172 protein-coding genes, 6 tRNA genes, 1 rRNA gene and 6 pseudogenes (1 of these 185 running past the window's edge) are annotated in these 200,833 nt (G+C 60.1%); 105 read left to right on the plus strand and 80 right to left on the minus strand.

Going from position 1 to position 200,833, the window contains the following annotated elements:
* On the plus strand, positions 1-1,318 hold the 3' portion of the coding sequence (locus tag ACM561_RS02410) for a patatin-like phospholipase family protein (protein WP_425907766.1). 1,196 nt of this gene lie to the left of the window's left edge; only the last 1,318 of its 2,514 coding nucleotides appear in the window; its start codon lies beyond the left edge, outside the window; its stop codon occupies positions 1,316-1,318.
* A gap of 277 nt (positions 1,319-1,595) precedes the next feature.
* On the plus strand, positions 1,596-2,219 hold the full coding sequence (locus ACM561_RS02415; protein ID WP_425907767.1) for a tyrosine-type recombinase/integrase: 624 nt from the start codon (positions 1,596-1,598) through the stop codon (positions 2,217-2,219).
* A 257-nt stretch (positions 2,220-2,476) separates the two neighbouring features.
* Here ACM561_RS02415 and ACM561_RS02420 read toward each other — a convergent pair whose 3' ends face one another.
* Entirely contained in the window at positions 2,477-4,186 is a 1,710-nt protein-coding gene (locus ACM561_RS02420; RefSeq protein ID WP_425907768.1) for an arylsulfatase, read from the minus strand.
* Positions 4,183-4,655, minus strand: a pseudogene (locus ACM561_RS02425) (SUMF1/EgtB/PvdO family nonheme iron enzyme); the annotation flags it as partial. The pseudogene ACM561_RS02425 and the gene ACM561_RS02420, both read right to left, overlap by 4 nt.
* A 98-nt stretch (positions 4,656-4,753) precedes the next feature.
* On the opposite strand from ACM561_RS02425, the gene ACM561_RS02430 reads away from it, so the two are divergent.
* Entirely contained in the window at positions 4,754-5,788 is a 1,035-nt protein-coding gene (locus tag ACM561_RS02430) for an HAD family hydrolase (protein ID WP_425907770.1), read from the plus strand.
* Positions 5,789-6,437: 649 nt separating this feature from the next.
* Here the strand turns inward: ACM561_RS02430 and ACM561_RS02435 are convergent.
* The 3 genes from ACM561_RS02435 to ACM561_RS02445 form a co-directional block, all read right to left on the minus strand.
* Positions 6,438-7,412, minus strand: coding sequence for a magnesium and cobalt transport protein CorA (locus ACM561_RS02435; RefSeq protein WP_425907772.1), 975 nt, complete (start codon positions 7,410-7,412; stop codon positions 6,438-6,440).
* 430 nt (positions 7,413-7,842) lie between these two features.
* Positions 7,843-8,037: a hypothetical protein gene (locus ACM561_RS02440; protein WP_425907774.1), complete on the minus strand. Its 195-nt coding sequence runs from the start codon at positions 8,035-8,037 to the stop codon at positions 7,843-7,845.
* 176 nt (positions 8,038-8,213) lie between these two features.
* Positions 8,214-8,405: a hypothetical protein gene (locus ACM561_RS02445; RefSeq protein WP_425907776.1), complete on the minus strand. Its 192-nt coding sequence runs from the start codon at positions 8,403-8,405 to the stop codon at positions 8,214-8,216.
* 292 nt (positions 8,406-8,697) lie between these two features.
* On the opposite strand from ACM561_RS02445, the gene ACM561_RS02450 reads away from it, so the two are divergent.
* From ACM561_RS02450 to ACM561_RS02480, 7 genes are all read left to right on the plus strand, one after another.
* Positions 8,698-8,994, plus strand: coding sequence for a transposase (locus tag ACM561_RS02450; RefSeq protein WP_425907777.1), 297 nt, complete (start codon positions 8,698-8,700; stop codon positions 8,992-8,994).
* Between the two features lie 317 nt (positions 8,995-9,311).
* Positions 9,312-9,602, plus strand: a complete 291-nt coding sequence (gene hxsA2 / locus ACM561_RS02455) for a His-Xaa-Ser repeat protein HxsA2 (RefSeq protein ID WP_425907778.1) — start codon at positions 9,312-9,314, stop codon at positions 9,600-9,602.
* Positions 9,603-9,669: 67 nt separating this feature from the next.
* On the plus strand, positions 9,670-9,936 hold the full coding sequence (locus ACM561_RS02460) for a hypothetical protein (protein WP_425907780.1): 267 nt from the start codon (positions 9,670-9,672) through the stop codon (positions 9,934-9,936).
* 17 nt (positions 9,937-9,953) lie between these two features.
* Positions 9,954-11,399, plus strand: coding sequence for a His-Xaa-Ser system radical SAM maturase HxsB (hxsB, locus tag ACM561_RS02465; protein WP_425907782.1), 1,446 nt, complete (start codon positions 9,954-9,956; stop codon positions 11,397-11,399).
* On the plus strand, positions 11,396-12,601 hold the full coding sequence (hxsC, locus tag ACM561_RS02470) for a His-Xaa-Ser system radical SAM maturase HxsC (protein WP_425907783.1): 1,206 nt from the start codon (positions 11,396-11,398) through the stop codon (positions 12,599-12,601). Before hxsB ends, hxsC begins: the two co-directional genes overlap by 4 nt.
* 814 nt (positions 12,602-13,415) lie before the next feature.
* The gene (locus tag ACM561_RS02475) at positions 13,416-13,556 is read left to right on the plus strand and encodes a hypothetical protein (RefSeq protein ID WP_425907785.1); all 141 of its coding nucleotides are present in this window, start codon (positions 13,416-13,418) and stop codon (positions 13,554-13,556) included.
* Positions 13,557-13,565: 9 nt separating this feature from the next.
* Complete coding sequence (locus ACM561_RS02480; protein ID WP_425907787.1) at positions 13,566-13,931, plus strand: KTSC domain-containing protein; 366 nt, start codon at positions 13,566-13,568, stop codon at positions 13,929-13,931.
* Positions 13,932-14,113: 182 nt separating this feature from the next.
* On the opposite strand, the gene ACM561_RS02485 is transcribed toward ACM561_RS02480, so the two are convergent.
* Positions 14,114-14,353, minus strand: coding sequence for a hypothetical protein (locus ACM561_RS02485; RefSeq protein WP_425907788.1), 240 nt, complete (start codon positions 14,351-14,353; stop codon positions 14,114-14,116).
* A gap of 836 nt (positions 14,354-15,189) precedes the next feature.
* Here ACM561_RS02485 and ACM561_RS02490 point away from each other — a divergent pair.
* Together ACM561_RS02490 and ACM561_RS02495 are read left to right on the plus strand one after the other, a co-directional pair.
* On the plus strand, positions 15,190-16,815 hold the full coding sequence (locus ACM561_RS02490) for a dsDNA nuclease domain-containing protein (protein WP_425907789.1): 1,626 nt from the start codon (positions 15,190-15,192) through the stop codon (positions 16,813-16,815).
* Between the two features lie 3 nt (positions 16,816-16,818).
* Complete coding sequence (locus ACM561_RS02495; RefSeq protein ID WP_425907790.1) at positions 16,819-18,645, plus strand: DEAD/DEAH box helicase; 1,827 nt, start codon at positions 16,819-16,821, stop codon at positions 18,643-18,645.
* A gap of 198 nt (positions 18,646-18,843) precedes the next feature.
* Here ACM561_RS02495 and ACM561_RS02500 read toward each other — a convergent pair.
* Positions 18,844-18,933 (minus strand) — tRNA-Ser (locus ACM561_RS02500).
* Between the two features lie 366 nt (positions 18,934-19,299).
* The gene (locus ACM561_RS02505; protein WP_425907792.1) at positions 19,300-20,427 is read right to left on the minus strand and encodes an ROK family protein; all 1,128 of its coding nucleotides are present in this window, start codon (positions 20,425-20,427) and stop codon (positions 19,300-19,302) included.
* A 306-nt stretch (positions 20,428-20,733) separates the two neighbouring features.
* On the opposite strand from ACM561_RS02505, the gene ACM561_RS02510 reads away from it, so the two are divergent.
* From ACM561_RS02510 to ACM561_RS02580, 15 genes are all read left to right on the plus strand, one after another.
* A complete protein-coding gene (locus ACM561_RS02510; protein ID WP_425907793.1) occupies positions 20,734-23,598 on the plus strand; it encodes a hypothetical protein in 2,865 nt (954 codons plus the stop codon).
* Between the two features lie 80 nt (positions 23,599-23,678).
* Positions 23,679-24,539: a hypothetical protein gene (locus ACM561_RS02515; protein ID WP_425907794.1), complete on the plus strand. Its 861-nt coding sequence runs from the start codon at positions 23,679-23,681 to the stop codon at positions 24,537-24,539.
* Between the two features lie 283 nt (positions 24,540-24,822).
* Entirely contained in the window at positions 24,823-25,353 is a 531-nt protein-coding gene (rplU, locus tag ACM561_RS02520; RefSeq protein WP_425907796.1) for a 50S ribosomal protein L21, read from the plus strand.
* An 85-nt stretch (positions 25,354-25,438) separates the two neighbouring features.
* Positions 25,439-25,711, plus strand: a complete 273-nt coding sequence (gene rpmA, locus ACM561_RS02525; RefSeq protein WP_079445558.1) for a 50S ribosomal protein L27 — start codon at positions 25,439-25,441, stop codon at positions 25,709-25,711.
* A 137-nt stretch (positions 25,712-25,848) separates the two neighbouring features.
* Complete coding sequence (locus tag ACM561_RS02530; RefSeq protein ID WP_425907798.1) at positions 25,849-26,451, plus strand: GNAT family N-acetyltransferase; 603 nt, start codon at positions 25,849-25,851, stop codon at positions 26,449-26,451.
* Between the two features lie 189 nt (positions 26,452-26,640).
* Positions 26,641-27,717 carry a GTPase ObgE gene (gene obgE, locus ACM561_RS02535; RefSeq protein WP_425907800.1) on the plus strand — a complete coding sequence of 359 codons (1,077 nt, stop codon included), beginning with the start codon at positions 26,641-26,643 and terminating at the stop codon, positions 27,715-27,717.
* Positions 27,718-27,823: 106 nt separating this feature from the next.
* The gene (gene proB / locus ACM561_RS02540) at positions 27,824-28,969 is read left to right on the plus strand and encodes a glutamate 5-kinase (RefSeq protein ID WP_425907801.1); all 1,146 of its coding nucleotides are present in this window, start codon (positions 27,824-27,826) and stop codon (positions 28,967-28,969) included.
* 117 nt (positions 28,970-29,086) lie between these two features.
* Positions 29,087-30,379, plus strand: coding sequence for a glutamate-5-semialdehyde dehydrogenase (locus ACM561_RS02545; RefSeq protein ID WP_425907803.1), 1,293 nt, complete (start codon positions 29,087-29,089; stop codon positions 30,377-30,379).
* Positions 30,380-30,470: 91 nt separating this feature from the next.
* A complete protein-coding gene (locus ACM561_RS02550; RefSeq protein ID WP_425907805.1) occupies positions 30,471-31,085 on the plus strand; it encodes a nicotinate-nucleotide adenylyltransferase in 615 nt (204 codons plus the stop codon).
* 196 nt (positions 31,086-31,281) lie between these two features.
* On the plus strand, positions 31,282-31,641 hold the full coding sequence (gene rsfS / locus ACM561_RS02555; RefSeq protein ID WP_425909616.1) for a ribosome silencing factor: 360 nt from the start codon (positions 31,282-31,284) through the stop codon (positions 31,639-31,641).
* A gap of 45 nt (positions 31,642-31,686) precedes the next feature.
* Positions 31,687-32,169, plus strand: coding sequence for a 23S rRNA (pseudouridine(1915)-N(3))-methyltransferase RlmH (gene rlmH, locus ACM561_RS02560; RefSeq protein WP_425907807.1), 483 nt, complete (start codon positions 31,687-31,689; stop codon positions 32,167-32,169).
* Between the two features lie 139 nt (positions 32,170-32,308).
* A complete protein-coding gene (locus ACM561_RS02565; RefSeq protein ID WP_425907809.1) occupies positions 32,309-33,616 on the plus strand; it encodes a murein hydrolase activator EnvC family protein in 1,308 nt (435 codons plus the stop codon).
* A complete protein-coding gene (locus ACM561_RS02570) occupies positions 33,613-34,968 on the plus strand; it encodes a S41 family peptidase (protein ID WP_425907811.1) in 1,356 nt (451 codons plus the stop codon). The genes ACM561_RS02565 and ACM561_RS02570 overlap by 4 nt, the downstream gene beginning before the upstream one ends.
* A 155-nt stretch (positions 34,969-35,123) precedes the next feature.
* Positions 35,124-36,329, plus strand: a complete 1,206-nt coding sequence (locus ACM561_RS02575) for a divergent polysaccharide deacetylase family protein (protein ID WP_425907812.1) — start codon at positions 35,124-35,126, stop codon at positions 36,327-36,329.
* Between the two features lie 151 nt (positions 36,330-36,480).
* Positions 36,481-36,981, plus strand: a complete 501-nt coding sequence (locus ACM561_RS02580) for an RNA pyrophosphohydrolase (protein WP_425907814.1) — start codon at positions 36,481-36,483, stop codon at positions 36,979-36,981.
* A 45-nt stretch (positions 36,982-37,026) separates the two neighbouring features.
* On the opposite strand, the gene ACM561_RS02585 is transcribed toward ACM561_RS02580, so the two are convergent.
* The 6 genes from ACM561_RS02585 to ACM561_RS02610 form a co-directional block, all read right to left on the minus strand.
* Entirely contained in the window at positions 37,027-37,434 is a 408-nt protein-coding gene (locus tag ACM561_RS02585; protein ID WP_425907815.1) for a F0F1 ATP synthase subunit epsilon, read from the minus strand.
* Positions 37,435-37,580: 146 nt separating this feature from the next.
* A complete protein-coding gene (atpD, locus tag ACM561_RS02590) occupies positions 37,581-39,011 on the minus strand; it encodes a F0F1 ATP synthase subunit beta (protein ID WP_425907817.1) in 1,431 nt (476 codons plus the stop codon).
* Between the two features lie 82 nt (positions 39,012-39,093).
* On the minus strand, positions 39,094-39,498 hold the full coding sequence (locus ACM561_RS02595) for an organic hydroperoxide resistance protein (protein ID WP_079445570.1): 405 nt from the start codon (positions 39,496-39,498) through the stop codon (positions 39,094-39,096).
* Between the two features lie 13 nt (positions 39,499-39,511).
* Complete coding sequence (locus ACM561_RS02600; RefSeq protein WP_425907818.1) at positions 39,512-40,390, minus strand: F0F1 ATP synthase subunit gamma; 879 nt, start codon at positions 40,388-40,390, stop codon at positions 39,512-39,514.
* A gap of 145 nt (positions 40,391-40,535) precedes the next feature.
* A complete protein-coding gene (gene atpA / locus ACM561_RS02605) occupies positions 40,536-42,068 on the minus strand; it encodes a F0F1 ATP synthase subunit alpha (RefSeq protein ID WP_079445572.1) in 1,533 nt (510 codons plus the stop codon).
* Positions 42,068-42,628, minus strand: a complete 561-nt coding sequence (locus ACM561_RS02610; RefSeq protein WP_425907820.1) for a F0F1 ATP synthase subunit delta — start codon at positions 42,626-42,628, stop codon at positions 42,068-42,070. Before ACM561_RS02610 ends, atpA begins: the two co-directional genes overlap by 1 nt.
* A gap of 640 nt (positions 42,629-43,268) precedes the next feature.
* Between ACM561_RS02610 and ACM561_RS02615 the strand changes: the two genes are divergently transcribed.
* A complete protein-coding gene (locus ACM561_RS02615) occupies positions 43,269-43,784 on the plus strand; it encodes a septal ring lytic transglycosylase RlpA family protein (RefSeq protein WP_425907821.1) in 516 nt (171 codons plus the stop codon).
* A gap of 204 nt (positions 43,785-43,988) precedes the next feature.
* Here the strand turns inward: ACM561_RS02615 and ACM561_RS02620 are convergent, their stop codons facing one another.
* Positions 43,989-46,199 (minus strand): primosomal protein N', encoded by a 2,211-nt coding sequence (locus ACM561_RS02620; RefSeq protein ID WP_425907823.1) that lies wholly within the window; start codon positions 46,197-46,199, stop codon positions 43,989-43,991.
* A gap of 264 nt (positions 46,200-46,463) precedes the next feature.
* Between ACM561_RS02620 and ACM561_RS02625 the strand changes: the two genes are divergently transcribed.
* On the plus strand, positions 46,464-47,429 hold the full coding sequence (locus tag ACM561_RS02625) for a tyrosine recombinase XerC (protein ID WP_425907824.1): 966 nt from the start codon (positions 46,464-46,466) through the stop codon (positions 47,427-47,429).
* Positions 47,430-47,461: 32 nt separating this feature from the next.
* On the opposite strand, the gene lpdA is transcribed toward ACM561_RS02625, so the two are convergent.
* The 10 genes from lpdA to ACM561_RS02675 form a co-directional block, all read right to left on the minus strand.
* The gene (gene lpdA, locus ACM561_RS02630; protein ID WP_425907826.1) at positions 47,462-48,865 is read right to left on the minus strand and encodes a dihydrolipoyl dehydrogenase; all 1,404 of its coding nucleotides are present in this window, start codon (positions 48,863-48,865) and stop codon (positions 47,462-47,464) included.
* Between the two features lie 10 nt (positions 48,866-48,875).
* Entirely contained in the window at positions 48,876-49,376 is a 501-nt protein-coding gene (locus ACM561_RS02635; RefSeq protein WP_425907827.1) for a hypothetical protein, read from the minus strand.
* Positions 49,377-49,395: 19 nt separating this feature from the next.
* Entirely contained in the window at positions 49,396-50,682 is a 1,287-nt protein-coding gene (gene odhB, locus ACM561_RS02640; RefSeq protein ID WP_425907829.1) for a 2-oxoglutarate dehydrogenase complex dihydrolipoyllysine-residue succinyltransferase, read from the minus strand.
* 110 nt (positions 50,683-50,792) lie between these two features.
* Positions 50,793-53,750 carry a 2-oxoglutarate dehydrogenase E1 component gene (locus ACM561_RS02645; RefSeq protein WP_425907830.1) on the minus strand — a complete coding sequence of 986 codons (2,958 nt, stop codon included), beginning with the start codon at positions 53,748-53,750 and terminating at the stop codon, positions 50,793-50,795.
* A 149-nt stretch (positions 53,751-53,899) separates the two neighbouring features.
* Complete coding sequence (gene sucD, locus ACM561_RS02650) at positions 53,900-54,784, minus strand: succinate--CoA ligase subunit alpha (protein WP_425907832.1); 885 nt, start codon at positions 54,782-54,784, stop codon at positions 53,900-53,902.
* Positions 54,785-55,984 (minus strand): ADP-forming succinate--CoA ligase subunit beta, encoded by a 1,200-nt coding sequence (sucC, locus tag ACM561_RS02655; protein ID WP_425907833.1) that lies wholly within the window; start codon positions 55,982-55,984, stop codon positions 54,785-54,787.
* 203 nt (positions 55,985-56,187) lie between these two features.
* The gene (mdh, locus tag ACM561_RS02660; protein ID WP_425907835.1) at positions 56,188-57,156 is read right to left on the minus strand and encodes a malate dehydrogenase; all 969 of its coding nucleotides are present in this window, start codon (positions 57,154-57,156) and stop codon (positions 56,188-56,190) included.
* Between the two features lie 103 nt (positions 57,157-57,259).
* On the minus strand, positions 57,260-58,444 hold the full coding sequence (zapE, locus tag ACM561_RS02665; protein ID WP_425907837.1) for a cell division protein ZapE: 1,185 nt from the start codon (positions 58,442-58,444) through the stop codon (positions 57,260-57,262).
* Positions 58,445-58,509: 65 nt separating this feature from the next.
* Complete coding sequence (gene thpR / locus ACM561_RS02670; protein WP_425907839.1) at positions 58,510-59,046, minus strand: RNA 2',3'-cyclic phosphodiesterase; 537 nt, start codon at positions 59,044-59,046, stop codon at positions 58,510-58,512.
* Between the two features lie 141 nt (positions 59,047-59,187).
* A complete protein-coding gene (locus ACM561_RS02675) occupies positions 59,188-59,826 on the minus strand; it encodes an arylesterase (RefSeq protein ID WP_425907841.1) in 639 nt (212 codons plus the stop codon).
* A 202-nt stretch (positions 59,827-60,028) separates the two neighbouring features.
* On the opposite strand from ACM561_RS02675, the gene ACM561_RS02680 reads away from it, so the two are divergent.
* The 6 genes and pseudogenes from ACM561_RS02680 (at position 60,029) to ACM561_RS02705 (ending at position 67,956) form a co-directional block, all read left to right on the plus strand.
* Positions 60,029-60,757 (plus strand): ABC transporter ATP-binding protein, encoded by a 729-nt coding sequence (locus tag ACM561_RS02680; protein WP_425907842.1) that lies wholly within the window; start codon positions 60,029-60,031, stop codon positions 60,755-60,757.
* A gap of 127 nt (positions 60,758-60,884) precedes the next feature.
* Complete coding sequence (locus ACM561_RS02685) at positions 60,885-63,440, plus strand: ABC transporter permease (protein ID WP_425907844.1); 2,556 nt, start codon at positions 60,885-60,887, stop codon at positions 63,438-63,440.
* A gap of 284 nt (positions 63,441-63,724) precedes the next feature.
* Positions 63,725-64,516 (plus strand): Bax inhibitor-1/YccA family protein, encoded by a 792-nt coding sequence (locus ACM561_RS02690; protein ID WP_425907846.1) that lies wholly within the window; start codon positions 63,725-63,727, stop codon positions 64,514-64,516.
* Positions 64,517-64,633: 117 nt separating this feature from the next.
* Positions 64,634-65,678: pseudogene (locus tag ACM561_RS02695) on the plus strand (ligase-associated DNA damage response exonuclease).
* Positions 65,675-67,471 carry an ATP-dependent DNA ligase gene (locus tag ACM561_RS02700; protein ID WP_425907848.1) on the plus strand — a complete coding sequence of 599 codons (1,797 nt, stop codon included), beginning with the start codon at positions 65,675-65,677 and terminating at the stop codon, positions 67,469-67,471. The pseudogene ACM561_RS02695 and the gene ACM561_RS02700 overlap by 4 nt, the downstream one beginning before the upstream one ends.
* Positions 67,472-67,650: 179 nt before the next feature.
* A complete protein-coding gene (locus ACM561_RS02705; protein ID WP_425907849.1) occupies positions 67,651-67,956 on the plus strand; it encodes a DUF6460 domain-containing protein in 306 nt (101 codons plus the stop codon).
* 112 nt (positions 67,957-68,068) lie between these two features.
* Here the strand turns inward: ACM561_RS02705 and ACM561_RS02710 are convergent, their stop codons facing one another.
* The gene (locus ACM561_RS02710; protein WP_425907850.1) at positions 68,069-69,163 is read right to left on the minus strand and encodes a quinone-dependent dihydroorotate dehydrogenase; all 1,095 of its coding nucleotides are present in this window, start codon (positions 69,161-69,163) and stop codon (positions 68,069-68,071) included.
* A complete protein-coding gene (locus ACM561_RS02715; protein WP_425909617.1) occupies positions 69,160-69,504 on the minus strand; it encodes a DUF952 domain-containing protein in 345 nt (114 codons plus the stop codon). The genes ACM561_RS02710 and ACM561_RS02715 overlap by 4 nt, the downstream gene beginning before the upstream one ends.
* Positions 69,505-69,731: 227 nt before the next feature.
* Here ACM561_RS02715 and ACM561_RS02720 point away from each other — a divergent pair, with 227 nt between their 5' ends.
* Positions 69,732-70,358 (plus strand): S24 family peptidase, encoded by a 627-nt coding sequence (locus ACM561_RS02720; protein WP_425909619.1) that lies wholly within the window; start codon positions 69,732-69,734, stop codon positions 70,356-70,358.
* A gap of 63 nt (positions 70,359-70,421) precedes the next feature.
* Here ACM561_RS02720 and acs read toward each other — a convergent pair whose 3' ends face one another.
* From acs to tsaD, 4 genes are all read right to left on the minus strand, one after another.
* Complete coding sequence (gene acs / locus ACM561_RS02725) at positions 70,422-72,380, minus strand: acetate--CoA ligase (RefSeq protein WP_425907851.1); 1,959 nt, start codon at positions 72,378-72,380, stop codon at positions 70,422-70,424.
* A 167-nt stretch (positions 72,381-72,547) separates the two neighbouring features.
* The gene (locus tag ACM561_RS02730) at positions 72,548-72,961 is read right to left on the minus strand and encodes an EVE domain-containing protein (RefSeq protein WP_425907852.1); all 414 of its coding nucleotides are present in this window, start codon (positions 72,959-72,961) and stop codon (positions 72,548-72,550) included.
* A 2-nt stretch (positions 72,962-72,963) separates the two neighbouring features.
* A complete protein-coding gene (locus ACM561_RS02735) occupies positions 72,964-73,944 on the minus strand; it encodes an NAD(P)H-dependent glycerol-3-phosphate dehydrogenase (RefSeq protein ID WP_425907854.1) in 981 nt (326 codons plus the stop codon).
* A gap of 13 nt (positions 73,945-73,957) precedes the next feature.
* A complete protein-coding gene (gene tsaD, locus ACM561_RS02740) occupies positions 73,958-75,031 on the minus strand; it encodes a tRNA (adenosine(37)-N6)-threonylcarbamoyltransferase complex transferase subunit TsaD (protein ID WP_425907856.1) in 1,074 nt (357 codons plus the stop codon).
* 93 nt (positions 75,032-75,124) lie between these two features.
* Between tsaD and hemC the strand changes: the two genes are divergently transcribed.
* The 5 genes from hemC (at position 75,125) to ACM561_RS02765 (ending at position 80,154) form a co-directional block, all read left to right on the plus strand.
* Positions 75,125-76,075, plus strand: coding sequence for a hydroxymethylbilane synthase (gene hemC / locus ACM561_RS02745; RefSeq protein WP_425907858.1), 951 nt, complete (start codon positions 75,125-75,127; stop codon positions 76,073-76,075).
* Between the two features lie 3 nt (positions 76,076-76,078).
* Positions 76,079-76,825, plus strand: a complete 747-nt coding sequence (locus ACM561_RS02750) for a uroporphyrinogen-III synthase (protein ID WP_425907860.1) — start codon at positions 76,079-76,081, stop codon at positions 76,823-76,825.
* Positions 76,826-76,914: 89 nt separating this feature from the next.
* Positions 76,915-78,285 carry a COG4223 family protein gene (locus ACM561_RS02755; protein ID WP_425907861.1) on the plus strand — a complete coding sequence of 457 codons (1,371 nt, stop codon included), beginning with the start codon at positions 76,915-76,917 and terminating at the stop codon, positions 78,283-78,285.
* 7 nt (positions 78,286-78,292) lie between these two features.
* Positions 78,293-79,945 (plus strand): heme biosynthesis protein HemY, encoded by a 1,653-nt coding sequence (locus ACM561_RS02760; protein WP_425907862.1) that lies wholly within the window; start codon positions 78,293-78,295, stop codon positions 79,943-79,945.
* 133 nt (positions 79,946-80,078) lie between these two features.
* A tRNA-Thr gene (locus tag ACM561_RS02765) sits at positions 80,079-80,154 on the plus strand.
* Between the two features lie 78 nt (positions 80,155-80,232).
* On the opposite strand, the gene ACM561_RS02770 is transcribed toward ACM561_RS02765, so the two are convergent.
* The 4 genes from ACM561_RS02770 to ACM561_RS02785 form a co-directional block, all read right to left on the minus strand.
* On the minus strand, positions 80,233-81,054 hold the full coding sequence (locus tag ACM561_RS02770) for a hypothetical protein (protein WP_425907864.1): 822 nt from the start codon (positions 81,052-81,054) through the stop codon (positions 80,233-80,235).
* Positions 81,055-81,095: 41 nt separating this feature from the next.
* Entirely contained in the window at positions 81,096-81,473 is a 378-nt protein-coding gene (locus ACM561_RS02775; RefSeq protein WP_425907866.1) for a hypothetical protein, read from the minus strand.
* Positions 81,474-81,816: 343 nt separating this feature from the next.
* Positions 81,817-83,001 carry an aminotransferase class V-fold PLP-dependent enzyme gene (locus ACM561_RS02780; RefSeq protein WP_425907868.1) on the minus strand — a complete coding sequence of 395 codons (1,185 nt, stop codon included), beginning with the start codon at positions 82,999-83,001 and terminating at the stop codon, positions 81,817-81,819.
* Positions 82,998-84,065 carry a tryptophan 2,3-dioxygenase family protein gene (locus ACM561_RS02785; protein ID WP_425907869.1) on the minus strand — a complete coding sequence of 356 codons (1,068 nt, stop codon included), beginning with the start codon at positions 84,063-84,065 and terminating at the stop codon, positions 82,998-83,000. Before ACM561_RS02785 ends, ACM561_RS02780 begins: the two co-directional genes overlap by 4 nt.
* Between ACM561_RS02785 and ACM561_RS02790 the strand changes: the two genes are divergently transcribed.
* The gene (locus tag ACM561_RS02790) at positions 84,064-84,225 is read left to right on the plus strand and encodes a hypothetical protein (RefSeq protein ID WP_425907870.1); all 162 of its coding nucleotides are present in this window, start codon (positions 84,064-84,066) and stop codon (positions 84,223-84,225) included. The two genes, ACM561_RS02785 and ACM561_RS02790, sit on opposite strands and share 2 nt — an antisense overlap.
* Before the next feature lie 1,409 nt (positions 84,226-85,634).
* Positions 85,635-87,044: a glycogen synthase GlgA gene (gene glgA / locus ACM561_RS02795; RefSeq protein ID WP_425907871.1), complete on the plus strand. Its 1,410-nt coding sequence runs from the start codon at positions 85,635-85,637 to the stop codon at positions 87,042-87,044.
* Positions 87,045-87,076: 32 nt separating this feature from the next.
* On the opposite strand, the pseudogene ACM561_RS02800 reads toward glgA, so the two are convergent.
* Positions 87,077-87,259: pseudogene (locus ACM561_RS02800) on the minus strand (IS3 family transposase); the annotation flags it as partial.
* Positions 87,260-87,741: 482 nt separating this feature from the next.
* Between ACM561_RS02800 and ACM561_RS02805 the strand changes: the two are divergent.
* Entirely contained in the window at positions 87,742-89,334 is a 1,593-nt protein-coding gene (locus tag ACM561_RS02805) for a hypothetical protein (protein WP_425907873.1), read from the plus strand.
* Positions 89,335-89,471: 137 nt separating this feature from the next.
* Positions 89,472-89,663, plus strand: a pseudogene (locus ACM561_RS02810) (IS5/IS1182 family transposase); the annotation flags it as partial.
* A 1-nt stretch (position 89,664) separates the two neighbouring features.
* Here the strand turns inward: ACM561_RS02810 and ACM561_RS02815 are convergent.
* A pseudogene (locus ACM561_RS02815) lies at positions 89,665-89,748 on the minus strand (IS5/IS1182 family transposase); the annotation flags it as partial.
* A 361-nt stretch (positions 89,749-90,109) separates the two neighbouring features.
* Here ACM561_RS02815 and ACM561_RS02820 point away from each other — a divergent pair.
* Complete coding sequence (locus ACM561_RS02820) at positions 90,110-90,343, plus strand: PilZ domain-containing protein (RefSeq protein ID WP_425907875.1); 234 nt, start codon at positions 90,110-90,112, stop codon at positions 90,341-90,343.
* 30 nt (positions 90,344-90,373) lie between these two features.
* Here ACM561_RS02820 and ACM561_RS02825 read toward each other — a convergent pair whose 3' ends face one another.
* On the minus strand, positions 90,374-90,796 hold the full coding sequence (locus ACM561_RS02825; RefSeq protein ID WP_425907876.1) for an Rrf2 family transcriptional regulator: 423 nt from the start codon (positions 90,794-90,796) through the stop codon (positions 90,374-90,376).
* Positions 90,797-90,868: 72 nt separating this feature from the next.
* Between ACM561_RS02825 and hmpA the strand changes: the two genes are divergently transcribed.
* Both hmpA and ACM561_RS02835 read left to right on the plus strand, forming a co-directional pair.
* On the plus strand, positions 90,869-92,086 hold the full coding sequence (gene hmpA / locus ACM561_RS02830; RefSeq protein ID WP_425907878.1) for an NO-inducible flavohemoprotein: 1,218 nt from the start codon (positions 90,869-90,871) through the stop codon (positions 92,084-92,086).
* Between the two features lie 209 nt (positions 92,087-92,295).
* Positions 92,296-92,451 carry a hypothetical protein gene (locus ACM561_RS02835; protein WP_425907880.1) on the plus strand — a complete coding sequence of 52 codons (156 nt, stop codon included), beginning with the start codon at positions 92,296-92,298 and terminating at the stop codon, positions 92,449-92,451.
* A gap of 142 nt (positions 92,452-92,593) precedes the next feature.
* On the opposite strand, the gene ACM561_RS02840 is transcribed toward ACM561_RS02835, so the two are convergent.
* Together ACM561_RS02840 and ACM561_RS02845 are read right to left on the minus strand one after the other, a co-directional pair.
* On the minus strand, positions 92,594-92,962 hold the full coding sequence (locus ACM561_RS02840) for a GlsB/YeaQ/YmgE family stress response membrane protein (protein ID WP_425907881.1): 369 nt from the start codon (positions 92,960-92,962) through the stop codon (positions 92,594-92,596).
* 298 nt (positions 92,963-93,260) lie between these two features.
* On the minus strand, positions 93,261-93,758 hold the full coding sequence (locus ACM561_RS02845; RefSeq protein ID WP_425907883.1) for a hypothetical protein: 498 nt from the start codon (positions 93,756-93,758) through the stop codon (positions 93,261-93,263).
* A 445-nt stretch (positions 93,759-94,203) separates the two neighbouring features.
* On the opposite strand from ACM561_RS02845, the gene ACM561_RS02850 reads away from it, so the two are divergent.
* The 3 genes from ACM561_RS02850 (at position 94,204) to ACM561_RS02860 (ending at position 97,779) form a co-directional block, all read left to right on the plus strand.
* Positions 94,204-95,811, plus strand: a complete 1,608-nt coding sequence (locus ACM561_RS02850; RefSeq protein WP_425907885.1) for an amino acid permease — start codon at positions 94,204-94,206, stop codon at positions 95,809-95,811.
* A 594-nt stretch (positions 95,812-96,405) separates the two neighbouring features.
* The gene (locus ACM561_RS02855; RefSeq protein ID WP_425907886.1) at positions 96,406-96,885 is read left to right on the plus strand and encodes a TerB family tellurite resistance protein; all 480 of its coding nucleotides are present in this window, start codon (positions 96,406-96,408) and stop codon (positions 96,883-96,885) included.
* 108 nt (positions 96,886-96,993) lie between these two features.
* Entirely contained in the window at positions 96,994-97,779 is a 786-nt protein-coding gene (locus ACM561_RS02860) for an SDR family NAD(P)-dependent oxidoreductase (RefSeq protein WP_425907888.1), read from the plus strand.
* Between the two features lie 124 nt (positions 97,780-97,903).
* On the opposite strand, the gene ACM561_RS02865 is transcribed toward ACM561_RS02860, so the two are convergent.
* A tRNA-Ala gene (locus ACM561_RS02865) sits at positions 97,904-97,979 on the minus strand.
* 476 nt (positions 97,980-98,455) lie between these two features.
* On the opposite strand from ACM561_RS02865, the gene ACM561_RS02870 reads away from it, so the two are divergent.
* The 3 genes from ACM561_RS02870 to folD are packed head-to-tail and all read left to right on the plus strand — an operon-like array spanning position 98,456 to position 99,981.
* Positions 98,456-98,746 (plus strand): YggT family protein, encoded by a 291-nt coding sequence (locus ACM561_RS02870; protein WP_425907890.1) that lies wholly within the window; start codon positions 98,456-98,458, stop codon positions 98,744-98,746.
* An 11-nt stretch (positions 98,747-98,757) separates the two neighbouring features.
* Positions 98,758-99,078, plus strand: coding sequence for a DUF167 domain-containing protein (locus tag ACM561_RS02875; protein ID WP_425907892.1), 321 nt, complete (start codon positions 98,758-98,760; stop codon positions 99,076-99,078).
* An 18-nt stretch (positions 99,079-99,096) separates the two neighbouring features.
* Positions 99,097-99,981: a bifunctional methylenetetrahydrofolate dehydrogenase/methenyltetrahydrofolate cyclohydrolase FolD gene (gene folD, locus ACM561_RS02880; protein WP_425907894.1), complete on the plus strand. Its 885-nt coding sequence runs from the start codon at positions 99,097-99,099 to the stop codon at positions 99,979-99,981.
* 108 nt (positions 99,982-100,089) lie between these two features.
* Here the strand turns inward: folD and ppa are convergent, their stop codons facing one another.
* The 5 genes from ppa to ACM561_RS02905 all read right to left on the minus strand — a co-directional run bounded on the left by ppa (position 100,090) and on the right by ACM561_RS02905 (position 106,527).
* The gene (ppa, locus tag ACM561_RS02885) at positions 100,090-100,620 is read right to left on the minus strand and encodes an inorganic diphosphatase (protein ID WP_425907895.1); all 531 of its coding nucleotides are present in this window, start codon (positions 100,618-100,620) and stop codon (positions 100,090-100,092) included.
* A gap of 233 nt (positions 100,621-100,853) precedes the next feature.
* Positions 100,854-101,363, minus strand: a complete 510-nt coding sequence (locus ACM561_RS02890; RefSeq protein WP_425907897.1) for a GNAT family N-acetyltransferase — start codon at positions 101,361-101,363, stop codon at positions 100,854-100,856.
* A gap of 359 nt (positions 101,364-101,722) precedes the next feature.
* Complete coding sequence (locus tag ACM561_RS02895) at positions 101,723-102,979, minus strand: flavin monoamine oxidase family protein (protein WP_425907899.1); 1,257 nt, start codon at positions 102,977-102,979, stop codon at positions 101,723-101,725.
* A gap of 11 nt (positions 102,980-102,990) precedes the next feature.
* The gene (gene mutS, locus ACM561_RS02900; RefSeq protein WP_425907900.1) at positions 102,991-105,717 is read right to left on the minus strand and encodes a DNA mismatch repair protein MutS; all 2,727 of its coding nucleotides are present in this window, start codon (positions 105,715-105,717) and stop codon (positions 102,991-102,993) included.
* A 96-nt stretch (positions 105,718-105,813) separates the two neighbouring features.
* Positions 105,814-106,527, minus strand: coding sequence for a class I SAM-dependent methyltransferase (locus tag ACM561_RS02905; protein ID WP_425907902.1), 714 nt, complete (start codon positions 106,525-106,527; stop codon positions 105,814-105,816).
* Positions 106,528-106,746: 219 nt separating this feature from the next.
* On the opposite strand from ACM561_RS02905, the gene ACM561_RS02910 reads away from it, so the two are divergent.
* The 3 genes from ACM561_RS02910 (at position 106,747) to ispG (ending at position 110,044) form a co-directional block, all read left to right on the plus strand.
* The gene (locus tag ACM561_RS02910) at positions 106,747-107,607 is read left to right on the plus strand and encodes an alpha/beta fold hydrolase (protein ID WP_425907904.1); all 861 of its coding nucleotides are present in this window, start codon (positions 106,747-106,749) and stop codon (positions 107,605-107,607) included.
* 330 nt (positions 107,608-107,937) lie between these two features.
* The gene (locus tag ACM561_RS02915) at positions 107,938-108,429 is read left to right on the plus strand and encodes a Fur family transcriptional regulator (RefSeq protein ID WP_425907905.1); all 492 of its coding nucleotides are present in this window, start codon (positions 107,938-107,940) and stop codon (positions 108,427-108,429) included.
* A 322-nt stretch (positions 108,430-108,751) separates the two neighbouring features.
* Entirely contained in the window at positions 108,752-110,044 is a 1,293-nt protein-coding gene (ispG, locus tag ACM561_RS02920; protein WP_425907907.1) for a flavodoxin-dependent (E)-4-hydroxy-3-methylbut-2-enyl-diphosphate synthase, read from the plus strand.
* A gap of 76 nt (positions 110,045-110,120) precedes the next feature.
* Here the strand turns inward: ispG and ACM561_RS02925 are convergent, their stop codons facing one another.
* From ACM561_RS02925 to ACM561_RS02935, 3 genes are all read right to left on the minus strand, one after another.
* Entirely contained in the window at positions 110,121-111,728 is a 1,608-nt protein-coding gene (locus ACM561_RS02925; RefSeq protein WP_425907909.1) for a Na+/H+ antiporter, read from the minus strand.
* A 193-nt stretch (positions 111,729-111,921) separates the two neighbouring features.
* A complete protein-coding gene (locus ACM561_RS02930; RefSeq protein WP_425909621.1) occupies positions 111,922-112,608 on the minus strand; it encodes a DUF1345 domain-containing protein in 687 nt (228 codons plus the stop codon).
* A 7-nt stretch (positions 112,609-112,615) separates the two neighbouring features.
* The gene (locus ACM561_RS02935) at positions 112,616-113,542 is read right to left on the minus strand and encodes a polyprenyl synthetase family protein (protein ID WP_425907910.1); all 927 of its coding nucleotides are present in this window, start codon (positions 113,540-113,542) and stop codon (positions 112,616-112,618) included.
* A gap of 258 nt (positions 113,543-113,800) precedes the next feature.
* Here ACM561_RS02935 and mtgA point away from each other — a divergent pair, with 258 nt between their 5' ends.
* The 3 genes from mtgA (at position 113,801) to ACM561_RS02950 (ending at position 115,534) form a co-directional block, all read left to right on the plus strand.
* Positions 113,801-114,481, plus strand: coding sequence for a monofunctional biosynthetic peptidoglycan transglycosylase (gene mtgA / locus ACM561_RS02940; RefSeq protein ID WP_425907911.1), 681 nt, complete (start codon positions 113,801-113,803; stop codon positions 114,479-114,481).
* 101 nt (positions 114,482-114,582) lie between these two features.
* Positions 114,583-114,768, plus strand: coding sequence for a 50S ribosomal protein L32 (gene rpmF / locus ACM561_RS02945; protein WP_009798498.1), 186 nt, complete (start codon positions 114,583-114,585; stop codon positions 114,766-114,768).
* A 124-nt stretch (positions 114,769-114,892) separates the two neighbouring features.
* Positions 114,893-115,534 (plus strand): hypothetical protein, encoded by a 642-nt coding sequence (locus ACM561_RS02950; RefSeq protein ID WP_425907913.1) that lies wholly within the window; start codon positions 114,893-114,895, stop codon positions 115,532-115,534.
* A gap of 198 nt (positions 115,535-115,732) precedes the next feature.
* Here ACM561_RS02950 and ACM561_RS02955 read toward each other — a convergent pair whose 3' ends face one another.
* A complete protein-coding gene (locus ACM561_RS02955; protein WP_425907914.1) occupies positions 115,733-116,047 on the minus strand; it encodes a hypothetical protein in 315 nt (104 codons plus the stop codon).
* 221 nt (positions 116,048-116,268) lie between these two features.
* Between ACM561_RS02955 and ACM561_RS02960 the strand changes: the two genes are divergently transcribed.
* Positions 116,269-118,047, plus strand: a complete 1,779-nt coding sequence (locus tag ACM561_RS02960) for an EAL domain-containing protein (protein WP_425907916.1) — start codon at positions 116,269-116,271, stop codon at positions 118,045-118,047.
* A 129-nt stretch (positions 118,048-118,176) separates the two neighbouring features.
* Here the strand turns inward: ACM561_RS02960 and ACM561_RS02965 are convergent, their stop codons facing one another.
* Positions 118,177-119,235, minus strand: a complete 1,059-nt coding sequence (locus ACM561_RS02965) for a polysaccharide deacetylase family protein (protein WP_425907918.1) — start codon at positions 119,233-119,235, stop codon at positions 118,177-118,179.
* Positions 119,236-119,499: 264 nt separating this feature from the next.
* Between ACM561_RS02965 and ACM561_RS02970 the strand changes: the two genes are divergently transcribed.
* The 10 genes from ACM561_RS02970 (at position 119,500) to phoB (ending at position 129,228) form a co-directional block, all read left to right on the plus strand.
* The gene (locus tag ACM561_RS02970; protein ID WP_425907920.1) at positions 119,500-120,891 is read left to right on the plus strand and encodes an OmpA family protein; all 1,392 of its coding nucleotides are present in this window, start codon (positions 119,500-119,502) and stop codon (positions 120,889-120,891) included.
* A 4-nt stretch (positions 120,892-120,895) separates the two neighbouring features.
* Entirely contained in the window at positions 120,896-121,222 is a 327-nt protein-coding gene (locus ACM561_RS02975) for a hypothetical protein (protein ID WP_425907922.1), read from the plus strand.
* A gap of 129 nt (positions 121,223-121,351) precedes the next feature.
* Positions 121,352-122,407, plus strand: a complete 1,056-nt coding sequence (locus ACM561_RS02980) for a UPF0104 family protein (RefSeq protein ID WP_425907924.1) — start codon at positions 121,352-121,354, stop codon at positions 122,405-122,407.
* Entirely contained in the window at positions 122,388-123,740 is a 1,353-nt protein-coding gene (locus tag ACM561_RS02985) for an ATP-binding protein (RefSeq protein WP_425907926.1), read from the plus strand. The genes ACM561_RS02980 and ACM561_RS02985 overlap by 20 nt, the downstream gene beginning before the upstream one ends.
* Positions 123,741-123,867: 127 nt before the next feature.
* Positions 123,868-124,893, plus strand: coding sequence for a phosphate ABC transporter substrate-binding protein PstS (gene pstS / locus ACM561_RS02990; protein ID WP_425907927.1), 1,026 nt, complete (start codon positions 123,868-123,870; stop codon positions 124,891-124,893).
* 126 nt (positions 124,894-125,019) lie between these two features.
* On the plus strand, positions 125,020-126,009 hold the full coding sequence (gene pstC / locus ACM561_RS02995; RefSeq protein WP_425909622.1) for a phosphate ABC transporter permease subunit PstC: 990 nt from the start codon (positions 125,020-125,022) through the stop codon (positions 126,007-126,009).
* An 82-nt stretch (positions 126,010-126,091) separates the two neighbouring features.
* Positions 126,092-126,937, plus strand: coding sequence for a phosphate ABC transporter permease PstA (pstA, locus tag ACM561_RS03000; RefSeq protein WP_425907929.1), 846 nt, complete (start codon positions 126,092-126,094; stop codon positions 126,935-126,937).
* Complete coding sequence (gene pstB / locus ACM561_RS03005) at positions 126,934-127,752, plus strand: phosphate ABC transporter ATP-binding protein PstB (RefSeq protein ID WP_425907931.1); 819 nt, start codon at positions 126,934-126,936, stop codon at positions 127,750-127,752. Before pstA ends, pstB begins: the two co-directional genes overlap by 4 nt.
* 33 nt (positions 127,753-127,785) lie before the next feature.
* On the plus strand, positions 127,786-128,502 hold the full coding sequence (phoU, locus tag ACM561_RS03010) for a phosphate signaling complex protein PhoU (protein ID WP_079445661.1): 717 nt from the start codon (positions 127,786-127,788) through the stop codon (positions 128,500-128,502).
* A gap of 21 nt (positions 128,503-128,523) precedes the next feature.
* Entirely contained in the window at positions 128,524-129,228 is a 705-nt protein-coding gene (phoB, locus tag ACM561_RS03015; protein WP_425907933.1) for a phosphate regulon transcriptional regulator PhoB, read from the plus strand.
* Positions 129,229-129,477: 249 nt separating this feature from the next.
* On the opposite strand, the gene ACM561_RS03020 is transcribed toward phoB, so the two are convergent.
* Complete coding sequence (locus tag ACM561_RS03020) at positions 129,478-129,984, minus strand: GcrA family cell cycle regulator (protein ID WP_079445663.1); 507 nt, start codon at positions 129,982-129,984, stop codon at positions 129,478-129,480.
* Positions 129,985-130,440: 456 nt separating this feature from the next.
* On the opposite strand from ACM561_RS03020, the gene ACM561_RS03025 reads away from it, so the two are divergent.
* Together ACM561_RS03025 and argF are read left to right on the plus strand one after the other, a co-directional pair.
* Positions 130,441-131,652 (plus strand): aspartate aminotransferase family protein, encoded by a 1,212-nt coding sequence (locus ACM561_RS03025; protein ID WP_425907936.1) that lies wholly within the window; start codon positions 130,441-130,443, stop codon positions 131,650-131,652.
* Positions 131,649-132,575 carry an ornithine carbamoyltransferase gene (gene argF / locus ACM561_RS03030; protein ID WP_425907938.1) on the plus strand — a complete coding sequence of 309 codons (927 nt, stop codon included), beginning with the start codon at positions 131,649-131,651 and terminating at the stop codon, positions 132,573-132,575. Before ACM561_RS03025 ends, argF begins: the two co-directional genes overlap by 4 nt.
* 34 nt (positions 132,576-132,609) lie before the next feature.
* Here the strand turns inward: argF and ACM561_RS03035 are convergent, their stop codons facing one another.
* The 3 genes from ACM561_RS03035 to ACM561_RS03045 form a co-directional block, all read right to left on the minus strand.
* Positions 132,610-132,885 carry a hypothetical protein gene (locus ACM561_RS03035; protein WP_425907939.1) on the minus strand — a complete coding sequence of 92 codons (276 nt, stop codon included), beginning with the start codon at positions 132,883-132,885 and terminating at the stop codon, positions 132,610-132,612.
* Positions 132,886-132,964: 79 nt separating this feature from the next.
* On the minus strand, positions 132,965-134,233 hold the full coding sequence (locus ACM561_RS03040; protein WP_425907941.1) for a hypothetical protein: 1,269 nt from the start codon (positions 134,231-134,233) through the stop codon (positions 132,965-132,967).
* Positions 134,234-134,424: 191 nt separating this feature from the next.
* Complete coding sequence (locus tag ACM561_RS03045; RefSeq protein WP_309773952.1) at positions 134,425-135,030, minus strand: DUF1134 domain-containing protein; 606 nt, start codon at positions 135,028-135,030, stop codon at positions 134,425-134,427.
* 110 nt (positions 135,031-135,140) lie between these two features.
* Between ACM561_RS03045 and ACM561_RS03050 the strand changes: the two genes are divergently transcribed.
* Positions 135,141-135,647: a YHS domain-containing (seleno)protein gene (locus ACM561_RS03050; protein ID WP_425907943.1), complete on the plus strand. Its 507-nt coding sequence runs from the start codon at positions 135,141-135,143 to the stop codon at positions 135,645-135,647.
* 12 nt (positions 135,648-135,659) lie between these two features.
* Here ACM561_RS03050 and ACM561_RS03055 read toward each other — a convergent pair whose 3' ends face one another.
* Entirely contained in the window at positions 135,660-136,448 is a 789-nt protein-coding gene (locus ACM561_RS03055; RefSeq protein ID WP_425907945.1) for a 3'(2'),5'-bisphosphate nucleotidase CysQ family protein, read from the minus strand.
* A gap of 189 nt (positions 136,449-136,637) precedes the next feature.
* Here ACM561_RS03055 and chpT point away from each other — a divergent pair, with 189 nt between their 5' ends.
* The 6 genes from chpT to ACM561_RS03085 all read left to right on the plus strand — a co-directional run bounded on the left by chpT (position 136,638) and on the right by ACM561_RS03085 (position 143,144).
* Entirely contained in the window at positions 136,638-137,285 is a 648-nt protein-coding gene (gene chpT, locus ACM561_RS03060; RefSeq protein WP_425907947.1) for a histidine phosphotransferase ChpT, read from the plus strand.
* 213 nt (positions 137,286-137,498) lie between these two features.
* On the plus strand, positions 137,499-140,174 hold the full coding sequence (locus ACM561_RS03065; protein ID WP_425907949.1) for a hybrid sensor histidine kinase/response regulator: 2,676 nt from the start codon (positions 137,499-137,501) through the stop codon (positions 140,172-140,174).
* A gap of 11 nt (positions 140,175-140,185) precedes the next feature.
* Complete coding sequence (locus ACM561_RS03070) at positions 140,186-140,656, plus strand: chemotaxis protein CheW (protein ID WP_425907951.1); 471 nt, start codon at positions 140,186-140,188, stop codon at positions 140,654-140,656.
* Positions 140,657-140,707: 51 nt separating this feature from the next.
* Entirely contained in the window at positions 140,708-141,073 is a 366-nt protein-coding gene (locus tag ACM561_RS03075) for a response regulator (RefSeq protein ID WP_425907953.1), read from the plus strand.
* A gap of 53 nt (positions 141,074-141,126) precedes the next feature.
* Positions 141,127-142,281, plus strand: coding sequence for a protein-glutamate methylesterase/protein-glutamine glutaminase (locus tag ACM561_RS03080; protein WP_425907954.1), 1,155 nt, complete (start codon positions 141,127-141,129; stop codon positions 142,279-142,281).
* Positions 142,278-143,144, plus strand: a complete 867-nt coding sequence (locus tag ACM561_RS03085) for a CheR family methyltransferase (protein ID WP_425907956.1) — start codon at positions 142,278-142,280, stop codon at positions 143,142-143,144. Before ACM561_RS03080 ends, ACM561_RS03085 begins: the two co-directional genes overlap by 4 nt.
* A gap of 93 nt (positions 143,145-143,237) precedes the next feature.
* Here the strand turns inward: ACM561_RS03085 and ACM561_RS03090 are convergent, their stop codons facing one another.
* From ACM561_RS03090 to ctrA, 4 genes are all read right to left on the minus strand, one after another.
* Entirely contained in the window at positions 143,238-144,395 is a 1,158-nt protein-coding gene (locus ACM561_RS03090) for a glutathionylspermidine synthase family protein (protein ID WP_425907958.1), read from the minus strand.
* A 26-nt stretch (positions 144,396-144,421) separates the two neighbouring features.
* A complete protein-coding gene (locus ACM561_RS03095; RefSeq protein WP_425907960.1) occupies positions 144,422-144,802 on the minus strand; it encodes a hypothetical protein in 381 nt (126 codons plus the stop codon).
* 2 nt (positions 144,803-144,804) lie between these two features.
* Positions 144,805-145,209: a DUF350 domain-containing protein gene (locus ACM561_RS03100; RefSeq protein ID WP_425907962.1), complete on the minus strand. Its 405-nt coding sequence runs from the start codon at positions 145,207-145,209 to the stop codon at positions 144,805-144,807.
* A gap of 188 nt (positions 145,210-145,397) precedes the next feature.
* Positions 145,398-146,099 (minus strand): response regulator transcription factor CtrA, encoded by a 702-nt coding sequence (gene ctrA / locus ACM561_RS03105; protein WP_079445676.1) that lies wholly within the window; start codon positions 146,097-146,099, stop codon positions 145,398-145,400.
* 368 nt (positions 146,100-146,467) lie between these two features.
* On the opposite strand from ctrA, the gene fliI reads away from it, so the two are divergent.
* Both fliI and fliJ read left to right on the plus strand, forming a co-directional pair.
* On the plus strand, positions 146,468-147,793 hold the full coding sequence (gene fliI, locus ACM561_RS03110; RefSeq protein WP_425907964.1) for a flagellar protein export ATPase FliI: 1,326 nt from the start codon (positions 146,468-146,470) through the stop codon (positions 147,791-147,793).
* Positions 147,794-147,898: 105 nt separating this feature from the next.
* A complete protein-coding gene (gene fliJ, locus ACM561_RS03115; protein ID WP_079445678.1) occupies positions 147,899-148,324 on the plus strand; it encodes a flagellar export protein FliJ in 426 nt (141 codons plus the stop codon).
* Positions 148,325-148,620: 296 nt separating this feature from the next.
* On the opposite strand, the gene ACM561_RS03120 is transcribed toward fliJ, so the two are convergent.
* Together ACM561_RS03120 and flhA are read right to left on the minus strand one after the other, a co-directional pair.
* Positions 148,621-148,821: a hypothetical protein gene (locus tag ACM561_RS03120; RefSeq protein ID WP_425907966.1), complete on the minus strand. Its 201-nt coding sequence runs from the start codon at positions 148,819-148,821 to the stop codon at positions 148,621-148,623.
* Between the two features lie 325 nt (positions 148,822-149,146).
* Positions 149,147-151,273 (minus strand): flagellar biosynthesis protein FlhA, encoded by a 2,127-nt coding sequence (gene flhA / locus ACM561_RS03125; RefSeq protein WP_425907967.1) that lies wholly within the window; start codon positions 151,271-151,273, stop codon positions 149,147-149,149.
* Positions 151,274-151,915: 642 nt separating this feature from the next.
* Between flhA and ACM561_RS03130 the strand changes: the two genes are divergently transcribed.
* A tRNA-Ile gene (locus ACM561_RS03130) sits at positions 151,916-151,991 on the plus strand.
* A 638-nt stretch (positions 151,992-152,629) separates the two neighbouring features.
* Entirely contained in the window at positions 152,630-153,025 is a 396-nt protein-coding gene (locus ACM561_RS03135; protein WP_425907968.1) for a transposase, read from the plus strand.
* Positions 153,026-153,073: 48 nt separating this feature from the next.
* On the opposite strand, the gene ACM561_RS03140 is transcribed toward ACM561_RS03135, so the two are convergent.
* Entirely contained in the window at positions 153,074-153,733 is a 660-nt protein-coding gene (locus tag ACM561_RS03140) for a ParA family protein (RefSeq protein ID WP_309773965.1), read from the minus strand.
* 436 nt (positions 153,734-154,169) lie between these two features.
* Here ACM561_RS03140 and ACM561_RS03145 point away from each other — a divergent pair, with 436 nt between their 5' ends.
* The 7 genes from ACM561_RS03145 (at position 154,170) to ACM561_RS03175 (ending at position 165,555) form a co-directional block, all read left to right on the plus strand.
* Positions 154,170-155,351 (plus strand): calcium-binding protein, encoded by a 1,182-nt coding sequence (locus ACM561_RS03145; RefSeq protein ID WP_425907970.1) that lies wholly within the window; start codon positions 154,170-154,172, stop codon positions 155,349-155,351.
* 190 nt (positions 155,352-155,541) lie between these two features.
* Positions 155,542-156,168: a class I SAM-dependent methyltransferase gene (locus ACM561_RS03150; RefSeq protein ID WP_425907972.1), complete on the plus strand. Its 627-nt coding sequence runs from the start codon at positions 155,542-155,544 to the stop codon at positions 156,166-156,168.
* A gap of 470 nt (positions 156,169-156,638) precedes the next feature.
* Positions 156,639-158,873, plus strand: a complete 2,235-nt coding sequence (locus ACM561_RS03155; RefSeq protein WP_425907974.1) for a peptidase domain-containing ABC transporter — start codon at positions 156,639-156,641, stop codon at positions 158,871-158,873.
* Positions 158,863-160,212: an HlyD family type I secretion periplasmic adaptor subunit gene (locus tag ACM561_RS03160; RefSeq protein WP_425907976.1), complete on the plus strand. Its 1,350-nt coding sequence runs from the start codon at positions 158,863-158,865 to the stop codon at positions 160,210-160,212. Before ACM561_RS03155 ends, ACM561_RS03160 begins: the two co-directional genes overlap by 11 nt.
* Entirely contained in the window at positions 160,212-162,248 is a 2,037-nt protein-coding gene (locus ACM561_RS03165) for a tetratricopeptide repeat protein (protein ID WP_425909624.1), read from the plus strand. Before ACM561_RS03160 ends, ACM561_RS03165 begins: the two co-directional genes overlap by 1 nt.
* Positions 162,249-162,412: 164 nt before the next feature.
* A complete protein-coding gene (locus ACM561_RS03170; protein ID WP_425907978.1) occupies positions 162,413-164,617 on the plus strand; it encodes a glycoside hydrolase family 99-like domain-containing protein in 2,205 nt (734 codons plus the stop codon).
* A gap of 14 nt (positions 164,618-164,631) precedes the next feature.
* Positions 164,632-165,555, plus strand: coding sequence for a glycosyltransferase family 2 protein (locus ACM561_RS03175; protein ID WP_425907980.1), 924 nt, complete (start codon positions 164,632-164,634; stop codon positions 165,553-165,555).
* A 177-nt stretch (positions 165,556-165,732) separates the two neighbouring features.
* Here the strand turns inward: ACM561_RS03175 and ACM561_RS03180 are convergent, their stop codons facing one another.
* On the minus strand, positions 165,733-166,896 hold the full coding sequence (locus ACM561_RS03180; protein WP_425907981.1) for a hypothetical protein: 1,164 nt from the start codon (positions 166,894-166,896) through the stop codon (positions 165,733-165,735).
* A 268-nt stretch (positions 166,897-167,164) separates the two neighbouring features.
* Between ACM561_RS03180 and ACM561_RS03185 the strand changes: the two genes are divergently transcribed.
* Positions 167,165-168,409: a glycosyltransferase family 92 protein gene (locus ACM561_RS03185; protein WP_425907983.1), complete on the plus strand. Its 1,245-nt coding sequence runs from the start codon at positions 167,165-167,167 to the stop codon at positions 168,407-168,409.
* Positions 168,410-168,588: 179 nt separating this feature from the next.
* On the opposite strand, the gene ACM561_RS03190 is transcribed toward ACM561_RS03185, so the two are convergent.
* The 4 genes from ACM561_RS03190 to rfbA are packed head-to-tail and all read right to left on the minus strand — an operon-like array spanning position 168,589 to position 172,533.
* Positions 168,589-169,239, minus strand: coding sequence for a hypothetical protein (locus tag ACM561_RS03190; RefSeq protein WP_425907985.1), 651 nt, complete (start codon positions 169,237-169,239; stop codon positions 168,589-168,591).
* On the minus strand, positions 169,217-170,518 hold the full coding sequence (locus tag ACM561_RS03195; RefSeq protein ID WP_425907987.1) for a UDP-glucose dehydrogenase family protein: 1,302 nt from the start codon (positions 170,516-170,518) through the stop codon (positions 169,217-169,219). The genes ACM561_RS03190 and ACM561_RS03195 overlap by 23 nt, the downstream gene beginning before the upstream one ends.
* Before the next feature lie 54 nt (positions 170,519-170,572).
* On the minus strand, positions 170,573-171,637 hold the full coding sequence (gene rfbB, locus ACM561_RS03200) for a dTDP-glucose 4,6-dehydratase (RefSeq protein ID WP_425907989.1): 1,065 nt from the start codon (positions 171,635-171,637) through the stop codon (positions 170,573-170,575).
* Between the two features lie 20 nt (positions 171,638-171,657).
* On the minus strand, positions 171,658-172,533 hold the full coding sequence (gene rfbA / locus ACM561_RS03205; RefSeq protein WP_079445702.1) for a glucose-1-phosphate thymidylyltransferase RfbA: 876 nt from the start codon (positions 172,531-172,533) through the stop codon (positions 171,658-171,660).
* Positions 172,534-172,638: 105 nt separating this feature from the next.
* On the opposite strand from rfbA, the gene rfbC reads away from it, so the two are divergent.
* Both rfbC and rfbD read left to right on the plus strand, forming a co-directional pair.
* The gene (gene rfbC / locus ACM561_RS03210; protein WP_425907991.1) at positions 172,639-173,193 is read left to right on the plus strand and encodes a dTDP-4-dehydrorhamnose 3,5-epimerase; all 555 of its coding nucleotides are present in this window, start codon (positions 172,639-172,641) and stop codon (positions 173,191-173,193) included.
* On the plus strand, positions 173,193-174,119 hold the full coding sequence (rfbD, locus tag ACM561_RS03215) for a dTDP-4-dehydrorhamnose reductase (protein ID WP_425907992.1): 927 nt from the start codon (positions 173,193-173,195) through the stop codon (positions 174,117-174,119). The genes rfbC and rfbD overlap by 1 nt, the downstream gene beginning before the upstream one ends.
* A gap of 114 nt (positions 174,120-174,233) precedes the next feature.
* Here rfbD and ACM561_RS03220 read toward each other — a convergent pair whose 3' ends face one another.
* The 4 genes from ACM561_RS03220 to ACM561_RS03235 all read right to left on the minus strand — a co-directional run bounded on the left by ACM561_RS03220 (position 174,234) and on the right by ACM561_RS03235 (position 180,494).
* Positions 174,234-176,588 carry a glycosyltransferase family 2 protein gene (locus tag ACM561_RS03220; protein ID WP_425907993.1) on the minus strand — a complete coding sequence of 785 codons (2,355 nt, stop codon included), beginning with the start codon at positions 176,586-176,588 and terminating at the stop codon, positions 174,234-174,236.
* Positions 176,589-176,590: 2 nt separating this feature from the next.
* The gene (locus tag ACM561_RS03225) at positions 176,591-179,029 is read right to left on the minus strand and encodes a glycosyltransferase family 2 protein (protein WP_425907995.1); all 2,439 of its coding nucleotides are present in this window, start codon (positions 179,027-179,029) and stop codon (positions 176,591-176,593) included.
* Positions 179,030-179,118: 89 nt separating this feature from the next.
* Complete coding sequence (locus ACM561_RS03230; RefSeq protein WP_425909625.1) at positions 179,119-179,985, minus strand: hypothetical protein; 867 nt, start codon at positions 179,983-179,985, stop codon at positions 179,119-179,121.
* A 278-nt stretch (positions 179,986-180,263) separates the two neighbouring features.
* Positions 180,264-180,494, minus strand: a complete 231-nt coding sequence (locus ACM561_RS03235) for a hypothetical protein (protein ID WP_425907997.1) — start codon at positions 180,492-180,494, stop codon at positions 180,264-180,266.
* Positions 180,495-180,775: 281 nt separating this feature from the next.
* On the opposite strand from ACM561_RS03235, the gene ACM561_RS03240 reads away from it, so the two are divergent.
* On the plus strand, positions 180,776-182,137 hold the full coding sequence (locus tag ACM561_RS03240; protein WP_425907999.1) for a glycosyltransferase family 4 protein: 1,362 nt from the start codon (positions 180,776-180,778) through the stop codon (positions 182,135-182,137).
* 118 nt (positions 182,138-182,255) lie between these two features.
* Here the strand turns inward: ACM561_RS03240 and ACM561_RS03245 are convergent, their stop codons facing one another.
* The 3 genes and pseudogenes from ACM561_RS03245 to ACM561_RS03255 form a co-directional block, all read right to left on the minus strand.
* Entirely contained in the window at positions 182,256-183,005 is a 750-nt protein-coding gene (locus ACM561_RS03245; protein WP_425908001.1) for an HAD-IA family hydrolase, read from the minus strand.
* 105 nt (positions 183,006-183,110) lie between these two features.
* Complete coding sequence (gene typA, locus ACM561_RS03250) at positions 183,111-184,937, minus strand: translational GTPase TypA (RefSeq protein ID WP_425908003.1); 1,827 nt, start codon at positions 184,935-184,937, stop codon at positions 183,111-183,113.
* A gap of 297 nt (positions 184,938-185,234) precedes the next feature.
* Positions 185,235-185,991: pseudogene (locus tag ACM561_RS03255) on the minus strand (Crp/Fnr family transcriptional regulator).
* A 167-nt stretch (positions 185,992-186,158) separates the two neighbouring features.
* Between ACM561_RS03255 and ACM561_RS03260 the strand changes: the two are divergent.
* Together ACM561_RS03260 and ACM561_RS03265 are read left to right on the plus strand one after the other, a co-directional pair.
* Complete coding sequence (locus ACM561_RS03260; RefSeq protein ID WP_425908005.1) at positions 186,159-186,566, plus strand: response regulator; 408 nt, start codon at positions 186,159-186,161, stop codon at positions 186,564-186,566.
* Between the two features lie 160 nt (positions 186,567-186,726).
* Entirely contained in the window at positions 186,727-187,935 is a 1,209-nt protein-coding gene (locus tag ACM561_RS03265) for an NnrS family protein (protein ID WP_425908007.1), read from the plus strand.
* A gap of 81 nt (positions 187,936-188,016) precedes the next feature.
* Here the strand turns inward: ACM561_RS03265 and ACM561_RS03270 are convergent, their stop codons facing one another.
* Entirely contained in the window at positions 188,017-188,271 is a 255-nt protein-coding gene (locus ACM561_RS03270) for a PepSY domain-containing protein (RefSeq protein ID WP_425908009.1), read from the minus strand.
* A gap of 256 nt (positions 188,272-188,527) precedes the next feature.
* Positions 188,528-189,526: a sensor histidine kinase gene (locus tag ACM561_RS03275; protein ID WP_425908011.1), complete on the minus strand. Its 999-nt coding sequence runs from the start codon at positions 189,524-189,526 to the stop codon at positions 188,528-188,530.
* A gap of 411 nt (positions 189,527-189,937) precedes the next feature.
* On the opposite strand from ACM561_RS03275, the gene ACM561_RS03280 reads away from it, so the two are divergent.
* From ACM561_RS03280 to ACM561_RS03295, 4 genes are all read left to right on the plus strand, one after another.
* Positions 189,938-190,606, plus strand: a complete 669-nt coding sequence (locus ACM561_RS03280; RefSeq protein WP_425908013.1) for a Crp/Fnr family transcriptional regulator — start codon at positions 189,938-189,940, stop codon at positions 190,604-190,606.
* Positions 190,603-191,484 carry a DUF6537 domain-containing protein gene (locus ACM561_RS03285; RefSeq protein ID WP_425908015.1) on the plus strand — a complete coding sequence of 294 codons (882 nt, stop codon included), beginning with the start codon at positions 190,603-190,605 and terminating at the stop codon, positions 191,482-191,484. The genes ACM561_RS03280 and ACM561_RS03285 overlap by 4 nt, the downstream gene beginning before the upstream one ends.
* Before the next feature lie 116 nt (positions 191,485-191,600).
* Complete coding sequence (locus tag ACM561_RS03290) at positions 191,601-192,005, plus strand: DUF3307 domain-containing protein (protein ID WP_425908017.1); 405 nt, start codon at positions 191,601-191,603, stop codon at positions 192,003-192,005.
* Positions 192,006-192,165: 160 nt separating this feature from the next.
* Positions 192,166-192,564, plus strand: a complete 399-nt coding sequence (locus ACM561_RS03295) for a hypothetical protein (protein WP_425908018.1) — start codon at positions 192,166-192,168, stop codon at positions 192,562-192,564.
* A gap of 20 nt (positions 192,565-192,584) precedes the next feature.
* Here the strand turns inward: ACM561_RS03295 and ACM561_RS03300 are convergent, their stop codons facing one another.
* Positions 192,585-193,328 (minus strand): hypothetical protein, encoded by a 744-nt coding sequence (locus tag ACM561_RS03300; RefSeq protein ID WP_425908020.1) that lies wholly within the window; start codon positions 193,326-193,328, stop codon positions 192,585-192,587.
* Positions 193,329-193,413: 85 nt separating this feature from the next.
* On the opposite strand from ACM561_RS03300, the gene ACM561_RS03305 reads away from it, so the two are divergent.
* Positions 193,414-193,986: a MarR family transcriptional regulator gene (locus ACM561_RS03305; RefSeq protein WP_425908021.1), complete on the plus strand. Its 573-nt coding sequence runs from the start codon at positions 193,414-193,416 to the stop codon at positions 193,984-193,986.
* Positions 193,987-194,137: 151 nt separating this feature from the next.
* On the opposite strand, the gene ACM561_RS03310 is transcribed toward ACM561_RS03305, so the two are convergent.
* Both ACM561_RS03310 and ACM561_RS03315 read right to left on the minus strand, forming a co-directional pair.
* Positions 194,138-195,424, minus strand: a complete 1,287-nt coding sequence (locus ACM561_RS03310) for a glycerate kinase type-2 family protein (RefSeq protein ID WP_425908023.1) — start codon at positions 195,422-195,424, stop codon at positions 194,138-194,140.
* A 384-nt stretch (positions 195,425-195,808) separates the two neighbouring features.
* A complete protein-coding gene (locus tag ACM561_RS03315) occupies positions 195,809-197,854 on the minus strand; it encodes a M23 family metallopeptidase (protein WP_425908025.1) in 2,046 nt (681 codons plus the stop codon).
* An 824-nt stretch (positions 197,855-198,678) separates the two neighbouring features.
* On the opposite strand from ACM561_RS03315, the gene ACM561_RS03320 reads away from it, so the two are divergent.
* From ACM561_RS03320 to ACM561_RS03330, 3 genes are all read left to right on the plus strand, one after another.
* A 16S ribosomal RNA gene (locus tag ACM561_RS03320) occupies positions 198,679-200,167 on the plus strand.
* Positions 200,168-200,369: 202 nt separating this feature from the next.
* A tRNA-Ile gene (locus ACM561_RS03325) sits at positions 200,370-200,446 on the plus strand.
* A gap of 32 nt (positions 200,447-200,478) precedes the next feature.
* Positions 200,479-200,554 (plus strand) — tRNA-Ala (locus ACM561_RS03330).
* Positions 200,555-200,833: the final 279 nt, after the last annotated feature.

Here is a 200,833-nt window from a genome sequence, read left to right on the forward strand (position 1 = left end):
TTCGTGGGACCAATCGCCTCCGATCCTCAATTGGCTTTTTCAGCGGGTAAACACATTTGTCCCTATCTACGGCGCGAGCGCTGCCTATGCGATGCTAGCCGTCCTTCAACTGGTTCTATGGCCGCTCATTAACGTCAATTCTAACTCCCTCCATCAACTCTACCGGGATAGATTGGGGGGCGCCTTTCTTTTTCGGAGGCGCAGCGTAGATGGCGTACTGGAGGAGGCAGATAGATTTCCGCTCTCTCAACTCGTGTCAGAAGCGTCGCCTTATCTTCTCGTCAATGTCGCCTTGAATGTTCCCGGATCAAGCTTTGCCAATCGCAGAGGCAGAAACGCCGATTTCTTTCTGTTCAGCAAGCGGTTTGTCGGCAGTGAACTGACCGGATATGTCGATACCAGACTGGCCGAGGCCGCCATGGATGGGCTGAACGCCGGCACCGCGATGGCCATATCGGGCGCGGCAGCCGCCCCGAACATGGGTATCGCCTCGATGCGCCCTCTTTCCGCGACAATAGCACTGCTCAACGTAAGACTCGGACGGTGGATGCTGCACCCCTATGACATCGTAAAGTACGCAAGAACAAGCGGGCTTGCGCAATGGTGGCGCGGCCGCCCCGGCCCCACGCGTCTTCTGAGTGAGGCATTCTTCAAGTCGGGAGCGGACGTTGCGGAGCTGAACAAGAACGGCGGGAAGGATGCCGGTTTTGTGTTCCTCACTGATGGCGGTCACATAGAGAACCTTGGAGTATACGAACTCTTGCGCCGGCGCTGCTCAGTGATCGTGGCCGTCGACGCGGAAGCGGATCCGGACTACAACTTTTCGTCCCTGGTGCAGCTTGAACGCTTTGCCCGCATCGATCTCGGTACCCGCATAGTGCTCAACTGGCAGCCGATCCGCGAGCAGTCACGTTCGGTGTCGAAGAGCCTTGCCGCAGGTGAAAGGTCCTCGCAGGCAGGTCCGCACGTCGCCATCGGCCTTATCGATTACCCTCCCTCGGTGCAGGGCGGGCCTAGGGAGGAAGGAGTATTCGTCTATATCAAGTCATCGATGAGCGGCGACGAGAACGACTACATCTTCGATTATAAAAGAAGAAATCCGGAGTTCCCCCAAGAGTCGACAATGGAGCAACTGTTTTCCGAAGAACAATTGGAGGCCTACAGGGCGTTAGGCGAGCACGTTACCCGGAGATTTTGCCGCGGCGAAGATGATGCGAGTCTCGTGACTGCGCATGCGCGATTGCTTGTAAGTCACGCGATGCAGATCTTTCCTAGTATGCGGCCCGCGCTGGAGGGGGAAGGGATGGGCGCTGCTTGATCACTCATTGGCATCACAGCCGGTTCCGATGTTCGACTGATAGAGATGTGTAACCGTTGATCAGTGAGAGCGCGAGGCGCGGGCGTTGGCGTCTTTCAAGCTAGGAAGGCCACAAGGGAGTACGCTATCAAACCTTGAGCCGGCTCAAGAAACGTGATGCGAGTCAGAATCGTGGTCAATTCTGGTTTCCTCCATCCGAGGTTGGCGTTCAGCTTGCTTTTTGCACGAAACCGAAACGCAGATTCCATATGCCCTGTACGATGACCCCTGACATGGTATGTTTCTGCATCCTGACAGGTCGATCAGGAGCAAAATCGTGTCACTCGGAAAACAGGCCGAGCCCCTAACGAAAGCCCAGGTTGAAGCCGTCCTGGGTTATCTCGCAAGGACCCGTTATCCGATCCGGAACAGACTAATCTTTCTCCTTTCGATCCGGGCCGGACTTAGAACCCGCGAGATCGCTCTCCTGACATGGAGCATGGTCACCGATGCCGAGGGCAAGGTCGGTCACATGATCGCGCTACAGAACGAAGTAAGCAAAGGTCGATCCGGGCGGGTGATTCCGATTCATTCTCAGCTTCGGGCAGCCCTCATCGAGTGGCACGGAATACACCAGCGGGTTTCAAATACGCGCATCATCCGTACCGAACGATCAAAACAAACATCGCCTCAGACCATCGTGAACATGTTTTCCCGATGGTACGAACAGATCGGCTATGACGGGTGCTCAAGTCACAGCGGGCGACGCACCTTCATCACCAATGCAGTGAGAAAGATCTCACTCGTGGGTGGCTCACTCAGGGATGTGCAGATGCTGGCCGGGCATACGAGCCTGCGCGTCACTCAACGCTACATCCATGCGGATCAAGACGCCCAACGAAAGATCGTTGAGTTGATATAATTTCATGCGTCGGTGGTTTGAAGAGAAGTCGGCTCCCCCATCTTCTAGAGCATAAACCATAAGCTCGAGAGGCCGACGAAGTCCGCCTCAGTGCATGTACGTACTCAGTCCGGCATCGATCAGGGCCGAAAAGGACCATGAGCGGAATAAGCAAGCTCATGCGTTCACGTCGTTGACACTGCCGAGTACCGGAGGGCTCAGACGGACGCCTAGGTCGCGGGCGCCCGCCATGACGAGCAGTCAAAGCCCTGGGATGTCTACTTGGATACTGCCGCTTGGGCCGCCGCGATTTGTGCCTTCACGGCATCGAGGTTGAAGCTCGCGCCCTTCTGCATCGGCGGGAACTCGATCGCGGTCGCGGCCAGCTTCTCGACCTGCTGTTGAACAAAGACGAAGCGCCAGAACTCGTATTTGAACCATTCGAAGTATGCTTGCGCGCCTTCTTTGGTGCCGTTGTTGGGCCACCCCGTGCGCTCGAACGGATCGAGACGAAGGTTGGTGATATAGGGCACGTCCACCTTGGTCTTGTCTCCCAGCCAGCCGCCAGGTTGATCGATGAAACGGAATTTGTAGTCATCGATGCGCAAGGCGCCGAGTGAGCTTTCGCCGAAATACCAAACTTCATGCCGATTGGACGGACCCTTGCCGGTAATCATGTCCATCTGGTTGTAGCCGTCCAGGTGACACTTGTAGGTGTGGTCCCCGATCTGCTTTCCTTTCTTCAGTTCGTTGGCGATGTTCGGATTACCAGCAGCGGCTAAAAGTGTCGGGAACCAGTCGAGCCCTGAGATCAGTCCGTTTTCGACCTTGCCGGCCGGAACCTTGCCGGGCCAGCGGATCATCGCCGGGGCTCGGAAGCCACCCTCCATTACTGTGCCCTTGCTTTGTGCGAACGGTGTTTGCCCGCCGTCCGGCCATGTGAAGACTTCGGTGCCGTTGTCGGTCGTGAAGATGACGATGGTGTTCTCGTCGACGCCCATGTCCTTCAACTTTTGCATCACGATCCCGATGTCGTCGTCGAGCTGCGCCATGCCAGCTTCGTGGATGGACCAGCCGTTCTTCGCATTGCGCAATTTTTGGTATTTTTCCGACAGATGAGTGACGATATGCATGCGTGTCGGATTAAGCCAAAGAAAAAACGGCTTGTTTTCGGCCTTGGCCTTTTCGATGAATTTGATTGCCGCATCGCGGATTTCGTCGTCCACGGTCTCCATCCGCTTGGGATAGAGCGTCCCAGCGTCCTCGATCCTCTGTTTACCGATCTTGCCCCAGCGCGGATCCACGGTGGCATCGTCCATATTGGTCGCCCATGAGTGGATCATGTTGCGCGGACCGACTGTGTTTAACAGCTCCTGCGGATAACCGGGGTGGGCCGGGTCTTCCATAGCATCGAGATGATACAGATAGCCAAAGAACTCGTCGAAGCCATGCACTGTCGGTAGAAACTCATTCTTGTCGCCAAGGTGGTTCTTGCCGAACTGGCCTGTGGCATAGCCCATACCTTTCAGCGCAGTGGCAATGGTCACGGCCTCCGCTGGCAAGCCTGTGGGAGCGCCGGCCTGGCCAACCGTGGTCATGCCGGTGCGGATCGGCAGCTCGCCGGTGATAAAGTTGGCGCGACCCGCTGTGCAACTCGCTTCGGCGTAGTAATCGGTGAACAGCATGCCTTCGGCGGCGATCTTGTCGAGATTTGGTGTCCGACCGGCCATCATCCCGCGGTGGTAAGCGCCGATATTCCAGATGCCGATGTCGTCGCCCATGATCACGACGATGTTCGGCCGCTGGCCGGCCGCAGCGGGCGCGGTAGCTGGTTGCTGCGCTTTTGCGGGACTCGTCAATCCGACGGCTGAGAGCGCCGAAGCGGCCACGAGAGAACTGCCACTCAGCAAGAAATCGCGGCGTTTCAATCCCTCACCGATTGGTCCCGTGCTCAGCTCAGGCTTTGCGGGAATCCTATCGTTGCTCATGACATGATCCTCTTCCTAATGATGCACCTGAAGCCGACGTGGCTCGCTGATGTGTCGATCGGCTCGACATGACGCGCGGTCGGACGATAGCGGCGGCAGTAGTTGGAGCCAAAGATGCGAGCCGCCTTTCAGCACCTTGCGGGGATTCCTGAGATTTCGGCTGACAAGAGTCGTAGCTCGCCCATCGATCCTCGCCACGAGGATTTTGCTGGATACAGCAGACTTTCAGAGCGTAGGGCTTGTGCTTTTGGGAACACCAATCGCCGGTCCCTTCCCAGACATTGCCGATCATATCGTGCAGGCCGTAGCCGTTGGCCGGGAATACGGTGACGCGCGAAATGCGTTCCAAGCCATCAGCCGCGAGATTCCGGTGCGGAAAATCACCCTGTAAGGTGTTCGTCATATGCCTACCGCCGGGGAATTGTTCGTCACCCTATCCGAATTCTGCCCCGGGTATTGCGCCGCACGCGTACCAACCCAGAGGTTCGAAGATTGGGTCCACGCATAATCATGCATTGATTTAGATCAAGATCGCCTTACTCTCCGGACCTGAAAGGAAAGACGATCATGAACTCGGGGCCTCCTCATATGCACCGCCGCGCTCTCCTCTCGTCGCTGACGATGATACCCTTGCTCGCGGCTTCGCTTCGTTTCACCTCAGCCGTGGCACAAGCGCAAGGCGATCCGCTACCGTCATGGAACGAGGGCGCGACCAAAGCTTCAATTCTCGATTTCGTCGCGCGCGTCACCACGCAAGGCGGACCTTTCTTCGTTCCAATCCACCAACGCATCGCGACCTTCGATAACGACGGCACCCTTTGGGTCGAGCAACCGATGTATGTCCAGTTGGCCTTTGCGCTCGATCGCGCGAAAGCGATGGTGCCAATACATCCGGACTGGAAGACCAAGCAGCCCTTCGCCGCGGTGCTGGACGGCGACTTGAAGGCCGTGGCGGCTTCCGGCGAAAAGGGTTTGGTCGAAATCATCGCCGCGACGCATGCCGGCATGACCACTGCAGAATTCGAGAAAATCGTCAGCGATTGGCTCGCGACCACGCGAGATCACCGTTTCAATCGGCCTTATATCGAACTGGTCTACCAGCCGATGCTCGAATTGCTCGCTTACCTCCGGGCCAACGGCTTCAAGACCTACATTGTGTCAGGCGGCGGTATCGAGTTCATGCGCCCGTGGACCGAGCAAATCTACGGGGTGCCGCCAGAGCAGGTCATCGGGTCGTCGATTAAGACTAAATTTGAGATGAAGGACGATGAGCCGACACTTTTCCGGCTGCCCGACATGAACTTTATCGATGACAAGGCTGGAAAGCCGATCGGCATCAACGAACACATTGGTCGCCGTCCGATCGCGGCATTCGGAAACTCCGACGGCGATCTCGAAATGCTGCAATGGACGACGCTCGGCGCCACCGGCGCACGGTTCGGTCTGATCGTCCACCATACCGACTCCGAACGCGAATACGCCTACGACCGCCAGTCGCATTTCGGGAAACTCGATATAGCGCTCGACGCCGCGGCGGTGAACAGGTGGACGGTGGTCGACATGAAGAAGGACTGGAAGCGGATCTTTGCATTCGATAGGTAAGGCCGCGGGCTGTTGAAGGCATCGGTCTGAATTTGATCTAAGCGACCAACGGGAGTCTCGGATCATGCGCTCTCTACTCGCTGATTTGAATGGGCTGCTATAGCAGCCGCCCGAAGACGGCTTCGTTTCTGGCATTTCGCCGAACTCCGGTTTTTGTGAGTTGAAGGTGTGAGGTTTTAAAAATCGCGCAGTTAGCGCGAGCGCTAGACTAGGAAAAGAGCGCGCTGGTACGTCCGCAGCGCGGCGAAGTTTGCACAGGGGAGAAAAACTCCCCCTACACTACGAACGAGAACGGGACCAGCGGACAGAGAAGCGAAGTTTCCGCGTCATATTTTTCAAAAATAAGATAAGACACGAACGCCCGACTGACGGGCTTCTTTCGAAAATATTTTTTTGTCACGTTATGCGGCGCGGCGAAGATGCAATGCCCCGTGGTGACTCGTTGGTGAGGGGAGCGAAGGACAATGGGTCACTGTGCCATGCTTGGTGGTATTAGGTGAGCGGATCACTGTCATCGGGTGACAGTGGCTTTCTAAATGTGGTGTAGGTGCGCTCTAACTGGAGAATTTCCCAAGTGGCGGGAGCCGCTCGACCCAACTGTACAAGGGCCTTTCGGGACCCGCCACAACGAGACTATCTCTTCACTGACTCAAAGCCAGCGTGCGCGCTTGAAGCGGACAAAGAGAACTGAGCATAGCAGCGCGATGATCGCGACGACGATGAAATAGCCGTAGCGGGTCTTAAGTTCCGGCATATGCTCGAAGTTCATGCCATAGATGCCCGCAATAGCGGTTGGGACCGCAAGTATGGCTGCCCAAGCCGCGAGCTGGCGGGTGATAGCGCCCTGCCTCTGCTGCTCAAGTAACGTGCTTGCCTCGAACACAAAGGTCAGAACGTCACGCAGGCCACCAATCCTGTTCTCGATGCGCCTCACATGATCGAGCACATCGCGAAAATAGGGACGAGCTTCGACGTCCAGGCAAGGTAGATCGAAGTGCACCAGCTTACTGCACAATTCGGCCATAGGCCCAAGGATGCGCTCAAAGCGGGTGAGGTCACGCCGCAGCGTAAAGAGCCGGGTGACGTCGTCGCGGGTTAGAAAGGCATCGAGTGCGCGATGCTCCATTGCCAGCACCTCCTCCTCAACCTCGTCGACGATCGGCATATAGCCGTCGACGACGAAGTCGAGAATGGCGTGGAGCACATAATCCACACCGTGGCACAACTGCGACGGGGCAGCTTCCAGCTGGCTGCGTAGCTCTGTGTGCGCACGGGCCGATCCATGGCGCACCGAGATGAGATGGTTTTCGCCAATGAAAATCGCCGTCTCACCGTAAGCTATGCGTTTTGCTTCGCCGACCAAATACGCCGTGCGGGCCACAACGAAGAGCTGGTCGCCATAAACTTCGATTTTGGGACGCTGGTGCGCCTTCAACGCATCCTCAACCGCGAGCGGATGAAGAACAAAACGCTGCTGAAGCGTGCGAAGCTCTCCTTCGGAAGGCTCGAAAAGGCCGATCCAAATGAACTCAGATTTGTCGTCTGCGAGAACGGGTGGCGCATCAATTGAAACAGGTGCAGCGCGTCGCCCGTTTCTGTACAAATAGGCAGCGACAACGCTCATAGACCCTCCGAGTAAGGTTTGGCATATACTCGCCTAGCAGAATGCCGTACTGTTGTCGTTTGCGAGCGTTTCAACTCGCTGCGATCTTGTGGATCAAGTCGGATGGGCTACGCCGGCGAGTTTCGGCCGATTTGAGATAACCCACCGGTCCACGGGAATATATACTGGCTGGACCCGTCGGTCGCTCCGCGGCCAGCGTGATGTCCTTCGCGTCCTCTCGCTGCGGATCCACCAGCGCGGGAGGCCAATGTCGGAAATGGTTGGAAGCTCTTCCAGAATGGAAGAGCTTGGCTGACCATTCTTGGCAACATCTCTTCTCTCCCCAGCCTGCGCTTCGCCATAGCTTCAAGTTCTAGGGCGTCGGCTTGCGCGCAGACGGGACATTTTGTCCTATCTGCGTGTGCTGATTTGGTGCCGCGGTGCGTGACACCTACTTCACCAGCGTGAGCTTGCCGTATCCAACCTGAACCCGCTCGGCGATCTCAACCGCCTTGGCTTGCACCAGGATCGTCAAAATTTTCTCTACGGCGCGGTGCGGATCTTCCGTTCGGTATGGTTGAATGTGTTCGACCAAAACCAAGTCAATATCCAAAATAACTTTTGCGAGAATGTCTGCGTTGGTCACCGGAGCCTCCTACCGGCAGAAAGCCTCAAAATTGGGCTGCTCAAGAATTTGATTCAATTACGCCGGATCGGGTTGGTTCCAACGCTGGCCTTCCACCGGAAGGTAGGCGCCAAGACAGGTCCGAAAGCGACCCGTTTTTCAAGACGGAGCCAATCGAGCGAGAAAGCCGGCGGCATCTAAGCTGCCTTGTCCTCGGAAGGCCAGTCGTCGTTGGCAGCCTTCACTTCCGGCTTATTGTCATTGTCGGATTCCCGTAAGTCGTCGGGCGCCGCAACCAGGACAGCAAATTCAAGACTATTGTCGGGCATTAGCCGAAACCGCATGCGAGCGCCGACCGCGCGCTCCTCACCGCCACATACTCTCAGCATGGCGTCAATATGGTGCTGTGGCAGTGCCCAACGCTGCGGCTCCGCTTCACGTTGTTTATTCATCATAGTTGCTAGCGCCCCAGGGGCATCGAACCACCGCGGTAAATCAGTGGGAACTGGCAATTAAAACGCTATGGGAAAGTGAGAAACAGAACGCCGTTCCCACCTCACGTAACTACTTATCCGTGCTTTTCTTCTTTCGTCCGCCTCTGGGCACCAATTCATTGAAGACCTCTTTCCCTTCAAGAAGTTAAGACCTATCAGAGTGTTGCGCTTGCCCGGGGCCGCATTGATGATTGATGCGCTGCCGCCCGCGACGCAGTTGCTCGGCGACAAGGGCTATGACGCCAACTGGTTCCGCCAGGCGCTCGCAGCCCGAGGTATCACGGCCTGCATCCCATCGAAGTCCAACCGCGCAAAGCCGATCGAACATGACCGCGTGCTCTATCGCCAACGGCACAAGATCGAAAACACGTTCGGCAGGCTCAAGGACTGGCGGCGCGTCCACACCCTTACGACCGATGTGCACATACCTTCATGTCCGCCATCTGCATCGCAGCAGTCGTTATCTTCTGGCTCTGATCAATGAGTCCTGAGCCTAGATCGGCCGCCACCCATCGCGCGGTGAACGCCCCTTGGCAAGGCACCAAATTCGCGTGTCGTTCCAAAATCTTGGTCTAATGTGGGCCATTTCGCCGAAATCTAGTATACAGCCTCGGGGATGCGTTCAATCATTTCGGCCTTGTCGGAGCCTTCACAAGAGTTGAAGCGATCAGGGGGCTCCCAGCCTCCTGCGGGCCCGCGGACTTCCGCGACTAAAAACGTGCGCTTCGACGCGGGGGAAGTATAGACGTCCCGCTCTCAAAGGTTGTATATACACGGACGCTAGGCAAAACGGGGCTGATGATGACTGAGAAATCAAAAATTGTCCTTTCTCTTGGTGCTGCGCTCGCATCGCTCACTGGAATGTCGGTTCAGGGCGCCGAGGCAAGGGCAATAGTGACCGATGATTCGAGCTCGGTAGCGGCGGGAATAACCGGAGATAAGCTTAAGCCAAATGCCTACTATCAGGTGGGCGAAGATCTTCTTGGGTTCGTCATGACCAAGCAGGCAGACGGCACCATCGTCGCAGGACATAGTTCCCACGCGTCGCATGCTTCACATGCGTCCCACGCCTCTCATGCCTCCAGCCGGTAAGCTTCCAGCGGCATCGCCGGTCGAGGCAGCTGTTGATTTCGATGCAAGCCTCCAAAGTCTCAGTGCTTTGGATGCGGCAGCCTATCGTTTGATCGGAACGGCGACCTGCCAGATTGACCGGGGGGACGACCGTTATGTTTGCCGCTTGGTTTCTTCTGCCAACCCGCAAAAGGGGGCCGTACTCAGTTCGGACGAGCTGAAGGAGCGGTTTCTAAATCTTGTGGCCGACGAAAACTTGCGGGCCCGTGTTGCGGAAAAAACCGAAGGGGTTCGGAACGTCATTCTTGCACTCGCCTTCGGAGCGCTCGCTGCCAATCAAAATGATGCCGGATAAGGTCCAGCCGGGGGACTATGGCACGGTTTTTATCTCCTGAGGCTTTCGGTGCGGCAACGGATCTTTCGTTGCTACCATTCAATTTTGAGCGCACCGGCACCGACCAATACCTTGTGGCCAACCTGGTCGGCGACTTCACCCGCCTGGCCGAAGATGAACTGCACAGGCTAATTGACCTTCAGGTTCGACCCGGCGACGGCCTCTACGAAAAGGCTTATGCGGCTCATCTGGTCACCGGAACAGACCAGAAGGCGCAAAGACAGCTTTTGGCGGCTCGGCTGAGAAGCCGGATGTCATTTCTGCAGCAGGTGACCCCCCTGCATATTTTTGTCGTAACGCTACGCTGCGAACATTCTTGCCCCTACTGCCAGGTATCACGCCAAAGCACCGATCGCTCGCGCTTCGATATGAGCGAAGAAACGGCAATGCGTGCCCTGGATATTGCCTTCGCCAGCCCCGCAGCACGGATCAAGATTGAGTTTCAGGGTGGCGAGCCGCTTCTCAATTTTTCGCTGATCAGGAAAATTGTTGCCGCTGCGAAGCAACGGTCCGGCAAGAAGCTCGACTTCGTCATTGCCTCAAACTTGGCCTTGTTGGACGACACCGTTCTCAATTTTTGCAAAGAGAATAGCGTCCTGCTCTCAACCTCCCTCGACGGTCCGGCCGATCTGCATAACAAGAACCGTCCTCGACCCGGTGCAAACAGCCATGAACTAGCTATCGCCGGCATTCGGCGAGCCAGGGAGTTTCTAGGTCCCGGCAGGGTTGGGGCCTTGATGACTACCACGGAAGCGAGCTTGGACCGCGTCGATGAGATCATCGACGAATATCTAAAATTGGGGCTAGATGGCATCTTCTTGCGCCCCCTTTCTCCGTTCGGATTTGCGATCAAAACGAAGCAGTTCGCAAAGTATGACGCGCAGAAGTGGCTTGCGTTCTACGAGCGCGGATTGCGACGGGTTCTGGAAATCAACCGACAGGGCACCCCGTTCCGGGAATTTTACGCGGCGCTGCTTCTCACACGGATGCTCTCGGACCGCCCCATCGGCTATGTTGATTTGCGCAGCCCGGCCGGCGCCGGTCTTGGCGCACTGGTCTACAACTATGACGGCAGTGTTTTCGCTTCGGATGAAGGCAGGATGCTGGCCGAGACCGGTGACGACGCTTTCCGGCTCGGTCACGTCGAGCACGACAACTACAATTCGCTCCTTCTGTCGGACAAATTGATCAGCACAATTTCGTCTTCGCTGACGCAGTGCGCACCCGAATGCTCGACCTGCGTGTATGAGAGCCACTGCGGAGCAGATCCGGTATATCATCATGCGACGCAGGGAGACGTCCTGGGAATCAAGCCTCTGTCGGCATTTTGCGCCCGGCAAAAGGGCATCATGGGCCTGCTACTGAACATTCTGGAGAATTCACCGGAGGATGCTGCCATCTTGCGACGGTGGGCCGCCGCATGACCCTTCCACTCTACGGCACTGCCTCGCAGAGCGTTGGGTTTTCCTCGGATAAGGCCCGCTCGGTCCTCAGGCTTCGGTCGGTCGACAGTGCCGCCGAGCGTCACGTGGCAGACTTCGCGCTCGCCAGAACGCCTGAGGACATCCGGCACGCTGTAGAAGCCAATTGGCCTTCAATCGTTGTGATCTCCGACGGCGTTGTCGATCTATCTGGCCTTTTCGCAGGACGGCTCCTCACGGTCCCCAGGAAATATGACTATCTCGCGGACGGCGATGTGGTCGGCTTCGATCATGCGTCGAGGAAATTTCGCACGCTGTATCGCCGGAATTCGGCGCACAATTCGCTTTTGGTTACGGAACGGTGCAACAACTACTGCCTGATGTGCTCGCAACCACCGAAAGATGTCGATGATCGGTGGATCCTTAGCGAAATTAGGGAAAGCCTGCCTCTCATTGACCAGGCAACCCATGCGCTGACATTCACTGGCGGAGAAACCCTGTCGGATTGGGAGGATTTCATCGCCGTTCTGACTGAGTGCCGCGACCTGCTTCCGGCGACCGCCATCCAGGTATTGACCAACGGCCGTGCTTTCGCCAACTCGCGGATTGTCGACGCTTGGAAAGAAATAGGTCACAGGGCTCTGATGGCGGCCATTCCGATCTATGCGTCGGTCGATCACGTCCACGATCACGTCGTGCAGGCCAAGGGTGCATTCGATGAAACAATCCTGGGCATATTGAAGCTCAAGGACCGAGGACAACGCGTGGAAATCCGCGTCGTCCTGCATGCACTGACCGCGCCGATCATCGAGGAGACGGGCCGCTGGCTTGCCCGCAATCTGCCGTTCGTCGACCATGTCGCATTGATGGGGCTGGAAAACACGGGCTTTGCCATTGCAAACGACGGCGTGCTCTGGATGGATCCGGTGGACTATGGCGACGGGCTCGCGAGAGCTGTCGATCATCTGAGCGCTGCTGGCGTCAACGTGTCCGTTTACAACCTTCCCAAATGTGTTCTTCCAAAGTCCGTATGGCCGCATGCGCTCCAGTCGATCTCGGACTGGAAAAACGGCTTCGTGGAGGAATGCGAGCAGTGCGACGAGAAAAACACCTGCAGCGGCTTTTTTACGACCGGACGTCCAAGGTTCAGTCGGGGCGTTTGCGCGATCACAGAGTCGAGCGCATTAGCGAAGCCACCGAACTAGGAGAACGAATATGAAGCTTGGCAATGGTCTCCTTATCACTGCTGCGGTTGTATGCAGCATCTCGATAGCTCCCGCCTTTGCAAAAACGGCGAAAGAATGCACAGAGGAGTGGCGAGCGGAGAAGGCGAGCATGCAAGCTCGGCACGTAACCCAAAAAGCTTATGTTGAACAATGCAGAGGTGGGACAGAGCCAACAGCCTCCTCGCAAACGGCGAAACCAGCTGAGGCAGCACCCCCACCGGTGCGCGGGCAAGCAACATCTGCCGGAACAAAAACCGCGAAAGAGTGCATTGCCGAATGGCGCGCTGACAAGGCGGGAATGCAAGCTCGGGGCGTCACCCAAAAAGCCTTTGTTGAGCAATGCAGATCGGCAGGGACGCCAGCGGCTTCCTCATCTCCGCCAAGGCCGAGTGCCACGACGCCCCCTGCAGGGCCGATCCTGCCGAGCAGCGCCTCATCGTCCCATAAGACCGCCAAAGAATGCACCGCCGAATGGCGCGCCGATAAGGCGGGTATGCAAGCCCGCGGCGTCCTAGAGCGGGTTTATGTTGAGCAGTGCAGGGCGGGCGCTACGCCGAGCGCCATCGCTCCCGCACCAAAGCCGACCCCCGCTACCCCCTCTCCAAAACAATTAGAACCTACCGCTACACAGAACGCCCCGGCCTCGGCAACGCAAAGGCAGGCTCCTACGACAGCCGCGCCCGTACCCGCCCCGACGCAGCAACCTTCCAATCCCGGCGGCAACGCAACGCTCGAGGCGGGGCAATTTGGTGACGAGGCTTCGGCAAAAGCCCGGTGCCCGTCCGATACGGTGGTGTGGGTCAACCTGCCGACAAAGGTCTATCATTTTGCAGGAACGAAGAGCTACGGCGCCACCAAGCGCGGCGCCTTCATGTGCGAGAAGGAAGCGATCGCCGCGGATGATCGCGCTGCTAAAAACGAAAAACACCCCTGAGTTCACGCAATGTGCCTAGAAAGCCGATCTTCGTTTTGCGCAGCTGTTTTCATCACGGCGTATCTTGCCGGCGTCTCCTGGGTGATGGCGGAGACGATCGACGTGAAGTATTATGGCAAGTTGGATCTCGCTCGTTTCGCCTGCACCGATGTCTCGCGGAGCAGCTTCATCAATCGAGCGTGCTATGACAAGTCACAGCAGTTCATGGTGGTGCAATTGAGATCGGTCTATTATCCGTATTGCGAAATGCCCGCACCGACCTTTGAGGCCTTCCTGACGGCCCCATCGATGGGGAAATATTATAACGCGAACATCAAAGGCTCCGGCTCAAACGGGCCTTTCGACTGTCGGACACATCGCGTTCCCAGATATTAGCTCTGCAGGACGACGCCGCGCCGAAGAAACTGACCGAGGCATCCCGTTCAGTGCGTTCTCTCTGTCACCGCTGGCGGTCTCAGGCTGGCTGACGGGGATGTCGATCCTTCTTAAGGCCCAGACCGGGTGATGCTTCGCAACCTAGGTCAATGGTTCATAGTTATTTGCAATGCCTTGCAAAGCTACAAACGTCTAGCCAGCAAGCAAACAGTCACGGCGCCAGCGCTGCTAGGACCAGCACGGCGCTCGTCGTAGTGCAAGATTTCAAAACTCTCCGAAAGTGCTTGTTTCAAAATCCCTGCCTTTGGCAGTTGGAGATAGTTTTTCCCACGATTGCCGACGGTCTGAACAAGAAAGAGTCCGTCTTTTGCTAAAGAGTCCGTAATTTTTGGAAAGACCGAAAGAAGTAGGAAATCCACCATTACAATCCCTCCGACGGACCCGCTAACGAATGGCCAATGGTCCTTGGATAGGTCTAAGCTTGTGGAGCTAACGCGCGATAGCAAGTGAGGATACTTCGACAACCGCCTCCGCATGACGCAGTAGGGATCGAGGTCTAGATCTAAGCAATCAACATGTATGTTGAACTGGGCAAGGTAAAACGCGTGGCGGCCCGATCCACCAGCAAGATCTAGTACCGGCCCCCCAACCGACGCAAACAAGGGGGCTGCCTTCTTGACGAACGTCGATGGCGAAAGAATTTTATCCAGTTCGCTGTTCGTCGCGTATTGCGTACCTGACTGAAGCACGAAGTTGTCCTCGTAAGACTCTCGGCTCGCGCGAAAATGGCGCGAACCCGTCGTCGCAGAACAGTCGAAAGCGCATCGCTCCTTTGCACCAGATACCAAATATAGGCGCCTCCGAAATCTTCAGCTAAGGAAAGAGCTTGGAGTTCTCTTGGTTATCCGCCACGATGCAACACTCGCGATCACACGCGCCGGCATCTGTGCATCCGCGGATTTCGATTTCACCTTTCACGATGTCGATCGGCGTTCGATTTTTGCAGATCGAATGTCAGCCATTGCTTGGACCTTCCCGATCATCATTCCAGTAAACCCGCCCGTGGCGCCAGTCATCTCTTCTCGCCTCAGCTACGGCGTCTGGGCCGCGGGGCTCGCTTTGGCGCGAAACTGCCCCTAAGCTAATGGAACGGCAGAATTTGTTGACTTGTTCTCCTATTGTTCAGGTTGGAACCTGTCTCTTTGTCAGTACCACTTGGATTCGCAACCATTTCACCGTGATCCTTTGGGCTGACCTGATGAGTGTGATCGATCTCACCGGCACCAACGACGCGCCCGCCTCCGATGCGGGCGGCGTCGCAGCGCGTCGGGGATTCAAATATCAGGATCACGTCGCCGCATTCTTCGTGCTGACCATGATTGACGATCCGCGTCTCGCCAAAGTCGAATGCGAGACCGCCGACGACATCTTCCTCTTATGGCGAACCGGTGAGACCGAATACCCGGAATACGTCCAGGTCAAAACGACCGAGGGTGATCGGAAGTGGACAAAGGACGAGGTCACCACACGCAGTCCACCCAAGAAACCAACCTCCCTGGTCGAGAAATCGCTTTTGTGCGACCGGCAAGGGCCCAACGCACGCTTTCGTATCGTATCGCGCCGCGACGTGAACAAATCGTTGGCCTGCTTGAAGCTTGAACGAGGCGCGCGCGTTCGCCGCGAGCCCGCGGCCGATTTGGGTGGGAAGCTTGCCAAGCAACTCAAGACCGTTTCGCCGCTAAGAAACGATCTTGTCTATTGGGCCGAGCAGACCGTTTGGCAAGTGACCGGAGACGTCACCGCATTGATCGCCTCGAACCACAAAAGGATCAGCGTCATCGCGGAACGTTTTGGCTGCAATCCGACCGCCTCACATGTGGACCAAATCTATCAGGACCTATTGCGGATCGTTGACGACGCCGCGACCGCATCGCGCGTCAGCGAGCCAGAGAAAAAGGTGCTTGCCCGGGAAATCAGCATCGCTTGGTGGACGCAGCACCTTGCTAATACCGAAGCTGCGCAGCAGCGGACCTCTAAGCCTTATCGCGCCAAGACCGAAGCGTTCTTTGCCGATCTGCACCACGTGTCTGAGGACTTACTGCGTCGCGCGCTTTCGAGCTACGACGTGCGCTTTGAAAACGAACGCTGGCGTTCGCGCCAATTGGCCGACCATCTCGTCGATTGGCTTCCTGAGATTGCCTTGAAGGCGAGCGACCTTGCGTCCGTGCAGCATCTCCAGCTGCGGCGAAAGACGCGGGATGCCGTTAACGCCATCAAGCGCCAGCGCGCCACCTCCGATCAGCAACTCGTCGGCGAAACCCTGCTCCACGTGGTCATCCGCCAGAGCTTCGGCAGCGAACCGATAGCCTGTAAGCTTTTCTATCAATCTGCGACGGGCCTGCGCAGCTTCGGCTCGGCCCATATCGTCCATTACGCGAGGGGCGACGAACTCTGGCTTGGCCGGGCCACCATCTCCACTGCGGAGAGTCATGAGGCGATTCTCAAAGCTACGCTGGAGGATCTCGAACACGTGCTCGATCCCGATTTCCTAAAGGAAGAGCGGGAAACCATTCTTGCCTTGCGGGAACCGTTGCATCTGTTGCCGACCAGCCTGGAAGCGGCGCTCGCGCGCAACGCGCCGATCGATGACCTGGTAGAGGCCATATGCATTCCGATTTTGATCGCCTACGACAGCACGGTTTTGGGCGCGGGCTACGCTAGCGACTATCGCACGCACCTGATCGCCGAGGTGCAAGCGTCCTACGCCGAGCTAAAGCCGCGCCTGCCATCCACCCTGCAGAACGTGAAGGTCCACATCTTCTTGGTGCCGATCGCATGCGTCGCGACCTTGACCGCGCACTTCACAACCCTGATGGGCGGCTAGACCATGGATTACGCCGAGCTCCGCAGCGCGCTTCAGAAGCCCATCCTGTCGGACCAGCGTGTTAACATCTTGCGCGGAATAACGCAGCACGTGAACAATGCCCATACCCACCATGCAGGCCGCGATCTCGTCATCCGTGCACTGGCCGTCCTTGACAGTTTCGAGGAATCACAGCGCGCGGTCCTGATGACCCTGGTGCGGAATGTCGGCCTGTTCCCGTATCTCTCTGAAACCATCGCTACGGCGGATGTCGCCGACCAGCTCGCCTTCGAGCTGCACCGGCCGGACAACGCTGACAGCGCAATTGTGTTTCATAGCCTTCAGGCACGCATCTACCATCAGCTCCTGCGCGGCACCAATGTGGTGCTCAGCGCCTCGACCAGTTCTGGCAAGAGCCTCGTCACCGACGAGATTGTGGCTTCCGAGAAATTCCGCAAAATCGTCATTGTCGTCCCAACTCTTTCTCTCATCGACGAAACCCGCCGCCGCCTGTTGCGCCGGTTCGGGGAACGCTGCTCCATCATCACGCATCCCAGCCAAAAAGCGCAGGCCGAACGGATTACGGTCTATGTGCTGACGCAAGAACGGGTCCTCAGCCGCGAGGACCTGGCGGACACCCAGTTCTTCGTCATCGACGAATTTTACAAGATCAACCTTGCAACCGAAAAAGGGTCCGACCGCGCCATCGACCTTAACCTTGCCTTTCACAAGCTCGCCAAGACCGGCGCGCAGTTCTATCTGCTCGGGCCAAATATCGAGGCAATCAAGGGCCTTGACCGCTACGAGCACCATTTCATCCCGTCGGAATTCTCGACCGTGGCGGTCGATGTCGTCAATCTCAACCTGCCCACGCATGGCGACGCGCGTGATGCGGGCCTGCTTGAGCTCTGCAAGACGCTCGACGGGCCCACGATCATTTACTGCCAGTCTCCCGGCAGTGCGAGCCAAGTCGCCAAACTGCTAATCGAACGAGGCGGGCTCGCGCGCCATGACGCTGCGTCGGACGCGGTACACTGGATCGCCGAGAAATACGATCCCGACTGGATCGTTGCGCACGCGCTCGAACACGGCATCGGCATCCATCACGGTGGCGTGCCGCGCGCCTTGCAGCAATATTTTATTCGTCTGTTCAACAGCCGACGGATTCGGTTTCTCGTATGTACCTCGACCATCATCGAAGGTGTGAACACGGTCGCCAAAAACGTCATCGTGTATGATCGCCGAAAAAGCCGCGGCGTGCTGGAGCATTTCACCTACAAGAACATCGAAGGCCGCGCCGGCCGGATGAACGAGTATTTCGTGGGGCGGGTCTTTGTGCTCGAGTCCCCGCCGGACGATAAGTCCTTCACCGTAGAGTTTCCGCTCGGCGTGCAAAACGCCGGCACGCCCATGAGCCTGCTTTTAGATTTGTCGTCCGAAGACCTCCAGCCGCTCTCGAAACAGCGGGTCGATGATCTTTTTGCTAGCAGTTCGCTAAGCCCGATCACGCTGCGCGCCAATCGCCACGTCCCATGGGAAGTACAGGAGGCGATTGCCAACGAGATCCGCGCGCGGCTGCCGGAGGTTCAACCACTGCTCGCTTGGACAGTCACGGCGACGTTGCCGACGAGAGCATCAGCCGCTCGGACCATCGTCGGTCGCATGTCATCACCCAGGCGCTCGGTGGTTTTCGTTTCCGATTGCTATCGAACCACACATCAATGTCGATGCACCGCTCGGTCCCGGCGAAACCCTGCTGCTATGCAGCGACGGACTCACCGACATGGTCGACGACAGTGGGATCGCTCATGTGCTGAATGCCGCCAACAAACCCGTCCGATCCGTCCGTGACCTCGCCAGCAAGGCTTTCAGCGCTGGGGCGCGAGACAATGTATCTGTGATCGTCGCAAGAAGCTCGATTGCTCGGACGCCGTGAGGGCAATACTGCCGACGGCTCTTTTACGTCAGAAACAGAATATGGGCTGAAGTATGGGCGGACAAGCACCCAAATTTGTAAGATACTGATTTATAATTGATTCTTACGTTAAGTGGCGGAGAGGGAGGGATTCGAACCCCCGATAGGCTTGCACCTATGCCGCATTTCGAGTGCGGTGCATTCGACCACTCTGCCACCTCTCCAGGGGCCGCCCGGGCGGACGGGGCCGCGTTTAGCGCGTTTTCAGGCGAAGTGGAAACAGGTTCGCGCGAAGAACGCGCGCATTGATACATTGCCGCGGGATCAAATGCAAAATCGAACCGGCAGCGAGGTTCGCCATGGAAGCCGCGGACAAACTGAGGCCATCGGTGCCTCGTTGTGGCTGAGTGGTGGGACCGCCGGACGCGATAATAACCGGCGGTCCCGTGCCGCGGCATTAAAATCGTGGCCGGAAGTGCGGCTTCGCGGACCACCTGCGCGACCATCCGACCGTAGCGGTCTTTGCGCAACCGGCAACGCGATCCGGATTTTAACCTCACCAATCAAGGTTACTTTGTTGTGAAAGGAGATCAGTCCTTAGCTTTCCTGTCTTTCTTATCTTTGTCCTTTCCGTCCTCGAGATTCTTTTCTTTCTTGTTCTCATTCCTGCGATTGGTGTAGCGCGCGTTGCCAAGGCCGGTACCGATGGTCAATACGCCCCAGCGTTTGACATCCTGCATGTAGGGCATTTCGCTCAGGCCCTGCACCACGCCGTCGTTGTGCATGAGCACGGTGGTGTCGTGACCGCCGATCTCCGGAATGGCTTCGATCAACAAACCCGGCAGGTTGAACCTGCTGCTCTCCCAGTTCCCCGGAAGATTCTGCGCGCCTTTCTCGATCGATCCGTCCTCCTCGATTACGCCCGGACAGGAAATACCAATGAAAGGCGCGAGCTTTAGCCCCTGTTTTTCCGCCTGCGAAATGAGGTCCTTCAGCATCTTCGCTAGTTTCTTCACCGCGCTTTCGCGGGTTGGCTCGTCGTCGGCATGGCGCCACAGCTCGGACTTCCACACCCCGGCCCTGGACAGGTCGGCAGCCTTCTTCCATTTCGTTTCAACCACTCCGCAGCGGATGTTGGTGCCGCCGATATCAACCGCCAGAATGCTGTCGAACGCCTCGAAGATCCAGGAGGGCGCCAGATGCAGGCAGCCGATCAGCCCGGCTTCGTCGGGGTCGAAGCGAATCGGAATCAGGTGGATTTTGTGGCCCTCGCTTTTCAGCAACAGGTCGGCGCGAGCGATTGCGATCTCGCCGACACGGCTTTTTCGAAAGCCGCCGCCGACCACGATGCATTCGGTGTCGGTCCAAGCCTTGGTCTTAAGGAAGCGCCCGGTCACATAAGCCAGTTCCTGCGCGAATTCCTCGATCGCGCCGTGCACCAGCGCCGCGGCCTCAATGTCATCGCCGACCAGCATCTGATCGAGCGATCCTTTGCCGATCTCGGCGGATGGGGTCTTTCCGAGCGGATCGTCGCCGTTTTTCTTCAGCGGCTTGCGCAGGTCGTCGAGAATTTTCCGGAAAGCCCCCTTACAGGCGCGGTCACCGAGAAAACCCTCCTCGTCTTTCAATTCGATGTTGAAGCTGTCGACATCCACTGACGGCAGCCGCAGAACACCGTGCTTGCCGATGCCTGCGGTGCTTGCATTGCCTTCGGCCATTGCGCCCCTGCTATTGTTGGTTTTCCCGGAACACAACGGCGTGGGAACCGGATGGTTGCAACGGTCCGGTCAAATCGTCGCAGCGCCGGCCGCTCTTGCGGGCCGATTCCACGGGTACATCGAATCGAATCCCGCTGGAATCAGCGGGCTATGCACCCCCAACGCAGTGCGCCGCCCGGCCGGACAATCGGAGCATTGACCTTCCAGTTAACACCCGCGATACCGCTGTCTGGCGCCGCAAAAGGTTTGATGCTTACGTTCGGCGTAGACTGCAAGGCATTTTCAGAAGACCCAGTTTTTCACGCCGTGTCGTTTCGCGAAAACATTCGACCGACCTATTCAGGGCATTTCATTGTGGGATTTTCTTACCGAAGCTGTTTGCTCGTAGCCGCCTGCACATTCGGATTTGCCGGTTCAGCTCTTGCAGCTGATCTCGCCGGCACCTGGCAAGGCAATTATTCATGCGGCGCAAACCGCGACATTGCCTTCACGCTCGACCTGCAACAGTCGGACGCCAAATTCGAAGGCACTTTCCGTTTCGCTGTGCCGGAATCGCGCGACAAAGGCGGCGCTTACAAAGTCAGCGGCAGCATCGATGCCAAGGGCGGGTTTACTTTCGTGCCGCGCGACTGGATCGAACGCCCTAGCGGCTACACCGCGATCGGACTGGTCGGGCGCCTGCGCGACAATGGTCTGATGATCGAAGGCACCATGCCGGGCTGCGGCGGCATTGGCAACAATTTTACCGCCACGCGCAACACCGGAGCAGCGCCATCGGGTAACGCCGCGGCCGCGAACACGCCCGTCACAAAACCGCAACCGCCCAGCGGGGGCAAGCTTCAGGGACAATGGCGAGGCACCATAACCTGCACGGCGAAGCGGCGCGAGCCCGAGACACACGACGCGCAGGCCGACATCGTTCAGGACGGCGACCGACTGGCTACGATATTTCGATTTAAAACATTGAACAAGGCGCGCGCCGGCGTTGCCGAGACCGCCGAACAGGTCGTCGTTGCCACCGGCCATGCAGACGGCAGCCAGGTGAAATTTGACGCTGGTTTGGTAGTCGAGGGAAATCCGCGGTTCTCTTTCAGGATTGACGACGCGCTGCTCGATCCATCGGGCAAACAGCTAACGGGCAACCTGACGGCGTCCGACTGTCAACAGATCAAGCTTGAACGACACGGCGAGAGCAAGCCCATCGCGTTCAACGCCAACATGGCTGGCGTCTGGACCCACGCCGGCCGCGGCCATACTGACCTGACGGTGTCGTTTAGCAACGATGGCTTCGCCGAATTGTTCGCCTCCATGCCCGACGATCAACCGCCCGCCGCGCGCGACCGGCTGCGGCGCGTGCTGGTGCCGCTTTACGTCAACGATCACCGGACCATTCTCATGGTGGCCGGAACTCGTGAGGCCACCGGAATATTTCGGCCCGAAGGTAGCGGTCCGCAATATCATGTGCTGTCGCGGGCGCGCTCTTTCATTATATCGACCGTCGGTGACAACCTGGCTCTTGTGCCGGTGTGGAGCACGCGGGATATCTGGGAAGCGCCTGGGGGCGATGCACAGACTTCGCTGCGCAAGCCGCCCAACGAAATGCTGCTGACGCGCGCCGCCCCAATCTTGCAGAAGCAACTCGACGCGGGGCGAGCGCCACCGGTCAAGCTGGCGGATGGCATCGGTGGGCGGCTTGCCGCCGCGCCTTCGCGCCAAGATCAATGCACGGTGTTGGGAAACTGGATCGCGCCGTTCGTCGCCAGCTCCGACCTCAATCGCATGAGCCTCGATGCCGGCATACGCGTGATCATGGATGCCTTTGCCAATAAAGCTTTCGTGCCGGTGTTCGGCTTGCCGTTTGCGGACATGCAGGAGGCGCAACGGCGCTCGATCTGGGAGTTGATGCAGACCCATTGCATCCGCGCCATGAAAATCCAACCGCTCAACAATCTGGTGGTTACTAACCCGTTCTTGAATCAGCGCCACTTCGTCGACGTCGCGTCGCTGTTGTCCAACCGCGCCGAGGCGGACAAGTGGTTCGACGAAATGGTCCAGACCGTCGGGCAGCTGCCGCTGGAGCGTCCGGCGCTGGAACGTATTGCCGCGATCGGCAAGGAGGCGGCGAGCCGCTACAACGACGTAGCACCGGCGCGGAAAGCTGCTTTCGAAGATAGCCTCAAGACCAAAACCAATCAGGTGCTCGAGAGCGTTTTCAATCAGGATCTGAAGTCGCTGATCGCCAACGACGATAGTCTTGCAACATTGAGCAAGCTGTCGGACCTGCTCGGCACCATCCAGAAGTCGTCGCTGCCGCAAGAACGGCGGCAAGGTCTTGTGCAGCAAGCGGCGCCGAAGGCGAATGCGATTGCGCAGCCGCTTTACGTCAGGGCGGTCGCTCAGGCCGAGGCAGCACCGCAATCGCTCGATGGACTTGCCGCCATCCGGCGTATCTGGGCCGAACTCGCGCCCGTATCGCGCATGATGGCGGCGCATTTCACGCCTGACCGCGACGGGCTGTTGCGCGCCGTGTCGGCCCGCGAGCGCACTCTGTTGGACGACACCAAGATCCAGCAGGCGTTCCGGGCGGCGATGTTAGCGGTCAAACCGGCGGGCGATCCGGAGACCAGCGTGCGCAACGAAGCGTTGAAATATGTCGACGCCCGGACCATCGACGACGGACCGGGCGCGATCGGGGCCTATCAGACCGCCGTCGCCGACGGCGTCGCGCGCGCGGAAATGCAACTGATCGATTTCAGCGAGGGCAGCGCCCTGGCCGAGCCTGGCGAGCCGACCGCGGAAGACATCTTCCTGCTGGTCAACCAGCGGCTGACTAAGGCTAATCAAGCTATTCGCGACCTAGAGCGGCAATGCCTATCCGGCGGCTACCGCAACGACCCGGTCCTCGGCATCGAGTGCCTGCAAATCCTAGCGCTGACCGGCGGCAAGGGCGGCATGCGGGTGCGCCTGACCGCCTTCAAGAAAATCAGTTGCGCCAAGGATGCCGGCCAGGGCCGCTACCGCTGCCTGTTCTCGGTCTCTCATACCAGCAACAGTCCGGCGATCACCGGGCGATTGGGGCAGCTGTTCTCGGCGCCCGGCGTACAAGACAGCCTGTTCATCCGCAACACCGACGGCTGGACAATGGTCAGCGGAGGCCGCGATTCCCGATGAGCGAAACTTGGTGCAGCAACAGTCCCGCGCGTCGGACCGCACCTATCCGGTCGCGCCAGAACGTGACAATGAAGCAGCTGGTGACGCGGACTCACGTCGGCACCATGGTGAGCCTGACCTTGGCAATCGTGCTTGCCGCCCCCTCGCAAGGCGTCGCGCAGCAGCGGGTGCCGGCGCAATTTCAGGGCGTCTGGCAGAACATGGAAGGCAAATCCGGCGTCTGCAAACTGGCCGATTGGGGCACCGCCGCGCAGACAGATACGCATATCCGCATCAGTCCAGAATCCGTCGATTATCACGAAACGCAGTGCCGTTACACGTCGGTCCCGACCCCGAAGGCTGATAACGGCAGCGGTGCGATCCGGCTGACTCTCGCCTGTCGCGGCGAAGGCGAGACGTGGTCGGCGACCGAAATCTGGCAACTGCAAAAGATCAATGAGCAGTCCATGTTGCCGGTCGCCTCACTGAACAGCAAGCGCCCATACATTTTCGCCTATCAGCAGTGCGTTGCGGCCGCCCATGGTACGGCGCCGTCGGACAGCGGGGCGTCGTCGCCCGCGAACGCCCCGCCGGCCAAGCCGATCGCCGCCGCCAGCCTGCCCTTGCAGCGCGGATATTATGTCGCCAGCGACACCCCCTGTGGCCAGGCATCCCACGCCACGCTGCAATTGCTTCGCCGCGGCGGCATCGGCGCGGCCCGTACGCTCTGCGAATTCAAGGCGATCGAGCAGACCGGCCCGACCAGCTACCGCGTGCGGGAATCCTGCAGCGAACTCGACAGCACGACCGCCGCCACGGAGACTGTCAGCTACGAGATCGCAAACGACCGCAGCTTCACGACCCGACGTGCAGACGGCGCCGACTATAACGCCCGCTATTGCACCCAATCCAGTCTTCCAAGCCCTTGGCGCGATAACGATATTCGCGGCCTCATCAAATAGGCGGCCGTCAGGCCAGCGCGCCGCCGCCCTAGCAGGCCAGAATGGCCGAAAATCCGCCAAATCCGGCATTTTCGCCGGCATTTGCCGGGCGGTTGCCTTGACTCCCCTCGCTGGGCCACTATAAAGCCGCCAACCGGCGCAGGGTGCTTCCCGCGCCGCTTGTTTTTGCGCGGCCGGCAGGCCTTCGCCCCGAGCGCGCGGAAACGATATTAACCCATGCGACTGAACAAAAAGCCGGCCCGGACCTGTCCGAGGCCGGGATCGAACACGAAGGAATAAAACGATGTTCGCAGTCATCAAAACCGGCGGCCGGCAGTATCGTGTCGTTCCGGATGATGTACTTGAGATTGGCAAGATCGCCGGCGAGGTCGGGACGATCGTGCAGCTTGGCGAGGTTCTGGTGCTGGGCGGCGACACGCCTGTGCTTGGCGCGCCCACCGTGGCAGGCGCCTCGGTTGCGGCGGAAGTGCTGCAGCACAAGCGCGGTCCCAAGGTGATCGCATTCAAGAAGCGTCGTCGGAAGCATTCGAAGCGCAAGCGTGGTTATCGCGACGAAATCACGATGCTGCGCATCACCGAGATCCTGGCTGACGGCAAGGCTCCGACAATCGGGCCGCGCCCGAAGAAGGAAAAGGTCGTGAAGCCTGCCGAAGGCGAGGGTAGCGACGAGGCGCCGAAGGCAGCGACGAAAAAAGCCGATTCTAAAAAGACATCTGCCAAGAAAGCTGCTGCCGAGGCTCCGGCAAAGGAGGCTCCAGCAAAAAAGGCTCCGGCTAAGAAGGCCGCTGCCAAGAAGGCGAAATCCGACGATTAAGAGCAATTAAAAATCTCTGTGAGAGAAAATGAATGATTCTGTCACGGAAATGATCTAGAGATACGGACGAAGTTGGAGACGGGCGATGGCTCACAAAAAGGCAGGCGGTTCTTCGCGGAATGGACGCGATTCGCACGGCAAACGCCTTGGAATCAAGGCGTTCGGCGGCGAGCGCGTGATTCCCGGTAACATCATCGCCCGCCAGAGGGGGACCACCTGGCATCCCGGCCTTAATGTTGGCATGGGCACTGACCATACCCTGTTCGCCAAGGTCGAAGGTCGCGTCGCGTTTCGCGTAAAAGCCGGCGGCCGCACTTTCGTATCGGTCCTCCCGATGACGGAAGTCGCAGCCGAGTAGACGGTGGATGACATCACGTCCGCCGGTACCTGTTGAACCGGTGGGGCATTGATGGCTCCAAGGGGAGGCGGGAAACCGGCCTCCTTTTTTATTTTGCGCTCGCATGAAGGCTTGCGTTCGCATCACGGAGCCCGACCATGCTGCAGGACATGCCCATCCCCACGCCCTTGCTGCGCGATCGGCGGTCGTTTGCTCTTGAGACCGAGCGGTTGACGCTGCGCAAGCCGGCCCATGCGGACGCCAGGATCATTGCGGCGCTCGCTAACGACCGTCGCATCGCGGAGATGGCGCGCCGTCTGCCACATCCTTACACGCTGGATGACGCGGTTCGCTTCGTCGAAGCCGTCGCGTGCGATAGCCGCGAGATGGTGTTTCTGGTCGAGCACCATCATGTGCCGGTCGGAGTAGCTGGCGTTGATTGGAGTGAGCCAGATGCGCCTGAACTGGGCTATTGGTTCGGCGTGGATTATTGGGGCCGTGGCTTCGCTACCGAGGCCGCGCGCGCGGTGATCGACTACGCCTTTGAGGAGTATAACGTCGATCGCATGGTCTCCGGCGCGCGCGTGGTCAATCCGGCCTCGCGCAACGTGCTGGAGAAGTGCGGCTTCCAGTGGACCGGCGTCGAACTGCACCGAATCAGAGCGCTCGGCTCGTCCACGCCGATCGATCGTTTCCGTCTGTCCCGCAGCGTATGGTCGTCGCTGAAGCATTGGAATAGTGCCGCTCGTCGCGAACGGTGACATCTGAAAATCTTGGGGAACGGCATGCCGACGCGTTTTCTTCACCCGAGCCGGCATCCATCCCCGGGGCAAGCCCGAGGACATGCTTCGCCCGAAAGCGCTTCATCTGACGATTTCAGGCACCGGCTGTGATCCTATCAGGATGCACGGCCGTTGCCTCGCCAGTCCACCTATCCTACCTAATCGGTTATGAAATTCCTCGATGAAGCCAAGGTCTATATCCGTTCCGGCGATGGCGGTAACGGCTGCGTGGCTTTTCGCCGCGAGAAGTTCATCGAGTTCGGAGGTCCTTCGGGCGGCAATGGCGGACGCGGCGGCGACGTCATCGTCGAGGTCGCCGACGGTCTCAACACGCTGATCGACTACCGCTACCAGCAGCACTTCAAGGCCCCGAAGGGCGCCAACGGCATGGGCTCCGACCGCCACGGCGCCAACGGCAAAGACATCGTGCTCAAGGTACCGCTCGGGACCCAGATCATCGACGAGGATCGCGAGACGCTGATTCACGATTTTACCCAGCTCGGCGAGCGTTTCGTGCTGGCGGAAGGCGGCAATGGCGGATTCGGCAATGCGCATTTCAAGTCGTCCACTAACCGCGCCCCGCGCAACGCCAATCCCGGCCAGGTAGGGGAGGAGCGCTGGATCTGGCTACGGCTGAAACTGATCGCGGATGCCGGCCTCGTCGGGCTGCCCAATGCCGGCAAGTCGACGTTTCTCTCCAAGGTCAGCGCAGCGAAGCCGAAGATCGCGGACTATCCGTTCACGACGCTGCATCCGCAACTCGGCGTGGTGAATGCGGATGGCCGTGAATTCGTGCTGGCGGATATTCCCGGCCTGATCGAAGGCGCGCATGAGGGCGCGGGACTCGGCGATCGTTTTCTCGGACATGTCGAGCGCTGCCGCGTGCTGCTGCATCTGGTGGATGCCAGCGGCGATCATGCGGGCCGTGCCTACAAGATCGTGCGCGGAGAAATGGAGGCTTACGACGGAACGCTCGCGGAGAAGATGGAGATCGTGGCGCTCAACAAGATCGACGCGGTATCGGCCGAAGATTTGAAGAAGCAGCGCGACCGCCTCAAGCGCGCCGCGAAGAAGGTACCGCTGCTGGTATCAGGTGTCACGGGCGATGGTGTGCCGGAAGCATTGCGCGCGCTTGTCGAGGTCATCGGGCAAGCGCCCGTCTCGGACAAGGCCAAGGGCGCGGATGCTTCGGTTGCGAAGGCAATGAAAACGCCGGTGGCCCGGGCCAAGCCGTGGTCACTCTAGGCGATACCCGCGTAAGCAGGAACGATCCCATCGGTATTCCGCTTTCCTAGCCGCCGCTTTCATGTGATGACAGCTGCGCTGTCGTTTCGATTGACCGTCGATTGCCATGACCCGCCCACATCTCAAGAAATTTCGTCGCATCGTCGTCAAGGTCGGCTCGTCCCTTCTGATCGATGCCGCGGCGGGCAAGGTGCGCGCGGCGTGGCTGTCGGCGCTGGCCGCCGATATCGCGGCGCTTCATGGCGACGGCTGCGATGTGTTGATCGTCTCGTCCGGCTCGGTCGCGCTCGGCCGCAGCAAGCTCAAGTTGCCGCGCGGCCCGCTGAAGCTGGAGGAAAGTCAGGCCGCAGCCGCGGTCGGGCAGATCGCACTGGCCCGGATATGGTCGAAAGTGTTGGGCGACCACGGCATCGGCGCGGGGCAGATTCTAGTAACATTGCAGGACACCGAGGAACGCCGTCGCTATCTCAATGCGCGCTCGACCATCGCAAAGCTGCTCGAGTGGCGCGCGGTCCCGGTCATCAATGAGAACGACACGGTGGCCACCAACGAAATCCGCTACGGCGACAACGATCGCCTTGCCGCGCGGGTCGCCACCATGGCGAGCGCGGATTTGCTGATCCTGTTGTCGGACATCGACGGGCTTTATGACGCGCCGCCTCATCTCAATCCGGAGGCAAAACTGATTCCGGTAGTGAAGAGGGTTACCGCGGACATCGAGGCGATGGCAGGCAGCGCTGCGTCCGAACTGTCACGCGGCGGAATGCGGACCAAGATCGAGGCAGCGAAGATCGCAACAACCGCCGGCACGCACATGCTGATCGCTTCCGGCAAGATCGAGCATCCGCTGCAGGCCATTATGGATGGTGGCCCCTGCACATGGTTTCTGACGCCAGCGAATCCGGTCACGGCGCGCAAGCGTTGGATCGCCGGTTCGCTGGAGCCCAAGGGGACGCTGACGATCGATGCCGGCGCGGTTACAGCGCTACGCGCCGGCAAGAGTTTACTTCCGGCGGGCGTGACCCGGATTGATGGGCATTTCGCGAGGGGCGATGCCGTCATCGTGCGCGGCCCAAATACGCATGAAGTCGGCCGCGGTCTCGTCGCCTACGATGCAAACGATGCCGACAAGATCAAAGGGCGCTCGTCTTCCGACGCCGCACAGCTTCTGGGGGTCAGCGGTCGCTCCGAAATGATCCATCGCGACGATCTCGTGGTCGGTGGCCTGCCTGGCGAGACTGACAGTGTCTGAATTCAATGTCGCGGATACGGGCCCGGCCTTATCTTCATGACGCGTCATTGCCTCGCCGGCCCCGGATTTCTATGCTAGGGATACAACGAGAGAACGGGAACGAAGACTGTTACCTGAATGACTGCTTCCCTGAAGGCGATCGGCACCTCGGCCGATCTTCCGGTCTTGATGAGCGACCTTGCAACACAGGCGCGCGTAGCCGCGCGAGCGCTCGGTCTTGCTTCAACGGCGCAGAAGGATCAGGCGCTTGATGCGATGGAGCGCGCGATCCGGAAAAATGCGGCTGCGATTCTCGAGGCCAATGCGGAAGATGTCACTGATGCACGCGACGGCGGTGCGACGGCGGCGTTTATCGATCGCCTCACGCTGACGCAAGCGCGCGTGGAGGCGATGGCTGACGGCGTGAAGGTCGTTCGCGAGATCGACGATCCGGTGGGGCGCGTCGCCGAGCGCTGGCAGCGACCCAATGGCATGACCATTGAGCGCGTGCGTGTGCCGCTCGGGGTGGTCGCCGTGATCTTCGAGAGTCGTCCCAACGTCTGCGCCGACGCCGGCGTGCTGTGTCTCAAATCCGGCAACGCTGTAATCCTGCGCGGTGGCTCGGAAAGCTTTCGCTCATGCCGTGCGATTCATGATTGTCTGGTGCAGGGATTACGCGAGGCGCAATTGCCGGAAGCGGCGATCACGCTGGTGCCGACGCGGGACCGTGCTGCGGTCGGGCTGCTATTGAGCGGGTTGAACGGCGGCATCGACGTGATCGTGCCGCGCGGCGGCAAAAGCCTTGTCGCGCGCGTCGAGGCCGAGGCGCGTGTGCCGGTGTTTGCGCATCTTGAGGGTGTCAATCACGTCTATGTCGACGGCGCTGCCGATCTTGCGATGGCGAAGGCGATCGTGCTCAATGCCAAGATGCGTCGCCCAGGCGTTTGCGGTGCAGCCGAGACGCTGCTGGTCGATCGCGCCGGTGCGCGGGACACTCTGAAGCCGCTGATCGAAACGCTGATCGATGCCGGCTGCGAGGTGCGCGGCGATTCCGTCGTGCAGAGTATTGATCCGCGGGTTAGGCCCGCGACCGATAATGACTGGGACACCGAATATGGGGAAGCGATCATTGCTGCGCGCGTGGTCGAGGGTTGCGGTGGTGCCATTGATCATATCCAGCGCCACGGCTCGCACCACACAGACGCGATCGTGACCGAGGATCCCGAAACGGCTGCCCGGTTTCTTAACGAGGTTGATTCAGCGATCGTGCTGCATAATGCTTCGACGCAATTTGCCGACGGCGGCGAATTTGGCTTTGGCGCCGAAATCGGCATCGCCACAGGCAAATTCCATGCGCGCGGGCCGGTTGGCGCTGAGCAACTGACCAGTTTCAAATATCGCATACATGGTAGCGGGCAGGTCCGTCCGTGAGCGCAATTGGATCATCCTGCGGGTTGCGCGGGGATTGATTTTGGGGTCGCGTTCCGTCGTTTCAGACGCCATCCCGCTTCATTCCGATGGCATGCGCATAGGTTTGCTTGGCGGGTCGTTCAACCCGCCTCACGCCGCGCATCGTGCCGTCAGCCTGTATGCCCTGAAGCGGCTGGATCTCGACCGGGTCTGGTGGCTCGTTTCACCCGCCAATCCGCTCAAGGATGCGCGGGCGCTGCGCGCTTTCAGCGAACGCGCTGCTGCGGCGTCGGCAATAGCCAGTGATCCGCGGATCGATATCAGTTGTCTCGAAGCTGTCATCGGAACGCGCTACACCATTGACACCATAACCTATCTGCGACGCAGGTGCGCGAACGTGCACTTTGTCTGGATCATGGGCGCCGATAACCTGGAGCAGTTTCATCGCTGGGAAAACTGGCCGCGGATCGCTGCCGCGGTGCCGATCGCGGTGGTCGATCGTCCGCCGCACAGTTTCCGCGCCCTTGCGGCGCCAGCCGCGCAGGCGCTTGCGCGGTGGCGTTTGCCCGAAGCCAGGGCCGACCGGTTGGCCACGCACCGCCTGCCTGCCTGGGTTTTCCTCACGGGAATGAAATCGCGGTTGTCCTCGACCGGACTGCGGAACCGGGATGGAACATGGATGGACGGAAGCTTAAAACATGAAGGAGCGGTCTCACTGGAATATTGAAACTTCTGCCCCTACATGCGTATTATAACCCATCGGTGCCGGGAATCGGCGTCGGTACAGCGAAAGGAAATGGTCCCTGACCGCACCTGTATTGTCCAGGTCTGCTTCATCCTCCTCGCCGGGATCGTCGGCGCTGAAGAGAACGAAGGCCAAGACCGACGGGCCTAGAACACGAAGGACTTCGGCAGACGCCGTCATTGCGGAGGCGTCGCCGGATGTCGAACAGACCCTTAAGCTGATCCTTTCCCGCCTCGAGGATATGAAGGCGGAAGATGCGGTCACCATCGACCTACGCGGCAGGTCGGCTTATTCGGACTACATGGTCATCGCCACAGGTCGGTCCAATCGCCATGTCGGGGCTGTCGCCGAGAATGTGGCCAAGGGCCTCAAGGATGCCGGAGTCAAGAAAGTCCATATCGAGGGCATGCCCAATTGCGACTGGGTACTGATCGATTCCGGCGGTGTGATCGTGCATGTGTTCAGGCCTGAGGTTCGTGAATTCTACAATCTCGAGAGATTGTGGATACAAAACACGGCAACGGCGAAGACGGTCTGAACCGTTCGCCGCTGCGATTCAATTTTCGCATGTTAGCGTGCGCAGATGCGACTCGTCGTCGTTGCCGTTGGTCGTCTTAAGCAGGGTCCTGAGCGGGAGCTCGCCGATCGCTATCGCGGACGCTTTGAGGATATCGGGCGCAAGCTTGGCTTTCGCGGCTTGGATATCCATGAAATTGCGGAAAGCCGCGCCCGCGATGTTGAGCAGCGCATTCGCGAAGAGGCGGTCGCAGTCCTTGCTTTGGCTCCCGAAGAGATGGTCCTGGTGGCGCTGGACGAAAAAGGTAAAAATATCGACAGCGCCACGTTTGCGGAACATCTTGGCCGCTGGCGGGATGAGTCGGTGGCGAGCACTGTTTTTGTCATTGGCGGCGCGGACGGACTTTCGCCCGAATTGCGGCGCAGGGCTAGATTGAGCGTTGCGTTCGGTGCTGCCACTTGGCCGCATCAGATGGTACGCGTCATGTTGCTGGAGCAGATCTACCGGGCCGCGACCATCCTGGCCGGCCATCCTTATCACCGCGGTTAGTGCGCTCGGCTGAGCACGCCGGCGCGAACGGATTAACATAGTGCGAGCAAACGAGCGCCGATCACCTGAATTGGGACTGATCCAGGGCCTCCGTTCACGGTCCCAGGAGGTGCGGTTCGGACAGTCGCCACCTGCTTCCATGCTTGTGATCTCAGCTTGTCTGCTTGCGGGTCTTTCGTCTGCGGTTTCGCCATCCGTGATGGCGCAGACCGGAACACCCTCGCCGGCAAACCCGTCGTCGGACGACATCAAACAGCGCGAGCGGGATCTGGACGCGGTACGGGCGCAGCAAAAGAGCGCGGTTGAATTGCAGGAGCGACTGAAGGCCGACATTGCGGCGATTGGTCAAAATCGCGCCAAGCTCAATCAACAGTTGATCGATGTCGCCGCCAGTGTCCGTGACATCGAGACCAATATTGCAGAGGCCGAAGCGCGCCTGCTGCCGCTCGACGCCCGCGAACAGGAAATCCGAGCCTCGCTGGATTCGCGGCGGTCGGAGATCGTGGAGGTGCTCGCCGCCCTCCAGCGTGCCGGCCGCCGCACACCGCCCGCTTTGCTGGTGCGGCCGGAGGATGCTTTGCAATCTTTGCGCACCGCGATTCTGCTCGGCTCCGTTGTGCCGGAGATGCGCGTGCGTGCGGAAAAGCTCGTGGCTGATCTCGATGAACTTGTCGGCCTTCGGAAATCAATCGCTGCCGAGCGAGATCGAATGGCGGCCAATCGCGACAGCCTCAAGGACGATCAAACCCGTTTGGCGACGCTGGTGGACGAACGACAACGGCAGCAAAGCGGTATTGAAAAAAATATGGCCGTGGAGGCGGCGCGCGCGGTCGAATTGTCGCGCCAGGTCGACACGCTGCAAGGCCTGATTGCGAAGATGGAGCAGGATCTCAAGAGCGCGGCCAATGCGGCGGCGACAGCCAGCCGGCAAGGTGTTCCGGGAGCGCTCAACGGCAAGCCGAATCTGGGCGCCCTCAAGGATCCCGGCCGGCTCAGTCCGGCTATTGCCTTTGCGTCGGCCAAGGGCTTGTTGGTGCTGCCGGTTAACGGCACGAAGATTCGTGACTTCGGCGGCTCCGATGGTGCCGGTGGCGCGGAAAAAGGCATTTCGTTAGCCGCCCGTCCTGGCGCTCAGGTCACGACACCCTGTGACGGCTGGGTGGTGTATGCGGGACCGTTCCGTAGTTATGGACAACTCTTGATCCTCAATGCCGGTGGCGGGTATCATGTGCTGATCGCCGGCATGGAACGTATTTCGGTTAACATTGGCCAGTTCGTGTTGACCGGGGAGCCGGTAGCGACGATGGGATCGACTTCCCGTGTCGCCTCGATTCTCGCGGCAAACGCTAGTCAGCCCGTCCTCTACATTGAGTTCCGTAAGGACGGCACTCCCATTGATCCAGCCCCGTGGTGGGTCGCAAACAAAGGTCAAAAGGTTCGCGGATGATGCGCAAGGTTTCCCTTATTGTTCTCAGCGCCGCAGCGGGTGCCGCGTTGACGCTGTTCGTGACACAGCCGCGGTCTATGACGATGGGATCAAGCGCGCGAGCCGCAACGTCGGATACCTATCGCCAGCTCAACCTGTTCGGCGATGTGTTCGAGCGTGTCCGCACCGACTACGTCGAAAAGCCTGACGACAGCAAGCTGGTCGAATCGGCGATCAGCGGCATGCTCACGGGTCTTGATCCGCATTCGAGCTACATGGATGCGAAGAGCTTCCGCGATATGCAGGTGCAGACACGCGGTGAGTTCGGGGGGCTTGGCATCGAGGTCACGATGGAGGATGGCCTGGTCAAGGTGGTCTCGCCGATCGACGACACGCCGGCATCCAAGGCGGGTATCCTGGCAAACGACATCATCACCAATCTCGACGACGAGGCGGTGCAGGGACTGACCCTCAACCAGGCCGTCGACAAGATGCGCGGTCCGATCGGCACCAAGATCAGGCTAAAGATCATCCGCAAGGGACAGGACAATCCGATCGACGTGACGCTGGTGCGCGACAACATTCGTGTCCGTTCGGTCCGTTCGCGGATCGAATCCGACGACGTCGCCTATATCCGCATCACGACATTCAACGAGCAGACCACCGAGGGGCTCAAGAAGTCGATTTCCGACCTGCAAAGCCAGCTTGGCGACAAGCTCAAGGGTTACATCATCGACCTGCGCAACAACCCGGGCGGGCTGCTTGAGGAAGCGGTGACCGTTTCGGATGCCTTCCTCGATCGCGGCGAGATCGTGTCGACGCGCGGCCGCAATGCCGAGGAAACCCAGCGGCGCAGCGCGCATCCCGGCGACCTCACCAAGGGCAAGCCTGTGATCGTTCTGACCAACGGAGGGTCGGCATCGGCTTCCGAAATCGTCGCCGGCGCGTTGCAGGACCACAAGCGGGCAACATTGATCGGGACCCGTTCGTTCGGCAAGGGCTCCGTGCAGACCATCATTCCGCTCGGGTCGGGCAATGGCGCGCTTCGGTTGACGACCGCGCGCTATTACACGCCATCGGGCCGTTCGATTCAGGCCAAGGGCATCGTTCCGGATATCGAGGTGCTTCAGGATGTGCCGGATGAACTGAAGTCACGAACCGACACCAAGGGCGAGGCCTCGCTGCGGGGGCACCTCCGAAACGGCACCGACGAGAAGACAGGCTCGCAATCCTACGTCCCGCCGGACACCAAGAACGACAAGGCCCTCAAGATGGCCGATGACCTTCTGCACGGCGTCAGGGTCAACGCCTCGTCGTCGGCCCCCGGCAACAAGGCGGCGATTGAAAAACCCGCAAACAAGGCAGCGAATTGATCCTCTGAAATCATCCGGTTTCTCGGATTCGGGCGGCCTCTGGGTCGCCCGAATTCGTTTGCGAGTGGGGTCGCTTCAGGCGTCGCTGCCAGATCTCGCGTTGCCGCCTTTGCGAGCGCCCATGGTATTCTCGATTCGGATGATTCGAGGGGGCCATGGCCGATACCACCGACGATCTCAGCACGCCGCTTGGACAGAACTCCGCGCCCAAGCGCCGCTTACGGCTTCCTGTCACGCTGCCACAGGTGGCCGGTTTTTTGCTGGGATCGATCCTTGTCGTCTTCCTGGGCTTCGTTTTCTTCAATCACGATCCTCTCGGCGGCGAACCTGTGGCGCGGGTTGCGATCCAGCAGACCTCGGTCAGCGACGATAAGGCTGCGGCCATCAGATCCGCGCCGAAGCAGCCGGACAGTGCCGCCGCCGTTGCCGCTCAATCCGCAACCGGACAGAAGACCATCACCATCATCGATGGATCCAGCGGATCGCGTCAGGACGTCGTCGTCTCCGGTCCTGATTTCAATACGGCGGACGCTGGCTCACCGGCGGTAGCAACGGGAGTCGGTCAGCATCTGTTGGAGAAGTCGCGTTATGGAATGATTCCGGCTATCGCTGCTGACGGGCTGAAGCCTTTCAAGGCTTATGCAATGGGCACCGAGGCGGATCGCGCGAAGGCTGCAAAGACGCCGGTGGTTGCCATCGTGGTCAGCGGTCTCGGCGTCGGTGCGACGAAAACCACCGATGCAATCATGAAACTGCCGGCTGCCGTAACGCTGGCGTTCACACCCTATGGCTCTGATCCGGGTAAGATGGTGGAACAGGCGCATGCGCAACGTCACGAGGTGCTGCTGCAAGTCCCTATGGAGCCCTATGATTATCCCGACAACGATCCCGGACCGCAAACCCTGCTTACGACCCTTGGCGCCGAGCAGAATATCGATCGCCTGCATTGGCAGCTGAGCCGCTTTCAAGGCTATGTCGGCCTGACCAATTTCATGGGAGCGCGTTTTGTCACTGCGGCCACGGTCATGCAGCCATTCATTCGCGAGGCAGCAGGGCGAGGTCTCGGCTACCTCGACGACGGAACTGCGCCGACGAGCGTCGTCGGTCAACTTGCGGAAAGGCAGGCTATGCCTTTCGCCAAGGCCGACCTGACCATTGATGCGGTTCCGACCTCGGTGGAGATCGACAAGGCGCTCGCAAGACTTGAGGAACTGGCAATGAAGCGGGGGATCGCCGTGGGCATGACTTCGGCGCTTCCAGTTTCCATCGACCGAATTGGCGCTTGGATCAAGGGTCTCGAAAGCCGTGGCGTGATGCTTGTGCCATTGACAACCGCGATGCTGAAATCAAAATCGAGCTAGCCTTCCGCATTTGATAGAATCAGAAGCGTGGCTCCGTGATTTTGGCTGACGCGTTTTCTTCACGCGAACCGGTATCCACTTCGCTCGAAAACGCTTTAATCCGAGTCCCTTCCGTTCTCAGGGCGGAGGAGGCGTGTAGGACATTGATGGAATGGCGCGTTACGACGATCTACCCTACCGCACTTGCGTCGGCATGATGCTGTTCAACGAGAGGGGGCTCGTTTTCATTGGTCGCCGCGCAGGCATTGAGCAGGTCGATGACCAGCATGTCTGGCAGATGCCGCAAGGCGGCGTCGATCCCGGCGAGGACACATGGCTCGCGGCGAAACGCGAACTCTATGAGGAGACCAGCATTCGCTCGGTCGAGAAGCTTGCCGAGGTATCTGACTGGCTGATCTATGACATTCCACGCACCGTGGCCGGACGGGCCTGGAAGGGCCGCTATCGCGGACAGCGCCAGAAGTGGTACGCGATGCGCTTCACCGGCAAGGACAACGAGATCGACGTCGCTAATCCGGGCGATGGCCACAAGCCAGAATTTATCGCCTGGCGCTGGGAGCCGATGCAGAACCTGACCCGGTTAATCGTGCCTTTCAAGCGCCCGGTCTATGAGCGCGTGGTCAAGGAATTCACGAGCCTCTCCGGCGGTTAGAACACATGCGCGGCGCATCCGAAACCCGATCACCGGCTATGTGGCTCAGTGCATTGCCGTCGTATTGAGCTGACTCTGAATGCTCTTGAAATGATCCAGCCGCTCGATGGCCCTGTCGAGCTCGGAGCCTTCCTTTTCCGCCAACTGGGCTTCCATGCTCGCGATCGTGTCAGCGAACTGGGTACGATCAAGTTCCTCGATGGAGGTGGCTACGTCGGCGAGGATGGTCAGGCCCTTCTCTGAGACCTCGGCGAGGCCGCCGAGCACGATGATCTTCTGTCGTGTGCCGCCAGCGGTGACGGTCAGGATTCCGGGGCGGATCGCCGCAACGACGGGCGCGTGGCCGGCAAGGACGCCGAAGTCGCCCTCGACGCCGGGGATGTCGACCTGATCGACTTCGCCGGAGAAAGCGAGCTTTTCAGGGGAGACGAGATCGAAATGGAAAGTCGCCATGGTACTCAGTCTCTCTGTTGTCACCCGCGGGCTTGACCCACGGGTCCATCAGTCAAGATAGTCTGTCTATCGATGGATTGCCGGGTCATAGGCGTTCTTTAGAACGCCGTTCTTCGAACGGCTATCCCCGGCAATGACGCAGTTGTTTAAGCCGCCTCGGCCGCGAGCTTCTTGCCCTTCTCGACGGCTTCCTCGATGGTGCCGACCATATAGAACGCCGCTTCCGGCAGATGGTCATATTTGCCTTGGCAAAGGTCGCGGAAGCCCTTGATGGTGTCGGCGAGATCGACGAACTTGCCCGGCGAGCCAGTGAACACCTCGGCGACGAAGAACGGCTGCGACAGGAAACGCTCGACCTTGCGGGCGCGGGCCACCGTGAGTTTGTCCTCTTCCGACAGTTCGTCCATGCCGAGAATGGCGATGATGTCCTGCAGCGACTTGTAACGTTGTAGAACCTGCTGCACGAGGCGCGCCGTCTGGTAGTGTTCCTCGCCGACGATCAGCGGCGACAGCATGCGCGAGGTCGAGTCGAGCGGGTCCACCGCCGGGTAGATGCCTTTTTCCGAAATGGCGCGGTTGAGAACCGTGGTGGCGTCGAGATGAGCGAACGAGGTGGCCGGCGCCGGGTCGGTCAGGTCGTCGGCAGGAACGTAAATCGCCTGCACCGAGGTGATCGAGCCCTTGTTGGTGGTGGTGATACGCTCCTGCAGCGCGCCCATGTCGGTGGCGAGCGTCGGCTGATATCCAACGGCGCTGGGGATGCGGCCGAGCAGCGCCGACACTTCAGAGCCCGCCTGCGTGAAGCGGAAGATGTTGTCGACGAAGAACAGCACGTCCTGGCCCTGGTCGCGGAAGTGTTCTGCGACCGTGAGGCCGGACAGCGCAACGCGCGCACGTGCCCCGGGCGGCTCGTTCATCTGGCCGTAGACTAGCGCACACTTTGAGCCTTCGCCGCCGCCCTTCTTGTTGACACCGGATTCGATGAATTCGTGATAGAGATCGTTGCCTTCGCGGGTACGCTCGCCGACGCCGGCGAATACCGAATAACCGCCGTGCGCCTTGGCGACGTTGTTGATCAGTTCCTGAATCAGCACCGTCTTGCCCACGCCGGCGCCGCCGAACAATCCGATCTTGCCGCCCTTGGCATAAGGCGCCAGCAGGTCCACGACCTTGATGCCGGTGACGAGAATTTCCGCCTCGGTTGACTGGTCGGTATAGGACGGCGCCTCTTGGTGAATCGGACGCAGGTCGTCGGCCTTGACCGGGCCCTGCTCGTCCACGGGCTCGCCGATCACGTTCATAATGCGACCCAGCGTGCCTGCGCCGACCGGCACCCGGATCGGCGCGCCGGTGTCGGTAACGTCCTGGCCGCGCACCAGACCCTCGGTGGTGTCCATCGCGATGGTGCGCACCGTGGATTCGCCAAGATGCTGCGCTACTTCCAGAACCAGGCGGTTGTCGCCGTTCTTGGTTTCGATGGCGTTGAGAATAGCCGGCAGGTGACCTTCGAACTGTACGTCGACGACGGCGCCGATGACCTGCGTGATGCGTCCGGTCTGATTGGCGGGGGATGCCATTAGAAATATCTCCTTAGAACTCGTTTTAGTTTGCGCGTGATCTAATCTGAAAACCGGTTTCCACTTTTCAGGATCAAGCGCTTTAGACGGCGGTCAATTTGACGGGCACATTACCCTTGGTCGCCTTGGAATAAGGACAGATGGTGTGAGCGTCTTCGATCAGCGCTTGCAGCTTCGCCTTGTCGGCACCGGGCAGAGCGACCTTCAATTCGGCCGCGAGCGAGAATGCGCCGTCATCGATATTAAGCGTGACTTCGCAGGTCACCCTGGCGGCCTGCCCGTCGAGACCATGCTTCTTCGCCAGAACGAGAATGGCCTGTCCAAAGCAGGAGGACCAGCCAAGTGCGAACAGCTGTTCCGGATTGTGGCCGTCGCCGGCACCGCCGAGATCCTTCGGAAGCGCCATCGCCAATGCCAGCGCACCGCCGTCGAGGACGGCGCGGCCATTGCGGCCGCCGCTCGTTGTCGCCTTCGTGACGTAAGCCATGAACGCTCCTGTGCTAGATGGCCTCGGCGCCGGAGATGATTTCGATCAGCTCCTTGGTGATCATCGCCTGGCGGGTCCGGTTGTAAACCAGCGTTTGCTTACGGATCATGTCGCCCGCGTTACGCGTCGCGTTGTCCATCGCCGTCATCTGTGCGCCGTAGAACGAGGCGTTGTTCTCCAGAAGCGCGCGGAAAATCTGCACCGCGAGATTGCGCGGAAGCAGCCGGTCGAGAATCTCATCCTCTTCCGGCTCGTATTCGTAGGATGGCGCTGCATCGCCATTTCCGGCCGCAGCCTCGACCACAAGCGGAATGACCTGCTGGGCGGTCGGAATCTGTGCAATGACGGACTGGAAGCGTGAATAGAACAGGGTGCAGACGTCGAACTCGCCGGCGTCGAACCGAGCCAGCACTTTCTCTGCAATCGCTTCGGCATTGACGAAGCCGAGCTGGCGCACCGAGCGCAGTTCGACGGTCTCGACAATCTGCTTGTCGAAGTTGCGGCGAAGCTGCTCGTAACCCTTTCGCCCGACACAGAAGAACTTGACCTCCTTGCCCTGGTTCATCAAGGCGAAGGCCCTTTCACGGGCCAGGCGGACAATGGCCGAGTTGAAAGCGCCGGACAGGCCGCGCTCTCCGGTGCAGACCAGAAGCAAGTGAACTTGATCCTTACCGGTGCCGACCAGAAGCGGCGACGCGTTGGGCGAGCCGGCCGCGGCGCTGGCAATGTTTGAAATCACCGTGTCCATTTTCTCGGCGTAGGGCCGCGCTGCTTCCGCGGCGTTCTGCGCGCGGCGGAGCTTGGAGGCCGCCACCATCTGCATGGCTTTGGTAATCTTTTGTGTCGCCTTGGTAGAGGCGATGCGGACCCGCATGTCTTTAAGGCTGGCCATCGATAACCCTGTCTATCTCCTGCTCGGCCTTTCGCCTCTCTCGCTTGCGGGGAGGGCGAGGGAGGGGTCCGACGCGATTTGTATCACTTGTTCCATTCCACCGGCTGCGCCGGCTGACCTCCCAAAAGCGGGAGATGTGAAAGGATCAAGCAAAGGTCTTGGCGTAACCCTCGACGGCAGCCTTGAGCTTGGCGGCGGTATCGTCACTCAGGTCACGGCTTTCACGGATGGCATTGAGAATGTCGGCGTTCTTGCCGCGCAGCAGCGACAACAGTCCGTCCTCAAACGCGCGCACCTTGTTGAGCGGCAGCGGATCAAGGTAGCCGTTGGTACCGGCCCATATCACCACCACCTGTTCTTCCATCTTCAGCGGCGAGAACTGCGGCTGCTTCAGGAGTTCAGTCAGGCGCGAGCCGCGGTTGAGCAGGCGCTGGGTCGAGGCGTCGAGGTCGGAGCCGAACTGCGCGAAGGCCGCCATTTCGCGGTACTGCGCGAGTTCGCCCTTGATCTTGCCGGCGACCTTCTTCATCGCCTTGGTCTGCGCCGACGAGCCGACACGCGACACCGAAAGACCGACGTTCACCGCGGGGCGGATGCCCTGGAAGAACAGGTCGGTTTCGAGGAAGATCTGCCCGTCGGTGATTGAAATCACGTTGGTTGGAATGTAGGCCGACACGTCGTTGGCCTGAGTCTCGATCACCGGCAGCGCGGTCAGCGAGCCGTTGCCTTGGCTGTCGTTCAGCTTGGCGGCGCGTTCCAGAAGGCGGGAATGCAGGTAGAACACGTCGCCCGGATAGGCTTCGCGGCCCGGCGGGCGGCGCAGCAAAAGCGACATCTGACGATAGGCGACGGCCTGCTTGGAGAGGTCGTCATAAATAATGACGGCGTGCATGGCGTTGTCGCGGAAGTATTCGCCCATGGTACAGCCGGTGAACGGCGCGAGGTACTGCATCGGGGCCGGATCGGACGCGGTCGCGGCGACGACGATCGAATATTCCAGCGCGCCCTGTTCTTCGAGCACCTTGACGAACTGCGCCACGGTGGAACGCTTCTGGCCGACCGCGACGTAGACGCAGTAGAGCTTCTGGCTCTCCGGGGCGCCAGCGACGTTTAGCGGCTTCTGATTGAGAATGGTGTCCAGCGCAATCGCGGTTTTGCCAGTCTGGCGGTCGCCGATGATCAACTCGCGCTGTCCGCGGCCGATCGGGATCAAGGCGTCGATGGCCTTGAGGCCGGTCGCCATCGGCTCGTGGACCGACTTACGCGGAATGATGCCGGGCGCCTTGACGTCAACGCGCTTGCGCTCGGTGCCCTGGATCGGCCCCTTACCGTCGATCGGATTGCCCAGCGCGTCGACCACGCGGCCGAGCAGGCCTTTGCCGACCGGCGTGTCGACGATGGCGCGGGTGCGCTTGACGGTCTGACCCTCTTTGATCTCGCGGTCGGCGCCAAAAATCACAATACCGACATTGTCGGTTTCGAGGTTCAGCGCCATGCCGCGCGTGCCGTTTTCGAACTCGACCATCTCGCCGGCCTGGATGTTGTCGAGGCCGTAGACGCGGGCAATACCGTCGCCGACGGACAGCACCTGTCCGACCTCCGAAACTTCGGCTTCTTTGCCGAAATTCTTGATCTGATCCTTCAGGATCGCGGAAATTTCCGCGGCGCGGATGTCCATCAGCCTGCCTCTTTCATCGCGTGCTTAATCGAATTGAGTTTGGTCCGGAGCGAAGTGTCCACCATGCGGCTGCCGAGCTTGACGACAAGTCCGCCGATGATGGACGGATCGACTTTCACGTTGAGCGTGATGTCCTTGCCCGTCACTGATTTCAGCGCGGTTTTCAGCGCGGCCAGATTCTTGTCATTGAGCTTCTCGGCGACGGTAACCTCCGCCGTGGCCTCGCCCTTGAACTTCGCGACCAGCGCGCGAAACGCCCGGATCACGTCGGCAACCGCAAACAGCCGGCGGTTGGCAGCCAGGACTTTCAGGAAGTTTGCGGTCGTGCCGCCGATCCCGGCCTTGTTCAGCACGGCGGCGAGTGCCTTGCTTTGCGTATCGGCGCTGAAAACCGGACTGCGCACGAGGCGCACAAGTTCAGCGCTGTCCGCCAACATGGCATCGAACTTGTCGAGGTCGGCCTTGACGGCGTCGATCGATTTGTCTTCGCGCGCCAGTTCGAACAAGGCCGTCGCATAACGGCCGGACACACCAGAAACCGAGGGATCTACAGCAGCCACCAGAGCGCTCTTCAAGCTGTCAAACTCGCAAGGGAAAAGCCGTCGCCGAACAACGGCGCCAAAGCGGCCCAAGCCCTTGGAATTCAAGAGGGACTTCGATTTCCGGCCGACACGAGCGTACCGGCAGCGTTAAAATCGCGGCTTTGCTAACATAGCGCGCGCGCAGGTGCAATATGACGACGGCGTGCGGCGATGCCTTGTCGCATGGCGTCGGATTCAACCGGTGTTGGAAGTTCGGTCAATCGCGCGAAGCACAAGGCGCATTCCTGCGTACAGTCATTCGGTTGGCAAATGCTGCGTCAGGACAAAAGCAATCAGACCCTTGTCACGGCGGTTTCTCTACACGGCTGAGCCCAGCTTAGTGCCTGGGCGCGCTCCGCAGTACTTAATGAATGGTCACTGATCGGGCGCTATGACTTTCTTTTACAGTATATTGATGTATATTATCATGTATATTTTATTAATATATGTATTGTCACGATTGGTGGACGAATCCATCCCGATCAAAAGATATTTCATCCGAGTCACGAAGCAATTCCTTGCCCATTTTACGCCTTAGTTTGAGGATCAACCCTGCCGCGACGAAAAAGTCAGGGGTTTCACTTGCCGCAGGGGCGGCAATACTTTCAAGGGTCCTTCAATGTTGTACTCGCAAAAGACGACCTTAGGGTTTCTCATCCGGCCGCGTACGTTGGCCGCCGTGATCGCCGCAAGCGTTTTGATTGCAGGCAGCGTCACTGGGGCATCGGCCCGGTCGAGCAAACATCATCGGCATCATCACCACCACAACCAGGGGCATTATGCGAAGAGCCACGGCGCCAGCGGATCGTCCTGGCTGAACGCCAATGCTTCTTTTGGAAGCTCGGCCCATTCGAGCCGATCGTTCTCTGGCATAGCCTCCTATTACGGCAATGAAGCCGGCAGCCGCACCGCATCCGGCCAGCGCTTCAATCAGAACGCCATGACCGCCGCCCATCGCCATCTGCCGTTCGGAACCAGGCTGAGGGTCACCCATGGCAGCCGCAGCGTGGTCGTCACCGTCAATGATCGCGGTCCGTTCATCCGCGGTCGTGTGCTGGATCTTTCCAAAGGTGCCGCCCGTGTGATCGGCTTGACCGGCAGCGGCGTCGGCCGTGTGGTCGCCGAGGTCATGTAAGTCCCGCGCCAAAGGCATTTTCCGGGCAAGCGGCGTCCGGAGATTTTCTTCGGCCCTTTGCTCAAGTCATAGCTTCCCGGGGCCGGAGTTGGCCTCGGTCCGATCCCACATGAGCGCCTCGCGATGGACCGGTCGTCTGACGGATCGGCTGAGTCGTCCGCGAGGACGCGGCGCGTCGGCGAACCGGAGTGCTCGAAAGGGCTGCTAGAGAAAGCTCTGGGGATCAATATCCACTTCGAGCTTGAGCTTGCCCCTGGTCTTCGGCGCAGAGGCGAGCCAGCCGCGCAAATAGCCGGAGAGGTCCACGCTGCGCGCTGACTTCACCAGCAGGCGAAATCGATAGCGCCCCTTGATCAGGGCAAGCGGCGCTTCTGCCGGTCCGAGTACCTGAATGCCCTTGTCGATCGGCGCGATTGCGACGAGCCGGCGGGCAAAGCTCTCTGCGCTCGGGCGGTCGCCTGCGGATATGATCAGGCTGGCCAGTCGGCCAAACGGCGGGTAGCCGGTCCGCTCCCGCGCCGCGATTTCGCTGGAATAGAACGCCTCGCGGTCGCTCGCGAGCAGCGCCGTCATCACGGGATGTTCGGGCTGGTGGGTTTGCAGATAGCCAATGCCTTGACCCTGCTCGCGGCCGGTGCGGCCGATCACCTGATTGAGCAGTTGGAAGGTTCGCTCGGCTGCGCGAGGGTCGCCGTTGCCGAGGCCCAGGTCGGCATCAACCACTCCGACGAGGTTCAGGCGCGGAAAATGGTGTCCCTTCGCCACAAGCTGCGTGCCGATGATGATGTCGACGCGGCCTTCCGCGATGTCATTTAGCTCCGAGCGCATGGTCTCGATCGAGGTGATCAGGTCGCTCGACAGCACCATGGTGCGCGCGTCGGGGAATAGTGCGGCGGCCTCTTCCTGCAACCGTTCGACTCCGGGGCCGACCGCGACCAGCGATTCCTCCGCCGCGCAATGCGGGCATTGATTCGGGCGCGGCATTGAGAAGCCGCAGTGATGGCATACGAGCCGCTGACGGAAGCGGTGATCCACGAGCCAGGCATCGCAGATGGTGCAGGCAAAGCGGTGGCCGCAGGCGCGGCACAAGGTCAGCGGCGCATAGCCGCGGCGATTGAGAAACAGCAACGCCTGCTCGCGCCGCTCGATGGCGGTCCGAATCTCTTCGGCCAGACGCGGAGAAATGAAGCGGCCGCGCGACGGTCCCTCGCGCCGAAGATCGATCAGTTCGATCTGTGGCAAATGCTGACCGCCGAACCGGGATGTCAGCGCGATGCGCTGGTAGCGTCCCTTGCGCGCATTGACCTCGCTTTCGACGGATGGCGTCGCCGAGGCCAGTATGATCGGGATCTTCGCGACATGTGCGCGAACCACGGCCATGTCGCGGGCGTGATAGCGCACGCCATCGTCCTGCTTGTAGGCTTGATCGTGCTCCTCGTCGACGATGATCAGTCCGAGGTTAGCGTAGGGAAGAAACAGCGCGGAGCGGGCGCCGACCACAACTTGCGCCTCGCCCGCCGCAATGGCTGCCCAGTTGCGCGCGCGGGTGCGCGGCGTCAATTCGGAATGCCATTCCAGCGGCCGTTCGCCGAAGCGGGCGGCGAAACGGTCGCGGAATTGCCCCGTCAACGCAATCTCGGGCATCAAGATCAAAGCCTGCTTGCCGCGGCGGACCGTTTCGGCGACCGCTTCGAAATAGACTTCGGTCTTTCCGGAGCCGGTCACACCATCGAGCAGCGCGACGTGAAACGTGCCGTTTGACGCCAGCGTGCGCATGGCGTCCACGGCCGCTCGCTGCGAGCGGGAAAAGTCGGGGACGGCGAAGTCGGGATCGGGCGGCGGGGGCGGCGGCGCACGCGGCATTGGCTCGATTGTCAGCGTGCCTTCGTCGACAAGACCATCGACGACGCCGGCGCTGACGCCGGCTTCCTTGGCCGCATCGGATTTTGCACGCAGCAACCCATCCGACAGGACTTCCAGCAGCCGCCGTCGTGCCGGGGTCATGCGCCGGGGCGGCTCGCCTCTCAGCCGCACGCCTGGTCGCGCCCGCTCCGGCCCAAGGTGTTCGCCCATCCGCAGGCTCATGCGCATGACCATGCCGCGCGGCGACAATGTGTAGTTGGCGACCCAGTCGATCAGCGCGCGGAGTTCGTCCCTGAGCGGAGGTACATCGAGCTTGTCGGAGATGTCCTTCAACCGGTTGTGCAGGCGCGGATCGGGTGCGGGATTCTCGGCCCAGACCACGGCGATCACCTCGCGGGGGCCGAGCGGCACCGTCACCACGTCGCCGGGCCGCACCTCCATGCCGCTCGGCACGCGATAGGAATAGGCATGATCGATCGCAACGGGAACCTGCACATCGACGATGCGCGTCGTCGATGACGGGAATGTGCCATTGCGCGAAGAACGGTCCATCCGGAGAATCGGCCTCTGTCGGGAGTTGCGAACAGCTTAGAGCCTTTCCGCTTCTGACGAAATCAGAAGCGGGCTCTATCATTTTGATCTAACGCGTTTTCTTCACGCGAACCGATATTCATCCTCGGGTCAAGCTCGACGATGTGCTTCGCTCGAAAACGCTATGGGAGGGCCCGGCGCCATAGGCCAGTCGGCGGGAAAGTTAGCGAAGGATAAACGAAAGCGGCGCGATATGATCGCCGGACTTATAGGCAAGGTGCGAAGATGGCGAGACTCGCAGATCCGCTACCAGATCTCGCCTGCACGGCGTCGGACGTCGGGCAGCAAATCGTGCGATGGCTGGCGCATCTGCGTGCCGAGCGTCGGCTGTCGCCGAAGACGCTTGAAGCCTATGCGCGCGATGTCCGGCAATGCCTGATGTTTCTCGGCCAGCACTGGGGCGAGTTGGTGACGTTGAAGCGTTTCGCCGCGCTCGAGCCAGGCGATATCAGAGCCTTCATGGCCGCGCGACGCGCGGAGGACATTGGTGGCCGCTCGTTGATGCGTTCGCTGGCGGGGCTGCGTTCATTCGCGCGATTTCTGGAACGGGAAGGGCTCGGCAAGATCGGTGCGCTCGGCGCGATCCGCGCGCCGAAGGTTGGCAAGAGCCTCCCGAAGCCGATCCATATGAGCGCGGCGAAGCGTTTTGCCGACGCCTCCGAGCGGGCCGGCGAGGATCGAGAGCCATGGATCTGGGCACGCGATGCAGCCGTCATGGCGCTGTTGTACGGGTCCGGCCTGCGGATTTCCGAGGCGCTTGGGTTGAAGCGCCGCGATGTGCCGCAGCCTGGCGCGGGCGACGTTCTGGTGGTCACCGGGAAGGGCAACAAGACGCGGATGGTGCCGGTGCTGCAGAACGTGCTGGCGCTGGTTCATGAGTATGTGGCGATGTGCCCGCATTCGCTGCCGCCGGAAGGACCGATTTTCGTCGGCGCGCGGGGCGGCCCGCTCAAGGCCCGCATCATCCAGCTTGTGATGGCGCGGATGCGCGGCGCGCTCGGTCTGCCCGACAGCGCGACGCCTCATGCGCTGCGCCATTCATTCGCGACGCATCTCTTAAGCCGCGGCGGCGATTTGCGCGCGATTCAGGAACTGCTTGGCCACGCGTCGCTCTCGACCACGCAGATCTACACCGGCATCGACAGCGAGCGGCTGCTGGAAGTCTACAGGACGGCGCATCCCCGCGCCTGACCGAAGATCGCGGTGCAGGCAACTCGCTATTCTCACATATGAATGGCTCGTTTGCCAACTGCGAGGGCGGCCTCCTTGATCGCTTCCGATCGCGTCGGGTGCGCGTGGCAGGTGCGCGCGAGGTCTTCCGCCGATCCGCCGAACTCCATCAGCACGCAAGCCTCGTGGATCAGCTCGCCAGCCTCGCGACCGATGATGTGAACGCCGAGCACGCGATCGGTTTTCGCGTCCGCGAGGATCTTCACAAAGCCGTCGGTGGTCTGGTTGACCTTGGAGCGGCCATTTGCCGTGAACGGAAACTTGCCGACGGTATAGGCTACACCGGCCTGCTTCAGCTCCTCCTCGGTCTTGCCGACCGATGAAACCTCAGGCGTTGTGTAGATCACGCCGGGGATCACGTCGTAGTTCACATGGCTGGCCTGGCCCGCGAGGATTTCCGCGCACGCCACGCCTTCGTCCTCGGCCTTGTGCGCCAGCATCGGTCCCTTGACGACGTCGCCGATGGCGTAGATGCCTTTCACGCTGGTCGCAAAATGCGCGTCGATCTCCACGCGGCCGCGCTCGTCGAGCGCGACGCCTGCCTCCTTCAGGCCGAGGCCGTCGGTGTAGGGCGTGCGGCCGATCGCGACCAGAACCACGTCGGCTTCGATTGTTTCTGATGCACCGCCTGCGGCGGGTTCGACCCGGGCCATCAGCGTCTTGCCGGATGTATCGACGCCTGTGACCTTGGCGCCGAGCTTGAATGCAAAGCCTTGCTTTTCGAGAAGGCGCTGAAACTGCTTTGCGATTTCGCCGTCCATGCCGGGCAGGATGCGATCGAGGAATTCAATGACGGTGACTTGCGCGCCAAGGCGACGCCACACCGAGCCGAGTTCCAGGCCGATCACGCCGGCGCCGACGATCAGAAGCTTTCCCGGCACCTTGTCGAGCGACAGCGCCCCGGTCGACGACACGATGCGCTTTTCGTCGATCTCGAGGCCCTTGAGCTTCGCGACATCGGAGCCGGTGGCGATCACGATGTTTTTCGTCTCAACAGTCTGGGTCTTGCCGTCGGCGATCGTCACTTCGACCTTGCCAGCGCCGAGAATTTTGCCGGTGCCGCTGATGACGTCGATCTTGTTCTTCTTCATCAGGTACTCGACGCCCTTGACGTTGCCGTCGATGCCCTGCTGTTTGAAATTCATCATCGCGGGCAAATCGAGTTTGGGGGCAGATACGCCGATGCCCATTTTTGCGAACGAATGTCCGGCTTCCTCGAACATCTCTGAGGCGTGCAACAAGGCTTTCGACGGCATGCAGCCGACATTGAGGCAGGTGCCGCCAAGCGTCGGGTTCTTCTCGACCACGGCAACCTTCATGCCGAGTTGCGCCGCGCGAATGGCGCAGACATAGCCGCCGGGACCGGTGCCGATAACGATGAGGTCGTAAGTCGCCATGAATGCCTGCTCAGCCCGCCTCGTCCGGCCCGGGAATCAATTTTGCGCGCTGCTCGAAGAGCAATCCCCCGACCAGCCTGTTGAGTTCGTCGGGATCGGCTCCGTCCTTGATCAGCTTAGCTCTCAAAGCGTGAGCCTTGTCGAGGTTGCCAAGCTTTTTCTCAATTATCGATTGATGCTGTTCTTCAGCTTTTGCTTTTTCCGGATCGGCCATCGCTCGTCGTCTGTGGTTGTCGTGGTAGAACAACGCTCGTGACAGGACCCAGTCCCGTGATTTTTTTGAGATGTTTTCGAAAGATCCCAGAACATCGAAGGGGTTATCATGGACAATGCTTTTGATTTCCCCGCCATATTCGGAGACGTAGATCTTTGAGGCGGACGGCCCGTGCTCGAAGCTCAAGCAAGCCAGATAAACCAGCTCCAGAATGACTGCATTCAATTCCAGATCGATGGAGGTCAAATGACCAAACGCGGCGGCTTTGGTATTGGACTTCAGCAGGATTTGCGTCATGTGGTTCCCTTAGCTTGAACTACAGATCCAGCGCCAACCGCGCCGGGTCTTCCAGCGATTCCTTGACGCGCACGAGGAAGGTCACGGCCTCCTTGCCGTCGATGACGCGGTGGTCGTAGGAGAGCGCGAGATACATCATCGGGCGGATTTCCACCTTGCCGCCGATCGCCACCGGCCGCTCCTGAATTTTGTGCATGCCAAGGATGCCGGCTTGCGGCGCGTTCAGGATCGGCGTCGACATCAGCGAGCCGTAGATGCCGCCGTTGGTAATGGTGAAGGTGCCGCCCTGCATCTCCTCGATCTTGAGCTGGCCGTCGCGGGCGCGACGGCCGTAATCGGCAATGCTTTTCTCGATGTCGGCGATCGATTTGTGATCGCAGTCGCGTACGACAGGCACCACCAGGCCCTTGTCGGTGCCGACGGCGACTCCGATGTGATAGTAGTTCTTGTAGATCAGCTCGGTACCGTCGATTTCGGCGTTGACGGCCGGAATGTCCTTCAGCGCCTGCACGATGGCTTTGGTGAAGAAGCCCATGAAGCCGAGCTTCACGCCGTGCTTCTTCTCGAACGCTTCCTTGTAGTGCGTACGCAGCGCCATGATGCCGGTCATGTCGACCTCGTTGAAGGTCGTCAGTATCGCGGCGGTGTTCTGCACTTCCTTGAGGCGGCGCGCGATGGTCTGGCGTAGCCGCGTCATCTTCACCCGCTCCTCGCGCGAGGCGTCGTTCGGAGGAGAGGGCGTGCGCGCCTGCATGGCGGCAGCTGGCTGGTCGACCGAGGTCGGAGCGGAGGCCGCCTTCTCGATCGCCGCCAGCATATCGCTTTTGGTGACGCGGCCGTCCTTGCCGGAGCCCGGAACGGTCGAGGCGTCGATGCCGCTCTCGGCGGAGAGTTTACGCACCGATGGCGCGAGCGGTGCATCAGCCGCTACTGCGTTTTTCGGCCTTGGCTGCGGCTCCTCCGGGCCTGCGTTGATCGGTTTCGTGGTGTCGGACTTAAGGTCCGGCCGCCCGGTTGTTTTTTCGGCGGCGATGGCTTGCGTTTTGGCCGCCGCTGGTTTTGCCGACGCGCTGCCATCGGTTATCTGTCCAAGCAGCGCGCCGACGGCAACCGTCTCGCCCTCCTTGGCGACGAGCTCGGCGAGCGTGCCGGCGGAGGGCGCAGGCACTTCGATGGTCACCTTGTCGGTCTCGAGCTCGACGAGCGGCTCGTCGACGGATACGGCGTCGCCGGGCTTCTTGAACCATTTTCCGATGGTTGCCTCGGTCACCGATTCGCCGAGCGTCGGAACGCGTATCTCGGTCATGGTCCTCTTCCTTTCGTCATGGCCAACTTGTCCCGAAAAGACAGCAGCATGGATACCCGAAACATCCGCAACAAGTGGGCCTCGCGTTCAGTCCGACATGACTGTTCGTGTTAGTTCAGCGCCTCGCCAATGAACGCCTTGAGTTGCGCAAGATGCTTCGACATCAACCCGGTCGCGGTGGCTGCAGCTGCGGCGCGGCCGGCATAACGCAGGCGTTTGTTGGATGCGCCGATCTGGTTGAGAACCCATTCCAGGTAAGGCTGGATGAAGTGCCATGCGCCCATATTGCGCGGTTCTTCCTGGCACCAGACGATCTCTGCGTTCTTGAAACTGCCGAGGACGTGCACCAGCGCCTTCAGTGGAACGGGATACAATTGTTCGATCCGCATCAGGTACACATCGTTGATGTTGCGCTTCTCGCGTTCCTCGTAGAGATCGTAGTACACCTTGCCGGAACACAGCACCACGCGACGAATTTTGTCGTCGCTCACCGGCCTGATAGTTTGTTCCGGCAACATCGCCGCGTCGTCGTAAAGGATACGATGGAATCCGGTGTCGACGCCGAGTTCGTCGAGACGCGATACCGCCCGCTTGTGACGCAGCAGCGACTTCGGCGTCATCATGATCAGAGGCTTGCGGATCTGGCGTTTCAATTGGCGGCGCAGCGCATGAAAATGATTGGCCGGCGTAGTGATATTGACGACCTGCATATTGTCTTCCGCGCACATCTGCAGGAACCGCTCCAGCCGCGCCGACGAATGCTCCGGTCCCTGGCCCTCATAGCCGTGGGGCAGCATGCAAACGAGACCTGACATGCGCAGCCACTTGCGTTCACCAGAGGAGATGAACTGGTCGAACACCACCTGCGCTCCGTTGGCGAAGTCGCCGAACTGTGCTTCCCACATTGTAAGCGTGTTCGGCTCCGCGAGCGAATAGCCATACTCGAAACCGAGCACAGCTTCTTCCGACAGCAGCGAGTTGATGACCTCGTAGCTGCCCTGGTTCTTGCCGAGATGGTTGAACGGCGTGTAGCGACTCTCGTCCTCTTGATCGAACAGCACCGAATGCCGCTGCGAGAAAGTGCCGCGCTCGCTGTCCTGGCCGGACAGGCGGACGTTGTGGCCCTCCAGCATCAGTGTGCATAAGGCCAGCGCCTCGGCCGTCGCCCAGTCGATGTCGGAGCCGCTCTCGATCGCCTTGGCGCGATTATCGAGAAAGCGCTGCACCGTGCGGTGCACCCGGAAACCGTCCGGCACCTGCGTGATGCCGCGGCCGATCTCCTGTAGCGTCTCGATGTTCACGCCGGTGACGCCACGGTGCGGCTCCTCGTTCTGATCGGCGAGCTTGAAGCCAGCCCACTTACCGTCGAGCCAGTCGGCCTTGTTCGGCTTGTAGCCAGCGCCGGCCTCGAATTCAGCGTCCAGCCGTGCGCGCCAGTCGGCTTTCAGCTTTTCGATCTCGCCCTCGGTTATAACGCCTTCATTGGTCAGCCGCTTGGCGTAAAGTTCGAGCGTCGAGGGGTGCGCTGCGATCTTCTTGTACATCGTCGGATTGGTAAACGAGGGCTCGTCGCCTTCGTTGTGACCGTGGCGGCGATAGCAGAACATGTCGATTACGACCGGCTTGTGGAATTTCTGCCGGAGTTCGACCGCGACCTTCGCCGCGAACACCACGGCTTCCGGATCGTCGCCATTGACGTGGAAGATCGGCGCGTCGATCATCTTCGCGACGTCGGACGGATAAGGGGATGAGCGCGAGTAGCGCGGATAGGTGGTGAAGCCGATCTGGTTGTTGACGATGAAGTGGATCGAGCCCCCGGTGCGGTAGCCCTTGAGGTCCGACAGGGCGAAGCATTCCGCTACCACGCCCTGTCCTGCGAACGCGGCGTCGCCGTGCATCAACAGCGGCAGCACCGAGTCGCGCTGCTCGGGTGGATCGCCGTGCTGGTCCTGCTTGGCGCGCACCTTGCCGAGCACCACCGGGTCTACGATTTCCAGGTGCGAGGGATTGGCGGTCAGCGACAGGTGTATCCGGTTGTTGTCGAACTCGCGGTCGCTCGAGGCGCCGAGGTGATACTTGACGTCGCCGGAGCCCTCGACCGCCTCCGGATTTACCGAGCCGCCTTTGAACTCATGGAACAGCGCGCGATGAGGCTTGCCCATCACCTGCGTCAGCACGTTCAGCCGTCCGCGGTGCGGCATGCCGATCACGATTTCCTTCACGCCGAGATTGCCGCCGCGCTTGATGATCTGCTCAAGCGCCGGGATCAGCGATTCGCCGCCGTCGAGACCGAAGCGCTTGGTTCCCGTGAACTTGACATCGCAGAACTTCTCAAAACCCTCGGCCTCGATGAGCTTGGTCAGGATGGCGCGCCGGCCTTCCGGCGTGAAGCTGATCTCCTTGTCCGGCCCCTCGATGCGCTCTTGAATCCAGCCTTTCTGCTCGGCGTTCGAAATGTGCATGAACTCGACGCCCAGCGTCTGGCAGTAAGTGCGCCGGCAGATCGCCACGATCTCGCGCAGGGTGCCGTATTCGAGCCCAAGAACATGGTCGAGGAAGATTTTGCGATCCATGTCGGCTTCGGTGAAGCCGTAGGCGCGTGGATCGAGTTCTTCGTGATCGCGCGCAGGTTCGAGACCGAGCGGGTCGAGCCTGGCATGAAAGTGCCCTCGCATGCGGTAAGCGCGGATCAGCATCAGCGCTCGCACCGAATCGCGCGTAGCCTGAGTGACGTCGGCGCCGGCGAGCGTCGAAGGCTTCGCTTTCGTCCTCTCCTGCACCCTGGCGTCCACGGTCTTTTCGAGCCGAGCCCAGTTGCCGTCGAGCGCTGAGGTGAGGTCGTCCTGGGGAGCCGGCGGCCAGTTGGCCCTCGCCCAGGATGGGCCTTCTGCGTTCTTTTCGACGTCCTGCGGAGAATCCTTCAGGCTTTTGAAGAATTCCTGCCACTCGGGATCGACCGAACCGGGGTCTTTCTCATAGCGGGCGTAGAGTCCGTCGATGTAGCTGGCATTCGCGCCCTGCAAGAACGAGGAAAGGGCAAATGCGGCATTCGCGTCCTGGCGAGACATATCGCGTCCTGACGATTTCGGTCATGGGCGTAACAGACGGCGCACGCGCTATTGCCTGCGAGGACAGCCTTTCCCCGGCGAGATCAGCGCGAATTTGAACGTTATCCTATTTAAGACGGAACTTCCCGCCGAAAAGACCAAGACCTGAATCAAGACTTCAACTTTTCGACAAGAGTTTTTCCCAGTCGCGCCGGAGACGGGGAGACAAAGATGCCAGCCGCCTCCATGGCTGCGGTCTTGGATGCGGCGTCGCCCTTGCCGCCGGAAATGATCGCGCCCGCATGACCCATGCGGCGGCCGGGAGGCGCGGTGACACCGGCAATGAAGCCGACCACAGGCTTCTTGCGGCCGCGTTTGGCCTCATCGATCAGGAACTGCGCGGCGTCTTCCTCGGCCGAGCCGCCGATCTCGCCGATCATCACGATCGAAGTGGTCTTGGAATCGGCCAGGAACATTTCCAGCACGTCGATGAACTCGGTGCCTTTGACCGGGTCGCCGCCGATACCGACCGCGGTGGTCTGGCCGAGGCCTTCCTGGCTGGTCTGAAATACCGCCTCGTAGGTCAGCGTGCCCGAGCGGGAGACGATGCCGACATGGCCCGGCTTGAAGATGTTCGCGGGCATGATGCCGATCTTGCATTCGCCCGCCGTCACGACGCCCGGGCAATTCGGCCCGATGAGCCGAGACTTCGATCCCGATAGCGAACGCTTGACCCGCACCATGTCCAGCACCGGAATGCCTTCGGTAATGCAGACGATCAGCGGGATTTCGCTGTCGATCGCCTCGCAGATCGCGTCTGCGGCGCCGGCCGGCGGCACGTAGATCACGCTGGCGTCGGCGCCGGTCGCCTCGCTCGCTTCGCGGACGGTGTCGAACACCGGCAGGCCGAGATGGGTTTGCCCGCCTTTGCCCGGCGAGGTGCCGCCGACCATTTTTGTGCCGTAGGCGATCGCGGCTTCGGAGTGAAACGTGCCGTTCTTGCCGGTGAAGCCCTGGCAGATGACCCGGGTGTTCTCGTCGATCAGAACGGACATTTACGCGACCCCTTTCACAGCCTTGACGATCTTCTGGGCGGCGTCGTCGAGATCGTCGGCGGGCAGCACGTTGAGGCCGGACTCGCGGATAATCTTCTTGCCGGCATCGACGTTGGTGCCTTCGAGGCGAACCACCAGCGGGACGTTGAGACCGACCTGCTTCACCGCGGCGACGACGCCGTCGGCGATGACGTCGCATTTCATGATGCCGCCGAAGATATTGACCAGGATGCCCTTCACGTTCGGATCTGCGGTGATGATCTTGAAGGCGGCTGCGACCTTGTCCTTGGAGGCGCCGCCGCCAACGTCGAGAAAGTTTGCGGGCGACATGCCGTAGAGTTTAATGATGTCCATGGTCGCCATCGCAAGGCCCGCGCCATTGACCATGCAGCCGATCTGGCCGTCGAGCGCGACGTAGCTCAGATCGAACCTCGACGCCTCGATTTCCTTGGCGTCTTCCTCGCTCTCGTCGCGCAGCGCCACCACATCGGAATGGCGGTAAAGCGCGTTGCTATCGAACGATACCTTGGCATCGAGCACGCGCAGTTCGCCTTGCCTCGTGACGACGAGCGGATTGATCTCCAGCATCGCCATGTCTTTGGCGATGAAGGCATCATAAAGCTGCGCCACCAGCTTCTCCGCCTGCTTGCCGAGATCGCCGCGCAGTCCCAGCGCCTTGGCGACGGTACGGCCGTGATGGCCCATCACCCCTGTGACGGGATCGACCGAGAAGGTCACGATTTTCTCAGGGGTTTTGTGTGCGACGTCCTCGATGTTCACTCCGCCTTCGGTGGAGACCACGAACGAAACCCTGGACGTTTCGCGGTCGACCAGTGCCGAGAGATAGAACTCCTTGTCGATGTCGAAGCCTTCCTCGATGTAAAGGCGGTTGACCTGTTTGCCGGCAGGACCGGTCTGCACCGTCACCAGCGTCGCGCCGAGCATCTGTTTGGCGAACGCGCTGACCTCGTCGATCGATTTGGCGAGGCGGACGCCGCCCTTGTCGCCGGCGGAAGCTTCCTTGAACTTGCCCTTGCCGCGGCCGCCCGCGTGGATCTGGCTTTTGACCACCCAAACCGGACCATCAAGCGTTTTAGCCGCGGCCTCGGCTTCCGATGCCTTCAGCACCGGCACCCCGCGCGAGACCGGCACGCCGAACTCCCGCAGCAACGCCTTGGCCTGATATTCGTGGATGTTCATCTGGATGGTCTCCGACCCGCGGGAAGGACAATTTTGGCAGGGACAATTTCGACCATTTCCGTCGGCCAAGATATGCTCGCCGGAGGGTCGAGGTGGGCAGTCACCTCGAGATGGCCTTGCCAGCAGTGGGTTGCCGCATCTGAATTTCGAAATACCGGCCGCACGCGTATCCGTTCCGAACGATACCGAATGGCAGTGGCCGATCAGCCGTCAAGCAGATCGGGCGCGATCTTCTTGCAGGCATCGACGAGTCCCCGAACCGCAGCGACCGATTTGTCGAAGGCTTCCCGGTCCTTGCCCGACAGTTCAATCTCGACAATGCGCTCGACGCCCTTGGCGCCGATCACCACGGGTACTCCGACATACATGTCGTCCACACCGAATTCGCCGTTGAGATAGGCGGCGCAAGGCAGCACACGCTTCTTGTCGCGCAGGAAACTTTCCGCCATCGCGATTGCGGAGGCGGCTGGGGCATAGAACGCCGAGCCGGTCTTGAGCAGATTGACGATCTCGGCGCCGCCGTTGCGGGTGCGATCCACGATCTCATCAATACGGGCCTGCGAGGTCCAACCCATTTTGACGAGGTCCGGCAGCGGAATGCCCGCCACTGTCGAGTACTTCACCAGTGGCACCATGCTGTCGCCGTGACCGCCAAGCACGAAGGCTGTGACGTCTTCGACCGAGACGTCGAATTCGTCTGCGAGAAAATAGCGGAAGCGTGAGGAGTCCAGTACGCCGGCCATGCCGACGACCTTCTTCGCGGGCAGGGTAGATGCCTTCTGAAGTGCCCACACCATGGCGTCGAGCGGATTGGTGATGCAGATGACGAAGGCATCGGGCGCGTATTTCTTGATGCCGGCGCCGACCTGCTCCATCACCTTGAGATTGATACCGAGCAGATCGTCGCGGCTCATGCCCGGCTTGCGCGGGACACCGGCGGTGACGATGCAGACGCTGGCGCCTTCGAGCGCTTCATAGGAATTGGTGCCGGTCAGCTTGGCGTCGAAGCCGTCCACCGGGGAGGATTGGGCGATGTCGAGCGATTTGCCCTGCGGAACGCCCTCCGCGATATCGAACATCACGACGTCGCCAAGTTCTTTCAGTCCGATGAGATGAGCGAGCGTCCCTCCGATCTGACCAGAGCCGATCAAGCCAATCTTGTCGCGCGCCATGGAAATTTTGTCCTTTGATGACAAAGAGCAGGGAAGGGAGAATATCGACAGGATCGTGGTTAGACCTTTCGTGGGACCTGTTCAAGCGTCGCAACGTGCAACGTCAAGTCTCCACCAAGCCGGTGGCTGTTCCGCTGGCGAGGGAATCGCTGCGACCATGGGCCCTCGCCAGATAGGAGTCCGAGTTCATCTCGATCAGACGCGAGGAGGTGCGTTTGAATTCATTCGTCTCGAAGCCGTCGTTGGCGCGATAGAGCGAAAGCGGATCGCTATCGCTCGACGCCATTAGTTTCACGCCGTTGTCATACAGCGCGTCGATTAGGGCGATGAACCGCTTGGCGGCGTTGCGGTCGTCATAGTCCATCACCGGGATGTGGTCGATCATAAGAGTGTGATAGTCGCGCGCGAGCCGGAGATAGTCGGACGCCGCAAGCGGTTGCTCGCAGAGATCGGCAAACGAAAACCGGGCCACACCGTGGGCCGAGCATGGCACGTGCAGAAGGCGGCCCTTGACCGCGATGTCACGCGGCTCGCAGGGCGCGCCGCCGGTCATGAGCGTCCAGGCTCTGTCGAGCGCCGCCTCAGCCTCGGTGTCGGCGGGTGTCAGCCACATCTTGACGCTGGCGAGCTTCTCCATGCGGAAATCAGTGCGGGCGTCGAGACGCAGAACGTCCATACGCTCCTCGATCTGCGCAATGAACGGCAGGAACAGCACGCGATTAAGGCCCCCTTCGTAGAGGTTCTCAGGAGGGACGTTTGATGTCGCCACCACGACGGTGCCGAGTTCGAACAGCCGTGCGAACAGGCGGCCCAGGATCATGGCGTCGGCGATGTCGGTGACATGAAATTCGTCGAAGCACAAAAGCCACGCCTGCTCGAAGATAGATGTCGCGGTGAGCTGAACGGCGTCGGCGTCGGCCATCTCACCCCGCGCGATGCTTTGGCGAAAGGCAAAGATGCGCTCATGCACGTCTGTCATGAACTCATGGAAATGGACCCGGCGTTTGTGGACGACCCGGCTCTCCTGGAAAAAGAGGTCCATCAGCATGGTTTTGCCGCGTCCGACGTCACCATGGATATAAAGTCCCTTCGGCGGAGGTTCGTCGTCGGAATGGAGCAATTTGTCGAGGAAGCCCGACTTGCCCGTGGGCTTGTAGGCCATGAGCCGCTCGTCCAGCGCGGCAAGAGCTTCCACCGCCCGCGCCTGCGCGGCGTCCGCCTCGATCGCGCCTGACGTGACGAGGGTCTGATAGTGATTCCGGAGCGATGTGGGTGACACCGAAAGCATCGGTCGGTTTTCGATTCCTAAGGGACGGAAATGCAAGTCGTGGTGAAAGTCTTGTGAATCGACGGTCACGCGCTGAGCGCGTAGGAGTCCTCGACAACGTAAGGGCCGCCGCCGACCGAGGCACGCGACGAGAACAGCACGAAGCGCTCGGCGGTGAATACCTTGGACGGGAAATAGCCGCGCACCGACAGATAGTTCGCGACGTCGTAGTTGGATGCATCGCGCAAGCGGGCCAGCGTGACATGGGGCGTGAACTTGCGGCCCTCGGGATCCAGCCCGCAGCGCCGCATCAGCCGTTCAAGTTCGGCTTGCAATTCGACCAGCGGCGCGCTCGGTTCCACTGAGGCGACGACGGCGCGCGGTTTCTTGCCGCCGAAACTCGACAGTCCCCGCAGCGTCACGTCGAACGGCTTGCGGTTGATCCGGAGCAGCACCGACGCGATCTCGTTGGCGGAGGCACCGTCGATATCGCCGATGAAGCGGAGCGTGAGATGGTAGTTTTCGGGATCGATCCAGCGGGCGCCCGGCAGACCGCCGCGCAAATCGGACAGCGTGCGGCCGATATCGGGCGGTATTTCCAGCCCGGTGAACAAACGCGGCATCGCAAAACCCTCGATGCAAGCCTCGAAATCAATCTGGCGACGAATCACCAGTAGCTATTTTTACCGTAGTTCTGTGACCGTGCGAAGCGCGCGGCCGCATAGCGGGTAATTCCTTGCGAGAGCGGGGCGCTCACTTGGTTGTCAGCCTTTCTGCTCACGGATAGCGCGGACAAAGGCCTCAACCGTAGGCAGGATATGTTCGACGATAATTGCCACGCCCGCGGCGGTCGGGTGCATACCGTCGGCCTGATTGAGCTTTGTGTTCGCCGCGACTTTGTCGAGGAAGAACGGATAAAGTGGCACGTCGTATTTCTTGGCGAGATCTGGAAATATCGCATTGAATTGCGCGGCGTACTCGGCGCCGTAATTCGGCGGCGCGACCATGCCGCATAGCAGGACCGCGATATGGCGCGCCTTGAGGCGCTTCAGGATGTTCTCCAGTGCGGCGCGCGTCACTTTGGGATCAATGCCGCGCAGGGCATCGTTTGCGCCGAGTTCAAGGATCACGCCCTGCGTGCCGGCAGGCACCGACCAGTCGAGCCTGTCGAGACCGCCGGACGCGGTATCGCCGGAGACGCCGGCATTGCCGATCGTGACGTTCAGGCCCTTGTCTTTCAACGATTTTTCCAATTGTGCTGGAAATGCGGCGGCGGCCGGAAGTCCGAGGCCGGCGCTTAAGGAGTCGCCGAGCACCACGATCTTGGCGGGGCCATCGGCCGCCTGTGCCGGCACTGCCATGGCGATGCCAGCGCCAAGCAGAATCCACGCAAAGGTGCGCATCAACCTCTCGACCGCCGTAAAAGAAATGCCATATGAGCCAGCATGGTGGTTCAGACGGTCTCTCCCATTTTGCTGCGAGTCCTCTAGAGACCTTCTGAACCAAACCACTTTGGAATAATAAGTTTCTAGTGTCCTTCTGAATCCGAAGTTCGCTCGGAACGGTCCGGCGGGGCAGGCGAACTTGGGATTCAGGACACTAGGTATGGACAGTCTCATCGAACCCTCGTTACCGGCCAGTCATTCCCAAGATCTCAAGCCGGACGCCATCACCATTTCCAATGTCAATCTCACACTCGGCAGCGGCGCTGCGCGTGTCCATATTCTGAAAGACATCAGTCTCCGCATTGGCCGTGCCGAAGCGATCGGTTTGATTGGACCGTCCGGGTCGGGGAAATCCACCCTGCTTATGGTCATGGCGGGGCTGGAACGCCCCGACCGCGGAGAAGTGGTTGTCGATGGCACTCATTTCAATGCTCTCGACGAAGACGGTCTGGCGCGATTTCGCGGACGTCACGTCGGCATCGTATTTCAGTCCTTTCATCTGATCCCGACCATGACGGCGCTGGAGAATGTCGCCGTGCCGCTCGAACTCGCTGGTGCGCCGAACGCATCGGCGCGCGCAGCGAGCGAGCTGGATGCGGTAGGTCTTGGCGCGCGGCTGCATCACTATCCAACGCAGCTCTCGGGCGGCGAGCAGCAACGCGTGGCGCTGGCACGGGCGTTCGCGCCTGATCCGGCGATTCTCGTCGCCGACGAGCCGACCGGCAATCTGGATGAGGTGACCGGCCAGCAGATCGTCGATCTCCTGTTCGCCAAGCATGCCGAGCGCGGTATGACGCTGGTGCTGGTGACTCATGATACCGCACTCGCGCAACGCTGCGACCGCGTGGTGAAGCTACGCTCGGGACGCATCGACGAGGCAGGTCGATGACGCATCAGCCATCATTGGGGATGTGCGGTAGGCTAAGAACACGTCATCGGTGCGCCCGGTTCGTGTTCATGGCCTCGGGCACCGCGCGCTTCCTTCGCGCTCGTGGATGCACAATGGCGCATCCCGCATGACGACAAACAGGACCCGCGGGCTGCTTCTTCCACTGCGTTTGGCGTTGCGCGAACTGCGCAGCGGGCTGCGCGGCTTCTATGTCTTCATCGCCTGCATCGCGCTCGGCGTCATGACGATTGCCGGCGTTGGCTCCGTGGCGTCCAGTCTGTCGGATGGGTTGGCGCGCGAGGGCCGCACGCTGCTTGGCGGCGATGTCTCGTTTTCGTTGATTCAGCGCGAGGCGAAGCCGGACGAGATCGCCTTCCTGCGTGCGCGAGGAACGGTCTCAGTCGCGGCGACGCTGCGCGCGATGGCGCGCGCGACGGACGGCAGGCTGGCGCTGATCGAACTGAAGGCGGTCGATCGGACCTATCCCATGCTCGGCGCGCTGGCTCTGGAGCCGGACATCCCGATGTCCGATCTGTTCGCCGAATGTGAGGGGGTATTCGGCGCGGCGGTCGACCAGGCTCTCCTGGCGCGACTGGATCTTAAGATTGGCGATCGTCTCACGGTCGGCAGCGCCACCTTCGAGATTCGCAGCGCGGTTGACGCCGAGCCCGACAAACTAGCGGGCGGTCTTGGGCTCGGACCGCGCTTCCTGGTCAGCATTGATGCCTTGCGCGCCGCGGCATTGCTTCAGCCCGGCAGTTTGGTGCGCTGGATTTACCGGGTTCGACTTGCGGGCAATGGTGCGGATGACAGGGCGGCAACGGCGCTGGCCGATGCCGCGCGGGCGGCGCTGCCGGAGGCAGGCTGGGACATCCGCAGCCGCAACAACGCCTCGCCGCAACTTGAACGGAGCATCTTGCGGTTTACGCAGTATCTGACCCTGGTCGGGCTTGCCGCCTTGCTGGTGGGGGGCGTCGGCGTCGGCAATGCCGTCAAGAGCCACATCGACCGGCGACGCGACATCATTGCGACGTTCAAGGCAGTGGGCGCGACCGGACGCGACGTGTTTGCGATCTATCTAACTCAAATCATGGTGCTGGCCGCTCTCGGTTCACTTGCCGGTCTTGTGATCGGTGCGACGCTGCCTTTTATCATTGTCGGTGCGTTCGGCGATCTGCTCCCGCTGCCGGTCGTTCCGGCGTTGCACCCCGATGAATTGGTGCTGTCGGCGGTATATGGCCTGTTGACGGCGTTGGCGTTCGGCATGTGGCCGCTAGCACGGGTTCATGATATTCCGGTCGCGGCCTTGTTTCGCGACACCATTGTTCACGAAGTCCTTCGGCCGAAAACCCGCTACCTTGTTTTGATCATGCTTCTGATCGCAACGTTGGCCGGAATCGCTATTGGTCTGGCCTACGACAAGCGGGTGGCTCTGGTGTTCGTAGCGGCGTCGGCGATCGTGTTTGTGTTGTTGCGCGGCATCGCCTCCGGGTTGATGGCGCTGGCGCGGCGGCTGCCGCGATCCCGGATCACCATGCTGCGGCTTGCGGTTTCAAACATCCATCGCCCCGGCACGCTGACGCCATCCGTGGTGCTTTCGCTCGGCCTTGGTCTCGCCGTTCTGGTCACGATCACCCAAATCGACGGCAATCTGCGGCGGCAGTTCTTGGCGTCGTTACCGGAGCGTGCCCCTTCATTGTACTTCATCGATATCCCGTCGTCGGTATCGGACCGGTTCGACGATTTTCTCAAGCGGCTGACTCCGCAGGCGATCGTGGAGGACGTGCCGATGCTGCGTGGGCGCATCGTCGCGGCGCGCGGCGTCAAAGCGGAAGACCTGAAACCCTCCCGCGATGCCCAATGGGTGCTGCATAGTGATCGCGGCCTGACCTACACTGGCGACGTGCCAAAGGGATCGAAGGTCGTAGAGGGCGAGTGGTGGGGGCCGGACTATGACGGGCCGCCGCTGGTGTCGTTTGAGAAGAAGCTCGCCGACGGGCTCGGGCTCAAGATCGGCGACACCGTTGTCGTGAATGTGCTCGGTCGCGACATCACGGCCACCATCAGCAACATGCGCAGCGTTGACTGGCAGAGCCTTGGCATCAATTTCGTGCTGGTGTTCTCGCCCCATGCCTTTCGCGGCGCGCCGCATACCCATATCGCGACTCTGACCGAGATGCACCACGGCGCTGCGGAAGATGCCGCGATCATCAAGGCTGTGGCCGACGCGTTCCCGATGGTGACGAGCGTGCGGGTCCGCGAGGCTCTCGAAACCATCGGGGCGGTCGTCACCAACCTGGTCATGGCGATCCGTGGCGCCAGCGCCGTCACCCTGATCTCGGCGATCCTCGTCCTTGGCGGTGCGCTGGCGGCCGGCCATCGCCACCGCGTCTATGACGCGGTGATTCTGAAAACCCTCGGCGCCACGAGGTCGCGGCTGCTTGGCGCCTACACGCTCGAATACCTCATGATCGGTGCTGCCACCGCGGTGTTCGGTATGGCGGCCGGTTCGCTTGCCGCGTGGCTGATCGTGACGCGGTTGATGACGCTCGGTTTCGAATGGCAGGCCGGCAGTGCGGCTATCGTGGTAGGTGCCGCACTGATTGTCACAGTCGCGTTAGGATTGGCCGGCACGCTGATGGCACTCAATCAGAAGCCGGCTTCGGTATTGAGGAATCTGTAACAAGATGTAGCGATTTTCATGGCGATCTCCTACCGGAAGCAGGTGGTCGGGTTCCTTGCGAGTTTTTTTGGCGCATCGCTCCCCTGGGTGAGGCCCCGAGCCTCTTTGATCGGAGGGCGACATTCAGCCGCGCATGGAAGCTTGCGGCGAATGTGTTAGTTTCCCACATATGGGCTCGGTAGGACGCTGGTCCTGATGACCAAAAACCAATATCAGCAGGCCATGTATCCGAGACAGATTTGTACTGGTATCTTGCGATGCCAGCTAAACACGGGAATTCGACCATGTCGGACTTAGACCGCAACCATGCCACTCCGTTTGGCCGGACCGCCGGGCGCGTTGATACCGCGGCCGTCGATGCCGGTCTGCGGTCCTATATGCTCAAGATCTACAACTACATGTCGATCGGTCTCGCCATCACTGGTCTGGCCGCGCTTGGCGTCTACATGGCGGCCGTCACCGGCGATCCGTCGGGCGCAGCCGCCCAGATCGGCAAGGCTTACCTGACGCCGTTCGGCTATGCGATGTTTGTGAGCCCGTTGAAGTGGGTTTTCATCCTCGCGCCTCTGGCTATGGTTTTCGTCATCTCCTTTGGCATCAACCGGCTCAAGCCTGCGACCGCGCAGCTGTTGTTCTGGGCGTTCTCGGCGTTGATGGGCCTGTCACTGTCCTCGGTCTTTCTGGTGTATACGCACACCTCGATCGTGCGGGTGTTCTTCATCACCGCGGCCTCGTTCGGTGCGTTGAGCTTGTTCGGCTACACCACCAAGCGTGACATGAGCGGCATGGGCTCGTTCCTGCTCATGGGCCTGTTCGGCATCATCATCGCCAGTCTGGTGAATCTCGTCATCGCAAGCTCGGCGTTGCAGTTTGTGGTGTCGGTCGTCGGCGTGCTGGTGTTCGCGGGTCTGACCGCCTACGACACCCAGCGTCTGAAGAACGACTACATCTACGGCTATGCCTCACAGGGTGGCGAGATCGCGGAACGCGCGGCGATTACAGGTGCGCTGTCGCTCTATCTGAACTTCATCAACCTGTTCACGCTGCTCCTGCAGTTGCTCGGACAGCGCGAGTAACCCACCGAGCGATCGGAGGATCGAAGCCCCGGCCTTGGCCGGGGCTTTTTCTTTGTGCTTTAAGATATCTTCAGGCGTTGGACTCGAACGATATCCGCGTCCGCTTATATGCCCCTCATGCGCCCGCATGACATCCTGAAGGCCGCCGCCGCCGGATTGTATTGCAAGCCTGGCGGCTTCCATATCGATCCGGTACGGCCGGTGGATCGCGCGGTCATCACCCACGGTCATTCCGATCATGCCCGTCCGGGCCACGGGGCGGTGCTCGCGACGCAGGAAACGCTCGACATCATGCGGCTGCGTTACGGCAATGATGTCGCGGGCTCTACGCAGGCGATTTCCTATGGGCAAGAGATCAGGCTGGGCGATGTCTCGATCACGTTTCATCCCGCGGGGCATGTGCTGGGTTCGGCGCAGATCGCGGTCACGCATGGTGGCGTCCGGATCGTCGCCTCCGGCGACTACAAGGACGTGCATGACCCGACCTGCACGCCGTTCGAGGTAGTTCGGTGTGATGTCTTCATCACCGAGGCCACGTTCGGACTGCCGGTGTTTCGTCATGGCGATCCGGCCTCGGAAGTAGGCAAGCTGCTGGCTTCGGTTGCGCTGTTTCCGGAGCGTGCGCATCTGGTTGGCGCCTATTCGCTCGGCAAGGCACGGCGCGTGATCGCGCTGGTCCGCGATGCCGGTTACGGCGCGCCGATCTATCTGCACGGGGCGATGGACAAAGTTACGCACTACTATCAAAGCCGCGGCATCGCGCTTGGCGATCTGAGGCCGGTCAAGGGGATGAAGAAAGCCGACCTTGCCGGCACCATCACCCTCGCGCCGCCCGGCTACGGTCGATCTCTGGGCCCGGCGATTTCCTGATCCGGTGACGGCGTTTGCGTCAGGCTGGATGCGAGTTCGTGCGCGGGCGCGGCAACGTGGTGCCGAATTGCCGCTGGTCATTTCGGATCATGCCGACTGGGCGGGATTGACCCGCACCATCGCCGCAACAGGCGCGGGTGAGATCTGGGTGACGCACGGCCAAGAAGATGCGCTCGTGCATTGGTGCACGACGCAAGGTCTCGTTGCGCGTCCGCTCGCGCTGGTCGGCTATGGTGATGAGGACCGCGAGGAGGATGCGGTGAGCTTCTCCGGCGGAGAATACGGCTTATGAATCGCCTCGCCGAACTTCTCGACCGTCTCGCCTACGAGCCCGGCCGCAACAACAAGCTGCGGCTGATCACCGCGTATTTTCGCGAAACGTCGGACCCCGATCGCGGCTACGCGCTGGCCGCGCTTACCGGCGCATTGTCGTTCAAACACGCCAAGGCGGGTCTGGTCCGCGATCTGATTGCGGCGCGCGCTGATCCGGTGCTGTTCGCGCTGTCCTATGATTACGTCGGCGACCTTTCCGAGACCGTGGCGCTCATGTGGCCACAACAACAAGCTCGAGATGCTCAGCCCGCTCTCTCTTCCGCTGGCGGGAAATGGAACGAGCAGGCGAGTGGCGTAGGTCACATTCGTAAATCACCTTCCCCGACACTCACCGAGGTCGTCACCACGCTGCGCACGCTCGGCAAGGCCGAACTGCCGGCGCAACTTGCACGCTGGCTCGACGAACTGGACGAAACCGGGCGCTGGGCGCTCTTGAAACTTGTCACCGGCGCCATGCGTATCGGCATCTCCGCCAGGCTCGCCAAGACCGCAGCGGCTGCGCTTGGCAGCAAAGACGTTCACGATGTCGAATTGATCTGGCCCGGTCTCGCGCCGCCCTACCTCGATCTATTCGCATGGCTCGAGGGTTGCGGCGACAAACCGGTCAATCGCGACCCCGCGCCGTTTCGACCGGTAATGCTGGCGCACGCGATCGAGGATGCCGATTTTGTGCGTCTGGATGCGGCCGATTTCATTGCCGAGTGGAAATGGGACGGCATCCGGGTGCAGGCGGTGAGCGGTTGCGACGAGCATGGCAATGTCGCGGCGCGGCTCTATTCGCGCACGGGCGAGGACATCACCCACAGTTTTCCCGATTTGCTGCCGTCGCTGCGGCTGGAGGATTCTTCTGGAGTGACGTTTAATGATTCCCGAGAACCGTTTCGCACTATTCGGCATCAAGCGTTCGCCATCGACGGCGAGTTACTGGTGGTGCGCGATGGACGGGTGCAATCGTTCAACGTTCTGCAACAGAGGCTGAACCGCAAAGCGGTGACGCCCAGGCTGATGAAGGAATTTCCGGTTCATCTGCGAGCTTACGACCTGCTCGACGACGGCGACAACGATCTGCGTGAGTTGCCGTTCGAAGATCGGCGGCGGCGGCTTGTTGATTTCATCGCTGCCCTCGGCGACCCGCGCATCGACCTGTCGCCGCGGGTCCCCTTTATGACCTGGGGCGAATTGGCGGCAGCCCGCGCCGACCCCGTCGCCGCTGGCGCGGGAGCGGATGCTGACGCCATCGAAGGTATCATGCTGAAACGTCGTGACGCGCCATATCTGCCGGGACGTCCCAAGGGCCTTTGGTGGAAGTGGAAGCGCGATCCACATATAATCGATGCCGTTCTGATGTATGCGCAGCGCGGCCACGGCAAGCGATCGTCTTATTACTCCGATTACACCTTTGGGGTCTGGACCGCGGGGGAGAAGGGCGAGCAGCTGGTACCCGTCGGCAAGGCCTATTTCGGCTTCACCGATGAGGAATTGCTTCAGATCGACCGTTTCGTCCGCCGCAACACCACCGAGAGTTTCGGCCCGGTGCGCCATGTCCTGCATGAGCCCGATCAGGGGTTGGTGCTGGAAATCGCCTTTGAGGGCTTGCAGCGTTCGGTCCGGCACAAATCAGGAGTGGCGATGCGCTTTCCGCGGATTAACCGACTGCGCTGGGACAAGCCGCCGCGCGAGGCAGATCGGTTGGAGACCCTGGAGCGGATGCTGGTCTCCGAAGCTGCCGAATCAACCAGCGCTAGAGCATGATCCCGAAAAGTGGAAACCGGTTTTCGGATAAGATCATGCTCGATCAAAAAGTTAAGGTTAGAGTCTGATTCAACGCCGTTGAACCAGACTCTAACGGCCATTGACGGCAAAGCGGTGGTTCCCCATCTGCCTCACACTGATTATGTTGCGCGAATCCTTGTCCCCGTGGGAGAGCCTCAATGCCGAACGACGACACCCGGAACTTGCGGGCCAGCCCCGACAGCCTGTCGCGTTTCCTGGGCGGCTCGCCGCTGGCGGTTGCGTTTCGTCTGATTTTGATATCGACGCTGGTCGGCGTCATGCTCGCGGCGATCGGCTTCGATCCCTGGAATATTGTGCAAAGCATTCGGCTGCTGGTCGAACGCGTCTGGGACCTCGGCTTTGATGCGATCAATGGATTGTGGCGCTACTTCCTGCTGGGTGCCGTCATCGTGATCCCGATCTGGCTGCTGTCGCGCGTGTTCGGCGCGCCGCGCGGGCGTTAGAGCATAATCCCGAAAAGTGGGAAGCGGTTTTCGGGTAAGGTCATGCTCAATAAAAGAGCATGATCCCGAAAAGTTTTCGGCTCAGATCGCCTCGATCAAACGGCCGGTTAGTCTAGGCTGGCCAGTCTTCCGCCGTAATGTCCGCGGCGTCAGTGCCGATGACGTCCGATAGCGAGTCGCGCCCGGTCCGCAGCAACGTCGAGGTCAGATCGTTCTTGATGTCGTCGATCAGTCCGAGACCCTTGTAGACCAGGGATGAATAAAGCTGGATCAAGGTGGCGCCGGCGCGAATCTTGGTCAGTGCGGCGCCGCCTGAGTCGATGCCGCCGACGCCGACAAGCGGAAATGCGCCTTCCGCCCGCACATACGTTTCCGCCACCATCCGGGTCGACAGCCGGAACAGCGGTCGCCCCGACAACCCGCCCTGTTCTTTCGCGCGCGATTGATCGCGCAGGGTCGAGGGCCGCGCCAAGGTGGTGTTGCCGACGATCATACCGTCGGCACGGCGTGAGCGTGCGATGTGAACGACGTCGTCGAGCTCCGCCAGCGTCAGGTCGGGCGCGATCTTGAGTAGCACCGGCGTGTCGCCAGCATTTTGTCGGACACGCTCGCGGGCGTCGATCACCTTCGCCAGCAACTCGTCGAGCGCCGCCGCCTGTTGCAAGTTGCGCAGGCCGGGGGTGTTGGGCGACGACACGTTCACGGTGAAGTAGCTTGCCACCGGGGCAAAGATTTCGATCAGCCTGACATAGTCGGCGATGCGGTTGGCCGAGTCCTTGTTGGCGCCGATGTTGACTCCAATGATGCCGCCGGAATGCGCGCGGGCCGCGAGCCGGCGAAGCACGATGTGGGCGCCGTCGTTGTTGAATCCCATGCGGTTGATGACGCCCTCGTCGCGTTCAAGCCGGAATACGCGGGGGCGCGGATTGCCGGGCTGTGCTCTCGGCGTCACCGAACCGATCTCCACGAAGCCGAATCCGAGTTTCAGCAGTGCGTCCGGAACCTCGGCGCTCTTGTCAAAGCCGGCGGCCAGGCCGATCGGGTTAGGAAAATTCAGGCCGAAGGCGCGAACCGCGAGCTTCGGGTCGTCGGTGCGCTGGCGTATCGGCGGCAGGAGCCGCAATCCCTGTATCGCCATGCGATGCGCGTCTTCGGGATCGAACCAGCGCAACAGTGGCAGCGAGAAGTTGTCGAAGGCGCGTATCACGGCGCGAGCTCCGGAATATCGTGATATCCGTCCGGTCGCGCGGGCATGTCCAACACTGTTGTGACATGGCGCAGATCGAGCTCGCCATAGAGATGCGGAAACGGTTCGCCGCCGCGCGAGATTTCCCAGCGCAGCGCCTCGCCCAGTCCATCGGCATCGATCGCGATCAGGAGCAGGTCGGTTTGGCCAATGAAGTGCTTGCGGGCCGTGCCTTCGAGCTGGGACGCGGTGGAAAAATGGATGAATCCATCACGGGAATCGTCGGCGCTGCCGCGATAAACGCCGTGTCGCTCGGCCTCCCGCCAGGCCGAAGCAGGACAGATTTTGTAGATCGTGCGCACGCGTGTCCTGAGCCCGTCATTGCGCTTCATGATACCGAAAAGCGCATAACCTTATTACCGCTCGCTTAAATTGTAGCGAAGCCTGCGTGACCGTATCGGTGGCTCGCTCGCACTTCAAGAGCCGCATTTTATCCCCGGCGCAATTGCAGGCTCGCGCTGGTTGAGGTAATAATTCCTAATCTTTGACAGAATTCACCGCCGCGGAAATCAGGACGCGCCACATGGTCATGCTGACACACGCCCAGATATGGACCGCGCTGGATCGTCTCGCTGAGCGCGCCGGCCTATCGCCGTCTGGCCTTGCGAGAAAGGCAGGGCTCGACCCGACCACCTTCAACAAATCGAAGCGCATCACCGGCGACGGCCGCGAGCGGTGGCCTTCAACCGAGTCGGTGGCCAAAGCGCTTGCCGCGACCGACACCGCGATCGACACCTTCGTGCAGTTCATTGAAGATTCGGCACGCGCCGCGCAGGCCGTGCCGCTGCTCGGTTTCGCCGAGGCCGGCGCCGGCGGCTATTTCGACGACGACGGCTTTCCTGTCGGGAAGGGTTGGGACGAGGTGGGTCTTCCTTCCGTCCAAGACGAACACGCCTATGCGTTGGAGATTTCCGGCGACTCGATGAAGCCTGCTTATCGCGACGGTGATGTCATCGTGGTCACGCCGGGGACGCCGATCCGGCGTGGTGACCGCGTGGTGGTGAAGACGAAGGACGGCGAGGTAATGGTGAAAGAACTCAAGCGCCGGACCGCGAAGATGATTGAATTGCAATCGCTCAATCCAAGCCACGCCAACCGCACGCTGCCCGCTTCCGACGTGGAATGGATCGCGCGAATCGTGTGGGCGAGCCAATGACCACTTCGTCCTCCCCGCAACCACGGGGAGGGGGCATGTTGAGGTTGCGGCAGTTTAATCGACCTACGCGGCTGCGCCGTCCTTTTTGTTCTGACGATTCTTGACGAGATCGTCGACCACGGCAGGATCGGCGAGCGTCGTGGTGTCGCCGAGGCTGGACGGCTCATCCTCGGCAATCTTGCGCAGAATGCGGCGCATGATCTTGCCGGAACGGGTTTTCGGCAGGCCCGGCGCAAACTGGATCAGGTCAGGCGAAGCGATCGGGCCGATGTCCTTCCGCACCCACGCGACCAGTTCCTTGCGCAGCGTCTCACTCGGCTCGACGCCCTTCATCAGAGTGACGTAAGCGTAGATGCCCTGGCCCTTGATGTTGTGGGGATAGCCGACCACGGCGGCCTCCGACACACTCTCATGCGCGACCAGCGAGCTTTCGACTTCCGCTGTGCCCATGCGATGGCCGGAGACGTTAATGACGTCATCGACGCGGCCGGTGATCCAGTAATAGCCGTCGGCGTCGCGGCGGCAGCCATCGCCGGAAAAGTACTTGCCCTTGTAGGAGGAGAAGTAGGTCTGCTCGAAGCGGGCGTGATCGCCATACACCGTGCGCACCTGGGCCGGCCATGATCTCGCGATGCACAGGTTGCCGCTGCACTCGCCTTCCAGAACCTTGCCGTCGGCATCGACGATCTCGGGGGCGATTCCGAAGAACGGCTTGGTCGCGGAGCCGGGCTTCTGCGCGATTGCGCCCGGCAGGGCCGAGATCATGATGCCGCCGGTTTCGGTTTGCCACCAGGTGTCAACCACCGGGCAGCGATTGTCGCCGACCACGCGGTGGTACCATTCCCAGGCTTCCGGATTGATCGGCTCTCCGACCGAGCCGAGCAGGCGCAGGCTTGCGCGCGAGGTTTTCTTCACCGGTTCGTCGCCCGCCTGCATCAAGGCGCGGATCGCGGTCGGGGCGGTGTAGAAGATGTTAACCTTGTGTTTGTCGATCACATTCCAGAACCGGGAAGTGTCCGGATAGTTCGGCACGCCCTCGAACATCATTGTGGTCGCGCCGTTCGCCAGCGGCCCGTAGAGAATGTAGCTGTGGCCGGTGACCCAGCCGACGTCGGCTGTGCACCAGTAGATGTCGCCGTCGTGATAATCGAACACATGCTGGTGCGTCATCGCCACGAAGATCAGATAGCCGGCGGTGGTGTGCAGCACGCCCTTGGGCTGTCCGGTCGATCCCGAGGTATAGAGAATGAACAGCGGATCTTCCGCGTTCATCGGTTCGCACGGGCATTCGCTTTCGACCACGGCGGCGGCCTCGTGATACCAGACGTCGCGCGTTGGGTTCATGTTGACCTGGCCGCCGGTGCGTTTGACGACGATCACCCAGTCGACTTCGCCGTTGACCTTCTCGATCGCGGCATCGACGTTGGCCTTCATCGCGATGGTGCGACCGCCGCGCAGGCCCTCGTCGGAGGTGATGATGACGCGAGATTTGCAATCGCGCAGGCGGCCTGCGATTGAATCGGGCGAGAAGCCGCCGAACACCACCGAGTGGATCGCGCCTATTCGCGCGCAGGCAAGAATCGCGTAGGCCGCTTCCGGAATCATCGGCAGGTAGATGGTGACGCGGTCGCCCTTCTTGACGTTGCGCAGCCGCAGGATATTGGCCATCTTGCAGACTTCGTCGTGCAGTTCGCGATAGGTGATGTGGCGGGACTGCGAGGGATCGTCGCCTTCCCAGATGATTGCGGTCTGGTCGCCGCGTTTTTCCAGATGCCGGTCGATGCAGTTGTAGGCGGCGTTGAGCACGCCGTCCTCAAACCATTTGATCGAGACCTTGCCGAGTTCGAACGAGGTATTCTCGACCTTGGTGAACGGCTTGATCCAGTCCACGCGCTGCGCTGCCTCGGACCAGAATCCATTCGGATCCTTGATCGAACGCGCGTACATCTCACGATATTTGACGTCGTCGATCCAGGCTCGCTTAGCCCAATCCGCGCTTACGTCATAAATCTTGTCGGACATGTTTTTTGCTCCACCGCAGGACCCGGGGCCGGAACCAGGCAGGTCCGTCTTCACCGTTGCGACGATTATGCGTCGCGGCTTGGTACGGCGACAAGCCGTCAGGTTGAATTCTCATTCAACTGTGTTGAGTCCAGAATCCAGCCTGGAGCACCCGGCGTCACCCGCCTTTAGAGCCCGCCCAACTTGCAGACCAGCTTCCATTCCGCCGGCGTGACCGGCTGCACCGAAAGGCGGGAGTATTTGACCAGCGCCATGTCGGTCAGGCGCTTGTCCGCCTTGACGGCGGCGATCGTCACCGGCGTGTTCAGCGGCTTGTCCGCCTTGATGTCAACGCAGACGAACTTGCCGGTCTTATCGGTGGGATCAGGATAGGCCTCGCGGATGATTTCGGCGATGCCGACAATCTCCTTGCCTTCATTGGAATGATAGAAGAACGCCATGTCACCTTTTTTCATGGCGACAAGGTTCTGCCGCGCCGTGAAGTTGCGCACGCCGGTCCAGGCTTCGCCCTTAGCGCCCTTCGCCACCTGCTGCTCCCACGACCAGGCTGAAGGCTCAGATTTCACCAGCCAGTACGCCATCGCTATCCCTCCGCCCGGAACGGCCGCGTCAGCAGATTGTCGATGGCGCCATCGATCGTCAATCGGCCGGCGAGAATAGCCGCGACCGCCTGTGCGACCGGCATCTCCACGTCGTGGGCGGTCGCCAGCTCGAGCAGCGCCGGCGCGGTGAGCGCGCCTTCGCTGAGTTTGTCGCACGGCGCTTGCTCGCCGCGCCCCAGAGCGATACCGAGCGAGAAATTGCGCGACTGGGGGCTCGAACAGGTGAGGATGAGATCGCCGAGACCGGACAGGCCGGCAAGCGTTTCGCTGCGTCCGCCGCACGCGCATCCGAGGCGAACCAGCTCGCTGAACCCGCGCGTGGTCAGCGCCGCCAGCGCCGAAGCTCCGAGTTGTTTCCCAACGACGATTCCGGCCGCGATCGCCAGGACGTTTTTGGCGGCGCCGCCGATCTCGACGCCGCGTACGTCCGTCGTATGATAGGGACGGAAGGCGGCCGAGCCGAGCGCGTGAACCAGCGCGACCGCCATCGCTTCGTCTTTCGCCGCCAGCGTCACCGCGGTCGGCAGCCCTCTTGCCACATCGTCGGCGAAACTCGGCCCGGACAGGATCGCGGGGAGGGCATGCGGCGCAGCCTCTTCGATCACCTCGGTCATGAAGCGCCGCGTGCCATGTTCGATGCCTTTGGCGCTGGCGATCACGGGCGTCCCGGAGGGGAGATGCGGGGCCAGTGCGGCGATCGCCGTGCGCGAGTTTTGCGCTGGCACCGCGATCACGACGATGTCGGCGCGGCCGACGGCGGCGATGTCATGCGACACGATGATGCTGCGGTCGAGCGGAATGCCAGGCAGGCGCGGATTGTCCCGCGTTGCCGAGATCTTTGCGGCAATCGCCGCATCGCGTGCATGCAGCGTCACTTGCCGTCCAGCGCGCGCGGCGGCGCCGGCCAGCGCCGTGCCCCAGGCGCCAGCGCCGATGACCGAAACACGGTTGAGAGATCTCATCGCGACAACGCCTTCAAAATCCGGCGCGGGTATTGGCGAAGCCTGCCGGCGCCTGCGCGCTGGCATCGAGCAGCCAGCGGGCGCGCGGAGGAGTTTCAAGCGTGTCGGTCAAACCCGCCACTAGGCGTTCGGCACCGGCCCATGCGATCATCGCGCCATTATCGGTGCAAAGCGCGGGCGGGGGGATGATGAGCGCGGTTTGTGCCCTGGCGGCGACGCTCTCGAGCGCAGCGCGGATCGCCTGATTGGCGGCGACGCCACCGGCGGCGACCAGTGCGCGCGGCGTACCGAACCGCTCTTGAAACAGCTTGAGGCCGACGCCAAGTCGGTCTGCTGTCGCTTCCAGTACGGCGGCCTGAAATCCGGCGCAGAGATCGCTTATGTCTTGCGGCTCCAAGGGATTGATTCGACCGATCTCGTTACGCACGGCCGTCTTCAGCCCGGAGAGTGAGAAATTGGCGTCGGGACGCCCGAGCATCGGCCGCGGAAAATTGAACCGCGTCGCATCACCGCTCGCCGCGGCGCGTTCGACCTGCGGGCCGCCGGGGTAGGGTAGGCCAAGCATCTTCGCAACCTTGTCGAAGGCTTCGCCCATGGCATCATCGACCGTGGTGCCGAGCCGCACATAGTTGCCGACGCCGAGCACCGCGACGATCTGGGTATGCCCGCCGGAGGCGAGGAACAGGCAATAGGGAAATTCCAGCGCGTCGGTCAGCCGCGGCGTTAGCGCGTGGGCTTCGAGATGGTTGACCGCGATCAGCGGCGTGCGATGAACGAATGCGATCGCCTTGGCCGTGGTCAGCCCCACGATGACGCCGCCGATCAGGCCCGGCCCGGCTGCGGCCGCGACCCCCGACAGCCGCGGGAATCCGACGCCTGATTCCTTCATCGCGCTGGCGACGATGCCGTCGAGCAGTTCGACATGGGCGCGGGCCGCGATTTCGGGAACCACGCCGCCATAGGGAGCATGTTCTTCGGTCTGGGACCGTACGATATTGGAAAGAATCCGCGCGCTGCCGTCCGCCTGGCGTTCGACCACGGCGGCTGCGGTTTCATCGCAGGTGGTCTCGATTCCCAGAACCAGCATCGGCGTGTTGTACCTAGACTAGATATGGCCCTTGCGCTATCGGGCAAACCAGCGTTTCCCTTTCCTTACGGCGTAGCATTATGAGGTCTTGGCGTGCAATCCTCGGATGAGACAGACATTCTGGCAACGATCGGCACCCGGGGCAGCCCGCTGGCGCAGGCGCAGGCCTATGAGGTGCGCGACCGGCTGGCGCGGGCGCATCAGGTGGCGCCCGAGCGGATCGCCATCAAGACCATCCGCACCTCGGGCGACGCCATTCAGGACCGGCCGCTGTTCGATGTCGGCGGCAAGGGACTTTTTACCAAGGAAATAGAGGAAGCCCTGCTCGCCGGCAGCATCGACTTTGCGGTGCATTCGTCCAAGGACGTGCCGACATTTCTGCCCGACGAGACCTGGTTGCCCGCATTTCTGCCGCGCGAGGACGTGCGCGACGTCTTCATCAGTCCACGCGCAGCGTCTTTGGACGATCTTCCGGCGGGTTCGACCGTCGGGACCGCGTCGCTCCGGCGGCAGGCCATGGTGCTGCGGTTGCGCCCCGACCTGAAGGTCAATACACTGCGCGGCAATGTCGAGACCCGATTGCGCAAGCTTGACGCCGGGGAGGCCGACGCCACGCTGTTGGCGCTGGCTGGTTTGAATCGCCTCGGATTGCAGGACAAGGCGACGCGCATTCTCGAGACAGAGGAATTCCTGCCTGCGGTCGGGCAGGGCGCCATCGCGATCGAATCGCGCCGTGACGACGACCGCATCAACGCGTTTGTGAAGGCCATCGGCGATTCCGAAACGGAAGTGGCGTTGAGCGCCGAGCGCAGTTTTCTGGCATTGCTCGATGGCTCCTGCCGCACGCCGATCGGCGGTCATTGTCGGGTGGACGGCGACCGCATCTACTTCCGCGGCCTCATCATTTCTCCCGATGGCACGGAATCCTATGAAACCGTGCGTGAGGGGATACGTGCGGATGCGGTCGCGCTTGGGGCGGACGCCGCGCATGAACTGCGCGAGCGCGCTGGCGAAAAGTTCTTCACCCTGTTCGCCGGAGCGTGAGGCGTGGCGGTTCTCGTCACACGGCCTGAACCGGACAATGAAACCACGGCGGCGGCGCTCCGTGCGATGGGGCGCGAAGTTTTGTTGTCGCCGGTGTTGCGCCTCGAGCCGATTGCTTTTGAAATCGAGCAGGATGCAAACTATGGCGCGGTCGTCGTGACCAGCGCTAACGCACTGCGCGCGCTCGCCGTTCATCCGGGAAGGGAATCGCTGCTAAAACTGGCCGTTTTCGCGGTCGGCGGTCATACCGCCAACGCCGCGCGCCAGGCGGGTTTTCAGGATGTGGTGGCGGCAGGCGGCGATGCCGCGGCGTTGTGCGAACTCATTGTGGAGCGTGTCCGCGCGAAACGTCTGACAAAGGGCACCAGGATTCTTTATCTCGCTGCGGCTGATCGCTCATGCGATCTCGCCGGGAAGCTCGAAGGGCACGGTTTAGTTGTCGTGACGACAACATGTTACCGGATGGTGCCGGTGGCGAGCCTGTCTCGCGAGGTTTGTGACGCGTTTGCTTCGCACCGGATATCAGCGGTGCTGCATTATTCGCGCCGCAGCGCCCGCGCGTTCCTGGATGGCGTCCGCATCGGCGGCGTCGAAATATCGGCTTTGGCGGTCCCACAATGTTGCATTTCTGGCGCCGTTGCCGCGATTCTGCGGGATGCCGGCGCCTCCCATGTAGCGGAGGCGAGCGCCCCGGCCGAAGAAGCTGTACTGGAGGCGCTTGATTGTGCGTTGCGGTCGCTATCGCAGTAAGACGTGCGTTACGCAGATAATCGGGGTAAATAGGGGGAGGGGTTTGGAATCTGATACTCGATGTGTCGCTGCAATGGGGAACCGTGACGATGGCAGATGACAAGCATAACGACGCCTCCCAGGAGGGAAATTCACGCCCGCTTTCCGCAGGCGATGAAACCACTGGAATCGCCGAGACGACAGAGCATGCCGTCCCAACGGACGCGGGTGAAGCAGGCGATCAAAAGGCCATTTCGGTCGCAAATGACACGCAAGATGACGCTCATCAGGACCGAGGCTGGCAGGATCAGTCGTCGGCCGCAGACCTCGAGGCCAACCGTATTTCCGGGACTTCTGACGATGCCGGTTCCGCTTCGGGTGAAGCGGCTGATCATCAGCCTCTCGGCGAGCAGCCGGTTCCTCCGCGTTCTCCGTCCCGCGCGTCGTCGGCACTGATCGCCGCCTTTACAGGCGCTGTCGCCGCCGGGCTTGTGGTAGGCGGCGCGTGGCTGGCGGACTGGCCACCGTCATCCGCCGCCTCATCCTCTGCGTCGCAAGTGAGTGCGGCGGAATTCGGCGCTCTCGCGAATCGGGTGGCTCGGGTCGAATCGACGGCGAGCAAGCCGGCCGCTTCGTCGCTCGATCAGGCCGCGGCGACGCGCATCGACAACTTGGACAAATCGGTCGCATCCTTGCGCGAGGAATTGACAACGTTGCGCGGGGAGCTGGCAACCGTTCGCGGCCAATCCGACAAACCGGCGGCCGCCCTGAAGGACGGATCGCCCGTGCCGCAGCACGACGCCGATGGGGCATCTGATCTTGCGCCATCTGATCTTGCGGCTATCAGTGCGCGACTCGCGCAGACCGAGCAACAGGTCGAGCAGACGACGCAAGCCCTTACCGCGGAGATCGCCAAGCGCGGCGCGGAGACAACCAAGCATGATACGGCTCCGATCAGTGACGGACCGCTTCGTCAGGCCGTTGCCGCGACGCTCCTGAATGTCGCGGTGCGCCAAGGCCAGCCTTATGGCGATTTGCTCGCGGCATCCAAGACGCTGATCTCCGATCCGGATACGTTCAAACCGCTGGAGACGTTCGCGGATTCCGGAGTGCCGAGCGCGAATGTGCTGTGTCGCGAACTTCTTGCGATCGTTCCGAAACTCGAGCCGCCGCCGGTCAAGATCTCCGCCAACGACATCGTGAACCGGTTGCAAGAAAGCGCCGTGCGTCTGGTGCACATTGAGCGCGCGGATGCGCCGCCGGCCGGAGAATCCGCCAGCGCCGTCGTCGCACGAATCAAGGCGGCCGCCCGGCAAAACGATGTCGCTGCTGCGAGAAAAGAACTGAATACACTTCCGCCGACCGATCGTACCGCCGCCGAGCCCTGGATCGCCAAGGTTGACGCCCGCGATGCCGCTCTTGCTACCGCACGTCAATTCGCTTCCGAGGCGATGGCGGCATTGGCCAAACCGGCGCCATAGGTTCCAGATGTTTCGTATCATCCTGTTTCTCGTTCTTATTGCCCTCTCTGCATTGGGCGCCACCTGGATTGCTGATCAGACCGGCACGATCGTGATGTCGTGGGACGTCTGGCGGATCGAGACGACGCTACCGGTGTTCGCGCTCGGGCTAGGCCTGCTGGTCGTTGCCTCGCTTCTGGTCTGGAGCGCCGTGCGCGGATTGTGGTATGCACCAACACGTCTCCGCCGCGCGCGTCGGGAGCGCCGGACTGCGCGCGGCAGGGACGCCATTACGCGTGGGTTGCTCGCGATCGGTTATGGCGATGCTGTAGCCGCACGCAATCATGCCAAGGTTGCCCGGCGTCTAGTGTCACAGGATCCCTTGGCGTTGCTCTTGCATGCCCAGGCCGCGCAACTTGACGGCAACGCGGATCGTGCGCAGCGCGCCTTTCGCACCATGGCCGAGCGCGCGGATACGCGGCTATTGGGCTTGCGAGGGCTTTTCATCGAAGCTCAGCGTGCCGGCGATCCGGCGGCGGCAGTGGCGATCGCGGAAGAAGCGCTTAAGACTTCGCCATCCTCGATATGGGCTTCGCAAGCCGCGCTCGGCTTTCGTTGCGCCAGGGGCGACTGGGCTGGTGCGCTCGCCATCCTCGACAGAAACGTCGCGTCAGGTCGTATCGACAAGGCGCTGTATCGCCGTCAGCGTGGTGTGCTGCTCACGGCGAGGGCGTTGGAGTTCGAAAAGTCCGATCGCGATTTGTCGCGCCAGAATGTGATGGAAGCGGTGAAGTTCGCGCCAACGCTGGTGCCGGCCGTGGTGCTTGCAAGCAAGTATCTGAGCGAAGCGAACCAGATGCGGCGCGCGATGCGTATCATCGAAATCGCGTGGCTGGCACAGCCGCATCCAGATCTCGCCGATGCCTATGCCCATGTGATGCCGGGAGATTCCGCGCTGCTGCGGTTGGCGCGGGTGGAGAAACTATCGGAAAAAGCGCCTGGTCATCCGGAAAGCGCGCTGGCGATCGCGCGCGCGGCGCTCGATGCCAGCGAGTTCGCTCGGGCTCGCAATGCTCTGGAGCCGCTGATCGCAGCGCCGACGCAACGCGTTGCGATGTTGATGGCCGAAATTGAGCATAGAGAGCATGGCGACAGCGGGCGCGCTCGCGCCTGGACGTTGCGAGCCGTACGCGCCCTGCACGATCCGGTCTGGACCGCAGACGGGTACGTGTCTGACCACTGGCGTCCGGTTTCGCCGGTAACCGGGCGGGTTGACGCGTTTCAGTGGCAGACTCCTTTGGCGGCGCTGCCTTCGAGCAGGCCTCCCTTGGTCGAGGCGGAAGTTTCGGACCAGATCGTGGGAGATACGCCCCGCGTCGAAGCCTTGCCCGCCGCCGAGGACTCCAAAGCTCAGGACGTCGCAATACCACCGGTTGATGTCGAAGCTGCATCGTCTGGAATTATTGCCATGCCGGACGAGACTGCGACATCACTGACCCATCACACGCAATTAGAGGACGACAAGGCCGGCGCCGTTCCCGACGTGATCCCGATCGTTCGCGCTCCGGACGATCCCGGGGTCGATGACAGTTCCCAAAACGATGGGTTTGTTGAAGACGATCCCGCAGCTGCGCGCCAGGCCGGAGGGCTGCGGGGGCTCCTGTCGCGCCGGGGTAGCTGATGCGGCCGGGCGGTGATTTTTACCGGCGGCGCGGCGGCCGGGTTCTTGCCAAGGGGGATGGTGCCCGATATCAGAGGTCCCGCGCCTCGGGCTGTGGCCCGGGGGGCCGCATGCACGGCATGTATGAAGGATAGCCGCTTTAGCTCAGTTGGTAGAGCACATCATTCGTAATGATGGGGTCGCGTGTTCGAGTCACGCAAGCGGCACCAACTACTTAGCAATAAATCGTCCCGAGGTAAAATGCCTTGGGGACGGGCAGGGGACGGCAGCGGTCAGTTGGCTGACGGTCATCGAATGCTCTCCTCATTTGGGCCACAAGACGTTATCCAGGATCGAATCGTCGCCTTCAGATAGCGCACGCGCTCATTGGCATAACGCAGACCGCCGTGCAGACGCAGGTCCATGAAGCTGGCGCTGGCACTTATGTGGTCACAGACTTCAAACTCATAAGTGCACCAAAAATCGGGATTTGTCGGTTCGGAACATCTGGCGGCAAAAAACTCTTCGGTATTATTCGACGAATAAAGTTCGATAGATGCTCCATACGACCCTAATCTGGTCGCGATGAGCCCTTCAAAGGAGCCCCGATTGACGTACTGCGAACTCTCGTATCGCTTTAGGGTTACCTGCCGGGGGGAAGGAACGGTGTAGCCTAGCCTGACAGTGGCAACCTCCGCTCGCAGCGTATCCCGGAGCGGGAAATCAGAGTCTTTCTGCGCTTTGAGGTCTTTGAGGCGAGCGACATAGGACTCCGTGCGGCCATGAATTATGGCCACGGCCACTCTAGTAACGTCAACCCGCTGCGGAAGGCCCGCGTCACTCTGTTGTTTTTGTGGTTCGGCTACAAAGAATATGTAACCACGCGGTATCCTCAGCGTCGCATGTTCGTTTGAACCCAGCCAATTGCGACGCAGTCGCACATCGATCATGTCCATCCGATCCGTCCAGAAGTTGAACGGAGCGGAATACGCCTCCATTCCTAGAACCGAATCCGCGCGAGCTGGAGCAATTGAAAAACCGTTCAGCACCGCTCCCACAATCATCAGCGCGAACGTGGCAACAGTCCTCGGTACTATCGACAGGTGCAGAAAGGCTGGCTTGATGTGCATTTCCTAAACTCTGCCAGATAAGCTTAGTCCTGAGGATGGGGTCACGCGGCCTTCGCGACACACCGCTTAGTTTTCGCGCGACGCTCGCGCTCGCGGATTTCGAAATAGGTCTGAAGGCCGCAATTCCAGCGTTGCCACTCTGCCAATTTCTTAAGGTGCGGAAGCATCGCGTTCGGAATCGTCTTCCTGATTTCAGCGTTCCAAGGCATGGCTTCAACAAAGCGCGCCGCTACCTGATGCTCACCATACGCACGCAGCCGCCGGAAAACAGGCCGCCGTTTTTCATGTTTCGCGACAATTGCAATCAGTGTCTCCGACGTTGCCCGCTGATAAACCGCGTCAAGCGTCTCCAAGTCCTTCCGGCGAGCGAGGATGCGAACATTCGATTCAAAGTCGTCCGTAAATTTGAGTTTGCTCATGGTTAACAAAATCCACTGTCAAACCCCTACAGCTATGCTGAAATAGACGTCAGCGGGCGTGAGGTTGTCGATGCTCTCCTGATAGCGGACGTGATTGTGGTGCTCCCGATGGCCCCCAACCAGCGCTGGTCCTGGACTTCGTCTCCGAAACTGAGGAGGGCCGCGCCTGGACCGAAGCACTTATTCTGCCGGCGCTTTGCTTGGCCCGGATTTCTGCTTCATCTTCGCTCCTTGCGGCTACGATGAACCAGAAATCCTCCTTTCGTGAAGGCCCTCAACCTGTCTCAGAGGCGCTGATGGCGAACACTTGATGACATGCAGATCATTAAGAGCCGGACGGGCATTAGCTGCCAACCACGCGCCTGATTCTCGCCAGCGCCTGGTCGACGTCCGCTGCATTCGTGCAAATCCCGAACCCGAAGCGAAGGCGGTCGCCGCGGTGATCGCAGTGCACGTGGACTTTGGCAAGCTTTGCCTCAATCTCGCCTGCACGCGGCGTCCGAAAGGTAAGAAAATTGCCATGCTGAGCCTTCGCGCCCCATGGCGTAATCAAATCTGCAACCCGCAATCCGTCAATGTGCTCCAGCGCAAGCCCCTCGATGAATAACGTCATTGAGGCCTGCGCGTGACAGTGGATCTGCTCAACAGTAATGCCCTCACGGGTAAGCCAATCGAATACGGCCGCAAGCCGGTAGAGACCTGAGGGATCGAAGGTCGCGCCCAGGAATCGACCGGCATCTCGAGGATACCCGACGGATTTCCCTGGGGGCACTGCAAGGGAGCCGAAATCGGCGAACCAGCCTGTATCCCGGGGTCTTGGCCCGTAGCCAGGCGGACAGTGTAGGAAGCAGCATCCCTCTCCCGCCATCGCATACTTGTAACCGCCTGCGAGATAAAAGATGCGGCCCGCGATCTCGGACAGATCGGTCGGACGCGCCATGAAGCCGTGATAGCCGTCGATTACGATAAAAGGTTCTTGCGAAGGTACCGCCTCGACCAGAGCCTTGAGATTTCCCGACGTCGCTGATGAAGTGAAGAACACCTGGCTTAGAAAGATAAGGTCGTATTCGTCTATCCCGCATGCCGTATGAAAGCGTTCAGCAAAGGTCTCGTATGGTTCGGCGGATACTCGCGTGACGGCAACCAGCCCATCCTCCTCCAGGCGCTCGAGCTGACGGCGTGCAGTATGGAACTCGGCGTCGCTTGTCAGGATACGAATGGGCCGATTCGACGGAAAGCAGGACAATAGCCGGCACAGGAATTCGTGCGTGTTGGGCGCAACTGCGATCGTCGAAGGGTCAGGTAGTTGGAGGTGCCTGGCGATCCCGGCCTGAACGAGCGGGATCAGTTCGCCGAATACCAAGTCCCATTTTTCGCCAGCAAGCTGGGCCGCATCGTGCCAGCATTGCTCTTGCGCTGTGAACGTCACGTCAGGCCAGTCGTGGTGGCTATGTGCCGCGAGATTGATCCGCTCAGGCGCAGCAGCGCGAAACTTCGCGAAATGAGTGGTAAGATCGAGCATGGTCATGATGCGTACACCAAGCTCATCTGCTGCTGGATTTGAGGCGGAAGCTCGGGCACAGCTGAACGCGGAATGAGGAACGTAGACAGTCGGAAGAGGTCAGAGAAAATGCGATGTCGTTCGGCCGTCATCCAAAGATAGGCGCCTCCCGAGGAGCCCCCAGTACCGATCTTCAACCCGATCATGCGCTCGACCATTAGTGCATGCCGATACCGCCACAGAGTTAGTGTTTCGTCGATGTCCATGAGCGCTGTCAAAAGGCGGAACGCTGGCTGCACGGCAGGCTTGTCACGGTAGAGGTTGATAAAAAGGGCAGCTTGAACTGATTGCGGCAACAGCCGCCAACTACCCCCCTCGTCTGTTTCCGAGAAAATTTCCGAGAACGAGGCGATCGCGCGTTCGATATTCTCCAATTCGCGATCGCGCCTATCCGGTGTCGTCGCAAGATCAGTGCGCACCAGCTCAGCATCGCGAGCGAGATGGTTTTTCACAGCAGTGCGATAGGCCTCGCGGAATGTTTCTCCTCCCCAGTCGAGGAATGGCGTTCGTGCAAGCCAGCGATTGAGCAAGTCAAACAGCGAGGGGCGAGCGCCGACGGTTCGAAGCGTGGCCCGATCTGATTGGGAAAGATGCTCGTCGACTTTCTTGTCATCAAACGGAATGCGCGTTTCAGGTGCCAAGCCGAGCCGCGTCTCGATCAAGCGAAACTGCAGAGATTGAAAACCTGAAGCTGGCATCAGCAGATCGCGAAAGTCCAGGAAGTCAAATGGCGTCATGGTCTCCAGCACGTCAAGCTGAGCCACGACAAGCTTGAGGATTTCATAGATACGGTTGAGGCCATGTACGATACGGGCCATGGCATCATCGGTCACGGGGATGCTATCGAAGTCCGGCTCAACCCGATCGAGCTCGTGCAGGATCTGCTTGAACCACAGCTCGTAAGTCTGGTGGACAATAATGAAAAACATCTCGTCATGAGCGTTGACACCGATTTTGGCACTTTCCGGCTCCTGGGATGACAGCAGCCGGTCCAGCCGCAGGTAGTCACCGTAGTAGATGGGTACGCGCATGGTTGATCTCCATCGAATGACGGACGGCACCAACTCTTGTTTCGGCATCATCCCCGCAATGCCCGTCCGCAGCAAGTGCAGGCTGCAGATCTGGTCTCAGGTGCGGGTGGCCGCGGCCGTTCGGCCGGTCGGCAATGGTATTTCATTTGCCCGCAGCTAGGACGGCGCGCATCGGTGCTGTGGCGGCCACCGGGTGCGAGGTGCAAATATGGGCTGGAGTATGGACGGCATCGTTTCGACGATCGGTCGCCACCGCCTTCACCCATCGCGGTCGCGTGTGCTCGGCGAACAAGGACGCTATTCCCGATAGAGCCGGGGAGACTTGGGCTTCCAGGACCAAGCTATCGATGCGCCAGTTCCGTGATGTGATCCCTTCGCATCCGCTTCGGTCCTCGAACACGACCGATCCGCGCCGAGCATAGGTTGACTGTGCCATTGCAGGTGGTCGGCAATGATTTCACGGGTTTAACCATTGACAGATAGCTTTCATGTAAAGGCGAAAGGGCCTGCCCAAATTTTGTTCGCTGGCGCGCAAATTTCTGTCTTGTGATGGAAGAGGGTGGGCATCAACATCATAGACATCGCAGCCTTTCTTAGTGACCCAGCGGTCGCGATCACAGCGCTTTCGGAACGCCCCCTATGGCCGATCGTCCTCTAGCTGTCCCCCTCTGTCTCGAATGCAGTTAAGAAACCAAGCCAGCGCGGGTAGTACCGGGATCGAAAACAGGGGGCCTATCCGAGAGCCTTTCGAATGCGCCAAGTGTGGTCGCGATGGGGATGGTGATGCCTGTCCCGGTCCAACAAGCCACAGGCTGCAATGAGCCTGCCATGTCGATTGATCAGGTCAAGAAGGCCTTTCTTGATCTTTCACTCGCCTGGATCGCCACCCAACAGCACAAGCTCTCCATGGAAATGACGACTATCCGAAGGATGAGGTGCGAGTTCGCCGTGAAAGTTTGCCTTTTCCGCGATGGCCATCGCCATCATCCGCACCCGCTAGAGCGGCCTCCGCTTCTTGGAGCTGCGGGATTGCACCGGTCAGTCGGGTGGATGAGCCATGAACGCGAGAATTGTTTCATCCAAAGAGATTGTCCGAGTGCGGATCTATACCCGGGTCTCGACGACAACGGGCCTCCGACCAGAAGTTCAACCCGCTGGATGCCAGTATGAGGCTTCCAGTGCCTTTATCAAAAGCCAGGCTCATGCCGGCTGGGTGCAGGTCAAAACCTGCTATGATGATGACGGCATCTCGGGAGCCGACCGGAGCTGGAGGACATCCGGGCCCCGCAAGGTCGATGTTAGTGTGGTCTGCAAGGGTCGCCGTCCGTCGTGTCGTCGTCATGCATCGTCGTTACAACACACGACGAGAAACCGACGCGGGAACAGCAGTTGGAGCTTCCAATCTAACCGTGGTGCTCTCCAACGGCGCTTTGAGGCAAGTAGACCGGCGTGGACAGATTACTCATCACAACATGGAACTAAAAACCAGTGTTTGGAATTAGAGGCCAAGCGTCTTGCCAACGCGCTGGGGGCTTCAATGAACAGTAATTCCGGTCTGGGTCGCTTGCGATGAGGATACTCTTCGCGACCCCTGAGACGTGCGACTTTGTGCAGGTCGGCGGCCTCGCCGCTGTGTCTGCCGCCTTGCCGCGTGCTCTTCTACCACTCGCTGATATCCGCATCGTCGTGCCAGGCTATCCGCAAGTGCTCCACGGTCTTAACAATCTAGAGGTCGTCGGCGACTCGCCGGGGTTCGCGGGCCTTCCATCCTTTCGAGTGGGCAAGGGGCATGCCGCCGACGGCATGCCCTACTACGTGGTCATGTGCCCCGAACTCTTCGAGCGACCGGGCTCTCCTTATAGTGATGAGCACGGCGTCGATTGGCGGGACAATGACGTCCGCTTCGCAACGTTCTCCTACGCGGCGGCTCAGATCGCTCTGGGCAGCATCGATAAGGACTGGTCTGCACACCTTGTCCACGCCAATGACTGGCAATGCGCGCTGATACCGGCTTACCTTGAATGGTCGCAGCGGCCACTCCCGAGCGTGTTCACGATTCATAACCTCGCCTATCAGGGCGTCTTCTCCCGAGACGCGCTGCCTCGCCTCGGCATTCCGGCTCAATCCTTCCATATAGATGGCGTGGAGTTCTATGACCGTCTGTCCCTCATGAAAGCCGGCCTAGTCTACGCTTCCCGCCTCACGACGGTAAGCCAGACCTACGCCGCCGAAATCACCACGCCCGAGTTCGGGTGCGGCCTGGAAGGTATCCTCCGGAAGCGCGCCGAAAAGAACGAGCTATCGGGCATTTTGAACGGCATTGATGAAAGTTGGGACCCACGGACTTGTACGTCCCTGACCCGGACCTTCGACGCCGGGGATTGGCAAGGACGATCTCAGAACGCCAAGAATATCCGGCGTCAGTTCGGGCTGGCAGTTTCGCGCGGTCCCCTCTTCGCGCTTGTCGCCCGGCTTGTTCACCAGAAAGGTGTCGATCTCGTCATCCAGAATGCCAAGGCGATCGTCGATGCTGGCGGACAGATCATCGTCACGGGTAAAGGAGAAGCGCAGTTCGAGGAAGCGTTGCGGCAGACCCAGACAAGCCACCCGGGGGCCGTCGCGGTGAGGATCGGCTTCGATGATAACGAAGCCCGCCGCATCTTCGCGGGCAGTGACTTTACCTTGATGCCTTCCCGCTTTGAGCCGTGCGGTCTCAGCCAAATGTACGCCCAACGTTTTGGCTCGCTGCCGATCGGCCATCGAACGGGCGGCTTGGCCGAAACCATTCAGGACGGTCAGACTGGCTTCTTATTCGAACGCCCTTCTTCAGATGGTCTCCTAAGCAGTCTGTGCCGCGCCTTCTCGACATTCGGAGCGAGAGACCGCCTCGATCGAATGCGGCGAGCAGCCATGGGCCAAGCCTTCAGCTGGACTAATTCGGCGAAGGCCTACGCCTCGCTCTATCAATCCACAATTTAGCAGCGCCATACCCCTCGGAAATGGCTTACCGTATATGCCATTCGCCATGTCCTTCCTTCGCGGCGGCACAGCGCGGCAATCGACTCCTCGCCGCGCAAGCCCTCGAGCACGAGGCGGATCTTCTTTTCCGCTGAATACTGCTTGCGGGTCGCTCGGCGGATGTCCTTGATAGTCTGTTCTGCTGGTGCTTTCCCGGTTCCGGATTTCTGTCTCATCTTCGCTCCTTTGAAAGGCTACGATGAACCAGAAATCCTCCGTTCGCAGTTAAGCCCCTTTGGTCCCATCAGCGCTGACGCCGGACACTCCGCTCTCACAGTTAAGCCGCTTTGGTCCCATCAGTGCTGACGCCGGAGCCTCCATCCGGACTTGTCGTTGACTTCCGAAAAGGTTGTGTAACCATAATATTCGTCCGCCATTTCAGGCGTTAGAGGTGCTGCTATGGCCCGATATATTTTACTCAAAAGTATGTTAAGTTCGGCGCTGTCTCTGACGACTATTGCTGCCGAAGCACAGCAGCCCATGTACAGTGCCCAGTGCCCAGTGCCCAGTGCCCAGTGCCCAGTGCCCAGTGCCCAGTGCCCAGTGCCCAGTGCCCAGTGCCCAGTGCCCAGTGCCCAGTGCCCAGTGCACTGTCGAGAAGGGCACAGGTCACCTTAAAACGAATCTGCGGCGTACCGTCGTCATCACAGATCCGGAAGTGTTCCAGAACGATGGCTTTTCACTTGAGAGGACACTTGGCGCAATCCTGATTTCTGCGGTAACGCCGAACTCCCAGGACGTCGCTGCAACCGAGGCGCAAAAGAAGCTCGTCAACACACAGGCCGAGCGGATCTCGCTGCTTACGAGCATGATCCGGAGCTTCCGTGTGGCAGACCGAGTCAACCCCGACAGCAAGGTCGCGATGCCTGCAAGTCTACGTCCCAATGAAGCTGCCCTTGATCCTCTGAAGCTTCTCACACCACAGAATGCAGAAGGCATGCGCCCGGTCGGTCTGTTCAACCGACTTGACCTATCCCCCGCCAACTTCAAATATTGTGGCGAGCATCGTATTGTTTACGCGAAGGGTGATCCTGTCGAACGGGCAAATCGCTTCTTCCTTATCATCGAAGCAGCTGTCGACAACCCTGACCCACAGAACCGACCTGAGGGCTGTCTCGGGATAGCGCGGTTCTGGGACAGCCTCAAAGGCAAAACTGGACAAGAACTCAAGACCGCGCTCGAGAAATTCTACTATGAGGGCGATACGGACGGCGACGGGACCGCGGACATCCAGCCTGTTATTCATCACCAGCATTTCGGGCTTCCGTTCGGACAAGTTCGAGGCAACTTGTTCGTGACGGGTGGCGACATAGGCAACAATCCCTGGATGCTGCGCGAGTGGCGCGTCAGCGTCAGCCCCGACGGCAGCGCCGTTTTTGTGCCCGACACAGTGAAGGCGAACCCGCATCCGGCGCTGTATGGAACGGCCGCGGCAAACGAAGTGGAGGGTTTCGGCGACCTCCGGTTCGACTTTCAAGACGACTTTGTACGCATTCATGTGCGCGAACTGATTGAGACCGAACTTCGGGCGCAAAAAGATGGAAAAACACCGACTCCGACTGAGCTTTTTGCTGGCGTTGGAGCGCGCTTCCCCAATCGGTCCAACACGTTCGAGAGCATCTCGCAGGGCGACAACGACGACCCACTAAAGCGGGCGGAAAACACCGGGTTGCCCACTGGTGTGGATTCCGAGCTGAAGAACTTCAGGCTTTCTCAGGGATCCACTTTGACGCCGCAGCACATCTTGGCACGAGCCGGGGCGGTGAGCTGTGGTGGCTGTCACCAGTTCTCGGTTGGCCAGGAGATTGCGCCGAACGTAAAATGGCCAGCGACGGCCCCCGGTGGCTTCACGCATGTGACCGAGAAAAGGGAGCTGTCGGAAGCCTTAGAAAAGCATTTTCTTCCGGCGCGGTGCGAGAATCTTGATAACTTCTTGAATAAGGTTGCCCCCACAACGATGACTGTCGCTTCGGGCCCTACTACCTCAGTCTCCGCCCATGCTAAGGGTGCCGCTGGTCCAGCGCCCACTGAACCAACTCCTTCATCAACTGCGGGCGCGGTCGCGTCGTCTACTCAGGGACCGCCAACGGCAGCGGCGAAAGCGCGGCAGGCACTCACGCGCGTAGCTCCAGCCGAGTCACGCCTTGAGCGACTTGAAGCGGTTCGTGACCTTGAAGAACAAGTGCAAACGGCTCGGCGTCAGGATCGCCAAGAAGCAGGAGCCTTTATGACCTATCGGCGCCCGCACTGATGATGAGCACCTAAGTGGGGCACACTGCCCGCATGAGCCTCCCGCAGCTTCGCTGCGGGAGATCCTTTTTGAGGGCGTTCCCTCTCTACTCCTTCGATTTTCTCAACATGCGTTCTGACCAATGCTGCTCGAAGAGATGCCACGTTCAGCACGGCGACAAGGGTTATGACAGCGATGCCATCCCTCGGCAGACCGAAGGAAAGAATGCGACGCCCAACATCCTACCCAAAGCGACCGACACTGGAAGAAATTTCTTCTCGCCCGTACTCCATATAAGTCGCAACGCCATCGAGCGCATGTTCTTTCGCCTAAAGGATTTCCGTCGCATCTGACGGTTGCTGCGATGCAGGCGGCAGCCATGAAGTTGACGGCAGGGCCGTCATAGCGGGTTGCGGCACGCTGAAAGTCTTTGAGACTGCTTCCGCAAACTGCGGGGACAACTTCAGCTGATCGCGATGCACGCGTTCGTGCGAGCCATTGCGTAGAAATATGAACTAGCCCAAGTGAATCTGACTCCGCGAGAAATGGATACCCAGCAGCGGATGGCGGAAGGAAAAAAGCGATTGGGAAATCGGTGTCATTCTGAAGGTTTCAGAACATTTCGTCGACAAGATCGCACGTCAACTTCGCACCAAGCTGAACGCTACAAACCTTACCCAGACCGTCGCGATTACGCTCAGATCTGACCTCATCCAATGATTCGCGTACTTGTGCTGCCACTTTCCTCTGCCCTAATTCGGCGGCGGCTCGCTGAGCACACCCACGGAGGCTCGCCATGGCCGAGGATCGGAAGAGAACAGCAGTCGATCATCCCGCGCAAATATATAGCGATGGGAGGAGCATCGGCTGTAGTGTCGCAAATATATCCGCCGCTGGGGCCGCTATCGATATACCGAATCCACACCACGTTCCCGATCGGTTTCAGCTTGTGACCGAGCATGGTCGCGTCGTGCTCAACTGCCGAGTCCTCTGGATCAAGCAGAACCGGATTGGCGTGGCCTTCGAGTAGGTACGGAAATGCGCGGTCGTTGCAGCAGGGCTAACGCTTTTGAAACAGCCTTTTGTTTGCGGTAGTGTCGGCCAGCGTGTGTTTGTTGAGCGAATGCAGGAAGGCCGTATTCGCGTCGGCCAGAAAATGTTTCAGCGTGCAGCTGCTAATCATTGTGCAGGTGTTGGTCGCGCGATTGAAGCATTCGACAATCGTCATGTTGGTTTCCAGGGCCCTGACCAAATCGCCCAGCCGGACGGATTTGGGGTCATGCGCCAAGCGGATGCCCCCGCCCTTGCCCTTGGTGCTACTGACATAGCCAAGTTGGGCCAAACGGTGCACCACCTTCACCAGATGGTTCCGTGAAATCCCGAAATGGTCTGATATTTCACGCACGCTGGAGAACCTGTCCGGCTGGACGGCCAGGTACATCAGGCTTCGCAGGCCGTAATCCGTAAATTGGGTGAGCTGCATGGCGGCTTGAAATAACGGAATGGGGACTGTATGAGTAATATGTATCCATAATACATATTACTGAGGAAGGCCATGCTCGACGAGAGAACCATCGCCATTGTGAAGTCCACGGCTCCCGTGCTGGCTGAGAATGGTGAGGTGCTAACCCGCCATTTCTACAAGCGGATGTTCACGCATAACCCAGAAGTCGCGCCATACTTCAATCAGGCAAACCAGACGGGCAAGCAGCAGCGGGCCTTGGCCAGAGCCATCGTCACCTATGCCGCCAATATTGACAATCTGGAAGTGTTGGGCGGGGCAGTGGAGCTAATCGCCCAAAAACATGCCTCCCTGATGATTAAGCCGGAGCACTACCCGATTGTCGGGGAGAACCTGCTTGCTTCCATCCGAGAGGTTCTAGGTGAAGCGGCGACGGATGACATCATCAACGCCTGGGCGGCAGCCTATGGTTTCTTGGCTGACATCCTGATTGGCCGCGAGCGCCAGATTTACGGGGAGAATGCGAAGAAGCCAGGAGGATGGGAGGGCTTCAAGCTCCTGCGCGTCAGCCGCAAGGAAAAAGAAAGCAGCAATATTACCTCCTTCTACTTGGTCGCGGAGGATGGCTCGCGGCTTCCGGCGTTCAAGCCGGGCCAGTACATCACGGTGCGCGTTAAAACGCCGGATGGTCAGACCACGATGCGGAATTACAGTCTTTCCGACATGTCCGGTCAGCCGCATTTCCGCATCAGTGTGAAGCGTGAAATGCCACCGGAGGCCAACACGCCGCAGGGCTATGTTTCCAACCTGCTGCATGATGCCGTCGAGCCCGGTCACACGCTTCAGATCGCGCCTCCCTGTGGTGAGTTCTTTCTCGATGTGACGGAGAAGCATGAGCGCCCGCTGGTGCTCCTTGCTGCGGGCGTGGGAATCACGCCGATTATGAGCATCCTGCTTTCCGCGCTGGAGGCGTTCCCGAAGCGGGAAATCCTCGTTGTGCACGCGGTACTGAACGAGGACGTTCAGCCGTTCCGCAAGACGGTGAATGAGCTTGCGCGGCAACATGCCAGCCTGCGTGCATATTATCGCTACAGCGAGGGAGGCAGCCCTAGCGACAATGCGAGCGTTGGCTTCGTGACGGCGGAATATCTCGAAGGTCTGCTGTCATCGCGCGATGCGGACTATTACTTCTGCGGTCCGCAGCCGTTCATGGTTTCCATCTACCACGAACTGCTCAAGTGGGGCATTCCGGCTTCGCAGGTGCATTTCGAATTCTTCGGACCACGGCAGGAACTCGAACGGGCGGCCTAAGCGCGAGTTTGAAGCATGTTGGGTTTCACTTCGCTCAAACGAGCGGGGTGAAGCTCATTGAGTTTGTTCTTCACCGCGATTTGTGTGCAGGTGCCGCGCAACGGGTAGGTGCCGGTCACGATCTGGGTTGTGGGCCTTGGCTTAATTCTCATCGGACTGTCTTGGAAGACTCTGGCGCCGCGCCTTTGGACAACATCGAATGAGAGTTCATGAAACAGTCCTGGTGGTTCTCTCTCGGCGAATCGACTTGGGCGATCTTCGTCCGCCTCTCGCTCGCCGGTGTGTTTATAGACCGGCTACAAACCCCACTTCGGGCCATCGGCCGAAAGTTGGATCGCGATGGGATCACCGGCAATCCCGACTGACCGACAGCCGAGTCCGTTCCAGCGAAACAGATTCGCTTGCCCTACGAGGTCTCGGTTGGGAGGATGTCGGGCGCGTCCGGCCAAGGCAGCAGCTCCAGCATCACTCATACCCACCGGTGAGCCCGAGGTGAGATGGTTGAACTCAGGCGACAAGCCGCGCAGCCAGTACCACCAGCACTGCACCTATAACTGCCGTGACAATCCGGCTGGCAAGCGGGTTCCGGATGCCAAGTTCGATGCCCAGGCGATCTAACAGAAGCGTGCCTACGAATGAGCCGACAACTCCAGTGAGCGCGTATCGCAGCAGCCCACTACCGCCGACAATCCAGCTTGCCAGCCAGCCTGCGACGAGGCCGACGCCGAGCTGGGCGGCAAGGGCTTGCTTGTCGAGGGCGGCAAGTGCCTCGCGGTCAATGCTGATCCGGACAACCGAACGGAGACGCGGCGGCTCAGGTGAGTCACCACCATTTGGGCGCAGCTTGGTGCGACCGCCGCTCGAAGGAGTAGTCATGGCGCAGTTACGATGCCCGCTTTACGAAAGCTCTTAAGATCGGCCGTGCGTCGGTATAACGAGCGTTGAGGGTAGCGCCTCTTAGGAGTCACCGCTAGTCGTTTTCTCAAAGTCGCTCTACTCTCTTCAAGCGGACACAGTCATCCGAACGGGAATGGCGAGTCCGATCGCGTCGAGTGGGCCGCTGTCGAACGTTGCACTTCGATAAATGGCGTGACAGGCCGGTGCCTGACTTGAGGCGTTTGCTGTCATGTGCCTTGATCTGCAGCGACAATCGCACGCCTACCACCGTCAAGATTTACCGAAACGCCCCTGCGACGGATTTCTTCATATCGGCTAGATACCGACGGGCAAACTTGCTTATTCGGCGAATGGCCTTCCAGGCCTCAGTGTTTCTCAGCCATTTCTTGGCTTCTCGGAATTTAATGTACACCCAGGCAAAGGCGGAAATTTTCATCAGCTTGTCCCGGGTAAGGCGGAACAGGCGTTCGACCAAAATGAGCTTTACGAGCTCGCCGACGATCAATGTAACGACACTGCTCGTGATCCGACCGGTGGCAGCCAAATAGGCCGCCACCGGTTTGACTGGTTCCAGAATGATCACCGGTACCAGAAACAGCGCCAACGACGGGTAGGGACGTAACGATCTGATCCAGACGCACAATTGCCTCAGCACCACATGCTTCGCAAGCCAGTCCGATATCGGTTTGGCACTGGTCATAAAAGCCGCATCTGCCAAGAAATAGAGGGCGGCCAGTCCATAAATGATCGGTCGCAGGATGCGCTTCACTGCCATACTCCCAGCAAATGCAAACCCCGATGCTCCGAAAGGTTTCACGTGCCAGCGCGACATGCGGCTCCGGTATCCAGTAACACCTGCCTTAGGGCCCAGGAGTGTACTCCCAGCAAGAGCGGCATCAGGTTTGTGCTGACGACCGAAGCGAGTTGCTCGCGGATTTTACTCGGAATGGTTCTGGACGATTTGGTGTCAGCTTTCCAGTCGGAGGCGCAACTTTGACTCTCGACCAAAACGTGGAGTTCGAATTGCAGCTCCTTGGAGGGTGCGATAGCGACTTGGCGAGCATCGTGGTCGTTCACTACGCAAGAGTTGCGGCAAAACTCACTTTTTTGCTTCGACGCACAAGTCTCGGCACCGATATCTCACTTGACAGGCGAGCGCGCGCCATGGTCTCCATTTTGCCAAGTGAATGGTGTTGATCAGGAGCTGAGTCGCGGCGCCCATGTCGCCCGACAGGGACCGCTACATGCTTTTCCGGCGCGTGAAACCGCTCGATGCGATCCTTGCCACCGCCGAGAAGCGATCCCTGCACCGCACGCTCGGTGCATTCCAACTCACGATGCTCGGTATCGGCGCGGTGATTGGCACGGGAATTTTCGTGCTGACATCTGAAGCCGCGCAGAAGGCCGGACCTGGAATGCTGCTCAGCTTCTGCGTCGCGGGCTTCGTGTGCGCGGTTGCAGCACTCTGCTATTCGGAGCTGGCCTCGATGGTCCCGGTCTCGGGATCGGCCTACACCTACACCTACGCGGTAATGGGCGAGCTGCTGGCCTGGATGGTGGGCTGGGGACTTATTCTCGAATATGCGGTGGGCGCGAGCGCGGTCGCGGTCGGCTGGTCTAATCATGCCGTTGGTTTGCTGCGGGGGCTCGGCATCGGTTTCCCATCGCTCATCAGCAATGCCGACGCGCTGATGGCGAAGGTGCAGCTCTCATTCGGCGCTGCGGCGACGCCCGACCTACTCAAGGCCATCCAGGTAGGCGGCTGGATCAATGTGCCCGCCATCATCGTGTCGATCTTAGTAACGTGGCTCCTGATCATCGGCACGACCGAGAGCGCGCGGGTGAACGCGGTGCTCGTCGCGATCAAGATCGCCGCGCTATCGGCCTTCATCGCTCTGACGATCCCGGTCCTTAAGGCGGAGAACTTCGAGCCGTTCATGCCGACCGGAGGCGCGGGCGTATTCGGCGCCGCAGCCTCCATCTTTTTTGCCTATGTCGGCTTCGACGCCGTCTCGACCGCTGCCGAGGAGACCAAGGACCCGCAGCGCAACGTGCCGATCGGCCTGATCGGCGCCCTGCTGATTTGCACGCTTTTCTATCTTCTGGTGGCGATTGGCGCGATCGGGGCGATCGGCGGGCAGCCGGAGTTGAGCGGCGGCGTGCCGCTGGCGCCTGGATCGGCCGAGATCGCTGGTCGGTGCGCGGCAATTGTCTCCGCTGGCGCGGTCGAACCCTTGGTTTGCTCGAGGGAAGCATTGGTGCACGTGCTCGACGCGATCGGATGGCCAAGCGTCGGGCGGCTGGTTGGCCTTGCCGCGGTGCTCGCACTGCCATCGGTCGTGTTGATGATGATGTTCGGCCAGACCCGCGTCTTCTTCACGATGGCACGCGACGGGCTCCTGCCCGAGCGGCTGGCGTCGGTGCACCCACGCTATCGCACGCCGCATGTGGTGACCATGGTTACGGGCGTCGGCGCGACGGTCGCGGCGGCCTTTCTGCCGGTCGGCAAGCTCGCGGACTATTCGAATTCCGGCACTCTGTTCGCCTTCTTCATGGTCGCGATATCTGTAATGGTGCTGCGATGGGTCGACCCGAGCCGCCAGCGTCCGTTTCGCACCCCGGCGCTCTGGGTGATCGCGCCGCTCGCGATCATCGGCTGTGTCGTGCTCTATCTGTCGCTGCCGCTGACCTCGATCCTTGTGCTGCCGATCTGGGGTGCGCTCGGTCTACTGATCTATTTCGGCTACGGCTATCGCCACAGCCATATTGCGCATGGCGTCGTCGAAGCAGTCGGGCCGGGGGCGCCGCCGATGAACGAGATGGTTTGAGCTCACCACGCGCCTCGGGCGGCGGTTCGCCCGCCGCTGCCGCGTCTACGGCGCGGCTCCGCCGGTTACCTCTCGGTTGCAGCTTCTAGAATTCCGAGGAGTTCGCGGCCGTTCACTTGGGTGGACTCGATTAAACCCTCCATGTATGGTCCGACCCTTGAAAAACCTCGTCACGACGAGGATTTGAGAGCACAGGAACGTTAAGGCGTTAATTGCACAGACTCGACGAATTCGCCCTTCGTAATGATGGGGTCGCGTGTTCGAGTCACGCAAGCGGCACCACTCTTTCATCGTTCGATCCCGCAGATATTGGTGCCGACGGTCGCCGTCGATACAGGCAGATGTCACCTTGACTTGATGGAACGCCAATGATCCGTTTCGCCGTCATTTTATCGCTTCTTCCCTTGCTCGCTGGCACCACCGCGGCGTCGGCGCAGACCGCGGCGGAGCACGGCTAGTAACCCAACCGCGGGCTGAGTCTTGTCAACGTGTGTAATCCGGCTACGAGAAACTCTGGCGGATGGCGCATATTTCTCTTCCGTGCGCTTATGAACGCACTCGTGCGACATTCCAAACATTGCGGTAGGCGGACCAATGCTTGATAGATTGCGCCATTTCATCATCGACGTCATATCGCCCGAAGCACCGGACCATCGATCATTCGATGAAACCGGTTGCAAGCTTGCGGCGACCGCGCTGTTCATCCATGTCATCTCGCTCGACGGCGAGCCGTCCGACGTGGAAATCCGCAAACTACACGAGTTGATCGAAACCCGTTTCGGATTAGATCCCGGCACCGCCAACAAGTTGATCACGTCTGCGACGCTGGCGGAAGGCGAGGCGGTCGATCTTTATCAATTCACCAGTGTGCTGATGCGCTCGCTGAATGATGAAGATCGCTTGCGTATCGTCGAAATGATGTGGGAGTTGGTATATGCGGACGGCCGCGTCAGCGAATTCGAGGAGAATGTCGTGTGGCGCGCCGCTGATCTTCTGGCCATTTCATCGCGCGATCGTATCGAACTCAAGCATCGCGTCGGCAGCAAAAGTTCAGCGCCAGATCCTGCGACCTGATCGGCAAACGTGCGAAGCAGAACTGAGGGTAGCGCGATAAGCTGGCAGGCCCCGTCGTCGCGCCGAAGGTTGATCGTGTTATCTTCTAACCATTCAAGAGTGCAGATCGTGACCCATCCGGTGACATTGATAACAGGCGCTTCCTCCGGGATCGGCGCCGAACTGGCACGGGTGTTCTCCGCGCACGGGCACCGGGTGGCCCTGGTCGCCCGGCGTGCCGACCGCCTCCACGCGCTTGCGGCTGAAATCGTCGCATCGGGCCGCATCTCTCCGATCGTGATCCCCTGCGATCTCGGGGAGGCCGATGCGGCAGATCGGATCGCTGCGGCGCTCACCGCCGAGAGCGTCGAGGTCATGTATCTCGTGAACAATGCCGGTTTTGGATTGTTCGGCCGCGCCGCCGAACTGGATCGCGCCGATCAGCTTGCGATGATCGACCTCAATATCCGGGCGCTGACGGATCTGACGTTGCGTTTCGTCGCAAGCGTGATCCGGCTGCGCGGCGGTATTCTCAACGTCGGTTCGATTGGAGGATTCATGCCGGGTCCCGGCATGGCAGTCTATTATGCGTCGAAGGCCTATGTCCTGTCGTTTAGCGAAGCGCTGCGGGGCGAACTCGGTCCCCGCGGCGTCCGTGTCACTGTGATCTGTCCCGGCCCCGTACCATCGGAATTTCAGGCGCGGGCAGGCGTGACGCCCGGTTTCGACTCTGCGATCCTGAATGTTTCCGCCAAGGATGTTGCTCAGGACGGCTACCGCGGCCTCATGGCCAATAAAAGGGCCGTGCTGCCCGGCCTCGGGACCAAGGTGATCCCGTTTCTGCTTCGGTTATTCCCGCGCGACTTCGTCCTGTGGGGGGTGGCCGGATTCCAAATGCGGAGGCGGCGATCATGACGTCCACCGCCAGCGTCGCCTAAGACCTTCACGTTCTCGAAAAATTCGCGCGGGACGACGGCTTTAGCGCCGATCTGTTCGCGGCAACGGTTGTCTTGAAGAACGGTTCTCTTGAAGGAATCGATGGTGGAGCCAGGCGGGATCGAACCGCCGACCTCGTCATTGCGAACGACGCGCTCTCCCAGCTGAGCTATGGCCCCGTCTGCGATCAGCGGCGAATAAATGGGCGCTGCGACCGAAACGCCGCCATTTACAATCCTCGCCAACGGCAAGTCAAGAACGGCCGAAAACAGCGCGAATCGGCTCTTTAATCCTCATTTGCCCTGCGTTCCCTTGTTTAGCGGGAACCGAAACGGTATTTAGGCTCGCGTTCCAAATTCGAAGCTCGTTGCCGTGGCTGCGTAACAAGGCGAATCTTCGAATTCTAGGGGACACGGGAGACCAATACTCCTAGTGTGGCTGCAATTCGGAGGTTCTCTTGACGGACTTTTGGCAAGGTGAAGGAACATCCGAATTGCAGTCACACCAGATACCGGTGGTCAGATCCTGACATTCGCATCCGGTTTCACCGAGCGTTCCTGCGAATGCCAGAATCGAACACCCTGGCAAATAAGTCGCGAACGTCAAATTCACTCCACTGGTCGTATTCACGATCAAACCCGCGAGCCAATCCGCCATGCGAGCCATACTGGATATCGTCCTTATCATCCTCGACCTCTATGTTTGGCTGCTGATTGCCTCGGCGATCCTGTCATGGCTGATTGCATTCAATGTGGTGAATACTCGCAATCAGTTCGTCGGCGCGGTGGCTGAGTTTCTGGAGCGGATCACCGAACCCCTGCTGGCGCCGGTCCGTCGGTTGCTGCCGAATCTCGGCGGGCTCGACATTTCTCCGATCATTCTGATTCTGATCATCCTGTTCATGCAGCGAGTCATCACCTATTACATCTATCCTGCCGTGTTCTGACCGGCGGCCTGATGGAGCCGTGGCGGTATTCTTCGCAGGGCCTCAGCATCGCCCTGCGGGTGACGCCGCGCGGCGACCGCGACGGGATCGACGGCATTGAAATGTTGGCCGACGGCCGGCCGGTGGTGAAGGTTCGCGTCCGCGCCGTTGCCGACGGCGGCGAGGCTAACCGCGCTGTCATGGCGGTGTTGGCGAAGGCGCTGGGTGTGCGGAAAATCGACGTCCGGATACTTGCGGGAGCGACGTCGCGGCTGAAGCAGGTCGCTGTCGACGGCGACCCCGTTCAACTCGGCGACGCCCTGCGTAAATTGACGGCGGCTCAATCGAAATAGCCCGAACTGAGGATCAGCATGGCGGCCAATATCATCGATGGAAAAGTCATCGCCGCCGATTTGCGTGCGCAGGTGGCCGGTGAGGTGACGCGGATGAAGCGTGACCACGGGCTGACGCCGGGTCTCGCCGTGGTGCTGGTCGGCAACGATCCGGCGAGCGAAGTCTACGTCCGCAGCAAGCACAAACAGACCCAGGCCGCCGGCATGGCGTCGTTCGAGCACATGCTGCCTGCGGACGTCGCGCAGGCCGATGTGTTGGCGCTGATCGCTGAATTGAACGCGGATGCCGCCGTTCACGGCATTCTGGTGCAATTGCCGCTCCCCAAGGGGCTTGATACCGAGGCGATCATCGCCGCCATCGATCCGGCGAAGGACGTCGATGGGTTGCATCCCTACAATGCCGGGCGCCTCGCAGGCGGTCTGTCAGCCCTGTCGCCATGCACGCCGCTTGGCTGCATCATCCTGACCAAAAGCGTGCATTCCTCGCTCGAAGGTCTGGACGCCATCGTGATCGGCCGTTCCAATCTCGTAGGACGACCGCTGGTGCAGTTGTTACTCAATGAAAACGCCACGGTGACCATCGCGCATTCGCGCTCCCGCAACCTGCCCGAACTCTGTCGCCGCGCCGATCTGGTTTATGCGGCGGTCGGCAAGGCTGAAATGGTGCGCGGCGACTGGCTTAAGCCGGGCGCGACCGTGATTGATGTCGGCATCACGCGTGTGCCGACAACCGAGGGCAAAACGCGATTGATAGGCGACGTTGCATTCGACGAGGCGATGAAGGTTGCGGGCGCGGTGACGCCGGTTCCCGGCGGCGTCGGGCAGATGACGGTGGCCTGCCTGCTGGTCAATACGCTGCGCGCGGCCTGCGCGATCAGTGGGCTGCCTGCGCCGAAGGTATGAGCGCCAAGGGACCGTCGTTGCCTGACCAGATCGTTTCTGGGTTTACGGATGCGCGTGCGACGCTAGCTGCGCCGTTCTTCGAAGACCTTGCCGGCGGATGACGCTTGATTACGCTCCCCCGGCCCGTGCGATGCCCTCCAGGATCAGTCTGCGGGCGTCGTCCGCGCTGCCCCAGCGCAGCACCTTGACCCATTTGCCGGGTTCGAGATCCTTGTAGTGCTCGAAGAAGTGCTGGATCTGCTGCAACGTAATATCCGGCAGGTCGCTGTAGTTTTTTACCCTGTCATAACGCTGGGTCAGTTTCGACGTCGGGACGGCGATGATTTTCTCGTCGCCTCCGGCCTCGTCCTCCATCAAGAGCACACCGACGGGCCGCACGCACATCACGGCACCCGGCACGATGGCGCGTGTGTTGGCGACGAGGACGTCGCAGGGGTCGCCGTCTTGCGAAAGCGTGTGCGGGATGAAGCCGTAGTTACCGGGATAGCGCATCGCGGTATAGAGAAACCGGTCGACCACCAGCGTGCCGGCATCCTTGTCCAGCTCGTACTTGATCGGCTCACCGCCGACGGGCACCTCAATGATGACATTTACCTCATGCGGCGGATTAGGTCCGATCGAGATCGCGTCGATACGCATTGGGGCTCCGTGATTGAAGAGCGTCGGTCAACACATGGTCGTCATACGCTGGCTTGACGCGCGTATCTATCTATCTTCGAGAAAAGTCTTCCAAAAAACGATGGATAGCCGTCACAGGGGGAGCGCAAGCGATGCCGTTATTCGCCTAGGCGAGCGCAAGCGATGCCGTTATTTCGAATGGCAATGCCCGCCATTGACCGAGAGCTGAAGAATGACGATCAGAGATCGGGCTTCTAACTCGTCCAGGCGAACGCCATCTTGTCGAGCGACTTCGGCCCGAACCTCTCGGAGGAGCGGGCGACCATGCGGCCACCGAGCGCGCGGTAGAATTCCCTCGCCGGCTCGTTGTCGGACAACGCCCAGGTCACCATGCTTTTCAGCCCGCTCTGTATCAAATCGCGCCGCGCCGCGGTGAACAGCCGCCGGCCGAAGCCTAAGCCCTGGAATTCGGGGCGCAGGTAAAGCTCGTAAATTTCGCCTTCGTACTGCAGGCTGCGGGCGCGGTTGCGGCCGTAGTTGGCATAGCCTGCAACCTGCTCGCCGAAAACCAGAACGCTGATACGACTGCCCTTGCGGATCGCGCTGTCCCACCAGTGCGGGCCGCGCCGGTTGATCAGCTTTTCCAGCTCCGCGCCGGGGATGATGCCCTGATAGGCCGAACGCCAGGACTCGTCGTGGGTTGCTGCGATCGCGGATGCATCCGCGACCTTGGCCGGCCGGAGTTCGATCAGGATCGTGCTCATGTCCTGATCAAAGCAAGTCGGCGCGCCGTCTTCAAGGTCCATCGTTAATTAAGGGTTAAAATGTGCATTTCGCACATCACGAGTGCGACGTTTTGTATCGAAAAGGGACAGTCATGGCGCGGGCGCCGCGATCCTTCGATAGAAAACGGTTGGAGGCATCGTGACGTCTGCAAGGGCAGACCCGTTCAGCTCGACCGGTCCAACAAACGCACGACGGTATCGGAGGAAATAACCGGCACGAGAAAGTTGTTGGTCCGCTCCAACGCACCCGCAAGCTGTCCCGATTTCTTCGTGCCGTTCGTATTGCCTTGCCGATGACGCCGGGCAGCGTGTTGGCCGCAGACTTTGACGCTGGGGGGTCAGCGTTTCGCCAAGTCTGCCGCCTTCATCACCTCCCGCGCCGCCCGCTCGCCGCTGTCACGTGCGCCGTGCGCCGTGGAGAAAAAGTTCGGTGAAGTGGCTTCGCCGGCAAAAAACAGCCGGCCGTCAACAGGCGCGGCCAGCGCGGCGCGGTCGCCGGCATGCCCAGGCAGGGCGTGGGAGTAGGCGCCTTGCGCGAAAGGATCGCTGGCCCAATGCGATTCCGCGAGCGGCTTCAGCTTGCTGCGAAAACCGGAACCGAGCAGCGCCGCGATCTCGTCGATCGCCTGCGCGGCGAATGCGCCATCGCCAGCGTCTTCCAGTTCGCGCGCGAAGCTGCCGCCGAAAAATCCCTCGATGCAGGGCTGGCCGAACGGGCGCAAGTGATATGTTCCCATCTTCGTCCGCATGGCGCCGCTCAGGTTGCCGTCCTTTGGCACCATGCCTTCCGGATCGTCGAGGGCCAGTATGACCTTGTCGTCGACGCCAAGCGGCAGGCCGGCCGCGGCGTCCACTTTTGCGGGCAGCTCGGGATGGAAGCGGATCGATTCGTTCGCGAGCAGGTTGGTCGGTACGGTGACGATTACCTGCGTCGCGGACAGCTCGCCTTTCGATGTTTCGATACGGATACGCCGGCCGGAATGATCGATGCGCCAAACCCGCGTGTCCAGCGCCAGCGGGCACGGCTTGGCGTAGGCCGCGATCAGCGTGCCGTAGCCGCGGCGCACCCGCCAGTTTATCCGTGTATCTTCGTAGGTGCTCGTGTCGCGAACCGAGACGCCGTCGAGTTCGCAGCCGTTCACATAGGTCGAGATGGCGTCGATCATCGGATTCCAGCGGTTGCCTTGTTCGAGATAGCGACTGGCGGAGTCATCGGCGTCGTTCTTCGCTGCTTTCTGGAGGCGTTCGTCGAATGCATCCAGCGCCGCGAGGAAGTCCTCGTGCTCGGCCATCGGAAATCCGGCATCAAGGCCGCGCTTGCGCCATGGGGGTGGTGTCTTGTCGATTTCGAAGCCGAGCTTGCCTGCGACCGGAACGAAGGAGTTCCTGTCGGCCGAATGCAGCCAGCCGCAGCCGAGATCGAAGACAATGCCGGGGGCGGGGACAATGGTGTGGGCGCGTCCACCGACCCTGTCGCGGGCTTCGAGCATGACGACGGAGAGGCCAGAGTCTTTCAATGCATCGGCCGCGCCCAGCCCGGCGGCGCCGGCTCCGATAATGGCAACATCGATATTGGAGGGGAGATTTCGCGACATCGCAACACTGATTACTGTTTCGGCAGTTTCGCCTTGAGCGCATAGAGCGCTTCCAGCGCCTCGCGCGGGGACATCTCGTCCGGATGCAGGGATTTCAACGCTTCGATCAATTGAACGGTTTCGCTCGGCGGTGCGGATTCGCCGGCGGCGCGCGCCGGGACCGCAAACAACGGCAGATCGTCCACCAGCGTTCGCACGGTCGATCCGCGATCCTGCGCCTCCAGTTTCGCCAGCACCGCTTTGGCGCGCGCGATGACCGACGGCGGCAGCCCTGCGAGCTTGGCCACCTGGATGCCGTAAGAACGGTCGGCGGCGCCGGGCAGCACCTCATGCAGAAACACCACCTCGCCGTGCCATTCCTTGACCCGCACGGTGGCGTTGAACAGCCGTGGCAGCTTCACTGAGAGCGCGGTGAGTTCGTGATAGTGCGTCGCAAACAGTCCGCGGCACTTGTTGGCCTCATGCAGGTGCTCGATCGTCGCCCATGCGATCGACAGGCCGTCGAATGTCGCGGTGCCGCGACCGATTTCGTCCAGGATAACCAGCGCGCGTTCCGACGCCTGATTGAGGATGATGGCGGTTTCCACCATCTCGACCATGAAAGTCGAACGCCCGCGCGCCAGATCGTCGGCGGCGCCCACGCGTGAGAACAGCCGGTCGATGATGCCGATGCGCGCGCGGCGCGCCGGCACGAAACTGCCGGTCTGCGCCATCAACGCGATCAGCGCGTTCTGGCGCAAGAAGGTGGATTTCCCGGCCATGTTCGGGCCGGTGAGCAGCCAGATCTGCCCCGAAGTCTGGCTTGGGATTGGCGACAGATCACAGGCGTTGGCGATGAACGGATGGCCGGCGCGCTTCAGCGCCTGCTCGACCACCGGATGTCGCCCGCCTTCGACGGCGAAGCTGAGTGAAGTATCAACCTCCGGCCGGGTGTAGTTCTCGTCGATCGCGAGTTTTGCGAGCGATGACGCGACGTCCATCTGCGCAAAGGCGTGCGCAGCGTTGCGTAGCTCGTCGCCATTCTGGATTGCCATCTCGGCAAGCCGGTCGAAAATCTCGAGTTCAAGACCAAGCGCGCGGTCGCCGGCATTGGCGATCCTGGCTTCGATTTCACCGAGCTCCGATGTTGTGAAACGCACCTGACCGGCCAGCGTCTGGCGATGGATGAAGGTGGCGTTGAGCGGCGCGCTCATCAATCGGTCGCCGTGCTGCGCGGTCACCTCGACGAAATAGCCGAGTACGTTGTTGTGGCGGATCTTGAGCGTCTTGACGCCGGTCTCCTCGGCGTAGCGCGCCTGCATCGCAGCGACGACGAGACGTGAATCGTCGCGGAGCTTGCGCGCTTCGTCGAGCGCGCGCTCGTAGCCTTCGCGGACAAACCCACCCTCGCGCTTCATCAGCGGCAGGTTTTCGGACAGCGCATCACCGAGTTCGCGCGCGAGATCGCAGGACGGCTGCTGCAGCGACTGCATCGCCGCGGCGATGTCCGCTGGTGGATCGGAAAACTCCTCAAGCCGCGCGAGCGCCTGGTCCGCCGCCAGCATACCGTCGCGCAGGCCGGCGAGGTCGCGCGGCCCGCCGCGCCCAACCGAGAGTCGCGCCAGCGCCCGCGACATGTCAGGAGCGGTCCGCAAGATGGTGCGGATGTCGTCTCGTGCCGGGCTGTCGGATGTAAATGCGGCGACAGCATCGAGCCGCCGTGTAATCGCGGCCGTGTCGGTTAGCGGGGCCGCCAGCCGTTGTGCCAGGAGGCGCGATCCCGCCGCCGTCATTGTGAGATCGATGGCGTCGAGCAGTGAACCGCGCCGTTCACCGGCGAGCGTGCGCGTCAGTTCGAGGTTGGCGCGGGTGGCGGGATCGACGGCCATGGTGCTGCCGGACGCCTCGCGTGTTGGCGGCGAGAGCGGTGGGCGTTGGCTAATCTGAGTGCGGTCGATATAGGTGACGGCGGCGGCGGCCGCGGTCGCTTCCAGCCGTGACATGGCGCTGAGGCCATCCATGGTGGCGACCGCGAAATAATCGCACAGTCGACGTTCGGCGGTCGCGCTGTCGAACACGTCGCGGGTCAACGGCGTCACCGACGGCAATTCGCGCAGCAGGGCGCTCAAGTCCGGATCGCCATGAAGTGCGTCGGATACGATTACCTCGTTGGGATTGATGCGCGCGAGCGTCGCCCCGAGTTCACCCGCCCCGCATTCGGTGACCATGAACTCGGCGGTCGAGATGTCGATCCAGGCCAGTGCGAAGCGATCGCCGCCGGAGGACGCGTGCGTCCTCGCCAATGCCAGCAGGTAATTGTTGGCCTTGGCGTCGAGCAGCGTATCTTCGGTCAGCGTTCCCGGTGTGACGAGCCGGACCACGTCGCGGCGAACCACGCTCTTGTTGCCGCGCTTGCGCGCTGCAGACGGATCCTCCGTCTGTTCGCACACTGCAACGCGGTGGCCGGCTGCGATCAGCCGGTGCAGGTAATCGTCGGAGCGTTCGACCGGAACGCCGCACATCGGAATATCCGCGCCCTGATGCTTGCCGCGTTTGGTCAGGGTGATGCCGAGCGCGCGCGAGGCGATTTCGGCATCCTCGAAGAACAGCTCGTAGAAATCGCCCATCCGGTAGAACAGCAAGAGGCCGGGATTGGCCGCTTTTATTTCAAGGTACTGTTCCATCATCGGCGTAACCCGCGTCGCCTCAACAGGGGCGGCCGGGTTCGGTGATGGCGGCATGGTGCGCTGGATCGTCATGGCGGCGAAGCTACAAAGTTTCGTCGCCGGCTCCTACGGCATTGCGGCGGTCGTGGGCCTTTTCCACGCATCGCTTCGCGTTTAAAAGCTCTTGGATCAGGGCACGATTGCCCATGCCCCCACAAGTCGCGGGTAGAAAACGCAATATTCGTCGGAAGCGGCCTCCTGCAAAAGCCGCTGGCGTAGCGTATCGATTTCCACGGTTTCCTCGGTCGCTATTCCTAGCTTCACGATCGCCGGCAGCAGGCTGCGCACAGAATCGACCAGGAAGTCTATCCCCGCCTCGTCGTCAGCGGTCGTTATCCGGGTGAGCCCAGCCATCTGCGGTGTCAAACCTGCGGCACGGAACGTACTGAACAGCGCTACCCCCATATCGAGCTGGCGCCCGCTCCGGCGATAAACGTCACCGACCCAGCCGATACACTGTTGGAAAAACGTCAACGGCGGATGGACCGCTGCCGTACTCAGATCAAATTCAATGAACGATAAGATCGCGCCCGTCCGCAACCGGTTCCGCAGAGCGCTCAGCGCCTCCGCTGGGTTTGCAAGATGGATAAGGATGAATCGGCCTATGACCGCATCGAACTGAGAACAGTCTTCAAGGCATTCGAGCGTCCCCGGCGAAAAGCTTGCCCAAGGCTTGCCGTCGGCATCGAGCCGCATCCGCGCAATCGCCAGCGCCTCGGCGGCCGGATCGATTCCCTTTACGGTTCCCTCTTGGGAAACAAGGTCTGCAGCAATCAGGGAAACATCGCCAACGCCGCAACCAATATCAAGAACGTGCATCGCCTTTTTCAAGCCGGCGCGCACGAGAAGATCACGCGTGAGATCGGAGAATAACGCTCCCTGGTGGCGAAGCCTCTCAAGTTCTCGGTCGGAATAACCCAACACATAATCTGTGCGGGTTTCCTGATCTTCGACCGCTGCAGTGCCGGTTTCGGAAGGAGGTGCCGAACAACTCACAATGTCTCCTAAATCTTTAACACCTCTTGCGTCTTATCGTGCCTAAGCTGAGAACAGAGGTAGGCGATGTTGTCGCGCACGATCAGTACATCGCAAGGGCAAATGGCGTTCCTGGAAAGTTCAGGGAGCGGCACGCCTGTTGTTTTTATACATGGAAATTCGACCTGTCGTGACGTATTTCGGCATCAATTCGAAACAACGTGGGCGACGACACAGCATATCATCGCGATCGATCTGCTCGGGCACGGACAATCGGATGACGCGCTGGAGCTGCGACAAGCTTACACCATTCCCGGTTATGCTGCCACGCTGATCGAGGCTTTACGATCATTGAATGTCACGCGCGCGGCGCTTGTTGGCTGGTCGCTGGGTGGGCACATCAGCCTCGAAATGGTCGGGCAGGGATTCGAAGCTTCCGGTGTTATGCTGGTCGGAGCGCCGCCCATCAGGCGTGGTATTCTGGGAATGGTCCGCGGTTTTCGAATCCAGCGCGACCTGCTGCTCGCAACAAAAAGCGTACTGAATGCGCACGAGATCAGCCGATTCGCGCGTGTCTGCGTCGGGGAGAAGCACGCGGCGCAGTTCCACGACACAATCGCTCGTACGGACGGTCGCGCACGTCAGATCCTGAGCCGTGGATTGATAGCTGGGCTAGGCGTCGATCAACGCTGGATCGTCGAAAAGCGGTTAACACCGATTGCCGTCGTCAACGGTTCTGAGGAGCCGTTTGCACGTCTCGACTACGTGGCAAGTATCTCCTACAGGTCACTTTGGGATCATCGCTGCCATATCATCGACGGTGTCGGCCACGCGCCCTTCCTCGAAGCGCCGGAGCGGTTCAATCCGCTGCTATTCCGCTTTCTGAGCGACATCAATTTCAGTCGCATCGACAATACAACGCAGCAACAAAGCTGTAGCGTAGCTTGACGCGGCGCGCCAAGCATCCCGAGCGTCTGAACCCGGCAAGTCCTTCAGGCCGTCCTTCATGCATCCGATACGTCGGTAAACAGGCCTTGTTAAAAGGCTGGCGCAGTACGATGGGCCTTCAGATGCATCGCATCGATCGCGCCAGCGCAGACCGTTCTTGATGACGAAGACGATCGCCCCGTCGATCGTCACTCCTCGTAGTTCCGCGCGGCAGCGGCGTTGCCTGGCTTGGTCCATTATGCTGCGATGCAACAAGAGCCAAAAATTGTCGGGGTGATGCTGCTGAAAGGGGAGCAGAACCGGCTTAAACGGGTTAGATGAGTGAATCGAATGACCGTGACGAGACCGACATTCCCCGTTCCGGGGCACGACCATGACCGCTGCGCGGCGGAGGCGATCAGCCACGCGGAGCAAATCTGCGCGCGGCGTGCCCAGAAATTCACGCCTATCCGTCGCCAGGTGCTGCAGGCGCTGCTGTCGAGCCATCGGCCGCTCGGCGCCTATGAAGTGATAGAGGAACTGGCGAAGTCCATGCCGCGTCCCGCGCCGATCACGGTCTACCGCGCGCTGGATTTTTTGATAGCAAACGGCCTGGTTCACCGTATCGAAAGCCGTAATGCGTTCCTGGCCTGCGGACACGACCACGATGAGAGCGCGATGGTGGCGTTTTTGATCTGCGAGCAGTGCGGCTCGGTCGGCGAAATTCCCGCAAGCCGCGTGGCCCAGAGCTTGAGCGATGCAGCCCGCACCACAGGGTTCACGCCAAAGCTGTCCGTGGTTGAAATTACCGGCACCTGCGCCCATTGCCAGAACGCGCCGTAGTTCGTGCGATTGGGCTCTTGCCGGGGCTATGAGGAACGAGGGTTCTTGACGATGGATGCTTCATGACCCTGCCAGGGGACACTCGTCGCCAACTCGTAGCAACGGAATAAGTGACTATCCGTACATTTTTCGTAAATTTTTCAGTGGTTTAAATGCTTGCCAGCGAATTGTCGGCTTTTGGGTTCATAAGTTCTTTGTTTTGGTGTGGGACTGGCTATCTCATGCTGGGGATGCCTGGCAATATCAGCCCTGGCTCGAAACAGCTCTCTCACTCTTCATTGATCCGTTGCTGGATGTTACGAAAACCTGATATTTGAGCCCCATGAACAAGTTCGAAAGTCCGTCGGAGATCGACGTCGCAGGCCCAAGCCCGCGGCACACAACCACGCAAGTGATGGTCGGCAATGTCGCCGTCGGCGGTGGCGCGCCGATCGTGGTGCAATCGATGACCAACACCGACACCGCCGATGTCGAGGGCACGATCGCCCAGGTCGCAGCCTTGTCGCGCGCCGGTTCGGAAATGGTCCGCATCACGGTGGATCGCGACGAAGCCGCCGCCGCCGTGCCGTATATCCGCGACGGCTTGCGCAAGCGCGGCATCACCACGCCGCTGATCGGCGATTTCCACTATATCGGCCACAAGCTGCTGGCCGAACATCCGGCCTGCGCGGAGGCGCTCGACAAGTATCGCATCAATCCGGGCAACGTCGGCTTCAAGAACAAGCGCGACAGCCAGTTCACCGACATCGTCGAAATGGCGATTAAGTACGGTAAGGCGGTGCGGATCGGCGCCAACTGGGGCTCGCTCGATCAGGAACTGCTTACCAAGCTGATGGAAGAGAACGCCAATTCGGCGGCGCCGCGCGATGCCCGGGCGGTGACGCGCGAGGCGATGGTGCAGTCGGCGCTGTTGTCGGCGAAGCGCGCCGAGGAGATCGGCCTGCCGAAGAACAAAATGGTTCTATCGGCGAAGGTCTCGGCGGTGCAGGATCTGATCGCCGTCTACCAGACGCTGGCGTCGCGTTCGGACTACGCGATCCATCTCGGCCTCACTGAAGCCGGTATGGGCTCGAAAGGCATCGTCGCCTCAAGCGCCGCGCTTGGCATCCTGCTCCAGCAAGGCATCGGCGATACTGTCCGCATCTCGCTGACGCCGGAGCCCGGCGGCGACCGCACGCTGGAAGTTCAGGTCGCGCAGGAACTGTTGCAGACCATGGGCTTCCGGACCTTCGTGCCGCTGGTCGCGGCATGTCCCGGCTGCGGGCGCACCACCTCGACCACGTTCCAGGAACTGGCGCGATCGATCCAGGACTTCATCCGCGACGAGATGCCGAACTGGAAGGCGCAATATCCCGGCGTGGAGCAGCTCAACGTCGCGGTCATGGGCTGCATCGTCAACGGCCCTGGCGAATCGAAGCACGCCGATATCGGCATCTCGTTGCCCGGCACCGGCGAGGCGCCGGCGGCGCCCGTCTTCGTCGACGGCAAGAAGTTCAAGACCTTGCGCGGGCCGGCGATCGCGCAGGACTTCAAGGCGCTGGTGATCGATTACATCGAGCAGCGATACGGTCACGGCGCCAAGGCGCGGGCCGAAGCGGTGAGCGCGGCGGAGTAAGGCCGTCTCCTGAATCGCGTGAGATCAATATGCCGGCTTCTCAGCCGTCATATCGACGGAGCGCTCGTCGTATTCCTCACAGCGGCGTGTTCTTTTCCCGATTGTTGACGACAGCCTCTTCCAGGTCGAGATCGCGTTCGATCCGGCGGCGGGTCTCGTCGGTGATCTTGCCTTCGCGCAGCAGCCTGTGCAGATGCGCGCGCTCGATGGTGATGATTTCTCGCACCATGGATGCTCCCTTCGTCGCCGGCGAATGTTCGTCGCCCTCGCGCGGCGGATCGGGCAACGCCCGCATCCGCGTTTCGTGCCGTGCCTCGAGAAACCTGGCGAGGCCTTCGGGCAGCTTGCGTTCGGCGATGATGGTGTCGAGGGCGCCTCGCGCGGCCTCGATAATGCTGCGCCGCGCCGCGATCTCGGCTTCGCGTTCATTCAGCGCTTCACGGTGGCCGTGCTGCGAGATGCCGAGCAGGTTGACGACAGGCGGTAGCGTCAGACCGATGCCGAACAGCGTCGCGAAGATCACGCCGAAGCTCGTCAGCTGAATGAGGTCGCGGTAGGGGAAAGGCTCGCCGCCCGGAAGTGTCAGCGGCAAAGCGAGGGCGACCGCGAGCGACACCGCGCCGCGAATGCCGGTGAAGCCGATGACGGCGACATAGCGCCACGGCGGCGTCGGATCGCGCCGCCTGACCCGCGCGCTTAGGATGCGGGTCAGGAAGGTGGCCGGAAACACCCAGATGAATCGCGCGACGATCACGATGGCCGAGGTCAATGCGATCGCGACTAGTACCTCGCTGACCGGAACCGCCTTGGCCTTCTCCATCAGCACCCGGACTTCGAATCCCATCAGCAGGAACAGCACGCCCTCGATCAGCCAGATCGCGAGATCCCAGAAGAAGATGCCCTGAAGCCGCGTTGCCGCCGAGATCAGCAGCGGTCCGTTCCAGCTCACGTAAAGTCCCGCGGCGACGGTGGCGATTACGCCGGAGCCGCCGAGATGTTCGGGAACCCAATAGGCGAGATAAGGCGTCAGCAACGACAGCAGGATTTCCACCCGCGCGTCATGGGCCCACTGGCGCAGCCGCAGGCTGAGCCAGCCGACAATGATGCCGAACGCGATTTCGCCGAGCAGGATGAGGATGAACGATCCGGCGGCGGATGGCAGCGAAAACGCGCCGGTCGAGACGGCCAGCACCGCGAAACGATAAAGAATCAGCGCGGTGGCGTCGTTGGCGAGGCCTTCGCCTTCGAGGATGACGAGAATCCTGTGCGGCAGGTGCAGCCGTTTGGCGATGGCGAGCGGCGCCACGACGTCGGGCGGCGAGACGATAGCGCCGAGCACGAAGCCGACGCCCCAGGGCAGCCCGAGCAACCAGTGCGTCGCGGCGGCGACAGCACAGGTTGTGAAAATGACGCAGCCGATGGCGAGCAGGGCGATCGGCCGCAGGTTGGATTTGAACTCGCGCCAGCTCATGGAAACGCCGGCCGAATAGATCAGCGGCGGCAACACCATCAGCAGCACGCTCTCCGGCTGCATTTCGATGGGCGGAAAGCCCGGCACGAAGGCCAGCATGATGCCGACCATTAGAAATACGATGGCCGGCGCCGTCACCAGCCGCCGTGCCAGCGCGGCCGATGCGGCCATCACGGTCAGAACGAGCAGGGATGTCAGGAAGGTTTCGGTCATGCCAGCGGAGGGCTCCTGGGCAGAGAGCGTAATGGACAGAGCTTGACCGCAACCGCAAGGATATTCTGATCGTCCAGCCGCCGGGCGGGATCGCCGGAAACCACCCAGAAGGAACGATTAGACGTGCCTCCATGATCTTGCTTGGTGGCGCGGCAATGTCCAGATCTGCAACTGTTTACCCGCGTGATGCCGGTCAGATTGCGCTCGCCGCGATATTGACCATCAGCGCCAGCAGCGCGGTGTTGTAGAAGAACGAGATCACGCCATGTGCCGTCGCGGTCCGGCGGATGATCTTATCGGTAATGCCGACATCGGACACCTGCGCGGTCATCCCGATGACGAATGAGAAATAGACGAAATCCCAGTAGTCTGCGTCCTCGCGCTGATCGCCGCTCGGAAATTGCAGACCTCCGGGTTTATTCCCGCGATAGTATTCGTGCGCGTAATGCAGAGCGAAGGTGGTGTGCACGGCCGCCCAGGACAGCGCGATAGTCAGCATCGCGAGTGTCAGGTCGAGGGCGCTATGGTTATGCGCGCCAAGCTCGAACACGATCGCTGCAATGCTGGCGAACGCACCGATTGCGGTCATCAGCAAAATCACGAAGCGGCCGTCGTCCTGAATCCGGGCATTTCGACGGATGTGGGCGGCACCGCTGCCGAATACCACGGTGAAGACCAGAAGGAGATAGAACGCGGCGAAGACGTCCCAGCCGATCAGGAGCCGGGGGACGAGCCGCAGCGAATGCGGCAAGAGCAGGCACGCGACAATGCCGATCGCGATGGCCATGAAGGTTCGCCGTCGGGCGTAGATCACGCGCGCCGGCGCGGGCATTTTCCTGAAGCGAAGCAAGAACGGATCGTCATCGTCCTTGCCCGCCAGGGCGGCTTCAGCTCTTGCGATCGGCGACAAAGTGCGCGGCAGCGCGCAGCACGTCGCCGCGTGGACCGAACACCGACAAAGCCTCATCCGCCTTCGCCAGAAGGTCCCGAACGCGATTCTTGGCGCCGTCGATGCCCAGTTGGGTGACGAATGTGGTCTTGCCGAGCGCAGCGTCGGCGCCAGCCGGCTTGCCGAGCGCCGCCGCGTCGCTTTCGACGTCGAGAAGGTCGTCGGCGATCTGGAAGGCTTCGCCCAGCGCGCGACCGTAAGCGTCGAGTGCCTGATAATCTTTTTGCGAGGCCTGGCCGAGCAGCGCGCCGGCGATGCAGCCGAAGCGGAGCAGTGCGCCCGTTTTCATCTGCTGCACGCGCGCCACGTCGACCGGCTCGCGGTCGCCGAAGCGGCCTTCACCGGCGAGATCGAGCAGCTGCCCACCGACCATGCCGCCAATGCCGGCAGCGCGCGCCAGTGCGCGCGTCAGCAACAGGCGAACGGCTGGATCTTTATGGACCTCGTCGCGGGTGATGATGTCGAAGGCAAGCGTCAGCAGACCGTCCCCGGCGAGGATTGCCGTGGCATCGTCGGTGGTCTTATGTAGAGTTGGCCGCCCCCGGCGCAGGTCGCTGTTGTCCATCGCCGGCAGGTCGTCATGAATCAGCGAATAACAATGAATGCATTCGAGCGCTGCGCCGGCCAGCAGCGCGGCGTCGCGCGGAACGCCGAATACAGCCGAACTTTCGACCACGAGAAACGGCCGCAGCCGCTTACCGCCGCCGAGCGAGGAATAACGCATGGCGTCCATCAGCCGTTTCGGGCGCGCGATCTCGTCGGGCAGAGGGCTGTCGGATAGCAATTTTTCCAACAGGGCCTCGGTCTCGTCCGCCGTTGTGTCAAGGCGCTTTGTAAAATCAGCGGATGAAAGTTCTGACGTCATCAAAATGGCTCCAAAGAACAGAAAAGGCACCGAGACTGCAAAGGTTTGGCGAGGTCGATTTTTGCGGGACAATCCTTCATGGTATCGGCTTCGTCAATTCCGGCCGACCGACAATCTGCTGGTCGCGGTGATCCGACAGAAGGAGTTTTCAATGCCTTCTTACGCCGGCTTCGGTGTGATTAACGGTGATTTTGTGAATCTCCTCCATCACGGACGAGGTGAACCCGTTCGCCGATCGGTTGAAGGCGTCGCGGCCTGATGCGGCGGGCGATCCGTATGGTGGTGCTCTCCGTCACTGGCCTGCTGCTGTTGCCTTATTTGCTGACGCCGCTGTATCGGATCGGCCATCCGATCTCGACGCTGATGATATGGCGCACGCTCTCGGGCGCCCCGATGTCGCGGCAATGGATCGATTTTTCTGCGCTTCCTTCGGCGCTGCCGCGCTCCGTGGTCGCGTCGGAAGATGCAAAGTTCTGCAGCCATCACGGCATCGATTGGGATTCGCTACGGGATGTGCTCGACGATGCCGAGGACGGCGAGTTCAGGCGCGGCGGCTCCACCATCACTCAGCAAGTGGCAAAAAATCTGTTTCTCTGGCCCGGACGCAGCATGGTCCGCAAGGCGCTGGAATTTCCGCTGGCGATGTGGATCGATGCGGTGCTGCCCAAGCAGCGGATTCTCGAAATCTATCTGAATATCGCGGAATGGGGGCCGGGCGGCCAGTTCGGTGTCGAAGCAGGGTCCCGCTATGCCTTCGGGCGATCCGCAGCCAGCCTAACGGCGCGGGAAGCGGCGCTCTTGGCTGCGATCCTGCCTAATCCGGTCCGGCGCAGCGCCCGAAGGCCCGGCCCGGGGGTTCGCCGGCTGGCCGGGACCTATATGGTCCGGGCCAGGGCATCCGAACTGCGCAGTTGCTGGCACGGCGATCGTGGCCTATAAGGCCGGGCTTATCAGCATTCAACTCGCGCGTTCGGGACTCGCCGCGCCTGCCCATTGGCGTTTCGAGACGGAACTCGACAACCTCCTGTAAGGACACGGATATGGCCGTTCCAAGAAGAAAGACATCGCCGTCGCGGCGCGGCATGCGCCGTTCGGCGGATGCGCTCAGCAAGCCGACCTACGCTGAGGACAAGGATTCCGGCGAACTGCGCCGTCCCCACCATCTCGACCTGAAAACCGGCATGTACAAGGGTCGGCAGGTTTTGAAGGCCAAGAGCGACTCCTGAGCCCAGGCCTGATCAGGCTTGCGGTCCGGATCAGGCTCGGGGCTGGAATGAAGGGAGCACCAGGCACGGGGGAGTTCGGCACGCGGTTCTCGAACCTCCCGCTTGAATGAAGGAGGCCTTGGTGATGTCCGTGATCGGTTTCCCTCTGCTCCTGATTCCTCTGGCGATCTGCAACATCATCGTCTTCCTGATGCCGGGCGTCCTCTTGACGGAGCCCGTTCTCACCTTGACCTTGATGTCGGGTGTGCCTTGGCCGGTGACGCTCGGGGACACGCTGCTCGCGCTTGGCATCGTCCTGTTGCTGTTCGAAATTATCAAAGGCGTGCGCCCCGGTGGCAAGTATCTCACCGACCATCTGCTGTCGCTGGTGGTGTTCGGGGGCGCCGCTGCGGAATTCGTGATGCTGCCGCAATTCGGCTCGTCGACCTACTTCATGCTGACGCTGCTGGCGCTGGTCGATCTCCTCTCTGGTTTCGTCTTGCGGGCGCGGCGGCCTGCCCGTGCGGTCGCCGGACCGTCACAAGGAGCGGTAGAGGCCGAAGCGCGTGAACCGCGCTTCGATCCGGCACCTGCATCCATGGCACCATCGGTTTCGTCGCTGGAGCCCGCCGACGCACCAGCGGTCGTTGCCGAGCCGGTTCCGGAGAGTGCCTCGCCGATCGTTCATGGCGAGACTGCGGGAGCCGAACGGCATCCGGACGTTCCGGGTCCTCGCATCCAGCCGGGCAGCGAAACGCCGATGTCTTCCGATCAGTCCCGCCGCTAGCGCGTGATGATTCGCCTCACGGGTGTACGGGTTGTTGCCCTGGATTGTCCCTCGCTGTTGGAATCCGACCACGTTGGCGTTTTCGAGCGAAGCATGTCCTCGGGCTTCACCCGAGGATGGATATCGGTTCGCGTGAAGGGAACGCGTCCGATCATGGAGCCCCGCTCCTGATTCCGTCAGAACGGAAAGGCTGGAGGCTCAGATGACGCGCAGTAGCCGCGCACCAGACTGCGCGCCCGCTTGATTCCGCTCGCCCGTTGAATGATAGGCTGCCTGCGCAACCTGCGGTGTCGCGCGGCGGAACATCCGCGTCTGTGGACTATGCTCCGCAGCGGCGATCAGTTGCGTGACAAAGAACGCGTCATGGCGCGCCGTGGAACGCCGAACCAGCCGACGCTCCACAGGCGCGACGGCCGATATCGGCCCTGGGCTCGGAGACTTTGTCGCGCCGCTGCGGTCCCGTCCGGGATTTGCAGCGATTCCAGATATCCGGCCCGTTCCTGCGATCGTCATCGTTCATGCAGCCTGTGTGTTGTTCCGGGACATTGTGCCCGTGCTCGCAACTACCATCGCAAAAGCTGTGCCGGGACCGCTTCCTTGGGAAGGAAACCCCATTCGGGTTGGAAATGGCGATCTTTAGGGTTGTTTTATGAACTTTACCTAGCGTGTCCGGGACAGGACGCTCTATTCTTTAAGACGGGAATCACTTGGCAGCGTCCTAAAATGAGGCGATCGTGACATCCGCCATTTCACCGGCAGGCAATCCCTCGTCCGGCGCTGATGCGTCACAAGCCGCCAGCGCGCCTACGGCCCTGCCCCGAGCGACTCAAGAACCCCGGGTGCCGGCGATTCTTGCGGCGCTGGGTCGGGCCGCGTTTACTTGGGATATTCCAAGCGATTCCCTGACCTGGACCGAGGGAGCGGCGTCGATCTTTCAGGACATCGACCCGCCCTCGCTTGCTACCGGAACCGGGTATGGAGCCCTGATCGAACCGTCGGGATCGATTCGTGTCGATATTTTCTCAGCCACGCCAACCGCCCGGCAGCGCTGCGGGGAGGGAGTGCCCTATCGCATCGAATATGGATTGCGCGCCAGTGCCTCCGCGCCGATGCTGTGGATTGAGGAGTCCGGATGCTGGTTCGCCGACGCCGATGGCAAAGCGGTGCGTGTCGAGGGTATCGTGCGGCTTGAGAATGAGCGGCGGGCGCGGGACGAGCGGCTTATCAGTCTGTCCCGGAACGATGCCCTGACCGGCGAGCTTAATCGCACGTATCTGACGGCGGCTCTCGCCGAAGCGATCGAGGAAGCCTCGCGCTATCGCTCGTCGTTCGCGTTCATGATGGTCGGGATCGATCACCTCGCGCGCATCAACAATGCTTTCGGCTTCGATGTCGCCGACGAGGTGATCGGCGATGTCGCCAGGCGCATCCGGGCGCGATTGCGCGGCGGCGACGTTCTTGGCCGCTTCTCTGGCAACAAGTTCGGAGTGATCCTGAAGAACTGCGGTTTGGACGACGTGAGTGTCGCGGCCGAACGCCTTCTGGCGGGCATCCGCGAAGAGATCGTGATGACCAAATCCGGCCCCGTTTCGGTCACCGCCTCGATCGGCGCCGTTCTGGCTCCGCGTTATGCTCGGACCGCTGATGAAGCGATCAATCGCGCCCAGGAAGTCCTCACGGCTGCGAAAAGTCGCCGTAGCGGTTCGCTCGCAGTGTGGCGACCCGATATTGAGCGCGACGCGCAGCGTCGAATCAACATCAGGGTTACCGACGAGATCGTCACCGCATTGAACGAGCGCCGCATTCTCACTGCTTTTGAGCGGGTGGTCGACGCGCACACGCGCGAAACGGCGTTTTATGAATGCCTGGTCCGGATGCAGCAGCAGAACGGTCAGCTCCTGCTCGCGCCTGATGTCGTGCCGGTAGCGGAGAAGCTCGGCCTAATCCGTCTGGTCGATCATCGCGTGCTGGAGCTTGTCATCGCCGAGCTCGCGGAAGCGCCCCACGTTCGGCTCAGCCTCAATATCTCGCCGGAGACCACCATGGACGTTGATTGGTGGACAGCGATCGAAGCACTGATGGGGGCGCATCCCGGCGTGGCCGAACGCCTGACCGTGGAGATTACCGAAACTGCGGCGATACAGGATATCGACGACGTCCAACGATTCGTCACGCGGTTGAAAGACTTGGGCAGTCGCATCGCGATCGACGATTTCGGAGCCGGCTACACCTCGTTCCGGAACTTGCGCAAGCTCGGCGTGGACATCGTCAAAATCGACGGCGCGTTCGTGCACAACCTCGCGCGCTCTTCCGACGACCGGGCGTTCGTGCAGACGCTGATCGATCTCGCGCGGCGGCTCGATATCAGGACGGTTGCCGAGTGGGTTCAGGATGAGCAATCCGCCATCATGCTGCGCGACTGGGGCTGCGACTACATCCAGGGTAGGCTGATCGGCCTCGCTTCGCCGACGCGGCCATGGAACGTTCCGGCGGCTGTTCCGGCGGCGAACTGAAACCCTTCATTCGCAATGACGCAGATGCTGCCTCTTCGCTTCTGTCGGGAGGATCGGAATGTACCGCGATGATGTGTGACGAAGTGATGCTTACCCAATAGGCACGCTTGAGCGCAACGTCCTCGAGCCTCAGGTGACGTCAACGCGACGGAATCCATTCCACAGGGCGGTCGCCGCGCCCGATGTCAGCACCGGAAGGACGCGGGCAGTCTGATAGTTTCCGTTGAGGGAAATTCGCGGCAGCGCGGTCGGATGCTCCGCATTCTCACCAAAGATCATGCCCGGTCGCGTTGTGACCGCAGTATTGAAACCGGCCGCCTTGGTCATAGCGAACTCGCGCGCTCCCGCGGCGTTACGGTCGCCGTAGGGATAGGCGAGATGGACGACCGCACGCTGCAAGACAGCTTCGATCTGTGTCCGGCTGAAGGTGATCTCCTGAAGGGCCTGCTCCTCGCTTCGCTTTGCGAGGTTGCAGTGACTGACGGTATGAGCGCCGATCGTGACCAGCGGATCGGTAGCGAACGCTTTCAATTCGTCCCAGGATAGACACAGCTCCGCGCTGATGATGGATTCATCGACGCTATAGCGTACGCACAACCCATCGAGTTCGCGCGCGACATCGCGGTCGTCCGGCAGCCCACGCAGCAGATCGTGAATGAGAGAGAACGCTCCCTGCTTTTGTTCGACTGTGCGGGTATCGAGACGTATGACGGTGCCACCGATCGTGCTGTCAATCCGCTCGGTGGAGGCAATGACCCGTTCGAGCGCCACCCACCAGAGGTGACCGGTTCCGCTTGCGAAATCATTCGCGACATAGACGGTGAACGGCGCGTCATATTCGCGCATTGCGGGCAGTGCGAAGTCGCGGTTATCGCGGTAGCCATCGTCGAAGGTGAAGCACGCAAACCGTCGCGAGACGTCGCGTTGGGTCAACCGGCGATGCATCTCGTCCGCGGTCACGATGTCGATTCCGCGCGACCGGACATGGGCCAGGACCATGCGCAGAAACTCCGGAGTCACTTCCAGGTGATGATTGGGTTGGAACGGAGCATTTCGGCGCGGCCGCACATGGTGCAGCATGAAGATCGTTCCAACGCCTGCGAAAATCGGCCGCAGCAGGTGATGAGCGCCGCTGAAATACAGGGCATCCAATCCGGCCCGAATGACGGTGTTGCGGAGCTGCTTCATTTGAAGTGATCGGCCAGTCCCTGCTGTTGACCAAATCTTAGTCGGAAACGGTTGAAGAAACGGTTATCCCTTCGGTCCGTCGCTGATGGGGCCTCCATTTCATTTCGGTTTGACAGCCCGGCAAGGGTTTGTTTTCTCTTCATTTCGTCACGCGCGGCCGACCGAATCGCGTCCGGCTTTACCCGGTGCGCGCTTCAAAAGCTGGAGCGGATTGCATGATCCGGTCCGTCGGCAGCCGGCAGATTTTGCGCGACAGGATATTGAATGCGCGGATTTTTCAGATGGAGCAGCAAGTGGTGGCCGGGTGTCATCCCGCTCACCGTTCTTTGGGGGTTAGCCGCTTGGACGACAACGGGTCCGCTAGAAGCCGATCTGAGCGAGCAGGCCGCCGCCGTACTCAAGGACAGCGTTCTCGATAAAACCACGATCAGCGCTGCCGGACGCGACATTATGTTCTCCGCCGAGGCGTTTTCGGAGCAGGAACGCAGCAACGCGGTGGCCTTAGTAGAGACGGTCCCGGGTGTGCGACGGGTCAACGATCGCACCGCGCTCGTCGCCGAAGCCAAACCGTTTGTCTGGACCATCGAACGGGAGGTCGGAAGGGTAACGCTCGGCGGAAACGCGCCGTTGCCGGTGGTCAAGAACAAACTGCTGGACGCCGCGCGTGCAACGTTTGCCGGCATCGACATCGCTGATCACATGGATTTAAAGCGCGGGGCGCCGCCGAGATTTGAAGCCGCAGCGACACTACTGATCGGTGAGACAGGCAAGCTCAAGACCGGCAAGGCAACGATTTCGGATTTAACGGTGAATCTATCGGGCATGGCGCGTGAACTGGGTGGACGCGAGGCAATCGCCTCGGCGCTGAAGAATTTGCCTGACGGATACTCGGTCGCCAACGATATTCACGCCCCGCCATATGTCTTCGAGGCCAACAAGGATCCGGTCGCCGGGACGCTGATATTGACGGGGTATGTGCCCGACAATGCGATTCATGCCACGATCGTTGCATCCGCTGGCCGCAAATTCGGCGAGAAAATCATTGATAAGCTTAAGGCAAGTCTCGGTGCGCCGTCAGGCTTCGATACCGTCGTCACGCGGGCGCTGCGATCTTTGTCGCGTCTGTCGACAGGGAGACTCGTCGTCTCTGATCGGAGCGTCGATCTCTCCGGCGACGCGCTATATGACCCGGCCGAAAGGCAAATCCGCGCTAATTTGCCCAAGGATCTACCTCGCGGCTGGGAGGCAAAAATGGAAATTTCGGTCAAGCCGCCGGCAGCCCCGGTCGATCCGACGGTGTGTCAGCAACTGTTCGGTGAACTTCTGGAGAAGCGCACCATTCAGTTTGAAACCAGTCAGGCGACGTTGGAGCTCGATTCGATTGGCCTGCTCGATCAATTGACGGAAACCGCGCTGCGTTGCCCGACGGCCACAATCGAGATCGTGGGGCATACCGACAGTGACGGTGATGCGTCATTTAACCAGACACTGTCTGAACGACGCGCGCAGGCGGTTGTGGACTTTCTGGTGAAAGCCGGATTGCCTGCCAGTCGATTCAGGCCGATCGGATTCGGCAGCGCTCAACCAATTGCCACCAATGACACCGACGAGGGCAAAGCGAAGAATCGACGCATTGATTTCATTGTGAGGCAGTAAAGATATGGTCTACCTGGCAGGATTTCACTGGGTTTGGCTCATTGTATCGTTGCTGCTTGGCCTTGCTATGGGTTGGATTGCGGTGGTGCATCGCGGGCGGGGAGTCCCAAAACCAACTGCGCGGTGGCTATCGGCCCTGGTCTTAGCGCTGATTGTGGTGGCTTTCATGCACGTTGTTCCCGGCCGGTTCGGTTATTGGCTTGACCTTGGACTGGTGATGCTCGGAGTCTATCTTGTAGGCTGCGCGGTCGGATCGTGGTTGCGCGATGGGGTAGTCTCGCGTCAGGCGGCGTCCGGTGGATCGACGGAACACTCTGGCGAGACACTCTGATGTGTTCAAATTAAGGGATTTGTTGACGCCGGCTGAATTCCACTAGGAACCAAAACACGCTACGACCATGTCCCGTGAATGAATGCGGAAAGGCACGACGTTGCCGTGGACCGCATTTCGAGGTTCTCGATGCTTGGATCAATACGCAGAGCGATCTCGATTCTGCGCCGGAAACGAATCCTGCACAAGCTCGGTGTGGCGATCAGCGTCACTGTTATCGCGGCCGCTTTCTACGTGCTCTTCCATATTCTCCGGGACATCGATGTCGAGGAGGTGATGGAGGCCATCAAGCGGACCGAGTGGCGCTCGATCGCGTTGGCGGGCCTGTTCGTTGCCGCGGGCTATTTCACGCTGACATTCTATGACCTGTTTGCGGTGCGGACCATCGGGGTCACTCATGTCCCCTACCGCGTCACGGCGTTCGCGGCCTTTACCAGCTATTCGGTCGGCCACAACGTCGGCGCCAGCGTGTTTACTGGCGGGGCGGTGCGCTATCGCATCTATTCCGCCTGGGGGTTGAATGCGGTCGATGTCGCAAAAGTCTGCTTTCTGGCGGGTCTCACCTTCTGGCTCGGCAATGCCGCCGTGCTCGGACTTGGTATCGCCTACCACCCCGAGGCGGCGACGAGCATTGATCAGCTTCCGCCAGTGTTCAATAGGCTGGTCGCAATCGCGATCATTCTTGCACTGATCGGGTATGTGATTTGGGTTGGGGTCCGGCCGCGTCGCGTCGGTAGCGGGGCATGGACGGTGGTTCTGCCCGGCAGTCGGCTGACGCTGCTGCAAATTTTTATCGGAATCGTCGATCTGGGATTTTGCGCACTCGCGATGTACGTGCTGCTTCCCCACCAGCCCAATGTCGGCTTTGTCGTTGTCGCGGTGATTTTCGTGTCCGCGACGTTGCTGGGTTTTGCAAGTCATTCGCCCGGGGGGCTCGGCGTGTTCGACGCTGCCATGCTGATAGGCCTGTGGCAGATGGAGAAGAAGGATCTTCTGGCCGGGATGCTGTTGTTCCGGCTGTTCTATTATGTTTTGCCCTTCACCATTTCCATAATCTTGCTAACGTTTCGGGAAGTTTTTGTCAGCGCGCGAATGAGACGCGTGGGTAAGGCGCCGACCGGATCGAACGCTGGACCCGACAGTAAACTGCCCTATCTGGGGGAGCATGGCGATTCTGGCGCCTGACAGCACTCAATCGGCTGCGGAAGCAAACGCCTCCCGGGTCTCAGGGCCCGGTGCGAGGACCGCATCCTGGCCGGACCGGTTGCGCCGCTCCGCGCTCATCCTGCTCGTTGCCGGGCTTGTTTTGACCGCACTGGTTGTGTTCGGCGGCTTGCAGCCTTTGGGCGCCATCGCCGCCTTTGTCTGCATCACCGGTGCGGCGCTGGTGCCCTGGCAGGTTCAGGATCCGGATGCGTCGCGCGAAACCGAACTCTGGGCCAATCCGGTCGAGACGGAGGTGGCACATGCCATCGTTGCCGGTATGCCGGATCCCAACGTGCTGCTCGATAGGGTCGGCCGCGTCATCCATCTCAATGTCGCGGCGGCGCAGCTCGTACCGGCGTTGCGTCGGAGCGAGCTCGCGCAGTTCGCACTGCGGGCGCCTGAGATCGTCACGGCGTTGCGTGAGGCGATTGCGACCCGGGAATCGCGGCGGACGACCTATCTCAATCCTGTTCCGGTCGATCGGTGGATGGAATTGATCATCACACCGATTCCGGTGCCAACTGCATTCGGCGGCGTCGACTATTGCATGCTTTTGACGTTTCACGATCAGACGCCGTTGCGCCGGGTCGAGGAAATGCGCGCCGATTTCGTCGCCAATGCGAGCCACGAGTTGCGCACGCCTCTCGCGGCGCTCTCAGGGTTCATCGACACGCTGCAAGGTCCTGCGCGCGAGGATGCCCGGGCACGAGAGCGGTTTCTTGGCATCATGCACGCGCAGGCGGCGCGGATGGCACGGCTGATCGACGATCTCTTGTCGCTGTCGCGGGTCGAGCTGTCGGCGCATGTGCGTCCAGAGACGATTGTCGATGTTGTTCCGATCGTACGAGAGGTCGTCGACGGACTTGAGCCGCTGGCGGCGGAGCGTCATGTCGAGATCGAGGTCGCATTGCCCGAGGCCTCGGTGCGGATCTGCGGCGATCGTGAGGAGCTGCTGCGGCTATTCGAGAACCTGATCGAGAACGCGCTGAAATATGGCGCGTCCGGCGGCAGGGTCATGGTGTCGTCGATGCTCGGCGTCTCGCCGGAGGGCGCGCCGGAATTCCGGGTGGTGGTGCGGGATTTTGGTCCTGGCATCGCGCCTGAGCATTTGCCGCGCCTTACCGAACGCTTCTATCGGGTCGACGTCGGCGACAGCCGGGCTCAAGGCGGCACAGGCCTCGGCCTGTCCTTGGTGAAACATATTCTCAACCGTCATCGCGGTCGTCTTTTGATCGAGAGTGTGCCCGGCCATGGCGCGAGCTTTGCCGCTTGTTTTCCACAGGCACAGAACGCGACGGAAGCTGAAAATTAAATAATTTCAGATGCTTGGATGTGTCATGCCCCTGTCGTCGAACTGTCGTAAAAAGCAACATCGGCTGTACCTAGAAGGAGGCGGTGAGCGCATCCGCGCTCTCTGCTCAATGCGAGGGAGATCACGCATGAATTTCTTCCGGGTCGTCGCCGCCGCCGGCCTTGTCGCCACCTCGGCGGCTGCCTTTTCGGTTCCGGCGAAGGCAGCCGATGTCACTGGCGCGGGCGCGACCTTCCCGTTTCCGGTCTATTCCAAATGGGCTGATGCCTACAAGAAAGAGACTGGCAACGGTCTGAACTATCAGTCGATCGGGTCGGGCGCCGGCATCAAGCAAATTCTTGCCAAGACGGTGACCTTCGGCGCGACCGACGCGCCGCTGAAGGCCGACAAGCTCCAGAAGGATGGTCTTGTGCAGTGGCCGATGGTGATGGGAGCGATCGTACCCGTCGTGAATGTCGAGGGCGTGAAGCCTGGTGAAATGGTTCTTTCGGGCGAATTGCTCGGTGATATCTATCTCGGCAAGGTCACGAAGTGGAACGATCCTATGATCGCGAAACTCAATCCGGGCGTCAAGCTGCCTTCGGCTCCGATCGCGGTGGTGCATCGTTCGGACGGGTCAGGCACCTCGTTCAATTTCACCAACTATCTGTCCAAGGTGAACGCGGAGTGGAAGTCTAAGGTCGGCGAGGGCACCGCGGTCGAATGGCCGGCGGGTGTCGGTGCCAAAGGCAATGAAGGGGTTTCCGGCAATGTCGGCCAGACCAAGAACTCGATCGGCTATGTCGAGTACGCCTATGCCAAGCAGAACAAGCTGACTTATGTCGCGCTCGTCAACAAGGCCGGCGAGGCGGTGCAGCCGACCATCGCTTCCTTCCAGGCCGCGGCCGCCAGCGCCGATTGGGCTCACTCGCCGGGATACTACGTTATCCTGACGGATCAGCCGGGCGAGACTTCCTGGCCAATCACAGCCGCGACGTTCATCCTGATGCACAATGAGCCGGCCGACAAGGCGGCCTCCGCTGAAGCTATCAAGTTCTTCAAATGGGCGTTCGAGAAGGGCGGCAGGATGGCCGAGGAACTCGACTACATTCCGATGCCGGACTCGGTCGTCGAGCAAATCAAGAAAACCTGGACCTCCGAGATCAAAAGCTGATCTTGGGGTAGTGGAGGAGCGCCAGAGCGCTCCTCCACTAGTTTTGACGGGTGCAAAAAGCTGTCTCCGTATCCCGGGCATGATGTTTTGCGAGACATACAGGACATAGGAATAGGCGTGACGGAAATAGCCCTTCATGGCAGCGCGGTGGAGTCGGCGGACCGCTATGATCGAACCCGCGCTCTGAACGCATTCAGGTTCGGGGATCGCGCGTTCTACTGGACCACGCGCATCAGCGCGATGCTCGTTCTGATGTTGCTCGGCGGAATTATCATTTCGCTGGTCGTGGGATCTTGGCCTGCGATTGTGGAGTATGGAAGCGGGTTCCTGACGACGCAGCGCTGGGCGCCGTCCGCCGAGCCGCCGGTGCTGGGCGCGCTGAGTCCGGTGTACGGCACCGTCCTGACCTCGGTCATCGCCATGATGATCGCTGTCCCGGTCGGAATCGGAATTGCTGTTTTCCTTACCGAGCTGTGCCCGCTGTGGGCGCGCCGGCCGATCGGCATGGCGATTGAGCTGCTCGCGGGCATTCCTTCGATCATCTACGGCATGTGGGGCTTCTTCATCCTCGGCCCGATCCTCGCCAACACGGTGCAGCCCTTCTTCATAGACCTATTTGAAGGTGTGCCGGTCCTTGGCTCGATCTTCGGCGGTCCGCCGTCCTATTTGAGCCTGTTCAACGCCTCGCTGATCCTCGCCATCATGGTGTTGCCTTTCATCACCGCGATTTCGCGTGACGTGTTCGCAACTGTGCCACCCGTCCTGAAGGAGGCGGCCTATGGCGTCGGCTGCACCACCTGGGAAGTCGTCTGGTACGTTGTGCTGCCCTATACGCGCGTTGGCGTGATTGGCGGCGCCATGCTGGCGCTCGGCCGTGCGCTCGGCGAAACGATGGCGGTGACATTCATTATCGGCAACTCGTTCCGCATCTCGTCGTCGATCTTCGCGCCCGGCACGACGATTTCCGCAGCCATCGCCAGCGAGTTCGCGGAGAGCGACGGCTTGCATCAGTCGAGCCTGATGCTGCTCGGTCTGCTGTTGTTCGTTCTGACGTTCTTTGTGCTCGCCGCAGCGCGGCTGATGCTGTTGCGGTTGGAGAAGAAGGCAGGGAAATAGGCATGGCACGGAAGAACGGAACCCGATTTTTCCCGACAAACGAATTCGTTTGTCCAGCGATTATGCCTGTTCAGGTCAAGCCATGAATCCGATCTATGCGTCCCGCCGCCGTCGAGACGTTATCGTCCGCGCCCTCTGCTTTGTTGCCGCCGCATTCGGTGTCTCTTGGCTCGGGCTCATTCTGTTCACGCTGTTCTATAACGGTCTCGCCGGGATGAGCTGGCAGCTTTTCACCCAGAACACGCCGCCGCCCGGCGCGTCCGAAGGCGGTCTGCTGAACGCTCTCGTCGGCTCCATCATCATGACGGTGATAGGTGTGGGGGTAGGTGCGCCGATCGGGATGTTTGCGGGCACCTACCTTGCGGAATACGGCAAGCACGATCGCCTCGCGCCGGTCATTCGCTTCATCAACGACATCCTTCTCAGTGCGCCTTCAATCATCATCGGTTTGTTCGTATACGGCGCGGTGGTGGTCCCGATGGGAGGATTCTCGGCGCTCGCGGGGTCACTTGCGCTCGCTGTGATCGTCATTCCGATCGTGGTGCGCACCACCGAGGACATGCTGAGCCTGGTACCGAACTCGCTGCGTGAGGCGGCCTCCGCGCTCGGCTTACCGCGCTCGCTCGTCATCAAGCGCATCGCCTATCGCGCCGCGCGAACCGGCCTGATCACCGGCGTGCTGCTTGCCACCGCGCGCGTTGCCGGCGAGACCGCGCCGCTGTTATTTACCGCGCTGAACAACCAATTCTTCAGCATGGACCTGACCAACCCGGTCGCTAACCTTCCTGTCACCATCAACAACTTCGTGCAGAGCCCTTACGTCTACTGGAAAGAACTGGCGTGGAGCGCCGCGCTGTTGATCACCTTGGCGGTATTGGTGCTGAACATCATTGCGAGGTTGATGGGCTCTGAGAGGATCGCAAAATGACCCACGGTTCCGTCGCCGCCTCAGGCTCGGCTGCTCCACCGCCGGTGATTGATCCGGTCATTCCGGTGAAGATCGATGCTCTTAACCTCAATTTCTATTACGGCCAGCATCATGCGCTAAAGAACGTCAACCTGTCGATCGCCGGCAACCGCGTGACGGCCTTCATCGGACCCTCGGGTTGCGGAAAATCGACCCTGCTTCGCATCTTCAACCGCATGTACGACCTGTACCCCGGCCAGCGCGTCGAAGGGCGCGTGTTACTGGACAACAGCAACATCCTGGACCCCAAGCTCGATCTTAATCTTCTGCGGGCTCGGGTGGGCATGGTGTTCCAGAAGCCGACACCGTTTCCGATGACGATCTATGACAACATTGCGTTTGGTATCCGCTTGTACGAGAGGCTGCCGAAATCGGAAATGGACGATCGGGTGGAAAAGGCACTGCGGGACGGCGCCTTGTGGAACGAGGTCAAGGACAAGCTCAATGCGAGCGGACTCAGCCTCTCCGGTGGTCAGCAGCAGCGCCTGTGCATCGCGCGGACCGTTGCGGTGCGGCCCGAGGTGATCCTGTTCGATGAGCCGTGCTCGGCTCTTGACCCGATCTCAACGGCCAAAATCGAAGAGCTGATCGATGAGCTGAAAAGGCACTACACGATTGCGATCGTTACCCATAATATGCAGCAGGCGGCGCGCGTATCGGACTACACCGCGTTCATGTATCTCGGCGAGCTGATCGAATTCGGTCCGACCAACAAGCTGTTCACATCGCCCTTAGATCGCCGCACCCAGGATTACATCACCGGCCGTTTCGGCTGAGGCTGCGTGCGGAGACGCGAGGAGAATTTTGATATGGCTTTCGAACACACCGCCAAGGCGTTCGACGACGACCTCCAGGAACTGACGCGGCTGGTGTCCGAAATGGGCGGACTGGCTGAACGGCAGATCGTGGAATCCTTGGACGCGTTGATCCGCCGCGACGTTGCATTGGGTGCTCGCGTCGTGGCCGCCGATGCCGAAATCGACAAGCTGCAGCGCATGATCGAGGAACGCGCCATGCTGACTATCGCTCGGCGACAACCGATGGCCGTGGATCTGCGCGAGATCGTCGGTGCCATGCGAGTTGCTATCGATCTGGAGCGCATCGGCGATCTCGCCAAGAACATGGGCAAGCGCGTGGTTGCGATCGATAGCGATTTCCGCCCGCTGAAACTGATCCGCGGTCTCGAGCATATGACCGATCTCGTGCGGTCTCAGGTCAAGTCGGTGCTCGACGCTTATGCGGCGCACGATCTGCCTTCGGCGATGGCGGTCTGGAAAGGGGACGAGGAAGTGGATGCTATCTGCACCTCTTTGTTCCGCGAGCTCCTGACTTACATGATGGAGGATCCGCGGAACATCGGGTTCTGCATTCATCTCATGTTCTGCGCCAAGAACATCGAGAGAATCGGCGACCACGCCACCAACATTGCCGAGACGGTGTTCTACATGATCGAGGGTCAGCAGATTCTCGACAAGCGTCCCAAGGGGGATATGACTGGTTTCGCATCGGCGACTCCACAGAACTGAAACGGGATCAGGCGAGATACGATGGGTGCACGCATTCTGGTAGTGGAAGACGAGGAAGCGTTGACGACGCTGCTGCGTTACAATCTTGAAGCCGAAGGTTATGAGGTCGAAACGGTAACGCGGGGCGATGAGGCGGATACGCGGCTGAAAGAGCGCATCCCCGATCTTGTGGTGTTGGACTGGATGCTGCCGGGCCTGTCCGGCATCGAGCTATGCCGCCGGCTGCGGGCGCGTCCCGAAACCAAGCAGCTTCCGATCATCATGCTCACCGCTCGCGGCGAGGAGAGCGAGCGGGTGCGAGGGCTTGCGACCGGCGCCGACGACTACGTGGTCAAGCCGTTCTCGGTGCCGGAGCTCCTGGCGAGGGTGAAAAGCCTGCTGCGGCGCGCGAGTCCGGCGCGGCTGGCATCGATCCTGATCTTTGGCGACCTCGAGCTCGACCGCGACAGGCACCGCGTTACGCGTTCAGGTCGTCCGATCGATCTTGGCCCGACCGAGTATCGGCTGTTGGAGTTTTTTCTCGAGCATCCCGGCCGGGTGTTCAGCCGCGAGCAATTGCTCAACAGTGTCTGGGGTCGTGACGTCTATATCGACGAGCGCACCGTCGACGTTCACATCGGACGACTGCGCAAACTGCTCAGTCCGGGTGGTGAGGCGGATCCGATCCGCACGGTGCGTGGTGCAGGCTACGCGTTGGACGAGCAGTTCGCGAGCGCGACTGAGTAAGCGGGGATAGCTGAAAAGCGTCGATAATCGTCGTGATGCTGCGCTAGAGCATTTTGTTTTTGATTGAATTCTCAACGAAGGTTGAGATGTTGTTTTGACGCGTTTCCTTCACGCGAACCGGCATCGACTTCACTCGAAAACGCTATAAAGCGTCAACCGCGGCTTCCCGCAGATCTACGATCTGCTTGGACGCAAAACGACATGGCCGGCTCAAGCCTGGCTATGACGAGATTTGAAGTTACGCTGTGATTACCGCGCTTTCGGCGCTTGGCGGCGACGGTCGGCGGCGGGCTGATAGGCGATACGCGAGTGGTGCGCGCAATAGGGCAGGCCGGTTAGAGCCTTGCCACCGCAGAAGAAGAATTCCGGACTCGAGGGGTCGCCAACCGGCCAATGGCAAGTGGCTTCGCTGAGTTCGAGTAGCGATAGCCGCTGGCTCATAGGCACGACATTGTCGTAGGCAATCGGGTCTGGCTCGAGTTCAATCTCGAAGGCTTGCGCGAGCGCGGTATTTCCCCGGGAGACAGGGCGGGACACCCGCATCATGTGCTGGGCCGGACGGGCCTTGCGCGGCCGCGGCACCGTGGACGAAGGGCTCTTGGCGCGGCCCGATAGACCCAACCGGTGCACTTTGCCGATCACCGCGTTACGCGTCACGTTGCCGAGTTCGGCGGCGATCTGACTTGCGGAAAGTCCCGCTTCCCAAAGCTTCTTCAGTTGTTCGACACGGTCGTCGGTCCAGGTTATCACCGTCATCGCACATTGTTCCCTTGTTTAATGCGTGCCTCCCGCAAGGCCGCGCACCTGAAGCGCCCCCTGAGAAACTCGTGTCGGCAGAATCCCTTAACCCTCGCCGGGCGGGAAAACGCCCGGGCGCTTACGCTGAGAACAGGGACCGATCGAGGATCAAAACGCCGCACGAGATGTCGTATTCGACAAGCCTAAGGCTACAATATGCCGTGACTCACGCGCAAGAGTCGGGCCTTACGGCGTCCACATGTTCTGCAAGGAAAATGAGAGAATCGGCTCATTCTGCGACTTTCCCGCATCACCGAAGCACAAGTGGAATATTGACAGTAATCGCCGCGCACCTAGAATAACCGTCGCGTGCCGCCTTGAAAGGCGGCACATTTCGTTTCCGGGGCTGACAGTTCGTTGGTCGCGCTACAGCGCAGCCGAGCCGTTCCGCTTCCCATCAACCGGCAAATCGTCATGACTACAGCAGCGGCGTCTCATCTATTACCCGTTTTCGCAAGGGCCGATCTTTCATTCGAGAGCGGCGAGGGAGCTTGGTTGCTTGGCTCCGACGGCGGACGCTATCTCGATTTCACCAGTGGCGTTGCCGTGAATGCGCTTGGCCATTGCCACCCGCATCTCGTCGCCGCGCTTCAGGCGCAGGCGGCAAAGCTCTGGCACGTCTCGAACCTTTTCAAATCGCCTGACGGCGAGCGTCTGGCGGCGCGGCTCTGCGACCAGAGCTTTGCCGATTTCGTCTTCTTCGCCAATTCCGGCGCAGAGGCGGTGGAGTGCGCCATCAAGGTCGCGCGCCGTTATCATGCCCACAGGGGCAATCCGGAACGCTATCGGATGATCACTTTTGAAGGCGCCTTCCATGGCCGTACGCTGGCGATGCTGGCTGCCACCGGCTCGAAAAAATATCTCGAAGGATACGGGCCGGCGGCGGACGGCTTTGACCAAGTGCCGCTTGGCGATATGGAAGCCGTAAAGAAGGCGATCGGTCCTGAGACCGCCGGCATCCTGATCGAGCCGTTGCAAGGCGAAGGCGGCGTGCGCGAGCCGCCCCACGCGTTCTTCCGAGCGCTGCGTCAACTTTGCGACGAGCGCGGCCTGCTGCTGGTTTTTGACGAGGTGCAGACCGGTATGGGGCGCACCGGCGATCTCTTTGCCTACAAGCGCATTGGCGTTGCGCCGGATGTGATGTCATTGGCGAAGGCGCTCGGCGGCGGTTTTCCGATCGGCGCCTGTCTTGCGACTGCGGAAGCCGCTTCCGGCATGACGCCTGGCTCGCACGGTTCGACCTTTGGCGGCAATCCGCTAGCGGTTGCGGCGGCCAATGCCGTGCTCGACGTGATGCTAGAGCCTGGCTTCTTCGAGCGGACCCGAAAGATGTCGCTGCTTTTGAAACAGAAGCTGGCTTCGGTCGTCGATCGATATCCCGATGTACTTAGCGAGGTGCGAGGCGAGGGGCTTCTGATTGGCCTCAAGGCCGTGGTCCCATCGGGCGATCTGGTGAGCGCGTTGCGCGAGGAAAAGCTTTTGACGGTGGGTGCAGGCGACAATGTCGTGCGTTTGCTGCCGCCGCTGATTGTCGGCGAGACGGAGATCGAGGAATCCGTGCGGCGGCTCGAGCAGGCCTGCGCCAGGCTTTCCGGCGCACGCGTAACGAAGGAAGCGGCGCAATGAGCAAGGCGCCACGGCATTTTCTCGATCTGTTCGACGTGCCGATGACGGAACTGCGCGCGATTCTCGACGCCAGCGTCGCGATGAAGAAGCGACGCAAGGAGGGCCGGATCGCCGACAGGTCGCTCGAAGGCAAGACGCTGGCGATGATCTTCGACAAGCCCTCGACACGCACCCGCGTGTCGTTCGACGTCGGCATGCGCCAGCTCGGTGGCGAGGCGATCATGCTGACCGGGGCTGAAATGCAGCTCGGACGCGGCGAGACCATCGCAGATACCGCGAAGGTGCTGTCACGCTTCGTCGATATCATCATGATCCGCATTCTCAGCCACGACGCGCTGACGGAGTTGGCGACGCACGCAACCGTGCCCGTCATCAACGGATTGACGCGGCGATCGCACCCCTGCCAGGTGATGGCTGACGTGATGACTTTCGAGGAGCATCGCGGGCCGATCAAGGGCCGTACCGTGGCGTGGACCGGCGACGACAACAACGTGCTGGCGTCGTGGGCGCACGCGGCGGAGCGCTTCAGCTTTAATCTCAACATCGCGACTCCGCCGGAGCTTGCACCGAACAAGCTGCTGAAGGATTGGATCAGATCGAGCGGCGCGCCGATCAGGCTTGTCACGGATCCGGAAGCGGCGGTGCGCGGCGCAGACTGCATCGTCACCGACACTTGGGTGTCGATGGGCGACAAGGACGGCGAGCACCGTCACAATCTGCTCAAGCCTTACCAGGTCAATTCAAAGCTGATGCGACTCGCAAAGCCGGACGCGCTGTTCATGCACTGCCTGCCGGCGCACCGCGGCGACGAGGTCACCGACGAGGTGATCGACGGGCCGCAGTCGGTGGTGTTCGACGAGGCCGAAAACCGCCTGCACGCACAGAAGGGCATTCTGGCCTGGTGCCTCCACGCGGCTGGATAGCGGAGCGGTTTCGGCCGGTGTTTCCCGGAAGCGGCTAGGTCTCGATCACCGCGCAGCCGTTCCAGCCGCGGCTGACCACAACATATCCGGCAAGGGTACCGACTTCTCGAGCCACAAAAATAACGCGGCCAGTTTGCCCGCACGGCTCGAACAATGCGTCATCCAGTTCGTAGGTTTTCCGCTGCGGTTGCACACGCTCGACATGAAACGGTGAAGAATCGAACGGCGGCACGATCACACTGTCGATCTCAAACGAGAAATCGACTTTTTTGACCGACCTTGGAAGCGCATCAGCACGAGAGATTTTCATACTGGTCAGATATTACATGATCGCAAAGGCCGCGATCGGAGTCGGCTCGAGTCCGCGGTCAATCTGATCGGTTCATATGCTAGCCCGGCCGGCGCCCCGCGCGGGGCGCATGAGATTCCAGAGCGCGGATGCGATCGGCCAGCGTGCTAACCTGAATCGCTCCGTTACCCGCCGAGCCATTGACCGTTTTCGTGGTCTTGGCGGGACTCGTAGCTGCCGCCAGGATAGCTTCGATCGGGGAGTCCGGCCCTTCGATGGTCATGGCCAGCCTCGCGACCTCGGCGGCGATGTCATTAATGTGCTCACGCAATAGCGCGTTTTCCATCTGCTCGACCGTACCGGATTCCGCCTGATGCTGGAGCACGTTGATGTCGCGCTGCAATTTGGCTCGCTCGTCGTGGGCTGCGCGCAGCGCTCGTTCGGTCGCCAGTATTTCGTTGCGCAACCCATCGATCAGCGGAGACTTACCGCCGTTTAGCGACGCAATCTCGTCGCGTAACTCACTGTTGGCGCGTTCCGCGGCAGCTTTGACTCGCCGCAACTCACTGTTCTTCGTATTTCGCTCGGCAAGCGCCGTGGTCTGCGCCGCGAAGTCGGCTTCGAGTTCTCTGACCCGACCGCCGAGCCTTTCCGCGTCCTTGGTCTTGTCGATGAGCTGGCCGTCAACCTTGACGATGCGCTGGCTTAGATTCTCGACGTGTTTGCGTGCCTCGTCGCGCTCCCGGGCAGCGACTGTTGTTTGGCCGCGCTGTTGCTCGAGTAGTGTATTCGTGGCGGCGAGTTCGTTTTCGATATCGTTGAGGCGGCTCTGCAATCGCTCGATCTGCGCGCGTACGACGAACAGTTCGGCTTGCCGGCCTTCGGCAGTCAACGAGCGGTCCGACAAGTCCTGGCGAAGCCGCCCGAGTTCCTTTTGTCGCTCGGCGAGGGTCTGCTCGACGCTCCGCAACACTTCCGCCTTGGCGGCAAGCTCCTGTTCGGCGGACTGCAATCGCTCCCCTGCCGTTTTCCCGCGTCCCTCTAGACTGAATATCCTCGCGTTCTTCTCGCCGAGCTCTACCTTCAGGCGGTTGATTGCGTCGGCCTTTTTGCCGAGCTCAGCGGACTGGCTGGCGACCTTCCTCTTGAGTTGGTCGACACTCATTTCCAGCCGCCGCGCCGACATCGCAAATTCGGCACGCAACTGATCTTTGTCGGCCTGGATTTCGGCCATCGACATCGGGGTAGCGGCTTCCATGCGTTTGATGGTGAGGCGGACTGCGCGGTCGTGCACGAGCGGCATGACCATCAGTCCGCACAGCATCGAAATTAGAAAACCGATCGCCAGATACATGATCGGCTCGACCATGGGCAACGCTCCACAACCCGGATAGGCGCTAGGAATCTGGTTACCATGCCACGGGCGGCCGGTAAAAGGCCAGCGCTACGCCTCAATCGGTTTCCCAACCAAGCGGAATAGCCGCAAGAAAATGCTTTCAATCAGTAACGTGCGCGTATTTTGATGCAAGACCGCATCCTTCTGCGGATATTCGCTGGACGTCAGAACGGGTTCCAGGTCGCTTGGGGCGTATATTTCAAATAGCCGATATTGGCGCCGAGCCTTAGCCCGAGACCCGAGCGGATCGGCACCAGCACGATGTTGTTTGCGGTCAGCGCCGTCATTCCGAAGCCGCCGACGATATAGGCGGAACCGTCGATGCCTGCGAAACGCTGATAGATCGCGCTTGTGGCGGGCAGGTTGTAGACCAGCGTCATGGTGCGGGCGCCGTCGCCGCCCCAGTCGAAGCCGACGGATGGCCCCTGCCAATAGACTTTCAGGTCGCCGGCATTCTTGGTGTAGAGGGTACCCTCGCCGTAGCGCAGCCCCGCCACAAAGGCCCCCGAGCCTTCCTCGCCGAGGATGTAGCCGTTCGGCAGGCCCCATTGGCTCACCGCACGTTCGATGACCGAGGCGAGCCCGCGTGAGACGTTGCCGAAGAACCGGGTTCCGGATGTGAGGAGTTCATCCGACGAATAAGTGCCAGGACCGCTGCTCCGTTGTGCCGGCTGTGCCCGGTAAGGCGCCGATTGCTGGGCAGAGGCCGGCACAGTCCCGAACATCACCGCAGCGAGCGCGACCGCTGCAAGGCGCGAAATAAGAGTCATGAAAAGTACCCCAAGTAGCAACTTGTCACCGCGTCCTTAACCCGATGCTGAGATGCAGGTTCGTAGGATGCGGCGATCGTCCCCCGACTCGCGAGTTATCGGCACCAACTATGACGGCACGGCGGCAGGAAAGATATGGCTTGCGCCTCGGAATAACCGTGATCGCCTCGCTGGGGTGCGTCTTCGCTATCTCGGACATCGATTTCGCGGCTCGGGCCGCCACCTCCGAACGGGTCGTGGTCGACAGGTATACGGGGCTGGCGATCGGCGGGTTCGATCCCGTGGCTTTTTTTACCGACGCACGGCCGGTGCAGGGCGACGCCGACTACGAGGTCTCGCAGGGCGGCGCTATCTGGCGCTTCAGCAATCCCGACAACCGCGCCTTTTTCATCGCCAACCCCGATGTTTATAGTCCACGTTTCGGGGGCTACGATCCGGTGGATATTGCACGGGGTGTGACTTGCGCTGGAACGGCGCGACTCTGGCTGATTTTCGGTCAGCGGCTTTATCTATTCGGTCATGAGGGCAGTCGCGCGGCTTTCGCGGCTAATCCGGCGCACTATCTGCGCGAGGCGACGCGCCGCTGGGCCGTGCTGAAAGAAACCCTCGCGCAGTAGTGCTGCGCTGGCCTAACCTCGGGGTGCGGCAGAAGGGTCACCCCAGGCGATAAACTCCGGGACCAGAAACCCCTCGCGGGCGAGGCCGAAACGCAGCGGCGCACCCAACTCATCCGTGACCTTGCCGCCGGCGGCGGTGACCAGAGCGTGACCTGCCGCAACGTCCCATTCGCCGGTCGGGGCGAGTCGTGGGTAGATATCGGCGCCGCCCTCTGCGATCCGGCAGAACTTGACGGCGGAGCCGAGCGGTTTGCGCACCGCGCCAGGCCGGCGCTCGATGAATGCGTCCGAGCGGTGGTCGGCGTGGGAGCGGCTGACGGCGGCGACCCATTGGGAGCCGGGGGGAGGAAGTGGTCGGGTCGCAATCGGTTTTGCGGCGCCGGACTCACCGCCGTCCGGCGTGACCGCGACGCGCTGGGCGCCGCGTCCGACAAGACCTCGCCAGATCGACCCGAGCGCCGGCGCGCCGATGATGCCGAGTAGCGGCACCCCGTCCGTCACGATTGCAAGGTTCACCGTGTATTCGTCGCGACCCGCGATGAATTCCTTGGTGCCATCCAGCGGATCGATCACGAACAAACTTCCGGAGTAAGGCGGTGTCGCGAGATGCACGCGCTCCTCGGACAGCACCGGAATATCGGGGCGGAGTTGCGCGAGTCCTTCGGCGATCACACGGTCAGAGGCGAGATCCGCGTCCGTGACGGGAGACCCGTCGATTTTGCCGCCGATCATCATGCGGCCGCGATTGACCGAGAGCACGGCGGCGCCGGCTTTTGCGACCAGTTCCGTGAGTGAGTCCATCAGGGCGGCAGCGGAATGAGCGTCGATTACCGGCACGTTCGAGGTGTCCTTACGTAGCACCGGGGAACGGCGGCGACTGCCTCAAGGTGGCAGCACAGGCTCAGGCCGTGTATCAAACCCTGAAGATCGTTTGATTCGCCGTGTCCGCGCGCTGCGGAGTTGCCGAAACTGATCTCAGGAATACATTTTATGTCTGGCACACCGTCTCCCGCTCCCGCTCCCGACGCGCTCGAACTCGCGGCACTGCTCTGTTCACGCGTCTGTCACGACCTCATTAGTCCCGTAGGCGCAATCGTCAACGGACTTGAGGTACTGGACGACGATCCCAAGCCGGACGATCGTGAGTTTGCCCTCGATTTGATTCGCAAGAGCGCCAAAACTGCGTCGGCGCGGTTGCAGTTTTGCCGTCTCGCATTCGGGGCAGCGGGCTCGGCCGGAGCGCAGATCGATCTGGGCGATGCCCAGAACATGGCGAAGGGCCATTTCGAGGACGGCAAGATCACGCTCGCCTGGAATTTGCCGCGCCTTCTGCTGCCGAAGAACAGGGTGAAACTCCTGCTCAACTTGCTGATGATCGCGCAGCAGACGATTCCCCGCGGGGGAGTGCTGACGGTCGACTCGCTCGGGGAGGGTGAGGCCATGGGCTTTCGGATCACCGCCGCCGGGTTGAATGCCCGCGTGTCGCAGCCTGTCGCCGATCTTCTAGCGTCCGGTTCGTCCAACGCCGTCGATGCCCACGCGGTTCAACCCTATTACACCCGTCTGCTGGCAGACGCCTGCGGCATCAGCATCTTGCTTGTCGCCGACGGTGACAAGGTGGTTGCGACTGCCAATTAAAGCCTTCGCCTCACCGACCAGGGTTAACAAATGGTTTCCAGGTTGGGCGCAATGGTTTCGAAGCTCGTTGCGAATGATCGCCTCGGTCGTTTTGTTTACCAGTTTGGCGGGTTCTTTTTGACGTGCTCAACCAATGTTAACGCTTTGCGTTGAAACTGGCCTGGCCGTGAAAGGCGCGACGACGTCGCCTCGGCGTTTCGAAGGCCAGAAGGCATGGATGATCTTCTTTGCGAATTCCTGACCGAGACCAACGAGAGTTTGGACACGGTTGACAACCAGCTCGTCCGATTCGAGCAGGATCCAAACAATGCGAAGATATTGGATAACATCTTCCGGCTGGTCCATACCATCAAGGGAACGTGCGGCTTTCTGGGCCTTCCAAGGCTAGAAGCGCTCGCTCATGCGGCGGAGACGCTGATGGGCAAGTTTCGTGACGGCATGCCGGTGACCGGTGAGGCCGTGACGCTTATTCTCTCCACCATCGATCGCATCAAGGACATCTTGGGCCAGCTCGAGGCGACCGGAACGGAGCCGGAGGGGGCCGATGCCGATCTGATCGATGCATTGCATCATATGGCCGAGGATGGTCCGTCCAACTCCGCTCCCGAGCCGTCCGAGCCCATGTCGGCAGATGAAACGGCAGGGACGCTCACCTACCAGATTCTCGAAAGACCTCTGCGCCCCGGCGAGGTGTCGCTTGATGATCTCGAGCGCGCGTTCCGTGAGACGAATGTCGAGCCGACTGCGCCCGCTTTGCAGCCCGCGCCCGAAGTGTCCGCGGCGCCCGTTGCTTCGAAGCCAGTCGCAAAGGCTGCTCCGAAGAAAGTGGAGGACGCACCGGAAGGCGATCGGATCGCCAACCAATCCATTCGCGTCAACGTGGATACGCTTGAGCACCTGATGACGATGGTGTCCGAGCTCGTGTTAACGCGCAACCAGCTGCTCGAGATCAGCCGCCGCCAAGAAGACAACGAATTCAAGGTGCCGCTGCAACGGCTGTCCAACGTCACCGCGGAGCTGCAGGAGGGCGTCATGAAGACGCGGATGCAGCCTATCGGCAACGCCTGGCAGAAGCTGCCCCGCATCGTGCGAGATCTCTCGAGCGAACTCGGCAAGCAGATCGAACTCGAGATGCATGGCGCTGACACCGAACTCGACCGTCAGGTTCTTGACCTCATCAAGGATCCGCTGACGCACATGGTACGAAATTCCGCCGATCATGGCCTGGAAACACCGGCCGAGCGCATCAAGGCGGGCAAGCCGGAGCAGGGCGCGATCCGTCTTTCGGCGTATCACGAGGGCGGCCACATCATTATCTGCATCGCTGACAACGGCCGCGGCCTCAATACCGAGCGCATCAAGGCCAAGGCCATTCAAAACGGTTTGGCGACCGAGGCCGAAATCGAGAAGATGACCGAGGCGCAGATCCACAAGTTCATCTTCGCACCGGGGTTCTCCACCGCTGCAGCTGTAACCAGCGTCTCCGGTCGCGGTGTCGGTATGGATGTGGTACGGACCAATATCGATCAGATCGGCGGTACAATCGACGTCAAGTCGGTGGCCGGCGAGGGTTCGAGCGTCACTATCAAAATTCCGCTGACGCTGGCGATCGTGTCGGCGCTGATCGTGGAGGCCACGGGTGATCGCTTTGCGATACCGCAGCTTTCGGTGGTCGAGCTGGTGCGCGCGCGCGCCAATTCGGAGCACCGTATCGAGCGGATCAGGGACACTCCGGTCTTGCGGCTGCGCAATAAGCTCTTGCCATTGATGCACTTGAAGACCCTTCTGAAGATCGATGATGGCTCGGCCAGCGATCCCGAGAACGGTTTCATCGTGGTCACGCAGGTCGGCAACCAGACCTTCGGTATCGTCGTGGACGGCGTGTTCCATACGGAGGAAATCGTGGTCAAGCCGATGTCGACCATGCTGCGGCATATCGGCATGTTCTCGGGCAACACCATCCTGGGCGACGGTGCTGTGATCATGATCATCGACCCGAACGGGATCGCCCACGCGCTGGGCGCATCGGTCTTGTCTCAGCAAGAGATCTCCGATGAGAGCGCTGCGCGAGCGAGCGCCGCCGAGCAGACATCACTTCTGGTCTTCCGTGCCGGATCGGATCAACCCAAGGCCGTGCCGCTCGCACTGGTCACGCGACTGGAAGAGATCGCGGTCGACAAGATCGAGATTTCCGACGGCCGCTATATGGTGCAGTACCGCGATCAGCTCATGCCACTGATTCAGATGGATGGCGTTTCGGTTGGAAAAGACGGGTCGCAACCGGTCCTGGTGTTTGCTGATGACGACCGGGCAGCGGGGCTGGTGGTTGACGAGATCATCGACATCGTCGAGGAGCGTCTGAACATCGAGGTGGCGAGCAGTCAGCAGGGCATCCTCGGCTCCGCCGTCATCAAGGGCCGGGCGACGGACGTAATCGATATCGGTCATTTCCTGCCGATGGCCTTCGCCGACTGGTTCAAGCGCAAGGAGATGCGTGCGGCTGCCACTGCGCGGTCGGTGCTGCTGGTGGATGACAGCGCCTTCTTCCGCAACATGCTCGCGCCGGTTCTCAAGGCTGCAGGCTATCAGGTTCGGCTCGCGACCAACGCGCGGGAGGGTCTCGTCGCGCTGCGGTCGGGTCAGGAATTCGACGCGATCCTCACAGACATCGAAATGCCGGACATGAACGGCTTCGAGTTCGCGGAGACGGTGCGCTCCGATAACCGCTTGAACGGCACTCCGATCATTGCGCTGTCGTCGATGATTTCTCCGGCCGCGATCGAACGGGGCCGTCAGGCCGGCTTCCACGACTACGTAGCCAAATTCGACCGGCCTGGCCTGATTGCTGCACTGAAGGAGCAGACCGCCGAAATTTGCCGGGCGGCATGAAGGATCAGATGATGACCACGGTAAATCACGCAAACGAAAGCGCACTCACCGAATACGTCACCGCGACGATCGGCGACCAGTTGTTTGGGCTGCCGATCTCACGCGTGCAGGACGTGTTCAAGCCGGAACGTCTAACCCGCGTGCCGCTGGCCTCGAACGATATCGCGGGCGTCCTGAATCTGCGGGGCCGTATCGTCACCGCAATCGATATGCGCGCCCGGCTCAAACTTCCCAGGGGAGAAGCCGGTCGCCCGCCCATGGCTATCGGCGTCGAACTGCGTGGTGAGTCCTACGGACTTTTGATCGACTCGATCGGCGAGGTCATGAAACTCCCGGATGAAGGCCGCGAGGTCAATCCGGCTAATCTCGACCTGCGGATGGCGGAGCTGTCGGCAGGTGTGTATCGGCTGGATGGGCAGTTAATGGTTGTTCTCGATGTCGATCGTGTTCTGGAGATTGGACCTGACAAGCTTGCAGCTTGACCCCGGCAAATGCCGGCCGAGGGAAAGCGCTGAAAAGACACGGAGACCAAAATGAAAACGTGCCTGATCGTTGACGACTCGAGTGTCATTCGCAAGGTCGCACGACGTATCCTGGAGGGCTTTGATTTCCACATCGTCGAGGCGGAGGATGGCGAGAAGGCGCTGGATGTTTGCAGGCGTGAACTGCCTGACGCCGTGCTTCTGGACTGGAATATGCCGGTCATGGATGGCTACGAATTTCTTCGCAACCTTCGCCGGATGCCTGGCGGCGATCAGCCGAAGGTTGTGTTCTGCACCACCGAGAACGATGTGGCGCACATCGCCCGCGCGCTCCACGCCGGCGCCAACGAATACATCATGAAGCCGTTCGACAAGGACATCGTGACAGCCAAATTTCAGGAAATCGGCCTGATCTGAATCTCGCCGCGATCCGGACGGCTGGACATTTTATTCGTTGCGTGGGGTGGGGCATGAGTACTGCTGTGGCAAGTCCGGTGGCTCAAGATTCGAGAAAGCAGGAGCCGCTGCGCGTCATGGTGGTCGATGACTCCGTCGTTATACGCGGACTGATTTCCCGATGGATCGAGGCTGAGCCAGACATGATAGTTGCGGCCTCGCTGCGCACCGGGCTCGACGCCGTCAAGCAGGTTGAGCGCGCCAACCCCGATGTCGTGGTCCTCGATATCGAAATGCCCGAACTCGACGGCATTTCCGCGCTGCCGCAACTGCTGGCCAAGAAGCGCAACCTCATTGTCATCATGGCCTCGACGTTGACCCGCCGCAATGCGGAGATCAGCTTCAAGGCGCTGTCGCTCGGCGCCGCCGATTATATTCCGAAGCCCGAGAGCACGCGCGAGATCGCCGCGGCTGATATCTTCAAGCATGACCTGATCCAGAAGATCCGGCACCTCGCTGCAAAACGTCGTCGTCCGGCGACGGCCGCCGCACCGCCGCTGGTCCCGCGCGAACAGGAACCGCTTGCCAAAGCCGCTCCTGCGACGAGCCGCCCCCCGCCAACGCTGCGTGCCTTCAGCGCAAACGTCCCGCGTGTGCTGCTGATCGGCTCGTCCACGGGCGGGCCGCAGGCGCTGATGGCGCTGGTGGCCGGAATAGGGCCGGTGATCGACCGCTGTCCGGTGCTGATCACCCAGCACATGCCGCCGACGTTCACCACCATTCTCGCCGAGCATCTGTCGCGGGCCGCAGGGCGACCCGCGCATGAGGGAGTGGATCAGGAGACCGTGAAGCAGGGTCATATCTATCTTGCACCCGGTGGCCGTCACATGCGGGTGGTCCGAAAAGGAGCAGATGCCGTCATCGTTCTGGATGACGGCCCGGCGGTGAATTTCTGCAAACCAGCCGTCGATCCTCTATTCACGTCGGCGATAGACGTCTGGCAGGGCGGCGCTCTCGCCGTGATCCTGACCGGAATGGGATCCGATGGAATGCGTGGCGGCAGGCAGATTGTCGCCGCCGGAGGGAATGTCATCGCGCAGGACGAAGCGAGCAGCGTGGTGTGGGGAATGCCAGGCGCAGCCGTCCAGGACGGAATCTGCGCGGCCGTTCTGCCGCTTCAACAAATCGCCCCAAAGTTGGTTCGGTTATTTGCGGGAGACCGTCTGTGACACCGCTTGATTTTGAGTACTTGCGCAAGTTGCTGAAAGAGCGGTCCGGCCTCGATCTTGCCGCCGACAAGCAATATCTGGTTGAGAGCCGTTTGACTCCGCTCGCACGCAAGGCCGGCTTCTCTGGTATCGGCGACCTCGTGCAGAAAATGAAGAACGGTGCCGCGGCCCTGACGGTCGACGTCGTCGAGGCGATGACCACCAACGAAACCTTCTTCTTTCGCGACAAGACACCGTTCGATCATCTGCGCGAGACCGTGATCCCGGCGCTGCTCGAGGCCCGCGCGGCTCGTCGGAACCTGCGGATCTGGTGCGCCGCAGGTTCGACCGGGCAGGAGCCGTATTCGATCGCGATGTGCCTGAAGGAATGCGGTCCGGTGCTCACGGGCTGGCGCACCGAGATCATCGCTACCGATCTGTCGAACGAGGTGCTCGAAAAATCGCGCGCCGGCCTCTACAGCCAGTTCGAAGTGCAGCGTGGACTGCCCATTCAGTTGCTAATCAAGTATTTCAAGCAGGTTGGCGAACTGTGGCAGATCAACCCCGACATTCGCGCGATGGTTCAGCACCGTCAGCTCAACCTGTTGCAGGATTTTTCCCATCTTGGGACCTTCGACGTGATTTTCTGCCGCAACGTGCTGATCTATTTCAATCAGGAAACCAAAATCGGCGTCTTCACGCGGCTTGCGAAGCAGATGGAAGCTGATGGTTTCCTTGCGCTCGGCGCTGCTGAAACCGTAGTCGGGCTGACCGATGCGTTCAAACCGCATCCCGATAAGCGCGGTCTTTATCGGCCCAATCGCGTTTGCTCGCCCGCGCTGGTGCCGGGCATGCCGTCACCCAAGGCGGCGGCCCGCGCGTAGGTCTGCGCTTCGGGGGCATTCTGGAGCGCGGCTTTGGTGACGACGAATGTGTTGCGCTCGCCGCTTACGCGGCATCCGGAGTGATGCCGCGTCTCACAAGATCGCATGCGGCACAAAGCGAGACGTGTTGCCCGTGATCGGGTTCTCGTCCTCGCGGATCGACAGTCCGCAAGCCTGATCGCCGACGATCCAGCTTCCGATCACCGGATACTGACCATCAAAGGTCGGCAACGGCGCGAAGGCCTGACGCACGAACCCTTCGCGGCCGTAGGGTCCACCCTGCTGATCCAGCGCCGTTCCGCCGCTGACCAGTTCGATGTTGGCGCCTTCGCGTGAGTATATCGGCTTGCGCACATACGAGTTGCCGAGCTTGCTCGCCGCGGCATCGTCCTCGAAATAGGCGGGCAGCAGGTTCGGGTGGTTGGGGAACATCTCCCACAGCAGCGGCAGAATTCCCTTGTTGGAGAGCACGACCTTCCAGGGCGGTTCAACCCATCGCGTCGATGCGGCCTGAACCTTGGAGCCAAAGCTGTCGCGCAGCATCCATTCCCAGGGGTAGAGCTTGAACGCGAGCGCAATGCGACGATTGTCAAGATCGACGAACTGGCCGGCGCCGTCGACGCCGATGCGCTCGATCTCCAGCGATGTCGTTTGAAGGCCGGCCTGCCGGGCGGTGTCCTCGAGATAGTTCAGCGTGACCGCATCCTCGGGGTTGTCGTACAGGCCGGTCAGATGCAGATGGCCATTCGTCGCGATCTCGCGCCAGCGCGCGATCAGTTTGTCGTGGATGGAATTAAACTGATCGACATTCTTGGGAATGATCTGGCGCTCCATTGCCTGTTCGAGCCAGGTCCATTGAAACACCGCGGCCTCGAACAGCGAGGTGGGGGTATCGGCATTGTATTCGAGCAATTTCGCTGGCCCGCGACCGCTGAAGCTGAAGTCGAAGCGGCCGTAAAGCGTGGTATCGCTGCGCCCCCAGCTCTCGGTGAGGATCCGCCAGCAGGCTTGCGGGATTCTGAGGCGGCGTAGCACGCTCTCGTCATTCATCGCACGCTTGACCAGTTCGAGGCACATGGCGTGGATTTCGCCGGTCGGCGCTTCGATCTGCTGCTCGATCTCGTCAAGTGTGAACGCATAATAGGCCCGCTCGTCCCAGTACCGCGCGCCGTCAAGGGTATGAAATGCGAAGCCGGCATTCTCTGCGGTCGATTGCCAGTCGTCGCGTTCGGGGCAGGCGATGCGTTGCATTGGAGGAACTCGCGAGCCGCAGCGTGTCAGCCGCCGGAGAAGTGAGCCGAGATCGCATGGGCGAAACCACCGAAGCCGCCGCGTGTGACGGCACCGCTGCCGGATTCGGATGAGGAGTGGCTCGAGGAGGAATCGCCGCCGCCGTAATAACTCGATCGCGATGACCAGCCGCTGCTCGATGAACCCGAATTGCAGGACGTTCCGGTCTGGCCGGGCGTTGCGGATGCCGCGACGCCGGGGCGGTTGGGCTCGCAGTTGTCGTGAGGCATCAGCAAGTAGGCACCACCGCCGACCGCGAGTGTTCCCATCACCAGCAGCGCGACACGTCCGGAACGTTTCACCGGAGGTGACGATTTGAGCGGCGGCAGCCGTCGTTTTCCGAATTGTTCGGCGGGAGGCTGGGCCATGGTTAGTACACCATCGACGCAGCGTTGATCGCGCCGGCCGCGACCGATGACAGGCCGAGCCAGATCGCCGGCGCGAGTTCGCCGGCGGCGATTCGACCCGACAGGTTCGGCACGGGAATTTTGACGATGTAATAGACCGCGATCTGCACGATCAGCGCGATCACGCTCCAGATCAGACAGTCGATCACGTTGACAGTGTGCATAATGGCGCTGACCACCGGAATGACGAAGCCAACCAGACTGAGCCCGAGCGCGATGGCTGCGGCGGGATGGTTGTCGCAGATCAGCTGGAATTCATCGTGCCGCGTGACGCGCGTATAGACGAACAGATACAGCACGACCGCGATCAGGCCTGTGCAGAAATACAGTAGGAAGGCCGGCAGCCCGGCCAGCGATTGCAGGATCATGTCAGCCCCCCGTGGTGACGTCTCAGCCCGGATAATCAGCCATGTTGTGTCAGTCGAGGCAACCCGGCGACGGGTTCAGGGCAGGATCGGGCCTTCGGGTCGAGTAAAGTGCAGACTTATAAGTCTCACAAACAAAGACCCCGCCATTTGCGGCGGGGTCAGTCTGGGAGAAAAGGTGAAGTCCGGTATCACGCCGGAATGCGAACTTCGTCATCGTGCGGTTCACGGAGCACGTAGCCGCGGCCCCAGACGGTTTCGATGAAATTGCGGCCATCGGATGCATTGGCGAGTTTCTTGCGCAGTTTGCAAATGAAGACGTCGATGATCTTCAACTCGGGCTCATCCATGCCGCCATAGAGATGGTTAAGGAACATTTCCTTGGTCAGCGTGGTACCCTTGCGCAAGCTGAGCAGCTCGAGCATCTGATATTCTTTGCCCGTAAGGTGGACGCGCTGCCCGCCGACTTCCACAGTCTTGGTGTCGAGATTGACTACGAGATCGCCGGTCTGGATCACCGACTGGGCATGACCCTTGGAGCGGCGCACGATCGCATGGATGCGGGCCACCAGCTCGTCCTTGTGGAAGGGCTTTGTCATGTAGTCGTCGGCGCCGACGCCGAGACCCTTGACCTTGTCCTCGATACCGGCAAGGCCGGAAAGGATCAGAATGGGTGTTTTGATTTTGGAGACGCGCAGCTGCTTGAGCACGTCGTAACCCGACATGTCGGGCAGGTTGAGGTCGAGAAGGATAATGTCGTAATCGTATAGCTTGCCGAGATCGACGCCTTCTTCGCCGAGATCCGTCGTATAGACGTTGAAACTCTCGGACTTGAGCATCAGCTCGATCGACTGCGCGACGGCGCTGTCATCCTCAATCAGCAAAACGCGCATGCCAGTCCCCTAATCGTCGCCGCGCCGGGCGTCAGGCCGGCCGCAATACTTGCGGCACTGGAAACGCCTTTAAGCAACTGATTCGGATCCTGACAGCTTATGGTTAACAAAAACTGTTTCTGTTCTGCAAGTCTCTTCGGTGCAATTTTCATCGAATCGCCCTAAGCTGTTGCATTGAAGCAGCTTTCCTTATCCGACCGGCACTCAGGCTCCACATTAAAAGTCAGGCCTAACCGACTCTCGCGACTCGCCTTCGTCCTGAAGACACGTGCGCTCAGTCACCAAAGACAGTGACGCAATGATTAACGATGCGGGTAAACACGAGGTTAAGGAGCTCGGCTAATGCGCGGAAACCTAAGGATTTCACGATGAAGAGCTTGGCCGAGCGGATTGGCGAGATCGAGCGCGTCAATATTTATGGCCGCGTGGTCGGCGTACGTGGGCTGATGGTTGAGATAGCCGGCCCTATCCATGCTATGTCGGTGGGAGCCCGTATCGTGATCGAGACCGGCGTTGGTCGGGCCATCCCGGCGGAGGTGGTTGGCTTCAACGGCGACAATGCCGTTGTCATGCCGTTTGCCGGCCTTGACGGGGTACGACGTGGCTGCCGTGCCTTGATCGCCAATGCCTCCGGCCAGGTGCGGCCGGCAGCCTCATGGCTCGGACGTGTTATCAACGCCATGGGCGAGCCGATTGACGGCAAAGGGCCGCTACCACAGGGGCCGGCGCCGGTGCCGTACCGTAATTTGCCGCCGTCGGCGCATTCGCGCAAACGAGTCGGCAAACCGCTCGATCTCGGCGTCCGCGCCCTGAACACATTCCTGACCTGCTGCCGCGGCCAGCGGCTCGGCATTTTCGCCGGCTCCGGCGTCGGTAAATCGGTGCTGCTGTCGATGTTGGCGCGCAACGCGGATGCCGACATTTCGGTAATCGGACTGGTCGGCGAACGCGGTCGTGAGGTGCAGGAGTTCCTGCAGGATGACCTTGGCGAAGAGGGGCTTGCAAGATCGGTCGTTGTGGTCGCGACTTCTGATGAGCCAGCCTTGATGCGGCGTCAGGCCGCCTATCTGACTCTGGCGGTCGCGGAATATTTCCGCGACGAGGGCAGGGACGTCATGTGCATGATGGACTCGGTGACACGCTTTGCAATGGCGCAGCGTGAAATCGGACTGTCGACCGGCGAGCCGCCGACCACAAAGGGCTACACACCGACAGTGTTCACCGAATTGCCGAGGCTTCTGGAGCGCGCCGGTCCCGGCGCCGACGAGGGAACCATCACCGGCATCTTCACCGTGCTGGTGGACGGTGACGATCATAACGAGCCCGTGGCCGACGCAGTGCGCGGCATTCTCGACGGCCACATCGTGATGGAGCGTGCCATTGCCGAGCGAGGTCGCTACCCCGCGATCAACATTTTGAAGTCGGTGTCCCGCACCATGCCGAAATCGGCTGATCCAGCCTTCCTGCCGATCATTACCCGCGCGCGACAGATGATGGCCACTTATTCCGATATGGAGGAACTCGTCCGGCTCGGCGCCTATCGGACCGGCTCCAACGCGGAGGTCGACGAGGCAATCAAGTTGAATCCGGTTTTAGAGGATTTTCTGCGCCAGGCGAAGGATGAGGTGACCAGCATCGAGGAGGGTTATCGAAGGTTGCAGCAAATCGTTAAGACCTTGGAAACGGAAAGCTAACTTTGTCGGGTCATCATCGGCTTCTCATAAGAGGAGTACGGCGGGATCCGACGGAGGTGCCGCCGTTGTCCCGCGTAGATTGGGACTTCTGGGGAGTACGAGTCGATGAAGTCACGTGAAACGCTGATCCGCCTGAAGAAATTCCAGGTGGAGGAGAAGCGTCGGAGGGTGGCTCAGATCGAGGGCATGATTGCTGATTTCCAGCGCATGTCGGTCGATCTGGAGCGTGAAATCGAAATCGAGCAGGAACGTGCTGGGATCGATGATCCCGCACATTTCGCGTATCCGACCTATGCCAAGGCAGCGATCCAGCGCCGGGAAAACCTGACCCGCTCCGCCGACGAACTCCGCGTCCAGCTCGAAGATGCCAAGATGGGCTTGGCGGAAGCCTTTGAGGAGCTCAAGAAGGTCGAATTGCTGGATGAGCGCGATCAGGCTCGCGAACGCGCAGAAGAGAACGCTCGCGAGCAGGCCGATCTTGATAGTATCGGTTTAATGCGCTCACGCATGGGCGCCGCCACCATCGCGTGACGCGACATCGACCATCGAACCCGGGCATTGTCTGCAAGACAAGCGCGCACTTGACCGCCGTCTTCCTAAGGCGCGGCAAGGGGCGGTCCGCCGAAGAGAAAAATTCCGCATCGGCGTCGACGGCTTCTATCTGGGTGCGCTTATTATTATGGGGGTGTTTATAACGAAAGAAAACGCCCGTGGGGGGCGGGCGTTTTCCATCGTAGTCCACTTGGGGTTAGTGGGTCCTCTACGTACTCACGTGGCGACTTCGGGGGGCAAATGTAAAGAAGCCTCGTGAATTCCTTCAAACTCCTTCAGCGGACGACCATCGCGCCCGAACTCGTAACAGCCATAGGCTTCCCGGCCTTGATGATGCGTGCAGTTTGGGTATAGCCATCGTCAGCGCTCATCCTCGCTGAAATTGCGAAACCCGCTACTGCAATACCTGCAACAAGAGCCACAACCACGATCTTCAGGTGGGTCGTCCGATCCGCGCTGTAAATCGAATGGTTCATTGGAAGCCCTCCTGGCGTAACTTCCTTCTTGAAGATTGGTCTCCGCTGCCTGCGCAGAGGTTCATAGTCTCGCGCCTTTACAACGTAGGAATCGACACCAATGTTCCGAAGGGTTGATCACAAAGTGGTGAAAAGGTGTGAAGATGCGCGACCATTGAACCCGGCTTAATATGGAGAAATTGATAAATTGTGCAAATACATCAGCATTTTAACGTTAAACTGCGCGCGCGGCACGTCCTGACGGGGCCTCGGCACAGGCTGGAGATAAACCAGTTGTCTGGTGCCAAAATGCCGCATTAGGAGCGGCGTGATTCGAGCAGCGTGATCAGATGCTGCCGACCGTCTTGAGCCGGGCCCGGGGATGGATTTCGGCCTGCGATAGAACAGAGGTCTGGGCGCGGAAACGCTCGACCAGCGAGCGGACGAACGGCCGGATTGCGGCCGAGGTTACCAGCACCGGCGCTTCGCCTTCCCGGGCGGCCTGTTCGAAGCGGTCGCGCACCGCGGCCATGAATTCTGATAACTTTGACGGCTGCATCGCAAGGCTGCGTTCCTCGCCCTGGCCGATGATGGAGTCGGCGAAGGCCTGTTCCCATTTGGCCGACAGTGCGACCAGTGGCAGGTAACCGTTGACTGAAGTGTTTTGGGCGCAGATTTGACGCGCAAGGCGGGCACGCACGTGCTCGACCAGCGTCGCCGGGTTGCGTGAGAAGGCCAGCGCTTCGGCGATACCTTCGAGGATAGTGGATAAATCGCGGACGGAAATGCGCTCGGCGAGCAGGAGCTGCAGCACGCGCTGGATGCCGGATATCGTGATCTGGCCTGGAACAATGTCCTTGATCAGCTCGCCCTGTTCCTTCGGTAGATCCTTCAGAAGTTTTTGCACTTCGCCGTAAGAGAGCAGATCCGACATGTTGGTCTTGAGCAGTTCAGTGAGGTGGGTCGAAACTACGGTCGCGGCATCGACCACGGTATAGCCTTTCAGTGAGGCCTCCTCCTTGAGCGAGGCATCCACCCATGTTGCCGGCAGTCCGAAGGTCGGTTCGGTGGTGTGAATGCCGGGAACCCCGACCTGATCGCCGGTAGGATCCATCACCATGTACTGGTTCGGCCAGATACGGCCCGAGCCGGCGTCGACCTCTTTGATCTTGATGATGTAGGTGTTGGCCTCTAGCTGCACGTTGTCGAGAATCCGCACTGCCGGCATCACGAATCCCATCTCGATCGCGAGCGAGCGGCGCAGCGCCTTGATCTGCTCGGTGAGGCGATCCTGGCCATTCGGGCCGTTGACCAGCGGCAACAGCGCATAACCCAGTTCGATCTTCAGATCGTCGATCTTCAGCGCCGCCGAGATCGGCTCTTCCGCGCTCGGGGGGGCGACCGCGGCGTCGGACGCCGCCGCCGCCATGGCTGCCGCAGCCGCGACGCTTTGGCGTTTTCGCGAACTCCAGGCAAGCGCCGCCGCTCCGCCGCCGAGCGCGACAAACGGCAGCATCGGAATGCCGGGTAGCAGACCCAGCACCAGCATGACCCCGGCTGACATGCCAAGCGCTTGCGGATAGCCGGAGAGCTGCTTCATCAGCGCCTTGTCGGCGGCGCCGGTGACGGCAGCCTTGGAGACCAGAAGGCCCGCGGCGGTGGAGACGATGAGTGCGGGAATCTGTGTCACCAGCCCGTCGCCGACGGTGAGCAGCGTGTAGCTGCGCGCGGCGTCGGCGAAGCTCAGGCCCTCCTGCGCAATGCCGATGACCATGCCGCCGATGATGTTGATGAAGACGACGAGCAGGCCGGCGACCGCATCTCCCCGCACGAACTTCGAGGCGCCGTCCATGGCGCCGAAGAAGCCGCTTTCATCTTCCAGCGCCTTGCGGCGTTCCTTGGCGGTCTTTTCGTCGATGAGGCCGGCGGAGAGGTCGGCATCGATCGCCATCTGCTTGCCGGGCATGGAGTCGAGCTGAAAGCGCGCCGCCACCTCGGCGATGCGGCCCGAACCCTTGGTGATGACCACGAAGTTCACGATCACCAGGATCGCGAACACGATGATGCCGATCACGAAGTTGCCGCCCATCACGAAGTTGCCGAAGGCCTCGATGACGTGGCCGGCGGCGGCCGAGCCTTCATGCCCGTGCGACAGGATCAGCCGTGTTGAGGCGAGGTTGAGCGACAGCCGCAGCATGGTCGCAATCAGCAGCACGGTCGGGAAAGAGGAGAATTCCAGCGGCGCTTGGATGAACAGGGACGTCATCAGGATCAGGATTGACAGCGTGATCGAGATCGCCAGAAAGAGGTCGAGGATGATCGACGGTAGCGGAAGAATCAGGACGACAAGGATCGTCAGGATGCCGAAGGCGAGCGCGAGATCGCCGCGCTTCAGCATGATCCCGATTTCCCCAAAACTCGGAAAACCCGAGCCTGGCGAATTTGCGCCCTGATCCGCCGTGATCCCCCTCATCCTCCCCGTCTCCCCCCACGCCCAAGACCGCTGCCGCGCGCCGATCGTCTGCGCGGCGGCTGATGCGCCTCCATTTCGAAGTGAGGCGCCGCCCTGGCGTTCATTGGGGGCGATGCCGTTCTGAGCGGCTGACGACGCGCGGTCCCCTAGGCAAAATTTGCCCCGTGTATGGTTAGCAAAGAGTTAAGACGCCCTCGTTGCGTCTGGTTCTGTCACTTCCGGTGCCGCTAGGTCTCGTGGTCGCTGGTGACCGCTGGAACGATGTGGCCGGCGCCCAGACAGGACGTGTTCTTTCGGCGCCGCGTCCCGGTCCGCATCGGGCCTGTACGCTCGCAACCAGCTAATAAGGTCATCGAAATAAAGGTCATCGAGATGTCCGGTTTGCGGAGCAGCGTCAAAAATCCGCTTGGTAAGACCTACGAACCCGCCTGATGCTTGCCGCAGTCGCACATCTTCTGTGGAACGCGTGCCACTTTTAGCGCGGTGGTCACGGAGAGGAGGAAATGCGCGCTCCGATCTGGCGCGCGTGCTCCGTATCGCGCTCGAAGCCACCCAAAGCCCTGACCGCCAATTGCCGCGCGGCACATGACATTGTAAGGGGATGCCTGCGCCGGCGGTGGTTGCATACGCGACGTCCGGCCGGGGCCTGTAGCTCAATGGTTAGAGCCGGCCGCTCATAACGGTCTGGTTGGGGGTTCGAGTCCCTCCGGGCCCACCAGCAAATCAGGCATCTACACGAGCCTGTGAGACCTTCCGACTCATGTGGCGCCAACGCGTATCAATTTTACGCGAGTGCGACGAAGGCGGCGAGACGATCGGGCCGCGAATTCTCCTGCCCTTGCGCGACCATCTGGCCTGATGCCCACAACATCTTTAAGTGCGAGATGCGGCGGCGCGACTGATATATCTGGACAATGTCACGGCGCAATGCAGGGCACAAAGATGCCGACTTGGTTCGTCCGCGCGAGAAGCTGGTTACAAATCGAATCTGTGAGGTTTGATAGGTAGTTCCGCTGTGACGACTGCAGCCGTCTTACAGAATGCACGCGGAACGCAAGATAGGGAAAGAAAGGATCGACTACATACCATGGCGCCCGTGCTCCGAAGAAGTGATACGCCCGATCGCGGTCCTCGTGGGTATCTCGCCATATGATAGCAATCGGGGATCGAAACATATGGTTTTGGTTTTACGTTGCACTGCAGCTAACACGAAAGGCTAACGTGCGCGGAGCTTGATCATGTGGCGATCGGCTGTCATATATTTATTTGTCTATTTTATCGTTGTGAAGTTGTTCTCAAAATGAGATTTATATTCGGTCTTATTCCCTATCATCGAAGCCGTATCCAGGTAGGAAGATGAAGAAGCATTCGCGGGAGGAAATTCTTTCGAAGCTTGCCCGGGCAGACGAGCTTGCCCGCACGGGCAATTCCCAGGTCGATGTGTGCAAGGCACTTGGTGTGAGTGTCATGACCCTTCATCGGTGGAGGAAACTGCCACTGCCAAGGCAGGAAGCAAATGTTTCTCAGGACAATGCAGGAGAAGGTGTGGTGCCTGCCAGGCCTTTGGCGATGGATCAGATGCGTCACGTTCTGGAGGAGCTTAAACTCGAGAACCAGCGGCTTCGAAAGATCGTCACGGATCTGTTGCTTGAGAAAATGAGGCTTGAGGAAGCCGCGGTTACGGCATCGTCTCGTCCGTCGGAGACGCAAGGTGTGATCCAGGCCCTGCTCGGTCCCGCCAATTCCAGATAGCTGTACTTCGAAGAGAAAGAAGGGCTCCCTCTGCGAGTGCGGAGTTACCTATTCCTCTTGGTCGGTCCGTTCGATTGCGTCCGCTAGTTCTTGGATTTCCCGATCGGCGTTATCTCCGGGCACGAAGCTTGTTACCGATTGACCACTGGTGAAGCAACGAACGAAGGCGGCGCGGCTGGCGATCGGCGGCCCGACTGCTTCACCGAATGTATTTAACTCATCGAGCAGTTGCCTTCCCTCAAGCGTGCGGCGATCGAGCCTGTTCGGCACCAGGATCACCTTGATTCGATCCCGGCGGCGTTCCCGTGCTGCGTTAATGATCGCAAGAGTCTGAAGCGTTGCGTCGAGATCAAGGCCGGACGGGGTGCAGGGTACCAAAATCAGATTGGCTACAGCGATGGAGGCCCCCATTTCTCGAGCGTTGGGAGCGGTGTCGATGACGATCACCCCGGCTTCAATGCTGCGCACTTCCTGCGCCCAGGCGGAGACTGACATTTGCTCCAAGGCCATTTCATAGACCGGGAATTCGAGATTGCCGGGCTCCGCCCACTGTGAGGCGGAACGTTGAGGGTCGCTGTCGACAAGCGCAACGTCATGTCCCCGGCGCGCGAGCGCAGCGGCGACACAGACCGCGATTGTGGTTTTGCCGACACCGCCTTTGCGCTGAGTAACGGTTATAATTCTCCGTCTCAGTCCGGGAGAGCTCATGCGGGCGCCACGATAACAAATTCTCACATTTTCCGGTAAAAGCATCTGTCGACGTTACCATTTCTTGACCGAAAATCACAATTGGCTGTCCGGTTAGGGTTTTAATGCGGTCCATCCTTCTGATTTATGCATGCCTAGTGGGCGAATCCGACCCAGATTTGGTGAAATCGGCTCGGTAAAGCACACAGTTGTCCGGCTGGTGGGCCGACGATCCCTGTCGAATCTAAGTTAAGGGGACGTAATTTGATCCTTGACTTGCGCGGTCTGGTGCCCCTAACATATGCATAACAATCGAGAGGTAACATAACATTTGTATGTTATGCGGGCCTCGGGTCGGCTCAGGACTAGCACATTCGAACTGCAGCATATTGGGGTCGATTGGCGTCGACTGAATATCTGCTTTCGTCATGATTGAAAAATCCAGCCAGAGGGCGCCATGGCCGTTTCCTATTTGACGAAGACCGAGTTGGGTGAGTTTCTCCATAATAACGGGAATATCGAAGCGGGCGTACGATCGGCGTTGATCGATTCGCTCGAGCAAAGCGGTGTGTTTAACGAGGGCGACAATAGTGCGAGGGGATGGTTGGAGTCAGGGCCGTTCGCCGGTGGGGCTGTTCCGCCGGTGGTCCAGATTTTGGACGTATCCAACTCGACGAGCGTCCAGACGAATCCGAATCTGAAAGCGATCGTCCTGGACGACCACAGCGCCAGACTGAACGTGACCGGCGGGGACAACGACATCTTTGTCGCCGCAGGCAGAGGTAATGATACGATCAACCTTCGCGATAGCGGTGACGATACGGTCTACGGTGGCGGCGGCAACGACGTCATCCGCGGAGGCCATGGCGACAGCTCGCTATTCGGCGGTGCCGGTAATGACAGCATTTACGGCGGCACCGGCAATGACACGCTGGACGGCGGTGCCGGCAACGACCTCCTAGTATCTGGTGCGCTGGCCGCTGGCGGCGGCGGCGGTAACGCGCGCGTTGCCAGCGCCGACGACAGCACCTTCGGGGATAATGATCGCGGCCGCGGCCGTGACGGCGGTCGTGGAGATGATCGTGGCGGCGGTCGCGGAGATGACCGTGACGGCGGTCGTGGAGATGACCGTGACGGCGGTCGTGGAGATGACCGTGGCGGTGGTCGCGGAGAAGGCCATGGCGGCGGTCGTGGAGACGACCATGGCGGTGGTCATGGTCATGGCGGCGGTGGCAATAATGGTGGCAATAATGATGTGGAAGGACACAGCACGCTTATAGGCGGCGCTGGGAACGACACACTGGTTGGCGTGCAGGGCGACGTCATGCAAGGCGGTGCGGGCAACGACCATTTCAGGCTGTCCGGTGGTGGAGATGGCAATTCCACGCTGGAAGGCGGAGGTGGCAATGACACCTTCCGGATCGAGTCGCATAGCGGCAGCGATACCATCTTCGGCGGCAACGGTAACGACTCCGCCGAGTTCGCTGGTCGTTCGTTCTTCGATGTCGCCAAGATCGACGTCGATGCGAGCACGTCGACCTACACCCTGCACTTCAACGACGAACAGACCGTTGCGGTCAGTGGAGTTGAGGAGCTGCACTTCAGCGATCAGGTCGTCACGCTGCCGAAACTCTCATAGTTCGGACGGAGGGACAGGATTGTTAAGGCCCCGCTTCGGTGGGGCCTTAACTTTTGTGATGCAAAGACACGCCACGGGGCCGCTCGTGCCTTTGTGAAGCCACATCGATAGGGTCATGGTCGTAGATCGCTGGAGCGGTATTGTTCTAACTTTTTTCCGATAGCTCCGATCGGAACGCCAGGAGCCGATGTTGCCCCGAGGTATCAAGCGCTTGCTCAATGCGGGCTCCGGTCCCGGATCTGCCCGACGAATCGCTCGAATGATTCAGGAGCGAGGACTGGAAGAATTACGCTTTGATATAGACCCGGGTGTCAAACCTCATGTCGTCGGTTCCATCCTCGAACTTGAAACGTCGTTCGAGCCACAATCGTTTGATGTGATATGGTCGTCACACGTCCTTGAGCATCTTTATGCTCACGAGATATTTCCCACGTTGCGCCAGTTCCATCGCGTGCTGCAACCGGACGGCTTTGCCCTGATCATGAGCCCTGACGTCGAAGCGGTGGCTCATTTTATAGTCGAGCAAGGTATTGCGGCCGTCGCCTACAATTCTCCTGCGGGTCCGATCAGGCCGCTCGATATGCTCTACGGCCATTCCCGGGCGATTGAGGAAGGACACCTGCATATGGCCCATCGCACCGGCTTTACCGCAGAGCGGCTCGGCAATCTGCTATTGACGGCCGGCTTCCCTACCGTGTCGGTCTCAATGCAGAACTTCGAGGTTTGCGCGCTGGCGTTGATGCCCGAGGCCGATGATGCAGCCATCAAGACGGCTTTGTTAGAAAGCGGATTCAATTTTCAGGAACTGGCGGCTTAGAGCGTTTTCGAGCGAAGTGGAATCCGGTTCGCGTGAAGAAAACGCGTCAAATCAAAAAGCTAGAGTCTTTCACCGTTTCCGTGAAGCTATGAAAAACTCTATTCCGGCGCGGAGCGGCCATGCACGGACGCCCTTGCATGGTGGTTCAGAAGAACCCGTTGCATTTTCGGCAGTCCAATTTTGAACCGGACCAACCGAAGCATACGATAGCGAACTCCCGGGAAAGGGATGCTGGCGCAGTGCCTTAATACAAAGCGGGACACACTGGAGCCGAGGCGCCGGCCGTTTGATGCCGGGCTCTGCCGCCCGATGAATGCGGGCAATTGCCGCCTCAACGCCGCCGCATCTCTTGAAATGTTCGTGTTTTCGTCACTTTCATTATATGTAATGTTATTAATGAGAGGTCATTATCACTCGCTTGATGGCAGGGATGACCTTATCATGATCTGCAACAAACAGAGCGAGACTTCATGATCGCGCCAGCCGTCGCCGAGGATGCCGATATCGATCCGATGCTGCCGTCCGGGCTCGAATGCCTGGTCATTGTCGCTCGGCAGCACGGGCTGGATCTCACCTCGACGCAGCTCATCAAGGATAATCTTCTTACCGAAGGGGAAGTGTCTTCCAGCCAGTTGGTTCGCTGCGCCGAACAGGCCGGCATGCGATCGAAGCACGTCAAACTCGATTGGGACGGGCTTTCCCATCTGAAAAAGGCGCTTCCGGCCATTGTCGGTCTCCGCAATGGAAGCTTCATGGTGTTGTTGGGCGTAACTGGAGACGCCAACAATACGCGCATCGCGCTGAGGGATCCAAACGCCGCGGAAGACGCGCTGCTCGTGATCGACAGGCTTCGCTTCGAAGACATCTGGTCCGGGGACGTCATTCTCGCCAAGCGAAACTACGAAATCTCGGACGAATCGCAACCGTTCAGTTTCGGTCTCGTGGTCGCATTGATGTTTCGCGAGCGTCGCATTGTTCGGGACGTCGCAATCGCTGCGCTGGTCCTCGGACTTCTGGGCCTCGCGCCTATCATGTTTTGGCGCCTGCTGTCGGACAAGGTGATCTTCTATCACGCGTACAATACCTTCTACGTGCTCTGCGTCGCGATGCTGGTCATCATCGCCTTCGAGGCGACGTTCGCGTTCCTCAGGCAAGTCCTTGTTCATCGCCTGACGACCAGGCTTGACGTCAAGTTGTCCACCTATGTTTTCGAAAAGGTCCTCAATCTTCCCATCGACTATTTCGAGCAGACCGCCGTCGGGCTCGTCGCGCGCGACATCCGCGAGGTGTTCCGCATTCGCTCGTTCCTGATGGGTCAATTATTCGGAACGGTGCTGGACTCAACGACGCTGATCTTCTTCCTGCCGATCATGTTTTTCTTCAGCCCGACGATGACTTTGATAGTCTTGGCGTTCTCGGCGGTGATCGTCGGGTGGCTTATTCTGATGCTGCCGACTTACCGCAAGGCGTCGAACGCCGTCCTGGTCGCGGAAGGCGATCAGGGCGCGTTTCTGGTTCAAACGCTCAACGGCATTCGGACGGTGAAATCGCTGGCGCTCGATTCGCGGCAGCGTCATTTCTGGGACGTGCTGGTGGCACGTGTCGCCAAGGCGCGGCTCGCGGAAGGGATGACCGGAAACGCGATCCAGGCGGTGGTGCGCCCGCTGGAGCGGCTGTCGGTGAGCGGTTCTTATGCGATCGGCGTTTATCTCGCGCTTATCAACGATGATCCGGTTTTCATCGGGGCATTGTTCGCCTTCCTGATGCTGTCGCAGCGGGTATCGGCCCCGTTGATGCAGATGGCGCAGTTGATCAATCAATATGACGAAGCGCGTAGTGCGGTCGCAACGGTCCGCAACCTCGTGAACCAGCCCCCCGAGGAGGGACGTTCCGGGCATGGCGTTCGCTCCGCGATCGAGGGTAAAGTGGAATTTTCCAACGTCACCTTCAGGTATAAAGGCGCTGTCTCGCCAACGCTGAACGGCGTTTCCTTTGAAGTAACCAGGGGAACCACGCTTGGCGTGATGGGCAAGAGCGGTTCCGGCAAGACCACGATCACACGACTCTTGCAACGATTGCATTCCGATTATGACGGGCTGATCAAGATCGACGGAATCGACGTTCGCGAATACGATGTCGATCACCTGCGCAGGAACGTCGGCATCGTGCTGCAGGAAAACTTTCTCTTTAGCGGGACGATTCGCGAAAACATCTGCGCAGCCGTGCCGGATGCCACCTTTGACGACGTCGTCAAGGCGGCGCGATTGGCGGGCGCGGAGGAATTCATCGACAAGTTGCCACGGGGTTATGAAACCCGTGTCTATGAGGGATCGCCCAACCTCTCCGGAGGGCAACGCCAACGGCTTGCGATTGCGCGAGCGCTGATCGTCGATCCGCCGGTTCTCATCCTTGATGAGGCGACGAGCGCGCTCGACGCCGACAGCGAGGCCATCGTGAACAGTAACATCGCGCGGATAGCGAATGGCCGGACGCTGATCATCATCTCCCATCGGCTGTCGTCGCTAACAAAAGCGGATGCCATCCTTGTGCTCAACCGCGGGGTTGTCGACGATCTTGGGCGGCACGCGGAGTTGCTGGAACGGAACGACATCTACAGTTCGCTTTGGTACCAGCAGAACACGCATCTCGCGCCGACGGTCCGCAGTGACAGGCCTAAACTTCGGAGCCCGACCCTTGTCCCATAGCCAGGTTTCGCTGGCGACCGTTCGCCAATTTCAGTCGGAGACCGATGCAATCCGGGAAGCCGCCGAACCCCTGGTCGCGCGCGCCACCTTGTTCGTGCTTTCCGCATTCCTGGTTTCGATTATCGTGATCCTGTGCCTGACGCGGGTCGACCGTGTCATCACCAGCCTTAGCGGCAACATCGTGCCGCTCGGTCATGTCAATGTCTTGCAGGCGCTGGATCCCTCGATCATCAAGACGATCGACGTGCGCGAGGGCGAGCAGGTGGAACAGGGGCAGCTGCTCGCTACGCTCGACTCAACCTTCACATCCGCGGACTTGATGCAGGCGAAGTTGCAGATCGCGAGCCTTGAGACCCAAGTGGCGCGCGATGAGGCCGAGCTGAAGCAGCAGCCGCTCGTTTTTGCCGACAAGTCAGATCCTGATTTCCAGAAATACGCGAGCCTGCAGAAGGCGCTCTACGGTCAGCGCGTGGCTCAATATAACGCCCAGCTCAACAGCTTCGAATCAAAGATCAGGGAGACCAAGGCGACGATTGAAAAACTGCGCGATGACGATGCTCGATATCGGCAGCGCGACGAGATCTTGGCGAAAATTGAAACTATGCGCACCACGCTCGCCGAACGCGGCACCGGATCGCAGCTCAACATGTACATCTCCCAAGACGCCCGGCTGGAATTATTACGGACGCTGGAAAATGCACACAATGGCCTGATTGTGGCGCAGAATTCACTGGGATCGATAACCGCCGATCGCGACGCATTCAAAGAGCAGTGGTTTGCGCAACTGAGTCAGGATTTGGTTACCACGCGCAACAAGCTCGATGAAGCAAGGGCGACCTATGAGAAAGCGCTCAAGCACCAGAATCTCGTGCGCTGGACGGCTGCCGAACCCTCGGTGGTGCTGACGATGGCAAGGCTCTCGGTCGGTTCGGTCCTCAAGCCGGGAGATCCCTTCATCACGCTCATGCCGATCGACATCAAGCTTGAAGCGGAAATCAGGATCGCTTCTCGCGATATTGGGTTCGTTCGGGCTGACGATCCCTGCACCATGAAGGTCGATGCCTTCAATGCGGCGGAGCATGGCACGGCGAGCGGAAAGGTGCGTTGGATTAGCGAGGGCGCGTTCACCACGGACGATGACGGCAAGCCGCTCAACTATACTTATTACAAGGCGCGGTGCTCGGTGGACACCTCCGATTTCAAGGACGTGCCGAGCAATTTTCGTCTGATTCCCGGCATGACCCTTCAGGGGGACGTCAATGTCGGAACCCGCTCAGTCGCGATGTATCTGCTCGGCGGAATGTTGAAGAGCTTCCACGAGGCGATGCGTGAACCATGATGCTTTCATCTAGATCGCTTTTACAGTGGTTGCGCCCGGCTTCTGCATCTTCTCGAGCTGGTGCTTTTGAGTGTGGAATGGCTGCGTATGAGCGTGGCCAATATCTTGAATCAATCAAGCACTGGAAGCTGGCGTCGGAGACAGGCGAGGCCGAGGCCGCCTACCGAATAGGAATGCTTTATGTAAAAGGCGAAGGGGTCGTCAGGAGTGTGCCCGATGCCGCCATCTGGTATGAGCGTGCAGCTCGGCTCGGCAACGTCGAAGCGCAGTTTCAGCTCGGCCTGATCTTTCTACAGGGAGAAAAGCCGCTGCTGGGTCCGCATCGCCACGAAACATGGCGCCAATCCTCGGCCGTACGTCTCGGCGACAAGGCGTCGAATATTCACCAGCTTGTCTTTCCGCATGGAACGAGTGTTGAGCGGAATATTGATGCTGCTTTCCATTGGATATCGGTCGCGGCGGAACGAGGTAAAGCCGAGGCGCAGACGGTCCTTGGCAACATGTATAGCGAGGGGCTCGGCTGTGAGAAGAATCTCCAGATAGCGTTCGCATGGTATGGAGTTGCGGCCGAGCAGAACTGCGCCGCGGCAGAATTCGCTCTCGGCGATATCTATTTCCAAGGCAAAGGGGTTCCCGTCGATTTCGAACAGGCGGCAGCCTGGTATCGCAACGCGGCCGGTCAGGATCATGTAAGGGCGCAGGTTGCGCTCGCGTTCATGAACCTGAAGGGCACGGGGATGCCGGAGAACCCTGCGGAAGCGGCCCGCCTGTTCCAGGGCGCGGCCATGCACGACGATGTCATCGCGCTCTATAACATCGGCCTGTTGCGCTTGAAGGGTCATGGTGTTGCGAAGGATATCGACAGGGCCGAAACCGCGCTGCGCAAGGCGGCGCGCAAGGACTACTTTCCGGCGGTTCAGGCGTTGGCTGAATTCTATTCGCACGGCGCAGGTTTCGCACCCGATCTGAGGGAGGCCGCGGTCTGGTATGAGAAGGCCGCCGAACGGGACGACGTGCAGGCGCAGTTCTTCATGGGCCGTTTCTATGCGACCGGGACCGGTGTCGGCTCGAATATCCGTCAGGCCGCAAGATGGTTTGAGCGCGCAGCCCGCAATGGTCACGCGACTGCCGCTTTCAACATCGCCATCTTCTACCTCAACGGCTCCGGCGTCGAACGCAACGTGGAAAGCGCGATTGAATGGTTTGAGCGCGCGTCCGAAGGCGGCGTCCGCGCCGCGCAGTTGCAGCTCGGAAGACTTTACTCGGCAGGCAATGGGGTTCCGCGCGATCAGAAACGGGCGGAAGAGTGGCTCAGCAAGGCCGCTGTGGGTGGGGACCCGGACTCCAAGACAGCCTATGCGCTTTTCCTGCTCCATCAGGACGGTTCGACCGAGCAGCTTGAGCAAGCATGCGCGCTATTGATCGAGGCGGCTGAGGCAGATCACGCGCCGGCGGCATTCCAACTCGGCGTATTGCATATGGGAAAGTTTGGAGGGGACGCAGACGTCGAAGCCGCTATCACATGGTTCACGCGTGCCGCTGGCGCGGGGCATGTCGATGCGCAATATGCCCTTGGGCTTCTTCATCTCGATCCAAACGGTATGAGCGATGCGAAGACTGCGGCGTCCTGGATGACGAAGGCCGCGCATGCAGGCCATGCCGGAGCGCAGTTTCAACTCGCCGTACTGTATTGCACCGGCGCGGGCTTAGCCCAGGATGTTGCGCAGGGGGCGCAGTGGTACGAGGCCGCCGCGCGACAGGGACACAAGGTTGCGCAGTTCAACCTCGCGGTGATGCTTGGAAAAGGGCAAGGCTGTGAGGTCGATCCCGGGAAGGCAGTTGAATGGTTCGAAAGAGCAGCTCAGCAGGATATGGCGGAAGCGCAGTTTGCGCTCGGCGACGCATTGATGGCAGGAAGTGGCGTTACGAAAGATCAGGACGCGGCGGTGCAATGGTATCGCCGGGCAGCGAATCAAAACCATGAAGGTGCCCGGCGTCGTCTGGATGCGGCCGGCGTGACAACGGTCGATGGCTGAGCATCGCTTGCTATCGGGTTCGATCTTGAGAATTGAATGCGGGGTCACCTTCTTCACGCGAGATCTCGCTGGCGGAATACGAGTGGCTTGTCTTCAGGCCTCGCCCGCGTGTGATGCGGGATCATGAATCTAACAGGTCAGGGCTGTCAGGAGACCCGGGTACGATGAACAAGATTGCGGAGCGCGATGTTAGGAATGCGAAGAATACGCGACCCGTCGCCAGTCCTATTTCACATGAGGAAAATCTTCAAAGCTCGTTCCTGGATCCAGATCTCAGCGATCTGGAGTCAGGCGCGCGTCTGCGCGGGGCAATACTGGAGCATTCCGGCCGGGAAATTTCTGGCTGGATCGTCGATACGCGCGCGCCCACGGTATCTGTTTCTCTTTCTCTCTTTGTCGGCCCCCACGCGATCGAGGAGACGAGAACGGACCGCGCGGCTCCCGCCGGAATCGGTTCGGGAATGGCAATCAGCCGTCCCGGATTTCGTATCGATCTGGCGAACTCTGTCGCGCGTCGACGCCTGGCACGCGCGCTCAGAAACACATTGGCGGACCTGGACCAGCTACAGATCTATCTTCGCGTTCGTCTAGATGATGGAGAGTTTTTCGAGATCCCGCTCTTTGACGCCATCGCGCCCGATGAACTGGTCGTCGCGCTCGGATTTTCGCCCTCCGATTATACCGACCTACTGATTCCCAATAACAACAGGCCTATCACACCTGATCCGGATCCTGCCGGCAAGCAGGTGCGTCATGTTTGTTTCTATCTCCCGCAGTTTCACTCGTTCGACGAGAACGACAGATGGTGGGGACCCGGATTCACCGAATGGACCAATATCGCACGTATGCGCCCTCAGTTTCCTGCACATCAGTCTCCCTGGCTGCCGGCAGATCTAGGCTTTTATGACGTGAGATTGACGGAGACCCGCCGGCAACAGGCCGAGTTGGCTCGCCGCTACGGCATCCATGGCTTCTGTTACTACGTTTACTGGTTCCAGGGTCGCAGGCTGCTCGAACGGCCATTGGAGCTTCTTCTGGAGGATGGAGAGCCAGACCTGCCGTTCTGCATTTGCTGGGCGAATGAGAACTGGTCGCGCCGCTGGGACGGTTCGGATGCCGAGCTCTTGCTCGGACAAAATCACGCGCTGGAAGATGACGTCCGCTTTATCGACGATATGGCGGAGCTCCTGCTAGATGAACGCTATATCACGGTAGATGGTCGCAAGATCATCCTGATCTATCGACCCTCGCTGTTGCCGGACAGGCAGAGCTTGTTTGAAACATGGCGCGCAAGAGCGAAGGAACTAGGTATCGGGGAAATTCTGATCTGTAACGCCATGACGTTCGGAGAGTTTGATCCACGCGATGTGAACTGCGATGCGGCAGTTGAGTTTCCTCCGCACACCGTCTCGACGACGGAGCAGCCGCTGTCCGAGTTGGGCGCGCCGGCGAACTTCACGGGAAAAGTCTACGACTATGTCGATGCCGTCCGCTCGTCTCTGGGTAAGACCTACGATTTTCCCTGCTTCCCGGCCGTCATGCCGCGCTGGGATAATACGCCCCGCAAAGGTTCACGCGGACACATCTTCAACAGATCGAGTCCGGAGGCGTTCGAGGTATGGCTGCGGGATGCTGCAGGGAGAGCAAGAAAGGGCCCGTTTGCGGAGCCGATTGTTTTCATCAACTCTTGGAATGAATGGGCCGAGGGAGCTCACCTGGAACCGGACTCGCGGTACGGTCGGGCGTTTCTGGAGGCGGTGAGAAGGGTGGCATCGTCCGAACCAATCTCGGCTCAGGTCCGTTCGAATCCGGATTTGCTGGATTGCCTAAGTCGGCAAGAGCTCGAGCAAGCGATGAAGGAAGCGAGTACCCACGTTCAACTGCTCGCTAATATTCATCGATCGGAGATGATCTATTCCGGCCTGCAACATATGCGAAGCGGGATTCCGGTTGAAGCCGAGGGCGCGTCGGAAAATCCGGCGGAATCGTTGTTGGTCATCGAAAACATTAATTCTCAAACGAACGAACGGGTGGTGGTGGACCCCCGATCGGTCGTGCTCGTGCGAGGATGGGTTTGTGCGGGCGGTTCCTTTGAGGCAAGCAAACACAGGATTGCCTTCCTCATCCTTCTCTCCACGGACTCCGAAATGCCTGACCGAGACGGTTATTGTCTGGTCGTGGACTGGCATGAGCGGTTTGACGTCAAGGAATATATGAGGACGAAGAGCAGTGATTGCTATTTTGGTTTCCAGCTCTCCTTTCTCGTCCACGATCTTCCTGAAGGAGAGTACCAGATCGCGGTTCTGGAGGTAGGTGAGGGGAGTCGCGCGCTCATCAGATCGAATCATTCGATCATTGTTCGACGCTGAGCTGAGGAATCCGCATGTTGGCCAGCGTCGTCATCGCTTGCTACAAGCATGAAGCGTATATCGAAGAATGCTTGGAGACTGTCTATCGACAGAACTTCCCCGACGTTGAGCTCATTATCGTCGACGATCACTCGCCTGATAAGAGCTTCGAAATCGCGCAACGGGTCTTAAAAAAAAGATCCTTTGCCAAGCGCTTCGCATCCTATTCGCTCCTGAAGAATCCTCTCAACCTCGGAGCGCCCGGCACCTGGAACAGGGCGCTGTCTCTCGCGAAGGGAGACATGATCTTCTTTCTGAATTCGGATGATGCATTTTCGAAAGATCGTATCCGGATATTTGCGAGCCAATATGAGAGAGAAAAGCTGTTTTTCGGCTTTTCGGCCGTTGAGCCAATCGATGAACGCGGCAGGCCGATAACAACCCATCAATTTCCGACGAGCCTTCGATACGCCACTGATCGCGGCCGAATAACGGGTTCTCCGTTATCCTGGATCTTTCTGGATTCACAGGTCGCCGCCTCAAGCGGCAACTTCGTATTGAGCCGGGAACTGCTAAGGAAAATCGGGTTGCTGTCCGATCTGAAATACTGCCATGACTGGGAGTTCGCGCTCCGTGCCGTAACAGTGGTCGAGCCCAAGTATGTCGAATCGGATCGCTATATGTATCGGCTCCATTCAACGAATAGTTTTCGAAGCTTGAGCAACGTGGCCGAACGCGAAACAAGGGCCTGCATGTCGTCGTACTGCACAAACGCGATAGCTCAACGACCGATCAACAGAGCTTGTCTGAGCCCGATAAACTTCGGAGATGCCTTCTACAGTTTTATCAAGCTCCATCCGAACTTCAGCTATTGGTTGAAGCAACTGTATGCTCCATACCATCCTGACCATCGCACCGTGGACTGGAACGAATGGACGATGCCGCTCAAGTGGCGATGACCCAGATCGCGATGATCTTGGGCCGAATGAATCCAAAGCAACATATTAGAGCGTTTTTCGAGCGAAGTAGATAACGGTTCGCGTGAAGAAAACGCGTAAGATCAAAACCATAAAGCCAGGCATCTAGGTCTGTCAGAAGCGAAAAGACTCGAGAGATTTCAACCCAGTTGAAACAGCTTAGCAGAGTTCAGGCTTGCGGCTCGGGACGGCTGTCTTCTTGAGAACTTGGCGCAGCGCATCAAGACGGTCTGTCTGGCAAGGCAACGTCGGCATCAGCCAGCCGCCTTCATCGTTCTCGTTCCAGGCATAGATCAGCACAACGGGGGCTTGCTCGCCCGGTGGCCGAGCGGTGACCCAACCGAGCGCGCGTTCCAGATGATCGGCGAGTTCTTTTTTCGTCGGCGCTGTGAAGAAGTTCTCTATGCCTTCTCCTGGTTTCTGTTTTTTTTCCCATGGGACAGGATGTTCAATGCGAGGGCGTCGATCCCATCCCGTCATCACGGTCGGCACTACAGGCAGGTGACCATTACTGAGTTCGTTCCAACCTCGTTCAGCAACTCGCGTAAGCTCGGCAAAAGATCCTCGGCCATTCCCAATCGTGAGCGCGTATGATCCGGTCGCATCCCCGCCGATATGCTTGGCTTCCCGCATCAAGAAATTCTGATCTCCGGCCAGCACGATGTAGGGATTGGCTAGCCCCGCCTCGGTTGCGCTACTTCTAAACTTTTCGATTTGCTCTTTCAGACCCGCGACTCCTTTCCAGTTTCGTTCTATGGAGGCCGGCGCGATGAAACCCAGAAAATATAAAGGTCGATCACCCGAGACTCGCAGGTAATTCCTGTCAGCCATGAGACCGATATGCTCTTGAGGCAAGGTTGTCGGCTTGTTGCGTGACCCCCACCGGTCAAGTTCGGTAAACAGACAATATCTGAGGCTGTCACGCGCCGCGCTGGCTCTGAACTGATAGAGCGCTTTCGACATCGGATGGTTTGATCCATAGGCAACGAAGGCCCAGTAATCGAGGCCGGCAAAGACGGCTTGACGTATCTCCTTGTCCATTTCCTCCGGCGTGATGGGAGGGAAAGAAAAAGGCTTCGGATCATGGGCGGAGCTTTTGGCGAAAAATGGCGCTCGCCAGCGATATTTCTCGGGCGATAGCGAGTTCTCGACTGCTTCAGTCGGCGCCGAGCCCGGCGAATACCAGGCATCCCAGCGGATTGCTCCCACCAAGGGGCGGGGTTTCATCGCCGTTGCGGCGAAACTCCCGCGCCGGAAGATCGGCGTGATAGGCGGAATCAGGCTTGCCGCCAGCGAAGCGACAATCGTGCGTCGGGTCAACATGCGCGAACGCCTTCCGTCTGTAGTCAATTTCGGCCGTCGAGTGTCAGGCTCGTTCATTCAACCATAACACTGCACAGTGGTATTCGTTAACTGATCTGTTGATTTTCCTCGAAAAGACCTTACAAAAATCTAGAATAGGCTTCACACGTGAATTGAACACGGCTCTGATCTGTTAAGATCATACCGCAATCCGGCAACAAGTCGCTTCGCCGGAATTGGGAGCCGGTGTTAGGGTTTTTCAACAAGCCTGGAGCGCGACAGGGTGGGAATGGAAACTGCGACACTGACAAAATTCGGCTTGGACCTGGACGTCGATGCGCTCACGGCCAACGAGATCGAACCAAGATTGAAAGAGTTCTTTTCCGGCCGGATTGCCAATCCGAATCCGGAAGAACTGATGCAGTCGGTCAAGGAGCTGGAAGAGCAGTTTGGCGGGTACAACGAGTATCAGTTCGCGAGAGCTGCGGTGCTGATGCAGGCTTGCGATTTTGCGCGAGCACGAGAGATTCTGACGCGTCTCACGAGAGAACTGCCGTCCGATTCCCGTATCCTGCATCGACTTGCCGTAACCTATTTGAACATGGGCTCGGCCCAAGCGGCGCAAGATACCTATCTTGCCGCCTTGGCGGCTGCTCCCTCGAGCGAGAATCTCCGCCGGGAATTCGCTGGCCTTCTCCGAGTCATGGAGGCCAAGAAGCTGTATGCCGGCGTGAGCCGCAAGAAGCACAGATTATCTATTGTTTGTGCAATCAAGAACGAAGCGGACGATCTGCTTGAGTGGCTGCATCTCCACAAGCTGGTCGGTGTTGATCATTTCTATTTGTACGACAACGAAAGTACCGACGAAACGCGAGCGATAATTGAATCCTTTCCTTGGCCGGACATGATCACCTACCACCATGTGAAAGGTGAGTTCGGACAAATACGCGCCTTTCATCACGCAATCGACAGCTATCGGAATAGCTCCGAATGGTGCGCGTTTATCGATGCCGACGAGTTTCTTTATCCCGTCGAGGGTAACAGCATCAGGGATGTTCTGGACGATATTCCCTCGGCGCCGGCTGTCGCGGTTCAATGGCTGAATTTCGGTTCCAATGGTCACGAGGCAAAACCACAAGGCCTCTGCATCGAGTCGTTTACGCGACGGGCTCCTGATGATTTTCCGGATCATTATGTGATGAAGTCGATCGTGCGCCCTGATGCGATCGTGGCCTATCTTCACCCCCATCAGTCGCTGGTATTGGGATGTTACGTCCAGGAGGACGGCACCCCCGTTTTCCCGATCGGCGGTCGGTGCTCGGTTCCGAAGCGCAAGAAGCTGGCCATCAATCACTACTATACGAAATCTCGACAGCAGCTTTTGAAGAAACGGGAACGGGGGAGGCCTTTAGCGGAAGGTGACCCCGAGCGCATACGGGCGATGGAGTTCTTCACGCTTCGCGACCGCAATGACGTCGAGGATCTGACGATCCTGAAATTCCTGCCTGAGCTCAAGAAATTGGCTCACCGCTGAAAATTCACTGCAGATGCAGCGCACGGTGCGCGCTGTATGCGAATCCAACCCTCGCCGGTTGCGACGCGGGCATTAGCGAAGCTGTTTAGCTATAGCGCTTTCGAATGAAGTGAATTTCGGTTCGCGTGAAGAAACGCGTCAACGAAAAGCTATTGATTCCATCGGAGCCGGAATAGCTGTTAGGCCGGCTCGGCATGAAATGATTGGAGGAGGGCCTCTGCAATTCTCCTTTCCGGAAGAGGGCGGAAGAACGAGATATCGCCGGCAGTTGCAATCTCGCGCGCGATTTCCCTGACGCAATGATACTTTGGACGTGAAGTGAAATCGTGAATGCCGATAATCGCATTCGGATTACAGTGCAATACGATCTGCGCGAAGCACGCGACCCTGAAACGACCGTCGACGAAATAGAGATCCGCTGCCGCGCTATGCGGCATTTTCCAGATGGCCGAGTGATAGTCCGGCCAGCGCGATTTCGTAGAGGCGTCAGTCGGAAATCCCCATTCGCCAGTCGGACCGATATCGACAAAAATCAGCTCTGGCTTTGTTTGACTCGAGGCGCATGCGGTCCTGACCTGATCGAGCCATTCCCGGGAAGAATCAACAGAAAGTATCGAACTCTGAACGTGCCTTGATGCGACGGCAGTGCTTCCGCCGGTTCCAAATTCCACGTATATGCGGCTGTTTCTGACGAACGACAGGAACAAGGCCGCCTCATCTGAAGACATCCTCGGCAACAACTGTTGCTTCGTGTCGGTTGCGGCCATGTGGGGGGTCAGCAAGGTGTCGCTCCCCGAAATGTTCGTCTTATTGGCGACCAATGCTTTCATACTTGAATCCTGCCGATCGTACGTCTTCCGGCCTGTAGATGTTTCGCAAATCCACGATAACAGGCGTGGCCATGTCGGTTTTGATCCGTTCGAGGTCCAGCGCGCGGAACTGTCGCCACTCGGTCACGATCACCAGCGCGTCGGCGCCGCGGGCGCAGGCGTAGGGGTCGTCGCAGTATTCGATATCGGAGAGCTCTTTCTTCGCTTGCTCCATGCCGACGGGATCGTGCGCTTTTACCTTGGCGCCGAAATCGAGCAGGCCGGCAATCAATGCGATCGACGGCGCTTCACGCATGTCATCGGTGTCGGGTTTGAAGGTCAGGCCCAGTACGGCGATCGTCTTTCCGCGAATATCATGGTCGAGCGCGCCGGCTACCTTTCGCGACATCGTACGCTTGCGGATTTCGTTCACGGTCAGGGTGGCCTCGACGACGCGAAGCTGCACGCCAAAATCGAGCGCGGTTTTCGATAACGCGCGGGTGTCCTTCGGAAAGCACGAGCCGCCATAGCCCGGTCCAGCATGAAGAAATTTGGCGCCGATGCGATTGTCGAGCCCGATGCCCCGCGCAACGTCCTGCACGTTGGCTCCGACGCGTTCCGCAAGATCCGCGATCTCGTTGATGAAGGTGATCTTGGTCGCGAGAAAGGCGTTGGCGGCGTACTTGATCAATTCAGCGGTCCGTCGGCTAGTATAGAGGATGGGCGCCTGGTTGAGATAAAGCGGGCGGTAGATCCGGCCCATCACTTTCCTGGCGCGCTCGTCCTCGGTCCCGACCACGATGCGATCCGGATGCTGGAAGTCACGGATTGCCGCGCCCTCCCGCAGGAACTCCGGGTTCGCAACGACGGCGAAGTCGGCCGCTGGATTTGTCTCCTGAATGATCCGCTCGACCTCGTCGCCCGTTCCGACAGGCACCGTCGATTTCGTGACGATGAGCGTGAAACCCTCCAGAAGGCCAGCTATTTCGCGAGCGGCGGCGTGCACGTAGCTCAAGTCTGCATGCCCATCTCCGCGTCGTGACGGAGTTCCGACCGCGATAAATACGGCATCGGCGTCGCCTATATCGGAGAGATCGACCCCGAATCTCAGCCGGCCCGAATTGATGCCGGACTCGACGAGTTTGTCGAGATCGGGTTCAAAAATCGGAATCCTGTACTGGTTCAGTGCTGCGATCTTGTTTGAATCCTTGTCGACGCAGGTCACGTCATGGCCGAAATCTGCGAAGCAGGCTGCCGATACCAGGCCCACATAGCCGGCGCCGATCATCACGATGCGCATGGTATTATGGACTCCGATTTCACAGAGCGAGTTTTTGAGCGAGCCATCGGCAGGCTACTGCCTGAGTCCCACGCGCTTTGCTGTGTAGCCTCGCTCCAGGATCGCCCGCCACCACGGTTGTTCGTCGACATACCAACGCACCGTCTTCTCAATCCCACTCTCAAAGTTCTCCTCCGCGAGCCAACCGAGTTCGCGCTCAAGCTTGGATGCGTCGATGGCGTAGCGCCGATCATGGCCGGGGCGGTCGGCGACGAAAGTGATGAGGTCACGATGCCGTGCCGCACCCGGCAGGATCTCGTCGAGCAGGTCACAGATGCTCTCGACCACATGCAGGTTGGTGCGCTCGTTACGTCCGCCGACATTGTAGGTTTCGCCGATCGCGCCGTGCTCGAGCGCCAGTGTGAGCGCTTTCGCGTGATCATTGACATAGAGCCAGTCTCGAATGTTCTTGCCGTCGCCATAAACAGGCAGCGGCTCGCCGGCGAGGCCCTTGATGATGATGTGAGGGATGAGCTTTTCAGGAAAGTGATAGGGGCCGTAATTATTCGAGCAATTGGTGACCAGCGTGGGCAATTCATAGGTTTCGCGCCATGCGCGCACCAGATGGTCGGAGGATGCCTTGCTAGCCGAGTATGGTGAGTTCGGCGCGTAGGCGGTGGCCTCCGTAAAAAAGCCATCGTCGCCGAGCGAGCCGAATACCTCGTCGGTTGAGACGTGCAGGAAGCGGAATTTCTTTTGCTTATCGGGCGACAGCGAACGCCAATAACGCAAGGTTTCCTGCAGCAGGGTGAATGTACCGACGATGTTGGTCTGGATGAACTCAGTTGGGCCATCGATTGAGCGGTCTACATGACTCTCTGCGGCGAGGTTCATCACGGCGTCTGGTCGATATTTCTCGAAAAGATGACGCAGCCCGAGGCCATCGCAGATGCATTGCTTCTCGAAGGCATAATTCAGGTTCTCGTTCGTACCAGGCAGTGAGTCGAGGTTCGCTGCGTAGGTGCATTTATCGATGTTGACCACGCGAGCGTGAGTATTGTGCAGGAGGTGGCGAACCACCGCCGAACCGATGAACCCCGCGCCGCCTGTGACAAAAATGGTCGAAGCCTTAAAGCGCATAACCGATCACCTCCGCGAAATTAACACTGGTATGAAATGGCAACGGATCTCAGATATTCGCCGTAGCTGCTTTTTCCATTCTTCTCGGCAGCCTTCTCAAATGCCGGAAGCGAGATGTAGCCTTGCCGCAGCGCGATTTCCTCGGGGCAAGCGATGCGTAAGCCCTGACGCTGCTCCAGGATCTGAACAAAGTGGCTGGCCTCGACCAGCGAGGAATGGGTCCCGGTGTCGAGCCAGGCGAAGCCGCGCCCGAGAACCTCGACGTACAGATCGCCGCGCTCAAGATAGGCGTTGTTGACGTCCGTGATCTCGATCTCGCCACGCGCAGACGGCTTGATTCCAGCTGCAATTTCGACGACGTCGTTGTCATAAAAATACAGCCCGGTCACGGCCACGTTGGATTTCGGCTGCTTTGGCTTCTCTTCGATCGAGCGTGCTCGTCCGGTATCGTCGAGCTCAACGACCCCGTATTGTTCTGGGGTGTTCACGACATAGCCGAACACAGTGGCGCCCTTGTTGCGGGAGGACGCGGCCGATAGCAGTTGGGGCAACCCATGACCGTAGAAAATGTTGTCGCCCAATACGAGCGCGACGGAGTCGGAGCCTATAAAATCGCGGCCGACGATGAAGGCATCCGCCAGCCCGCGCGGGGTTTCCTGCGTCGCATAGGCAAAGCGCATGCCGATTTCGCTGCCGTCGCCGAGTAGCCGATGAAACAACGGCCCGTCCTGCGGTGTCGAAATGATCAAAATCTCGCGAATGCCGCCCAGCATCAACGTGGACAGCGGATAGTAGATCATTGGCTTGTCAAAGACGGGCAGGAGCTGCTTGGAAACGACCGTCGTCACCGGGTAAAGGCGGGAACCCGTCCCCCCGGCAAGAATGATGCCTTTCATGGCCCCTCTCATTTAATCGCTGATAACATAACATATAGCGTTAAGCGTGCAAGTTTGTTATCGATGCGGAGGTATCATACGTTAACAAATATAAAGTGACACGAAATGAATGTTATTCGGACCGAAGTTCCCGACGCAGTGGTCATCGAGCCCAAGCTGTTCGGAGATCAGCGCGGCTTTTTTCTCGAGACGTATCAATTTCCCCGTTACTCCGAGCACGGAGTCACTTGCCCGTTCGTCCAGGACAATCTGTCCCGCTCTGCCCGGGGCGTGCTGCGCGGGTTGCACCTGCAAAACCCTTTTCCGCAAGGGAAGCTGGTGACGGTGCTCCGCGGCAAGGTTCTGGATGTCGCCGTCGACGTCCGCGTTGGCAGCCCGAATTTCGGCCGCCACGTGGCCGTTGAGCTGAGCGAAGACAACAGGCGGCAGCTCTGGGTTCCCCGCGGCTTCGCGCACGGCTTTGTCGTTCTCTCCGAGACCGCCGATTTCTTCTACAAATGCGACGATCTCTACAGTCCGAAGGACGAAGTCTCGATCCGCTGGAACGATCCTGCAATCGGCATCGATTGGGGCGTGGAAACGCCGTCCTTGTCAGCCAAGGATGCGGATGCGCCGCTGCTCGCGGAGATCAAGAACCTTCCTCGCTATGGGCAAGTCTGATGCGGATATTATTGACGGGTACCAGCGGTCAGGTCGGCGGAGCGCTTCGGTCGTTGCTGGACAAAGGCTGTACGGTTATTGCGCCGTCGCGCAGCGCGTTCGACCTTTCGAAGCCCGAAATGCTTGCCGGAGCGCTCGACGGATTCAAGCCCGATCTCATTGTCAATCCCGCAGCCTATACCGCGGTGGATTGCGCAGAGGACGAGCGTGAACTCGCTTTCCTTATCAACGCCAAAGCGCCCGCGGCGATCGCGGAATGGTCGGCAAGGCATCGTGTGCCGTTGATCCATTTCTCGACCGACTATGTTTTCGATGGCTCGGGCAACAAGCCGTGGCGCGAGGACAGTCCCGCCGGCCCGCTCTCGGTCTATGGCGCGAGTAAGCTCGCCGGCGATCTCGCCATCCAGGCGGCCGGTGGGCCGCATCTGATTGCACGCACCTCCTGGGTCTACGCAGCGACCGGCGCCAATTTTCTGCGGACCATCGCGCGGCTGGCTGGTGAACGCGAGGAATTGCGCATTGTCGCCGATCAGACCGGTGCCCCAACCACGGCAAGCACGATCGCTAATGCCATTTCTAACATCGTGTTCTCGAATGGATCGAACGTGAGCGCGTTGTTCGCGCGCCACGGCGGTGTGGTCAATCTCGCCTGTGCCGGCGAAACGAGTTGGCACGGCTTTGCCACCGCCATCGTTGACGGATTGAAGTCTCGCGGTGTGAAGCTCCTGGTGGAAAGGATCACCCCGATAGCCACGGCCGATTTTCCGACCAAGGCCAAGCGACCTGGTAATTCCAGGCTCGACCTGTCGCAATTGCGAGATCGTTTCGGGTTGGCCCCGCCAACCTGGCAGGAAGCGCTGTCGGCCGAACTCGACAGCCTTGTTACCCGTCAAGGCGAGCAGGCGGTCTTGGCAATGAGAGCATGATCCCGGCCTCAGCGCCGCGCCCAAAAAGGCGGACCTTGTTTCGGATAAGATCATGCTCGAAAGGATTACTCTTGGAGCGTATTTCGATTTCTTGAACCAGCTTCCGGCGTTGCGTCAGAATCCAAACAGCAGATCGTGCGAGACCGGCGGACGATTGTATCGGGGAGTTCGTCGTCCCGGCGGCCATGCCAGGCCGCTATAGGGGACACCGTCGCGTGACAATTGCGGATTGTAAGCCGGGTCGTCGTTCAGCCGTTCACCCCAGCGCGCACGAAGCAGATTGAGTTCATGTTCGAATCGGCCTCGCCGGTCGGCGCGATGATCGCTCCCCCGGCTGGCGGACTCGGCGTGAATCAGTTTCGCGTACGGTGTCAAGACGATGCGCTTGCCGGCCTCGCGCAGCCGCAGGCAATAGTCGACATCGTTGAGCGCCACCGCGAAGCGGCCCTCGTCCATTCCGCCGACGGCGAGATAGTCGTTTCGTCGGGTTGCAAGGCAAGCCGCGGTCACCGCGCTGCATTCGTGCGCCACAAGAAGCTGATCGAGAAAGCCCGGGTCATCGCTGAACCGGTCCGTAAAGGCATGCGCGACCGAAAAGTTCATGCCCAACACCACGCCACCGTGCTGGACGACGTCACCGGGCCAGGTCAGCAGCGCGCCGACCGCGCCGACGTCCGGCTCGCCCAGACGCGTGAGCATCTCCTCGAGCCAGTCATCGGAATCCGCTTCGATGTCGTTGTTGAGCAGGCACAGGATGTCGCTGTCGAGTGTTGCGGCGGCTTGATTGTTGAGCCTTGCGAAATTGAATGGCCCCTCGATCCGCAATATTCGAATGCCGCGTCGCGGGAGATCGGAAAGAAAGTCAAGAGTCTGCGGATGCGCGCTGTCGTTGTCGATAACAAGGATATCGGCGCGGCAGCGTTCAACGGCAGGCGCGATGGTCTCAAGGCAACGTTGCAGGAGAGAAACGCGGTCGCGCGTCGGGATGATCACCGTCACGCGTTGTTTGGAGAGCGGTCGCTTGATTCGAACCGCTGGGAAAAAATTTCCGGTCCGTTGGGTCACGTTCGCATGGATTCCGCGCGCCCGCAGGTGCGACGTGCTTGCCGCGGACAGCAGCGCACCAGCTGTGGTTCGGTCGAGCTTTGGCATGGTCGCCAATGCTCCCGGCAAGTGAAGGATATCTGTTCGCAGAGGACCGATTTGATCCAGCAGGCTGTTGAAAAGGCGGTAGAGGTTATTCGGCCGCGCCGCCTCGATGGCCGCAAATAATGCGTTACGCCGGACTGCGAACAGGTGGGCGCAATAGCCTTGTTCCAGTAACCTTTCGTAATCGAACGCTGGAAAAGCAAGCGGCCAGAGGCGACCGTCGTCAGTGAGAAAGTCGAGGTCACCGTACAAAGCTAATGCATCAGGATGGGCGTCGAACGCAGCCGCGATGCGTGCAAGAGCGGTTCGTTCCAGCGATACGCCCGCCATGGTCACGACGATGTAGTCCGCATCGGGCGCGGCGTCCTCGAGAAACTCCAGCATGGCGCCGCTGTCGATCGACAGCGGCTGGCCGTCGATTGCGCCAGCGGTCCAATTCTCGTGGCTTTGCGCTTCGAGGCTGGCGAGCGTCTGCTGGGTGCCGGAGCTTCCAGCGATCACGATGGCCAGCCGAAGCGGGCTTGGCTGAGGCTCCGGTAACGGAAAGCGCTCGCGCCAGTCGGCATAGTCGTGCAACGGCAGCGAGGCTGGAATAAGCCGGTCGTAAAGTTTGCCGCGCAGCCGCTCGGCGGCATAACCGCCGATGACATCAATCATTCCGGCTAGGCCGTCGGGAAACGCCACGAAGGTGGCGGTTGCCGGAATTTGTTCGCCATCCTCTTTCCGCAGCAGGATTCGATGGACTCTTCCGTCGGCGAGACGTTGCGGGACGTGGAAATCGAATGCACGAACGTTGCGGGACGCACCTCCTTCGGCATCGCCACCGATGTGCGTCCAGGCCGTGGCGCGGACCTGTGCGACGGACTCCCCGTCGACGATTGCTTCCAGAGTGACGACGATCTCGCTATCGATCCACCCTTGGAAGTGCAGGCCGCCCAGCCAGCGCAGCTTGCAGGTCGGGCGAAGGTCGGCTCGAAACGTCGTGTCATTCTCAAGGTCTATGGGGTGGCCAACGGGAGTTCCGAGATTGGCGAGTCGCGCCGAAAGATGACGCGCGGCATGGAGCAGATCGATGTCAATGTTCACAGCGAAGCCGCAAGTGTTACTTCGGTCTAGCTCAGAGCATTTCGGCGCGAACGCGTCGGCGTAAGCAGTCTTCAGCACCAGGCCGTCGAGCAGGATATCGATCGTGAAGCGGTGTTCCGGCGCATCCGGATCGAACACAAAGCCGGACACGGTGCCGTCGTCGCCGAGCGAGAGCCGGCTGATCAGCTTTGGCTTGGTGACCTGTGCCTTGCGAGCCCGGATGACGCGCGTCATGTTTAAGACAGTCCGGCCCACGCGATAACGGCATCGATAAATTCCTCCTCGTCCGCGTCTGCCGGGATGGGAAGATCGTCCTTTCGCGGTTTGATCAATCCGGCTGACCAGTCGCGGTAAGCGACGGGTATCGACGCTCGTCTTGCAGTTTCGATCAGAGGATGACCGAATGCCGGTTCGTCGAAATCCGTCAACAGCCAGCCAGGGTTATGCGGCGCCAGCACATCGCCGATCTGGCCGGCTGCGATTTTGCCGGTAACAAAGACATTTGTGTAGGACATCAGGCGCTCATCGTCACAGGTCACGCCGGCAACAACGATCGACCGTCGCAAGTCATCTACCAAACGTCGTATCAAGCGGAATGATACGGGAGAGGGCTCGGACGGTACGATGGCAAGCGATCGACTCGCGCCATGGATCGGCTCCACGGTCAGTGGGCGGGTCGGCCAATCCTGAAGGACGATTTTGCGTTCGGGCCAGCGAGCCCTCGCATACGCCTCGGCCTCCTTTCCGGGAACAAAAAGCTGAGTCTCATCGGGAAACGACGTGATCGCTTCGCTCAAGGTCCCTGACGTAAGCCACGTATGGATCGGAAGGCCAAGATTCCGTATCAGGTCGATCAACTGAGGTAATGGGCTCGGTTCGATAATCTCGACTCGATCGGGGCGCAGCCGTGTGATGATGGCAGCCGCCTCGGTGGCGCCTGTCTCAGTGCCGAAATTCAACTGAATGGCTTGTGGGCTGCTCCCATCTGCGGCTCTGACATGAATGACATCTCGTTCGCGCGACAGGAAAATCGCACGCTCGCCACGCTCGCTGAGATGGCGCGCCCGCTCCTCAGCAACGGCAAATCTCCGTCGATTTCCGAGAATCAGAACGGAAGGCTGGCAGGGCCATGTTATCGCCCGGTCGAGCTTCGCACGCGCCGGTCGCAACGGATCTGCGATCTCGAATGCGCGACATTCCCGCCGATAGTCAGGAAATCGCTGGTCAAGCACCTCCAGATTGCGAAGCACCAAACGTCGCTTTTCGTGCTGGAAGGATTTCGAGCCGTGATGCCCGACATAGACTGACGGCGCGCAGACGTTACGAAAACCCTTGCCGCGCGCGCGCAAGCAGAGATCGACGTCCTCAAGATAGCCTCGTTCGAAGTTTTCCGATAGTGCGCCAATGGCCTTGAGACAGTCGCGCGTGACATAGAGACAGAAGCCAATGCCGCTCGGCACGTCGGTAACATCACCGGCATTGGCGATGCTCGCGATCCGGTCGATCTCAAGAATTCCTTCATAGCTTTGCATCGGATTGACATTGTTCGGTACTGGAAACGAAAAAATGTCACCGTTGTTCGACAAGGGAGTGACTGTTCCAATATCCGGTGCGGAACGCGCTACGTCCGCCAGTCTCTCAACGAAGTCCGGCGGCACAATGGTGTCCGAATTGAGCAGAATGACGTCGCCCTCCAGTACGTTCTCCAGCGCGCGATTGATCGCGCCGACGAAGCCGAGATTGCTCTCGTTCACGAGGAGATCGATCGTCCCTCGGGCGGCAAGCTCGCTGAGATAGCGCCGCAACTTCGGTTCAGGGCTAGTATCGTCGATTGCCAGGATACGAAAGGAAAGTTTCCCAGTCGTATTCGATGCGCGTGCCTTGATGAGACTGTCAAAACAGTCCAGCGTCGCCGCTACGTCCCGGTACACCGGAACGATAACGGTGGGTGGCAAGGTGTCGTATCGTGGCGCGGTTGGGCGGCAAGCTTGGCTTGGCAGGTCAGGTGGTGAAGACAGGTTGGGAGCCAGCCGTCGAACCCGGAAGATCTCGCCGTCGCATGTTAGCGTCAGCGTCTGAGGCGCTCGCGACGTTGGACGCCGAACCAGGAACGCCGCTGCCTGAACGTCCACGCTGGCCAAGGGGTGAAACGGGTCGGGCTCGAGCTGGCTGATCAGTGCGCCGTTTTCGACCCCCACGCTCACTTCTACGGCGTTCGCTGTGGTCCACGCGATCCAGCCGGTCACGTGGTTGTCAAATACCGAATAGGCAGCCCAATGCCGATACCCCGCTTGTCGGAGTTCCTCAATGGCAAGGCGCAGGACTGCCGGATTGCTGTCGCGGCCGATCAGATCGGCGGCTGCGGTGCGCCGTCGATCGTCGGTGGCCCAGGCAAACATTCTGCGGTTGGCGGCAAGATCGGATGGATCGACGAGGAGCGCTTCGGCGAGATCAGCCATGGCCGCTTCCTTGCGTTCGAGTCTCCAGTTCGCCTCCGCGCGGAGAACGAAGCAATGTGCAGCCGATGATGGATCGACCCGGCAACGTCTGTCCGCGTACTTGAATGCAGCAAAATAGTCCTTAGCCGTTAACGCTTGCGCGGCCATGCGTTCGAGCATGACATACGAGGAATATGCAGCACGGTCCTGATTGTCAGTGACGGAGCCGAGAACCATCTGGCGGTGTCCTGACAAGTTGGCGCTTGGCCGGAGCTTCAAATCCGCAGCCGGCCTCCAGCGCGCAATCCGAAAGCGATGATCGGCTTCTATCTGGCGGCGCCCGCCTGACGCTGCTGGCTGCGGAAGACTCGCACCCGTGCTGAACCGGCAGACTTGCGTGGTGCAGACGTTGCAACCACCTCCGCAGGCGCACTACGCTCGATCCCGATGCGAATGCCTACCAGGGGTTCGCGGCTGGTCGGACCCGATAAAACCACGCGCTTGCCAACTGCGCGGAGAGTGGGCGCATTCAAAAAGCCTGCCTCGGCCACAAACTTCAGTTCATCGGTGCCGCTCATCTCGAGAACCACGCCGGTAAGGGGCAGGGCCCGGCCGCGCGTGCCTGCATAGGTGCCGAGCGGCACCATCTTGCCGCTGCCAGTCTGACCATTGGCGAACTGGACCGCGTACCGTATATCGATGCTCGCAGGTTTGTCCGGCCATTCCAGCGCCACGCCTTCCACGCGAGACGGCGCGGCCGGACCAGCGATCCACGCATTCGGACCGACGACAATGTCGCCGCGGCCTGCGACGTGGCCAAGCACCTTCAGACCGTCCGTTGCAACATGCAGCCCCACGCCGTTGCCTGGACCTACCGCGTCGGGAATTCGTCCGGCCTGGATCTGTTCGACGCGCACGATGGCAGATTGCGATCCTCCGGGTCTCGTCGGTCGGACCTGAACCTGCAAAGTCGCGGGTGTGTTAATCCGCACGACCAGTCCAGAATTGGGACTGTATAAAGTCGGCTCGGTCGCATCTGGATGCAGAATGATCTCCATGCGGCGCTCATGCCCCTGGGTCGGCGCGACGATTACGCGAGGTGGCGAGACGGAGTCTTCGGCGCTTTTGTAATTGATGAAGAAAAGTCCCCGGTCGAGACTTAGTTTTTTTTGTTGCTCAGCCTCGTTCGTCATGCCCCGAAACAAATCCACGAGCCATCTCCCTCAATCGTGCCAATTCGTCATGCACCACCGGATGTCTCAGAAAACCCGCTGTCGTGAAATCACGGGAAGACGATCAAACCGAGATGCAACCACTATAGACATCATTTCCGTTCTCAAGTTGTCGATCCCGCGATTGCCGTCTCTCTGAGAAAACGAAGCGGCCGGGATACATCAATTTCTCTCCGAGATACCGATGCGAATCATGTTCCTAGTGGCAGTCGTGCTGAGCACATGGCTCCAGTAAATGATCAGGCCAACAAGGTCGTCGATTTCGTAGACGAAAGAGATCGCCGGATGTCCTCAGCCTCCACACTCAGCGATGCGGCCATCTTGCGCAACTTGTCGTTCTCGTCTTTCAGCAGGATGATGGAGTCTGCGATGCTGTCGACGGAATCCGGAATATCCTCAACGCTGCTCAAATCCGGGTGCGGAATCTGCGGAAGATAATCGGAAACATGTTGTTTAAACTTGAGCCTCATCGCGAATGTCCCGCGCTAGCCATATTTATGGGTGATACGGCGACTTCGTTATCCGTGTCCATCCGGTCTCGACTATTCGACGACTTTTAGGGCAGGAAGATGTCAGACGGAAGTGAAAGCTGAATGAACAAGCCTCGAGTTATTTGGAACTTGTCAATGTGCAAACATTTAGACGAGATTGTCTCGAAGGCATCGACGATGAGAAGGCATCGACGATGGAACGTCTTTCTAAATAGCGGGACGCATGCTGTAGCGCGATCCTAACCAGAGGTATCACGCCGATGAAAATTTTATTCGTGCATAATAATTTCCCGGCACAGTACCGAAATCTCGCGGCGGCGTTAGCGAGTGAGTCAGGATTTGAACTCGCCGCGATTGGTGCATCGAATGCGCAGCCGATGCCTTCGGTCAAGTTGATTAGATATGCTCTGCCTGACGCTGACGTTTCGGGCACGCATCCGTTTGCTAGACGTTTCGATCTTGAATGTCGTCGCGCTGAGCAGGTGCTTTACAGCCTTTCAACACTGGCGTCATCGGGATTTACGCCGGATGTCATCCTTGCCCATCCCGGATGGGGCGAAACGCTGCCGTTGCGCACCATGTTTCCCAAGGCGCGGCAAGTGGTCTATTGCGAGTTCTTCTACGGCGCCGAAGGTCGCGACATCGGCTTCGATCCGGAATTCCCAATCTCGGGCCTGGATGGCCATATCGGGTTGCAACTCAAGAACGCGACGACCTTGCTTGCATTAGCTGATTGCGATGTCGGAATTTCGCCGACAAATTGGCAGCAGTCGACTTTTCCAAGGCATTATCAAAGCAAGATCGAAGTTATTCACGAAGGGATCGATACATCGCGCGTGCGACCTGATCCCCGGGCGCGTCTGATGCTTCCAAACGGCCGTCAAGTCGGTCGCTCGGATGAAATCGTGACATTTGTCGTGCGTAACCTGGAGCCGCTTAGGGGTTACCATATCTTTATGCGCGCGCTTCCGGAAATATTGAGGCGGCGGCCCAACGCACAGATTGTCATTATCGGCAGGGATGGATTGTCGTATGGCCTTCCTCCGCCGGCGGGCAGCAATTGGAAGTCGATTTTTCTGCAGGAGGTACGCGATCGGATCGACATGTCGCGCGTTCATTTCATGGGCGGTGTTCCGTACAGCACTTTTATCGCAGCACTTCAGGTGTCATCGGCGCATGTCTATCTGACGTACCCCTTCGTGCTATCCTGGTCTGCGCTGGAAGCGATGAGCGCCGGCTGTCTGGTGATAGGGTCGGACACGCCACCTGTGCGTGAAGTCATCAGTTCCGGAGACAACGGTCTGTTGGTTCCTTTTTTTGCGGTCGATGAAGTGGCTGCGCGGGTCGTTGAAGCGCTTCAGGAACCTGATCGGTTTTACGCCATCAGAGAGGCTGCCCGGCAATTTGTCGTCGAGCATTTCGACGCGGAGCGGGTATGCCTGCCGCAAATGCGTCAGCTTCTCGACCTCAAGGAATCCCCATCATCGGCGGCTGCCCGACGAAACGTCTGGAGAGGGCGTTCTGCGTCGGAATGGCCTAAAGCCGCCCGACGCTCCCGCAAATCTATATCGCCGCCCAAGGTGGAATGGTCAGACGAAGGTTGTTCCGGCCGGACTTGCTGAGACCATGAATGGAAATAGTTTTGATAGATTTAAAAGAAAAGGCGTTCTGAAAAGAGTCGTTTTGGCGAATGCGCTTTCTTTATTCGTTCTAAAATCCTCGACGAGAGAATCTCTCCGATCACATATCCGAATTATTCTCGGGCATGTCTGAAATGTGAGTGAAGTCATCGATCGTAAAAGCCGCGCCTGAAAAGTCATCGTCGCTGAAATAAGCGCTGCGTGAAATCAGGACAGGAATTCCCGCGGCCGATGCCGAAGCGAGACCATTACCGGAGTCTTCGATGGCGAGGCATTGCGATCCCGGCAGGTCCAGTTGGGAAAGAACCTTGAGATAGACGTCCGGTGCAGGCTTCTTGTTCCGCACCTCGTCCCCGGCTGCAATAGCCACAAACCACTGTGCCCAGTCCTTGCCTAGCGAGACCGTCAGCAACGCATCGATATTGTCGCGCGAGGTCGTGGTCGCAATCGCCAGAGGCTGCGCGCGCTTTCGTGCCGAGGATAACAGGGCGTGAATGCCTGGCCGAAGCGAACAGCCGCCATTAGTCACCAATTCGGCGTATAATCTGGTTTTGGCCTGATGTAATTCCGCGATCTCGCGATCCGACAGCTGTGGAGAAGCTCCATTTCGCGATGCGTCGAATGCGCGGATACGTTCCTTTCCACCTGTCACTCGCAGCAATTCCTTGTAGAGGGTGCGGTCCCAGCACCAATCAAGGCCAGCTTCAGCGAATGCGGTATTGAAGGCCTTGCGATGAGCCTCCTCCGTTTCGGCGAGTGTTCCGTCGACATCGAAGATCAAGGCGCGTGCCTGAACGATCAAGGCTCTTACATCATCCAGCGGAATATTATTGGCAAACGCTTCGCTCATTCCATTTCACCGGAGGCAGATCGCAGAAAATCATGCGATCGATATGTCATCTCCGCAGCCGTCGCCGCGGACTCGTTGCAGACAGCGAAACATCGGCGCCTGATATTACGCCACCATCTCCTTGGTCTTCTCGGCGCGCTTGCGCTCGTTGGGATCGAGATGCTTCTTGCGCAGGCGTATCGACTTCGGCGTTACTTCGACGAGTTCGTCGTCCTCGATATAGGCCAGAGCCTTTTCTAGAGTCATCTTAATCGGCGGTGTCAGCCGCACCGCCTCATCCTTCGATGTGGTGCGGATGTTGGTGAGCTGCTTGCCCTTCAGCACGTTGATCTCGAGGTCGTTATCGCGAGTGTGCTCGCCGACGATCATGCCGCGATAGACCTTCCAGCCGGGCTCGATCATCATCGGGCCACGATCCTCCAGCTTGAACATCGCGTAGGCCACGGCTTCGCCCTGTTCGTTGGAAATCAGCACCCCGTTGCGGCGACCTTGAATGTCACCCTTGTAGGGCGCGTAGCCGTGGAACAGCCGGTTCATGATCGCCGTCCCGCGGGTGTCGGTGAGAAGTTCGCCCTGATAGCCGATCAGGCCGCGCGTCGGTGCGTAGAAAACCAACCGCAGCCGGTTGCCGCCCGATGGCTTCATCTCCGTCATTTCGGCTTTGCGCTCGCTCATCTTCTGCACCACAACGCCGGAATGCTCCTCGTCGACGTCGACCACGACCTCCTCGATCGGCTCCTGCCATTCGCCGCTCGTCTCGTCCTTTTTCAGCACCACGCGCGGCCGCGATACCGATAGCTCGAATCCCTCGCGCCGCATGGTCTCAATCAGGATCGCGAGTTGCAATTCGCCGCGGCCTGATACCTCCATCGAATCTTTGTCCGCAGCCTCCGTCACACGTAGCGCGACATTGCCTTCAGCCTCGCGCAGCAATCGGTCCCGGATCATGCGACTCGTCACCTTGCTGCCCTCGGTGCCAGCCAGCGGCGAATTGTTGACCATGAAGGTCATGGAGACAGTCGGCGGATCGATCGGCTGCGCGGGAAGCGGCTCCTCGACAGCGGGATCGCAAAAGGTGTCGGCCACCGTGCCCTTGGTCAATCCTGCGATGGCGACGATGTCACCAGCCGTTGCTTCCTCGAGCGGCGTGCGCTCGAGACCGCGGAAGGCGAGGATTTTCGAGATGCGGCCCTGCTCGATCAGTTTCCCGTCCCGCGCCAGCACCTTGATGCTCTGGTTCGGCTTGATCATGCCCGAGGAGATTCGGCCAGTGATGACACGGCCTAGATAGGGATTGGCCTCGATGATCGTCCCGATCATGCGGAATGGTCCGTCCTCTACCTGCGGCGGTGGGACATGCCGTACGATCAGGTCGAACAGCGGTTGCATGCCGGCATCCTGGGGTCCCTCCGCGCTATCTGCCATCCAGCCCTGCTTTGCCGAGCCGTAGAGGATCGGAAAGTCGAGCTGTTCGTCGCTGGCCTCGAGCGCAGCAAACAGATCGAACACCTCGTTGATGACCTCGGTCGGACGGGCGTCCGGGCGATCTACTTTGTTGATAACGACGATCGGCTTCAGCCCAACCTTCAGTGCTTTCGAGACCACGAACTTGGTCTGCGGCAGGGGACCCTCGGCCGCATCCACCAGGACCAAGGCGCCATCCACCATGTTAAGGATGCGCTCAACTTCACCGCCGAAATCCGCGTGGCCGGGCGTGTCCACGATATTGATGCGGATGTCGTTCCATTGCACCGAAGCGGCCTTGGCGAGGATGGTGATGCCACGTTCGCGTTCCAGGTCGTTGGAATCCATGGCGCGCTCGACCACACGCTGATTGTCGCGGTAAGTGCCGGACTGCTGGAGCAGGCGATCCACGAGAGTAGTCTTGCCGTGGTCGACGTGAGCGATAATCGCGACGTTACGGAGATTCATGGGTTGATTCTTCTTCATCAAGAAAACCGCGCATCGCCCCGGTTTTGGGCGGCGGTCTTATTTTACGGGGATAAGGTCACGAGAAGGGCGCGGCGTGATCGATTCACGCGGCAAAAGCGGTTAGGGATTCGTCGCTTCCGGCCAGGTCATTGCCACTTCTTGTCTGAAATGCCGAATCAGGTGCGAACAGCCACATTGCGGCTCCGGCGCTTTCGCTGCGACGCTATATAGCCGGAAATCGTCAAAAAACAATGCGTCGTTTGCCGTTTGGCGAACTCATTTTGCTGATGACGGGAACTACTTTGCGGGTTCTGGTGCTTCGGTCGGGTAAACGCCACGCAAAACCTCTTCAAAATGGTTCCTTACGGCTTCGTTGCAGAGACAGGCGCGAGTAGCCAAGGCTGCCCGGTCGCATACCAGAATGGCGCCTCGCCGGGTCGTCAGAACGCCTTCAATCTTGAAGGTCTGGATCACGCGGCTGGTATAGCTGCGCCCGACACCCAGCATGGTCGATAACTGCTCGTGGGTAAGTGGTACGAGATCGCTACCGGTACGCTCCATCGCCGACAGGATCCACTTGGCCGTGCGTTGCTCGATCCGAATGGATGGCGTTGCAGGCGGTGGATTGAAAAACCTGCGCCAGCATGCAGTCGGCATAACGCGCGAAGAGATCTTGCAGCGTGGGGGATTTTGTTTTTGCGGCTTCCAGTTTCGCAACCCGTAACCGCACGAATGGCCCGCCGACCTTGACCATAATGCGTGTATAGGCTGGCAGATGGCCGTGACTAACGATGCCGCCGACCGCCCCCTCCCGTCCGACCAGAATGGTTTCGACATCGCGGCCATCCTCGTTGGGGACGAGATAGGACGCGAGACTAGATCCGCAGGGAAAGTGGACGGTTTCGACATCGTCTCCCGGATTATAGAGCAGGTCGTCGTTTTGACTGCTGACGGCTTCTAGACCGGACTTGATCAGTGTGAAATCGGTATCGCTTAGCCGACGCAGAAGGTTGTTGCTCGGTCGGTCCTGCTGGTTCGTGTCCTGTGCCGCCATGCTGCGCCTTCCTTTTTAGCGCTTCCTAACGCAAGCGCTTATCAAGTTATGTGCAGAAGTGAACAGACAAAGCTTCATCGCTGTGGTCAGTTCCATGCGGGAACCGGATCAGATTGGGTTCCAGCGAGTTCGTCGCCATGGCGTTCGGACGACACCTCATGGAAGTTATGGATTCCGTTGTTCCCGATGATCCAGCTTCGGTGCCGGCCGGCATCCCTCGCGACGTGTTGATCGTTGAGGACGATATCATTATCGCGATCGACGTTGAGCAGACCGTTGCGGAGTTTGGCGTGACGTCAGCCCGGACTGCTTCAAATGTGGCGCAGGCGCTGGCCATGATCGCAGAACGCGCTCCCGATTTCGCGCTTCTTGACGTCGGTCTTTCGGAAGATAAGAGTTTTGCAGTCGCCAATCGGCTGGCCGCGTTGAAGATTCCGTTTGCTTTCATGACTGGCTATAGCGGCGACAAAGCCTTTCCAGCGGAATACTCGGATCGGCCCAGACTTTCGAAACCGTTTTCGCGCGATGAATTGTTCGCGATCTTGTCGAACTGGCGAAGCTGCAACCCGGGCTAATCCGAGCATCGTCTGCGGTGATAGTACGGTTTTTCCGACTCAAAACCTGAGCGTGCAAGCTGTGCCCATCTCATGCGCGAGCATCGAGGATACCATCCAGACCGCGCACTAAACACCGCACTTGCTGATATGGTCGTGCGGAACCATGGGAGGATGGCGCATGGCCATGTCGGAAGTGGAGAGTGCAAGAGCGAGGCCGTTTGCGATCTGGACGATCGGCTTCAGACCGTTCTTCCTGATGGCTGGCGTCTGGTCGGCGGTGGCGCTCGCCGGATGGATCGCCATGCTCGCAATGGGGCTCACGCTGCCCAGTCGCTTCGATCCCCTCACATGGCATATCCATGAAATGCTGTTCGGGTTCGTCCTGGCTGTGATCGCCGGTTTTCTGCTGACCGCGATTCCGAACTGGACCGACCGCGCTCCGATCAGCGGTCTGCCGCTCGCCGCACTGGCGACGTTGTGGCTCACGGGTCGCGTTACGTGTCTTGTTTCAACGTCGATCCCGCTCGGGCTGGCTGCGGCAATCGATCTTGCTTTCCCATTCGTGCTTTGCGGGGTTGTCGCTCGCGAAATCATTGTGGGCCGCAACTGGCGCAACATGGTCATGCCGGTCCCACTTGCCGTGCTCGGCGTCGCAGATCTTCTAATGTATCTGGAACTCGCAGGTTCTTCGGTACCCGCGGGTCTGGGATGGCGCCTGGCGCTGACCGCGATCATCGTCCTGATCTCGGTCGTCGGCGGTCGGATCGTCCCGAGTTTCACGCGTAACTGGCTTGTCAAGAAAAATGCGTCCCGCCTTCCGGCCGAGCACGGACACATCGATAGCCTTGCACTTGTGACGCTCCATGCGGGGATGATCGGATGGGCGATTTTTCCCGGGATCTGGCCTTTCGGGTGGCTATTGCTTCTCGCCGCGGCGCTCAATCTTTGGCGGCTCGGCCGCTGGCGCGGCGTGGCTGCCAGGGCCGAACCGCTATTGACCGTTCTTCACATCGGATATCTGTGGGTCATCGTCGGGGCGGCTTTGCTGGGCGTTTCGATGCTGACCGATCATGTGCCTCAGGTCGCGGCAATCCACGCGCTGACCGCCGGCGCCATCGGAACGATGACGCTTGGTGTCATGACCCGCGTTTCGCTCGGCCACACCGGACGCGCCCTCACAGCGGATCGGATCACCACCTTGATCTACCTGCTCGTGATACTCGCCGCCATCGCGCGGGTGGCAGCTTGGGATAGCGGATCGTCAGCGATGTTGATCGAGGTTTCGGCTGCATTGTGGATCGGTAGCTTCGGCCTGTTCGCGCTCCGATACGGACCGATCTTGGTGGCGCCCCGCGTGCAGCCTGTGGACGTTGAGCGTGGCAAATAACAAAGTTGTTCGCTGGGCGTCGAGTGCTGGCGCGGTGCTGCAACCTCGGAACATTCGTGGCCTTGTTCGATCTAATGGTATTTATCGGTCGACGTTGAGCACCGCGCCCGTTGTGGCATCGACGTCGACTTCCATATACTGGCCGGCTGCGTCGCGGCCTTCGACCTGCCACTCATGACCGGCGAACTCCGCGTCAGAGACAGCGGCAATACCGACTTCAAACGCGAAGCCAAGCGCCTCTTGCATCGAGAGAAGGCCACCGGAGTCATAGGCCATCGCCGGAGTGGCCGCGCCGAGGGAAACCGCAGCAGCCATAGACAGAATGTACTTTCGCATGTGGAACTCCTTGTCGAGGTCATCAAGCTGCGCACATCGCAGCGCAACATCGACTAGAACCGAGAGCTCTGCATTGCGTTCCCGCCTCTCTCGCGGCAAGTTTGAGCGAATGGGCGGGCGGCCGTGGCGTTTTTCTGGCCATGCCTTGGCGAGCCAACATGCGGGTCGGCGCGATCGGATGCCGAGATACCTATGCTGAAGATGCGGCGATCAACTCCTGCATCTGCGCTCCGCCGACGCAGTCGCGCTGCAAGAATTACCGCCCGGATAAACTTCCGCTTTTCTTATCGGCCGGTGGCGGATCGATCCGACATTGCATGATGCAGTGCAGCCCTGTGCCGAGGAACGCGATCTCCGCTTTCCCGTCGAACGCCCGCAGACCGGCATTCAGGAGCTGCGTTCCAAACCCCGGCTTGCCCTGCGCAGTGATCATAGGCCCGCCTGATTCGTCCCAGACGATTGACAGCAGGCCGTTGGTTACAGTCCAAGACACATGGAGCAGGCCATGGGGCGTGGAGAATGCGCCGTATTTGGCGGCGTTGGTGGCGAGTTCGTGAAACATCAGCGCCAAACTGACCGCGAGCTTCGTCGGCAGAAAGAGGGGGCCGCCGTTCAGCGTAAACCGGACGTGGCCGTAGGGGCCGAGCTCCGAGCGTAGCAGATCGATGATATCGCAGCCACGTTCGTCGGTGCGTGCGATCAGGTCATCGGCTGTGGCCAGCGCGCCGAAGCAGCCGTCGATCTTGGCCCGGGCCGCCGGATAATCGTGAAGCGCCTGTCTGGTCACCGCATGAATAGTGGCGAGTTTGTTCTTGAGGCGGTGGCGGAGTTCTTCCACCACGAGTTCGCGATAGCGCTGTTCCTTTTCGAGTTCGGTCGTGAGTTCGCGGTGATGAACGACGAGAGAACGATGGCGTCGCACCCCCAGGATGATGAGCCCCGCGACGACGAAATAGATCGCCATAAGTATTGCCGCGACCATAACCTGCGGCGCCTCGCCGAAATTCAGCATCGCGCCGAGAGCTGCGCCGCCAATCGCGGCGGCAATTCCGGCTCGCTCTCCGCCGAACGCGGCTGCGACAAAAACGCCGGGAAGATAGATGCTGTAGGGCACGTCCGTTCGCAGCAGCGAGATGCCAAAGCGGAACGCGGTGGCGAGCATCAGGCAGGCGGCCGTGAGGCCGAAACCCAGAACCGCCGGAGGCTCGGAGACTCCCTGCCATCCGCGCCGGAATTCCTCGATCCACTTGGCCATCCAGCCCCCACTGCAATGTCACGCCGGCACCGCTGATATTCGCCGGGGCAGATGTCTGCAGGCAGCTTAGCTTAAAGGCACGGCCGGCTAGCATACAATCTTTCTTCTGCAAGGGAATTGACCCCACCGTCCTCGAGGCTCGATGCTTTCGAGACAAACCGATGTGATCCGTTTCCGGTTTGCGGAACGTCCGCAACAGGATGCGTCCTGGCTTGCCTCCCTGGCGCCTAATCCGCCCTTGCCAGTTGCGAACACGCCTGGCGGCGATCTAGCGTCGCGTCCATGGACAAAGGCAGCTTTCCCAAGCGCGTTTTTTGCCGGGATATTGGATAGAATTCGGTATAACCTCCGCTGTCTTCCCTCATAGTTCGCTACGCTTCACATCACGTCAGGAATTTTGGCTGGATTGCCATGGACATATCACATTTAGCCGAACATTTCGGGACCGTCGGCGGCGTGGCCGCTTCGTTCTTTGTAGTCGCCACCTGCACCATGCGGACCATGATCCCGCTCCGTGCTTTCGGCATGCTGGCCAATCTCATGCTGATGATCACTGCGCTTCCGCTCCACAATTTCCTGCAATTGGGGCTCCACGCAGGACTGTTCTGTCTCAACGGCTATCGCTTGCACCAGATGCTTCTGCTCGTGCGCGAGGTGAAGAAGTCCGTCAACAGCGATCTCTCGATGGACTGGCTGAAGCCCTTTATGACCAAGCGCAAGTGCAAGCTCGGAGAAATGCTGTTCTATAAGAACGAAAAGGCGGAGACGATGTTCTACATCGTCAGCGGCCGCTACCGTCTGGTGGAGTCCGGCATTGAGCTCCCGGTCGGCGCAATCGTCGGTGAGCTCGGCATGCTGTCTCCTTACAACGAGCGCACCCAATCGCTGGAGTGCATCGAGAGCGGCACGGTGCTCAGCGTGAGCTACCGCCAAGTCGAGGAGCTTTACGTCCAGAACCCGGAATTTGGTTTCTATTTCCTGCGGCTGGCCAGCGCGCGGCTGTTTCAGAACATCGGCAGGCTCGAAGAGCGGCTCGCTGAACATGCGGCGCCCGCGGTCATGACGCCCAAGCTCGCATGAATTTCGGCAGAAGCAAAGCCGCAGACGTTCTTCCCGCCATCCGTTCGATGTTCGCGACTGTTTCAGGCGAGAACAACCATCTGATTCCAACGCTGCCAGCGGACATGCCTGAAGAAGCGAGGCTTGTGGCGGTCGATGGCGTGAAACACCTGATCGATTATCAAGGAGCAGGTTACGCGCAGTTGTATGTCGCCCGGCTTCGGCGGTTCATCGGCCGGCGCAATGTAGATAACAAAGTGTTTGCCGATATCGCGCGTCTGATGGCCGCGCGTATGGCTTATGACGATCCTATCCGCATGGCGCAGCTCAAGCTTGCTGAATTCCGAATGGGTCTGCATGTTCCGTCCGATATTCGCAAGCTACGTCTCGACGAGCTGGTGTCCGTGCTCCCAAAACGGGGAGCCGATCCTGTATTCTCGCTGCTTGACCGCCTCGGGTGGCGGCACCTGCCGGTCACCATGCGGTTCAGTGCAGCGAGTGGATTGGGGGTTAGATCCCTCAGAATCAAGACGTCGCTCAGGCGATGGCGGCTGTCATCTCTCCGTTATGCCAATGAGCGCGGTTGGGTCGAGCGCTGGCTGCATATGATCGATCGCAGCCTGGCAAAGCAGCCTGCCGCGGTCGCCGCGGTGGTTGCGACGGCCGAAATGGTGCAGGGATACGGGGATGATTACGCTCAGAATCTGCGTAACTGGAATCTGATCATCGACCATCTTGTCAAACCGACCTTCGACGGCGTGATGGTCTGCTCTGATCTGGGTGTCTCAATAGCCGAGGCGCGGGCGGCCGTGGATTGTGATCCCCAGCAGGAATCGTTGAAGCGGGTTATCGCGGGGATAAGGGAGCGGGCCGGTGCCGACACCCGGAGGGTCGATTGAGCGGTGTATCCCGGTCCAGAGATGGCATAATGAAGGTGTTTGAGCCGCTCGATGCGCAGAACGCTCGTTCATGAATATGCGAACTTCAAAAACCGGACATTAGCAGGGGCGTCTGCGTGATACTTCCTTCGTTGTCGTCGTCGATCGCAGTAGGTCCGCTTGTGGGCTGGATGGTCGTGCTGACCATCAAGCATGTGTTGGCCGATTTCGTGTTGCAGAATTCCTGGATGGCGGTCGGCAAGGATCAAAAGACCGGTTGGGCGCTGCCGCTGCTCTCGCACTGTCTCGTGCATCTCGTGTTGGCGCTGGTGCTGATTCTCCTTATCGCACCACGCTTCTGGTTCATCGCCTTTATCGATTTCGCGATTCATATCGTCGTGGATCGCGCCAAGGGTATCTGTGTCTCCACCTTCGACGTGACACATCAGCACCCCTGGTTCTGGACGCTGATAGGCGTCGATCAGACACTGCATCATCTCACCGGATTCGGTCTGGCGATCGTCATGGCATTCAACGCGTGACCTGAAATACGTGATCTGGCGGCGGCACCTGCGAATCGCGAATCATGGCCCGGTTTGATTCGGAACCGGAATGCAAGTCTCCCCGGCCTGACTTTGCCGGCGTGGTTAACTTCTCGTTAGGGAATTGTGTTGCATCCTCAGGACTTGAGGAGAGTTGCGCATGTGCTCTAGCGCCGACGCTTTCGAGAACGACATCTGCCCAGTCAAGGATGATCTGTTGGGCGCCATGTATCGCGCCAGCGAGCATGGGTTGCCTCAGCTCATTGCCAGCGTCGCTCCGGATGTACGAGCGATGCTGGCACTGTTCTGCTACCACCGGAGCCATCTGCACGCACTGGCTTTGTCAATCGCTTCAAGCTGCGCCGAGCGTGATCTGGTCGCAGTCGGTGGCCGCGTCGGTTCTACGCTGTTCGCACTGTCACGCAACGCACGGCAACCCCATGTTCCGTCGCAGCACGGCCAGCGCAAGCCCATTACGTTGTCAACAAAGCCGCTCAGCACGTTCGTGCCGCTCGACGACCTGGCCGACGACGAGGAGGCTGCGTTGGTACCGGCATAACGGTCGCGCAGCTCAAACGCCTATTTCTTTTCCCTGGTGATGATGCCCGGCAATGTGAGATTGCCGGAAGCGACCTTGTAGGTGCCGGTGACGCAAAGAAGCGGTGCCTTTCCGGCTTCGTTGACCTGCAGATGCGCGGCGACGGCATCAAAGTTGACGTTCTCCGCTCCCTTGACTGGCACGGTAATACGCACCGTTTGTCCTTTGAGAATGGGGCTCATGCCTGGGCTGTCCAACGCGAGAGGCAGGCCGGGCGCGGTGGCCGACAATAGATCCTGCCCCGGCGAAATGTCCAGCACCTTGAGGCCGCCGGCGCAGGCCTTGTCGCTGGCCAGCACCACCCAGTGCGAATGCCAGCCCGCGCCGTCATTGGTCGGATCACCATCGCCGTTTTCATCGAACAGCGGTGTGTCGTCAAAGTCCGGATGCGCGGTAATGGCGAGCGCCAGGATGCCGGAACCTTTGGCAAAGCCGACCGTCGCGGGATCGAGCTTGGTAGGCCAGACGTAGGCATCCACCTTGGCACCGGCGAGCTTTCCGACCTTTTGCGGTTTCAGCGAACCGGCATCGCCGCTGACCTCCATGGCGAAGGTGGCAAGCCGGCCGTCGGTCGAGGCGGAGGCGCTGGTAACGTCGAACGCCGGTGGCACCGCCGCATCTGGTTTGGAATGGATATCGTGGGCGAAAGCGGAGGTCGCCAGCGCACCTTGGAGCAGGATGAAAGCTAACATTTCCGTCGAGAGCTTGGGCATGAAGGCAAACATAGAGAACTCCAGTTGTTAATATCGAGTCGATACTATATGTCTGATCGACGATCGGAGTGTCAACTAAAAATAGCGAGTCGCTACTATGCCATTGTCCACGGCCCTTGAGGCGGCTTATCTGATTGACCGCCTGGACCGGTTGACCCGCAGCGGCGGAAACATCGCGGAGCTCAATCCTGCGCAGTGGGAGGCGTTGCGCTACCTGTCGCGCGCTAACCGTTTTTCGCGCACGCCGGCGGCGCTTGCCGGTTACGTTGGCTCGACTCGCGGGACCATTTCACAAACCCTGATTGCGCTGGAGCAGAAGGGGTTGGCGTCGCGGCAGTCCAGCCGGCGCGACGGTCGCTCGGTCGAATTGGCGCTGACCCGGCGCGGTGAGGCCGTATTGAGGAGTGATCCGCTGCGGCGGCTGGCGGACGACATTACGGCCGCCACGGGCGGCGATGCTGGCGAGTTGCTCGCGACATTACATGGCATCCTATCGGCAACGATCGCGAGGAACGACGGACGGGCTTTCGGAATTTGCCGCACATGCAGGCATTTCCGCCGCAATGCCAAACCGGGCAGCGCCTCACCGCATCATTGCAGCTTGCTCGATGAGTCCCTCTCCGACTACGACGGCGATGCGATCTGTCAGGAGCACGAAGCTGCCGCCTGAACAGCAGCTCGATCATGATTCTGGGTCGAGGCGATCCAAAATCACGCACGTGATCGATTCCAGAATTTTGAGAGGTGGGATGCAGGCGGAAAGCCGCTACGCACCTCTTCATCCCGCTCGGGTTAAGCTAATTGCGCAGCGAGAGCGCCAATCAGACGGCATCCACCAGAATGATCCGTATGTCGTTGACGTTGGTGAGCGTCGGTCCTGTGAATAGCAGGTCACCGCTGGCTGCGAAGAAGCCGGTGGCGTCGTTGTTGACGAGATAGACGGCGGGGTCGAGGTTCTGTGAGCGCATCGCCCTGAACGTGCTGGCATCGATCACCGCGCCGGCGGGATCGGAGGCATCGCCCGTTCCGCCGTCGGCACCATCGGTGTCGGCCGCCAGCGCGGAAATGCCGGGCGCGTCCTTAATCTGTGATGCAAGCGCCAGCGCATATTCCTGATTGGGGCCGCCGCGCCCGTTGCCGTGAACTGTTACGGTGAGTTCGCCGCCCGACAAGATGGCGAGCTTACGGCCGTCAGCTCGCGCTCTCAGCGCTAGTTTCGCGTGCTCCACTGCAACGCCGCGAGCTTCTCCTTCGAGATTGGCGCCGAGGTCGAGCACGTCAAAGCCGGCATCGCGTGCGAGTCTGGCGGCGGCGTCGAGCGAAGTCCTTGGCTGTGCGACGATCTCGAAACGGGTGCGGGCGAAGGCGGCGTCGCCGGGCTTGCAGCTTTCGTTGACGGGATCGTTGAGGGCACGGCTAACAGCATCGTCGCATACGATTTTGTATTTTGTGACCAACGCGCGGGCGTCGGCCAGCGTGGTTGGGTCCGGCACCGTGGGGCCGGAGGCAATGGCCGTCGGCTCATCGCGCGGCACGTCCGATATCGCCAGCGTTACGATCTCGGCGCGCCTGCCCGCGCGCGCAAGACGGCCGCCCTTGATCCGCGACAAGTGCTTGCGCACCGTGTTGACTTCGCCGATCGGGGCGCCGGAGCGGAGCAGGGCATGGTTGAGCTGCTGCTTCTGAGCGAACGACACGCCATCCACAGGCGCAATCCAGTTCGCCGAGCCGCCGCCCGAAAGCAATACCAGCAGCAGATCGTCGGCTGTCGCGGTACTCGCGAGGGTCAGACTGACGCCGGCGCTGCGCCAACCCGCTTCATCGGGCACTGGATGGCCGGCCTCGATCACCTTGATTCGACGCGTCGGCACGCTATGGCCGTAACGTGTGGTGGCGAGGCCGGTCAGCCGGGCGGGATCAAGACCGGCAGCGTCGAGATAGTGTCGTTCCACCACTGCGGCCATGGCAGCGGCGGCTTTGCCGGCGGCGAGGCAGATCACGCGGCCTTCCGGCGCGGGTGGCAGATGTGCCTCGAGAATGTTGTCAGGATGCGCGGCGGCGACACTCGCGTCGAAGAGGGCACGCAGCAGCTTGCGATGGTCGGTCATGCTCAGATCTGAAGTCAAACGGGTCGCATGTCCATCGGAAGCGGACAGGAACAGCCATGCTCAAAAAACGTACTTGAAATGTCGGCTCGGGCCATCGCCGTTCGTCTGGAAGAGAGGCACACACTCTGACCGGATGGACGTTCCATGCAGCTATTATCGATATGCTCGAATCTGGATTGTCTCTACCTGATCGTATGCTGGATCAAGTTGCGAATTTCCGCCGCGCTGAGAGATTTTTGCTTGCCTTTACTCTTTCGGCGAACCAACCAGGCTTGTTCCGACTAGGACGTTTCGAGCGAAGTGGATGTCGGTTCGCGCGAAGACAACGCGTCAGATCGCAATCATAGAAGCCACGCGTCTAATCCGCGTCAGAAACGAAAAAGTCTAGCGGTTGGAGACCTGCCGAGGCAGCGGTAGGGCAGGTGAGCCTGCGGCATCCGATACCCTGGCAACGGCGCCGCGGCTATTCATCATCGCCTCGAGCCGGTCGCGTTCCTTCTCAAAGCCGGCCAGGATCATGCCGTCCAGTGATCGCCCCCGCGGAAGCCGGACGCGCATCGGATCGACGAAGCGGTCGTTAACGAGAATTTCATAGTGCACGTGCGCTCCGGTGGAGCGGCCGGTCGAACCGACAAAGCCGATCACCTGCCCTTGCCTGACGCGCTTGCCTGGCTCGAGGCCCTTGGCGAAGGCCGACATGTGGCCGTACGCGGTTTCATAGCCGTTGTTGTGCTTGATACGGACATACTTGCCGTAGCCGCCTTCCCATTCTGCTTTTTCGACGACGCCGTTGCCGGTCGCGAAAATTGGTGTGGCATAAGGTGCCGCCCAATCGACGCCGGTGTGCATTTTCACGTAGCCGAGGATGGGGTGGCGCCGAACGCCGAATCCTGATCGCATGATCGCGCTGGCGACCGGTTTGCGGACCAGGAACTTCTTCGCGCTCTTGCCGGTCTCGTCATAATAATCGACGGCGGCGTCGTCGGGAGTTTGGAAACGATAGTATTTCTTGGTCTCACCACCCACGGTGAGAGAGGCATAAAGCACTTCGTTTTTCTCGGTCGTCGGCGTTCCTTCGTCGTCGCCGGCGTAGAAGACGTCAAATGAATCGCCGGGTTGGACCTTGCGCTGGAAATCGATGTCGTAGGAGTAGATGCGGACCATGTCCTCGATGATCGCTGGCGGCACTTTGTCCCGCAGCGCGGTCTCGTAGATGCTTTGATAAAGTCGGACTCCGCGGTCATCGTCGGTGTCGTTGCTGTCAGCGACATCGGCGATCGAATTCATGCTGGCGACGTCGACAGCGACGTAATTGCCGAGATCCGACAGTGCGGCGACAGCCTCGATGGTGGAATCGTTCGCCACGATCACGCGGTAGGGGACGAGTCGCTGGTCGGAGGCCGCAGGCGCCATCAGGATACGCAACTTCTGGCCTTCCCTGAGTCCACCGTCGTGGCCTCGGGGTCCGAGCGTGCTTGCGATCGCATGGGCTTCTTCCGGCGTCGCGCCCTGGTCCCGCAGCACCGAGGCGATAGTGTCGCCTCTCCTGACCAGATGCACGCGCTCGCCCAGTGGATTGCCGCCAGTAAGTTGTTCGCTGGTTTTCGAAAGCAACGTGACGTTTTCCGGAACGATGCGGGCCTCGAAACCTGCATAGGGGTCCACGCTACCTTCGGCGGCGTAGGCCATTTTGATGCCCGACGTCGGGCCAGCGGTCTCTACCGCAGCCTCGGCCATCGTGTACCGCACGCCGCTGTTGCCGCGCCAGTTCGAGGCTTCGCGTACCCGCATCAGAACTTCATCGATCGGGATGGTTGCTGCGATGGTCGCCTTCGGGAGGATCAGTGCGAGATCACGGGTTACGAAGGAAACTTCGGCGTCTGGTTCGGCCGCTGCGGCGGTGCTTGCATCTTCTTGGGCAGTGCGGGCGTGGCTACCACCATCGGCCAGCAGGCGTTGCGCGTTGAATGGCGGAATCTTTGCGCTGAGATCGCCGGTCGCCATCGACAGGTTGCCGGATACCCGAACGAAGGGCCGGACCCGCATCACGTCGCGATTGCCGGCGCGGGTCACGGTCGAGACGCGAATGACCTGCCTTGCAGCGGCCGCCTCGCTCGGCGGCGGCAGACGATCGCTCTTGTGAAGGCTGGCCTGATGGTCACCGGCTCCGAACGAGCCGCGAAGTCCGCCTTCGACGCGCTCGGCTACCCTCGCAAAGGTGGTTTCACCATCGAGCGATGCAAAAACGGCGCCGCCAATAAGAGCCGCGCCGCACAGGCCTGTAAGAATGGTGCCGCTGAACCACTGCACAGAGATGCGGCGGCGGTCGATGACGGCGGCTTCGGATCCGTCCGCAGAAAGCGGCGGCTCATGACCCAGGTCAATGATCCCCGTCTCGCGTCCTCGATCCCCACTGCGTGCTGCGTTCAATCCGCCGTCCCCCAAATTCCTGCAACCGGCGAAACTCTTGCGTATCCCGGCGTCCGACGCCCTCGGGCGAGAGACGAAAGATTCGCGTGCTTCATGCTCAAGGCTCCCGCCGGTTGGCCTGGGTCACGAACATCAACGGCGTCTGAGCCCTCGATGCATTGCGGCCGCCTGGACAAGGCGATGCGACCGTGGATGACCACCGTCTGCTGAAAGCTACCGGTTCCTGGACATAACGATAATGGCCGCTGCCCCTAGCAATCGGCGATTCAAGACTTATTTCTAGAGAACGTCGCAGGAATGTGGCTCAAGTACGGCGTTTCGCAGGGCTTTTTGGCCTGCGATGTTGTTTTACCCGATGCAACAATTTGTTGACGATGGGCGTTGACAAGCGTCCGAGGGTGGGACTATAAACCGGCCACTGAACGCGGCGCGGCCTTGGGCCTTACCAAGGCCCTTAGCTGCGTCGGTGAAGCTCCTCACTAGGTTGAGTGACTCAACAGCCGATAGCCATCGGTTGTTATTTGTCGTCCGGTGAGCGCTTCGCGGAGCTTCCAGAGATGGAAGGTGGGTCCTTGGACCCGGGCTGTTTGACAAGTGAAGATGAAGAAAGAGAAACGTGGACGGCGGAGTCCTTGCGGGTCTCGATCAATGAAGGCTTCGGCTTTCGTGGATTGAGGCCGGACGAAAGACTTCGGCGGTACACGTTTTAAAGGTTACACCATCGTCATCAGCGATGTGAATCGCGGATGGCTGTTAGCTTCGGCTAACAAAAAATGGTGGGACCTCGTCAAACGTTGTGATCAGCCGGCTCAAAGTTTCAAGTCCAACTTGAGAGTTTGATCCTGGCTCAGAGCGAACGCTGGCGGCAGGCTTAACACATGCAAGTCGAACGGGCGTAGCAATACGTCAGTGGCAGACGGGTGAGTAACGCGTGGGAACGTACCTTTTGGTTCGGAACAACACAGGGAAACTTGTGCTAATACCGGATAAGCCCTTACGGGGAAAGATTTATCGCCGAAAGATCGGCCCGCGTCTGATTAGCTTGTTGGTGAGGTAATGGCTCACCAAGGCGACGATCAGTAGCTGGTCTGAGAGGATGATCAGCCACATTGGGACTGAGACACGGCCCAAACTCCTACGGGAGGCAGCAGTGGGGAATATTGGACAATGGGCGCAAGCCTGATCCAGCCATGCCGCGTGAGTGATGAAGGCCCTAGGGTTGTAAAGCTCTTTTGTGCGGGAAGATAATGACGGTACCGCAAGAATAAGCCCCGGCTAACTTCGTGCCAGCAGCCGCGGTAATACGAAGGGGGCTAGCGTTGCTCGGAATTACTGGGCGTAAAGGGTGCGTAGGCGGGTCTTTAAGTCAGAGGTGAAATCCTGGAGCTCAACTCCAGAACTGCCTTTGATACTGAGGATCTTGAGTTCGGGAGAGGTGAGTGGAACTGCGAGTGTAGAGGTGAAATTCGTAGATATTCGCAAGAACACCAGTGGCGAAGGCGGCTCACTGGCCCGATACTGACGCTGAGGCACGAAAGCGTGGGGAGCAAACAGGATTAGATACCCTGGTAGTCCACGCCGTAAACGATGAATGCCAGCCGTTAGTGGGTTTACTCACTAGTGGCGCAGCTAACGCTTTAAGCATTCCGCCTGGGGAGTACGGTCGCAAGATTAAAACTCAAAGGAATTGACGGGGGCCCGCACAAGCGGTGGAGCATGTGGTTTAATTCGACGCAACGCGCAGAACCTTACCAGCCCTTGACATGTCCATGACCGGTCGCAGAGATGTGACCTTCTCTTCGGAGCATGGAGCACAGGTGCTGCATGGCTGTCGTCAGCTCGTGTCGTGAGATGTTGGGTTAAGTCCCGCAACGAGCGCAACCCCCGTCCTTAGTTGCTACCATTTAGTTGAGCACTCTAAGGAGACTGCCGGTGATAAGCCGCGAGGAAGGTGGGGATGACGTCAAGTCCTCATGGCCCTTACGGGCTGGGCTACACACGTGCTACAATGGCGGTGACAATGGGAAGCAAAGGGGCAACCCCTAGCAAATCTCAAAAAACCGTCTCAGTTCGGATTGGGCTCTGCAACCCGAGCCCATGAAGTTGGAATCGCTAGTAATCGTGGATCAGCATGCCACGGTGAATACGTTCCCGGGCCTTGTACACACCGCCCGTCACACCATGGGAGTTGGTTTTACCTGAAGGCGGTGCGCTAACCCGCAAGGGAGGCAGCCGACCACGGTAGGGTCAGCGACTGGGGTGAAGTCGTAACAAGGTAGCCGTAGGGGAACCTGCGGCTGGATCACCTCCTTTCTAAGGATGGTTCTTCAACAGCTTGCTGTTATCGAACCGTTTTAGAAACATCAGTGGCCAACGATCGTCAGGATCGTTGAGCTGCATTGGCGGGATTTCGCCGTCTTCGTTTCTCTTTCTTCGCGGACGAACACGCGCCAGGGGCGGCGCTTGTGCTCATGATCCGGTTAAGCCGGCGGAGTGCGCTGTCCCTAGTCGTTAGGGGCTTGTAGCTCAGTTGGTTAGAGCGCGCGCTTGATAAGCGTGAGGTCGGAAGTTCAAGTCTTCCCAGGCCCACCATTTGATCAAGTGCAGCATTCGTCTTCTGGTACGGGGCCATAGCTCAGCTGGGAGAGCGCGTGCTTTGCAAGCATGAGGTCGTCGGTTCGATCCCGTCTGGCTCCACCAGATGGTTTGATTGATCGGCATTGTTCGATTGATATCGTCCGCGAAAACAACGCTTCGCATGCCTCATTTGTTATAGATGGACGTGCGGGATTTCTGACATCGTAAAGAGGAGATCGATCCGAGTCTGGATCGCGGGTCGTGCTGTGAAGCACGGTCGGCGCCCATTCACTATCTCCAGGTCATTTCGGCGCTCGGTCATGTCGTAACGCAAGTTGCGAGGTGAGCGGGTTGTAAATGATCCTGTTAGCGAAGCTTGACCGCCTCGCTATCGGTTCGATC

This window comes from Nitrobacter sp. TKz-YC02, from assembly GCF_049852135.1.
In the GTDB taxonomy this organism is placed as follows: Bacteria; Pseudomonadota; Alphaproteobacteria; order Rhizobiales; family Xanthobacteraceae; genus Nitrobacter; species Nitrobacter vulgaris.

Bases quoted from the DNA above. Each gene is read 5' to 3' on its own strand.
- ACM561_RS02785 (WP_425907869.1), bottom strand. From the start codon at position 84,065: ATGCGCGTACCCATCTACTACGGTGACTACCTGCGGCTGGACCGGCTG.
- ACM561_RS03275 (WP_425908011.1), bottom strand. From the start codon at position 189,526: ATGGCCAAGTGGATCGAGGAATTCCGGCGCGGATGGCAGGGAGTCTCC.
- pstS (WP_425907927.1), top strand. From the start codon at position 123,868: ATGAATTTCTTCCGGGTCGTCGCCGCCGCCGGCCTTGTCGCCACCTCG.
- ACM561_RS02490 (WP_425907789.1), top strand. From the start codon at position 15,190: ATGAGTGTGATCGATCTCACCGGCACCAACGACGCGCCCGCCTCCGAT.
- pstB (WP_425907931.1), top strand. From the start codon at position 126,934: ATGACCCACGGTTCCGTCGCCGCCTCAGGCTCGGCTGCTCCACCGCCG.
- ACM561_RS02635 (WP_425907827.1), bottom strand. From the start codon at position 49,376: ATGACGCAAATCCTGCTGAAGTCCAATACCAAAGCCGCCGCGTTTGGT.
- ACM561_RS03165 (WP_425909624.1), top strand. From the start codon at position 160,212: ATGCTTTCATCTAGATCGCTTTTACAGTGGTTGCGCCCGGCTTCTGCA.
- ppa (WP_425907895.1), bottom strand. From the start codon at position 100,620: ATGCGTATCGACGCGATCTCGATCGGACCTAATCCGCCGCATGAGGTA.
- ACM561_RS03065 (WP_425907949.1), top strand. From the start codon at position 137,499: ATGGATGATCTTCTTTGCGAATTCCTGACCGAGACCAACGAGAGTTTG.
- glgA (WP_425907871.1), top strand. From the start codon at position 85,635: ATGAGGATACTCTTCGCGACCCCTGAGACGTGCGACTTTGTGCAGGTC.
- ACM561_RS03140 (WP_309773965.1), bottom strand. From the start codon at position 153,733: ATGAGCTCTCCCGGACTGAGACGGAGAATTATAACCGTTACTCAGCGC.
- rpmA (WP_079445558.1), top strand. From the start codon at position 25,439: ATGGCTCACAAAAAGGCAGGCGGTTCTTCGCGGAATGGACGCGATTCG.
- typA (WP_425908003.1), bottom strand. From the start codon at position 184,937: ATGAATCTCCGTAACGTCGCGATTATCGCTCACGTCGACCACGGCAAG.
- acs (WP_425907851.1), bottom strand. From the start codon at position 72,380: ATGTCCGACAAGATTTATGACGTAAGCGCGGATTGGGCTAAGCGAGCC.
- rplU (WP_425907796.1), top strand. From the start codon at position 24,823: ATGTTCGCAGTCATCAAAACCGGCGGCCGGCAGTATCGTGTCGTTCCG.
- ACM561_RS03120 (WP_425907966.1), bottom strand. From the start codon at position 148,821: ATGAACCATTCGATTTACAGCGCGGATCGGACGACCCACCTGAAGATC.
- ACM561_RS02955 (WP_425907914.1), bottom strand. From the start codon at position 116,047: ATGACGATCGCAGGAACGGGCCGGATATCTGGAATCGCTGCAAATCCC.
- ACM561_RS02855 (WP_425907886.1), top strand. From the start codon at position 96,406: ATGCTTGATAGATTGCGCCATTTCATCATCGACGTCATATCGCCCGAA.
- ACM561_RS03220 (WP_425907993.1), bottom strand. From the start codon at position 176,588: ATGACGCGCGTCATCCGGGCTCGCAAGGCACAGGTCACCAAGCCAAAG.
- ACM561_RS02480 (WP_425907787.1), top strand. From the start codon at position 13,566: ATGTGCCTAGAAAGCCGATCTTCGTTTTGCGCAGCTGTTTTCATCACG.
- ACM561_RS03305 (WP_425908021.1), top strand. From the start codon at position 193,414: ATGCCATTGTCCACGGCCCTTGAGGCGGCTTATCTGATTGACCGCCTG.
- ACM561_RS03190 (WP_425907985.1), bottom strand. From the start codon at position 169,239: ATGAAAGCATTGGTCGCCAATAAGACGAACATTTCGGGGAGCGACACC.
- ACM561_RS03050 (WP_425907943.1), top strand. From the start codon at position 135,141: ATGACGGCACGGCGGCAGGAAAGATATGGCTTGCGCCTCGGAATAACC.
- ACM561_RS02575 (WP_425907812.1), top strand. From the start codon at position 35,124: ATGGCCGATACCACCGACGATCTCAGCACGCCGCTTGGACAGAACTCC.
- ACM561_RS02705 (WP_425907849.1), top strand. From the start codon at position 67,651: ATGCCGAACGACGACACCCGGAACTTGCGGGCCAGCCCCGACAGCCTG.
- ACM561_RS02760 (WP_425907862.1), top strand. From the start codon at position 78,293: ATGTTTCGTATCATCCTGTTTCTCGTTCTTATTGCCCTCTCTGCATTG.
- rfbD (WP_425907992.1), top strand. From the start codon at position 173,193: ATGCGGATATTATTGACGGGTACCAGCGGTCAGGTCGGCGGAGCGCTT.
- ACM561_RS02820 (WP_425907875.1), top strand. From the start codon at position 90,110: ATGGCCGAGGATCGGAAGAGAACAGCAGTCGATCATCCCGCGCAAATA.
- chpT (WP_425907947.1), top strand. From the start codon at position 136,638: ATGTCTGGCACACCGTCTCCCGCTCCCGCTCCCGACGCGCTCGAACTC.
- mdh (WP_425907835.1), bottom strand. From the start codon at position 57,156: ATGGCGCGCGACAAGATTGGCTTGATCGGCTCTGGTCAGATCGGAGGG.
- rfbC (WP_425907991.1), top strand. From the start codon at position 172,639: ATGAATGTTATTCGGACCGAAGTTCCCGACGCAGTGGTCATCGAGCCC.
- ACM561_RS02530 (WP_425907798.1), top strand. From the start codon at position 25,849: ATGCTGCAGGACATGCCCATCCCCACGCCCTTGCTGCGCGATCGGCGG.
- ACM561_RS03180 (WP_425907981.1), bottom strand. From the start codon at position 166,896: ATGTTGACCCGACGCACGATTGTCGCTTCGCTGGCGGCAAGCCTGATT.
- ACM561_RS03235 (WP_425907997.1), bottom strand. From the start codon at position 180,494: ATGAGGCTCAAGTTTAAACAACATGTTTCCGATTATCTTCCGCAGATT.
- tsaD (WP_425907856.1), bottom strand. From the start codon at position 75,031: ATGCTGGTTCTGGGAATCGAGACCACCTGCGATGAAACCGCAGCCGCC.
- ACM561_RS02675 (WP_425907841.1), bottom strand. From the start codon at position 59,826: ATGCGCACCTTTGCGTGGATTCTGCTTGGCGCTGGCATCGCCATGGCA.
- ACM561_RS03245 (WP_425908001.1), bottom strand. From the start codon at position 183,005: ATGAGCGAAGCGTTTGCCAATAATATTCCGCTGGATGATGTAAGAGCC.
- argF (WP_425907938.1), top strand. From the start codon at position 131,649: ATGAGCAAGGCGCCACGGCATTTTCTCGATCTGTTCGACGTGCCGATG.
- obgE (WP_425907800.1), top strand. From the start codon at position 26,641: ATGAAATTCCTCGATGAAGCCAAGGTCTATATCCGTTCCGGCGATGGC.
- ACM561_RS02430 (WP_425907770.1), top strand. From the start codon at position 4,754: ATGAACTCGGGGCCTCCTCATATGCACCGCCGCGCTCTCCTCTCGTCG.
- flhA (WP_425907967.1), bottom strand. From the start codon at position 151,273: ATGAGGGGGATCACGGCGGATCAGGGCGCAAATTCGCCAGGCTCGGGT.
- ACM561_RS03095 (WP_425907960.1), bottom strand. From the start codon at position 144,802: ATGGCCCAGCCTCCCGCCGAACAATTCGGAAAACGACGGCTGCCGCCG.
- phoB (WP_425907933.1), top strand. From the start codon at position 128,524: ATGGGTGCACGCATTCTGGTAGTGGAAGACGAGGAAGCGTTGACGACG.
- mtgA (WP_425907911.1), top strand. From the start codon at position 113,801: ATGCGGCGGGCGATCCGTATGGTGGTGCTCTCCGTCACTGGCCTGCTG.
- hxsC (WP_425907783.1), top strand. From the start codon at position 11,396: ATGACCCTTCCACTCTACGGCACTGCCTCGCAGAGCGTTGGGTTTTCC.
- ACM561_RS03055 (WP_425907945.1), bottom strand. From the start codon at position 136,448: ATGGACTCACTCACGGAACTGGTCGCAAAAGCCGGCGCCGCCGTGCTC.
- ACM561_RS02735 (WP_425907854.1), bottom strand. From the start codon at position 73,944: ATGAGATCTCTCAACCGTGTTTCGGTCATCGGCGCTGGCGCCTGGGGC.
- ACM561_RS03070 (WP_425907951.1), top strand. From the start codon at position 140,186: ATGACCACGGTAAATCACGCAAACGAAAGCGCACTCACCGAATACGTC.
- ACM561_RS03280 (WP_425908013.1), top strand. From the start codon at position 189,938: ATGGACATATCACATTTAGCCGAACATTTCGGGACCGTCGGCGGCGTG.
- zapE (WP_425907837.1), bottom strand. From the start codon at position 58,444: ATGCTTTCGGTGTCACCCACATCGCTCCGGAATCACTATCAGACCCTC.
- ACM561_RS03020 (WP_079445663.1), bottom strand. From the start codon at position 129,984: ATGACGGTGATAACCTGGACCGACGACCGTGTCGAACAACTGAAGAAG.
- ACM561_RS03295 (WP_425908018.1), top strand. From the start codon at position 192,166: ATGTGCTCTAGCGCCGACGCTTTCGAGAACGACATCTGCCCAGTCAAG.
- atpA (WP_079445572.1), bottom strand. From the start codon at position 42,068: ATGGACATCCGCGCCGCGGAAATTTCCGCGATCCTGAAGGATCAGATC.
- ACM561_RS02435 (WP_425907772.1), bottom strand. From the start codon at position 7,412: ATGAGCGTTGTCGCTGCCTATTTGTACAGAAACGGGCGACGCGCTGCA.
- thpR (WP_425907839.1), bottom strand. From the start codon at position 59,046: ATGCCGCGTTTGTTCACCGGGCTGGAAATACCGCCCGATATCGGCCGC.
- ACM561_RS02505 (WP_425907792.1), bottom strand. From the start codon at position 20,427: ATGGCCGAAGGCAATGCAAGCACCGCAGGCATCGGCAAGCACGGTGTT.
- lpdA (WP_425907826.1), bottom strand. From the start codon at position 48,865: ATGGCGACTTACGACCTCATCGTTATCGGCACCGGTCCCGGCGGCTAT.
- ACM561_RS02485 (WP_425907788.1), bottom strand. From the start codon at position 14,353: ATGGTGGATTTCCTACTTCTTTCGGTCTTTCCAAAAATTACGGACTCT.
- ACM561_RS02835 (WP_425907880.1), top strand. From the start codon at position 92,296: ATGAAACAGTCCTGGTGGTTCTCTCTCGGCGAATCGACTTGGGCGATC.
- ACM561_RS03040 (WP_425907941.1), bottom strand. From the start codon at position 134,233: ATGGTCGAGCCGATCATGTATCTGGCGATCGGTTTTCTAATTTCGATG.
- ACM561_RS03135 (WP_425907968.1), top strand. From the start codon at position 152,630: ATGAAGAAGCATTCGCGGGAGGAAATTCTTTCGAAGCTTGCCCGGGCA.
- ACM561_RS02730 (WP_425907852.1), bottom strand. From the start codon at position 72,961: ATGGCGTACTGGCTGGTGAAATCTGAGCCTTCAGCCTGGTCGTGGGAG.
- rlmH (WP_425907807.1), top strand. From the start codon at position 31,687: ATGCGACTCGTCGTCGTTGCCGTTGGTCGTCTTAAGCAGGGTCCTGAG.
- ACM561_RS02915 (WP_425907905.1), top strand. From the start codon at position 107,938: ATGACCGTGACGAGACCGACATTCCCCGTTCCGGGGCACGACCATGAC.
- ACM561_RS02700 (WP_425907848.1), top strand. From the start codon at position 65,675: ATGAATCGCCTCGCCGAACTTCTCGACCGTCTCGCCTACGAGCCCGGC.
- ACM561_RS03155 (WP_425907974.1), top strand. From the start codon at position 156,639: ATGATCGCGCCAGCCGTCGCCGAGGATGCCGATATCGATCCGATGCTG.
- odhB (WP_425907829.1), bottom strand. From the start codon at position 50,682: ATGACCGAGATACGCGTTCCGACGCTCGGCGAATCGGTGACCGAGGCA.
- ACM561_RS02770 (WP_425907864.1), bottom strand. From the start codon at position 81,054: ATGCACATCAAGCCAGCCTTTCTGCACCTGTCGATAGTACCGAGGACT.
- ACM561_RS02680 (WP_425907842.1), top strand. From the start codon at position 60,029: ATGGACAGTCTCATCGAACCCTCGTTACCGGCCAGTCATTCCCAAGAT.
- ACM561_RS02790 (WP_425907870.1), top strand. From the start codon at position 84,064: ATGGTTGATCTCCATCGAATGACGGACGGCACCAACTCTTGTTTCGGC.
- ACM561_RS02685 (WP_425907844.1), top strand. From the start codon at position 60,885: ATGACGACAAACAGGACCCGCGGGCTGCTTCTTCCACTGCGTTTGGCG.
- ACM561_RS03260 (WP_425908005.1), top strand. From the start codon at position 186,159: ATGGATTCCGTTGTTCCCGATGATCCAGCTTCGGTGCCGGCCGGCATC.
- ACM561_RS02495 (WP_425907790.1), top strand. From the start codon at position 16,819: ATGGATTACGCCGAGCTCCGCAGCGCGCTTCAGAAGCCCATCCTGTCG.
- ACM561_RS02545 (WP_425907803.1), top strand. From the start codon at position 29,087: ATGACTGCTTCCCTGAAGGCGATCGGCACCTCGGCCGATCTTCCGGTC.
- ACM561_RS02965 (WP_425907918.1), bottom strand. From the start codon at position 119,235: ATGAAGCAGCTCCGCAACACCGTCATTCGGGCCGGATTGGATGCCCTG.
- ACM561_RS03100 (WP_425907962.1), bottom strand. From the start codon at position 145,209: ATGATCCTGCAATCGCTGGCCGGGCTGCCGGCCTTCCTACTGTATTTC.
- ACM561_RS02775 (WP_425907866.1), bottom strand. From the start codon at position 81,473: ATGAGCAAACTCAAATTTACGGACGACTTTGAATCGAATGTTCGCATC.
- ACM561_RS03240 (WP_425907999.1), top strand. From the start codon at position 180,776: ATGAAAATTTTATTCGTGCATAATAATTTCCCGGCACAGTACCGAAAT.
- ACM561_RS03090 (WP_425907958.1), bottom strand. From the start codon at position 144,395: ATGCAACGCATCGCCTGCCCCGAACGCGACGACTGGCAATCGACCGCA.
- pstA (WP_425907929.1), top strand. From the start codon at position 126,092: ATGAATCCGATCTATGCGTCCCGCCGCCGTCGAGACGTTATCGTCCGC.
- ACM561_RS02600 (WP_425907818.1), bottom strand. From the start codon at position 40,390: ATGGCCAGCCTTAAAGACATGCGGGTCCGCATCGCCTCTACCAAGGCG.
- hmpA (WP_425907878.1), top strand. From the start codon at position 90,869: ATGCTCGACGAGAGAACCATCGCCATTGTGAAGTCCACGGCTCCCGTG.
- ACM561_RS02615 (WP_425907821.1), top strand. From the start codon at position 43,269: ATGTTGTACTCGCAAAAGACGACCTTAGGGTTTCTCATCCGGCCGCGT.
- ACM561_RS02415 (WP_425907767.1), top strand. From the start codon at position 1,596: ATGTTTCTGCATCCTGACAGGTCGATCAGGAGCAAAATCGTGTCACTC.
- ACM561_RS03195 (WP_425907987.1), bottom strand. From the start codon at position 170,518: ATGCGCATCGTGATGATCGGCGCCGGCTATGTGGGCCTGGTATCGGCA.
- ACM561_RS03270 (WP_425908009.1), bottom strand. From the start codon at position 188,271: ATGCGAAAGTACATTCTGTCTATGGCTGCTGCGGTTTCCCTCGGCGCG.
- ACM561_RS02690 (WP_425907846.1), top strand. From the start codon at position 63,725: ATGTCGGACTTAGACCGCAACCATGCCACTCCGTTTGGCCGGACCGCC.
- sucC (WP_425907833.1), bottom strand. From the start codon at position 55,984: ATGAACATCCACGAATATCAGGCCAAGGCGTTGCTGCGGGAGTTCGGC.
- ACM561_RS02840 (WP_425907881.1), bottom strand. From the start codon at position 92,962: ATGACTACTCCTTCGAGCGGCGGTCGCACCAAGCTGCGCCCAAATGGT.
- ACM561_RS02970 (WP_425907920.1), top strand. From the start codon at position 119,500: ATGCGCGGATTTTTCAGATGGAGCAGCAAGTGGTGGCCGGGTGTCATC.
- ispG (WP_425907907.1), top strand. From the start codon at position 108,752: ATGAACAAGTTCGAAAGTCCGTCGGAGATCGACGTCGCAGGCCCAAGC.
- ACM561_RS02985 (WP_425907926.1), top strand. From the start codon at position 122,388: ATGGCGATTCTGGCGCCTGACAGCACTCAATCGGCTGCGGAAGCAAAC.
- mutS (WP_425907900.1), bottom strand. From the start codon at position 105,717: ATGACGATCCAGCGCACCATGCCGCCATCACCGAACCCGGCCGCCCCT.
- ACM561_RS03175 (WP_425907980.1), top strand. From the start codon at position 164,632: ATGTTGGCCAGCGTCGTCATCGCTTGCTACAAGCATGAAGCGTATATC.
- ACM561_RS02875 (WP_425907892.1), top strand. From the start codon at position 98,758: ATGGAGCCGTGGCGGTATTCTTCGCAGGGCCTCAGCATCGCCCTGCGG.
- ACM561_RS02850 (WP_425907885.1), top strand. From the start codon at position 94,204: ATGTCGCCCGACAGGGACCGCTACATGCTTTTCCGGCGCGTGAAACCG.
- rpmF (WP_009798498.1), top strand. From the start codon at position 114,583: ATGGCCGTTCCAAGAAGAAAGACATCGCCGTCGCGGCGCGGCATGCGC.
- ACM561_RS03080 (WP_425907954.1), top strand. From the start codon at position 141,127: ATGAGTACTGCTGTGGCAAGTCCGGTGGCTCAAGATTCGAGAAAGCAG.
- phoU (WP_079445661.1), top strand. From the start codon at position 127,786: ATGGCTTTCGAACACACCGCCAAGGCGTTCGACGACGACCTCCAGGAA.
- ACM561_RS02565 (WP_425907809.1), top strand. From the start codon at position 32,309: ATGCTTGTGATCTCAGCTTGTCTGCTTGCGGGTCTTTCGTCTGCGGTT.
- ACM561_RS02580 (WP_425907814.1), top strand. From the start codon at position 36,481: ATGGCGCGTTACGACGATCTACCCTACCGCACTTGCGTCGGCATGATG.
- ACM561_RS02870 (WP_425907890.1), top strand. From the start codon at position 98,456: ATGCGAGCCATACTGGATATCGTCCTTATCATCCTCGACCTCTATGTT.
- ACM561_RS02570 (WP_425907811.1), top strand. From the start codon at position 33,613: ATGATGCGCAAGGTTTCCCTTATTGTTCTCAGCGCCGCAGCGGGTGCC.
- ACM561_RS03145 (WP_425907970.1), top strand. From the start codon at position 154,170: ATGGCCGTTTCCTATTTGACGAAGACCGAGTTGGGTGAGTTTCTCCAT.
- hxsA2 (WP_425907778.1), top strand. From the start codon at position 9,312: ATGACTGAGAAATCAAAAATTGTCCTTTCTCTTGGTGCTGCGCTCGCA.
- sucD (WP_425907832.1), bottom strand. From the start codon at position 54,784: ATGTCCGTTCTGATCGACGAGAACACCCGGGTCATCTGCCAGGGCTTC.
- ACM561_RS03225 (WP_425907995.1), bottom strand. From the start codon at position 179,029: ATGGTTCTCGGCTCCGTCACTGACAATCAGGACCGTGCTGCATATTCC.
- ACM561_RS02925 (WP_425907909.1), bottom strand. From the start codon at position 111,728: ATGACCGAAACCTTCCTGACATCCCTGCTCGTTCTGACCGTGATGGCC.
- ACM561_RS03230 (WP_425909625.1), bottom strand. From the start codon at position 179,985: ATGACGAACGAGGCTGAGCAACAAAAAAAACTAAGTCTCGACCGGGGA.
- ACM561_RS02950 (WP_425907913.1), top strand. From the start codon at position 114,893: ATGTCCGTGATCGGTTTCCCTCTGCTCCTGATTCCTCTGGCGATCTGC.
- atpD (WP_425907817.1), bottom strand. From the start codon at position 39,011: ATGGCATCCCCCGCCAATCAGACCGGACGCATCACGCAGGTCATCGGC.
- ACM561_RS02755 (WP_425907861.1), top strand. From the start codon at position 76,915: ATGGCAGATGACAAGCATAACGACGCCTCCCAGGAGGGAAATTCACGC.
- ACM561_RS02595 (WP_079445570.1), bottom strand. From the start codon at position 39,498: ATGGCTTACGTCACGAAGGCGACAACGAGCGGCGGCCGCAATGGCCGC.
- ACM561_RS02890 (WP_425907897.1), bottom strand. From the start codon at position 101,363: ATGAGCACGATCCTGATCGAACTCCGGCCGGCCAAGGTCGCGGATGCA.
- ACM561_RS03075 (WP_425907953.1), top strand. From the start codon at position 140,708: ATGAAAACGTGCCTGATCGTTGACGACTCGAGTGTCATTCGCAAGGTC.
- ACM561_RS03265 (WP_425908007.1), top strand. From the start codon at position 186,727: ATGGCCATGTCGGAAGTGGAGAGTGCAAGAGCGAGGCCGTTTGCGATC.
- ACM561_RS02720 (WP_425909619.1), top strand. From the start codon at position 69,732: ATGCTGACACACGCCCAGATATGGACCGCGCTGGATCGTCTCGCTGAG.
- ACM561_RS02825 (WP_425907876.1), bottom strand. From the start codon at position 90,796: ATGCAGCTCACCCAATTTACGGATTACGGCCTGCGAAGCCTGATGTAC.
- ACM561_RS02645 (WP_425907830.1), bottom strand. From the start codon at position 53,750: ATGTCTCGCCAGGACGCGAATGCCGCATTTGCCCTTTCCTCGTTCTTG.
- ACM561_RS03045 (WP_309773952.1), bottom strand. From the start codon at position 135,030: ATGACTCTTATTTCGCGCCTTGCAGCGGTCGCGCTCGCTGCGGTGATG.
- proB (WP_425907801.1), top strand. From the start codon at position 27,824: ATGACCCGCCCACATCTCAAGAAATTTCGTCGCATCGTCGTCAAGGTC.
- ACM561_RS03170 (WP_425907978.1), top strand. From the start codon at position 162,413: ATGAACAAGATTGCGGAGCGCGATGTTAGGAATGCGAAGAATACGCGA.
- ACM561_RS02550 (WP_425907805.1), top strand. From the start codon at position 30,471: ATGCGCATAGGTTTGCTTGGCGGGTCGTTCAACCCGCCTCACGCCGCG.
- hxsB (WP_425907782.1), top strand. From the start codon at position 9,954: ATGGCACGGTTTTTATCTCCTGAGGCTTTCGGTGCGGCAACGGATCTT.
- ACM561_RS02450 (WP_425907777.1), top strand. From the start codon at position 8,698: ATGATTGATGCGCTGCCGCCCGCGACGCAGTTGCTCGGCGACAAGGGC.
- ACM561_RS03300 (WP_425908020.1), bottom strand. From the start codon at position 193,328: ATGTTTGCCTTCATGCCCAAGCTCTCGACGGAAATGTTAGCTTTCATC.
- ACM561_RS02845 (WP_425907883.1), bottom strand. From the start codon at position 93,758: ATGGCAGTGAAGCGCATCCTGCGACCGATCATTTATGGACTGGCCGCC.
- ACM561_RS02445 (WP_425907776.1), bottom strand. From the start codon at position 8,405: ATGCTGAGAGTATGTGGCGGTGAGGAGCGCGCGGTCGGCGCTCGCATG.
- ACM561_RS03035 (WP_425907939.1), bottom strand. From the start codon at position 132,885: ATGAAAATCTCTCGTGCTGATGCGCTTCCAAGGTCGGTCAAAAAAGTC.
- rfbB (WP_425907989.1), bottom strand. From the start codon at position 171,637: ATGCGCTTTAAGGCTTCGACCATTTTTGTCACAGGCGGCGCGGGGTTC.
- ACM561_RS03310 (WP_425908023.1), bottom strand. From the start codon at position 195,424: ATGACCGACCATCGCAAGCTGCTGCGTGCCCTCTTCGACGCGAGTGTC.
- ACM561_RS02910 (WP_425907904.1), top strand. From the start codon at position 106,747: ATGTTGTCGCGCACGATCAGTACATCGCAAGGGCAAATGGCGTTCCTG.
- ACM561_RS03185 (WP_425907983.1), top strand. From the start codon at position 167,165: ATGGAAACTGCGACACTGACAAAATTCGGCTTGGACCTGGACGTCGAT.
- ACM561_RS02975 (WP_425907922.1), top strand. From the start codon at position 120,896: ATGGTCTACCTGGCAGGATTTCACTGGGTTTGGCTCATTGTATCGTTG.
- ACM561_RS03285 (WP_425908015.1), top strand. From the start codon at position 190,603: ATGAATTTCGGCAGAAGCAAAGCCGCAGACGTTCTTCCCGCCATCCGT.
- fliI (WP_425907964.1), top strand. From the start codon at position 146,468: ATGAAGAGCTTGGCCGAGCGGATTGGCGAGATCGAGCGCGTCAATATT.
- ACM561_RS02780 (WP_425907868.1), bottom strand. From the start codon at position 83,001: ATGACCATGCTCGATCTTACCACTCATTTCGCGAAGTTTCGCGCTGCT.
- ACM561_RS02895 (WP_425907899.1), bottom strand. From the start codon at position 102,979: ATGTCGCGAAATCTCCCCTCCAATATCGATGTTGCCATTATCGGAGCC.
- ACM561_RS02980 (WP_425907924.1), top strand. From the start codon at position 121,352: ATGCTTGGATCAATACGCAGAGCGATCTCGATTCTGCGCCGGAAACGA.
- rfbA (WP_079445702.1), bottom strand. From the start codon at position 172,533: ATGAAAGGCATCATTCTTGCCGGGGGGACGGGTTCCCGCCTTTACCCG.
- ACM561_RS02625 (WP_425907824.1), top strand. From the start codon at position 46,464: ATGGCGAGACTCGCAGATCCGCTACCAGATCTCGCCTGCACGGCGTCG.
- folD (WP_425907894.1), top strand. From the start codon at position 99,097: ATGGCGGCCAATATCATCGATGGAAAAGTCATCGCCGCCGATTTGCGT.
- ACM561_RS02585 (WP_425907815.1), bottom strand. From the start codon at position 37,434: ATGGCGACTTTCCATTTCGATCTCGTCTCCCCTGAAAAGCTCGCTTTC.
- ctrA (WP_079445676.1), bottom strand. From the start codon at position 146,099: ATGCGCGTTTTGCTGATTGAGGATGACAGCGCCGTCGCGCAGTCGATC.
- ACM561_RS03025 (WP_425907936.1), top strand. From the start codon at position 130,441: ATGACTACAGCAGCGGCGTCTCATCTATTACCCGTTTTCGCAAGGGCC.
- ACM561_RS02620 (WP_425907823.1), bottom strand. From the start codon at position 46,199: ATGGACCGTTCTTCGCGCAATGGCACATTCCCGTCATCGACGACGCGC.
- fliJ (WP_079445678.1), top strand. From the start codon at position 147,899: ATGAAGTCACGTGAAACGCTGATCCGCCTGAAGAAATTCCAGGTGGAG.
- ACM561_RS02420 (WP_425907768.1), bottom strand. From the start codon at position 4,186: ATGAGCAACGATAGGATTCCCGCAAAGCCTGAGCTGAGCACGGGACCA.
- ACM561_RS02935 (WP_425907910.1), bottom strand. From the start codon at position 113,542: ATGACGTCAGAACTTTCATCCGCTGATTTTACAAAGCGCCTTGACACA.